At 54.7% G+C, this 194,781-nt stretch carries 187 protein-coding genes, 5 tRNA genes, 1 rRNA gene, 1 other RNA gene, 3 pseudogenes and 1 other annotated feature (1 of these 198 cut by a window edge); of the genes and pseudogenes, 94 read left to right on the forward strand and 103 right to left on the reverse strand.

Features of this window, described 5'->3' with window-relative positions; all coding sequences use genetic code 11:
- The 7 genes from EDF82_RS17335 to EDF82_RS17365 form a co-directional block, all read right to left on the reverse strand.
- Window positions 1-428, reverse strand: the 5' portion of a protein-coding gene (locus EDF82_RS17335; protein WP_123756755.1) for a manganese/iron ABC transporter ATP-binding protein. 394 nt of this gene lie to the left of the window's left edge; 428 of the gene's 822 nt are visible here — the first part of the coding sequence; its start codon is at window positions 426-428; the stop codon falls past the left edge of the window.
- Window positions 425-1,342: a metal ABC transporter substrate-binding protein gene (locus EDF82_RS17340; RefSeq protein WP_123756756.1), complete on the reverse strand. Its 918-nt coding sequence runs from the start codon at window positions 1,340-1,342 to the stop codon at window positions 425-427. Before EDF82_RS17340 ends, EDF82_RS17335 begins: the two co-directional genes overlap by 4 nt.
- A 216-nt stretch (window positions 1,343-1,558) precedes the next feature.
- Window positions 1,559-2,521, reverse strand: a complete 963-nt coding sequence (locus EDF82_RS17345) for a LacI family DNA-binding transcriptional regulator (RefSeq protein WP_123756757.1) — start codon at window positions 2,519-2,521, stop codon at window positions 1,559-1,561.
- 54 nt (window positions 2,522-2,575) lie between these two features.
- Complete coding sequence (locus EDF82_RS17350; RefSeq protein ID WP_123756758.1) at window positions 2,576-3,490, reverse strand: ROK family protein; 915 nt, start codon at window positions 3,488-3,490, stop codon at window positions 2,576-2,578.
- Window positions 3,491-3,561: 71 nt separating this feature from the next.
- On the reverse strand, window positions 3,562-3,876 hold the full coding sequence (locus EDF82_RS17355) for a PTS lactose/cellobiose transporter subunit IIA (RefSeq protein ID WP_123756759.1): 315 nt from the start codon (window positions 3,874-3,876) through the stop codon (window positions 3,562-3,564).
- A gap of 102 nt (window positions 3,877-3,978) precedes the next feature.
- Complete coding sequence (locus tag EDF82_RS17360; protein WP_123756760.1) at window positions 3,979-5,301, reverse strand: PTS sugar transporter subunit IIC; 1,323 nt, start codon at window positions 5,299-5,301, stop codon at window positions 3,979-3,981.
- A gap of 9 nt (window positions 5,302-5,310) precedes the next feature.
- Window positions 5,311-5,625, reverse strand: coding sequence for a PTS sugar transporter subunit IIB (locus tag EDF82_RS17365; RefSeq protein WP_123756761.1), 315 nt, complete (start codon window positions 5,623-5,625; stop codon window positions 5,311-5,313).
- Between the two features lie 174 nt (window positions 5,626-5,799).
- Between EDF82_RS17365 and EDF82_RS17370 the strand changes: the two genes are divergently transcribed.
- Window positions 5,800-7,071 (forward strand): PTS sugar transporter subunit IIC, encoded by a 1,272-nt coding sequence (locus EDF82_RS17370; RefSeq protein WP_123756762.1) that lies wholly within the window; start codon window positions 5,800-5,802, stop codon window positions 7,069-7,071.
- A gap of 289 nt (window positions 7,072-7,360) precedes the next feature.
- Complete coding sequence (locus tag EDF82_RS17375; RefSeq protein ID WP_123756763.1) at window positions 7,361-8,761, forward strand: glycoside hydrolase family 1 protein; 1,401 nt, start codon at window positions 7,361-7,363, stop codon at window positions 8,759-8,761.
- 333 nt (window positions 8,762-9,094) lie between these two features.
- Here the strand turns inward: EDF82_RS17375 and EDF82_RS17380 are convergent, their stop codons facing one another.
- The 8 genes from EDF82_RS17380 to hypA all read right to left on the reverse strand — a co-directional run bounded on the left by EDF82_RS17380 (window position 9,095) and on the right by hypA (window position 16,565).
- Window positions 9,095-10,042 carry an alpha/beta hydrolase gene (locus EDF82_RS17380; RefSeq protein WP_123756764.1) on the reverse strand — a complete coding sequence of 316 codons (948 nt, stop codon included), beginning with the start codon at window positions 10,040-10,042 and terminating at the stop codon, window positions 9,095-9,097.
- 115 nt (window positions 10,043-10,157) lie between these two features.
- Window positions 10,158-10,586 carry a molybdopterin-binding protein gene (locus EDF82_RS17385; RefSeq protein WP_123756765.1) on the reverse strand — a complete coding sequence of 143 codons (429 nt, stop codon included), beginning with the start codon at window positions 10,584-10,586 and terminating at the stop codon, window positions 10,158-10,160.
- A 40-nt stretch (window positions 10,587-10,626) separates the two neighbouring features.
- Window positions 10,627-12,699, reverse strand: a complete 2,073-nt coding sequence (gene flhA, locus EDF82_RS17390; protein WP_123756766.1) for a formate hydrogenlyase transcriptional activator FlhA — start codon at window positions 12,697-12,699, stop codon at window positions 10,627-10,629.
- 187 nt (window positions 12,700-12,886) lie between these two features.
- On the reverse strand, window positions 12,887-13,897 hold the full coding sequence (gene hypE / locus EDF82_RS17395) for a hydrogenase expression/formation protein HypE (protein ID WP_123756767.1): 1,011 nt from the start codon (window positions 13,895-13,897) through the stop codon (window positions 12,887-12,889).
- Window positions 13,894-15,015: a hydrogenase formation protein HypD gene (hypD, locus tag EDF82_RS17400; RefSeq protein WP_123756768.1), complete on the reverse strand. Its 1,122-nt coding sequence runs from the start codon at window positions 15,013-15,015 to the stop codon at window positions 13,894-13,896. The genes hypE and hypD overlap by 4 nt, the downstream gene beginning before the upstream one ends.
- Complete coding sequence (locus tag EDF82_RS17405; protein WP_123756769.1) at window positions 15,015-15,287, reverse strand: HypC/HybG/HupF family hydrogenase formation chaperone; 273 nt, start codon at window positions 15,285-15,287, stop codon at window positions 15,015-15,017. Before EDF82_RS17405 ends, hypD begins: the two co-directional genes overlap by 1 nt.
- Window positions 15,278-16,150: a hydrogenase nickel incorporation protein HypB gene (hypB, locus tag EDF82_RS17410; RefSeq protein ID WP_123756770.1), complete on the reverse strand. Its 873-nt coding sequence runs from the start codon at window positions 16,148-16,150 to the stop codon at window positions 15,278-15,280. Before hypB ends, EDF82_RS17405 begins: the two co-directional genes overlap by 10 nt.
- A gap of 64 nt (window positions 16,151-16,214) precedes the next feature.
- The gene (gene hypA / locus EDF82_RS17415) at window positions 16,215-16,565 is read right to left on the reverse strand and encodes a hydrogenase maturation nickel metallochaperone HypA (protein WP_123756771.1); all 351 of its coding nucleotides are present in this window, start codon (window positions 16,563-16,565) and stop codon (window positions 16,215-16,217) included.
- 211 nt (window positions 16,566-16,776) lie between these two features.
- On the opposite strand from hypA, the gene hycA reads away from it, so the two are divergent.
- From hycA to hycI, 9 genes are all read left to right on the forward strand, one after another.
- The gene (gene hycA / locus EDF82_RS17420; protein WP_123756772.1) at window positions 16,777-17,226 is read left to right on the forward strand and encodes a formate hydrogenlyase regulator HycA; all 450 of its coding nucleotides are present in this window, start codon (window positions 16,777-16,779) and stop codon (window positions 17,224-17,226) included.
- Between the two features lie 81 nt (window positions 17,227-17,307).
- On the forward strand, window positions 17,308-17,916 hold the full coding sequence (locus EDF82_RS17425; RefSeq protein ID WP_123756773.1) for a 4Fe-4S dicluster domain-containing protein: 609 nt from the start codon (window positions 17,308-17,310) through the stop codon (window positions 17,914-17,916).
- Window positions 17,913-19,739 carry a formate hydrogenlyase subunit 3 gene (gene hycC, locus EDF82_RS17430; protein ID WP_123756774.1) on the forward strand — a complete coding sequence of 609 codons (1,827 nt, stop codon included), beginning with the start codon at window positions 17,913-17,915 and terminating at the stop codon, window positions 19,737-19,739. The genes EDF82_RS17425 and hycC overlap by 4 nt, the downstream gene beginning before the upstream one ends.
- Before the next feature lie 2 nt (window positions 19,740-19,741).
- On the forward strand, window positions 19,742-20,665 hold the full coding sequence (locus tag EDF82_RS17435) for a respiratory chain complex I subunit 1 family protein (RefSeq protein ID WP_123756775.1): 924 nt from the start codon (window positions 19,742-19,744) through the stop codon (window positions 20,663-20,665).
- A 17-nt stretch (window positions 20,666-20,682) separates the two neighbouring features.
- Entirely contained in the window at window positions 20,683-22,392 is a 1,710-nt protein-coding gene (gene hycE, locus EDF82_RS17440) for a formate hydrogenlyase subunit HycE (RefSeq protein WP_123756776.1), read from the forward strand.
- A 9-nt stretch (window positions 22,393-22,401) separates the two neighbouring features.
- Window positions 22,402-22,944 (forward strand): formate hydrogenlyase complex iron-sulfur subunit, encoded by a 543-nt coding sequence (locus tag EDF82_RS17445; RefSeq protein WP_123756777.1) that lies wholly within the window; start codon window positions 22,402-22,404, stop codon window positions 22,942-22,944.
- Window positions 22,944-23,711: an NADH-quinone oxidoreductase subunit B family protein gene (locus EDF82_RS17450; RefSeq protein ID WP_123756778.1), complete on the forward strand. Its 768-nt coding sequence runs from the start codon at window positions 22,944-22,946 to the stop codon at window positions 23,709-23,711. The genes EDF82_RS17445 and EDF82_RS17450 overlap by 1 nt, the downstream gene beginning before the upstream one ends.
- A complete protein-coding gene (locus EDF82_RS17455; protein ID WP_123756779.1) occupies window positions 23,708-24,118 on the forward strand; it encodes a formate hydrogenlyase maturation HycH family protein in 411 nt (136 codons plus the stop codon). Before EDF82_RS17450 ends, EDF82_RS17455 begins: the two co-directional genes overlap by 4 nt.
- A complete protein-coding gene (gene hycI, locus EDF82_RS17460; protein WP_123756780.1) occupies window positions 24,111-24,581 on the forward strand; it encodes a hydrogenase maturation peptidase HycI in 471 nt (156 codons plus the stop codon). Before EDF82_RS17455 ends, hycI begins: the two co-directional genes overlap by 8 nt.
- 109 nt (window positions 24,582-24,690) lie before the next feature.
- Here hycI and EDF82_RS17465 read toward each other — a convergent pair whose 3' ends face one another.
- The 4 genes from EDF82_RS17465 to ascF all read right to left on the reverse strand — a co-directional run bounded on the left by EDF82_RS17465 (window position 24,691) and on the right by ascF (window position 28,557).
- On the reverse strand, window positions 24,691-25,182 hold the full coding sequence (locus EDF82_RS17465) for a GNAT family N-acetyltransferase (RefSeq protein WP_123756781.1): 492 nt from the start codon (window positions 25,180-25,182) through the stop codon (window positions 24,691-24,693).
- Window positions 25,179-25,472 (reverse strand): DUF1778 domain-containing protein, encoded by a 294-nt coding sequence (locus EDF82_RS17470; RefSeq protein WP_123756782.1) that lies wholly within the window; start codon window positions 25,470-25,472, stop codon window positions 25,179-25,181. The genes EDF82_RS17465 and EDF82_RS17470 overlap by 4 nt, the downstream gene beginning before the upstream one ends.
- 191 nt (window positions 25,473-25,663) lie before the next feature.
- The gene (locus EDF82_RS17475) at window positions 25,664-27,088 is read right to left on the reverse strand and encodes a 6-phospho-beta-glucosidase (protein WP_123756783.1); all 1,425 of its coding nucleotides are present in this window, start codon (window positions 27,086-27,088) and stop codon (window positions 25,664-25,666) included.
- 26 nt (window positions 27,089-27,114) lie between these two features.
- Window positions 27,115-28,557 (reverse strand): PTS cellobiose/arbutin/salicin transporter subunit IIBC, encoded by a 1,443-nt coding sequence (gene ascF / locus EDF82_RS17480; RefSeq protein WP_123756784.1) that lies wholly within the window; start codon window positions 28,555-28,557, stop codon window positions 27,115-27,117.
- Window positions 28,558-28,822: 265 nt separating this feature from the next.
- Here ascF and EDF82_RS17485 point away from each other — a divergent pair, with 265 nt between their 5' ends.
- From EDF82_RS17485 to EDF82_RS25235, 5 genes are all read left to right on the forward strand, one after another.
- The gene (locus EDF82_RS17485; RefSeq protein WP_123756785.1) at window positions 28,823-29,836 is read left to right on the forward strand and encodes a LacI family DNA-binding transcriptional regulator; all 1,014 of its coding nucleotides are present in this window, start codon (window positions 28,823-28,825) and stop codon (window positions 29,834-29,836) included.
- Between the two features lie 147 nt (window positions 29,837-29,983).
- Window positions 29,984-30,511, forward strand: coding sequence for an electron transport protein HydN (gene hydN, locus EDF82_RS17490; protein ID WP_123756786.1), 528 nt, complete (start codon window positions 29,984-29,986; stop codon window positions 30,509-30,511).
- A 12-nt stretch (window positions 30,512-30,523) separates the two neighbouring features.
- Window positions 30,524-32,758, forward strand: a complete 2,235-nt coding sequence (gene hypF, locus EDF82_RS17495) for a carbamoyltransferase HypF (protein WP_123756787.1) — start codon at window positions 30,524-30,526, stop codon at window positions 32,756-32,758.
- Window positions 32,755-33,768 carry a HoxN/HupN/NixA family nickel/cobalt transporter gene (locus tag EDF82_RS17500; protein WP_123756788.1) on the forward strand — a complete coding sequence of 338 codons (1,014 nt, stop codon included), beginning with the start codon at window positions 32,755-32,757 and terminating at the stop codon, window positions 33,766-33,768. The genes hypF and EDF82_RS17500 overlap by 4 nt, the downstream gene beginning before the upstream one ends.
- On the forward strand, window positions 33,768-33,914 hold the full coding sequence (locus EDF82_RS25235; RefSeq protein WP_158613273.1) for a hypothetical protein: 147 nt from the start codon (window positions 33,768-33,770) through the stop codon (window positions 33,912-33,914). Before EDF82_RS17500 ends, EDF82_RS25235 begins: the two co-directional genes overlap by 1 nt.
- Window positions 33,915-34,532: 618 nt before the next feature.
- Here EDF82_RS25235 and norW read toward each other — a convergent pair.
- Both norW and norV read right to left on the reverse strand, forming a co-directional pair.
- Complete coding sequence (gene norW / locus EDF82_RS17505) at window positions 34,533-35,666, reverse strand: NADH:flavorubredoxin reductase NorW (protein ID WP_123756789.1); 1,134 nt, start codon at window positions 35,664-35,666, stop codon at window positions 34,533-34,535.
- Window positions 35,663-37,099 carry an anaerobic nitric oxide reductase flavorubredoxin gene (norV, locus tag EDF82_RS17510; protein ID WP_123756790.1) on the reverse strand — a complete coding sequence of 479 codons (1,437 nt, stop codon included), beginning with the start codon at window positions 37,097-37,099 and terminating at the stop codon, window positions 35,663-35,665. Before norV ends, norW begins: the two co-directional genes overlap by 4 nt.
- A 187-nt stretch (window positions 37,100-37,286) precedes the next feature.
- Between norV and norR the strand changes: the two genes are divergently transcribed.
- Entirely contained in the window at window positions 37,287-38,831 is a 1,545-nt protein-coding gene (norR, locus tag EDF82_RS17520; RefSeq protein ID WP_123756791.1) for a nitric oxide reductase transcriptional regulator NorR, read from the forward strand.
- Here the strand turns inward: norR and gutQ are convergent.
- The 3 genes from gutQ to gutM form a co-directional block, all read right to left on the reverse strand.
- Window positions 38,794-39,759, reverse strand: coding sequence for an arabinose-5-phosphate isomerase GutQ (gene gutQ / locus EDF82_RS17525; RefSeq protein ID WP_123756792.1), 966 nt, complete (start codon window positions 39,757-39,759; stop codon window positions 38,794-38,796). The two genes, norR and gutQ, sit on opposite strands and share 38 nt — an antisense overlap.
- Window positions 39,752-40,525: a DNA-binding transcriptional repressor gene (locus EDF82_RS17530; protein WP_123756793.1), complete on the reverse strand. Its 774-nt coding sequence runs from the start codon at window positions 40,523-40,525 to the stop codon at window positions 39,752-39,754. Before EDF82_RS17530 ends, gutQ begins: the two co-directional genes overlap by 8 nt.
- Window positions 40,526-40,596: 71 nt before the next feature.
- Window positions 40,597-40,956: a transcriptional regulator GutM gene (gene gutM / locus EDF82_RS17535; RefSeq protein WP_123756794.1), complete on the reverse strand. Its 360-nt coding sequence runs from the start codon at window positions 40,954-40,956 to the stop codon at window positions 40,597-40,599.
- A 14-nt stretch (window positions 40,957-40,970) separates the two neighbouring features.
- Here gutM and EDF82_RS25240 point away from each other — a divergent pair, with 14 nt between their 5' ends.
- Window positions 40,971-41,135, forward strand: coding sequence for a hypothetical protein (locus EDF82_RS25240; protein ID WP_158613274.1), 165 nt, complete (start codon window positions 40,971-40,973; stop codon window positions 41,133-41,135).
- A 239-nt stretch (window positions 41,136-41,374) separates the two neighbouring features.
- Here EDF82_RS25240 and srlD read toward each other — a convergent pair whose 3' ends face one another.
- The 4 genes from srlD to srlA are packed head-to-tail and all read right to left on the reverse strand — an operon-like array spanning window position 41,375 to window position 44,085.
- Window positions 41,375-42,154: a sorbitol-6-phosphate dehydrogenase gene (gene srlD / locus EDF82_RS17540; protein WP_123756795.1), complete on the reverse strand. Its 780-nt coding sequence runs from the start codon at window positions 42,152-42,154 to the stop codon at window positions 41,375-41,377.
- Between the two features lie 17 nt (window positions 42,155-42,171).
- Window positions 42,172-42,534 (reverse strand): PTS glucitol/sorbitol transporter subunit IIA, encoded by a 363-nt coding sequence (srlB, locus tag EDF82_RS17545; protein WP_123756796.1) that lies wholly within the window; start codon window positions 42,532-42,534, stop codon window positions 42,172-42,174.
- A 13-nt stretch (window positions 42,535-42,547) separates the two neighbouring features.
- Window positions 42,548-43,525: a PTS glucitol/sorbitol transporter subunit IIB gene (locus EDF82_RS17550; RefSeq protein ID WP_123756797.1), complete on the reverse strand. Its 978-nt coding sequence runs from the start codon at window positions 43,523-43,525 to the stop codon at window positions 42,548-42,550.
- Complete coding sequence (gene srlA, locus EDF82_RS17555; RefSeq protein WP_123756798.1) at window positions 43,522-44,085, reverse strand: PTS glucitol/sorbitol transporter subunit IIC; 564 nt, start codon at window positions 44,083-44,085, stop codon at window positions 43,522-43,524. The genes EDF82_RS17550 and srlA overlap by 4 nt, the downstream gene beginning before the upstream one ends.
- Window positions 44,086-44,383: 298 nt before the next feature.
- On the opposite strand from srlA, the gene mltB reads away from it, so the two are divergent.
- The 20 genes from mltB to EDF82_RS17660 all read left to right on the forward strand — a co-directional run bounded on the left by mltB (window position 44,384) and on the right by EDF82_RS17660 (window position 60,217).
- The gene (gene mltB / locus EDF82_RS17560) at window positions 44,384-45,460 is read left to right on the forward strand and encodes a lytic murein transglycosylase B (RefSeq protein WP_174509803.1); all 1,077 of its coding nucleotides are present in this window, start codon (window positions 44,384-44,386) and stop codon (window positions 45,458-45,460) included.
- 201 nt (window positions 45,461-45,661) lie between these two features.
- Entirely contained in the window at window positions 45,662-46,372 is a 711-nt protein-coding gene (locus EDF82_RS17565) for a metal ABC transporter ATP-binding protein (protein ID WP_199733701.1), read from the forward strand.
- The gene (locus tag EDF82_RS17570; RefSeq protein ID WP_123756801.1) at window positions 46,369-47,232 is read left to right on the forward strand and encodes a metal ABC transporter permease; all 864 of its coding nucleotides are present in this window, start codon (window positions 46,369-46,371) and stop codon (window positions 47,230-47,232) included. The genes EDF82_RS17565 and EDF82_RS17570 overlap by 4 nt, the downstream gene beginning before the upstream one ends.
- 7 nt (window positions 47,233-47,239) lie before the next feature.
- A complete protein-coding gene (locus tag EDF82_RS17575) occupies window positions 47,240-48,121 on the forward strand; it encodes a metal ABC transporter substrate-binding protein (protein WP_123756802.1) in 882 nt (293 codons plus the stop codon).
- Between the two features lie 138 nt (window positions 48,122-48,259).
- Window positions 48,260-48,757, forward strand: coding sequence for a nicotinamide-nucleotide amidase (gene pncC, locus EDF82_RS17580; protein WP_123756803.1), 498 nt, complete (start codon window positions 48,260-48,262; stop codon window positions 48,755-48,757).
- Window positions 48,758-48,837: 80 nt separating this feature from the next.
- Window positions 48,838-49,902 (forward strand): recombinase RecA, encoded by a 1,065-nt coding sequence (gene recA / locus EDF82_RS17585; RefSeq protein ID WP_123756804.1) that lies wholly within the window; start codon window positions 48,838-48,840, stop codon window positions 49,900-49,902.
- 125 nt (window positions 49,903-50,027) lie between these two features.
- Window positions 50,028-50,528: a recombination regulator RecX gene (recX, locus tag EDF82_RS17590; RefSeq protein ID WP_123756945.1), complete on the forward strand. Its 501-nt coding sequence runs from the start codon at window positions 50,028-50,030 to the stop codon at window positions 50,526-50,528.
- A gap of 254 nt (window positions 50,529-50,782) precedes the next feature.
- Window positions 50,783-53,410: an alanine--tRNA ligase gene (gene alaS, locus EDF82_RS17595; RefSeq protein WP_123756805.1), complete on the forward strand. Its 2,628-nt coding sequence runs from the start codon at window positions 50,783-50,785 to the stop codon at window positions 53,408-53,410.
- Between the two features lie 362 nt (window positions 53,411-53,772).
- Complete coding sequence (csrA, locus tag EDF82_RS17605) at window positions 53,773-53,958, forward strand: carbon storage regulator CsrA (protein ID WP_000906486.1); 186 nt, start codon at window positions 53,773-53,775, stop codon at window positions 53,956-53,958.
- Between the two features lie 341 nt (window positions 53,959-54,299).
- Window positions 54,300-54,392: transfer RNA gene (locus EDF82_RS17610), tRNA-Ser, on the forward strand.
- A 4-nt stretch (window positions 54,393-54,396) separates the two neighbouring features.
- Window positions 54,397-54,473: transfer RNA gene (locus tag EDF82_RS17615), tRNA-Arg, on the forward strand.
- A 195-nt stretch (window positions 54,474-54,668) separates the two neighbouring features.
- Window positions 54,669-54,745, forward strand: a tRNA-Arg gene (locus EDF82_RS17620).
- A 95-nt stretch (window positions 54,746-54,840) separates the two neighbouring features.
- A tRNA-Arg gene (locus EDF82_RS17625) sits at window positions 54,841-54,917 on the forward strand.
- A gap of 226 nt (window positions 54,918-55,143) precedes the next feature.
- Window positions 55,144-55,220 (forward strand) — tRNA-Arg (locus EDF82_RS17630).
- A gap of 322 nt (window positions 55,221-55,542) precedes the next feature.
- Complete coding sequence (locus EDF82_RS17635) at window positions 55,543-55,857, forward strand: BON domain-containing protein (RefSeq protein WP_123756806.1); 315 nt, start codon at window positions 55,543-55,545, stop codon at window positions 55,855-55,857.
- 120 nt (window positions 55,858-55,977) lie between these two features.
- Window positions 55,978-56,544 (forward strand): fructose-1-phosphate/6-phosphogluconate phosphatase, encoded by a 567-nt coding sequence (gene yqaB, locus EDF82_RS17640; protein ID WP_123756946.1) that lies wholly within the window; start codon window positions 55,978-55,980, stop codon window positions 56,542-56,544.
- Window positions 56,541-56,969, forward strand: coding sequence for a YqaA family protein (locus EDF82_RS17645; protein WP_123756807.1), 429 nt, complete (start codon window positions 56,541-56,543; stop codon window positions 56,967-56,969). The genes yqaB and EDF82_RS17645 overlap by 4 nt, the downstream gene beginning before the upstream one ends.
- A 187-nt stretch (window positions 56,970-57,156) precedes the next feature.
- The gene (gene gshA / locus EDF82_RS17650) at window positions 57,157-58,713 is read left to right on the forward strand and encodes a glutamate--cysteine ligase (protein WP_123756947.1); all 1,557 of its coding nucleotides are present in this window, start codon (window positions 57,157-57,159) and stop codon (window positions 58,711-58,713) included.
- Between the two features lie 164 nt (window positions 58,714-58,877).
- On the forward strand, window positions 58,878-59,393 hold the full coding sequence (gene luxS, locus EDF82_RS17655) for an S-ribosylhomocysteine lyase (RefSeq protein WP_123756808.1): 516 nt from the start codon (window positions 58,878-58,880) through the stop codon (window positions 59,391-59,393).
- 56 nt (window positions 59,394-59,449) lie between these two features.
- Window positions 59,450-60,217 (forward strand): helix-turn-helix transcriptional regulator, encoded by a 768-nt coding sequence (locus EDF82_RS17660; RefSeq protein ID WP_123756809.1) that lies wholly within the window; start codon window positions 59,450-59,452, stop codon window positions 60,215-60,217.
- Here EDF82_RS17660 and leuA read toward each other — a convergent pair.
- The 14 genes from leuA to EDF82_RS17730 form a co-directional block, all read right to left on the reverse strand.
- A complete protein-coding gene (leuA, locus tag EDF82_RS17665; RefSeq protein WP_123756810.1) occupies window positions 60,196-61,872 on the reverse strand; it encodes a 2-isopropylmalate synthase in 1,677 nt (558 codons plus the stop codon). The genes EDF82_RS17660 and leuA overlap by 22 nt on opposite strands.
- 156 nt (window positions 61,873-62,028) lie before the next feature.
- Entirely contained in the window at window positions 62,029-63,567 is a 1,539-nt protein-coding gene (gene emrB / locus EDF82_RS17670; protein ID WP_123756811.1) for a multidrug efflux MFS transporter permease subunit EmrB, read from the reverse strand.
- A gap of 15 nt (window positions 63,568-63,582) precedes the next feature.
- Window positions 63,583-64,755 (reverse strand): multidrug efflux MFS transporter periplasmic adaptor subunit EmrA, encoded by a 1,173-nt coding sequence (gene emrA, locus EDF82_RS17675; protein WP_123756812.1) that lies wholly within the window; start codon window positions 64,753-64,755, stop codon window positions 63,583-63,585.
- 130 nt (window positions 64,756-64,885) lie between these two features.
- Window positions 64,886-65,416, reverse strand: coding sequence for a transcriptional repressor MprA (mprA, locus tag EDF82_RS17680; protein WP_123756813.1), 531 nt, complete (start codon window positions 65,414-65,416; stop codon window positions 64,886-64,888).
- A gap of 90 nt (window positions 65,417-65,506) precedes the next feature.
- On the reverse strand, window positions 65,507-65,842 hold the full coding sequence (ygaH, locus tag EDF82_RS17685) for an L-valine transporter subunit YgaH (protein WP_123756814.1): 336 nt from the start codon (window positions 65,840-65,842) through the stop codon (window positions 65,507-65,509).
- Window positions 65,832-66,578 carry an AzlC family ABC transporter permease gene (locus tag EDF82_RS17690; protein WP_123756815.1) on the reverse strand — a complete coding sequence of 249 codons (747 nt, stop codon included), beginning with the start codon at window positions 66,576-66,578 and terminating at the stop codon, window positions 65,832-65,834. Before EDF82_RS17690 ends, ygaH begins: the two co-directional genes overlap by 11 nt.
- Window positions 66,579-66,814: 236 nt before the next feature.
- Window positions 66,815-67,813, reverse strand: coding sequence for a glycine betaine/L-proline ABC transporter substrate-binding protein ProX (gene proX / locus EDF82_RS17695; RefSeq protein WP_123756816.1), 999 nt, complete (start codon window positions 67,811-67,813; stop codon window positions 66,815-66,817).
- A gap of 81 nt (window positions 67,814-67,894) precedes the next feature.
- Entirely contained in the window at window positions 67,895-68,959 is a 1,065-nt protein-coding gene (gene proW / locus EDF82_RS17700) for a glycine betaine/L-proline ABC transporter permease ProW (protein ID WP_123756817.1), read from the reverse strand.
- Complete coding sequence (proV, locus tag EDF82_RS17705) at window positions 68,952-70,154, reverse strand: glycine betaine/L-proline ABC transporter ATP-binding protein ProV (RefSeq protein WP_123756818.1); 1,203 nt, start codon at window positions 70,152-70,154, stop codon at window positions 68,952-68,954. The genes proW and proV overlap by 8 nt, the downstream gene beginning before the upstream one ends.
- A 355-nt stretch (window positions 70,155-70,509) precedes the next feature.
- Window positions 70,510-71,472, reverse strand: a complete 963-nt coding sequence (gene nrdF / locus EDF82_RS17710) for a class 1b ribonucleoside-diphosphate reductase subunit beta (RefSeq protein ID WP_123756819.1) — start codon at window positions 71,470-71,472, stop codon at window positions 70,510-70,512.
- 10 nt (window positions 71,473-71,482) lie between these two features.
- Window positions 71,483-73,627, reverse strand: a complete 2,145-nt coding sequence (nrdE, locus tag EDF82_RS17715; protein WP_123756820.1) for a class 1b ribonucleoside-diphosphate reductase subunit alpha — start codon at window positions 73,625-73,627, stop codon at window positions 71,483-71,485.
- Window positions 73,609-74,010, reverse strand: coding sequence for a class Ib ribonucleoside-diphosphate reductase assembly flavoprotein NrdI (nrdI, locus tag EDF82_RS17720; RefSeq protein ID WP_123756821.1), 402 nt, complete (start codon window positions 74,008-74,010; stop codon window positions 73,609-73,611). The genes nrdE and nrdI overlap by 19 nt, the downstream gene beginning before the upstream one ends.
- Window positions 74,007-74,249: a glutaredoxin-like protein NrdH gene (nrdH, locus tag EDF82_RS17725; protein WP_123756822.1), complete on the reverse strand. Its 243-nt coding sequence runs from the start codon at window positions 74,247-74,249 to the stop codon at window positions 74,007-74,009. Before nrdH ends, nrdI begins: the two co-directional genes overlap by 4 nt.
- A gap of 183 nt (window positions 74,250-74,432) precedes the next feature.
- Window positions 74,433-74,864 carry a carboxymuconolactone decarboxylase family protein gene (locus tag EDF82_RS17730; RefSeq protein ID WP_123756823.1) on the reverse strand — a complete coding sequence of 144 codons (432 nt, stop codon included), beginning with the start codon at window positions 74,862-74,864 and terminating at the stop codon, window positions 74,433-74,435.
- Between the two features lie 89 nt (window positions 74,865-74,953).
- On the opposite strand from EDF82_RS17730, the gene EDF82_RS17735 reads away from it, so the two are divergent.
- Window positions 74,954-76,309 (forward strand): PLP-dependent aminotransferase family protein, encoded by a 1,356-nt coding sequence (locus EDF82_RS17735; RefSeq protein WP_123756824.1) that lies wholly within the window; start codon window positions 74,954-74,956, stop codon window positions 76,307-76,309.
- Between the two features lie 620 nt (window positions 76,310-76,929).
- Here EDF82_RS17735 and EDF82_RS17745 read toward each other — a convergent pair.
- Entirely contained in the window at window positions 76,930-77,256 is a 327-nt protein-coding gene (locus tag EDF82_RS17745) for a DUF883 family protein (RefSeq protein ID WP_123756826.1), read from the reverse strand.
- Between the two features lie 151 nt (window positions 77,257-77,407).
- Here EDF82_RS17745 and EDF82_RS17750 point away from each other — a divergent pair, with 151 nt between their 5' ends.
- A complete protein-coding gene (locus EDF82_RS17750) occupies window positions 77,408-77,770 on the forward strand; it encodes a DUF2002 family protein (protein ID WP_123756827.1) in 363 nt (120 codons plus the stop codon).
- Between the two features lie 78 nt (window positions 77,771-77,848).
- Here the strand turns inward: EDF82_RS17750 and alaE are convergent, their stop codons facing one another.
- Window positions 77,849-78,298, reverse strand: coding sequence for an L-alanine exporter AlaE (gene alaE, locus EDF82_RS17755; protein WP_123756828.1), 450 nt, complete (start codon window positions 78,296-78,298; stop codon window positions 77,849-77,851).
- Between the two features lie 716 nt (window positions 78,299-79,014).
- Here alaE and stpA point away from each other — a divergent pair.
- On the forward strand, window positions 79,015-79,416 hold the full coding sequence (gene stpA / locus EDF82_RS17765; RefSeq protein WP_123756830.1) for a DNA-binding protein StpA: 402 nt from the start codon (window positions 79,015-79,017) through the stop codon (window positions 79,414-79,416).
- A gap of 93 nt (window positions 79,417-79,509) precedes the next feature.
- Here the strand turns inward: stpA and EDF82_RS17770 are convergent, their stop codons facing one another.
- The 4 genes from EDF82_RS17770 to EDF82_RS17785 all read right to left on the reverse strand — a co-directional run bounded on the left by EDF82_RS17770 (window position 79,510) and on the right by EDF82_RS17785 (window position 82,463).
- Window positions 79,510-79,689 (reverse strand): hypothetical protein, encoded by a 180-nt coding sequence (locus EDF82_RS17770; protein WP_123756831.1) that lies wholly within the window; start codon window positions 79,687-79,689, stop codon window positions 79,510-79,512.
- Between the two features lie 39 nt (window positions 79,690-79,728).
- A complete protein-coding gene (locus tag EDF82_RS17775) occupies window positions 79,729-80,256 on the reverse strand; it encodes a rhodanese family protein (RefSeq protein WP_123756832.1) in 528 nt (175 codons plus the stop codon).
- 9 nt (window positions 80,257-80,265) lie between these two features.
- Window positions 80,266-80,565: a helix-turn-helix transcriptional regulator gene (locus EDF82_RS17780; RefSeq protein WP_123756833.1), complete on the reverse strand. Its 300-nt coding sequence runs from the start codon at window positions 80,563-80,565 to the stop codon at window positions 80,266-80,268.
- A 98-nt stretch (window positions 80,566-80,663) separates the two neighbouring features.
- Window positions 80,664-82,463, reverse strand: coding sequence for a sigma-54-dependent Fis family transcriptional regulator (locus EDF82_RS17785; protein WP_123756834.1), 1,800 nt, complete (start codon window positions 82,461-82,463; stop codon window positions 80,664-80,666).
- Between the two features lie 250 nt (window positions 82,464-82,713).
- Between EDF82_RS17785 and EDF82_RS17790 the strand changes: the two genes are divergently transcribed.
- The 6 genes from EDF82_RS17790 to EDF82_RS17815 all read left to right on the forward strand — a co-directional run bounded on the left by EDF82_RS17790 (window position 82,714) and on the right by EDF82_RS17815 (window position 90,954).
- Complete coding sequence (locus EDF82_RS17790) at window positions 82,714-84,234, forward strand: aldehyde dehydrogenase family protein (protein ID WP_123756835.1); 1,521 nt, start codon at window positions 82,714-82,716, stop codon at window positions 84,232-84,234.
- A gap of 741 nt (window positions 84,235-84,975) precedes the next feature.
- The gene (locus EDF82_RS17795; RefSeq protein WP_123756836.1) at window positions 84,976-85,572 is read left to right on the forward strand and encodes a fimbrial protein; all 597 of its coding nucleotides are present in this window, start codon (window positions 84,976-84,978) and stop codon (window positions 85,570-85,572) included.
- Window positions 85,573-85,669: 97 nt separating this feature from the next.
- Complete coding sequence (locus tag EDF82_RS17800) at window positions 85,670-86,338, forward strand: molecular chaperone (protein ID WP_123756837.1); 669 nt, start codon at window positions 85,670-85,672, stop codon at window positions 86,336-86,338.
- 107 nt (window positions 86,339-86,445) lie between these two features.
- Window positions 86,446-88,911, forward strand: coding sequence for a fimbria/pilus outer membrane usher protein (locus EDF82_RS17805; protein WP_227540145.1), 2,466 nt, complete (start codon window positions 86,446-86,448; stop codon window positions 88,909-88,911).
- A 17-nt stretch (window positions 88,912-88,928) separates the two neighbouring features.
- Window positions 88,929-90,032, forward strand: a complete 1,104-nt coding sequence (locus EDF82_RS17810; protein WP_123756839.1) for a fimbrial protein — start codon at window positions 88,929-88,931, stop codon at window positions 90,030-90,032.
- Window positions 90,033-90,192: 160 nt separating this feature from the next.
- Window positions 90,193-90,954 (forward strand): transporter substrate-binding domain-containing protein, encoded by a 762-nt coding sequence (locus tag EDF82_RS17815; protein ID WP_123756840.1) that lies wholly within the window; start codon window positions 90,193-90,195, stop codon window positions 90,952-90,954.
- Between the two features lie 35 nt (window positions 90,955-90,989).
- Here EDF82_RS17815 and EDF82_RS17820 read toward each other — a convergent pair whose 3' ends face one another.
- Window positions 90,990-91,892 carry a LysR family transcriptional regulator gene (locus EDF82_RS17820; protein WP_123756841.1) on the reverse strand — a complete coding sequence of 301 codons (903 nt, stop codon included), beginning with the start codon at window positions 91,890-91,892 and terminating at the stop codon, window positions 90,990-90,992.
- A 134-nt stretch (window positions 91,893-92,026) separates the two neighbouring features.
- Here EDF82_RS17820 and speB (EDF82_RS17825) point away from each other — a divergent pair, with 134 nt between their 5' ends.
- The gene (gene speB, locus EDF82_RS17825) at window positions 92,027-92,998 is read left to right on the forward strand and encodes an agmatinase (RefSeq protein ID WP_123756842.1); all 972 of its coding nucleotides are present in this window, start codon (window positions 92,027-92,029) and stop codon (window positions 92,996-92,998) included.
- 14 nt (window positions 92,999-93,012) lie between these two features.
- Window positions 93,013-93,828, forward strand: a complete 816-nt coding sequence (locus tag EDF82_RS17830) for a transporter substrate-binding domain-containing protein (protein WP_123756843.1) — start codon at window positions 93,013-93,015, stop codon at window positions 93,826-93,828.
- A gap of 52 nt (window positions 93,829-93,880) precedes the next feature.
- On the opposite strand, the gene EDF82_RS17835 is transcribed toward EDF82_RS17830, so the two are convergent.
- From EDF82_RS17835 to speB (EDF82_RS17870), 8 genes are all read right to left on the reverse strand, one after another.
- Window positions 93,881-94,675 (reverse strand): SDR family NAD(P)-dependent oxidoreductase, encoded by a 795-nt coding sequence (locus tag EDF82_RS17835; protein ID WP_123756844.1) that lies wholly within the window; start codon window positions 94,673-94,675, stop codon window positions 93,881-93,883.
- Window positions 94,676-94,761: 86 nt separating this feature from the next.
- On the reverse strand, window positions 94,762-95,694 hold the full coding sequence (locus EDF82_RS17840) for a glyoxylate/hydroxypyruvate reductase A (protein ID WP_123756845.1): 933 nt from the start codon (window positions 95,692-95,694) through the stop codon (window positions 94,762-94,764).
- A gap of 5 nt (window positions 95,695-95,699) precedes the next feature.
- On the reverse strand, window positions 95,700-96,428 hold the full coding sequence (locus EDF82_RS17845; protein WP_123756846.1) for a class II aldolase/adducin family protein: 729 nt from the start codon (window positions 96,426-96,428) through the stop codon (window positions 95,700-95,702).
- Window positions 96,429-97,949, reverse strand: a complete 1,521-nt coding sequence (locus EDF82_RS17850; RefSeq protein ID WP_123756847.1) for an amino acid ABC transporter permease/ATP-binding protein — start codon at window positions 97,947-97,949, stop codon at window positions 96,429-96,431.
- A gap of 31 nt (window positions 97,950-97,980) precedes the next feature.
- Window positions 97,981-98,784, reverse strand: a complete 804-nt coding sequence (locus EDF82_RS17855; protein WP_123756848.1) for an ABC transporter substrate-binding protein — start codon at window positions 98,782-98,784, stop codon at window positions 97,981-97,983.
- Between the two features lie 9 nt (window positions 98,785-98,793).
- Window positions 98,794-99,870, reverse strand: coding sequence for an isopenicillin N synthase family oxygenase (locus EDF82_RS17860; RefSeq protein WP_123756849.1), 1,077 nt, complete (start codon window positions 99,868-99,870; stop codon window positions 98,794-98,796).
- A gap of 2 nt (window positions 99,871-99,872) precedes the next feature.
- Complete coding sequence (locus tag EDF82_RS17865) at window positions 99,873-100,730, reverse strand: sugar phosphate isomerase/epimerase (protein ID WP_123756850.1); 858 nt, start codon at window positions 100,728-100,730, stop codon at window positions 99,873-99,875.
- Window positions 100,731-100,741: 11 nt separating this feature from the next.
- Complete coding sequence (speB, locus tag EDF82_RS17870; RefSeq protein WP_123756851.1) at window positions 100,742-101,692, reverse strand: agmatinase; 951 nt, start codon at window positions 101,690-101,692, stop codon at window positions 100,742-100,744.
- A gap of 112 nt (window positions 101,693-101,804) precedes the next feature.
- Between speB (EDF82_RS17870) and EDF82_RS17875 the strand changes: the two genes are divergently transcribed.
- Window positions 101,805-102,716, forward strand: a complete 912-nt coding sequence (locus tag EDF82_RS17875; RefSeq protein ID WP_123756852.1) for a LysR family transcriptional regulator — start codon at window positions 101,805-101,807, stop codon at window positions 102,714-102,716.
- 67 nt (window positions 102,717-102,783) lie between these two features.
- Here the strand turns inward: EDF82_RS17875 and EDF82_RS17880 are convergent, their stop codons facing one another.
- The 9 genes from EDF82_RS17880 to EDF82_RS17920 form a co-directional block, all read right to left on the reverse strand.
- A complete protein-coding gene (locus EDF82_RS17880; RefSeq protein WP_123756853.1) occupies window positions 102,784-103,779 on the reverse strand; it encodes an HAD family phosphatase in 996 nt (331 codons plus the stop codon).
- Complete coding sequence (locus tag EDF82_RS17885; protein WP_199733702.1) at window positions 103,776-104,804, reverse strand: BatD family protein; 1,029 nt, start codon at window positions 104,802-104,804, stop codon at window positions 103,776-103,778. Before EDF82_RS17885 ends, EDF82_RS17880 begins: the two co-directional genes overlap by 4 nt.
- Window positions 104,801-106,318 carry a tetratricopeptide repeat protein gene (locus EDF82_RS17890; protein ID WP_123756854.1) on the reverse strand — a complete coding sequence of 506 codons (1,518 nt, stop codon included), beginning with the start codon at window positions 106,316-106,318 and terminating at the stop codon, window positions 104,801-104,803. Before EDF82_RS17890 ends, EDF82_RS17885 begins: the two co-directional genes overlap by 4 nt.
- Window positions 106,315-107,292 (reverse strand): VWA domain-containing protein, encoded by a 978-nt coding sequence (locus EDF82_RS17895; RefSeq protein WP_123756855.1) that lies wholly within the window; start codon window positions 107,290-107,292, stop codon window positions 106,315-106,317. Before EDF82_RS17895 ends, EDF82_RS17890 begins: the two co-directional genes overlap by 4 nt.
- Window positions 107,285-107,725, reverse strand: a complete 441-nt coding sequence (locus tag EDF82_RS17900) for a DUF4381 family protein (protein ID WP_123756856.1) — start codon at window positions 107,723-107,725, stop codon at window positions 107,285-107,287. Before EDF82_RS17900 ends, EDF82_RS17895 begins: the two co-directional genes overlap by 8 nt.
- Complete coding sequence (locus EDF82_RS17905; protein ID WP_123756857.1) at window positions 107,726-108,631, reverse strand: DUF58 domain-containing protein; 906 nt, start codon at window positions 108,629-108,631, stop codon at window positions 107,726-107,728. It abuts the gene before it with no gap.
- Entirely contained in the window at window positions 108,631-109,629 is a 999-nt protein-coding gene (locus EDF82_RS17910) for a MoxR family ATPase (protein WP_123756858.1), read from the reverse strand. Before EDF82_RS17910 ends, EDF82_RS17905 begins: the two co-directional genes overlap by 1 nt.
- Window positions 109,626-110,921, reverse strand: a complete 1,296-nt coding sequence (locus EDF82_RS17915; protein ID WP_123756859.1) for an anaerobic sulfatase maturase — start codon at window positions 110,919-110,921, stop codon at window positions 109,626-109,628. The genes EDF82_RS17910 and EDF82_RS17915 overlap by 4 nt, the downstream gene beginning before the upstream one ends.
- A 121-nt stretch (window positions 110,922-111,042) precedes the next feature.
- Window positions 111,043-112,620, reverse strand: a complete 1,578-nt coding sequence (locus tag EDF82_RS17920; RefSeq protein ID WP_123756860.1) for an arylsulfatase — start codon at window positions 112,618-112,620, stop codon at window positions 111,043-111,045.
- Between the two features lie 382 nt (window positions 112,621-113,002).
- Here EDF82_RS17920 and EDF82_RS17925 point away from each other — a divergent pair, with 382 nt between their 5' ends.
- The 5 genes from EDF82_RS17925 (at window position 113,003) to EDF82_RS25490 (ending at window position 119,459) form a co-directional block, all read left to right on the forward strand.
- The gene (locus tag EDF82_RS17925) at window positions 113,003-113,686 is read left to right on the forward strand and encodes a helix-turn-helix domain-containing protein (RefSeq protein WP_123756861.1); all 684 of its coding nucleotides are present in this window, start codon (window positions 113,003-113,005) and stop codon (window positions 113,684-113,686) included.
- Window positions 113,687-114,579: 893 nt separating this feature from the next.
- Window positions 114,580-115,026 carry a fimbrial protein gene (locus tag EDF82_RS25685; RefSeq protein ID WP_123756862.1) on the forward strand — a complete coding sequence of 149 codons (447 nt, stop codon included), beginning with the start codon at window positions 114,580-114,582 and terminating at the stop codon, window positions 115,024-115,026.
- A 96-nt stretch (window positions 115,027-115,122) separates the two neighbouring features.
- Window positions 115,123-115,800 (forward strand): molecular chaperone, encoded by a 678-nt coding sequence (locus EDF82_RS17935; RefSeq protein WP_123756863.1) that lies wholly within the window; start codon window positions 115,123-115,125, stop codon window positions 115,798-115,800.
- Window positions 115,801-115,841: 41 nt separating this feature from the next.
- Window positions 115,842-118,451 carry a fimbria/pilus outer membrane usher protein gene (locus EDF82_RS17940; protein WP_123756864.1) on the forward strand — a complete coding sequence of 870 codons (2,610 nt, stop codon included), beginning with the start codon at window positions 115,842-115,844 and terminating at the stop codon, window positions 118,449-118,451.
- Window positions 118,452-118,889: 438 nt separating this feature from the next.
- Window positions 118,890-119,459, forward strand: coding sequence for a fimbrial protein (locus tag EDF82_RS25490; RefSeq protein ID WP_227540148.1), 570 nt, complete (start codon window positions 118,890-118,892; stop codon window positions 119,457-119,459).
- A gap of 93 nt (window positions 119,460-119,552) precedes the next feature.
- On the opposite strand, the gene EDF82_RS17950 is transcribed toward EDF82_RS25490, so the two are convergent.
- Both EDF82_RS17950 and EDF82_RS17955 read right to left on the reverse strand, forming a co-directional pair.
- Complete coding sequence (locus EDF82_RS17950) at window positions 119,553-120,032, reverse strand: hypothetical protein (RefSeq protein ID WP_123756866.1); 480 nt, start codon at window positions 120,030-120,032, stop codon at window positions 119,553-119,555.
- The gene (locus EDF82_RS17955; protein WP_123756867.1) at window positions 120,029-120,886 is read right to left on the reverse strand and encodes a winged helix-turn-helix domain-containing protein; all 858 of its coding nucleotides are present in this window, start codon (window positions 120,884-120,886) and stop codon (window positions 120,029-120,031) included. The genes EDF82_RS17950 and EDF82_RS17955 overlap by 4 nt, the downstream gene beginning before the upstream one ends.
- Before the next feature lie 523 nt (window positions 120,887-121,409).
- On the opposite strand from EDF82_RS17955, the pseudogene EDF82_RS25495 reads away from it, so the two are divergent.
- A pseudogene (locus tag EDF82_RS25495) lies at window positions 121,410-121,556 on the forward strand (hypothetical protein); the annotation flags it as partial.
- 479 nt (window positions 121,557-122,035) lie between these two features.
- The gene (locus EDF82_RS17960) at window positions 122,036-122,347 is read left to right on the forward strand and encodes a hypothetical protein (protein WP_123756868.1); all 312 of its coding nucleotides are present in this window, start codon (window positions 122,036-122,038) and stop codon (window positions 122,345-122,347) included.
- Window positions 122,348-122,952: 605 nt separating this feature from the next.
- Here EDF82_RS17960 and EDF82_RS17965 read toward each other — a convergent pair.
- The 6 genes from EDF82_RS17965 to EDF82_RS25500 all read right to left on the reverse strand — a co-directional run bounded on the left by EDF82_RS17965 (window position 122,953) and on the right by EDF82_RS25500 (window position 125,119).
- The gene (locus tag EDF82_RS17965) at window positions 122,953-123,267 is read right to left on the reverse strand and encodes a TA system toxin CbtA family protein (protein WP_123756869.1); all 315 of its coding nucleotides are present in this window, start codon (window positions 123,265-123,267) and stop codon (window positions 122,953-122,955) included.
- Between the two features lie 20 nt (window positions 123,268-123,287).
- Entirely contained in the window at window positions 123,288-123,605 is a 318-nt protein-coding gene (locus EDF82_RS17970) for a type IV toxin-antitoxin system YeeU family antitoxin (protein ID WP_123756870.1), read from the reverse strand.
- Window positions 123,606-123,623: 18 nt separating this feature from the next.
- Complete coding sequence (locus EDF82_RS17975) at window positions 123,624-123,839, reverse strand: DUF987 family protein (protein WP_227540149.1); 216 nt, start codon at window positions 123,837-123,839, stop codon at window positions 123,624-123,626.
- Between the two features lie 15 nt (window positions 123,840-123,854).
- On the reverse strand, window positions 123,855-124,331 hold the full coding sequence (locus EDF82_RS17980; RefSeq protein WP_123756872.1) for a RadC family protein: 477 nt from the start codon (window positions 124,329-124,331) through the stop codon (window positions 123,855-123,857).
- 12 nt (window positions 124,332-124,343) lie between these two features.
- Entirely contained in the window at window positions 124,344-124,808 is a 465-nt protein-coding gene (locus tag EDF82_RS17985) for an antirestriction protein (protein WP_123756873.1), read from the reverse strand.
- A gap of 188 nt (window positions 124,809-124,996) precedes the next feature.
- Window positions 124,997-125,119, reverse strand: a complete 123-nt coding sequence (locus EDF82_RS25500; RefSeq protein ID WP_227540138.1) for an autotransporter adhesin family protein — start codon at window positions 125,117-125,119, stop codon at window positions 124,997-124,999.
- A gap of 556 nt (window positions 125,120-125,675) precedes the next feature.
- Here EDF82_RS25500 and EDF82_RS17990 point away from each other — a divergent pair.
- Window positions 125,676-126,224, forward strand: a complete 549-nt coding sequence (locus EDF82_RS17990; protein ID WP_123756874.1) for a YbhB/YbcL family Raf kinase inhibitor-like protein — start codon at window positions 125,676-125,678, stop codon at window positions 126,222-126,224.
- Window positions 126,225-126,254: 30 nt separating this feature from the next.
- Window positions 126,255-127,067, forward strand: a complete 813-nt coding sequence (locus EDF82_RS17995) for a DoxX family protein (RefSeq protein ID WP_120066456.1) — start codon at window positions 126,255-126,257, stop codon at window positions 127,065-127,067.
- A 60-nt stretch (window positions 127,068-127,127) separates the two neighbouring features.
- On the opposite strand, the gene EDF82_RS18000 is transcribed toward EDF82_RS17995, so the two are convergent.
- The 4 genes from EDF82_RS18000 to EDF82_RS18015 form a co-directional block, all read right to left on the reverse strand.
- Window positions 127,128-127,907, reverse strand: a complete 780-nt coding sequence (locus EDF82_RS18000; protein ID WP_123756875.1) for a glycine betaine ABC transporter substrate-binding protein — start codon at window positions 127,905-127,907, stop codon at window positions 127,128-127,130.
- Window positions 127,908-128,425: 518 nt separating this feature from the next.
- Complete coding sequence (locus tag EDF82_RS18005) at window positions 128,426-128,827, reverse strand: VOC family protein (RefSeq protein ID WP_123756876.1); 402 nt, start codon at window positions 128,825-128,827, stop codon at window positions 128,426-128,428.
- A gap of 2 nt (window positions 128,828-128,829) precedes the next feature.
- The gene (locus EDF82_RS18010) at window positions 128,830-130,005 is read right to left on the reverse strand and encodes an MFS transporter (protein ID WP_123756877.1); all 1,176 of its coding nucleotides are present in this window, start codon (window positions 130,003-130,005) and stop codon (window positions 128,830-128,832) included.
- Window positions 130,006-130,119: 114 nt separating this feature from the next.
- Complete coding sequence (locus EDF82_RS18015; RefSeq protein ID WP_123756878.1) at window positions 130,120-131,031, reverse strand: LysR family transcriptional regulator; 912 nt, start codon at window positions 131,029-131,031, stop codon at window positions 130,120-130,122.
- A 102-nt stretch (window positions 131,032-131,133) separates the two neighbouring features.
- Between EDF82_RS18015 and EDF82_RS18020 the strand changes: the two genes are divergently transcribed.
- Genes EDF82_RS18020 through EDF82_RS18030 form a run of 3 tightly spaced genes read left to right on the forward strand, consistent with a single transcriptional unit; the run spans window position 131,134 to window position 133,395 of the window.
- Window positions 131,134-132,240 carry an alkene reductase gene (locus EDF82_RS18020; RefSeq protein ID WP_123756879.1) on the forward strand — a complete coding sequence of 369 codons (1,107 nt, stop codon included), beginning with the start codon at window positions 131,134-131,136 and terminating at the stop codon, window positions 132,238-132,240.
- A 3-nt stretch (window positions 132,241-132,243) separates the two neighbouring features.
- Entirely contained in the window at window positions 132,244-132,963 is a 720-nt protein-coding gene (locus tag EDF82_RS18025; RefSeq protein ID WP_123756880.1) for an SDR family oxidoreductase, read from the forward strand.
- Window positions 132,964-132,978: 15 nt separating this feature from the next.
- Entirely contained in the window at window positions 132,979-133,395 is a 417-nt protein-coding gene (locus tag EDF82_RS18030) for an ester cyclase (RefSeq protein WP_199733703.1), read from the forward strand.
- Window positions 133,396-133,987: 592 nt separating this feature from the next.
- Here EDF82_RS18030 and EDF82_RS25690 read toward each other — a convergent pair.
- Together EDF82_RS25690 and EDF82_RS25505 are read right to left on the reverse strand one after the other, a co-directional pair.
- Window positions 133,988-134,332: pseudogene (locus EDF82_RS25690) on the reverse strand (hypothetical protein).
- Window positions 134,312-134,539: pseudogene (locus EDF82_RS25505) on the reverse strand (transposase); the annotation flags it as partial. The pseudogenes EDF82_RS25690 and EDF82_RS25505, both read right to left, overlap by 21 nt.
- A gap of 238 nt (window positions 134,540-134,777) precedes the next feature.
- On the opposite strand from EDF82_RS25505, the gene rspA reads away from it, so the two are divergent.
- The 7 genes from rspA to EDF82_RS18070 all read left to right on the forward strand — a co-directional run bounded on the left by rspA (window position 134,778) and on the right by EDF82_RS18070 (window position 142,553).
- Window positions 134,778-135,992: a starvation-sensing protein RspA gene (rspA, locus tag EDF82_RS18040; protein ID WP_123756882.1), complete on the forward strand. Its 1,215-nt coding sequence runs from the start codon at window positions 134,778-134,780 to the stop codon at window positions 135,990-135,992.
- Window positions 135,993-136,004: 12 nt separating this feature from the next.
- Window positions 136,005-137,012 carry a Zn-dependent oxidoreductase gene (locus tag EDF82_RS18045; RefSeq protein ID WP_123756883.1) on the forward strand — a complete coding sequence of 336 codons (1,008 nt, stop codon included), beginning with the start codon at window positions 136,005-136,007 and terminating at the stop codon, window positions 137,010-137,012.
- 56 nt (window positions 137,013-137,068) lie between these two features.
- On the forward strand, window positions 137,069-138,604 hold the full coding sequence (locus EDF82_RS18050) for an MFS transporter (protein WP_123756884.1): 1,536 nt from the start codon (window positions 137,069-137,071) through the stop codon (window positions 138,602-138,604).
- A gap of 17 nt (window positions 138,605-138,621) precedes the next feature.
- Window positions 138,622-139,647: a 3-dehydro-L-gulonate 2-dehydrogenase gene (yiaK, locus tag EDF82_RS18055; protein ID WP_123756885.1), complete on the forward strand. Its 1,026-nt coding sequence runs from the start codon at window positions 138,622-138,624 to the stop codon at window positions 139,645-139,647.
- Window positions 139,644-140,105, forward strand: coding sequence for a YhcH/YjgK/YiaL family protein (locus tag EDF82_RS18060; RefSeq protein WP_123756886.1), 462 nt, complete (start codon window positions 139,644-139,646; stop codon window positions 140,103-140,105). The genes yiaK and EDF82_RS18060 overlap by 4 nt, the downstream gene beginning before the upstream one ends.
- Before the next feature lie 66 nt (window positions 140,106-140,171).
- Window positions 140,172-141,632 (forward strand): mannitol dehydrogenase family protein, encoded by a 1,461-nt coding sequence (locus EDF82_RS18065; RefSeq protein ID WP_123756949.1) that lies wholly within the window; start codon window positions 140,172-140,174, stop codon window positions 141,630-141,632.
- 234 nt (window positions 141,633-141,866) lie between these two features.
- On the forward strand, window positions 141,867-142,553 hold the full coding sequence (locus tag EDF82_RS18070) for a GntR family transcriptional regulator (RefSeq protein ID WP_123756950.1): 687 nt from the start codon (window positions 141,867-141,869) through the stop codon (window positions 142,551-142,553).
- Window positions 142,554-142,625: 72 nt separating this feature from the next.
- Here the strand turns inward: EDF82_RS18070 and EDF82_RS18075 are convergent, their stop codons facing one another.
- The 6 genes from EDF82_RS18075 to EDF82_RS18100 form a co-directional block, all read right to left on the reverse strand.
- Window positions 142,626-143,036, reverse strand: a complete 411-nt coding sequence (locus EDF82_RS18075; RefSeq protein WP_123756887.1) for a hypothetical protein — start codon at window positions 143,034-143,036, stop codon at window positions 142,626-142,628.
- Window positions 143,037-143,102: 66 nt separating this feature from the next.
- Window positions 143,103-143,540, reverse strand: coding sequence for a hypothetical protein (locus EDF82_RS18080; protein WP_047028252.1), 438 nt, complete (start codon window positions 143,538-143,540; stop codon window positions 143,103-143,105).
- A gap of 41 nt (window positions 143,541-143,581) precedes the next feature.
- Entirely contained in the window at window positions 143,582-144,118 is a 537-nt protein-coding gene (locus EDF82_RS18085; protein WP_123756888.1) for a DUF4339 domain-containing protein, read from the reverse strand.
- A 25-nt stretch (window positions 144,119-144,143) separates the two neighbouring features.
- Window positions 144,144-144,854 carry a DeoR family transcriptional regulator gene (locus EDF82_RS18090; protein ID WP_123756889.1) on the reverse strand — a complete coding sequence of 237 codons (711 nt, stop codon included), beginning with the start codon at window positions 144,852-144,854 and terminating at the stop codon, window positions 144,144-144,146.
- 208 nt (window positions 144,855-145,062) lie between these two features.
- A complete protein-coding gene (locus EDF82_RS18095) occupies window positions 145,063-145,887 on the reverse strand; it encodes a DUF932 domain-containing protein (RefSeq protein WP_123756890.1) in 825 nt (274 codons plus the stop codon).
- Between the two features lie 93 nt (window positions 145,888-145,980).
- On the reverse strand, window positions 145,981-146,844 hold the full coding sequence (locus EDF82_RS18100; protein WP_123756891.1) for a GTPase family protein: 864 nt from the start codon (window positions 146,842-146,844) through the stop codon (window positions 145,981-145,983).
- A gap of 650 nt (window positions 146,845-147,494) precedes the next feature.
- Between EDF82_RS18100 and EDF82_RS18105 the strand changes: the two genes are divergently transcribed.
- From EDF82_RS18105 to EDF82_RS18125, 5 genes are all read left to right on the forward strand, one after another.
- Window positions 147,495-150,260, forward strand: coding sequence for a DNA methyltransferase (locus EDF82_RS18105; RefSeq protein WP_123756892.1), 2,766 nt, complete (start codon window positions 147,495-147,497; stop codon window positions 150,258-150,260).
- On the forward strand, window positions 150,257-152,302 hold the full coding sequence (locus EDF82_RS18110) for a DEAD/DEAH box helicase (RefSeq protein ID WP_123756893.1): 2,046 nt from the start codon (window positions 150,257-150,259) through the stop codon (window positions 152,300-152,302). The genes EDF82_RS18105 and EDF82_RS18110 overlap by 4 nt, the downstream gene beginning before the upstream one ends.
- Window positions 152,295-153,473, forward strand: a complete 1,179-nt coding sequence (locus EDF82_RS18115; protein ID WP_123756894.1) for a GIY-YIG nuclease family protein — start codon at window positions 152,295-152,297, stop codon at window positions 153,471-153,473. Before EDF82_RS18110 ends, EDF82_RS18115 begins: the two co-directional genes overlap by 8 nt.
- Before the next feature lie 182 nt (window positions 153,474-153,655).
- Entirely contained in the window at window positions 153,656-158,608 is a 4,953-nt protein-coding gene (locus tag EDF82_RS18120) for an AAA domain-containing protein (protein WP_123756895.1), read from the forward strand.
- Complete coding sequence (locus EDF82_RS18125) at window positions 158,605-160,041, forward strand: hypothetical protein (RefSeq protein WP_123756896.1); 1,437 nt, start codon at window positions 158,605-158,607, stop codon at window positions 160,039-160,041. The genes EDF82_RS18120 and EDF82_RS18125 overlap by 4 nt, the downstream gene beginning before the upstream one ends.
- 281 nt (window positions 160,042-160,322) lie before the next feature.
- On the opposite strand, the gene EDF82_RS18130 is transcribed toward EDF82_RS18125, so the two are convergent.
- Window positions 160,323-162,164: a hypothetical protein gene (locus tag EDF82_RS18130; protein ID WP_148060400.1), complete on the reverse strand. Its 1,842-nt coding sequence runs from the start codon at window positions 162,162-162,164 to the stop codon at window positions 160,323-160,325.
- A 150-nt stretch (window positions 162,165-162,314) separates the two neighbouring features.
- Here EDF82_RS18130 and EDF82_RS18135 point away from each other — a divergent pair, with 150 nt between their 5' ends.
- The 3 genes from EDF82_RS18135 (at window position 162,315) to EDF82_RS18145 (ending at window position 165,009) form a co-directional block, all read left to right on the forward strand.
- A complete protein-coding gene (locus tag EDF82_RS18135; RefSeq protein WP_227540151.1) occupies window positions 162,315-162,488 on the forward strand; it encodes an AlpA family transcriptional regulator in 174 nt (57 codons plus the stop codon).
- 25 nt (window positions 162,489-162,513) lie between these two features.
- Window positions 162,514-164,040, forward strand: coding sequence for a YfjI family protein (locus tag EDF82_RS18140; RefSeq protein WP_123756899.1), 1,527 nt, complete (start codon window positions 162,514-162,516; stop codon window positions 164,038-164,040).
- Window positions 164,041-164,328: 288 nt separating this feature from the next.
- Window positions 164,329-165,009, forward strand: coding sequence for an inovirus Gp2 family protein (locus EDF82_RS18145; protein WP_123756900.1), 681 nt, complete (start codon window positions 164,329-164,331; stop codon window positions 165,007-165,009).
- Between the two features lie 85 nt (window positions 165,010-165,094).
- On the opposite strand, the gene EDF82_RS18150 is transcribed toward EDF82_RS18145, so the two are convergent.
- From EDF82_RS18150 to smpB, 4 genes are all read right to left on the reverse strand, one after another.
- Entirely contained in the window at window positions 165,095-165,442 is a 348-nt protein-coding gene (locus EDF82_RS18150; RefSeq protein WP_227540139.1) for a hypothetical protein, read from the reverse strand.
- Between the two features lie 419 nt (window positions 165,443-165,861).
- The gene (locus EDF82_RS18155) at window positions 165,862-167,103 is read right to left on the reverse strand and encodes an integrase (protein WP_123756902.1); all 1,242 of its coding nucleotides are present in this window, start codon (window positions 167,101-167,103) and stop codon (window positions 165,862-165,864) included.
- 203 nt (window positions 167,104-167,306) lie between these two features.
- Window positions 167,307-167,670, reverse strand: a transfer-messenger RNA (tmRNA) gene (gene ssrA / locus EDF82_RS18160).
- A 143-nt stretch (window positions 167,671-167,813) separates the two neighbouring features.
- A complete protein-coding gene (gene smpB / locus EDF82_RS18165; protein WP_123756903.1) occupies window positions 167,814-168,296 on the reverse strand; it encodes an SsrA-binding protein SmpB in 483 nt (160 codons plus the stop codon).
- A gap of 152 nt (window positions 168,297-168,448) precedes the next feature.
- Between smpB and EDF82_RS18170 the strand changes: the two genes are divergently transcribed.
- A complete protein-coding gene (locus EDF82_RS18170; RefSeq protein ID WP_195723713.1) occupies window positions 168,449-168,886 on the forward strand; it encodes a type II toxin-antitoxin system RatA family toxin in 438 nt (145 codons plus the stop codon).
- Complete coding sequence (locus EDF82_RS18175; RefSeq protein ID WP_123756905.1) at window positions 168,876-169,166, forward strand: RnfH family protein; 291 nt, start codon at window positions 168,876-168,878, stop codon at window positions 169,164-169,166. Before EDF82_RS18170 ends, EDF82_RS18175 begins: the two co-directional genes overlap by 11 nt.
- Window positions 169,167-169,238: 72 nt before the next feature.
- On the opposite strand, the gene bamE is transcribed toward EDF82_RS18175, so the two are convergent.
- From bamE to nadK, 3 genes are all read right to left on the reverse strand, one after another.
- Window positions 169,239-169,580: an outer membrane protein assembly factor BamE gene (gene bamE, locus EDF82_RS18180; protein ID WP_123756906.1), complete on the reverse strand. Its 342-nt coding sequence runs from the start codon at window positions 169,578-169,580 to the stop codon at window positions 169,239-169,241.
- A 147-nt stretch (window positions 169,581-169,727) separates the two neighbouring features.
- Window positions 169,728-171,389, reverse strand: coding sequence for a DNA repair protein RecN (gene recN, locus EDF82_RS18185; RefSeq protein WP_123756907.1), 1,662 nt, complete (start codon window positions 171,387-171,389; stop codon window positions 169,728-169,730).
- A gap of 86 nt (window positions 171,390-171,475) precedes the next feature.
- Entirely contained in the window at window positions 171,476-172,354 is an 879-nt protein-coding gene (nadK, locus tag EDF82_RS18190) for an NAD(+) kinase (protein WP_123756908.1), read from the reverse strand.
- 124 nt (window positions 172,355-172,478) lie between these two features.
- On the opposite strand from nadK, the gene grpE reads away from it, so the two are divergent.
- Window positions 172,479-173,069, forward strand: a complete 591-nt coding sequence (gene grpE / locus EDF82_RS18195) for a nucleotide exchange factor GrpE (RefSeq protein ID WP_148060401.1) — start codon at window positions 172,479-172,481, stop codon at window positions 173,067-173,069.
- A gap of 117 nt (window positions 173,070-173,186) precedes the next feature.
- On the opposite strand, the gene EDF82_RS18200 is transcribed toward grpE, so the two are convergent.
- Both EDF82_RS18200 and EDF82_RS18205 read right to left on the reverse strand, forming a co-directional pair.
- Window positions 173,187-174,473, reverse strand: coding sequence for an HlyC/CorC family transporter (locus EDF82_RS18200; RefSeq protein WP_123756910.1), 1,287 nt, complete (start codon window positions 174,471-174,473; stop codon window positions 173,187-173,189).
- Window positions 174,474-174,548: 75 nt separating this feature from the next.
- Entirely contained in the window at window positions 174,549-175,340 is a 792-nt protein-coding gene (locus EDF82_RS18205; RefSeq protein ID WP_123756911.1) for an inner membrane protein YpjD, read from the reverse strand.
- 171 nt (window positions 175,341-175,511) lie between these two features.
- On the opposite strand from EDF82_RS18205, the gene ffh reads away from it, so the two are divergent.
- From ffh to EDF82_RS18240, 7 genes are all read left to right on the forward strand, one after another.
- A complete protein-coding gene (gene ffh, locus EDF82_RS18210; protein ID WP_123756912.1) occupies window positions 175,512-176,876 on the forward strand; it encodes a signal recognition particle protein in 1,365 nt (454 codons plus the stop codon).
- A 249-nt stretch (window positions 176,877-177,125) separates the two neighbouring features.
- Entirely contained in the window at window positions 177,126-177,374 is a 249-nt protein-coding gene (gene rpsP, locus EDF82_RS18215) for a 30S ribosomal protein S16 (RefSeq protein WP_110277455.1), read from the forward strand.
- An 18-nt stretch (window positions 177,375-177,392) separates the two neighbouring features.
- Window positions 177,393-177,941, forward strand: a complete 549-nt coding sequence (rimM, locus tag EDF82_RS18220; protein ID WP_123756913.1) for a ribosome maturation factor RimM — start codon at window positions 177,393-177,395, stop codon at window positions 177,939-177,941.
- 31 nt (window positions 177,942-177,972) lie between these two features.
- Complete coding sequence (gene trmD / locus EDF82_RS18225) at window positions 177,973-178,740, forward strand: tRNA (guanosine(37)-N1)-methyltransferase TrmD (RefSeq protein WP_123756914.1); 768 nt, start codon at window positions 177,973-177,975, stop codon at window positions 178,738-178,740.
- Between the two features lie 39 nt (window positions 178,741-178,779).
- Window positions 178,780-179,127: a 50S ribosomal protein L19 gene (rplS, locus tag EDF82_RS18230; protein ID WP_095282974.1), complete on the forward strand. Its 348-nt coding sequence runs from the start codon at window positions 178,780-178,782 to the stop codon at window positions 179,125-179,127.
- Window positions 179,128-179,247: 120 nt separating this feature from the next.
- A complete protein-coding gene (locus tag EDF82_RS18235) occupies window positions 179,248-179,682 on the forward strand; it encodes a DUF2946 domain-containing protein (RefSeq protein ID WP_123756915.1) in 435 nt (144 codons plus the stop codon).
- Window positions 179,683-179,735: 53 nt separating this feature from the next.
- Window positions 179,736-181,106 carry a PepSY domain-containing protein gene (locus EDF82_RS18240; RefSeq protein WP_123756916.1) on the forward strand — a complete coding sequence of 457 codons (1,371 nt, stop codon included), beginning with the start codon at window positions 179,736-179,738 and terminating at the stop codon, window positions 181,104-181,106.
- Between the two features lie 5 nt (window positions 181,107-181,111).
- Here EDF82_RS18240 and EDF82_RS18245 read toward each other — a convergent pair whose 3' ends face one another.
- Genes EDF82_RS18245 through EDF82_RS18255 form a run of 3 tightly spaced genes read right to left on the reverse strand, consistent with a single transcriptional unit; the run spans window position 181,112 to window position 183,334 of the window.
- Complete coding sequence (locus tag EDF82_RS18245) at window positions 181,112-181,597, reverse strand: OmpA family protein (RefSeq protein WP_123756917.1); 486 nt, start codon at window positions 181,595-181,597, stop codon at window positions 181,112-181,114.
- Between the two features lie 11 nt (window positions 181,598-181,608).
- Window positions 181,609-182,832: a diguanylate cyclase DgcN gene (dgcN, locus tag EDF82_RS18250; RefSeq protein WP_123756918.1), complete on the reverse strand. Its 1,224-nt coding sequence runs from the start codon at window positions 182,830-182,832 to the stop codon at window positions 181,609-181,611.
- The gene (locus tag EDF82_RS18255; RefSeq protein ID WP_123756919.1) at window positions 182,825-183,334 is read right to left on the reverse strand and encodes a YfiR family protein; all 510 of its coding nucleotides are present in this window, start codon (window positions 183,332-183,334) and stop codon (window positions 182,825-182,827) included. The genes dgcN and EDF82_RS18255 overlap by 8 nt, the downstream gene beginning before the upstream one ends.
- A gap of 349 nt (window positions 183,335-183,683) precedes the next feature.
- Here EDF82_RS18255 and aroF point away from each other — a divergent pair, with 349 nt between their 5' ends.
- The 3 genes from aroF to EDF82_RS18270 all read left to right on the forward strand — a co-directional run bounded on the left by aroF (window position 183,684) and on the right by EDF82_RS18270 (window position 186,824).
- Entirely contained in the window at window positions 183,684-184,754 is a 1,071-nt protein-coding gene (gene aroF / locus EDF82_RS18260; protein ID WP_123756920.1) for a 3-deoxy-7-phosphoheptulonate synthase AroF, read from the forward strand.
- A 9-nt stretch (window positions 184,755-184,763) separates the two neighbouring features.
- Complete coding sequence (gene tyrA / locus EDF82_RS18265; protein WP_123756921.1) at window positions 184,764-185,885, forward strand: bifunctional chorismate mutase/prephenate dehydrogenase; 1,122 nt, start codon at window positions 184,764-184,766, stop codon at window positions 185,883-185,885.
- Between the two features lie 66 nt (window positions 185,886-185,951).
- Window positions 185,952-186,824, forward strand: a complete 873-nt coding sequence (locus tag EDF82_RS18270; RefSeq protein WP_123756922.1) for an SMP-30/gluconolactonase/LRE family protein — start codon at window positions 185,952-185,954, stop codon at window positions 186,822-186,824.
- Here EDF82_RS18270 and pheA read toward each other — a convergent pair.
- The 4 genes from pheA to bamD all read right to left on the reverse strand — a co-directional run bounded on the left by pheA (window position 186,821) and on the right by bamD (window position 189,589).
- Window positions 186,821-187,981, reverse strand: coding sequence for a bifunctional chorismate mutase/prephenate dehydratase (gene pheA / locus EDF82_RS18275; RefSeq protein ID WP_123756923.1), 1,161 nt, complete (start codon window positions 187,979-187,981; stop codon window positions 186,821-186,823). The two genes, EDF82_RS18270 and pheA, sit on opposite strands and share 4 nt — an antisense overlap.
- A gap of 32 nt (window positions 187,982-188,013) precedes the next feature.
- Window positions 188,014-188,138, reverse strand: a sequence feature (Phe leader region).
- A complete protein-coding gene (gene pheL / locus EDF82_RS25315; protein WP_125294913.1) occupies window positions 188,090-188,137 on the reverse strand; it encodes a pheA operon leader peptide PheL in 48 nt (15 codons plus the stop codon). It overlaps the preceding feature by 48 nt.
- Window positions 188,139-188,244: 106 nt before the next feature.
- The gene (gene raiA, locus EDF82_RS18280; RefSeq protein ID WP_004866516.1) at window positions 188,245-188,580 is read right to left on the reverse strand and encodes a ribosome-associated translation inhibitor RaiA; all 336 of its coding nucleotides are present in this window, start codon (window positions 188,578-188,580) and stop codon (window positions 188,245-188,247) included.
- A gap of 271 nt (window positions 188,581-188,851) precedes the next feature.
- On the reverse strand, window positions 188,852-189,589 hold the full coding sequence (gene bamD, locus EDF82_RS18285) for an outer membrane protein assembly factor BamD (protein ID WP_100686641.1): 738 nt from the start codon (window positions 189,587-189,589) through the stop codon (window positions 188,852-188,854).
- Window positions 189,590-189,720: 131 nt separating this feature from the next.
- Here bamD and rluD point away from each other — a divergent pair, with 131 nt between their 5' ends.
- The 4 genes from rluD to EDF82_RS18305 all read left to right on the forward strand — a co-directional run.
- A complete protein-coding gene (gene rluD, locus EDF82_RS18290; protein ID WP_123756924.1) occupies window positions 189,721-190,701 on the forward strand; it encodes a 23S rRNA pseudouridine(1911/1915/1917) synthase RluD in 981 nt (326 codons plus the stop codon).
- Window positions 190,698-191,429, forward strand: coding sequence for a purine nucleoside phosphorylase YfiH (gene yfiH, locus EDF82_RS18295; protein ID WP_123756925.1), 732 nt, complete (start codon window positions 190,698-190,700; stop codon window positions 191,427-191,429). Before rluD ends, yfiH begins: the two co-directional genes overlap by 4 nt.
- A gap of 129 nt (window positions 191,430-191,558) precedes the next feature.
- Window positions 191,559-194,132, forward strand: coding sequence for an ATP-dependent chaperone ClpB (clpB, locus tag EDF82_RS18300; RefSeq protein ID WP_123756926.1), 2,574 nt, complete (start codon window positions 191,559-191,561; stop codon window positions 194,130-194,132).
- A 465-nt stretch (window positions 194,133-194,597) separates the two neighbouring features.
- A 16S ribosomal RNA gene (locus EDF82_RS18305) occupies window positions 194,598-194,781 on the forward strand; the annotation flags it as partial.

Below are 194,781 nucleotides of genomic sequence, written 5' to 3' on the forward strand. Positions count from 1 at the left end.
TCGCCGATTTGCCGATGGCGGTACTCGCTCATGCCGACCCGCGCCAGCGCCGCATCGACGCGCTGGTGATCCTCGGCCTTGGCCCGCCGCAGCCAACCCATGTGTCCGTAGCGGCCCATCATCACCACATCTTCCACCAGCACCGGGAAGGACCAGTCCACATCCTCAGACTGCGGTACATAGGCCACCAGGTTCTGGCGCAGGGCGCGATTGACCGGCTGACCAAGAATGGCAATCTCGCCGTGGGACAGGCGAACAAAACCCATCAGCGCTTTAAACAGCGTTGATTTCCCCGAGCCATTGACCCCGACCAGCGCGGCAATTGAACCGCGCGGGACGCTGAACGTCGCATCGCGCAGCGCCGTGTGGCCATTGCGATAGGTGACGCTGACCTGGTTGACCGCAAGGCCGGCGATGTCTGTACTCATTGCTGTTTCCTCAGGCCGTCGTTGATGCCCTGGACGATGGTTTGCGTGGTGACGCGCAGCAGGTCCAGATAGGTCGGAACCGGGCCGTCGGCGGCGCTCAACGAGTCCACATAGAGCACGCCGCCGTAGTGGGCGCCGGCTTCTCTGGCCACCTGACGCGCGGGTTTGTCAGAGATGGTGCTTTCGCTGAAGATAGTCGGGATATGCTCTTTTTTCATGGTGTCGATGGTTTTACGCACCTGCTGCGGCGTGCCCTGCTGGTCGGCATTGATCGGCCACAGATAGCGCTCCTTCAGCCCGTTATCGCGGGCCAGATAGGAGAAGGCGCCTTCGCTGGTCACCAGCCAGCGCTTATCTTCCGGCAGCCGGGCCAGTTCCGCTTTCAGCGGCGCCATGGTCTGGCGGATTTTCTCTTTATAGGCCTCGGCGTTCTGGCGATAGGTATCGGCATGCGCGGGGTCGTACTTCACCAGCGCGTCGCGAATGTTATCGACGTAGATCAGCGCATTATCCATCGACATCCACGCGTGGGGATTGGGCTTACCGTTATAGGGGCCATCGCTGATCCCCATCGGCTGAATGCCGTTGCTGACCACCACTTCCGGCACCCCTTTCAGATGCTGATAGAAGCGGGCGAACCACAGTTCCAGATTAAGGCCGTTGGTGAGGATCAGTTGCGCCCCCTGAGCGCGCTTAATGTCACCTGGAGTGGGCTGATATTCGTGGATCTCGGCGCCCGGTTTGGTGATCGAATTGACCTGGGCTGCATCGCCGGCGACGTTTTGCGCCATATCGGCAATCACCGTAAAGGTGGTGATCACGGTGAATTTTTCGTTCGCCTGAGCCGGGGCGATGGTCATGACGGCCAGCAGCGTGGTAAAGAGCAGATGTTTCAGCGACGGCAAATGCAGCATAAGATCCCTCATTGCGATGTGGTTAATTAATCATCTTTTATAGCCATTGCTATGTTATATAGCATAGGCTATTTATAAATGAAAATGATTATTATTTAGATGACGTGGTAATGATTAGCACCACAAGGGTATCGCGTAAGCTAAGCGGGGAAATCGCAGGAAAAAAACAGGGTATCTGCCTGCCCGGCAGGGGAAAACAGCCCGGGCAGGATAAAATCAGGAGATGTCGGCGACCGACTGGCGTGGGATCAGGCGGCCTGCGAGAGTACGACCTTCGGTGGCAAATGCCGGACGCTCATCAATCAGGTTGCGGATGCGCTGCAGGCAGTTTTCCATCAGCTGTTCCAGCGGCCAGGAGATACAGGTCAATGGTGGATAGAGCAGCGAGGCCAGCGGCGAATCTTCGAGGCTCAGCAGCGAAACTTCCTGCGGCACGGCAACATTGAATTCGCGCAGCAGGCGCATGGCTTCCGCCGCGTAGCGGTCACGCTTCACGATAATCACCGAATATTTGCTGAAGCTGTTGATCAGCGTAAGCAGCGCCTGTTCGACATCGTCATTGGCGGTCAGCACCAGCTGGCGGTTGAAAGGAATCGAGTAGTTTTGCAGGACGTTACGATAGCCTTCCTGCATCTGGCGGCTGGCGTCATCGCTGTCGCTGTCAGAAAGCAGGGCGATGTGACGATGGCCTTTACCAATCACGTAGCGACAGGCGCTTTCGGTAGCAAAGGCGTAGTCGTAACCCTGATTGTTCACCCCGGCGATGCTGAAACGATCGAAGGAGATCACGTTGCGTGGCGTATCCGCAGGCAGGGGGCCGAGCACCACCACGGCGACACACTGGCGCTGGAAATCGTCGATGACGGCCGCCTGCTCGACAGCATCCGTGACGTACTGGACGATCAGGTTTTTATTCAGGCTTTTCAGCGCCACAGACAGCAGAGGCAGCAGCCGTGCGCTGCTGCTTTCATCCCGCACCGGGAGTACCAGACCGACATGATTGGATGTTTGACTGGCGAGGTTCTGCGCGGCAAAACTTGGGCGATAGTTCAACTCTTCCACTGCCCGCAGAACGGCTTCCCGGCTTTCGTCACGCACGCCGCGGGTGCCGGTGAGCACACGAGATACCGTCGCTCTCGAGACATTCGCTAATCTTGAAACATCATCAATGGTTGGCATGGTATTTTCTGCTTTGATTATTTCGCTTAGCTTAACATACCTGCTGAAAAAGTGTCATCGCCAGCGGTCCGCGGAATTTGCCAGAACCGGCAGCCACGCTGCCCCGCGCACGCCGCTGGCATCGCCGAAGCGAGCCGGTTTAATCTGGGTTCGGCAGCTGTCGGAAAACAGATAAGGCACCAGCGCTGCCGGCAACGCGTCGTAGATTTTTTCAACGTTGGACAAGCCGCCGCCCAGCACAATGACCTGGGGATCGAGAATATTAATCACCGACGCCAGGCTGCGGGCAAAAGCATCGATAAAGTGCTGCCAGTGGGCCAGCGCCTGCGGGTCGCCCTCGCCAGCGGCCTGAATAATCGCCTCCGCTCGCGCCTGCTCGCCGAAGCGACGGGCAAAGCCGGTGCCGGAGATAAAGCTTTCGATGCAGTTCACTTTGCCGCAGTAGCAGGGCTGATCCGGGCCATCGCGCTCCGGCGTATAGCCCGGCAGCGTGTTGTGTCCCCATTCGCCCACGATGGCGTTGGGTCCGCTCAGCAGCTGCTGATTGACGGCGATGCCGCCGCCGCAGCCGGTGCCAATAATCACCCCGAATACCGTACTGGCGCCAGCCCCTGCACCATCCACGGCTTCGGAGAGCGTGAAGCAGTCGGCATCATTGGCAATCCAGACCGGCTGGCCGAGCTGCTGCTTGAGATCCCGACGCAGGTCGTGGCCGTTGAGGACCAGGCAGTTGCAGTTTTTAATCAGGCCGCTCTGCGGATCGATGGCGCCCGGCAGGCCAATACCAATCGTAAACGGCTGTTCGCTCCACTGGCGCACGCTGTCGATCAGGCCAAGCAGCTGCTGCATAAAGGCCTCATAGCTCTCTTTGTGCGTCGGTCGACGTTGGCGATAGACGCATTCGCCGTCGGCGTTGAGCATCACGGCTTCCATTTTGGTACCGCCGATATCTAAACCCAGATGTAGCATGGTTGTCCTCAGATGAGAGTGGGGGAGTGCACTCCCGGGCGGTCGCGTCAACGCCCGCCCGGGTCGTCCGGCTACTGGTGTAGCGGGCGTGAACGGTAGACCGCAATCAGCTCGGCGATCAGCTCTTTCGCCAGAATCGAGGTCATCAAATGATCCTGGGCGTGAACCATCACCAGCGTCATTTTGGTTTTCCCTTCCCCTTCGTCGGCTTCAATCAACTGAGTCTGGACGAGGTGCGCTTCGCGGGAATAGTGCGCGGCTTCTTTCATCTTCTCGTCAGCGGCGGCAAAATCCCCCTCTTTGGCACAGCTCAGTGCTTCAAAACAGAGGCTACGCGCCTGACCGGCATTGATGATAATGCCCATGATTTGTTCTTCTGATTCCATCATAAATCTCCATAACCGTCATACTTCAAGCTGCAGGGGATTCACTGCGTCGCCGCCTGCCTGCAACTCGAATTATTTAGGGTATACATAGTGTGGTGTGAATTAAGCGGACTGAGCCACGGCTTCAGTCTGGGCGGCTGCGTTGTCGCGTTCTTGCTGCAGCAGCTGTTTTTCGTAGGCTTTCAGGAACGGCATATACATCACCATTGCTGTGGCCATACAGATCAGGCACATGATCACCGGGCTGAAGCTCCAGTTAGCCGCCCACGACGCGCCAATCGGCGCCGGGGTGGTCCACGGGGTCATCGAGACCACGCGACTCACCAGATCCAGCTTCAGGGCGAACCAGGCGAGAGTGGCGTTAATCATCGGTACCAGCACGAATGGCAGGAAGAACAGCGGGTTCATGATAATCGGCGCGCCGAACAGAATCGGTTCGTTGATGTTGAACACGCCCGGGACGACGCCCATACGTCCAATGGTACGCAGATGGACCGCCTTGCTGCGCAACAGCATCAGCGCCAGCGGCAGCGTCGAGCCAACGCCGCCAATCAGCAGGTAGTGGTCCCAGAAACCTTGCACATAGATGTGAGGGATCGCCGTACCCGCCGCCATAGCGGCCTGGTTTATCGACAGGTTCGCCATCCAGAACGGGTTCATGATCCCGGTGACGATCAGCGCCCCGTGGATCCCGGCAAACCACAGCACCTGGCAGACCAGCACCGACAGCAGAATGGCGGGTAAGGTATCGGAGGCGGCAACCAGCGGTTTCACCAGCGACATGATCGCTTCCGGAATGATCATCCCCAGCTGCGCTTCGATAAACAGGTTCAGCGGATGCAGCGTCAGGACGATAGCCAGCACCGGGATCAGGATTTCAAACGAGCGCGCGACGCCGGCCGGGACCTCAGGCGGAAGGCGAATGGTAATGTTGTGCCGCTTGAGGAAGGCGTACAGTTCGGTGGAGTAAATCGCCACCAGAATCGCGGTAAAAATCCCCTGTCCGGAGAAGTAAGCGGTGGAGATCTGCCCGTCTTTCAGCGGGGCGGCCACCAGCAGGAAGGACATCAGCGACAGCATGCCAGCGGTCAGTGAATCCAGGTTGTGATGTTTTGCCAGGCTGGCGGCGATGCCGACCGCGATAAACAGGGTCATCACCCCCATGCTGAAGTTAAAAGGCAGCATCAGGGCATCGCGATGATCGAGGGAGAACTGCAGCCACGCCCGGGCAAATCCCCAGCTGGTATCCGGCGAGAAGGGCGGGAAGATAAAGACCAGCAGGAAAGAGCCGACGATCATAAAGGGCAGCGCGGTGATGAAACCGTCGCGGATCGAGGTGACATACTTTTGCTGCCCGATTGCCCCGGCCATCGGCGTAATTTTTTGTTCAATAACGGCGATCAATTTAGCGTACAGAGAGCTCATGATCTTTCCTTAGTGGTTGTTATCAATCAGGGAGAGCGCGAAATCCAGTACGGCGCCGCCTTTCTGCATGCCGTAATCCATCATGTTGATGGGCTCCACGCGGATCCCATATTTGTCCGCCTGCTTTTGCAGATCTTTCTGCATATATTTCACCTGCGGGCCAAGCAGGACGACCTGATAGTTGCCGACCTGCTGATCAAACTCGGCGACGCCAAAGGCATTGATCTCCACCGGCAGACCGCGCTGCTCTGCTTCGGCAATCATTTTTTTCATCAGCAGGCTGGTGGACATACCTGCGGAACAACACAACATAATCTTTTTCATAAACCGTTCCTGGTGAGTTGGATGGGGGGACTATAGTCATAACGGCGTCATTACGGAAAGCGCTTTCCGTTTGTGGATTTATTAATTGTGATAACGATCACCTAAGGCGGGCTTTTACTTTATGTTGTAGTGCGCGATCATCCTGCCAACAAAACCACTCGATAAGGTAGAACCATGAACAATCCGTTGATGAATGTTGCCGTGGACATCATCGAACAGCGTCTGGCGCCACTGGCGAACGTCCTGACGCGCAATAATCACATTACGGCGATGCGCGATAGTTTTGCGCTGGCGATGCCGTTCGTGATTGTGGGGAGTTTACTGGTGCCCGTTTTGTTTCCGCCCGTTTCCATAAATGGCGCGACAACGTTCGGACAGTTCTACCTGTGGCTGCGCCCGATGCTGCTGCCGACGTTTGAACTGACCATCGGCCTGGTGGCGCTGATTGTCGCCTTCGGCGCCAGTGCCAGCCTGGCGAAGCAGTACCGCCTGCCGGAAAGGCTCTGCGGACTGACCGGCTGCCTGTCGTTTCTGCTGTTCATTGGCTTTCGTGATAATGGCGTAACCAATATTTTCCTCGGCGGCATGGGGATTTTTACCGCGCTGATATCCAGTACATATTCAATTGAAATAATTCGGTTTTTTTATAAAAGAGGCTGGTGCATTCGCCTGCCTGAAGAGGTGCCGCTGATGACCCGCAACGGCTTCCAGCTGCTGGTGCCGCTGCTGTTTGTGATGATTTCCATCAGCGTGGTCAATGCGCTGATGCAGCAAGCCACCGGGCGGATTTTACCGGAGCTGATCAGCGAAGCGGTCAGGCCGCTGGTGGTGGCCTCAGATACCCTGACCGCGGTACTTATCTCTTTGTTTATCTGTAATTTGCTGTGGTTTGTTGGTATCCATGGCGCGCTGATCATCACCGGAATAATGAACCCGTTCTGGATGACCTATCTGTTTGAAAACCAGCAGGCGCTGGCGGAAGGGGCGACGGCGTTACCGCATATCTACCTGCAGGGGTTCTGGGATTTCTACCTGCTGATTGGCGGCATTGGCTCGACGCTGCCGCTGGTCTTTATGGCGATGCGTAGCCGATCGCGACAGCTGAAAAGCGTCGGTAAAATTGGCCTTATCCCGTCGTTGTTTAATATCAACGAGCCGATCCTGTTTGGTTTTCCTATCATTATGAACCCGGTTTTCCTGCTGCCGTTTATCTTCGTCCCGTTGATAAACGCCTGTATCGCATGGTATTTGACGCAGATTGGCATCCTCGATCGGGCGGTGGCGATGTTGCCGTGGTCGATGCCGTCCCCGCTCGGCGCGGCCTGGTCTGCGAACGGCAGCTGGAAAAATCTCTGCATGACGTTGTTCGCCATCTTCAACGCGTGGATGCTGTACCGGCCGTTCTTTAAAGTCTACGAACGCCAGCTTGCCGACGCCGAACGCTAGTTTTTTGCCTTTCTCCTGGCCGATATCTCGCCCGCGTTATGCGGGCGTTTGCATATTTCATAGCGTGATGTAAATCACAAATATATCTGAGTCCCCCTCAAATTTGTGAACCAGACCAACAATAATGGAAAGCGTTTTCCGTTTGTGGATGTACATTTCCGAATTTTGTCAGTAGATTTCTTTTGGTGCACTGGGCCGTATTTTTCACCTCAACAGATGAGGTGACAGGGTAGACCTTTTTTTGGCTGCGCCGGTCAGGCGCGGCCTTTTTTCACTGACAGGAGGCGTTATGACCCGGTATCAGTTTCCGGAAGGCTTTTTTTGGGGGGCAGCAGCATCAGGTCCGCAAACGGAAGGGGTGAGCAACAAGCCGCACCGCTCGATTTGGGACAGCTGGTTTGCCGAGCAACCGGAACGCTTTTATCAGCAGATTGGACCGCAAACCGTCTGTGACACCTATCATCAATACCCGCAGGACGTGGCGTTGATGAAACAGACCGGCTTTAACTCCTTTCGTACCTCGATTCAATGGTCTCGCTTGATTGATGATTTTGAAACCGGGGCCGCCAATCCGGACGCGGTGCGTTTTTACAACGCCTATCTTGATGAGATGATCGCCAACGGTATCGAGCCGATGATCAACCTCTATCACTTCGATATGCCGGAAGCGTTGCAAAAGCAGTACGGCGGATTTGAGTCGGCGCACGTAACGGATCTCTTTGCCCGTTTCGCCCGCACCGCCTTCGAATTGTTTGGCCATAAAGTGAAATACTGGATCACCTTCAATGAGCCGATTGTGCCGGTGGAAGGGGGCTATCTGTACGATTTCCACTATCCGTGTAAAAAGGATGGCAAGCTGGCGGCGCAGGTGGCCTTTAACATTATGCTGGCCCACGCCAAAGCGATTCGCGAGTTCCGTGAGCTGGCGCTGCCGGGCGAGATCGGGGTGGTGCTGAACCTGACGCCTTCCTACACCCGCAACGACAGTCCGGAGGACAAAAAGGCGGCATGGTATGCGGATCTGTTTTTTAACCGCAGCTTCCTCGACCCGCTGGTCAAACATCAGTTCCCGAAAGAGCTGTGCGAAATTCTGGCCGCTCACGATTGCCTGCCGGAAGTGACGAAAGCCGACGTTGAGCTGATTACCGGTTCGCACGTCGATTTTCTCGGCGTGAACTACTACGTTCCGCGTCGGGTACAGGCGCGTGAGAGCGACTATACGCTGGACTATTTCACCCCGGAATATTACTTCGAAAACTACGTTAATCCTGAAGGGCGGTTTAACCCGTATCGCGATAACAACGAAATTCTGCCGCAGGCGATCTATGACATTGCCGCCAACGTGCGCGACAACTACGGCAATATTAAGTGGTTCCTCGCAGAAATTGGTATTGCGATGGATATCGAGTCGGAAGGGGAGCCGGGTGACGACGGGGTGATCGATGATTCATTCCGCATTCGTCTGATGGAAGAGCATCTGGTGCAGCTGCACCGGGCGATAGCCGACGGCGCCAATTGCTTCGGCGTGCACCAGTGGACCTTCATCGACAACTGGTCGTGGATTAACTCGTTCAAGCGCCGCTACGGCTTCTGGCGCCTCGATCTGCAAACCGGCGAGCGGCAGATAAAACGCAACGCGCTGTGGTTTGCCGAACTGGCGGCCAGTAACGGCTTCAGTGCCGAAAAATAGCCCCGCAAAATCTCCCGGAGGCGGCGCTGATGCGCCTGTCCGGGCTACAGACCGCACGATCCTGTAGCCCGGACAGATGCGCAGCATCGCCTCCGGGGTAACCAGACCGCACGCTCCCGTAGCCCGGACAGATGCGCAGCATCGCCTCCGGGGCAACCAGACCGCACGCTCCCGTAGCCCGGACAGATGCGCAGCATCGCCTCCGGGGCAACCAGACCGCACGATCCTGTAGCCCGGACAGATGCGCAGCATCGCCTCCGTGGCAACCAGACTGCACGCTCCCGTAGCCCGGACAAGATGCGCAGCATCGCCTCCGGGGAGAAGCCTCTGGCGCTACTTTTCCATCTCCGGCAGTGACGCAATCCAGTTCATCGCCAGCTGAGGCCACTCGGCGGCGGGTAGCCCCGTTGTTCCACGGATACCGAAACCGTGCTTACCCTCGGCAAACAGGTGTAACTCGGTCGGCACCTTGTGAGCACGCAACGCGTTAAACATCACCAACGCGTTATCGACCGGCACCGAAGGATCATCCACCGCATGCATAATGAACGTTGGCGGCGTCGCGGCGGTCACATTGTGCTCCGGCGAATAGCGACGTTGCTGTTCTGCCGTCGGCGTATCGCCAATCAACGCGTGGCGCGAACCGGGATGGGCAATGGCGGGATCCATCGAAATTACCGGATAGCCGAGCACCACAAAATCGGGGCGCGCGCTCAGGCCATCGACGGCGTCCGTGGCGGGATAGACCGCATCGTCATAACGGGTCTCGAGGCTGGCGGCGACATGACCGCCGGCAGAAAAGCCCATGATGCCGATTTTATGCGGGTCGATGTGCCACTCCGGGGCGCGGGCCCGCAGGGTGCGCAGCGCGCGCTGGGCATCGGCCAACGGCGCGTTGCTGCCTTCCGCGTGGCCGTCCGCCGGCATGCGGTAGGTCATGACGAACAGGGTATAGCCCTGCGCGGTAAACACCGGGGCAAGATCGCTGCCTTCTTTGTCCAGCACCACCCGCTGATAGGAACCGCCAGGGGTGACCAGCAGCGCAATACCGTTGGGCTTCGCGGGAGCATACACCGTGATCTCCGGCGCGCGGATACCGGTCACCGCGCGGTCGGGCAGGGCGCCATCTTTGCTACGATCCACCAGAGACGGGACCGCCGGGCTGTTTTTTGCACCGGGGGCCTCGCCGCCGGGCCAGACCGGTAGCGTGGGCAGGGCGGCGAGAGCCCCCTGAGAAGAGATAAGCAGAGTCATGGCTGCCGCCAGGGGTAAACGCGTCATAAGCATCTCCATGATGGAAAACGCTTATTTATCATTCATTCACGGCGGGTAACGCGAGGTGTCTCACAGAACACTGTTTCACTTTTATCGAAATGAAACAGTGTTTTGGATGGTGTTAAGCGCGGGTGGCAATCAGGATCGCCGAGGCCTTAATCAGCGCCAGCACGCGGCTGCCCTGCACCAGCTGCATCTCTTCCTGACTCTCGTTGGTCACGACCGCCACGATATCAAACCCGGCATCGGTAGTAATATGCACCGTCGCGTTCACCGCGCCTTCGGTCACCCGGCTGACGCTGCCGGCAAACTGGTTACGGGCAGAAAACTTCAGGCCGCACGCTTCCGTTGCCAGGGTCACCCACGGGGCTTTAATCAAGGCGATAGCTTCTTTGCCAGGGACCAGCCCCAGCGCCTGCTGGCTGCTGTGGGTGACAATCGCCACCAGCGTTGCGCCGCCGGTGAGCGTCAATTCAATTTCATCATTGACCGCGCCGGTGGCAACGGCACTCACCGTGCCGGTCAGTTGGTTACGTGCTGATACCGCCATAAAACCTCCTTCCAGTGACTGATTGCGATAAGTACAAAACTTATACTAACTCATCTTTGCCAATTCCCAGGCGTTTCATGCGGGAAAGCAGCGTGGTGCGTTTGAGACCCAGCCGTTGCGCGGCCCCTTTCGGCCCGGCAACCACCCCGTTACTCTCTTTCAGCACCCGAACAATCAGCTGATATTCGTCTTCCCCCTCCTGCGGCAGAGCGGCCTCCGGTAGCGTTTCCGGCTTAATATTCAGCTCTGGCAGCGACAGCTGGAGCACGCTACCGCGGGTCAGCAGCACCGCGCGCTCAATCACGTTCTCCAGTTCCCGCACGTTGCCTGGCCACTCCATCCGGCTGAGGGTACGCAGGGTCTCCGCCGGAATGCTGTCGATATTGCGCCCGAGGCGGCGGGCGATTTTAAAGGTAAACGCTTTGACCAGCAGCGGGATATCGTCCGGGCGCTCGCGGAGCGGCGGCAGATGGATCGGGAAGACGTTCAGACGGTAATAGAGATCGCTACGGAATTCGCGATCGGCGACCATCTGTTTAAGATCGCGGTTAGTCGCGGCGATCAGCCGGACGTCGGTCTGGATCAGCTTATTGCTACCGAGCCGCTCAAATTCCTGCTCCTGCAACACCCGCAGCAGCTTCGGCTGCAGCTCCAGCGGCATATCGCCCACTTCGTCGAGGAACAGGGAGCTTTTATCCGCCAGCTCGAAACGGCCGATACGCTGCGCGCTGGCCCCGGTAAAGGCACCACGCTCATGGCCGAAGAGATCGCTCTCCAGCAGCCCGGCAGGCATCGCGGCGCAGTTCATTTTTACCATCCGCCGGCCGTTGCGTCCGCTGAGATTATGGATCGCCCGGGCAATCAACTCCTTGCCGGTGCCGGTTTCACCGAGGATCAGCACGGTGCTGTCGCTCTGCGCCACCATCTCGACCTGCTTGAGCACGCTGTGCATGGCTTCGCTGCGGCCGATAATTTCACCAAACTCGCTCTCGACGTTATTCAGTTGCTCGGTCAGCGCCAGGTTTTCGTCAACCAGCCGCTCTTTCAGACGCTGAATTTCCTGGTAGGCGAGGGCGTTATCGATGGCGATCGATACCCGCTCGGCAATCTGGCGCAGCAGCTTGAGGTTGGTGGTGGTGAATACTTTCTCGTCGCACTGCGCCAGCTTCAGCACTCCCAGCAAATTATTGCCGGACATCAGCGGCAGCAGGCACAGGGTCTGGATCTGGTTGCCCCACATCTCGAAGAGCATTTTTTCATACGGCGCCAGCGAGTCGTGCTCGTGCAAGTTGAGCAGCAGCATCTCTTTGCTTTTAAACACCCGCTCGGTCAGAGTGCCGGCCTCGTTGACCTCGCTCTGGTCGTGCACCGGGTGGCTGGCGTCAAGATAGTGGGTCGAGTAGATATTCAGCTTGCCCTTGCGGCTGCTGTGCAGCACCACGCTGATGGCGTCGATGCGGAAATAGCGGTGAATCTCCTTCGCCACCTCGCCTACCAGCTCATCGATATCCAGCCGGGAGAGCACGGCATTGGTAATGGCGACCAGAATGCGGAAGTTGTCGCGCTCGTGGCACAGCAGATCGTAATCCACATTGTTGCTGACCCGGCTCTGGATTTGTTCGGTTACCACCGCAACCAACTGGGTAAAGGTATGCAGCCGCTGGTACTCTTTTTCGGTCCAGGGGCGGTCGTCGTTGCGGATAAACTCGCAGCCGCCGAAGATGCGACCTTCCGCCGCCAGCGGCAGCAGGCAGTAATAACCGAATGGCGGATACAAACCGCAGCCGGCCAGCTGCGGCCAGGCTTCGACAAAGGTGGCGTGGTCACAATGCAGCGCATCGGGGCGCGACAGCAGGCGGCGCACCGGCCCGTGGGCCAGTAAGGTTTCATCTTCATAGCTGACCGGCAGGCCCGCGTCGTCGCAGGCGTAGCGGGTCGCGCGATGGTTTCCGGCATTCCACAGGATAATGGCCGCGCGATCTGCCAGCGCAGATTGCTGAACCAGGCGGGTTAGCGTTTCACTCAGCGCGGCCAGGTCAGGCTGCTGTAACAGAATACGGGTGATATCGAACAGCCCTTGCTGCCCAAAATCGCCCAGTGGTGTATACGACATTGCTTAAGTCCAAAAAGCGCCATTCAGGCGGCGCATAAGAAAGTGATGACACAAATAATAGTATGTTAAAAAGCAGTCGTTGCCGCGGTAATCCATCCGTGGTGGCCCGATGGTTTGGGCTGGATAATCATGCTGAGATGCTGATGTTTTTCCCGGAGGCGATGCTGCGCATCTGTCCGGGCTACGGTTAACAAATTCGTGGTAAAGGCTCGGCGTGAGGCAGATCCAGCGTGCGTTTGACCCCGTATAACCCGACGGAACGTACGCCGCGGCGTTCAACCACCTCGCCAATCATCGCTGCATCGCGGCCCAGCGGATGGCTACGCAGCTGCGCCAGCGCCGCTTCCGCTGCCTCCCGGGCAACGGCAATCACCAGCTTGCCTTCGTTGGCGAAGTTAAGCGCATCCAGGCCTAATAACTCGCACACTCCGCGCACGGTATCGTTGACCGGCAGCGTCTGTTCATGCAGCTCGATGCCGCAGCCGCTGGTGGCGGCGAACTCATGGGCCACCGCGTTGACTCCGCCGCGAGTGGCATCGCGCAGGGCTTTGACGCCGGGAACGTCGCGCAGGGTCTGAATCAGCGGCGTGAGCACCGCGCAGTCGCTGGAGAGCGCGCCGTCCAGCCCCATCTGCTCGCGCAGGTTGAGGATAGTGGCGCCGTGATCGCCGAGGGTGCCGCTGACCAGCAGGACATCGCCGGGGGTAATCTGCTGCGCGCCCCAGCGAATGTCCGCCGGTATCGCGCCGATCCCGGCGGTGTTGATAAACAGTTTATCCGCCGCGCCGCGCGGCACGACTTTGGTATCGCCGGTCACGATGGCAATCCCGGCGGCCTGCGCGGTATGGGCCATGCTGTTGACCACCCGTTCGAGGATGCTCATCTCCAGCCCCTCTTCGAGAATAAACCCGCAGGAGAGATAGCGCGGCAGGGCGCCGCTGACCGCCACGTCGTTGGCGGTACCGCATACCGCCAGCTTGCCGATATCGCCGCCGGGGAAAAACAGCGGGTCAATGACGTAGCTGTCGGTGGAGAAGGCGAGGCGGTCGCCGAGGGCGGCTAACTGCGCCAGATCAAGACGCGCCTGATCTTCCTGCTCCGCCAGCCACGGGTTGGCAAACGCCTGCATAAACAGGGAGGCGATCAGCTGCTGCATCGCCTGACCGCCGCTACCGTGGGCTAACTGGACGCTTTTCATGCTTCGTTTTCCTGACTGCGATATTGATACCAGGCGGCGCATGCGCCTTCTGATGAGACCATCAGCGCGCCGAAGGCGCTCTGGGGATTACAGACTTTGCCGAACAGCGAACACTGGTGCGGCTTGCAGCGACCGGTCAGCACGTCGCCGCAGCGGGCGCGCGGATCGTCACAGACGCGCTGCGGCGCCGGGCGGAAATGGGCCTCGGCATCGAAACGCTGGTAGGCGGGCGTCAGGCATACGCCGGAATCGCTGATGACCCCCAGGCCGCGCCATTCGCTGTCGCCGCTGAGGCAGAAAACATCGGCTATTGCCGATTGCGCCAGCGGATTGCCTTCATCAGGCACCACGCGGCGATACTGATTTTCCACCTGACTGTGCCTCGCTATTGTCTGCTCAACCAGCATCACCGCGCCTTGCAGTAGATCAAGCGGTTCGAATCCAGCGACCACTAAAGGACGATGATAGTCGCTGGCGATAAAACCGTAGGCGTCGGTACCAATGACCATGCTGACGTGACCGGGGGCAAGAAAGGCGTCGATGCCGTTGTCCGGCTGGTCGAGCAGGCTGCGCAGGGTCGGGAGCAGCGTGATGTGCTGGCAGAAGAAGTAGAAATTGTCGACGCCGCGCTCGCGGGCGTGGCGGAGGGTCAGGGCGGTGGCGGGCATGGTGGTTTCAAAACCGAGGCCGAAGAAGACCACTTCACGCTCCGGGTTCTGCTGCGCCAGCTTCAGGGCGTCCATCGGCGAATAGACGATGCGCACATCGGCGCCGCGGGCTTTTGCCTGCAGCAATGAACCGTTTTTGCCGGGCACGCGCATGGCGTCGCCGAAGGTACAGAAAATCACGCCCGGACGGCTGGCGATGTCGATACAGGTGTCGATACGCCCCATCGGCAGCACGCAGACCGGGCAGCCAGGACCATGAATGAATTCAATATTGTCGGGAAGCAGCTGGTCGAGGCCGAATTTAAAAATGGCGTGGGTGTGGCCGCCGCAGACTTCCATAATCCGCAGCGGGCGTTCGGCGGTATGGGGAAGCAGTTGCGCCCGCGCCTGCAGGTGCTCAACCAGCAGCATCACCTGTTCCGGGGCGCGGTATTCATCAACGAAACGCATTATCGCTCCTCGCCGTACAGCAGCGCGCCGACGTCCGGCTCGACTTCAAACATATTCTGCAGCGCCTCGAGAGTATCCCGGGCTTCGGCTTCATTAATGATGCTCATGGCGAAGCCGACGTGGACCAGCACCCACTGCCCGAGGCGCGGCTGACCGTGCTCGTCGACGGCGCCGACAAGGGTCAGATCGACTTCGCGCTGAATGCCGCACACTTCGACCTTCGCCTGGTTGCCATCAATGGCGCAGATTTGTCCCGGAATGCCTATGCACATTGCTGCGCCTCCAGCCAGTTGAGCCACGTATCCATGCCTTCACCGCTGGTGGCGGAGAGCATGATGATCTCAATATTGGGATTCACCTCCCGGGCACTGGCGAGGCACTTCTCCACATCAAAGTTGAGGTACGGCAGCAGATCGATTTTGTTCAGCAGCATCAGGCTGGCGGCAGCGAACATATGCGGGTATTTCAGCGGCTTGTCTTCCCCTTCGGTCACCGACAGCACCGCCACTTTATGACGTTCGCCGAGATCGAAGCTGGCCGGACACACCAGGTTGCCGACGTTTTCAATAAACAGAATTCCGTTATCCGCCAGCGGCAGGCGCGGGGCGGCATCGGCGATCATCTGCGCATCGAGATGACAGCCTTTACCGGTGTTGACCTGAATGGCCGGGGTGCCGGTGGCGCGAATACGCGCCGCGTCGTTGATGGTCTGCTGGTCGCCTTCGATAACCGCGCACGGCGTTTTGCCTTTCAGGCGCAGTAAGGTTTCGCTCAGCAGGGTGGTTTTACCGGAGCCAGGGCTGGAGACCAGGTTCAGCACCACCTGGCCGCGGGCGGCAAAGCGGGCGCGATTGCGGGCGGCCAGCCGGTTATTTTTATCCAGCACGTCGATCTCCACCTCCAGCATCCGGCGCTGGCTCTGGCCCGGCGCGTGGGTTCCTGCTTCGCCGTGGCCGTAGTGCAGGTCGCCGCTTTCAGAGCGGGTAGGGGTGAAGTTATCGGTTTTGACGCCGGTAATGGTCATGGTCTGGCGCGGGGCCGGCGCGAAGGGGGCGCTGCGAAACGCCGAGTGGGGGTTATGTTCATCACCTTCGATATAAAGGTTGCCTTCCCCACAGCCGCAAGTCGTACACATAATTTACTCCTGGTCTATCCCGTCGTCGTTCAGGTTGTTTTGGTTTTGCCGGAAACAACCTGAATCAGTCGGGGCTCACTTCTATTCGTTGGATCTGTAAGCCGTCGTCGGCGACGATTTGTAAGGTGTCGCTCTGACACTGCGGGCACCGACGCACATGCTGCGAGATGAGATGCACATACTGCTGGCAGGATTCACACCAGCATTCCGCCTGCTGTTCGTCGATATGCAACTCGCAGCCTTCCGCCAACGTCCCGCGGCACACCAGTTCAAAGCAGAAAGTCAGCGCGCTGGCTTCCACGCAGGAAAAGGCGCCGACTTTCAGCCACACGCCGGTGACCCGTTGTGCCCCGGCCTGCTGCGCTTGTTGTTCAATAATTTCCAGCGCCCGCTGGCTGAGCGTGATTTCGTGCATGGCTGCCTCCGTATCTCTATAGGCCTTATATGCAATAACGATGCCAGCTCACCGTTATTGTCGGCGTGGCTGTCGATGACGACAGTGAATGGCTGTCATCGACATGTCAGTTCAGGACGTTGGTTTTGTTAATTTCATTCAATATCAAGTAGTTAAAATTTGGCATGGAAAATGCTAGTACGGTGCATCTCATGAAAACGGGGAATCCGAGATGACTATTTGGGAAATAAGTGAAAAGGCGGACTACATCGCCGATCGTCACCGTCGCTATCAGGATCAGTGGCGGCATTACTGCAATTCGCTGGTTCAGGGCATCACGCTGTCCAAGGCACGTTTGCATCACGCGATGAGCTGCGCGCCGGACAAAGAGCTGTGCTTTGTTTTATTTGAACATTTTCAGGTGTATGTCGCACTGGCGGAAGGGTTCAACAACCACACCATCGAGTACTACGTTGAAACACGCAACAGCGATGATAAGCGTCTGATTGCTAAAGCAACGCTGGCCTCCGACGGCACCATTGATGGCCGTATCAGCAACCGTTCGCGCGAACAGGTGCTGGAGCATTATCTGGCGATTATCGCCAGCGTGTATGACCGTCTGTATGACGCCATGGAACGCGACCAACCGGTGGATTTAAGCCATCTGGTGTTGGCTCATTAACCGTAGGTGTCGACAGGTGTCGAAAATGACAGCTGAACACCCTGATTTCGTCAAAAATGACTGTCACCCGAGGATGATCCGGTGAACCGTTTTGTAATTGCTGACTCCACCGTCTGTATTGGCTGCCGCACCTGCGAAGCCGCCTGCGCAGAGACGCACCGCCAGCACGGCCTGCAGGCCATGCCGCGACTGCAGGTCATGCGTAATGAAAAAGAATCCGCGCCGCAGATGTGCCACCACTGCGAAGACGCACCCTGCGCCGCCGTGTGCCCGGTTAATGCGATTAACCGCGTTGATGGCGCTATCCAACTGAATGAAAGCCTGTGCGTAAGCTGCAAGCTGTGCGGGATTGCCTGCCCGTTTGGGGCGATCGAATTTTCCGGCAGCCGTCCGCTGGATATTCCGGCGAATGCCAATACGCCTCTGGCACCCGCCGCGCCACCGGCCCCTGCACGCGTCAGTTCGCTGCTCGACTGGGTTCCCGGCGTGCGGGCTATCGCCGTGAAATGCGACCTGTGCCATTTCGATGAGCAGGGACCGGCCTGTGTCCGGACCTGTCCGACCAAAGCGCTGCTGCTGGTGGATATTCGTGATATCGCCCAGGCCAGCAAGCGTAAGCGCGAGCTGACCTTTAATACCGACCTCGGCGATCTGTCGCTGTTTCAGGCGCAACAAGGGGGCGTGAAATGAGTGTGATTTCTTTAGTCAATCAGGCTGTGGTCTGGTATGCCGTCAGCGGCGTGCTGGCCTTTCTCTTTACCATGCGTAAATCGCTGAGCGGCGCAATTGCCGGGATTGGTGGCGCGGTGGCCAGCGTGATGCTGGTGCTGGCGGGCGGCGCAGCGCTGCTGATGCCGGAGCGGATGAACGGCGGCGTCCTGCAGTTGCTGAACCTCACCATGCGGGTTGGCGGGATTAACGCGCTGTGGCTGCTGGCCATCGGCCTGTCGGCTTTACCGATTTCGCTGTTCAATATTGCGTGGCACCGCCACCCGCAGGTCAAAGCCAACGGCCTGCTGGTGAACCTGCTGCTGGCGGCGGCCACCAGTGCGGTCGTGGTGACGAACTTCGGTGCGCTGGTGGTGATGGCGGAAATCATGGCCCTGTGCGCCGCCTTCCTGACCGGCTGCGCACAGTCCGGCAAGCTGTGGTTTGTACTGGGACGTCTCGGCACTCTGCTGCTGGCCTGGACCTGCTGGCTGGTCTGGTCGACCTACGGCACGCTTGAAGTGGCGCAGATTAACCGTCTGTCGCTGGGCGTCGCGCCGGATATGCTGCTGTGGCTGCCGGGACTGATTGGCTTCGCTCTGCTGGCCGGGGTGATCCCGCTGCACGGCTGGGCGCCGCAGGCGCATGCTGGCGCCAGCGCTCCGGCTGCCGCGCTGTTCTCCACCGTGGTAATGAAAGTCGGTCTGTACGGTATTTTGACGGTCTCATTGGCCGGGAGCGTACCGCCGCTGTGGTGGGGCGTGATGCTGCTGGTTCTGGGGATGATCACCGCTTTTGTCGGCGGGTTGTATGCGCTGATGGAGCACAATATTCAGCGTCTGCTGGCGTACCACACCCTCGAAAATATCGGCATTATTCTGCTCGGCCTTGGGGCCTTCGTCACCGGCGTGGCGACCCACAACGCCACCCTGATGCTGCTGGGCTTTATTGGCGGCATGTATCACCTGATCAACCACAGCCTGTTTAAAACCACGCTGTTCCTCGGCGCCGGCGCGGTCTGGTTCCGCACCGGTCATCGTGACATCGAAAAGCTCGGCGGAATTGGCAAAAAGATGCCGCTGATTTCGCTCTCGATGCTGGTGGGGCTGATGGCGATGGCCGCGCTGCCGCCGCTGAACGGCTTTGCTGGCGAGTGGGTTATCTATCAATCCTTCTTCACTCTGAGCACCGGCGATGCCTTTGCTGGTCGCCTGTTGGGACCGATGCTGGCAGTTGGACTGGCGATTACCGGCGCACTGGCGGTGATGTGCATGGCCAAAGTCTATGGCGTGACCTTCCTCGGCGCGCCGCGTAGCAAAGAGGCGGAAAACGCCACCTGTGCGCCGTGGCTGATGACCTTTAGCGTGGTGCTGGCTGCCGCCTGCTGTGTGGTGGGTGGGGTCGCTGCGCCGTGGCTGCTGCCGCTGGTTGGCGGTGCCTTCCCGGTACAGGCGGAAGTCTCAAGCGTGGTGTCGCAGCCGCTGATCGCGCTGCTGCTGATCGCCTGCCCGCTGCTGCCGTTGCTGCTGATGATCTTCTTCAAAGGCGACCGTCTGCCGGCCCGCTCGCGCGGTGCGGCCTGGGTGTGTGGCTACGACCATGAAAAATCGATGGTTATCACCGCCCACGGCTTCGCCATGCCGGTGAAAGAAGCCTTTGCACCGGTGCTGAAACTGCGTCACTGGCTGAACCCGGTCCGGCTGGTTCCCGGCTGGCAGAATGCTGCGGCGCCTGCGCTGTTCCGCAGCGTCGCGCTGGTTGAGCTGGCGGTGCTGGTGGTGATTGTGATTTCGCGAGGAGCCTGAGAATGAGCGTATTAATTGCATTGTTGCAGGCGCTGGTGCTGTTCGCCGCCGCGCCGCTGTTGTCCGGGATAACCCGCGTCGCCCGTGCTCGTCTGCATAACCGCCGCGGTCCGGGCGTGCTGCAGGAGTACCGGGATATCTTGAAGCTGCTGGGGCGCCAGAGCGTTGGCCCGGACGCTTCCGGTTGGGTGTTCCGCCTGACGCCGTACGTGATGGTCGGGGTGATGCTGACCATCGCCACCGCGCTGCCGGTGATCACCGTGGCCTCCCCGATGCCGGGGCTGGGCGACCTGATCACCCTGATCTACCTGTTCGCCATCGCTCGCTTCTTCTTCGCCATTTCTGGCCTAGATACCGGAAGCCCGTTTACGGCGCTTGGCAGCAGCCGCGAAGCGATGCTCGGCGTGCTGGTTGAGCCGATTCTGCTGCTCGGCCTGTGGGTCGCGGCGCAGGTCGCGGGTTCCACCCATATCAGCAACATCGCCGATACCCTTTATCACTGGCCTGCCGCGCGTAGCATTCCGTTGATTCTGGCGCTGTGCGCCTGCGCCTTCGCCACCTTTATCGAAATGGGCAAACTGCCGTTCGACCTGGCGGAAGCGGAGCAGGAGCTGCAGGAAGGGCCACTCACCGAATACAGCGGCAGCGGCTTTGCGGTCCTGAAGTGGGGGATCAGCCTCAAACAGCTGGTGGTGTTACAGATGTTTGTCGGCGTGTTTATCCCGTGGGGACAGATGACCTACTTCAGCGTCGGCGGACTGCTGCTGGCGCTGGTGCTGGCCGTCGTCAAGCTGGTGGCCGGCGTGCTGGTGATCGCCCTGTTCGAAAACAGCATGGCGCGTCTGCGTTTCTGTGCCACCTCCCGCGTCACCTGGGCCGGGTTTGGTTTCGCCTTTTTAGCCTTCGTCTCCTTGCTGGTGGCGTGATTTAAGAGAGTTTGAGCATGTCTGAAGAAAAAATCGGTCAACACTATCTCGCCGCTCTGCACCAGGCCTTCCCTGGCGTGGTGCTGGATGAAGCCTGGCAGACCAAAGACCAACTGACGGTTACGGTGAAGGTCAACTACCTGCCGGAAGTGGTCGAGTTCCTTTACTACCAGCAGGGCGGCTGGCTGTCGGTGCTGTTCGGCAACGACGAACGTAAGCTGAACGGCCACTACGCGGTGTACTACGTACTGTCGATGGAGCAGGGCACCAAATGCTGGATCACCGTGCGCGTGGAAGTCGATGCTGATAAGCCGGAATACCCGTCGGTGACGCCGCGCGTGCCTGCCGCGGTCTGGGGCGAGCGCGAAGTGCGCGATATGTACGGCCTGGTGCCGGTGGGACTGCCGGACGAACGTCGTCTGGTGCTGCCGGATGACTGGCCGGATGAACTCTATCCGCTGCGCAAAGACAGCATGGATTACCGTCAGCGCCCGGCGCCGACCACCGATGCGGAAACCTACGAGTTCATCAACGAACTGGGCAGCAAGAAAAACAACGTGGTGCCGATTGGCCCGCTGCACGTGACCTCCGATGAACCGGGCCACTTCCGCCTGTTTGTTGACGGCGAGAATATTATCGACGCCGATTACCGCCTGTTCTACGTCCACCGCGGCATGGAGAAACTGGCGGAAACCCGCATGGGTTACAACGAAGTGACCTTCCTCTCCGATCGCGTGTGCGGCATCTGCGGCTTTGCCCACAGCACTGCCTATACCACTTCCGTCGAGAATGCGATGGGCATCGTGGTGCCGGAGCGGGCGCAGATGATCCGCGCGATTCTGCTGGAAGTGGAGCGTCTGCACTCGCATCTGCTGAACCTCGGTCTGGCTTGCCACTTTACCGGCTTCGACTCCGGGTTTATGCAGTTCTTCCGGGTGCGCGAAACCTCAATGAAGATGGCTGAGATCCTTACCGGGGCGCGTAAAACCTACGGTCTGAATCTGATCGGCGGGATTCGTCGCGATCTGCTGAAAGATGACATGATCCAGACCCGTCAACTGGCGCAGCAGATGCGTCGTGACGTGCAGGATCTGGTGGATATGCTGCTCAGCACCCCGAACATGGAGCAACGTACCGTGGGTATCGGTCGTCTTGACCCGCAAATCGCCCGTGACTTCAGCAACGTTGGCCCGATGGTACGCGCCAGCGGCCACGCCCGTGACACCCGCGCCGACCACCCGTTTGTCGGCTATGGTCTGCTGCCGATGGAAGTCCACAGCGAGCAGGGCTGCGACGTGATTTCACGCCTGAAGGTGCGCATCAACGAGGTGTACACCGCGCTGAATATGATCGATTTCGGCCTCGACAACCTGCCGGGCGGCCCGCTGGCGGTTGAAGGATTCACCTATATTCCTCATCGCTTCGCGCTCGGCTTCTCGGAAGCGCCGCGCGGGGATGATATCCACTGGAGCATGACCGGCGACAACCAGAAACTGTATCGCTGGCGCTGCCGTGCTGCCACCTACGCTAACTGGCCGACCCTGCGCTACATGCTGCGCGGCAACACCGTCTCCGATGCGCCGCTGATTATCGGTAGCCTCGACCCTTGCTACTCCTGTACCGACCGCATGACCGTGGTCGACGTGCGCAAGAAGAAAAGCAAAGTGGTGCCGTACAAAGAGCTGGAGCGCTACAGCATCGAGCGTAAAAACTCGCCGCTGAAATAAGGAATCGCCATGTTTACCTTTATCAAGAAAGTCATTAAGACCGGGAATGCGACCCACTCCTATCCGCTGGAGCCGATGCCGGTAGATAAAAACTTCCGCGGCAAGCCGGAGCACAGCCCGCAGCAGTGCATCGGCTGCGCGGCCTGCGTCAATGCCTGCCCGTCCAACGCCCTGACGGTGGAAACCGATCTGGCGACGAACGAGCTGGCGTGGCAGTTCAATCTCGGGCGCTGCATCTTCTGCGGACGCTGCGAAGAGGTCTGCCCGACGACGGCGATTAAGCTTTCGCAGGAGTATGAGCTGGCGGTGTGGAAGAAAGAGGATTTCCTCCAGCAGTCGCGTTTCGACATCTGCCATTGCCGGGTGTGCGAACGGCCGTTTGCGGTGCAGAAGGAGATCGATTACGCCATTGCGCTGCTCAAGCACAACGGTGATTCCCGCGCCGAACTGCACCGCGAAAGCTTTGAGACCTGCCCGGAGTGCAAGCGCCAGAAATGCCTGGTGCCGTCCGACCGTATTGAACTGACTCGTCATATGAGAGAGGCCAGCTGATGAGCAACTTATTAGGCCCGCGCGATGATAACGGCATTCCGGTGTCGATGACGGTGGATGAATCCATTGCCAGCATGAAGGCATCGCTGCTGAAGAAAATTAAGCGTTCCGCCTACGTTTACCGCGTGGACTGCGGCGGCTGCAACGGCTGTGAAATCGAGATTTTCGCCACGCTTTCGCCGCTGTTTGATGCCGAACGCTTCGGGATCAAGGTGGTTCCGTCGCCGCGCCATGCCGATATTCTGCTGTTTACCGGCGCGGTCACGCGCGCTATGCGCTCGCCGGCGCTGCGGGCATGGCAGTCAGCACCGGACCCGAAAATCTGTATCTCCTACGGCGCCTGCGGCAATAGCGGCGGTATTTTCCACGACCTGTACTGCGTCTGGGGCGGCACCGACAAAATCGTGCCGGTGGATGTTTATATCCCAGGCTGCCCGCCGACGCCTGCCGCTACGCTGTACGGCTTTGCGATGGCGCTGGGTCTGCTGGAGCAGAAAATTCACGCGCGTCTGCCGGGTGAAGAAGACGACAAAGCGGCGGAGATCCTGCACCCGAACATGGTGCAGCCGCTGCGCGTTCGCATCGACCGCGAAGCGCGGCGCCTGGCGGGCTATCGCTACGGCCGCCAGATCGCCGACGACTATATGCGGCTGCTGGGGCAGGGCGATAACCAGGTGCTGCGGTGGCTGGAGGCGGAAAAAGATCCGCGTCTGACCGAGATTATTACCCATCTGAATCAGGTGGTTGAGGAGACGCGTATCCGATGAGCGAGACGGTGGTGTTCAGTCAGCTGAGCCGTAAATTTATTGATGAGAACGATGCCACGCCGGATCAGGCGCAGCAGGTGGTCTATTACAGCCTGGCGATTGGCCACCACCTCGGCGTTATCGACTGTCTGGAGACGGCGCTGAGCTGCCCGTGGGATGAGTATCTGGCATGGATTGGCACGCTCGAAGCAGGAAGTACCGCGCGGCGCAAAATGGAAGGGGTGCCGAAGTATGGCGAGATTGTCATCGACAGTAACCACGTGGTGATGCTCGCGAATGCTTTCGATAAAGCCCAGGCCGGGCAGACTGCACAGCAGCAGGCATGGAGCAAAACGATGCTCAGCATGCTGCATGATATTCACCAGGAAAGCGCCATCTACCTGATGGTGAGGAGACTCCGTGACTGACGTTTTACTCTGTGTCGGCAACAGCATGATGGGCGACGACGGCGCCGGTCCGCTGCTGGCGGAAATGTGTGCCGCCAACCCGCAGGGCGACTGGGTGGTGATTGATGGCGGCAGCGCGCCGGAAAATGACATCGTGGCGATCCGCGAACTGCATCCTACTCGGCTGTTGATTGTCGATGCCACCGATATGGGGCTGAACCCCGGCGAGATCCGCATTGTCGACCCTGACGATATCGCCGAGATGTTTATGATGACCACCCACAATATGCCGCTCAACTATCTGATCGACCAGCTGAAAGAGGACGTTGGCGAGGTGATCTTCTTAGGCATTCAGCCGGATATCGTCGGGTTTTACTACCCGATGACCCAGCCGATTAAAGAGGCGGTGGAAGTGGTGTATCACAAGCTGAACGGCTGGCAAGGACAGGGCGGCTTTGCCGCGCTGGAAGCGCCGGAAGATTAAGTTTTTACGCTAAGACCTGGCCTGAACAGGGGTCAGGAAGAGAATGCCGGAGAACGCTTCTCCGGCAACAAATGCAGAGTGTCTCTGGATGTGAGGATAACAGACGCGGTCACACACTCTCCTGCAAATCCCGCAATGTCACCATCAGTATCATCGGGTCTATCGGCGATGGCTCAAACCCTGACCGCAGATAAAACTCCCGCGCTTCATTCGATAGCGCGTGAACCAGCATTCCGCGAATACCGATAGTTTCCGCTACCTGAATAACCCTCAGTCCGGCATCCCTTATTAACGCTCGTCCTACGCCCTTTCCGTGCAGAGCGTTATCTACCGCCAGACGGCCCAGGACCACCACTGGGATCGGGTCGGGCATATTACGGCGAAAGTGACCGGGTGCCGCATTTGTCGTCACCGCGCTGGAAGCCAGCGAGTAATACGCCATGACTTTTGCATCGCCGTCACAACAGACAAATGTGCGGGATGCACCACTCATCTGATTTTTCATTGCCCGCTGTTTCAGCCAGTTATCCATAGAATCCACGCCGCAGCAGAATACGCTAAGAATATGCCCGGCGTGAAGTGGCTCAGGGGCGGCGATCACTTTTCCTGCTCCCAGGGCGCTGGGGTTTGCATGGTTTTACGCAGCGCGGCATTAGACGCAGGGGGCTGATCGAGGCGAGTGAGAAACTCCTGATACGCCTCCGGGTCGGCCATAATGATGCGTTGTTCGAGCAGTGCTTCTTCAGCGGCGGCGCGGGCGGCTTCCAGTACAAAATCAGTCCGGTTTTTACCTTTGGCTTTCGCCGCCCGATCGATCAGATCGCGCTCGGCGGGCTTGATACGCAGATTTAACGTTTCGCGCTTAATGGACATGCTGTTTGCGGTCGGCATGATGTCATCCTCTGGTGTTGCTATGGATAGTAATTATACAGCATGCGTAACGCAAATGTCAGTACACAACAATGAAAGGACAGCGTACTGCAGGGGAGGGAGAGTATTTCCCCCTCACTTAGAGCCTGGCCCATTAGGCTATTTTATTTCTCAGAAAAACAAGGGATAACCTTGAGGTGACGGGGCAATCTTTACGCCAGGTCTTCGCCGTTGCTGGCAATGACCTTTTTGTACCACCAGAACGATTTCTTGCGCTTGCGCACGAGGGTACCGTTCCCGGCATCGTCGCGGTCAACGTAGATAAAACCGTAGCGCTTGCTCATCTCGCCGGTAGAGGCGGCCACCAGGTCAATACAACCCCAGCTGGTGTAGCCCATCACCGGAATGCCGTCTTCGATGGCATCGCCCATGGCTTTAATATGCTCGCGCAGATAGCTGATGCGGTAGTCGTCGTTGATCTCGCCGTTGGCGTCAATCTCATCCCGCGCGCCGAGGCCGTTCTCCACCAGGAACAGCGGCTTCTGGTAGCGGTCATACATCATGTTCATGGTGATACGCAGGCCGAGCGGGTCGATACCCCAGCCCCATTCGCTGGCCTGAATATGCGGGTTCTTCAGCGATTTCACGATATTGGCGGCGTTGGTATTGTTGGCGTTCATCTCTGCCGACGCACAACGCGAGGCATAATAGCTGAAGGAGACAAAATCGACGGTGTGCTTGAGGATCTCATCGTCACCCGGCTCTTTGGCAATAACCACCCCTTTTTCGCGGAACACCCGCGCCGCCCACACCGGGTAGGCACCGCGCGCCTGCACATCAATAAAGAACAGGTTTTCGCGATCCTTTTCCAGCGCCATCCACACGTCTTCCGGCTTACAGGAATAAGGATAAAAATTGCCGCCCGCCAGCATACAGCCGACCTGATTGTGCGGGTTTACCTCGTGGGCGATTTTGGTCACCAGGGCGCTGGCGATAAGCTCATGGTGCGCCGCCTGGTACTTCACCTGCTCCTGGTTTTCGCCCTCTTCGAACACCAGCCCGGCGCCGGAGTAGGGGCTGTGAAGCATGATGTTGATTTCGTTGAAGGTCAGCCAGTATTTTACTAACCCGTCAAAGGCTTCAAAACAGGTGCGGGCGTAGTGGCTGAAAAAGGTTACCATCTGACGGTTACGCCAGGAGCCATATTCGGTCACCAGATGCATCGGCACATCGAAATGGCACAGCGTCACCAGCGGCTCGATATTGTGCTTTTTGCACTCCTCGAACAGTGAACGGTAGAAGGCGATCCCTTCGGCGTTCGGTTCCTGCTCATCGCCTTTCGGGAACAGACGGCTCCAGGCAATCGAGGTGCGGAACACGCTGAATCCCATCTCCGCCATCAGGGCAATGTCGTTTTTATAACGATGATAAAAATCGATGGCCTCGTGGCTCGGATAAAACTCATCGTCGCGCAGCGTAAAACGCTTCTCGAGCCCCAGTTTTACCGGCAGGCGGTTTGCGCCATGAGGGATCGTATCGACCGTGGTCAGCCCTTTTCCGCCTTCCATATAGGCCCCTTCAGACTGGTTGGCGGCCAGTGCGCCGCCCCATAAAAATCCCTGTGGGAAAGTTGCCATGCGTTACCTCGTTATCAATATTGTGTTCAGGCGTGTGTTGCTTGAATGCTGGCCTGACGCTGTCTGGCGTCGGCGGCAGCCTCTTCAACCGGAATATCTTCGAAGCCGAGTACCAGAGTCAGGATAAACGACAGGACCACCGCCAGCGCCATCACCCCAAAGACCCACACGATGGTCATCGGATTGGCCGGGTCGAAGAACTGCACGCTGGTAAACAGGCCCGGTGCCGCCATCGAGTGGCTGGCAAGCCCGGCGATACCGGCCACCGCGCCGCAGATAAAGCCGCTGATCAGGCTGGCGATGAGCGGGCGTTTCAGCCGCACCGCGACACCGTACAGCGCCGGCTCGGAAATCCCGGCCAGAATCGCGGAGGCCGCTGCTGCCAGCGCCGTCTGACGCAGTTCCGGGTTTTTGGTTTTCCAGGCCACCGCCAGCGACGAGCCGCCTAGCGACAGGTTAGCACCGATTTCTGACGGCATAACCATGCCCTCTTTACCTGTTTCGGCAATGGTCTGAATAATGGTTGGGGTAAAGACCCGGTGCATCCCGGTCATTACCAGCAGCGGCCAGAGCGCCCCCATAATGGCCACCGACAGCCAGCCCAGATAGCTGTGCACGGTGTACACCAGCGCGGATATCGCGGTGCCGATCCAGATACCGATCGGGCCAATCAGCAGAATCGACAGCGGGGCGGCAATCAGCACGATCAGCATCGGTTTAAGGAAGTTTTTGGTGACCGCCGGGGTGATGCGATCGACCCAGCGTTCGATATAGGACAGACACCAGGTCATCACCAGCGCCGGGATCACGGTGTAGGTATATTTCACCGCCGTCACCGGGATAAAGGCGAATTCAACATGCTCGCCCTGGGCCGCTTTGGCCATCAGTTCGATAAAGCTCGGGTGCACCAGAACCCCGGCAATGGCGATGGCCAGCGACATATTGGTTTTGAATTTGACCGCGGCGGAGGCAGCCACCATCAGCGGCAGGAAGAAGAACGCGCCATCGCCGATCACCGTCAGGATCGTCAGAGTTGGCGCCCCTTTTGGCAGTACGCCGCTCATCTCAAGGATCATCGCCAGCAGTTTCACCATCGATCCGCCGATAATCGCCGGGATCAGTGGTGACATGGTGCCGATCAGCGCGTCGAGGATCCCGGCGCCGATGCGTCTGAACGTCAGCGGCGCTTTGCCCTGCGGTTCTGCGGGACGCATGTCGCCCGGCAGCAGGTTGACGACTTCGCGATACGCCTGAGAGACGGTATTGCCGATGATCACCTGACACTGGTTATCGCTCTGTACCACGCCGAGCACCCCTTTCAGGCTCTTCAACGCAGCGCTATCCACCCGCGCATTATCTTTGACGACAAAACGCAGGCGGGTCATGCAGTGGGTGACGGCGGCGATGTTTTCAATCCCGCCTGTTGCCGTCAGTATTTGCTGCGCCAGGGCTGCATAATTTTTCGACATCGGATTTTATCCTGTTTAATCAATAGGGTACTGGCTTGTTATCGCCCCATCAAAACGGGGGACGTGGTCGATACATAGGAAACCGGTTCCACAAAATCATGATGAGTTTCATTGATTCATACAAGATCTAAAAAAATCAGTTTTCCGTTTTGTGATTTTGATCGCCTTGTGAGGTGAAAAAGAGTCCATCGTGACGAGGGTCAACGCTGTAAAAAAGCGAGACGTGCAGTACACTGCGGGCATCTTTTGCAACAGGAAGAACAACATGGCAACGATGCTGGAGGTAGCGAAACGCGCGGGGGTGTCGAAAGCGACCGTGTCCCGGGTGTTATCGGGCAACGGCTATGTCAGTCAGGACACGAAAGATCGCGTATTCCAGGCGGTGGCGGAAAGCGGATACCGGCCCAATCTGCTGGCGCGCAATCTGGCCACCAAAAAGAGCCAGACGCTGGGGCTGGTGGTGACCAATACCCTCTATCACGGGGTCTATTTCAGCGAACTGCTGTTTCACGTCGCGCGAATGGCGGAAGACAAAGGGCGGCAGCTGATTCTGGCCGACGGCAAGCACAGTGCCGAAGAGGAGCGCGAGGCGATTCAGTATCTGCTCGACCTGCGCTGCGACGCGATCATTATCTATCCCCGCTTTCTCAGCGTCGATCAGATGGATGACATCGTTGAGAACCACACCCAGCCGATCATGGTGCTCAACCGCCGCCTGCGGCGTAACGCCAGCCATTGCGTCTGGTCCGATCAAAAAGCCTCGGCCCTGGCGGCGGTGGAAAAACTGATTGCCCGCGGCCACCGCGATATCGCGTTTATTACCGGTTCGCTGGATTCGCCGACCGGGATTGAGCGTCTTTCCGGCTACAAAGATGCGCTGGCGCAGCACGGTATTGCGCTGAATAACGATCTGATTGTCGAAGGGAAGTGGACCCCGGAAACCGGCGCCGCGGGCGTGGAAACCCTGCGCCAACGTGATGCCCGTTACAGCGCGCTGGTGGCGAGCAACGATGATATGGCGATTGGCGCCATGAAGCAGCTGCATCTGCAGGGTATCAAGGTGCCGGAAGAGGTGTCGGTGATCGGTTTCGATGACATCGTGCTGGCGCCGTATATGGTTCCGGCGCTCTCCAGCGTTAAAGTCCCGGTGACGGAAATGATCAAAGAGACCATTAACCGGCTGATCTTTATGCTCGACGGCGGCGATTTAAAATATCAGCAGACCTTCCCCGGCGAGCTGATTGAGCGCGACTCGATAGCCGCCGGCCCCGACGCCTGACGTCGACATCTGTCATCGTCAGATGTGACGATGACAGAATCTCCCTCCCGCAACCCTGTGGTTAATTCCCTTTATTATCATAATGATAAAAGTTGGAACGTATTATGCATACTCCGCCGCGTAACCTTCTTACTGCTGGAGAAATGGATGAACCGTTTCATTATTGCCGACGCGAGCAAATGCATTGGCTGCCGCACCTGTGAAGTGGCCTGTGTGGTCTCTCATCAGGAAAATCAGGACTGCGCGGCGCTGACGCCCAAATCCTTCTTACCGCGTATCCACGTGATCAAAGGCGTTAACGTCTCCACTGCGACCGCCTGCCGCCAATGTGAAGACGCACCCTGCGCGAACGTGTGTCCAAACGGCGCGATCAGCCGGGATAAAGGGTTTATTCACGTGATGCAGGAGCGCTGTATCGGTTGTAAAACCTGCGTCGTGGCTTGCCCGTATGGCGCGATGGAAGTCGTGGTGCGCCCGGTTATCCGTCATAGCGGCGCCGGACTGAACGTCATGGCGGAAAAAGCCGAAGCCAACAAATGCGATCTCTGCCATCACCGTGAAGCCGGCCCGGCCTGTATGGACGCCTGCCCGACCCACGCGCTGATCTGCGTCGACCGCAATAAGCTTGAGCAGATGAATATCGAAAAACGTCGCCGCACGGCGCTGGCCTGGTAAGGCGTCAGCATCATGAACGGGGTGCAAATTCGCATTCGCGGTAAAGTCCAGGGGGTGGGATTCCGCCCCTTCGTCTGGCAGCAGGCCCGGCAGCTCGGGCTGCGTGGCGATGTCTGCAATGACGGCGACGGGGTGCTGGTGCGCATCGTCGGCGATGAGACGGCGTTTGTTGCCGCGCTGGTTCAGCAGTGTCCGCCGCTGGCGCGCATTGATAGCGTGCAGAGTGCGCCATTCCACTGGCAGACGCTGCCTGAGGATTTCGCGATCCGCCACAGCGAGGGTGGGAGTATGCGAACCCAGATTGTCCCGGATGCTGCCACCTGTCCGGCCTGCCTTGCGGAGATGAATAACCCGCAAGAGCGCCGCTATCGCTACCCGTTTATTAACTGCACCCACTGCGGTCCACGCTTCACTATTATTCGCGCGATGCCCTATGACCGGCCGTCAACCTCGATGGCGCCGTTTCCGCTCTGTCCCGCCTGCGAGGCGGAATATCGCAACCCTGCCGACCGTCGTTTTCATGCCCAGCCGGTCGCCTGTGCCGACTGCGGCCCGCAGCTGGAATGGCGTGCCGAGGGCGAGGTGTTGTACGGTGAGGCGGCACTCCAGATGGCGATTCAGCGCCTGAAGCGCGGCCAGATTGTGGCCATGAAAGGACTCGGCGGCTTTCACCTGGTCTGTGACGCCGGTAATTCCCAGGCGGTGACCGCCTTACGTCTTCGTAAACATCGCCCGGCGAAGCCGTTGGCGGTGATGCTGCCAGTGACCGAAGGGCTCCCGTCGGCGGCGTTGGCTTTACTGACCACGCCCGCGGCCCCCATCGTACTGACAGATAAATCACAGGTGGTTGGCCTGTGTGATGAGATTGCGCCAGCGCTGAAAGAAGTGGGGGTGATGCTGCCGTCTAATCCGCTGCAGCATCTGGTTTTACAGGCACTGGCGCACCCTGTTGTGATGACTTCCGGCAACCTCAGCGGGCGGCCACCGGCGTTAAACAACGCCGACGCGCTGCGCGACCTGGCGGGGATTGCCGACGGTTTTCTGCTGCACAACCATGACATTGTCCAGCGTATGGACGACTCGGTGATACGCCAAAGCGGCGAAATGTTGCGCCGCTCGCGCGGCTACGTACCGGATGCGATGCCGCTGCCGCCGGGGTTTCATGACGTGCCGCCGCTGCTGTGTCTCGGCGGCGACATGAAAAATACCTTTTGCCTGGCGCGTGGCGATCGGGCGGTGCTGAGCCAGCACTTTGGCGATCTCGGCGATGAAGGAGTTGAAGCGCAGTGGCGTGAGGCGCTGCACCTGATGCAGGATATTTATGCTTTTACGCCGCAGCGGGTGGTGGCCGACGCCCATCCCGGCTATCGCGCCTCGCAGTGGGCAGCATCGCTGACCCTGCCGGTCGACAACGTCCTCCATCATCATGCCCATGCTGCCGCCTGCCTGGCGGAACACGGCTGGCCGTTGGACGGCGGCGATGTTATCGCCCTGGTGCTCGACGGTATCGGCATGGGGGAAAACGGTGCGCTGTGGGGCGGGGAGTGCTTACGGGTTAACTACCGCGAGTGTGAACGTCTTGGCGGATTGCCGGCGGTGGCGCTGCCAGGGGGCGATCTGGCGGCCCGTCAGCCATGGCGCAATTTGCTGGCGCAGTGCCTGGCGTTTTTGCCGCAGTGGCAGAACTATGCTGAAACCGCCGCGCTGCATCAGCACAACTGGCCGCTGCTGGCGCAGGCCATCGCGCGGGGAATCAATGCGCCGCTGGCGTCCTCCTGTGGTCGACTGTTTGACGCGGTGGCCTGCGCCCTGGCGTGCGCCCCGGACAGCCTGAGCTATGAAGGTGAGGCGGCCTGTCAGTTGGAAGCGCTGGCGACGACCTGCGAAGGCGTTGCCCACCCGGTCAGTATTCCCTGGCGCGACGGCACGCTGGATCTGGCCGTGTTCTGGAAGCAATGGCTGGAGTGGCAGGCTACGCGGGAACAGAAAGCCTGGGCATTTCATGATGCGCTGGCCTGCGGGCTGGCGGCGATGCTCCGGGATTGCGCCACGTCGCGCGGCGTGACGACCCTGGCCTTTAGCGGCGGGGTGCTACACAACCGCTTACTGGTCTCCCGATTGACGTTTTATCTGGCGGATTTTACTCTGCTGTTTCCGCAACAGTTACCTGCCGGAGATGGGGCGATCGCCTATGGTCAGGCGGTCGTTGCCGCCGCGCGCTGGCAGGCTCACAGGACATCACCATGATAGTGACGATTTTACGCCAGCAGCCGCGAGCCGCGGTGCTGGTTGGGGGGCTGATTCTGGCGAATGTATTGGCCTGGATCTGGGCCTGGCAGGCGTTTGGCGAGAGCGGCGCGCTGATGGCGGCCAGCCTGCTGGCGTGGGGATATGGCCTGCGTCATGCGGTGGATGCCGATCATATCGCGGCCATTGATAGCGTCACTCGCAAAATGATGCAGCAGGGACGGCGGCCTTTCGGCGTCGGGGCGTGGTTTTCATTAGGCCATTCGTCGATTGTGGTGCTGGCCTCGGCGGCCATTGCCGCGACGGCCACCGCGTTCGGGCAACAGATGAGCTGGTTTCATGATACCGGCAGCGTAATCGGCACCGCGGTGTCGGCGCTGTTTTTATTGCTGATGGCGTTTGTGAACCTGGTGATTTTACGTAGCGTCTGGCGCAGTTTTCAGGCGTGGAAGAAGGGCGGTAGCGTCAGCGATGAGGTGGTGACCGGCGGCGGCATGATGAGCTGGCTGTTTGGCAAGACCTTCCGTCTGATTAGCCGCAGCTGGCAGATGTATCTGGTAGGTTTCCTGTTCGGACTGGGGTTTGATACCGCCACCGAAATCGGCGTGCTGGGCATTTCTGCCGCCAGCGCTTCGAGCGGGATGTCCATCTGGTCCATCATGGTCTTCCCGGCGCTGTTTGCCAGCGGAATGGCGCTGGTGGATACCATCGACAACGTGTTGATGGTGGGCGCGTACGGTTGGGCATTCAGCAAGCCGCAGCGCAAGCTCTATTACAATATGACTATTACCGGGACCTCGGTGGTGGTGGCGCTGTTTATCGGCGGGCTGGAGGCTCTGGGGCTGCTGATGGATAAGTTTTCGCTCAGCGGCGGTCTGTGGCGCTGGGTTGGCGCGCTGAACGATAATCTCGGCGATGCCGGGTTTGTGGTGGTCGGGCTGTTCGTCGCCTGCTGGGTGCTGTCGGTGCTCAACTACCGCTGGCGCGGGTACGATAATCTGGCGCGGTGATGCTTTCCCCGGAGGCGGTGCTGCGCCCCTGTCCGGGCTACGGGCTGGCGGGTACGATGACCTGGCGCGGTGATGTTTTCCCCGGAGGCGGTGCTACGCCCCTGTCCGGGCTACGGGCTGGCGGGTACGATGACCTGGCGCGGTGATGTTTTCCCCGGAGGCGGCGCTGCGCCCCTGTCCGGGCTACGGGCTGGGCGGGTACGATGACCTGGCGCGGTGATGTTTTCCCCGGAGGCGGCGCTGCGCCCCTGTCCGGGCTACGGGCTGGGCGGGTACGATGACCTGGCGCGGTGATGTTTTCCCCGGAGGCGGGGCTGCGCCCCTGTCCGGGCTACGGGCTGGGCGGGTACGATGACCTGGCGCGGCGATGTCTTTCCCGGAGGCGGTGCTGTGCCCCTGTCCGGGCTACGGGCTGGGCGGGTACGATAATCTGGCGCGGCGATGTCTTTCCCGGAGGCGGTGCTGTGCCCCTGTCCGGGCTACGGGCTGGCGCGGGTACGATAATCTGGCGCGGTGATGTTTTCCCCGGAGGCGGCGCTGCGCACCTGTCCGGGCTACGGGCTGGGCAGGTACGATGACCTGGCGCGGTGATGTCTTTCCCGGAGGCGGCGCTGCGCACCTGTCCGGGCTACGGGCTGGGCGGGTACGATAACCTGGCGCGGTGATGTTTTCCCCGGAGGCGGTGCTACGCACCTGTCCGGGCTACCTGATGGCGTATGTCCTGTAGCCCGGACAGGCGCAGCGCGCCGCCTCCGGGAATAAGGTTAACTGACCAGCTGCTTGAGCAGGGCAAAGGCGTCTTTCATGCGGTCCTCGCTGACCACAAACGCGCGTAGCTGGTTGTCGGCGTCAATGCCTTTCGCGACCAGACCGTCTTTGGCGGCAACAATATTCCATGTTAAATCGTCACGCTGGGTTTCGCCTGCCAGGTGCAGCGGTAAATCCGGCGTTTTGACCTTCACCAGCATCGGCGGCAACCTCAGCTCTCCCGACTGTCCCAGCAGGTTTTTACTCAGGCACATGGCGCTGAGCATAATCGGCTGCAGAAATGGCAGCACTTTGCCGTCGATCTCCGCGCAATCGCCGAGGGCATAAATCGCCGGATGGCTGGTTTGCAGCTGGCGATTCACCACTACCCCGCGCTGGATCTCCACCCCTGCATGACGCGCCAGCGCCGTTTCCGGACGCAGGCCGACGGCGGCCACTACCGCATCGACGACCGTTGAACGTTCACCCGCGAGGGCCACGTGAATACCATCGGCCTGCTGTTCGAGGCCCGCAAGCCCGGTTTGCAACAGCAGATGAATGCCCATCCCGATCATCCGGTGCTGCAGGCGGCTGCTGACCTCCGGCGGCATCAGCGCCGACAGCACGCTGGCGGCGTGGTCAACGACCGTCACTGCTTTGCCGGCGCGGCAGAAATCCATCGCCAGCTCGCAGCCAATCAGCCCGCCGCCGACGATCAGCACCCGCCGGGCATCGCGCAGCTGGCTGTGCGCCGCGCCATATTCCCGTTGGCTGTTCAGGGTCAGCATCAACTCGCGCCCCGGCACCGGCGGGACAAACGGCGCGGCACCGGTCGCCAGCACCAGCTTGTCATAGCGCCACTCGCGGTCCTGGTTCTTCACCAACTGGTTTTCGGCGTCGATATCGCTGACCCAGGTATGCGGAAACAGGCGCAGATTGTACTGCTCGGCAAACTCACCGGCCGTTTGCAGGGTCAGGTCGTCGGCGCTTTGACCACGGCTGACCACATGGCTGAGGTCCGGTTTGTTGTACTCATCCATGCTGTCGGCTGCGATCAGGGTCAGCGGAACCTGCGGATCCTGCTTACGGATGTTTTTCACCAGCTGACGGGCCGCGAAGCCCGAGCCGATGATGACGATACCTTCGCTCATTTGGCCTCCGTTGCCAGCACGTCAAAGACCTCTTTACCCAGGGAGCATTCCGGGCACAGGAAGTCGTCCGGAACCTCGCTCCACGGCGTACCTGGCTGCACCTGCTGGTTCGGTTCGCCTTTTGCCGGATCGTAAATCCACTGGCAGACGCTGCACTGCATGGTGGGGCCCATGTCTACTGCCGCGGCGCAGGCGTTCTGCTCCGGTGCGGCGGGTGCGGCGGCAACCGGCAGCGGGGAGAGGGCCCACTGGCGGGCAATCTGCCGGCCATGCTCGCGACACAACGCCAGCGCGTCGAGGTCCGGGCGCCATTTGACCTTCAGGCTCAGGGACATTTCAAAACCAGCATCCTGTAAGCGGGTAGACAGTCTGTCCACCGCGCCGCCGCTCCAGCCGTGCGAGCCAAAAGCGCTGGCACGTTTGTTACGAAAACGCAGGCCGGTCATCTCTTCCACCAGGCCGGCGATTTTCGGCATCATCACGTTATTCATGGTGGAGGTACCCACCAGCACCCCTTTTGAACGGAACACGTTGGTGAGGATATCGTTCTTATCGCTGCGGGCGACGTTGAAGATTTTTACCGCCACGTTAGGGTCAACTTCGGTGATGCCCTGAGCGATAGCGTCCGCCATCATGCGGGTATTGTTGGACATGGTGTCGTAGAACAGGGTGATGCGATCTTCCTGATAATCCGCCGCCCATTTCAGGTACAGCTCGACGATCTGGGTCGGGTTATCGCGCCAGACCACGCCGTGCGAGGTGGCGATCATATCGACGGGCAGGTTGAAGCCGAGGATCTCGGTAATTTTGGGCGTCACCAGGCGGCTGAACGGGGTCAGGATGTTGGCGTAGTAGCGCTGGCACTGTTCGAACAGTTCGTTCTGGTCCACTTCATCATTAAACAGGTGCTCGTCGCAGTAGTGCTGGCCGAAGGCGTCGTTGCTGAACAGCACCGCGTCGCCGGTCATGTAGGTCATCATGCTGTCCGGCCAGTGCAGCATCGGGGTTTCCACGAAAATCAGCTGCTTGCCGTTGCCGATATCCAGCGCGTCGCCGGTTTTCACCACGTTGAAATTCCATTCCGGGTGATGGTGATGGCCGGTAATGGAATCGATAGCGTTGGCGGTGCAGTAAATCGGCGTGTCCGGAATGCTGTTCATCAGCTCGGTCAACGCGCCGGCATGGTCTTCTTCCGCATGGTTAATGACGATGTAGTCGATATCCGCGAGATCGATTTCGCTGCGCAGGTTCTGCACGAACTCGCGGCTGAATTTATGATCCACGGTATCAATCAGCACATTTTTTTCTTCGCGGATCAGGTAGCTGTTGTAGCTGCTGCCGCGCAACGTTTTGTATTCGGTACCGTGGAAATCACGCACTTCCCAGTCACGCTGGCCGACCCAATGAATGTTATTTTTCACCACAATAGACATAGCAACCTCAATTTATACAGCATGTTCAGATACGATGAGTTACCTATATCAAGTTGCGTGCCAGTTTTTTAATATATTGATTTTGTTGTGTTTTATGTTTTTTTATCAAACCGGTTGATGTCAAAATGACAGCGGTTAAAATAGTCGTTATGACCATGACTGGTGTCAAAATGACAATGAGGCCGCGATGCGCTTTTCCGTGGACGTGCTGGCGAAGATCGCCATTGATTTACAAAGCGATATCGGCCATGCCGACCGCTTTTCCCGCCTGATTACGACCCTGCGCCAGGTGCTGGGCTGCGACGCCTCGGCGCTGCTGCGCTACGAGGCACATCAGTTTGTGCCGCTGGCGATCGACGGCCTGGCTGAAGATGTGCTGGGGCGACGTTTTGCGCTGGCGGGCCACCCACGGCTGGAGGCGATTGCCCGCGCCGGCGATGTGGTGCGTTTCCCGGCGGACAGCGATCTGCCGGACCCCTATGATGGCCTGATCCCCGGCCATGAGAGCCTGAAGGTGCACGCCTGCGTGGGGCTTCCGCTGTTTGCCGGGCAGACCCTGATTGGCGCGCTAACCCTCGACGGTATGGAGGCCGACCGCTTCGATAGCTTCAGCGATGAAGCACTGCGCCTGATCGCGGCGCTGGTGGCGGGAGCGCTGAATAACGCGCTGCTTATCGCGCGGCTTGAGAATCAGAACGTGCTGCCGGAGGCGAGCGTGCGCTATACGCCCCCGGACCATCAGGAAATAATCGGCCTGTCGGCGCCGATGGTGCAGCTGAAAAAAGAGATCGATATCGTCGCCGCCTCGGATTTGAACGTCTTGATCAGCGGCGAAACCGGCACCGGCAAAGAGCTGGTGGCGAAAGCGCTGCATCAGGGATCGTCCCGGGCAGCCAATCCGCTGATCTATCTGAACTGCGCGGCGCTGCCGGAGAGCGTGGCGGAAAGCGAGCTGTTCGGGCATGTGAAAGGGGCCTTTACCGGGGCGATCAGCAACCGCAGCGGCAAGTTTGAAATGGCCGATAACGGCACCCTGTTCCTCGATGAGATTGGCGAGCTGTCGCTGGCGCTGCAGGCCAAGCTGCTGCGGGTACTGCAGTATGGCGATATTCAGCGGGTAGGGGATGACCGCAGCCTGCGGGTTAACGTGCGGGTGCTGGCGGCCACCAACCGCGACCTGCGCCAGGAGGTGGTTGAAGGCCGCTTTCGTGCCGATCTCTATCACCGCCTGAGCGTGTTCCCGCTGTCGGTGCCGGCGCTGCGCGAGCGGGAAGATGACGTGGTGCTGCTGGCCGGCTATTTCTGCGAGCAGTGTCGGTTACGCATGGGGTTAGGGCAGGTGGTGCTCAGCGATGCGGCGCGCTCGGGGCTGCGTAAGGCGCCGTGGCCGGGCAACGTGCGCGAGCTGGAACATGCTATTCATCGTGCGGTGGTGCTGGCGCGGGCGACCCAGACGGCGGATGAGGTGCGGCTGGAGCCACACCATTTTCAGTTTGCTGCCGCAACGTCGCTGCCGCCTGTCGCAACGCCGGTTGCGCTGCAACAGACGATTAATCTGCGCGAGGCAACCGAGACGTTCCAGCGCGAGGCGATTTCCCGCGCTTTAGCGGATAACCAGCGTAACTGGGCGGCGGCGGCCCGGGCGCTGGAGTTGGACGTCGCCAACCTGCATCGGCTGGCGAAGCGTCTGGGACTTAAAGGATCCCGGCCTGATAAAAGTTCTGCAGGTTAATGGCGCCCACCAGAAGGCCGTTTTCATCGACCACCGGCGCGGCGCTGATTTTGTGCTTCATCAGCCGCTCTTTGGCTTCTACCGCGCGGCTTTCGGCCTGCAGGGTGACGCCGTTACGGGTCATCGCCTGGCTGACGGTATCGTCCAGCGTGCCGCCGCCTACCAGCCAGCGGCGCAGGTCGCCGTCGGTGAAGACGCCCTGGACGCGGTTTTGTTCATCGCAGACGGCAACCAGCCCCAGCCCGGTGCGGCTGAGTTCCAGCATTGCATCCATCACCCGGGTATCCAGCTCAACCCGCGGCACATCGCCATCGCGGCGCATCAGGTGGTGAACCTTGTTCAGCAGCCGTGCGCCGAGGGCGCCGGCCGGGTGCGAGCGGGCAAAATCTTCTTCATTGAAACCGCGGGCCTGCATCACCGCCATCGCCAGCGCGTCGCCGAGCATCAGGGTGTTGACGGTGCTGGAGGTCGGGGCCAGATGCATCGGGCAGGCTTCGCGCTCCACGGTGATATCCAGCACCGCTTTTGCCGCCAGCGCCAGCGGCGAGGTGGATTTGCCGGTCATCGCCAGCAGCGGAATGGCTTTTTCTTCCAGACGTGGGACGATGAGATCCAGTTCTTTAGCGCCGCCGGAGTAGGAGATAAACAGCATCACGTCGCGGCCGTCGAGCATCCCGAGGTCGCCGTGCAGCGCTTCCGCCGGATGGACAAAAAAGGCCGGGGTGCCGGTACTGGCGAAGGTGGCGGCCAGCTTTTTGCCGATGTGACCTGATTTACCGATACCGGAGACCACCAGCTTTCCTTCGCAGTGGAGGATGGTTTCCGCCGCGCGGATGAAGTCGTCGCCCAGGCGGTCAGGCAGGCGGCTGGCCTCCTGCAGCTCCAGTAACAGGGTCTGGCGTCCGGCTTCTAACAGAAAGTTACTCATGTTCTTCTCCAGTAATAATCACGTCTATGCCTTGCGCTTCCAGCGCCCGCTGGAAGGCCGGGTCGATACCCGCATCGGTAATCAGCTTATCTACGCGCTCAAGGCCGCAGACGATATTCGGGCTTTTACGGCCAAACTTTGATGAGTCGGCCATCAGGATCACTTCTCTGGCGGCATTGCACATCGCTTTGCTGACGGTATACACCTCGTTGAAGGTGGTGACCCCCGCGTTGAGGTCGATGCCGTCGGTGCCCATAAACAGCTTGTCGAAGCTGAACTGTTCGAACGCATTTTCCGCCAGTTGGCCGTGAAAGGAAGCCGATTTTTTGCGGAATGTGCCGCCGGGCATCAGGATCGTTTGTTCATTATCCAGCTCGGAGAGGGCATTAACGATGTGCAGGCTGTTGGTCATCACCGTGATGTTGTTGAAGCAGCTGAGCAGCGGCACCATTTGCAGAACCGTGCTGCCGGCATCGAGGATGATCGAGTCGCCGTCATGGATATAGCGCACCGCCATTTCGGCGATTCGCGCTTTTTTATCGGTGTTAATCAGTGTTTTGTGATCGATAGGGGGATCGGGTTCGTCCTTGTTGAGGACCACGCCGCCGTAGGTACGAATCACGGTGCCGGCATTTTCGAGGATCACCAGGTCTTTGCGAATGGTGGTGCCGGTGGTATCGAAGTGCTGCGCCAGCTCTTCAACCGAGCATTTCCCCTGAGATTGCAGGTGCTCAAGAATGGCGGCCTGGCGCTGACGTGGTTTCATAGCAGTAATATCCTATCTTGCGTAAAGTTTCGAAGTGATAATTTCGCAAGATATTTACTTTTACAACGAAATTATACATGTTTCGGTTTAAGCGCTAATGATAGTGCATTCCGACAGAGCGGATCCTGGGGGAAGATCATATCTGGCTGCAATTCCTCACGATATTGTCCGTTAATTGCCGGAATTTTTGTCGGGCGGGCGAACACGGTAAGCCCTTTCATCAGCAGCGTGTCGCGCACGCGGTCGTGCTCGTCAAAGGCGATAGCCACGATTGCCCGCGGTTTGAAGCGCCCCGATGAGCGGCCAACCCCGACTCGCCCCTGCAGGCAGAGCTGGTCAAAGGCGCGGTTGAACTGACGAATCTGCCAGCCGCCGAAGGCGAGCTGGGTTATCCAGGCGATCGCCGCGACGGTGATTAATGCGCTAACCATAAAATCTCCTTAAGGTGTGTGCGAACATCTTCCCGGAGGCGGCGCGTGGCGCCTGTCCGGGCTACAGCATCACGGCATGTAGCCCGGTCAGCGCAGCGCCACCGGGAACCATGCTGCCGAAACATCTTCCCGGAGGCGGCGCGTGGCGCCTGTCCGGGCTACAGCATCACGGCATGTAGCCCGGTCAGCGCAGCGCCACCGGGACCGTGCTGCCGAAACATCTTCCCGGAGGCGGCGCGTGGCGCCTGTCCGGGCTACAGCATCACGGCATGTAGCCCGGTCAGCGCAGCGCCACCGGGACCGTGCTGCCGAAACATCTTCCCGGAGGCGGCGCGTGGCGCCTGTCCGGGCTACAACATCGCGGCATGTAGCGGGTAGCCCGGTCAGCGCAGCGCCACCGGGAAACAGCGCGTAACGGTTAAAACATCACCTGACCGCCGGTGACGTTGATCGACTGCCCGGTGCAGTAGGAAGCCTGCGGGCTGGCGTAGAACATCAGCACGTTGAGGACATCCTGATAATCACAGCCGCGCTTGAGCGGAACCTTGTCGATGTAATATTGCTCGACCTCGTCTTCGGCAATGCCCAGTTTGCTGGCGTACTGCGGCAGCAGCGACTGGAACATCGGCGATTTCAGCAGGTTCCCCAGCATCAAGGCGTGGACGGTAATACCATATTCCGCCAGATCCAGCGCCAGCGACTGGGTCAGCCCGACGCCGCCAAACTTCGCCGCGCTGTAGCCGGAATTGTGCTTGCTGCCCACTTTGCCGGATTTGGAGTTGATTTGAATAATTCGCCCCTTGATGCCATCGCGGATCATCAGCCGTGAAAACTCGCGAGCGCAGAGGAAATAGCCCACCAGATTCACCTGCAATGAGCGGTCAAAATCACCGAGGGCAAAATCGCTGATAAAGGCCGCTTTGGCGATCCCGGCGCTGTAAACCAGCAGATCCACGCGGGCGAAAATTTCGTCCACCCCACGGGCGAGGGCCATTACGCTGGCCTCGCTGGTGGCGTCGGCGCCAAAGCCGTATGCCTTCCCTTCACCATATTCCTCGTTGATGGCCTGGGCGACGCGCGTGGCTTTATCGCTTTGGATATCCACAACCGCGACACGGTAGCCCTGAGCGGCAAGGCCACGACACAAAAACTCACCTAAGGTTTGTCCACCGCCGATGACAACAGCAACCTGATTCATAATGTTCTCCTTCCTGCTTAAGCAACAAATTTCAGTATGCAACCGGGAGCCAGCGCTTCCGGTACGGGGCCGGCAACGTGCACCGTCCCCGGAAACTCCGCCTCGCGATGGCCATCAAAGCGCAGCGTGATATGGCCCAGTTCGCGTAGATTCTGTTCGGCAACCTCGCCAACGGCGGTCACCGGATAGCGCTGTTCACCCAGCAGGAGCTCGGCACCCGCCGCCAGCGCGCCGGATAACTCGCCGTGGTTGTGAATAAAGCAATACTCTTCGATATCCGCCGGCGCCCCTTCGCGGAAGGTAATTAACATCTGCTCTTCGAGCGCCATCGTCGCGCTGGCGCCGATACGGGTAATGGTGGTCTGGTAAATCACGGTCATCGTCAGGCACCTCTTATTGATAAATAAATCCGGAAACAAACCAGGCGATCAGCACCGTCGGCGCGCCGGTCAGAAAACGTCCCACCAGCACTGAAGGAACCCCGACACGAACCGTGTCCTGACGCGCTTCGGCCAGCGACAGCCCCACCGGGATAAAGTCGCAGGCGGCCTGGGCGTTAATGGCGAACAGCGCGGGAAGCGCAAGGTGAGGGGGAATATTGCCGAGGCCAATCTGCACGCCGATCAGCACGCCAATAACCTGAGCGATAACCGCACCTGGGCCGAGGAACGGCGACAGCAGCGGGAATGAGCAGATAAGCGCCAGGGTCACCAGCCCGAGCGGATTGCTGGCAAGCGGGGCCAGACCGTGGGCAATCCAGTCGCCGATGCCGGAAGCCATAATGATGCCGATCAGCGCCGACACGAAGGCCATAAACGGCAGGATTGTTTTCAGCACCGTGTCGATGGTGTCGCGCCCGGACTGGAACAGCACCGCCACCACGGAACCCATCCCCATGCCGACCTTGGCCAGCAGGCCGTCGCTCTGTTCGGTAATTTTTTTGCTGGTGTCGTAATCCCGCGGAGCGGGCTGGCTGGTTTTCGGCGTCGTTGCCGCCGGGCCGCTATCGCTCAGCAGATGGATGTTCTCTTCTTTCACGCCGGAGACGTAAATATCTTCGACGATATACTGCGCCAGCGGGCCGGATTTGCCGGTCGCGTGGATATTGACGGTTGGGATGCGGCGTTTCGGATAGAGGCCGCAGCGTAATGTGCCGCCACAATCGATAATGGCGACGCCAATCTCCTCCTCCGGTGGTTCCCCTTCTTTGAAACCATCGACGGCCTGCCAGCCGGTGATGTCGGCGATCTTGTCGACGATCGTCGGGCGGGTGCCGGCGGTAATGTAGACGATTTTTTTGCCGGCAACGATGTCCAGCTCAAGCGGGCCGCCCCAGCCGCTGGCGCCTTTTTCAATACGAATACGGGTCATGAGGTAGCTCCGGAGAGATGGACTTTCTGTTCAAGCTGGATGCCCATTTTTTTCTCAAAGATTGAGGTGGTCAGGTCGGTGACCCAGCCACGGAAGAAGTTAGTGACCAGACCCACCAGCAGATAGCTCACCGCCAGTGGCCCTAACGGCAGCCCAATGGTGGTCAGTCCGCTGGCAATCCCGAGGTAGACGAATAGTTCGCCGGGGTTGATATGGGGAAACAGGCCGTTCATGGAGTGGCAGCTGTAAGAGGCCGCCGCGTAGTAGCTGGGTTTGTACTTCTCAGGCATAAAGCGCCCCAGGCTCAGGGTCATCGGGTTACAGAAAACAAAGGTGCCGATGCAGGGCAGCAGCAGATAGCGCGAGATCGGATTGCCTGCGCAACGCTGCGCCAGCTTTTCGATCCGCCGCTGCCCGATGAAGTTGATCAGCGCGTTCATGATCACCAGCAGACTGATCAGAAGCGGCAGGATCCCGGTGACCATCCCGGTAAATACCTCGCCTCCCTTCTGAAACAGGCCGATAAACCATTCGGCACCGTGGGTAATGACTTCAATCATTGTGTTCTCCTTCAGAGTGTTATTTTTCTTGCTAACTGGCAGCTGATTTTAATCACTTTGAAAGGTTAAAAAGTGTTAATTTGATCTCAAAATGAAAGATAAATATTTTATTGTGAAAGTTATTTGTCAGGAATGACGCTTGAAGCGCCGAAAACGCAGGGAGAACGGACCGGTGGTAAGAGAAAAGCGGGCGGCATGAACAGGACTATTTTATCCGCAAATACATTGCCGCTTTCTTGTTGGCGGCCACATGCTTTACCATAATTACCCTTTGCCAAACTTGTTAAATGGATGTCCCATGTTGAAGCGTCGCTATCTGGCTCTACTTCCCCTGTGTGTTCTCCTTGCTGCCTGTAGCAGCAAACCTAAAGCCACCCCAGAAGCGGAGACGACGGGAGGAGGGGGCGGTTTTTTGCTGGAGCCGCAGCATAATGTGATGGCGATGGGCGGTGATTTCGCCAACAACCCAGCGGCGGAGCAGTTCATCGACAAAATGGTGAGCAAGCATGGCTTCGACAGACAGCAACTGCATGAGATCCTCTCCCAGGCAAAACGTCTGGATTACGTCCTGCGCCTGATGGACCGCCAGGCGCCGAGCGGCCTGCCGCCGTCAGGGCCTAACGGTGCCTGGCTGCGCTACAAGAAACAGTTTATTACCCCCGATAACGTGCAAAACGGCGTCGTATTCTGGAACCAGTATCAGGATGCGCTGAACCGCGCGTGGCAGGTTTACGGCGTGCCGCCGGAAATCATCGTCGGGATTATCGGTGTGGAAACCCGCTGGGGTCGCGTGATGGGGAAAACCCGCATCCTCGACGCGTTGGCGACGCTGTCGTTTAATTACCCGCGCCGCGCCGAGTATTTCTCCGGTGAACTGGAAACCTTCCTGCTGATGGCTCGCAGTGAAAAAGATGACCCGCTGGATCTCAAAGGCTCGTTCGCCGGGGCGATGGGCTACGGCCAGTTTATGCCGTCTTCTTATAAGCAGTATGCGGTCGACTTTAATGGCGACGGGCATATCAACCTGTGGGATCCGGTGGATGCCATCGGCAGCGTGGCGAACTACTTCAAACAGCACGGCTGGGTGAGCGGTGACCAGGTGGCGGTCCAGGCGCTCGGCCAGGCGCCGGGCCTGGAGAACGGCTTCAAAACCAACTACAGCATTTCGCAACTGACGGCGGCGGGGCTGACGCCAACGCAGCCGCTGGGTAACCATCAGCAGGCCAGCCTGTTGCGCCTCGATGTCGGCACCGGTTATCAATACTGGTACGGCCTGCCGAACTTCTACACCATTACCCGCTATAACCACAGCACCCACTACGCCATGGCGGTCTGGCAGTTGGGGCTGGCGGTTTCTCAGGCCCGCGGGCAGTAAGCCTGTCTCTGAGGCTCCCCTCGCCCTGAGGGGAGTCTGTTACATTTCGCAGCATTTCCCCTCGTTGACGTTGATTTACATTTTTCTGCTGATGCAATATTGTTACGTTATAACATATTAATTTGGTGGAATGATGACGTCTCTTTTTATGGCCTCCGCGGTACGGCGTGTCGCCGCGGCCTGCGTGCTGCTGGCGCTACTGTGGCTGGCGACCTGGTGGGCGGTCACGCTGCCATGATTGAACTGGATCACCTGGTGGCAGGTTACGAAGCGCTGGCGATTACGCCCGCCCTGAGCGGCACGATCGCCGCGGGCAGCATGACGGCCATTGTCGGGCTGAACGGCTGCGGCAAATCCACGTTGCTGAAGACCCTGGCCGGTTTTATTCCGCCGGTGAGCGGCAGGCTGGGCTGGACGACATCGCGCCCGGTGATTGGCTGGCTGGCGCAGCGGCATGCCCTCGAATCGCAGTTTCCGCTGACGGTGCAGGATGTGGTGAGCCAGGGCGTCTGGCCGCACGTCTCTTTATTGCGCGGCATACGCGGGGAATTCCGTCGGCGTATCGGTGCTGCGCTGGAGCGCGTCGGGCTGGATGCAATGGCGAAAACGCCCATTGAAGCGCTCTCCGGCGGGCAGTTCCAGCGCATGCTGTTTGCCCGGGTCATCGTGCAGCAGGCGCCGCTGGTGATGCTGGATGAGCCATTTACCGGCATCGATGAATCCACCAGCCGCGAGCTGATGGCGCTGATTCTTGAGATGCACCAGCAGGGGCAGACGGTGCTGGCGGTACTGCACGATAACCAGCGCGTCGCCGACTATTTCCCGGAAACGCTGCTGCTCGAACCACAGCGCGCCCGCTGGGGCACCACGGACGCGGTGCTGCCGGCTTTTGACTCGGCGAGGCTGGCATGATCTGGCATACCTTCTTCCAACCGTTTATCGAATTCGGCTTTATGCGCCGTGCGCTGGTGGTGTGCCTGGCGCTTTCACTGAGTACCACCATGCTCGGCGTGTTCTTACTGCTGCGGCGCATGAGCCTGATGGGCGATGCGCTGTCGCACGCGATCCTACCCGGCGTTGCGGTGGGCTACCTGCTGAGCGGCATGTCGCTGCTGGCAATGACGATCGGCGGCTTTATCGCCGGTATCGCGGTGGCGCTGGTGGCGGGCTGGGTCAGCCGGCGCACGCCGTTAAAAGAAGATGCCAGCTTCGCCGGGTTCTACCTTGGGTCGCTGGCGCTGGGGGTGACGCTGATTTCACTGCGCGGTTCCAGCGTTGACCTGCTGCATCTGCTGTTCGGCTCGATTCTGGCGGTGGATAACGACGCCGCGCTGTTTGTCGCCGGGGTCGCCAGCCTGACGTTGATCTGCATCGCGTTGCTCTATCGCGGGCTGGTGAATGAGGCCTTCGACAGCGCCTGGCTGCAGGTGAACCATCCGAGACTGCCGGCGCTGCTGCACGGCCTGTTTCTGGCGCTGCTGGTGCTCAACCTGGTGGCGGGTTTTCAGGTTCTGGGGACCCTGATGGCCGTTGGCGTAATGATGCTGCCGGCGGTTGCCGCTTGCTGCTGGGCGCGCACGTTACCCGGGACATTACTGCTGGCTGCCTTGAACGGGGCTTTCTGCGCGTGGATGGGGCTGAGCCTGTCGTGGGCGGCAAATTTGCCCGCCGGCCCCTCCATCGTGCTGACCGCCAGCGGGATCTTTTTTATTTCACTCTTTTTTGGCACACGCAGCCGACTGGTCGTCAGCTGGCGTAAATTAATGGGGTAAGGACAAAATGAAGAAAAGAACGGCAGTAATCCTGACGCTGGCCTTTGGCCTGGCGGTGCAGGGGGCGATGGCGAAAACGCTCAACGTGGTGAGCAGTTTTTCGGTGCTGGGGGATATGGTGCAGCAGGTTGGCGGCGAGCATGTCAAGGTCGCCACGCTGGTGGGCCCGGACGGCGATCCGCATACGTTTGAACCTTCGCCGCAGGATAGCGCGTTGCTCAGTAAGGCCGACGTGGTGGTGGTTAACGGCCTCGGGCTGGAGGGCTGGGTCGACAGGCTGATTAAAGCCTCGGGCTTTAAAGGTGAACTGGTCGTGGCGTCCACCGGGGTGAAAACCCACACGCTGGATGAAGACGGTAAAATGGTGACCGACCCGCACGCATGGAACAGCGCCGCGAATGGTGCGCTGTATGCGCAAAATATCCTCAATGGCCTGGTTGCCGCCTCGCCGCAGGATAAAGCCGCGCTGGAGGTCTCCGGTCAGCGCTATATCGGCCAGCTCAACGAGCTGGATAGCTGGGCCAAAAGTCAGTTCAGCACGATACCGCAGGAGAAACGCAAAGTGCTGACCAGCCATGACGCGTTTGGCTATTTTGGCCGGGCCTATGGCGTCACCTTCCTGGCGCCGCAAGGGCTGTCTTCGGAAAGTGAAGCCAGCGCCGCGCAGGTGGGGGCGCTGATTACCCAGATTAAGGCTGATGGCGTGCACACCTGGTTTATGGAAAACCAACTTGACCCGCGTCTGGTGAAACAGATTGCCAGCGCGACCGGGGCGCAGGCGGGCGGCGAACTCTATCCGGAGGCGCTCTCTAAGCCGGGCGGCGTGGCGGACAGCTATGTGAAAATGCTGCGCCACAACGTGGAGCTGATCGCTGCCAGCATGAAATAACACCATGATTAACGGTCCCGGGTCCCCCGGGGCCGCTCATTTTTAGATGCCTCCTCGTAAATTCATCACCTCATCCCCATATCTGTGTTGAAAGTGCTATCTTTGATGGCCTCTTTATCTGGCGTAAGCGGGGCGATAATGACTGATTCAGAATTAATGCAGCTGAGCGAGCAGGTCGGGCAGGCGCTGAAAGCGCGCGGTGCGACGGTTACTACCGCGGAGTCCTGTACCGGCGGCTGGGTTGCGAAAACGCTCACGGATGTCGCCGGCAGTTCGGCATGGTTTGAGCGGGGGTTCGTTACCTACAGCAACGAAGCCAAATCGCAGATGATCGGCGTCAGCGAGGTGACTCTGCTGGAGCATGGTGCGGTGAGCGAACCGGTGGTGGTTGAAATGGCGGTGGGCGCGCTGCGTGCGGCTCGTGCCTCCTATGCTGTCTCGGTCAGCGGGATTGCCGGGCCGGATGGCGGCAGCGCCGAAAAGCCGGTCGGTACGGTGTGGTTTGGCGTCGCCAGCGCCAACGGGCAGGGCGTTACCCAGCGTGAATGCTTCGCCGGAGACCGTGAAGCGGTGCGCCGTCAGGCGACGGCTTACGCGCTGAAACTCCTCTGGCAACAATTTCTACAAAACACTTGATACTGTATGACCATACAGTATAATTGCCTCAACAGAACAAAATTTATCACCCGGTTACACCCGGCATGACAGGAGTAAAAATGGCTATCGACGAAAACAAACAGAAAGCGTTGGCGGCAGCACTGGGCCAGATTGAAAAGCAGTTTGGCAAAGGCTCCATCATGCGCCTGGGTGAAGACCGTTCCATGGATGTTGAAACGATCTCCACCGGTTCGCTTTCACTGGATATCGCGCTCGGCGCCGGCGGTTTGCCGATGGGCCGTATCGTCGAAATCTACGGGCCAGAATCGTCCGGTAAAACCACGCTGACTCTACAGGTCATCGCCGCTGCACAGCGCGAAGGCAAAACCTGTGCGTTTATCGATGCGGAACACGCGCTGGACCCTGTGTATGCACGTAAGCTGGGCGTTGATATCGACAACCTGCTGTGCTCCCAGCCGGACACCGGTGAGCAGGCGCTGGAAATCTGTGACGCGCTGGCACGTTCCGGTGCGGTCGACGTTATCGTGGTTGACTCCGTCGCGGCCCTGACGCCGAAAGCGGAAATCGAAGGCGAAATCGGCGACTCTCACATGGGCCTGGCGGCTCGTATGATGAGCCAGGCAATGCGTAAGCTGGCCGGTAACCTGAAGCAGTCCAATACGCTGCTGATCTTCATCAACCAGATTCGTATGAAAATTGGTGTGATGTTCGGTAACCCGGAAACCACCACCGGCGGTAACGCGCTGAAATTCTACGCCTCTGTGCGTCTGGATATCCGTCGTATCGGTGCGGTAAAAGATGGCGACAACGTCGTTGGCAGCGAAACTCGCGTGAAAGTTGTGAAAAACAAAATTGCCGCGCCGTTCAAACAGGCTGAATTCCAGATTCTCTACGGCGAAGGGATCAACTTCTTCGGTGAGCTGGTTGACCTGGGCGTGAAAGAGAAGCTGATTGAGAAAGCGGGCGCGTGGTACAGCTACAACGGCGATAAGATTGGTCAGGGTAAAGCGAATGCGATTTCCTGGCTGAAAGATAACCCGGCTGCGGCGAAAGAGATTGAGAAAAAAGTACGTGAACTGCTGCTGAACAACCAGGACTCCAAACCGGATTTCGTGGTGGACGCTAGCGGTCCAGGTGCTGAAGAAACCCACGAAGATTTCTGATAATCTTCTGAATACCCCGAAGGGCTGCGCATGCAGCCCTTTTGCTTTTGGTTTGTTTTACTCGGCTTGTTTTACTCTGGATTGCCTTACTTTGTATTGTCTTGCTGAGGATTGTCGAGGTGCCTGTGACTGAACCTTCATCCCGCCGTTCCGGCTACGCCCGGCTGTTGGACCGTGCGATTCGCATTCTGGCCATGCGTGACCATAGCGAACAGGAGCTGCGGCGCAAGCTTGCCGCCCCGGTGCTGGGAAAAAATGGCCCCGAAACGCTGGACGTCACGCCGGAAGAGGTCGATACCGTTATTGCCTGGTGTATCGAGAACCGCTACCTCGACGATGGCCGCTTCGTCCGCCAGTTCATTGGTAGCCGCAGCCGGAAAGGGTATGGCCCGGCGCGTATCCGTCAGGAACTCAACCAGAAAGGGATCCCGCGTGATGTCAGCGAGAGCGCAATGCGCGAGTGTGATATCGACTGGGCGGCGCTGGCGAAAGAGCAGGCGCAGCGAAAGTATGGCGAACCGTTGCCTGTAGCATTTGCCGAGAAAGTTAAAATCCAGCGTTTTTTACTGTACCGCGGCTATTTGATGGAAGATATTCAGGAAATCTGGCGAAATTTTGCAGATTGACCCATCGGGTATTTTACTTCCCCGTGAAGAAAACTTATCTTATTCCCACTTTATTCCGTCCGGTCGCTGAGTGCTGGAAAGGCAGTCAGCGTCCACGACGATTATTCCTTATACACAAAATCATTCACGCTGCATCAAGGTGGCAAGAGAGTGAGTCCTCTGGAGCGTGCATTGGTACGCACCTGCTGGAGCGAGCGTAGCCAACGAAGAGGTGACGTGAAGGGTGATGTGTATAGCTTGATTTCAGGATAATTATGAGCAAGAGCACTGCTGAGATCCGTCAGGCGTTTCTCGATTTTTTCCATAGCAAGGGACATCAGGTAGTTGCGAGCAGCTCCCTGGTGCCGCACAACGACCCGACCCTGCTGTTTACCAACGCCGGGATGAACCAGTTCAAGGATGTTTTCCTGGGTCTCGACAAACGTAATTATTCTCGCGCGACAACCTCGCAGCGTTGCGTTCGTGCGGGTGGTAAACACAACGATCTGGAAAACGTCGGTTACACCGCGCGTCACCACACTTTCTTTGAAATGCTGGGTAACTTCAGCTTCGGCGATTACTTCAAGCATGATGCCATTCAGTACGCATGGGAACTGCTGACCGGTGAAAACTGGTTCGCGCTGCCGAAAGATAAACTGTGGGTAACCGTCTACGAAACCGATGACGAAGCCTTCGATATCTGGGCAAACGAAGTCGGTGTTCCGCGCGAACGTATCATCCGCATTGGCGACAATAAAGGCGCGGCCTTCGCTTCTGATAACTTCTGGCAGATGGGCGATACCGGTCCGTGCGGTCCGTGCACCGAGATCTTCTTTGACCACGGCGACCACATCTGGGGCGGCCCTCCGGGAAGCCCGGAAGAAGACGGCGATCGCTACATTGAGATCTGGAACATCGTCTTCATGCAGTTTAACCGTCAGGCTGACGGTACCATGGAGCCGCTGCCGAAGCCGTCCGTCGATACCGGTATGGGTCTGGAGCGTATCGCTGCCGTGCTGCAGCACGTGAACTCCAACTACGATATTGACCTGTTCAGCAAGCTGATTGAAAACGTCGCTAAAGTGACAGGCGCCACCGATCTGACCAACAAATCGCTGCGCGTTATTGCTGACCACATTCGTTCCTGTGCCTTCCTGGTTGCAGACGGCGTGATCCCATCGAATGAAAACCGTGGCTACGTGCTGCGTCGTATCATTCGCCGTGCGGTCCGTCATGGCAACATGGTTGGGGCGAAAGATACCTTCTTCTGGAAACTGGTTGCTCCGCTGATCGACGTGATGGGCGCTGCGGGTGATGAGCTCAAGCAGCAGCAGGCGCAGGTTGAGCAGGTACTGAAAACCGAAGAAGAGCAGTTCGCTCGTACTCTGGAGCGCGGTCTGGCGCTGCTGGATGAAGAGCTGGCTAAGCTCAAGGGCGACACGCTGGATGGCGAAACCGCTTTCCGCCTGTACGATACCTACGGTTTCCCGGTTGACCTGACGGCTGACGTTTGCCGTGAGCGCAACATCAAAGTTGACGAAGCTGGCTTTGAAGCCGCGATGGAAGAGCAGCGCCGTCGTGCGCGTGAGTCCAGCGGTTTTGGCGCAGACTACAACGCGATGATTCGTGTTGATGGTGCTTCTGAATTTAAGGGCTACGATCATCTGGAACTGAACGCCAGGGTCACCGCGTTGTTTATCGACGGTAAAGCCGTTGATAGCGTGGCGGCAGGCCAGGACGCGGTTGTGATTCTCGATCAAACCCCGTTCTATGCGGAATCCGGCGGCCAGGTAGGTGATAAGGGCGAACTGAAAGGCGCTGGCTTCTCCTTCGTGGTCAACGATGCGCAGAAATACGGCCAGGCGATTGGTCATATCGGTAAACTGACCAGCGGCGCGCTGAAAGTGGGCGACGCGGTGCAGGCTGATGTCGATCAGGCTCGCCGTCAACGTATTCGTCTGAACCACTCCGCGACGCACCTGATGCACGCGGCACTGCGCCAGGTACTGGGTACGCATGTGGCGCAGAAAGGCTCTCTGGTGAATGACAAAGCGCTGCGCTTTGACTTCTCTCACTTCGAAGCCATGAAGCCGGAAGAGATCCGTGCGGTGGAAGATCTGGTCAACGCGCAGATCCGTCGTAACCTGCCGGTTGAAACCAACATCATGGATTTGGACGCGGCAAGAGAGAAGGGCGCAATGGCGCTGTTCGGCGAGAAGTATGACGATCGCGTTCGCGTTCTGAGCATGGGTGATTTTTCTACCGAGCTGTGCGGCGGTACTCACGCTTCACGTACCGGTGATATCGGCCTGTTCCGTATTACGTCCGAGTCTGGTACTGCGGCAGGTGTTCGCCGTATTGAAGCCGTAACTGGTGAAGGCGCAATGGCTAACCTGCATACGCAGAGCGATCTGCTGGGTGATATTGCACAGTTGCTGAAAGGCGATAGCCACAACCTCGGCGATAAAGTGCGTGCCGCGCTGGAACGTACCCGCCAGCTGGAAAAAGAGCTGCAGCAGCTGAAAGAGCAGGCGGCAGCGCAGGAGAGCGCAAACCTCTCCAGCAAAGCGGAAGAGATTAATGGCGTTAAACTGCTGGTCAGCGAGCTGGCTGGCGTTGAGCCGAAAATGCTGCGTACCATGGTTGACGATCTGAAGAACCAACTGGGTTCAACGGTTGTCGTGTTAGCCACGGTAGCGGATGGGAAGGTTTCTCTGATTGCCGGTGTGTCTAAGGATGTGACAGATCGTGTGAAAGCAGGGGAGCTGGTTGGTATGGTCGCCCAGCAGGTGGGTGGCAAAGGAGGCGGTCGTCCGGATATGGCTCAGGCCGGTGGTACCGATGCGTCTGCTCTCCCTGCAGCGTTAGCCAGTGTGAAAGGCTGGGTCAGCGCAAAACTGTAATAACTATAAATGCATAACCCTAAATAATTCGAGTTGCTTGTCGGCGGCAACGCAGTGAATCCCCAGGAGCTTACTCTGGTAAGTGACTGGGGTGAACGAGGACAGCCAACACCCAAGTAGCTTGAAGTATAAAGGGTATAGATGCCGTTTTTCTCGGATTACGGTATCTTGCGAGAGAAGCACTGATAACGATAAAGTCGGGTTGAAGTTGTGTATATCGGCTAAACTTAGGTTTAACAGAATGTGATGCCGTGACTGCTTACACCGTATGGTGTTTGTCATCGCTTACTTTTTGGCGTTATATGATGGATAATGCCGGGATACGAGAGACCCGACTCTTTTAATCTTTCAAGGAGCAAAGAATGCTGATTCTGACTCGTCGAGTTGGTGAGACCCTCATGATTGGAGATGAGGTCACTGTGACAGTTTTAGGGGTTAAGGGTAACCAGGTACGTATTGGCGTTAATGCCCCTAAAGAAGTCTCCGTGCATCGTGAAGAGATCTACCAGCGTATCCAGGCTGAAAAATCCCAGCAGTCCAGTTACTAAGGTTTTCGCGCCTCGCGGTTCCGTGAGGCGCATCCCCATTCGGCTTTCGCTCTCTTTTCTTCTGTTTTTCTTCTCTGTTCTCTTTTCTGTCGTCACTTTTTTCGTTCACTGCCCATTATTCTCAACAGTTATCTTTTAGCATCAGCGAGGCGAACCCTCTGAATTCCTGTTGATAAAACACTCTTTTCGCCGTTTTTGCAGTCTAATTGCGCGGTAAGTGTGCAAACGGAAAAAGCGTTCGAAAAATTGTTTGACTTATAAGTACCAGAAAGTAATATGTGCGCCAACGCAGCGACGAAGAGCAGAAACAAGTTCTTCGAAGCACTCGCAAGAGGCGTTGTGGTGAGGTGGCCGAGAGGCTGAAGGCGCTCCCCTGCTAAGGGAGTATGCGGTCAAAAGCTGCATCCGGGGTTCGAATCCCCGCCTCACCGCCATTTTGCATCCGTAGCTCAGCTGGATAGAGTACTCGGCTACGAACCGAGCGGTCGGAGGTTCGAATCCTCCCGGATGCACCATATTCTCCCATATCTTCAGCGATGAAGAAGTGGCTGGGGTAGCGGTAATAACCGTCTGCACCAGGGAGGATAACGTTGCTTTAGCAACGGCCCGTAGGGCGAAGGCAGTGAGTCATCCTCCCGGATGCACCATCTTAATCAGTGTGGCAAGTGTTAGTTGTGGCACTGACATGCAGTAAAGAAGTTCTCCCTGATGCATCCGTAGCTCAGCTGGATAGAGTACTCGGCTACGAACCGAGCGGTCGGAGGTTCGAATCCTCCCGGATGCACCATCTTCTTCGAAATAACAGCTTGTTTGTTGTTTCATGGTCTGCGAAATTATCGCCAGCACCAGAGAAGTTAATGTAGTAAAGAAGTTCTCCCTGATGCATCCGTAGCTCAGCTGGATAGAGTACTCGGCTACGAACCGAGCGGTCGGAGGTTCGAATCCTCCCGGATGCACCATATTCTCCTACGTCTTCAGCGATGAAGAAGTGGCTGGGGTAACGGTAATAACCGTTTGCCCCAGGGGGGATAACGTTGCTTTAGCAACGGCCCGTAGGGTGAACGAAGTGAGTCATCCTCCCGGATGCACCATCTTCTTCGAAATAACAGCTTGTTGTTGTTTCATGGTCTGCGAAATTATCGCCAGCACCAGAGAAGCTAATGTAGTAAAGAAGTTCCCCCTGATGCATCCGTAGCTCAGCTGGATAGAGTACTCGGCTACGAACCGAGCGGTCGGAGGTTCGAATCCTCCCGGATGCACCATATTCTCCCGATTTACACCTGTACTATCGCTTCATGGTCTGCGAAATTATCGCCAGCACCAGGGAGGATAACGTTGCTTTAGCAACGGCCCGTAGGGCGAACACAGTGAGTCATCCTCCCGGATGCACCATATTCTCCAAATTCAAGCCCAACTCCAAATCATTCATCCGTTCTCTGTTTGCCTTTTCTGGCTATCATCAGCACTGATTATCCTTCAAACTCCGTTTTTAAATTTTTTTCATTGGCAAGTGACTCTTTCCACTATAATTTACCTGAATATATCGACCTGATTTAGGTGAGATAAGTGCAAGGAGAGAAATCCATGAAATGGTTCAAAGCAATACCTGCGTTTTGCGCGACGCTTCTGGTGGCCGTATCGTTAGCTGGCTGTGCGGGATCGTCCACAAAGGAAAGTACCGGTGGCTATATCGACGATACCGTCGTGACAACGAAAGTCAAAACCGCACTGTTTAATGAAAAGGACATTAAGTCCTCTGAAATCAGCGTGCAGACCTTTAAAGGACGCGTTCAGCTGAGCGGCTTTGTTTCATCAACGAAAGATGCCAGCCGTGCGGTGGAAGTGACCCGTCGGGTGCAGGGCGTTCGTTTGGTTGAGAATGATTTAAAAATCAAATAAGCCACGACATTGATACGATAAAGGCGCCTGATGGCGCCTTTATGGCGTAAAGTGCCGGCCGCGACAACCTGCGCCTTTTGCGATAAAGTAACGTTTTCTTATCCGGTTTGTGAGAACACGATGTACGAACGTTACGCAGGACTGATCTTTGATATGGATGGTACCATTCTCGATACCGAACCAACGCATCGTAAAGCGTGGCGCGAGGTGTTGGGCCGGTATGGCATGCGTTTCGACGAGCAAGCGATGGTCGCACTCAACGGTTCTCCGACCTGGCGTATTGCCCAGGCGATTATCGAGCTGAATAGCGCGGATTTAAACCCTCATGAGCTGGCGCGGGAAAAAACCGATGCCGTGAAGAGCATGCTGCTGGACAGCGTGCGTCCCTTACCGCTGATTGAAGTGGTCAAGGAATGGCACGGGCGTCGCCCGATGTCGGTAGGCACCGGCAGCGAAAGCGCTGTCGCAGAGGCACTACTGGCACATCTCGGCCTGCGTCACTATTTTTCGGCAGTTGTTGCCGCCGATCATGTCGAACATCATAAACCCGCCCCTGATACCTTCCTGCTGTGCGCTGAACGCATGGGCGTGGCAGCGGAAAAATGCGTTGTCTTTGAAGATGCGGATTTTGGTCTGCAGGCGGCGAAGCGCGCGGGGATGGATGCTGTGGACGTGCGCTTGCTGTGAGCGACGCGCTGTCGCTAGCCTCGCTGTTTGCCAGTAGCTTTTTGAGCGCGACATTACTGCCCGGCAACTCAGAAGTGGTGCTGATTGCTATGCTACTTACGGGAGCAAGTCAACCGTGGGCTCTGGTTTTAATAGCAACAATCGGCAATAGCCTTGGAGGGGTAACTAACGTTATTCTGGGGCGCTTGTTTCCGCTGCGCAAAACATCGCGCTGGCAGGAAAAAGCATCCGGCTGGCTAAAGCGCTACGGCGCGGTCACATTATTATTAAGCTGGGCACCGGTTATCGGTGATTTGCTGTGTCTGCTGGCGGGATGGATGCGCATCTCGTGGGGACCGGTACTTTTTTTCTTATGCCTTGGTAAAGCGCTACGCTACATCGTCATTGCGGTGGTAACGCTTCAGGGTATGACGTGGTGGCACTAATTGTGGAACTAAGACTATCCCGGCAGGCCATTTTACTGGCTATTTTGTCGCGCTGCTAAGCCCGACATCGCCAGACTTCGGCACTCGCATGCGAACTGGCGGTAACAATAATATCTTCTGGGATAGCCTGTATGGTCACCATTACAATTATGCTTATTCAAACGATTTCGACAGGCGGGAGGTCAAATTGATCCCGGACGTATCACAGGCGCTGGCCTGGCTGGAAAAAAATCCACAGGCCCTGCAGGGTATTCAACGTGGTCTTGAGCGCGAAACATTGCGCGTCAATGCCGATGGTTCACTGGCAACCACCGGTCACCCTCAGGAGCTGGGCGCAGCGCTGACCCACAAATGGATTACCACCGATTTTGCCGAAGCGTTGCTGGAATTTATTACGCCAGTTGATGGCGATATTCAGCATATGCTTACCTTTATGCGCGATGTGCATCGCTACACCGCACGCCACATCGGCGATGAGCGGATGTGGCCGCTGAGCATGCCTTGCTATATTGCCCCAGGTCAGGATATTGAACTGGCGCAGTACGGGACTTCGAATATTGGCCGTCTGAAAACGCTGTATCGCGAAGGCCTGAAGAACCGCTATGGGGCGCTGATGCAAACCATCTCCGGCGTCCACTATAACTTCTCGCTGCCGATGGCATTCTGGCAGGCGAAGTGCGGCGTTGTGGATGCGGAAAGCGGCAAAGAGGCGATCTCTGCAGGCTATTTCCGTTCTATCCGTAACTACTACCGCTTCGGCTGGGTGATTCCGTACCTGTTCGGCGCATCGCCGGCTATCTGCTCGTCATTCCTGCAGGGCAAACCGACGACGCTCCCGTTTGAGGAAGCGAAGAACGGCATGTACTACTTGCCGTACGCCACCTCGCTGCGCCTGAGCGACCTGGGTTATACCAATAAGTCGCAAAGCAATCTCGGTATTACGTTTAACGATCTGCATGAGTATGTGGCAGGATTGAAGCGGGCGATTAAAACGCCGTCGGAAGAGTATGCCCGGATTGGCCTTGAGAAAGACGGCAAGCACCTGCAAATCAACAGCAATATTCTGCAGATTGAGAACGAGCTGTACGCGCCTGTTCGTCCGAAGCGGGTCACCCGCAGCGGAGAAACGCCATCTGATGCCCTGCTGCGCGGTGGCATTGAATATATCGAAGTGCGTTCGCTCGATATTAACCCGTTCTCACCGATTGGCGTCGATGAGCAGCAGGTGCGTTTCCTCGATCTGTTTATGGTCTGGTGCGTACTGGCTGATGCGCCGGAAATGAGCAGCGATGAGCTGCTGTGCACGCGTACTAACTGGAATCGCGTGATTCTGGAAGGGCGTAAACCGGGCCTGACCTTGGGCATCGGCTGCGAAAGCGCGCAGTTCCCGCTGGCTAAAGTGGGCAAAGACCTGTTCCGCGATTTGCGTCGCGTCGCGCAGACCTTAGATAGCATTCACGGTGGTGAAGCCTACCAGCAGGTGTGCGATGAGCTGGTTGCCAGCTTTGACGATCCGGAATTAACCTTCTCAGCACGCGTCCTGCGTTCTATGCTTGAAGAAGGGATTGGCGGCACCGGTCGGGCGCTGGCCGATCAATACCGGACGATGCTGCGCGAAGAGCCGCTGGAAATTTTGCGTGAAGAGGATTTTATCACTGAACGTGAAGCTTCGGTGGTACGTCAGCAGAAGATGGAAGCGGAAGATAGTGAGCCGTTTTCAGCCCTGTTAGCGCGACATGCGTAGCAAAAAGCAGTACAAAAGAAAAAGGCCACATCAATGTGGCCAAACTTTCATCTCTGATTCAGGGATGATGATGATAATAAATGCGCGTCTTTCATATACTCAGACTTGCGGGTGTACAAAGAGTTCATTTTATTTTAAAAAAAAATCACTATCGGAGGTGAAGAATGCCGTTGTTAGATAGTTTCACAGTCGACCATACCCGCATGGAAGCACCGGCGGTGCGCGTTGCGAAGAAAATGAACACGCCACACGGCGATGAAATTACCGTTTTCGACCTGCGTTTCTGCGTGCCAAACCAGGAAGTTATGCCGGAAAGAGGGATCCATACTCTTGAGCACCTGTTCGCGGGCTTCATGCGCGATCACCTGAACGGCAATGGTGTGGAAATTATCGATATCTCTCCGATGGGCTGCCGCACCGGCTTCTATATGAGCCTGATCGGTACACCAGACGAGCAGCGCGTAGCGGATGCCTGGAAAGCGGCGATGGCCGACGTGCTGAAAGTTAAAGAGCAGAATCAAATTCCTGAACTGAACGTTTACCAGTGCGGCACCTATACCATGCACTCGCTGGAAGAAGCTCAGGACATTGCGCGTCATATCATCGAGCGCGACGTGCGCATCAACAGCAACGATGACCTGGCTCTGCCGAAAGAAACACTGCAAGAACTGCATATCTAGTGCTTCTGTGTCGGTCCGGCGTTCTTCGCCGGGCCGCTATTCCTGCGCCGCCATCCATGTCGACGACCTCAACCTTCTCTTTTCAGCACCGCGCTCTGGTGCCGTTTGCCCATGATTACGCCCACGGCGATAGCGAACCGTGGCATCAGCATGACTGCGCCCAGCTGCTGCATATCCTCTGCGGCGTGGTACGAGTCGATACGCCGGTGGGCTACTGGGTGGTACCGCCCGGACGCGGCGTCTGGCTACCGGCGGGGACGCCCCATGCGTTGCGGATCACCGGTAAAGTCGCGGCCCGAACGCTGTTTATCGATCCCCTGGCGCGAGCCGATCTCCCGTCCACGTGCCAGATCGTGCAGATCACCCCGCTGCTGCGTGAACTGATCGTCAGTTCGCTGGCGCTGGGCGAGCGTTATGAACCCGGCAGCCGTGACGAACGGATATATGAATTAATTCTCGATGAGATCCGCGGCATGACGGTGCTGCCGTTTGGCCTCGTGGAGCCTCAGAGCGAGGCCCTGCGCCGTTTGTGTCAGAAGGTCCGCGAGATGCCGGGGGAAGCCTGGAGCAGCCAGCAGGCGGCGAAAGAGAGCAACATGAGCGAACGAACGCTGAACCGCCACTTTCAGCAGCAGACCACGCTGACCTGGAGTGAATGGGTGCGCCGGGCGAAGCTAATGGAAGCGCTGGTTCGCCTGGCGCAGGGGCAGTCGGTGTTACGCGTGGCGCTGGATCTGGGCTATGGCAGCCACAGTGCCTTCAGCGCCATGTTTCGTCGGGTAATGGGCGTCGCCCCCAGCGACTATTTCCGCCCGCCGGCGTGATCGCCTGCGCTGAGCGCATTGCACAACGCCTGTAGTGAGGCGCGCGCCACGTCATTATCGATGCCCACGCCCCAGCGGCTGACGCCGTTGGGGAAGATGCAGCGGATATAGGCCACCGAACGGCTGTCGCTGCGTTCGCCGAGGGTATGCTCATGGTAATCCTTGATCACGAACGGTTGCTTCAGCAACGCGCTGAGGCCGCTGGCGGCGGCAGAGAGCAGGCCGTTGCCGCGCCCCTGAAGCCGTCGCGTCTCGCCATTGACCCGCAGCGTAGCCTGTAAGGAAAGCTGGCCGTCCTGCTGGCTGTCGCTTTGATAGTCCAGCAGCATCAGCGGCGATCCCTCGAGCAGCCCGTAACGGGAGCGGAACAGCTGCCACAGCGCATTCTGGGTCATCTCTTTACCGTGGCTATCGGTTTCCTGCTGCACGTGGAGGCTGAAATCTTGCTGTAACGCCCGGGGCAGCTTCAGCCCGTGATTCTGTTCGATCAGCCAGGCGCTGCCGCTCTTGCCGGACTGGCTGTTGACGCGGATAACCGCTTCATAGCTACAGCCAATGTCCTGCGGATCGACGGGCAGGTAGGGCATTTCCCAGTGCTCGCCGGGTTTACGGGCATCGAATCCTTTCTTAATGGCGTCCTGATGCGAACCGGAGAAGGCGGTGTAGGCGAGACTGCCGGCCCACGGATGGCGCGGATGCACCGGCAGCTGATTACAATGCTCGACCACTTCCACCACCCGGTTCATCTCCGGGAAGCTAAGCTGCGGGGCAATGCCCTGGCTGTAGAGATTCATCGCCAGCGTGACCAGGCAGACGTTACCGGTGCGCTCGCCGTTACCGAACAGACAGCCTTCGACGCGGTCCGCCCCCGCCATCACCGCCAGCTCGGCGCTGGCAACGCCGGTCCCGCGGTCGTTATGGGGATGAACGCTGATGCAGACCTCGGCGCGACGGGAGAAGTGGCGGCAGAAATACTCGATCTGGTCGGCGTAAACGTTCGGGGTATTGACCTCGACGGTGGCGGGCAGGTTGATGATCATCGGCCGTTCCGCGCAGGGCTGCCAGATATCCGCCACCGCTTCACAGATTTCCAGCGCAAAGTCGGCTTCGGTAAAGCAGAAGGTTTCCGGCGAATATTCATATTGCCAGCGGGTGTCCGGCTGCGCTTCGCACTGCTCGCGGATCAGGCGGGTGGCACGGGTGGCGAGGGCCACCACCTGCGCTTTATCCATGCCAAATACCAGCTTGCGGAACAGCGGCGCGGTGGCGTTATACAGATGGACGGTGGCGCGATGGGCGCCGCGCAGCGATTCAAAGGTCCGCAGGATCAGGTCTTCACGCGCCTGGGTCAGGACCTGGATCGTGACATCCTGCGGAATACGTTGTTCGTCGATCAGCTGGCGGACGAAGTTGAAATCGGTCTGCGAAGCCGACGGAAACGCCACTTCAATTTCTTTAAATCCGCACTCCAGCAGCAGATTCCAGAACTGCAGTTTGCGGGCGCCGTCCATCGGTTCGGCCAGCGCCTGGTTGCCGTCGCGCAGGTCGGTGGACAGCCAGCGCGGCGGGCGGGTGATGGGGTTGTCCGGCCAGCGGCGGTCAGGCAGGGAAATCGGCGGCCAGGGACGATATTTTTCGCCAGGGTTTGTCAGCATGATGCTCTCCTTGTGTCGGTTCTTTATCCTGCAGAAACACCGGGAAGGGCGCTTTATCAAAGCGGACAGAAACTAGCGAGAACTGGACAATGTGGCTTTATCGCGCGCCATAAAAAAAGGGATCCGCAGATCCCTTTTGATGACAGATGTTGGCCGCTAATGCGCGCCACCACCGCCGCCGCCGGCGCTAAACGGCGGTTTCGCAAACCACACCAGACCGAGCAGGAGGATAAAGATCGCCGCCGAGAACCAGAAAATTTCGTTGGCGGAAATAATCAGCCCCTGGTTGGTGATCTGTTGGGCTATCCAGCCCGATGCCTGCTGTTGGCTTAACCCAAGTCCCTGCAGCTGATCGTACATCTGCTGGGCGTTGGGGTTATATGGCGTCACCGATTCGGTAAGCTGCGCATGGTGCAGCGCCTCGCGGTTGGTCCACATGGTGGTGGTGATCGAGGTTCCGATTGACCCCGCCAGCGTACGGGTGAAGTTCGACAGGCTCGATGCCGCCGCCAGCCGCTCCGGCGGCAGGCCGGACAACGTGATGGTGGTCAGTGGCATAAAGAAGCAGGCCACCGCAAAGCCCTGGATAAACTGCGGCCAGGCCGATGCGCCGAAGTCCATCCCGGGCTCGAAGGTCCACGCGCGCCAGTAGAAGCAGACTGCGTACATGATAAAGCTGAAGGTCACCAGCCGGCGCATATCCAGCTTATGGGCGAAGCGGCCGATAATCGGCGACAGGATGACCGGGATAATCCCTACCGGCGCGGAGGCCAGCCCTGCCCAGGTGGCGGTATAACCGTAGACCTCCTGCAGCAGCTGCGGCAGCAGCACGATGGCGCCGAAGTAGAGCATGTAGGCGAGACTGATACACAGGCAGCCGATGGTGAAGTTTCGCGATTTAAAGAGCGAGAGATCCACTATCGGGTTGTCGTCGGTCAGCTCCCAGACAATCAGGAAGCTGATGGCGACCACCGCCACAATCGTCAGAATGATAATCTCGTTTGAGGCGAACCAGTCCAGCTCCTTGCCGCGGTCGAGCATCACCTGCAGGCTACCGATACCAATCACCAGCAGCGCCAGACCCACGCCGTCAATCCGCCGCTGTTCGGTTCTGGTTTCGCGGCTACGCAGCGTCTGCAGCGTCATGACGACCACCGCGACGCCAATCGGGACGTTGATAAAGAATATCCAGCCCCAGTGGTAGTTATCGCTGATGTAGCCGCCGAGAATCGGCCCGCAGATTGGCGCGACGATCACCGTCATCGACCACAGCGCCAGCGCAATGGAGCGTTTTGCCGGCGGGTAGTTGCTGAGCAGCAGACTTTGCGAAAGCGGAATCAGCGGACCGGCGACGATCCCCTGAATAACGCGAAAGAAAATCAGCATCGACAGGCTGTTGGACATCCCGCAGGCCCAGGAGGCGATAGCAAATGCCACCGTAGACCACATGAACAGCTTTACTTCCCCGACGCGCTTGGCCAGCCAGCCGGTGATCGGAATGGAGATCGCGTTCGCCACCCCGAACGAGGTAATCACCCAGGTTCCCTGGCTCAACGATGAACCGAGATTACCGGCAATGGTTGGAATTGCCACGTTGGCGATGGTGGAGTCCAGCACCTGCATGAAGGTCGCAAGCGACAGCGCAATGGTCATGATGACCAGTTGCGCGCCTTCCAGCGGTTTTTGCTGTTGCATTACGCTCACCCCGAATTATCCCGCGTTCGCCTGGATGATACCGTCGATCAGTTTGTTCACCGGCGCCAGGCCGATTTCACGGGCGTTACTTTCATAAACCGGAGATTTACGGGTCTGGTTCGACAGCATCTCGCCGCCGCGGTCGGTGGTGTTGACCTCAACCAGCGTGGAGAGACCAATGCGCAGCGGGTGTTCCGCCAGCTGTTTGGCATCCAGCTCGATACGTACCGGCAGACGCTGGACGACTTTGATCCAGTTCCCGGTGGCGTTCTGCGCCGGCAGCAGTGAGAACGCGCTACCGGTGCCCATATCCAGCCCGATGACCTTGCCGGTGTATTTCACGTCATCGCCATAGATGTCGCTGATGACGGTGGCTTGCTGGCCGATGCGCATATGCGCCAGCTGGGTCTCTTTAAAGTTAGCGTCGATCCACAGATTGGTCGCAGGTACTACGGCCATCAGCGGCGTAGTCGGGCTGATTTGCGCCCCCGGCTGTACGGAACGACGAGAAACATAACCGCTGATAGGGCTGACGATCTGTGTACGTTGCAGCGCAAGCCAGGCGTTACGGACGTCAGTTGCCGCCTGGAGAACCGCAGGCTGCTGTTCCAGGCGGGTGCCCAGTACGATGGCCTGGTTGGCGTTGAATTGCTGGATAGCGACGTCCAGTTCAGCTTGTGCGCTGGCGACGGTATCGCGGGAGTGCTGCAGCTCTTCACGGCCAATCAGGTTGGCGGCGCCCAGCGGGATTCGACGGTTAAGGTCAGCCTGTGCCTGAGACAGCGCGGTTTTCTTAACGTCGATACTGGCCTGTAGCTGCTTGCTGTTGATCATCTGCTGGCGGGTCTGACGCACGCTGGCGGCCAGCTGAGTTTGCGCTTTTTCAAAGGCTTGTTGGGCGTCGGTCTGGTCAAGGGTGACCAGGGTATCGCCTTTTTGCACGAAATCGGTGTTGTCGGCCCAGACTTTCGTCACGCTGCCGGACACCTGCGCCATGATTTGAACCTGGTTCCCTGCCACGTATGCATCATCGGTTTCTTCATAATGACGCAGTACCAAAAACCAATAAATACCGTATGCCACGGCAACAATAATAAAGAGCAATGTCAGCAATAAAAGGGCACCCTTGCGCTTGCCTTTCTTGCTGTTCGGTTGCTGCGGGATTGGGCTCTCCGCATTTGCGCTCATGTTATTCTCCACGATCTTATTATTTCACATCGGCTGAGCCGACCTGTTTATCAGACAGGCCAGCAGATAATCTGCTGGCCTGTCTGTTTTTCCTTGTCAATCCAGAAAAATTTTTGAGCGGTTCCCGCGCTTAGCGCAGTGACTCCGCAACCACGCCATCCTCTTCCATCTGGTCAAGGCGACCTAACAGTTTGCGGGTGATGTGTTCGAGCTGATCTTTCTCGCTGGTGCTTAAAGAAGACCAGAGCTGATGCAGGCAGTTGTGCTGCGGCGGTAAGACTTCGCGTAAAAACTGATGACCTTTATCGGTCAGTTGCAGATGCAGGCAGCGGCGATCGTTATCGCTTTCACGGCGTTCAATCCAGCCGCGCTTTTCCAGTTCATCGGCAATACGCGTGGCGTTGGTACGTGAAGAACCCAGCGCACAGCTCAGCTCGGAAGGCTGAATGCTGTGGTTTTCCTGAGACTCAAGGGTTATCAACGCCATAAATAATGTCTCGTTAATTCCCTGCGCTTTCAGCATCTTATTACGATTTTCCAACAACTTACCTTGCATGTGCATGCAGAGGCGAGTGAGTAAAATCTCCTGGAAGGGGAAATCTTCGTGGCGGCTGGCGCGGAACTTGAGCATTTGCTCAATGGGAGTAAACGAACTATCCATTAGGGTATGACCTCATTAATTACAGCCGATATAATAACTATTGTGACAAATAAATCAAATGAATTATTGACTAAAATTGATACGTTAAACTCAGATCAACGTCGTGATTTTCCATGCTATTCCGTAGGCTAACGCGCTGAGCAGCGTCGGAAAAATGATGCTTCGCGTCTTCCAGAACGCCAGCCCCAGCACCGCAAATCCCACCAGGGTCGGCAGCAACCGCCGGGCGTCGCTGAGGATCTCCGGGACGCTGGAGACGACCAGCAGGGCGCAGATAGAGGCGATACCGATGGTATCGAGCAGGACGCTGACCGGACCACGGCGCGTAGGCCGTGTGTTATTCGCCCGCAGGCGTAGGGGCAGGTAGCGGAACAGATAGTTCACGCAGCCGACCACGATGCCGATAATCAGGACGTCACTGTTCATCGGGCATCCCCTGAATACTGGCCTGAATCAGCGCGACCAGACAGCCGCAGACGATCCCGGCGAGGATAGCCGCCGGAATAGAAAACAGAATAATGCCGCCCATCGCACCCACCAGTGCCGCCAGCACGCTGAGGGACTGTTTGCGCTGGAAGGAGGCGAGCAGGAAGCTCAAAAACAGCGCCGGGAGCATAAAGCCGAGCGCCGCTTCTACCGCCGGATAACCAGCCAGCAGGCCGCTACCGGAGTAAGCCCCGAGCAGCGTGCCGAATACCCAGGATATCCAGGAGGTGAAGGCGATCCCCAGCATCCAGTTTTCGCTCCAGCGACGGTTGTCGCGCACCAGCTTCGCGGTGGCGGCGGCGAAAACCTCATCCGTCAGACCAAAGGCCCAAAGCGCGGTTTTGCGCTTATCGAGCGCGCGGTGAATGCGGCTACGCAGAGAAGGACCGTACAGGACATGGCGCACATCCATCGCCATCACGGTAAGGGCGGCCACCCAGAGCGAACTGCCGGCGGCAATCATTGCGGTGATGACAAACTGGCTGGCGCCAGCGTAGATAATGCAGGAAAAGAACAGGCTTTCCAGCGGCGTAAAGCCGAGTCGGGTGGCATTCAGACCAAAGGCAAAAGCGACAGGAATATAGCTGATCACGATCGGCAGGCTGTCTTTAATCCCTTCAGAAAGCGTGGCTTCGCTGGCCGTGGAGGCGGGCGTCACTGCGGCGGGTTTTTCCATTTAGCGTTATTTATTGATAACTCACGTGAATGTCACATGATTGAACAGGTCGGACTACCTTAGCAGAGAGCTGGGTGCATTTATACCCTTCATCCTTCAAGTTGTTTGGGTGTTGGCTGTACCCGTTATTCGGCTCAACGCGAATTTTTTGGGGTATATACCTTGATGGGCGGGGGCAATCGCGTGACGTGACGACAGACCCGAAGCGCGTGTGGCGCTCCGGGTCAGGATCGTGATTACTTCTGCGCTGCCAGCGCTTCTTTTACCCAGCCGTCAAACTGCTGCTGGTGGGCTTTGATCCAGCCGTCAACGTGACCCTGGATATCGGCTTCTGACGAGTGACCTTCATGCATCATCGCGTTTTCGGCGTTAATGTCGCTAATCGGCAGCTTCATGATGCTGAACAGTTTCGCCGCCGCCGGGTTTTTCTCAGCCCAGGCTTTATTGGCTACGATATGCATGGTGCTGACCGGGAAGCCGTAGTTGGCACCGTTCGCCAGCTTGGTGTCGATATTTTTCTGCACGCCCGGCAGGGAAGAGAACGGCACCTGCAGCCAGACCACATCTTTACCCGGTTTCAGCACGTCGCTGACCCAGTACGGCGTCCAGGTGTAGTAGATGACCGGTTTCCCTTCTTTATAGCGGGCGATGGTGTCGGCCATCATCGCCGCGTAGTTCCCCTGATTGTGTACCACCGTCTTGCTCAGACCATAGGCATCAATCTGGTGGTTGATCACCGCTTCGCAGCCCCAGCCAGGAGTACAGCCGGTGAGATCGGCTTTGCCATCGCCGTTGGTATCAAACAGTTTGGCGATTTTCGGGTCTTTGAGCTGATCGATAGATTTGATGTGGTACTGCTCGGCGGTCTTTTTATCGATCAGGTAGCCCTGTGCCGCACCGTTCACATACACGCCTTCGCGATAGAAGCTTTTGTCACCGCCAGCGGCGGCGTACATGTCGTCATGCAGCGGCTGCCAGTTAACGGCGGTAAAGGTCGCATCCCCGGAGGCAAGTGAGGTGTAGCCAACGTTATAGTCAACTTCGCTCGGCTTATCGACGGTGTAGCCCAGTTTTTCCAGGGCACGGCTGACTAACAGCGTCTGGAAGGTCTCTTCCGAAATGGTGCTCTGGATCGGTTTAACGGTGATGCCTTTCCCCGGCAGGTCGGCCGCCCAGGCGGCGCTGGTGGCAAGCAGAGTGGCAAGTGCGGTAGTAATAATCGTGTTATGTCGCATCGTTATTCCTTATTTAAAGAGAGGAAAACTGCAGGCCCGGCCGGCGTGATACGGCCGGGCAATGAGAAGTTCAATCAGAAGTTACTGACGGAAAGGACGAGTAATCAGCCCCAGAGGACCGGTCGCGTACCAGCGGCGGTTGCCCCGGCTACGGGAATCGCGGCCTACGGCCTGGGTCAGGCGGTCGAGAATAATCGCCAGAATGACGATCCCAACGCCGCCGACGCTCGCCAGTCCCATATCAAGACGGCCGATCCCGCGCAGTACCATCTGGCCCAGGCCCCCGACGGCGATCATCGAGGCGATAACCACCATCGACAGCGCCAGCATCAGGGTCTGGTTAACCCCGGCCATAATGGTCGGCATGGCCAGCGGCAGCTGGACCTTGAACAGCAGCTGGCGCGGGCTGGCACCGAACGAGCGTGACGCTTCAATCAGGTCGGCAGGCACCTGGTTAATCCCGAGGATCGTCAAACGGACGATCGGCGGCAGGGCGAAGATAATCGTCACCACCACTCCCGGCACGTTGCCGATACCGAACAGCATGACAATCGGCACCAGGTAGACAAACGCCGGCGTGGTCTGCATGGCATCCAGCATGGGGCGGATAATTTTGGCAGCCCGCGGGCTGCGCGCCAGCCAGATCCCCAACGGGAGTCCTATCAGCATACAGAACAGCAGGGCGGTCAGAACCAGCGCCAGCGTTACCATGGCCTGCGACCAGGCACCGATAGCGCCGATCGCCACCAGGGAAATCAGCGTTGCCACGCCCATGCCGACGCTGGAGATTTGCCAGGCGATCAGGGCGAACAGCACGATGGCTACCGGTGCCGGCATCCCTAACAGCAGTTGCTGGAAGGCGCTGAGGATATAGTCCACCGGTACGCGGATGCCCTGGAATACCGGGCGGAAGTGGACCACGATCCAGTCAATCCCGTGGGTGACCCAGCTGTCGAGCGGGATCAGGGTATGGTGGAACGGGTCCATAATATTAAAGTGTTCCGGCTGCGGTGCGGGTGCGCTATTGAGCCAGTCTGCACCGCCGCCATCGGTCGGTGCGGCTGCCGGCGTGCCCCAGGCATCGGCAGATTGTGCGGCGCTGTCCGCCGCCGGTGTGGTGTCCCACGGATTCGATTGATCAGCCATTGTTTGCCCCCTCGCGATCTAAAGCTTTCAGCAACATTCCTTTCGAAATAATGCCGATGTACTGTTGCCCTTCATCCACCACCGGAACCGCGCACGGTGCCTGGCCGACGTGGGAGAGCAGGTCGCTCAGCGACGTTTGTGCATCCACCGCCTGCGGGGATTCGAGTAACGCCGCGTCAATTCCCTGACCTTCGCTCAATGCGGATTTCAGTGAATCAATAGAGACAATGCCGACAAACTTATTACCGCGTTCAATCACATAACCATATTCACGGTCCTGGTCCTGCAATAATTTCATTGCAGAGCGAGGACCGATGCCCGGCGTTTTACGAATTAAGCCGACGGGGCTACGACGTGCAATATCTTTGGCGCTAAATACCTGGCTAATATCGACGCCACGGAAGAAGGTTTTCACATAATCATTGGCAGGATTATTGAGAATTTCATCCGGGGTACCGACCTGAATCACTTCGCCATTTTGCATGATGGCAATACGATCGCCAATGCGCATAGCCTCATCAAGATCGTGGGAAATAAAGACCACGGTACGTTGATGTTTCGCCTGTAATTTTGTCAGCTCATCCTGCATTTCAGTACGAATTAATGGGTCGAGAGCCGAGAAGGCTTCATCCATTAATAGTATATCGGGGTTGATAGCCAGGGCGCGGGCGAGACCGACGCGCTGGCGCATCCCGCCGGACAGTTCATCCGGGTAGGCGTGAGCATAGTTTTCCAGACCGACCTGGCGCAGCGCGTCCAGCGCGTTCTGCTGGCGTTGCTGGGTTGGAACCCCGGCCAGCTCCATGCCGAAGGCGGCATTGTCCAGAACCGTCATGTGCGGCATCAGCGCAAATGACTGAAATACCATAGCGATCTTTTTTCTGCGCACCTCGCGAAGTTCGGCTTCTGAGATTTTGGCGATATCGACGCCGTCAATCAGCACCTGTCCGCGGGTAGGTTCAATCAGGCGATTGAGAAGGCGAACCATGGTGGATTTTCCTGAGCCGGAAAGCCCCATGATGACGAATATCTCGCCTTCTTCAATGGTCAGACTGGCGTCTTTTACGCCAAGCGAAAGTCCCGTTTTTTCCAGTAGTTGCTCTTTGGTAAATCCTTTTTCAATATATTTGAACGCTCGCTGTGGGTGCTCGCCAAATATCTTATAGAGATTCTTAATTTCTAATTTAATTGCCATGCAATAAAGAGTTTCCTGTTATTTGTATTATATCAATATAGTACCTGATGGAGATGATGACCTTTTTACACCCTAACATACTCAGATTCTGTGACAACCCTCAATGTCCCGCGGAGGCTGAAATTTGGCGGGCAGAGTTCCGCGAATTCCCCGTGACATAAGGGCTGAGCGTTGATTCACAAAAGGTAATATTTTTTGACGATGGCTGGATAATAATTGGTAAACCACATGATTCCTGCTGAATATTGCGGCAATGTTTCAGTCAAATATCACGTGGATTATTTTGTGTGATGAAAGGTAATTATGTGAAATAGATCACCAGGGAATAAACGCTAATTCCCTGGTGAAATAAAGGTTAAAAATCCCAATCGTCGTCGGCGGTTTCTTCGGTTTTTCCCATGACATAGGAGGAGCCGGAACCGGAGAAAAAGTCGTGGTTTTCATCGGCGTTTGGCGAAAGGGCCGCCAGAATTGCCGGGTTAACTGCGGCCATCTCCGCCGGGAATAACGCCTCATAGCCGAGGTTCATCAGCGCTTTATTGGCGTTGTAGCACAGGAAGGCGTTGACCTCCTCGCCCCAGCCGCTGTCGACGTACAGCTCCTGGGTATAGGCCAGCTCGTTTTCATACAAATCCATCAGCAGGTCGAGGGCGAACTGCTTCAGCTGCTCGCGGGTTTGCGCATCGACGCTCTCCAGCCCTTTTTGGTACTTATAGCCGATGTAATACCCGTGCACCGCCTCATCGCGAATAATTAAGCGAATCAGGTCGGCGGTATTGGTCATCTTGCCGCGGCTGGAAAAGTACATCGGCAGCCAGAAACCGGAATAGAAGAGGAACGATTCGAGAAACACGCTGGCGATTTTTTTCTTCAGCGGGTTATCCGCCTGATAGTACTCGAGCATCAGGCGGGCTTTATGCTGGAGCGAAACGCTTTCTTCGCTCCAGGCGTAGGCGGCATCAACATCTTTGGTCTGGCATAAGGTCGAGAAAATCGAGCTGTAGGAGCGGGCATGCACCGCTTCCATAAAGCTGATGTTAGAGAGCACCGCCTCTTCATGCGGGGTGATCGCATCCGCCATCAGCGCCGGCGCGCCGGTGGTGTTCTGGATCGTATCGAGCAGCGTCAGCCCGGTGAACACGCGAATGGTCAGCTGCTGCTCCACCGCCGTCAGCGCCTGCCAGGCGGGAATATCGTTGGACAGCGGCACCTTTTCAGGCAGCCAGAAGTTGCTGGTCAGGCGGTTCCACACCTCCAGGTCCTTATCGTCCTCGATGTTGTTCCAGTTAATGGCGCGAATACGCGATAAATGGGTCATCCTGTTCTCCTTATAGCGCGCAGGATACGCAGCCTTCGATTTCAGTGCCTTCCAGCGCCAGCTGGCGCAGGCGGATGTAATACAGCGTCTTGATGCCTTTTTTCCACGCGTAGATTTGCGCTTTGTTGATATCGCGCGTGGTGGCGGTATCGGGGAAAAAGAGCGTCAGCGACAGCCCCTGGTCGACGTGCCGCGTCGCTTCGGCATAGGTGTCGATAATCTTCTGCGGGCCAATTTCCCAGGCGTCCTGATAAAGCGCCAGATTTTCATTGGTCATAAACGGCGCGGGGTAATAAACCCGGCCGGTTTTGCCCTCTTTGCGGATCTCTATCTTCGAGACGATCGGGTGGATGCTCGAGGTCGCATGGTTGATATAGGAGATTGAACCGGTTGGCGGCACCGCCTGCAAATTGCGGTTGTAGATGCCATAGCGCATCACATCGTCACGCAGCTGCTGCCACATGGCGCGGTCGGGCAGCGTGATGCCGGCACGGGCGAACAGGTGACGGACGGTGGCGGTTTTCGGCTGCCAGTCGCCCTCGAGATACTGCCCGAAGTACTCGCCGCTGGCGTAGCGCGATTGGGCAAACCCGGCAAAATGCTGACCGCGCTCGCGGGCCATCTGCATCGAGGTGTGCAGCGCGTGCCAGGTGACGGTATAGAAATAGATGTTGGTAAAGTCCAGCCCTTCCGGACTGCCGTAGGCGATGCCTTCCCGGGCCAGGTAGCCATGCAGGTTCATCTGCCCAAGACCGATGGCATGGGAAGCGGCATTGCCCGCCGCTACCGATGGCACCGAACGGATATCGCTCATATCTGACACCGCCGTCAGGCCACGAACCGCGACGGCGATGGTCCGGGCGAAATCCGGTGAGTCCATGGTGTGGGCGATGTTAAGCGACCCCAGATTACAGGAGATATCGTGGCCCACGTGGGCGTAATCGAGGTTTTCATCAAAGGTTGACGGGGTGTTGACCTGCAAAATTTCCGAGCACAGGTTGCTCATGTTAATGCGCCCGGCAATCGGGTTGGCCCGGTTCACGGTATCTTCGAACATGATGTACGGGTAACCAGACTCAAACTGGATCTCCGCCAGCCGCTGGAACAGATCCCGGGCGCGGATCCAGCGCTTGCTGACCCGCTCGTCGGCAACCAGCTCGGCGTACATTTCGCTGATGGCGATATCGCCAAACGGCTTGCCGTACAGACGCTCAACGTCATAAGGCGAGAACAGCGCCATCTGCGCATCCTCTTTCGCCAGCTGGAAGGTGATATCGGCGATCACCACGCCAAGGGATAAGGTTTTGATGCGGATTTTTTCGTCGGCGTTTTCCCGTTTGGTATCCAGGAAACGCAGAATATCCGGGTGATGGGCGTGCAGATAGACCGCTCCGGCTCCCTGGCGAGCGCCGAGCTGATTGGCGTAGGAGAACGCATCTTCCAGCATTTTCATCACCGGCACCACGCCGGAGGACTGGTTTTCAATACGCTTAATCGGCGCGCCGGCTTCACGCAGGTTGGAGAGCAAAAACGCCACGCCGCCGCCGCGTTTGGAGAGCTGCAGGGCTGAATTCACCGCCCGGCCAATCGACTCCATGTTGTCCTCAATACGCAACAGGAAGCAGGACACCAGCTCGCCGCGCTGCTGTTTTCCGGCGTTGAGGAAGGTGGGCGTTGCCGGCTGGAAGCGCCCGCTGAGGATCTCCTCGGTCAACTGACGGGCGAGGTTTTCATCGCCTTGCGCCAGGTTCAGGGCGACCATGCAGGTCCGGTCGGCGAAATGTTCGAGATAGCGTTTGCCGTCGAAGGTCTTCAGCGTGTAGCTGGTATAAAACTTCCACGCGCCGAGGAAGGTCTGAAAGCGGAAACCATAACCCTGGGCCTCGGCAAACAGCGCCAGCACAAACTGGCGATCGTAGCGGGCCAGTACGCTGGCATCGTAATAGCCTTCGGCGATAAGCCACTCCAGCTTGTCGTTCTGCGAGACGAAGCTGACCGTATTGGGCTGCACGTGGGTTGCCATAAAGGCGTCCACCGCCTGGCGGTCCTTGTCAAAGGGAATGCGGCCATTGCTGTCGTATAGATTCAGCATGGCATTGAGGGCATGGAAATCGGATGCCCCGGTCGTTTTCGCTTCTACGGTTGTCGTTGCCAAAATTCGCTCACTCCTTTACGCACGTTATCGACATCGGTTGGGGTGCCCATCAGCTCAAAGCGATACAGGTACGGGACGCCACACTTTTGGGCGATGACATCGCCGGCCCGGCCGTAGGCATCGCCGAAGTTGCGGTTGCCCGCGGCAATCACGCCGCGTATCTGCTGGCGGTTATGGGGATCGTTGAGAAAGCGGATCGCCTGGCGGGGCACCGCGCCCGCCGTACCGCCGCCGCCATAGCTGGGGACAATCAGAATGTAGGGCTCGTCTACCTGGATGCGCTGGCGCTCGTTCAGCGGAATGCGCACCGCGGGCAGCCCCAGACGCTGGACGAACCGGTGCGTATTTTCGGAACTGCTGGAGAAGTAGACGATCAGGCTCATGCGCTGGCTACCGGTTGCGGGCGCAGGCGGTTAATCATATCCGGGCGGAATCCGGACCACTGAGTTTCGCCGGCCATCACCACCGGCAGCTGGCGAAAACCCTGCTCGCGCAGCATATCGGCGGCATCCGGGTGATGCTCGACATTCACCATCTCGAAGGTGACGCCGCGGCTTTCCATCGCGCGTTTGGTGGCGTGGCACTGAACGCAGTCATCTTTAGTGTAAATAGTAATGCGCATGATTCGTATTTCCATTTATGATAACAGAACGGCGCAAAAAGGCGTGACGTTCGGTATCGGTTAACTGTTCAGGAAATACTAGATGTAGTTATCTAAAAGTTCAACCACGCAATATATAGCGTTTTTAGATAAGAGGTGCCCTCGCGTGTGGAACCCGCGAGGGTGGGGACGTGTGCTCTGAAATTACTGACGCATGCTGACGGCCAGGCGGTTAAAGGCGTTCATCAGGCTGATGGCGAAGGTCAAATCGCTGATCTGGCGCGCGCTGAAATGGTCCAGCAGCGGCAGGTAAACATCATCTTCCGCATGGCTGGTGGCGATATCGGTCACGGATTCCGCCCATGCCAGCGCCGCCTGTTCCGCAGCGCTGAAATGCCCGCTGACTCGCCAGCCTGCCAGTGCATCCAGCTTATTCTGCGCTACGCCGGAGTGACGCAGCGCCTTACTGTGCATTTCCAGGCAGAAGGCACAGCCGTTAATTTGTGACACCCGCAGGTACACCAGCTCCACCAGGGTGCTGTCCAGTTCGCTTTTATCCAGCGCCATCTTGGCTTGCAGCAGACCGTTATAGACTTCCGGGCTCAGTTGATTGTAGGGCTGACGTAGTTGGCTCATGGTGTTTTCCTCAATTAAGAACCGCTGCAAAATAGCACTATAATGGACTGCAAAAGATAGCCATATTGTAATCAAAAAAGCAGACCATAATGGACGTCAAAAAAGTACCGCACTATCAGCGCATTGCCCGCCAGCTTAAATCGGCGATCGAAGGTGGCGAACTGGCGCCCGGCAGCCGCCTGCCCGCCAGCCGGGTGTATGCCCAGGCGCTCGGCGTCTCCCGGGCCACCGTGGAAAATGCCTGGGGCGAGCTGGTGGCTCAGGGCTGGCTCGAGCGACGGGGGCAGGCCGGGACGTTCGTCAGCGACAGGCTAAGCCCGCAGCAGCAAGCCCCGGCGCGTGAGCCGCTCAGCAGTGAACCGACGGCGCCGCAGCCGTTTCAGATGGGGCTGCCGGCGCTGGATCTCTTTCCTCGCGGCCTGTGGGCACGGGTGATGGGGCGTCGGCTGCGCACCCAAACGCGGTTTGATTTGGCGCCGGGAGATCCGTGCGGGGAGGCGATCCTGCGCCGCGCGATCGCCGATTATTTGCGGCTTTCCCGCAGTATTGAATGCCTGCCTGAACAGGTGCTGGTGACCGGGAGCTACGCCGCCTCGATGCAGTTGCTCCTCCGCACTCTGGCGCAACCCGGCCAGCATATGTGGATGGAAGACCCCGGCTTTCCGTTGATTCGACCGGTGATTACCCGCCACGGGGTGATTATCGACCCGGTGGCGGTCGATGACGAAGGGATGGATGTAACCCAGGCGCAGCAAGACTACCCGGAAGCCCATTTCGCGCTATTGACGCCGGCGCATCAGAGCCCGCTGGGCGTGGCGTTGTCGCTGAGCCGACGCCGGCAGCTGCTGGCCTGGGCGGCACAGCGCGATGCCTGGATCATCGAAGATGATTACGATAGTGAATTTCGCTACCAGGGGAAGCCGCTGCCGCCGCTGAAAAGCCTCGATGCCCCGCAGCGGGTGATTTATGCCGGCACCTTCAGTAAATCGCTGTTCCCGGCGTTGCATGCTGCCTGGCTGGTGGTGCCGCTGCCGCAGGTGGCTGCATTTCGCGAGCAGGCGCAGATGTTGAGCTGTAGCGTCCCGACGCTGTGGCAGCAGACGCTGGCCGATTTTATCCTTGAGGGCCATTTCTGGCGGCACCTGAAGAAGATGCGCGCCAGCTACGCCCAGCGTCGGCAGTGGCTGGAGTCGGCGCTGCAGCAGCAGGGGTTTGGCGTGGTGCCGCAGCTGGGAGGGATTCAGCTGGTGATAACGGTAAGCGGTGACGACCGGGCGCTGGCTCGCAAAGCGCAGCAGGCCGGGCTGGCCGCCCAGGCGTTAAGCGACTGGCGAATGGTAAGCCGCGGGGCGGGAGGGCTGTTGGTGAGTTTTACGAATGTGACGTCGATGGAGATGGCGACAGAGGTGGTGCGGCGGCTCAGGCAGGCGCTGTTTTCTTCTTAGGGGTAACGCTGGTTATTGAGGCTCAGGAGGATTCAGGTAAACGGTGGTTTGCCCGAAAGTGGTTTTTAGCCGCTCCAACTTCCTTGCAGCATGTCGCTATATTCCATGCTTGCATTTTGGTCGCTGAAAAAACCTTCAGCCATGATATTGCGACGGGACAGCCTCGGGATGGCAGCGCGGGGGTTAAGGCGCATCAAGAAAACGGGCGGGAACGCAGGCGCGCATCCAGGACTGACGGCCTGGACGGCCGTCAGAGGGCAGGTCGAGACAGGGATGTTGAGTCCGGCCCGGTCCGCCAGATGAAGCCGGAGTGGAGCATACCGCGCAGCGGCCGTTTTCAGCGCAATGCCGGGGGTCATGGGGGGCGAGCGAAACGCCCCCCATGCCGTTCACCCGCTGAGGGCGTGAGAAAAGTACTGGATTCACCGTGAACGGAACATTCCACGAAAGCAAACGGAATTGTCCACGGAGCCCACGCTAAAAACCACTTTCACCCAAACCACCCTGTAACGACAATCATGTCCACATCGGATGGCAAGCAATCAGACAACAAAAAGCCCCTGCGGACCAGAGGCTCGCAGGGGCGGACGCGTATTTGTTATCTTCATTTATCGTTTATATTATCGACGCAAATTCAATAATACGCCAATAAATAACCCAACGGCGGCGGCGGCACCCACACTCTGCCAGGGTTTATCCCGCACGTAGGTATCGGCACAGCCTGCGGCATCGCGGGCAGCCTGCTGCACACGGTTATTGCCATTCAGGCGGGCACGTGTCTCTTTCAGCAATGCCTGTGCTTTTTTCCGCGCGGCGTCTGCTTCATCTTTGGCATCGCTGCCCCATGATTTCAGCACTTCTTCCAGCGTATCCGCTAATTGGCTGACATCGCTATGAATATCCTCAGCGCTTTCATCGATATTGTTGCGGTTTGCTCGGTTCGCCATTGCGTTCTCCCTTAATTCCGTTGAGTGATTAAGTGTAGAACAAGATTTTGAATTATGCTGATAGTGTTCGGTTTCTGGAATTTTCCGAAAGCGTTATCAATGCTGAATAAGGTAAGGTTCAATGTGCGGTAAAAGATAATGAGGAATGAGTATGTATTTAAGACCCGATGAGGTGGCGCGCGTTCTTGAAAAGGCCGGCTTCACCATGGATGCGGTAACCCAAAAAGCGTATGGCTATCGCCGCGGTGATAATTATGTCTATGTGAACCGCGAAGCGCGCATGGGACGCACGGCTTTAATTATTCACCCTGCGTTAAAAGAACGCAGTAATTCGCTGGCGGAGCCCGCGTCGGATATCAAAACCTGCGATCATTATGAGCAGTTCCCGCTGTATTTGGCCGGGGAAGTGCAGCAGCATTATGGTATTCCACACGGGTTCAGTTCGCGAATGGCGCTTGAGCGCTTTATCAGTGGGTTATTTGGCGAAGTGACGCCGAGCCTGTCTCACAGCTAAGCACAGAGCAGCAAGGGTGGGGATGTATCCGGGAAGCGACTGACAAAGGTCAGTCGCTGAGTCGTTGAACTGAAAGGATCAGGCCTTAATCTGTTGGTACGCGCTGACGCGGAACAGGCGGCGGCAGTAATCGAGAAAGTAACCGTAAACCGCCCCCATCATCATCGATACCGCAATGTTTGAACTCACTGCTGCCGCAATCTGATGCCAGTCCGCACCGACCGCAAATAAAATCGCGACGTATACCGGTGACTGAAAGGTCACATATGCCACGACATCGGCAATATTCTTCATCCAGCCTGAGGGGCTGATATGGCGTGCCAGACGCATGGCGCGGTCACGATAAAAGCCATAAGGTACCGCAATAATAATGTTCACCGGAATGGCGACCAGTCGTGAGGAAAGCGACTGCTCAAAAGTCATTCCAGAGAGGAATATTTCGATCATCATGTTTACAACGGTGCAGTACACCACCATCGCAAAGGTGTCTGCTACCGCATGACGCAAGCGGGACTGCGCAGAGAACATCGGGGTGCTCCTCGAAAATGAAGTCTGTTACGCCACAAAACGCGTTCATTTGCAGCGTTTTGGGTTGTGTCGTTTTGTGTGCGTAGATTATCTCTCTGCCTTAAAACTGGCAACTAGCTATAAATTTTTATTTAGTGGCGTTTTGTCGATAAAATACTCTGTAAGAGTTCGTTTTATAAGCGTTGCGCTACTTTTGTCCTGGGTTTGTATTTTTTGTATTAATATCAAATGGTTGGTTTTTTACTGGCTGAAGGGGCGTTGCGCGTGTGGGGAGACGAACGGCCCGGATGGCGCCTGATGTCACGTTTCAGTGTGATGGCTATCACTTTTGGAGTAATTCTCTCATTCGTGCCGTCATTTATGGCATGGTGTTCTGTTTGTTAATTGCGATTTTCATTCTGATTTAAAGCATACTTATTCACTGGCGGGCTGAAGTTGTATAAGACAGTCGCCGTATTGATGCGGATAACCTGCTGAGACGCCAGATAATATATCTACTGGTGCTATCAGTGTGGCTTTTTTATTCTATTCAGCGGGGTGACATCATCCGCTTATTTTTTAATTTGGCAATAATCCCTGCCGTTTAAAATTGAATTGAGCAAGTGTCTTCGGGATATATTTATTCGCAGGGATTAAAGGTGGTAATAAATAGCCCAATATATTAAAGTATTCCGGTAGTATTGTCTTATTTGAAATTTAGGATTGTTTGGTAATTTATGTCTTTAATGTTACAGAAATTGAATAATATCCGTTCGCTGCGGGCGATGTCGCGTGAATTCTCCATTGACGTGCTTGAAGAAATGCTGGAAAAACTCAGGGTCGTCACTGAAGAAAAACGGGCAGAGCAGCTGGCTGCCAGCGAGCAACACGCTGAATACCAGGAAAAAGTACAGACCTGGCTGGAGCTGATGATCGCCGACGGTATTACCCCTGACGAGCTGGTTTCACTGGATGTCGCTCCCCAGCAAGGCAGCAAAAAACGTCAGCCGCGTCCGGAAAAATATCGTTTTACCGACCTTAATGGCGAGCAGAAAACATGGACTGGTCAGGGACGTATGCCGAAGCCGATTGCTAACGCCATCGCCGCAGGTGAAACCCTGGAAAGTTTTCTGATCTAATCGTTATGGCTAACGACGTTCGACCGGCGATAAACGCGGGTGGGATGGGAGCGGAACCAGCAGAAATAACGGTGGGGTGACCCACCGTTAATATTAACAAACGCCAAAATCACCCTCTTCGGTATAAGGCGAAACGTCAGCAGGCTTCAGCGTATATTGCTCGCCCTGTTCGTTACTGGCCTGCACGGCAACGATATGCTCTTCGTTGACGGCTACAATTTTCAGTTTTGGCCCGCCCATGCGTGGCTGTACCAGATCACCCACTGAATACATCGCGTTCTCCTCATCTGTCGATCAACATTGTGCTCAGGTTCACTGCGCACGTCGGTTCCATGGCATCACAGCCAGCAGACGCGCCATCCCGCAAAATCCGGTTAGGCCGGCCAGGGTTAGCCCGGCTCCGACGAACGCGCTGAGCAGGAAAAATCCGCTACTCACGCTATATCCTAGCACTACCCCCAGCAAAATGAGTCCGCCAGCGGCGATTTGCACCTGACGCATCAGCGGCAGAGGCTGCGTTTTGTCCTCTATGACCGGCAGACCTGCCGCTTTCCACGCCTGAATACCGCCGCTCATCAGCTTCACCTGCGCGGGGGCCGCGGCGGCGACCAGTCGAATGGCGTTATTTTGCGTCCGCGAGCCCGCCTGGCAATGGAAGATAACCGTGTCGTCCGCCGTGGTACGCAGCGTGGCGCCGTTGGTGAGCGTCGCCAGCGGTACCAGTTCGGCATCAGGAATATGCTCGCGGGCATATTCATCGGCATCGCGAATATCGATTAATCTGGCGCCTTGTGCAATCTGAGCCCGGACGTCTTCGGGGGAAAGGGTGGCGATAGTCATGATTGTTCCTTAAGGGCAATAGAGGGTCTTCAGCGTGGAGATAATTTGCTGAACCGCAGGATGAGTGATGAAGTAATGGATACGCTGCGCCTCGCGCTCGCAGCCGATGAGGCCTTCTTCACGCATGCGTGCCAGATGTTGCGAAGTGGCAGAAGGACTCAGGCCGGTGATGCGGGCCAGTTCGCCGGCGCTGGCGCGCGGCGTTTCGCAGAGCATGCAGAGGATCACCAGTCGCTTGGGGTGGCTCATCGCTTTGAGCAGAGCGGCGGCCTCACCGGCGGCTGACTGTAACTGTTCGGGTGTATTCATCTATTTTAGCTTTTTCTAAATTTAGATAATTCTAAAATAAACAAATCCACGACGCCAGTGAGAAAGTGCGGTCGCGGGGCAGCCCGCCCCGCAGCGGGTTAATTTTTTCCGTGACGCGCCGCGCGGCGATAGAGCGTGCTGCGGGCAACGCCCAGCGCCTGCGCCGTTTTACTGACGTTACCGTTGAAGGTGCTCAGCGTCTGGGCGATCAGCTGGGCATCGTGCTGCTGAAGCCCACGCGATGGCAGCGGCGGCGGTGCAGTCTGGTACTCGGCGGGCAGATCCGCCACCGTCAGCTCATCTCCCTCGTCAGCCAGCGCCAGCAACACTTTCATCAGGCTTTGCAACTGGCGGACGTTACCCGGCCAGGGGAGGCTCGCCAGATGCGTCAGCAACGGCGGTGAGAGTTGCACATGGCGGGCCGTGGCGCCGAGGTCGTGCCAGAGCTGCTGGATAAAGGCCGGCAGCGTCGTCCACTCGCGCAAAGGGGGGATGGTGAGGGCAAATTCACGCAGGCGATACAGCAGGTCTTCGCGGAAAGTCCCTTCGGTCACGTGCTGCGCCAGGTTGCGGTGGGTGGCGCAAATCACCGCAAAGCTGACCGCTGCGCTCCGGCTGGCGCCGAGCGGAGTTACCTCTTTTTCTTGCAGCACCCGCAGCAGGCGGGTCTGGAGCAGCATCGGCATATCGCCAATCTCATCGAGGAACAGCACCCCGCCGTCGGCCTCGCGGATTTTACCGATATAGCCGTTTTTACTGGCGCCGGTAAAGGCCCCCGGCTGGTAGCCAAACAGTTCAGATTCAATCAGCGATTCGGGAATGGCGGCGCAGTTGATGGCGACGAATTTACCGTTGCGCCAGCGGCTATGCTGGTGCAGCGTCCGGCTGACAAACTCTTTCCCGCATCCTGTTTCTCCTTCAATGCATAACGCAATACCGGCATTCAGCAGACGTAACAGCTTTTCCCCTTCCTGCGGGCTGGTGAATGGCAGATGGAGAGGTTCAGGCTCAGGTGCCGGGGGCGGGGCCACCACCGCTACGCCGCTGCGGGCCGGGGCGCGTAAACGGTAATAACAGGTGTGCTGCTGCAGGGTGACCGGCAGCGGGATGCTCACGGCGGTTTGCGTCAGCTGCGGGAACAGCTGCTGGAAGGTGACCTGGCCGAACTGCTCGGGATCGAGGCCCAGATCGCGCATCGCCAGGCGATTGCCGGCGGTCAGCACGTTATCGGAGAAGACCAGCAGCAGCTCTTCGACACTATCGAGCTTGTGGGGATCGGCATGCAGGCTCATCAGCCACTGCTGCGGGTGCAGACTCTGCTTAACCCACAGGTACTCAATCTGTTTGGCCGCCGCTTTCACCCACGCCAGGGTATGCGGATGCGGCACCTGCGCCGGGCCGGAAATATCCAGCACGCCGGCTATTTTTCCGTCGGGGCTCTGCACCGGCATGGCGGCACAATAGAGGTCCTGGTTGCTGGTGAGAAAGTGCTGGCGACCATCGATTTCACAACTGTCGTCGATGGCCAGCGCGGTGCCGATGGCGTTAGTCCCGCGACCGCTTTCACTCCACAAATTTCCCGGCGCAAGGGCGAAGCTCTGCGCTTTCTCCATGGCGTGCAGGTTGCCGAAGGTTTGCAGCACCAGGCCGCTGGCGTCAGAGAGGATCACCACCGACTGCAGGTCAGCCACTTTTCGCGACAGCGTGTTCACCACCGGCTGAGTGAGCTGCTGTAGCCGGGTATGGCTGGCCAGCACATCCGCCAGCTCGTTGGATCGCAGGCGCGGAAAATCATCCGTCGTCGGCTCCAGACCATACTGCTGGCTACGAAACCAGGAATCGCTGAGCAACGGGTTGGTTTTCGCCTCGGGGTCGAGGGTAAACGAATTGCCTTGCACGGAGCACCTCATGGCCGCTTAAGTAATGTTGCAACATTGTAGCTTTATGGTTTCTCATGTGTTGCGATTTGCGACACAGAAGCAGAAATCAGTGCGACACCCGCCAAAGGTATTCGTGTAACTCAATGAATAACATGATGATTTCATAGTCATAAAACTCTGGCATAACCCCTGCATTACTCCTCATGCAGCAGGCAACAGCACAAAACCAATACGCCGCTGCGCCTCAACCCTACAGAAGGAGATTGCAATGCGTTATGCACATCCTGGCAAGCCGGGCGCCTTAGTGTCATTTAAGTCCGCTTACGGTAACTATATAGACGGCAAATTTGTCGAGCCGATCGGCGGCGAATTCTTTATGAATACCTCGCCGGTGGACGGGAGCGACATTGCACAATTCCCCCGCTCGGATGCCAAAGATATCGACTTTGCACTCGATGCCGCGCACCGCGCCGCAGAAGCCTGGGGCAAAACCTCGGTCCAGCAGCGTTCGAATCTGCTGCTGCAGGTGGCCGATCGCATCCAGCAAAACCTCGAGTATCTGGCGATTGCCGAGAGCTGGGACAACGGTAAGCCGGTGCGTGAAACGCTGAATGCCGACCTGCCGCTGGCGGTCGACCACTTCCGCTATTTTGCTGGCTGCCTGCGCGCGCAGGAAGGGAGCACCGCGGAGATCGATGAAACGACCGTGGCCTACCATTTCCATGAGCCGCTGGGGGTGGTCGGGCAAATTATTCCGTGGAACTTCCCGCTGCTGATGGCGGCGTGGAAGCTGGCGCCGGCGCTGGCGGCCGGTAACTGCGTGGTCCTCAAACCGGCAGAGCAAACGCCGCTGAGCATCACCCTGCTGATGGAGCTGATTGGCGATATCTTCCCGGCGGGCGTGCTGAACGTGGTGCAGGGCTTCGGTAAAGAAGCCGGTGAAGCGCTGGCGACCAGCAAGCGCATTGCCAAGATCGCCTTTACCGGCTCCACTCCGGTCGGGCGGCATATTCTGGCCTGCGCGGCGGAGAATATTATTCCGTGTACCGTTGAACTGGGCGGCAAGTCGCCGAATATCTACTTCGCCGACGTGATGGATGGCGAAGAAGAGTTTATTGAGAAGGCGGTGGAAGGGCTGGTTCTGGGCTTCTTTAACCAGGGCGAAGTCTGTACCTGTCCGTCGCGGGCGCTGATCCATGAATCGATCTACGAGCCGTTCATGGAGCGGGTGATGGCCAAAGTGGCGCAGATCCGTCGCGGCGACCCCTTTGACACCGATACAATGATTGGCGCGCAGGCGTCTCGTCAGCAGTTCGATAAGATCCTGTCGTACATCAAGATTGCCCGTGACGAGGGCGGCCAGATCCTGACCGGTGGCGAGCGCGCCAGCATTGCCGCCGAGCTGGACAATGGCTACTACATCCAGCCGACCCTGATTAAGGGGCGCAATGAGATGCGCAGCTTCCAGGAAGAAATTTTTGGCCCGGTGATTGGCGTGACCACCTTTAAAGATGAAGCGGAAGCGCTGGCCATCGCTAACCAGACCCAGTTTGGCCTCGGCGCCGGCGTCTGGACCCGGGACACCAACCTGGCTTACCGCATGGGGCGCGGGATCAAGGCCGGTCGCGTCTGGACCAACTGCTATCACGTCTATCCGGCGCATGCGGCGTTCGGCGGGTACAAGCAGTCAGGGGTTGGCCGCGAAACTCACAAAATGGCGCTTGAAGCCTATCAGCAGACCAAAAACCTGCTGGTCAGCTACGGTACCGCGCCGTTAGGACTGTTTTAATTGAGAATTTAACCGCGCATTTACCCACCTGATGTTCGATACAACCCGTCACCGGCGTTTGCCGTGGCGGGTTTTTTTATCGGGAGACGCCGTTTTTCTTTATTTCACGGCGCTTGAGAATTAAGCACACTGAAATAATATCAAGGCTAATGAATGAGATTTATTCAGTTTGAAGTTTCATATGAAATATAAGGCTTCAGGATAGTTATAACAGGTATTTATTAGTGCAATTATGATTGCCAATGTGACAAATATGAGAAGGTGACTGTAACTAAGAATAATCTTAAAACAGCGATTGTCTCCTGCTGGTTCACAGAAATAACGCAGCAAAACAGGGCCTCTTTTTGTTGATGTTGTTAACTGACGCGGCAAGTTGTTGCATTGTCCTGTTATGCTGTTGGGTTTTTTGGGTTCTAAAATTAACAATCCTGATGAGCTATAGGATTTTTATTTCATTGGTAAAATAAAACATCATTTCATTAACATAACAAAATATTGCGTTTTATTTATCGCAAGAATAGTATTTCTCTTAATATTAAATGCCTGGTTTTATTTTTCCTGTTTGCGGTCTATTTCGCCATTCTGGTGCAATAAATCGAACGGGACCTGTTGTCGAGCGTTTAATATCCCGCTGATGGAACGCGCATATTCTTAACATGGAGAAACGGAAAGCAGAGTTGCTCAAACATACTGTTTCTGAGCTGTATCTGTCATAAAGATCTGTTAGCAATGAGATAAAAAATGAAAACCAAATTTTGTATTATGGCAACGATGGTTGGTGCTCTGGTATCCGGCGTTGTAATGGCAAGTCCCGCACAGCCTGCACGTTCCGCAGTGACCGTCAATCCGGGCTCAAATAGCGGTACGCAAGGTACGGGTGGTCAGGTCGAGTTCACCGGCTCCATTACCGACACCTCCTGTAATATTGAGAGCACCAGCGCCAATCAGGTCGTCGACCTGGGCAAGTGGGCGAGCAGCTACTTTGCTGGCGCCGGCTCTGAAACCACCAAAACCGCCTTCCATATTAAAGTCAAAGATTGCCCGACCTCGGTCACCAAAGTCTCGGTGCTGTTCGATGGCACCCGGGATACCAACAACAGCGACCTGCTGGCGGTGAACGGCGGCGCGCAGGGTGTAGCGATCAAACTGTACGAAGATGACAAATCCACGCCGATTAATCTCGGCACCGTCTCTCGTGACCAGAACGTGGTTGCCGGGACCAGCGGCGCCAGCACCGGTACGGCCGATCTGGAATTCTTTGCCGATTATATCTCCACCAGTGCGGTGACCGCCGGTGCGGCAAACGGAACCGCTAACTTCAATATGGTGTACAACTAAGAAAGCAATGAGCAGGAATACCTGCTCATTTTCTTTTTGTATTTTGGCTGTTTGTTGTGTTTTGCGGTTGTATTTAAACCGTTATTTGATGATTGTGATGATGAAATATACTCTGGCTGGCATCACCGCTGCTTTTATTCTGTTGGTCTCCACCACGGCTCAGGCCGGTATTGTGATGGGAGGGACGCGGGTTATTTATCCAGAAGGAAAGCGCGAAGCCTCACTGTCCGTGACGAATGCTGATACCCATTCACCTTATCTGGTGCAATCGTGGGTGGAAAACTATGCGGCAAAAGATACCAGCCCGGTGCCTTTTATTGTGACGCCGCCATTATTTCGCCTCGACCCTGAACAAGAAAACGTATTGCGAATTAATTTCATTGGCAAAACGCTGCCCCGCGATCGCGAATCGGTATTTTGGTTAAATGTGAAAAGTATTTCCCCGACGCAGCAAGGGGACACCAATAAATTACAGGTCAATATTAAGTCGAAGTTTAAAATTTTCTATCGACCAAATGGCCTGGCGGGCGATCCGGCCAAAGCCTGGCAATCGTTGATTTTTAAAGTGATCGGTAACCGGCTGGTGGCGCAGAACCCGACGCCATACTTTGTCTCCTTTTTTACGATTTCGGTGGGTGGCAAAGAGATCGAAGAACCGGGAATGATTGCCCCGTTAGCCAGCAAAACGTGGCCGGTTAGCGGTTCCGGAGCCGTGAAATGGCGCGCCATTAATGATTTTGGCGGGATTACGGATTACGCCCAGTAGTCATTTTTGCGCTTAGCATCGCCAGGTCAGCTATTGTGAAAAAAAAATCCCTTGTTACCGTTCACGGCGATGCTGTGAAGGCGTCCCCGTGTGGGGATGCCCGGTTCATCGCCAGCGTGCCGCCGCTGCTGTGTTTGTTGTGCCACAGCGCGGTGGTTTGGGCCGATGATTATTTCGACCCCGCGGCCCTCGAGTTTGCCAATCCGCAGCAAAAAATGGCGGACTTACACTATTTCGCCAAATCCGGCGGGCAGCAGCCCGGAACCTATCCGGTGAGTATCTGGGTCAACAATCAGGAAATCGGCCAGGGGTCGGTCACCTTTGTTGAAGACCACGGGGCCTTGCAACCGGTATTGACCCCGGCGCAGCTGGCAGATTTCGGGGTCAACGTCAGCGCTTTCTCATCCTTTAACACCTTGCATGAAGGTGAGACCTTCACCCGGATTGAACACTACATTCCGAATGCCAGCAGCCAGTTTGATTTTGCCACCCAGCGGCTGAATTTAAGCATTCCGCAGGCGGCGATGAACACCCAGAGTCGCGGCTATGTCGACCCGTCACGTTGGGATGAGGGCGTGCCGGCGGCGTTCGTCAACTATAACCTGACCGGGGCGCAGACCCGGCAGTCTGAAGAACAAAGCCGCTCCAGCTATCTGAATTTACGCAGCGGGGCTAATTTTGGCGCCTGGCGACTGCGCAATATCTCCTCAATGCAGTATGACCAGCATTACCGCTGGCATTCACAAAGTACCTATGTGCAGCGCGACGTGGCGCCGCTCAAAAGCCTGCTGCGCATGGGCGATACCTTCACGACCGGCGAAGTCTTCGATAGCGTGCCGTTTCGTGGCGTGCAACTGATGTCCGATGACGAAATGTTGCCGGACAGCCAGCGCGGCTTTGCCCCGGTGATCCGCGGGATGGCGCACAGCAACGCCAAAGTGACGGTATTGCAGCATGGTTATGTGATCTACGAAACCTTCGTCTCGCCGGGGGCCTTTGCGATTAAAGATCTCTACCCGACGGCACAAAGCGGCGACCTTGAAGTGCAGGTGAAAGAGAGCGATGGCTCGGTGCGCTCGTTTACCCAACCCTATTCCGCGGTGCCGTTTATGCTGCGTGAAGGGCGGGCCAAATTCAGCCTCAGCGGCGGGCGCTATCACTCCGACCAGAACGACGTTCGCTCACCGGAGTTTATTCAGGGCACGTTGTTCTATGGGCTGCCCGCGTCGGTCACCCTGTACGGCGGCACGCAGCTGGCGCAGGATTATCAGGCCTGGGCGATGGGTATCGGGCGCGGCTTTGGCGAACTGGGATCGCTCGGCGGCGACCTGACCTGGGCCAACACTGCCACGCCGTCGGATAAACATTTTGCCGGCCATTCGTTCCGCGTGCAGTACCAGAAAGATTTTGCCCGCACCGGAACCTCGTTCAGCCTCGCCAGCTATCGTTACTCTTCGAGCGGCTATTACGACTTCAGCGAAGCGAATGCGCTCGAAAGCCAGAGCCAGATGGTCGATAACAAACGCAGCCGGGAAGAGCTCTCGATTGCCCAGTCCTTTGGTACCGCCAGCAGTCTGGCGTTGTCCGCCTACTCGCAGGATTACTGGCACAGCAACAGCCGCGATGAAACGATACATCTCGGTTTCTATAGCGCCTGGAAAGGCATCTCCTGGGGCGTCGGCTACTACTACACCCAATCTTCCGACCGGGAGCGCGCGGACCGCTCCTGGTCATTAAACCTGAATATTCCACTCAGCGGCTGGCTGGCGGAAAGTTCGGTGAGCTACAGCACCACCTCCGACAACAATGGCCACTCCTCGCAGCAGGTTTCGATGTACGGCGTGATGCCGCACAGTCAGAACCTCTATTACTCGGTGCAGCAAGGCTACGCCAACGCCGGGCAGGGGAGTAACAGCAGCGCCGCGCTGGATTACCACGGCGGCTACGGCAGCGCCCAGCTGGGCTATCGCCATGACAGTGAAAGCAATCAGCTGACCTGGGGCGCTTCCGGTTCTATCGTGGCGCACCCCCATGGCGTCACGTTGGGGCAACCCGTCGGCGACAGCTTTGCCATCGTGCGGGCGCCAGGCGCTGCGGATGTGGCGATTCAGAACGGCAGCAACGTCCATACCGACGGGCGTGGTTATGCGGTTGTGCCGACGTTAACGGTCTATCGCAAAAACACCATCACCCTGGATACCGAATCGATGACCAACGACACCGATGTCGAACTACAGGGACAGACGGTGATCCCCGGCGGTGGCGCGGTGGTGATGGCGAACTACCAGACGCACATCGGCAATCGCGTGCTGTTCACCCTGCGCAATCACGACGGGGCGATCCCGTTTGGCGCCAGCGTCCAGCTGCGCCAGGAGCAGGACGACACGGGCGCGGCGCCGCAGGGGATGGTCGCCGATAGCGGCCAGGTGTACCTCAGCGGTATCCCGGATGAAGGCACGCTTGAGGCGAGCTGGACCCAGGACAACCTCGCGCGGAAATGCACCCTGCATTTCCATCTTTCCAGTGAGCAACAGCAGAACAGCGTAAAAACCTTCAGCGGTTTTTGCCAGTGAGTTGAGGAGTAGCAGCCATGCATCGCGGCCTTCGAATAATGCAGTTTGTGTTCCTGCTGATGGCGGGGATTTACAGCCACTATGGCTGGAGTGAGAGCTGCAGCGGCAGCGTCGGGCAGATGACCATTAACGTGCCGAATATTCGCTATCTGCCCACCTTGCCCGCCAACACGCAGATGACCAACGCCATGGCGGATAACGGTAGCGGCATTCATTTTGTCTGCGATCTGCAACTGCCCACCGCGGTCTGGAAACAGATTGTCTATCGGCAAAACAGCACCGGGACGCCGCTGGTGATTAACGGCCAGCATGTCTATCCCACGGCGCTCAGCGGTATCGGTTATTCGCTGGGATTCCAGTGCAGCGGCGGCCCGGTGCGCTACATCGACGGCAGCAATGCGCCAGCCGGCAGCGAGTCCATGACGGTCTGCGACAGTTCACAACTGTCGGCGTTGCTGAACCAACGCGAAACCGTGGTCAAAGCCTATATTACTTTTTACAAAACCGGCGATGTGGCGCTGGTGAGCGGCAACCATGCCAGCGTCCCGGCGCAGCCGCAGGTCGGTAATTTAACCATCGAGAAGCAGGACGTCAGCGGCGGGAGCCACACCGCCAGCGCGCCGGTGAGTATCGACCTTGGCGCGCTCAACGTTGACATTGGCTCCAGCGGCAGCTGCCAGGTGACCCGCCCGACCATCAACGTGAATCTGGGGACCGTGAATAAAGCGGCGTTCAAAGGCCAGACCACCACCGCCGGAACGGCGCAGACCTTCAGTATTCCGGTCTATTGCACCACCCCGACCGATATCCGCATTGGCTTTTTTGGCGTCACCGCCGACCCCAGTCTCAACGATACCCTGGCGCTGGCAAAGGTTGACGGGGCTGCCAGCGGCGTCGGCATCAAACTGAGCTACGGCAATAATCCGGCGCCGGCGCCCTCTGCCGGGACCGCGGTAAAAATCAATGAGTCCAGCAACCTGCCGGTGCTCAAACATATGCCTGCCAGCAATGCCGCCGGCGCGGAGAACATCAATTACACCGCCCAGTACGTGCAGACCAGCACTGTCGTCACCCCCGGACGGGCGAACGGCCAGGTCACTTTCGCGATCGAGTATAACTAACCTGACGCGCCGGGCATGCGCGGCGCTTCCTGGTTGTGCGTCACAAAAATAAAACATACCATTAACAAATGTTCGGGGTTGCCCCCGGCAATCAAGCCATAAAACGCGGTGTAATAACGCGGAAAAGTACCCTAACGAACGCATTGAAAAGGATGATGGTATGAACCTGAAGGTCTGTCTTGCCTGTGTGCTGGTGAGCGTTGCCGGTAGCAGCCAGGCGCGCGATATGTCGACGATCCAACAGAGCAGCGAGCTGAAAGTTGGTGTGCCGGGAGATTACGCCCCGCTGGCATTTCATAACGAAGCGGGTGAGCTGCGCGGATACGACGTCGATATGGCGAAAGATCTCGGTCAGAAACTGGGGCTAAAAGTGACCTTCGTGCTGACCAGCTGGCCGACGCTCTCCAGTGACCTGAAAGCCGACAAATTTGATATTGCGATGGGCGGCGTGACCGAGACCCCGGAGCGGGCGAAGGATTTTGCCCTTAGCCATCCGGTGGTGGCGAACGGCAAGATTGCCCTGGCGAACTGTGCCGCGGCCCCGGCGCTCGGTAGCCTGGAGAAGATAGACCAGCCGACGGTCAAAGTGATCGTTAATCCGGGCGGCACCAACCAGAGCTACGTCGATGCGCATATCAAACACGCGCAGATCATCCGGGTCAAAAATAACGTCGATAACCTGGAGGCGCTGCGCCAGAAAACCGCCGATATGATGGTTACCGACCTGATCGAAGGGTTTTATTACCAGAGTAAAGAGCCCGGCGTCTTTTGTGTCGCCACCGATAAGCCGTTCCCGGGTACCGCCAGCTTTAAAGTCTACATGATGAACAAAGACAATCAGCCGCTGCTGGAGAAGGTCAATCAGTGGCTGGACCGCCAGGATAAAAATGTCCTCAAGCAAAAATGGAAGATCCACGAGTAGGGACTGCGACACACGCCTTGCCTGACGGCCGGGCGCTAACGTTTCCGCGCTTTAATCTCGGCGCGGACGTTGTCGCGTATCGCGCGAATTAAGGTCTCTTTGCTGCGACCGCGGCGAAAAATCAGCGAGAAAGGTGCCTGGTAGCCGTACTCCGTCGGCAGCAGGGCGCGCAGCCGTTGCGATTGTACCCACGGCAAGGCGTAGTGCTCCGGCAAATAGCCGACGTATTTCCCGGACAGAATCAGCATCAGCTGGGCTTCCATGCTCTCCGCACTCGCCACGCTCTGCTTAAATCCTTTGCGCCCCAAATCGCTGCTGCTCCAGTAGCTGCGGGTCACCATCCGCATCTGTGAAATCAGCGCTTCGGTGGGATGTTTCACCGTAAACAGCGGATGGTTGTCGGCGCAGTAGAGCCAGTTTTGCTCGCGATAGAGCGGGTGCGAGACCACGCTGTTGGCCTGAATCGAGAAGGTGCCGATCGCCAGATCCAGCTCGTTATTCAACACTCCCTGCAGCAGGGCGTTCGGGCTTCTGACCTGCAGGTTGATATGCACCAGCGGGTAACGCTCGCTGAAGCTGGCGATGATTTTGCTCATCGGCAGCATCGGGTCGGTTATCGTGGAATCGATCACCCCAAGATTAAAAATCCCGCTTTGCTCACCGCGCAGCATGGCGGTGCTGCGCTCAAAATGCTCCATCGAATCGAGCAGGTCGATGCTCTGCTGCAGCACGGTTTCGCCTTTTTCAGTCAGCGAAAAACCGCCTCTGCCCCGGCGGCACAGGGTGATGCCGAGCTTCTCTTCAAGCTCGCTCATATAGTTGCTGATGGCTGAGACCGTCAGGTTAAGTTCCTGCTGCGCATTGGCGTAGCCCTGATATTTTGCCACCGTCATAAAAACCTGCAGCAGGCGCAGATTCGGAAATTTGCCAACTGACATAAGGGGATGCTCCGCTGTAAGCCCCGGGAATTGTTTTTATTTTTCTAAACTAATTTTTTAGCTTTGACTATTTTTTCTCAGCATCCCGTTGTGCAGTATCTCTGCATCGACCCGAAAAGCATGGAGATACCGCAATGACATCTGCCTCTGAACAGGCCTATCCGCAACCGCAGGATGGCGACATCCCGCGTTTTAGCGGACTACCGACTTTTTTCCGTCTTCCCTTTGCGCCGCAGGCCGCCGATCTGGACATCGGCGTGGTGGGCGTGCCGTGGGATGGCGGGACCACCAACCGCGCGGGAACCCGCCACGGGCCACGCGAGCTGCGCAATGCCTCGAGCCTGGTGCGCCGGGTGCACCCGGTCTCGCGCCGCTCCCCCTATGATTGTGCGCGGGTGGGGGACCTGGGCGACGTGCGCATTAACCCGATGGATGTGCAGGACAGCATGGCGCGCATTGAAGCCTGGTATCGCGACCTCACTCAGCAGGGGGTAATGCCGTTAACGGCCGGGGGCGACCATCTCACCACCTTGCCGGTATTGCGGGCGCTGGGGCGGGAGAAGCCGCTGGGGATGATCCATTTCGATGCCCACTCGGACACCAACGACAGCTACTTTGGCGGCGAGCGTTTTACCCACGGCACGCCGTTTCGTCGCGCGGTGGAAGAGGGAGTGCTCGACCCCCGGCGAACGGTGCAAATCGGCATTCGCGGCGCGTTGTTCTCTGAAGACGAACACTGCTGGGCGGAGGAAAACGGCATCACCATTTTCCGTATGGAACAGGTGAACGAGCTGGGTATCGACGCGGTGATGCGGCAGGCCCGTGAGATCGTGGGCGATCGGCCGACCTACATCAGCTTTGATATTGACGTGCTGGATCCGGTATACGCGCCGGGCACCGGGACCCCGGAAATTGGCGGCATGACCACGATCCAGGGACAGCGCTGCATTCGCCAGCTTGCCGGACTGAACCTGATCGGCGCGGATCTGGTCGAGGTGTCGCCGCCGTTTGATCAGGGCAACCTCACCAGCCTGACCGGCGCGACCCTGATGTTTGAACTGCTGTGCCAGCTTGCCGATGCCCACCATCGGCGTATCGCTTCCTGAACGGAGTCCGACAGATGAAACAATCTTTTGCAGTACGTACGCTCGCCAGCGCGCTGGTGCTGGCGTTGGGGCTGGCGTCGTCGGCTCAGGCCGCGCAGACGCTGCTTGCGCCGGGGAAAATAAAAGTCGCCATGGAGGTGGCCTATCCGCCGTTTGAGTCCTGGCAGGATGACAAGATCGTCGGTTTTGATGCCGAACTGGCGGCGCTGCTCAGTGAGAAAATGGGCCTGACGCTGCAGCTGGTGGATACCAAATTCAGCAGCCTGATCCTCGGCCTTAACGGCGGGCGCCAGGATGCGGTGATCTCCGCGCTCTATATCACCCCGGAGCGTGTCCGCCAGGCGGATGCGATCCCCTATGCCAACACCGGGGCCTATATCATGGTGCGCAGCGACAGCCAGGTGATGCCGAAAACGGAAAACGATCTGTGCGGCTTAAGCGTTGGCCTGCAGCAGGGTACGTCGTGGGTGAAAAAATTACAGGAGCTCTCCGCCGGGTATTGCCAGCAGCAGGGCAAAGGGGCTATCGAGATAAAAGAGTTCCCGACCTCACCGGAGACTCTGCAGGCGCTGCTGTCCGGCAATATTCAGGCTCAGGTGGATATCGCCGGGGTGGTCAGCCTGTTTACCCAGCGCAGCAAAGGGCGCCTGAAGGTCAGCTCGCCGCAGACTATTTATCCGCAAACGCTGGGAATTTATGTCGGCAAGGGCAACCAGGCGCTGGCGCAGCAGTTCGCGGCGGCGTTGCAAACGCTGCGTGACAATGGGCAATATCAGGCGTTGTTGCAGAAGTATGCCGCCTACGGCATTACGGATGACAGGGCGCAGTAGTCATCGAAGGATAACCCGCCCGGCCGCGACAGTGCGGACGGGCGCAACGCCGTCAGATAATATCGTCCACCACGCCGCCGTCAACGCGCAGCGCCGCGCCGGAAGTGGCGGAAGCCTGGGTCGAACAGACGTACACCACCATGTTTGCCACCTCCTCAACCGAGGCCGCCCGCTGGATCACCGAACTCGGGCGATGGGTCATCACAAAATCTTTCGCGAGCTGGTCCAGCGGCTGGCCGGTTCTCGCGACCTCTTCTTTTAACATCTCGGCGAAACCGTCGGAGATCGTTGGGCCGGGCAGCACGCTGTTGACCGTGACGCCGCTACCGGCGACAAATTTCGCCAGCCCGCGGGCCAGCGACAGCTGGGCGGTTTTGGTGACGCCGTAATGAATCATGTCCGCCGGAATATTGCGCGCCGACTCGGAGGAGATAAAGACCACCCGGCCCCAGCCTTTCTGGACCATCGCCGGTAGAAGGGCGCGCGACAGCCGCACGCCGGACATGACGTTGGTCTGCCAGTAGTTTTCCCAGGTGGCGTCATCGGTGGCGTAAAAATCCTGCGGCCCGTAAATCCCGGCGTTATTGACCAGAATATCCACGCCGGTGACCGCCTGCAGCAATTGTGCGGCACCGTCGGCGTTGCTGAGGTCGGCGACCGCGGCGCGCGGGCGCGCGCCAGGGACGTCATTTTGCAGGCGGGCGATGGCTTCACTGACGCTGCGCTCGCTCCGCCCGTTAACGATCACCTCCGCGCCGCTGGCGGCCAGCCCTTTGGCAATCGCGTAGCCAATGCCGGCCGTTGACGCGGTCACCAGCGCCACTTTCCCCGATAGATCAATGTGCATAATGTAGGCCTTATGGTGGATGAAACAGACCCTTAAGCGTAGCAGTTGCTCATTGTGCAGACCGGGGATTGCCCGGCAAAAAAGGATTAATAACCGCTCTGTTTATTGACCAGATTTTTCAGCGGCAGGGCCTGCTGCTGGCGCTGAATATTGTCCAGCAGCTGGCGGGCAATCACCTCGACCGGGGCGATGGAGGCCATATGCGGCGTGACCACCACCAGTGGATGGCCCCACAGCGGATCGTCTTGCGGCAGCGGTTCGACCGGGAATACATCCAGCACCGCCCCTGCCAGCTGGCCGCGATCCAGCGCCTGCACCACATCGTCATTGACCATATGCTCGCCGCGCCCGCAGTTGATCAGCACCGCGCCTGGCGGGAGCTGGTCGAACAACGGCTGGGCGAGGATCCCGCGGGTCTGCTCGGTGAGCGGCAAAATGTTGATTAGCGCGTCCAGCTGGCCCAAAAAGGCCCCGGCCTGCGCCTCGCCGTGATAGCACTGGACGCCAGCAAGCTGCTTCTCGCTGCGCGCCCAGCCGGAAACACGATAACCGAGTGCGGCGAGATGGCTGGCAATGTAGCCGCCGATCTCCCCCAGCCCCATAACCCCGACGTGATAATCGGCGGCGGCGCGTTGGGGATCGATCTTCCAGACCCGCTGGCGTTGATGCGCCAGGGCGCGGTCAAAATGACGCTGGAACCACAGCACGCCCCACAGCGCGTACTCGAACATGCCGTGGCGAAAATCTTCATCGACAACCCGGCACAACGGCACGTCGCTGGCGAAAACCGCCTCCGGGAGATGGTCCACACCTGCCGAGGCGGCCTGGATCAGCTGCAATTCTGGCGAACGGGTCAGCAGTTCCGGGTTGGGGAACCAGCAGCTGGCATACTGCGCGTCGCTGGCGGCCGGATGATCGGGCAGCACCGCTGTGACCTCGGGAAAACGCTGCAACGCGTCGCAAATCTCGCGGGCATAGCTCTGGTCGTTGCAATCGACGACGATAGTCAGGTTTGGCATAGGCTTTAGTCTTTGTAAGAAGTGTCGAGACGGTCGAGGCGGCGCAACCACGCCTGCCAGACCTGCTGGCGCTCATGCTCCACGCCCATTAGCTGCTCGCAGGCGTGCTGGCTCAGGTGGGGCGGAATAGTGTGGATCGGGCTGAGCGGGGCGAGCTGCGCGGTCGCCATCTGAATTTCGCAGGCGCGATTGAGGTAGTACATGATGTAAAACGCATCGGCAACGGTGCGCCCCACCGACAGCAGCCCGTGGCTCTGTAAGATCATGGCGATGTTGTTGCCCAGCGAGCGCTGAATACGCGCGCGCTCGTCGAGGTCAAATGCTACGCCTTCATACGGGTGATAGCCGACACGCTGATAAAACTCGGTGCTGATCTGGTTAAGCTGCAGTAAGCCATCCTGACAGGCGGCGACCGCCATTCCCGGCAGCGTATGGGTGTGGATGACGCAATGCGCATCTTCCCGCGCCATATGCACCGCGCTATGGATGGTAAACCCGGCGGAGTTCGCCGGGGCGTGGCCGGCCACCACTTTCCCCTGCATATCGACGACGATCAGATTGCTGGCGGTCACCTCATCGAACATCATGCCGAACGGGTTAATCAGAAAACGCGGTTCACCGTCGCCGGGCAGGCGCACTGAGAAGTGGGTGTAGAGCGTATCTTCCCAGCCAAACAGCGCCGCAAGGCGGTAGGCGGCAGCCAGATCCTGGCGTAGTTCACGTTCAGTCATCATTTATTGCACTCCCATAAATTCACGTATGCGGTCGAGCGCCGGGGCGTCCGCGTTATCACGGATGCGCTGCGGGTGGACATCGCTGACCACGACGCCGTTTTCCATCATCACCACCCGGTCAGAAATCGATAACGCGAAGTCCATCTCATGGGTGACGATCAGCATCGTCATCCCTTCGCGGGCGAGGGACTGAATCACCTTCAGCACTTCGCCAACCAGCTCCGGATCCAGCGCCGAGGTCGGTTCGTCAAACAGCATGATGTCCGGTTTTAAGGCCAGCGCCCTGGCGATGGCGACGCGTTGTTGCTGGCCGCCGGAGAGCTGCCATGGGTATTTTTCGGCATGGGCCAGCAGCCCGACGCGGTCCAGCAGATAGAGGGCCTGCGCTTTGCCGACTTCACGGTCAACCAGCTTGTGATACAGCGGGGCGAGCATCACGTTGTCGAGCACTGTGCGATGGGGGAACAGGTTAAAGCCCTGGAATACCATGCCGATACGCCGCACGCCGGCACGCATCTGCGGCTTATCGACGATTGCCGCCCCTTTGAGGTAGTCTTCGCCGTACAGCACGATCTCCCCGGCATCAATGCTTTCAAGGGCGTTGATGGTGCGGATAAGGGTGGTTTTACCGGAGCCGGATGGCCCGATAATGCTGATGACCTGGCCGTTTTCGACTTTCAGGTCGATCCCTTTCAGCACCTGATGCTGGCCCCAGGATTTTTCGATAGCCCGCAGGTCGAGCGCCGGCGGCATGCCGCTGGTGGCTTCGGCTTTGACGGTCTGCTGCGGCGCCTTCAGGCTGCTGCGCAGGGCATCACACTCGGCGTCGTTGTAGGTTTGCGGGCGTTTTTGCTGAATATCCAGCATGTTTTCCAGCGCCCGGAACAGCCAGGTAAAGATGGTCACCACCATCACGTAGTAGACCGCGACCGCCAGCAGCGTCTCCATCACGAGGAAGTTCTGCGCATACAGCCGTTGGCCGGTGAGCAGCAGTTCCGGTAATGAAATGACCGACAGAATCGAGCTGAGCTTAATAATGGTGATGTATTCGTTAATCAACGTGGGTAACGAAATCCGAAACGCCTGCGGAATAATAATTAAGCGTTGGATCCCGATAAAGCTGAAGCTTAATGCGTGACCGGCTTCGCCTTGCCCTTTCGCCACCGACAGTAATCCGCCGCGATGGATCTCCGCCATATAGGCCGCTTCGGTGACGGTCATCGACACTAATCCGGCAATAAACGGAATACCAAGCAGCGGCTGGGTTACCGGGAAGAGCTGCGGCAGGTTATAGACGAATACCAGCAGCACCATTAACGGCACGCTACGGAAAAACCAAATATAGAGTTCGACGGGAACCTTCAGCCAGCGCGGGCCGGAGAGCTTGGCGCAGGCTAAAAGGAAACCCAGTATCAGGCCAATAAACCAGGACAATGAACTGACGACTACCACCGTGACACACGCCTGCCAGAATGCCCCAACGCTAAATAATGAGAAAAAGTATCCCCAATCGAACTCCATACCGACTCCTGTTTCTTATGGCTTTATTGTATTAATCGATGCGTTCTAAATTGTATTTCTTGATGATGGCGTCATATTTGCCGTTGGCTTTTAAGGTGGCCAGCGCCGATTTAATGGCGGTCACCAGTTCGCTATTGCCTTTGGCGACATAAATTCCCAGCGGTAATGGATACACCAGTCGCGTGGAGCTGATGGCCAGGCGGCCACGGCTTTTATCGACGATGATCTGCGCCGCCGGGGCGATTTCGACCTGCGCGCTGATATTTTTCGACAGCAGGGCCTGGGAGACTTCCGGCGAGGTCGGGAACTCCGAAATGCTAATCGCTGGTTTGCCGTTTTTCAGGCAGTACTCATCAGAGTGGGTTTTCAGGCTGGTCACCCACGAGGTTCCCTGCTGCAGGCCCACCTTCACGCCACACAAATCATCTTCCGTTTTTGGCTGCACATCGCCGCTCTTGAGGGCAATGATTGCCGCGCCGGAGAGGGCATACGGGATTGCATCGGCCTGTTTCAGGCGTTCCGGGGTGATGTACATCCCGGAGATCACCGCGTCGTACTTCTTACCAATACCTAAAATCAGGCTGGTGAATTTGGTATCGATCAGCTGCGGTTTGGCTTTCAGCTGCTCGGCAATCAGCGCGGCAAAATCCGGGTCGAGGCCAACGATGTTGTTGTTGCTGTCGTAAGATTCAAACGGCGGATAGGTAACCTCCATGCCCACTTTAAAGACGCCATCGGTCAGCAGCTCTGCGGCCTGGGTCAGCGGGGAAAAACAGGCGGTGACGGCGATAGCTAAAGCCACACGGCGCGAGAACTTCTTAAGCGTTTTTTTCATCATTTATCCTCACGGGTTATTAACGGTTTTTTGCTGTGCTTGTTTTTTCAGGTGACCAAAGGTGTTGGTGCCGCGGGCGCGCTCCGGCAGCTGCAGTTCGCCTTTAGTGACTTTCTCGCGCAGGTAGCGATAGGTTTGCAGCGCCTGGCTCCACATATGTTCGCCGATGCTTAATTCCTGGTATTCGCCGGCTTCCCCGGCGGCCAAAAAGGTCGGCAGCGGGCGGATCAGCGTGTGGTAATCGCAGGCGAAAAACAGCGGGAAGGAGTAGCGTTCCTGCGGCACCTTGCGAACCCGGTGTGCTGTAGCAACAAATGTGCCAGCGCTCAGTACTTCCAGCATGTCGCCAATATTGATCACGAACGCCTCTTCTTCTGCGGCGTTCTTCTGCGGCGGCGCATCGATCCAGACGCTATCTTCATTCAGCACTTCAAGGCCCGGCTGGTCAGCGAGCAGCAGGGTGAAGCACTCGTAATCGGTGTGTGCACCAATACCGGGAACATCTTCGGCACTGGCATCAAAGGGATAGTGGATCAGGCGCAGTTTTGCCGGCGGGCAGGTGACCATCTCTTTGAAGTAGCCTTCCGGCAGACCCAGGGCGAGGGCAAAGGCGTCAAACAGGCGATGACCAAGGGCGAATACCGCCTCGTAATAGGCCAGCACCCGCGACTGAAACTCGGTCAGCTCCGGCCACTCGTTGGCGCCAATCAGCGGCGTACCGGCCAGCACGAACGGATGGTCGGCGGCGGCCTGAAAACCAATATCAAAGGCCTCTTTATGGTCCGGTTTGCCGGAGCCATAGATCTCTTCCCCTTCCGGAACATAGCCTTTGTGGCTGGCTGAACGGCCGATGTAGTACTGCATTTTTTGATCCATCGGCAGGGCGAACAGCTCTTTGGCGGCGCTGCGGACCCCGGCGATCAGCTCCGGGGCAATGCCGTGGCCGGTAATATAGAAAAAGCCAACTTCACGCGCGGCCTGGCCTATTTCATCCGCTACGGTCTGGCGCTCGGCAAGATCGTCGCTAAGAAGAGCGCTGATATTAATGGTCGGTAATTCAGTGAAAGAACTTTTTGCAACGCTCATCTCTAAAGCTCCTTGTCGGTGAGGGATAAAAAGTCGGCAAACTGCTGTTGTTGCCGGGTTGCCATCCACGCGTTCAGCGACCACAGGTCGGCGACCGGGACGTTGGTGAACGGCAGATGATGGAGATAGCCATCGGGGCCAAACTCAGGGGTCAGCGTGGTGTGCTGATAGCCGCGCTGGCGCTGCGAGTGCCAGATTTGCAGCCAGATGCGCTGCTGGAAATCCAGCGCGGCGCGATATTCCGGCGCCGCCGGGTGAGGCACCTGCGGCCCCTGGTCATAACCGGCGCGAGCCTGGGTGTGGTGCACGCGGTCGATAAAAGCGCTGAAATCATCGCAAGGGTCATCCAGCAGACGTTCGCTGACCACAATCCAGTGGCTGATGTCGGCGGTAAATCGCAGCTGTGGCAACTGGGCAATAATCTCGAGGGTCAGCCACGGGCTGTACAACGAGGTGGCGCGGTGGGTTTCGAAGCTGCAGGTCAGCTCGTATGTCGCCGCCAGCTCGTGGGCTTTGCCGAGAAAATCCACCTGCTGCGCCAGCGGCCAGCGGTCGTTGCCGGCCAGCAGATTGACGAAGCGCGGGGTCAGCGACTTTGCCTCATCAAAGCGGCTTTTTAAGCGCTCGAGATGCTGCTGCGGCGTTTCGGCCTGGGCCGGGATCACGCCGCCGCCGCTGAAGACGATGGCGATGTACTCCAGCGCAGACTCGTGCAACTGTTGGGCCAGCGTCTGGCGTGCGTCGCTGGTTAGCGGGACGCGAGCCTCGATGCCGCAGCAGCCGACCGCTTTCAGTTCGCTGAGCGTTTGTTGCCACGGGGCGGTGACACCCCAGAGCGTGCGAAAAACCTTGAGTTGCATGGTCTGGCTCCTTATGGGTATTTCACGCCGGGCAGCACGCAGAGCATTTCGTACAGCAGGTTAGCGGCCAGTTGCGAGGTATTGCCGCTGACGTCGTAGGGCGGCGAGACTTCAACCAGATCGCAGCCAATCAGGTTAAGGCCGCGGCAGCCGCGGACGATTTCCAGCGCCTGAATGGAGGTCAGACCGCCGACTTCCGGCGTTCCGGTACCGGGCGCCCAGATCGGATCGAGGCTGTCGATATCAAAGCTCAGATAGACCGGGCCATCGCCCATCTGCTCACGCACTTCGGCCATCAGCGGGGCCAGGGATTTGTGCCAGCACTGTTCCGCCTGCACCAGACGGAAGCCCTGGTCGACGCCCCACTGGAAGTCGCCGGCGGCATAGCCCTGGGCGCGCTGACCAATCTGCACTACCCGTTTGAGGTCCAGCAGACCCTCTTCCACCGCGCGGCGGAAGGTGGTGCCGTGGGCGATTTTTTCCCCGAACATCTCATCGTTGGTGTCGGTATGGGCATCCACATGAATCAATCCGACCGGGCCGTGTTTCTTGGTCAGGGCGCGCAGAATCGGCAGGGTGATGGTGTGGTCGCCGCCGAGGGTCAGCGGGATCAGCGGGAAACTATTTAATCCCGTGTAGTAATCCTCGATAATCTGCACCGATTTCAGCAGGCTGTAGGTGTTGATCGGCACGTCACCGATATCGGCAACCGATAAGGATTCAAAAGGCGCCGCGCCGGTCGCCATGTTGTAGGGGCGAATCATCACCGATTCGGTACGGATATAGCGCGGCCCGTAGCGGGTTCCGGCGCGCTGGGAGGTACCGATATCCAACGGGATGCCCACGAATGCCGCATCAAGTCCCTGTAAATCTTCAATAAACGGCAGGCGCATCATGGTTGCGCGGCCGCCAAAACGTGGCATCTCGTTGCCACCCTGTGGTTGATGAAAGACGTTATCCATTTCAGCTCCTGGATCTGATACACAAATGCTCGACAGGGAGATAGTGCGAAAGATGGGCTGGACTTTAAATCGTCTGCTGTAAATACTTAGTTCATTTATTGGTGAACTAAATATGCTTAACGACGGCAGCCTTAACATTCGACAACTACAGGTTTTTGAGGCGGTGGCCCGCCTTGAGAGCTATAGCCGGGCCCAGCAGGAGCTGGGGATTTCGGTATCGGCGATCAGCAACGCCATGTCCCAGCTGGAGACACAGCTCGGGTTCAGCCTGTGTCAGCGCGGGCGCGGGGGCTTTGCCCTGACCGAGAAAGGTCAGCAGTTTTTACAGCAGGCGATTCGGGTGCTCAGCGAGCTGAACGAGCTGGAGCGCCAGTCGTCGCTGCTGAAGGGCGAACACAGCGGCACCATTTGCATCTCGACGCTGGACTCGATCGAAACCGAAACCGCGCTGTCGCTGCCGGTGGTGCTGCGCAGCTTCAGCGATAAGTTTCCCCATGTGCATATCAAGCTGATTATCCGCACTCCGGCGGAGCAGCTGAACGGCGTGCTGAACAACCATATTGATTTGGCGATCGGCAGCTATAACTCCCAGGTGCATAACATCATCAGCGAACCGCTGTACCGCGAGCAGCACTGGCTCTACTGCAGCGACCTGCATCCGATGTTCTTCAGCCGCCAGCTCGATAAAGACCAGATCAGCCAGTGTCCGCTGGTGACCCGCAGCTACTGGAATACCAGCGACCTGCGCCGCCGTGGCTTTAGTAAAGGCAGCGCCACCGTCGAAACCGTCGACGCACAACTGCTGCTGATCCTGTCGGGGAAATATATCGGTTATCTTCCCGAGCACTATGCCTGGCCGTGGATCAAAGAGAACCGGCTGCGGGTGCTGCTGCCCAACGAGTTTGGTTTCCAGTCGCCGTTCTCGGCAATCTGCAAGCGCGGGCGCAGCAACGAGCCGTATCTGAAAGAGTTTCGTAATTTACTGAAGAAGAACACGGTGGCCAGGCCGAAGTGGAACTACTAGACGGCACTTCAGGGCGGTTGGGTAGAATGCCAGCCGCAGGGGCTGGCATGTAGGCTATGCGGGAAGCTTATTTCGTCGGGCACTGCGCCGGGTCGAAGACCGTTTTCCAGTCCTGTTTCATATCGACCACCGTCCAGCCCTTGGCTTTGGCTTCCGGCAGGGCCTCCACCAGCTTGCCGCTGGCGGGCGGATGGCTGTCGTAGGCGTACTCGCGCGCCGCATCGGTGTGGTGTACCAGCAGGCCGAAGGCTTTGTAATCCGGATTGGCGGCGGCGTATTGCAGCATCTGCAGGTCGCCATCGCTGTTACCGAAGGCGGCGACCGGGCGATGCCCCATAAACAGATGGATCGCCACCGGCTTGTTGGCCTTATCGTCATTAAAGGCACCCTGCATGGTCTTGCGGATTTGCGTGCCGTCAGCGCTCAGGGAAAATTCGCCCAGCGCAAATGAACCGACCACCTGCTCAGGCGGGATCCCGTACATCTTCTGCGACATCACGCGCATAAAGTCGATGCCGCCGCCGGAAATAATCCAGGTTTTAAAGCCGTTCTCGCGCAGATAATCAAGCAGCTGGCGCATTGGCTGATAGCCCATCCGATCGTAGCGGCAGCCAAAACGCTTATCGTTATGCGTTTCCAGCCAGGTCGCGACCCGGCGATCGAATTCGTCGGTGGTGATCCCACTGTGGGTTAGCGCCAGCAGCTTCATCAGCCCTTTATCGCCGGCTTTCACTACGGTTTTGAGATCGTTGGTCAGCACGGCGTTGATCAGCGGGTCCTGTTTCCACTCCGGGTGCTCGGGAGCCTGACGGACAATTTCATCGAGAATGAACTGGATCTGGAAGGTCAGCGGCGCCTCTGGCCACAGCGTGCCGTCGTTATCAAATACCACGTAGCGTTTGTCTGCCGGGATAAAATCGGGGCTACCCTGTTGCGTGGCATGCTGCACCCATTGCTCTATCGACTGTTTTGCCGCGGTGTCATTCCAGGCGGAAAGAGGGTCGGCATGGGCGGCGGTCGCGCATCCCAGCAGCAAGGCACAGGCCAGTAGGTTTTTTTTCATTGTTTTCTCCTGTTCATAGGGGCTAATTCAGGGAGCGACACCGGGGACCAGAAGCGCTGCCAGCGGTGCAGCAACCAGACCAGGCTTTGGCGCAGCGGTCGGCGGGCAAACCAGCCTGCGGCGGCCAGCACTATCAGTGTGAGCACAATCAGGCCTATCTGCCATTTTTCGCCGTCGCGACGTCCTTCGAGGGCCGACTCTTTCCCGGCGGCGCGCGCGCTATCGACTTTCAGAGTCTGGCCCGGCAGGGTCGCCAGCTGCCACTGCTGCTGATCGGTATCCCACCAGCGCAGCTTCACCGGCGGTAGCGTCAGGGTGCCGGCATCGGTCGGCAGATAGCGCAGCCGTTCGACGCGTATCGCGCCGTTAATTCCGCCCCGTCCGTCTTTGTCAAAGCGGTTCTCCGGCGCCAGCCGCTGGCTGCCGTCTCCGGGGATGGCGTACAGGATCTGCGGGATCTGCGCCGGGAGTACGTCTTCGGCCTGGAGCGTCACCACCCGTTCGACGGCATCGCCGGCCCGCAGGGTTTTATCGTTCCCCGCATGGAACTGGGTGATGCTCTGGCTGAGGGTCAGATGACGCGCGGGCAAAAAGCGGTCAGGCTGCTCAACGCCCGGCGGCCAGGCCACAGGTTGCTCCAGCGCATCGAGATGGACGGTCACCGGCGGCTGACCGGCGGAAGTGAGCGTCAGATCCACCGCGGGCAGCCGCAGCGTACTCTGATCCCACGTCATCACCTGGCGTTCAAGGCGAATGCCGCTCCAGCTGATGCCATCTTTCTGGCGGGTAAGCAGCTGATTGGGGAGCGGAGTATTGAGCAGCGCACCATTCTGCACCGCAAAATCTGGCCATTGCGGCGGGGGATTGAACCAGCTGTCGGTCCAGAAGGTCACGGCGACCGTGATGGGCTGGCCGGGAGCGACATGGCTGGGGGCGACTATTTCACGGCTAATATCCATCACCGCCCGGGCGGGGGATATCGCCAGCAGCAGTGCCGGGAGCAGCAGGGCTGACAGGTATCTCATGGTGTCGTCTCCTGCGCGCCGTTGCGGTACAGACTTTCCAGCAGGCCGGAAGGGGAGACCTGAAGATTCTCGAACCACTGATTGAGCTGTGGCGCTGCGCTGTCGACGGCGCCGATATCTTTCTGCTTCACGCCTTCGCCTTTTTTCAGGTCTTTCACCACTTTATCCGGCCCGTCGTCCATATCATCGCCTTGCTCCTGCTCTCTCTCGCGCTCTTTCTGGCGCAGTTGCATAACGATCTGCGCGATTTTTTCGCGGTTATCGTGCGCCATCTTCCAGTCCGGTCGCAGGCTCAGCGCCTGGTCGTAGGTATCCAGCGCCGCCTGCCACTGCTTCTGCTGCGCCAGCGCGTTGCCGGTCCACAGCAGCGTCTCGGGGGTTTGCGGCGCGCGGCGAAATGCGCCTGTCGCGGCAGGGTAGTTTCCGGCCTGATACCAGGCTATTCCCTGCCACAGCGGGTCACGGAAATGTTCCGCCGCCTTCTGGTACTCGCCCTTTTCGAAGGCATGCTGCCCCTGAACATCCGGGCTGACCCAGGCGTCGAGCCATGCGGCTTCGCCTTGCGGAGACCAGAACAGCATCGGCAGGGTAAACAGCAGGCAGATAAGCTGGCGTCGCCAGAAAAACAGCAGCGCCAGCATCGGTATCGCCAGCCACCAGCCGCTGTTTTTCCAGTGTAGGTCGTGGCGGGTATTATTCTGCTGGGTTATCGATTGCTGGATATGACTCTGCACCACCTGCAAATCACGGTCGTCGCTGCTGACCAGGGTCACCGGAATACCGGCATCGCGAAGATCGCTGAAACGCGCGACGTTCAGGCGGGTATCGATGCCGCGGCTGGCGTAGCGCTCCGGCAGTGGGCCGCCGGCGGCGGTGCCGGGTACCCAGATTTGCAGTGGCGCAGGGCTTTTCTTCAGCCATTCGGCGTCGGCGGCGGAGAGGGTATCGGCGACCAGAATCAGGCTACGCGGCGAGGCCGGCATATTTTTTTGCGCCAGGGCGACGGCCTGCTGCAACCCTGAGCCTGGCCCTTCGGGCATCAGTGAGGGTTCCTGCGCATGTAAAAACAGCGAGAAGAACGGTGGATCCTGGGTCAGGGGCGTGGTGACAAACGCCTGATTGCTGTAGACCACCATGCCATAGCGCGCGCCGGGCGAGTTCTCCATCAGCTGGCTGATTTTGCTCTGCATCCGCGCATTGCGGCTGGGGGCCAGGTCCTGGGCATACATCGCCAGGTCCTGCTGGAGGATCACCATCACGTTGCTTTCCGGGGTCAGCGCCGCCGGGTATTCACGCTGCCAGGTGGGACCGGCCAGCGCGATAACCCCCAGGGCAAACAGCCATGGCAGTACCTGGGTCAGGCGTTTCTGACGCCCGACGATCAGCGCCTGGGCGAAGGGCTTTTCCATGATCCGCTGCCAGGCGCTGGTTTGCCCCCAGGGAATAAACCACAGCCCGGCCGCGAGGATCAGTCCAAGGAGCCGCCAGGGATAGATAAAATGAAAGTCGCTCATCGGCGTTTCTCCGCAATCAGTCGGCCCACTGCCAGCCCCAGCAGAATCAACATCGCCAGCCCCATCGGCCAGGCAAACAGCGGCAGATGCCAGGACCAGCCGATGCTTTTCACCTGCACCGGCGTGATGGCGTCAATTTCCGACCAGACGCTGTCGAGGGCGGCGCCGGAGTTCGCGGCGGTCCAGGATTTGCCGCCGGTGGTGCTGGCGATGGTTTGCAGCAGCGGCAGATCGACTTTGTCGTCACCCTGGCTTTGCAGGTCGCCGAAGGCGATCGTGTGCACCTGCACATGGTGCGCTGCTGCCAGTTGGGCGGCGAGGGCAGGAGAGAGCTGCGAGGCGGTGTCGTTGCCATCGGTCAGCAGGATGGCCAGCTTGCTGGCCTCTTTATTCTGGCTTTGATCGAGCATCTTAACCGCCACGCCCAGCGCGTCGCCGATGGCGGTCTGCTGACCAATCATGCCCGGTGCCAGCTGGTTGATACGCATATTCAGCGCCTGTTTATCTTCACTCACCGGCGCAAACGGCCAGGCGGAGCTGGCGAAAATCACCATCCCGATACGGTCGGACTGACGCGCGGCGACAAACTTGCGCACCGATGCCTGCACCGCCTGCAAACGGGTTATTCCGCCCGCCACGTCGTTCTTTTCCATCGAGCCGGAGACGTCGAGGATCAGCACCATATCGCGCATCGGTTTTTGAATATGCTGCGGCGGAGCAAGGTATTCCGGGCGCGCCAGCGCACAGACCAGCAGTGCCCACGTCAGCCAGAACAACGCGCCGCGCAGCCAGCCTTCGCGCACCGGCTGGCTGTCGAGCTGCAGATCGTTGATAAGCTCTGGCAGGAACGGGACGCGCACGTGGGATTTTTGCGGCTTTTCCTGCGGCATCAGGTAGCGGCTAAGCAGCGGCAGCAATAGCAGCAGCCATGCCCAGGGCCAGGCAAAATCGATCCGTGATAGTAATTCAGACATCAGGCAACTCCTTCAGCCAGCGGGTCAGCTGCTGGCGTAATCGCGACGCCTGTTCGCTCTCGAGACGGTTATCGCGCTGGCAGTACTTCAGGCACAGGGTCTGTTGCAGATCCGCTTCGAGCGGCAGCTGATCCAGCAGTGATTCCGGGGTCAGGCTGTGGCTCACCACGTTACGCGGCTGATGCACCAGCTGGATCTGTTTGATCAACGCCATCCAGCCGTCAACGGAGTGGGGGAGAGCAAACGCGGCGAGCGCTTCACGCCGCCAGCGGTTACGGCGCCAGCGCGCGAGGCGAAAAAAGAGGTAAATGGCCAGCGCCGCCAGCAGCAGTGCGCCCAGCCCCAGCCAGCCCGGCGGCAGTGGAAACCAGGAGACCGACGGGGGCAGCGCCGGATGTAACAGCGCGGGGACGGTAAAACCTTTCTCGAGCATCTAGATACCCTTTTGTAACTGCTTTATCAGGTCCTGCGTCACCACCAGATGATTCACCTTGATGCCCAGACGCGTCAGGCGGCTTTGCTGACGGGCCAGGCGGGCGGTGATGCTCTGTTCAATGTCTGCTTTCATGCCAGGGGAGAGCGTAAAGGCCGCCTCATTTCCCTGATAGCTCGCGGCCAGCGAGCCAGATGCGGGCAGATGCAGGTGCAGATCGTCGAGGATCACAAAGGCGCTGACTTCGCAGCGGCGGCGCAGTCCCGCCAGCAGCGCATCGCAGTTTTTATTCAGATCGTGAAAATCGCTCAGTACCGCCACCCATGCGCCGTTGGGGATCGCCGTACTGGCGCGCTGCAGGGCATCGGCGAGGGACACCGTCGCCACAGGCTCGGTGGGATACTGCGCCGGCAGAAGCTGGTTGTAATGCAGGAGATCGTCGAGGATCGCATTCAGCGTGGTGCGCGGCGAGCGGCATTTCTGTAACGCCATCGCGGTATCGTTGAAGGTCAGGCTGCCGATGCGATCGCCATCATGAAAGCTGCGCCAGGCGAGCAGCGCCGCGGTTTTGGCGGCAACGACGGATTTGGTCTGCCCGCGGGTGGCGAAATACATGTCGAGCCGCTGATCGACCAGCAAAAAGACCGGGCGCTCGCGCTCTTCGTTATAGAGACGTATCCACGGGGAACGCAGACGGGCCGTGGCCTGCCAGTCAATCAGCCGCACGTCGTCTCCCGGCTGGTAGCGTCGCAGGCTGTCGAAATTAAGCCCGCGCCCCTGCTGTTTTGAGGTGCGCTCGCCCGCCAGCGCACCGGGCGGGATCTGCCCCGGCGGGTTGGCGATCAGCCGTGCGTCGTTGATCAGCGCGAGCAGCGTCTGCCGATCGACGCTGAGAGGCGTGTTCATCACGCCACCACTGCATCAAGCAGCATCGTCACCACGTCGTCGGCGCTGCGGTTATCGGCGTTCGCCTGATAGCTCAGCATCAGACGATGGCGGATCACCGCCGGGGCGATCCGGCGGATATCCTCCGGCTGTACCGCATCCCGGCCTTCCAGCCACGCGTGGGCACGGCCGCAACGCTCCAGCGCCAGCGTCCCGCGCGGGCTGACGCCAATATTGATGTAGCTCGCCAGGGTTTCGCTGATGTTCTGCGGATGGCGGGTGGCATCAATCAGATTGACGATGTACTCCTCCACGGTGGGCGCGACGTACACGGTGGAAATCTCCTGCCAGCTGGTGGCGATCTCCTGCTGCGACAGGGTCAGGGTTGCTTCAGCGCTGGCGCTGTGCTGGTGAGTCAGGGCCTGATATTTGGCCTGCTGTTCGGCACGCACCAGCTGCATGACCTGTTGTTCCTGGGCTTTAGAAGGGTAGTCGACCAGGATTTTCATCAGGAAGCGGTCAAGCTGGGCTTCCGGCAGCGGCCAGGTGCCTTCCTGATCCACCGGGTTTTGTGTCGCGAGCACCATAAACACGCCGGGAAGATCCCAGCTTTTGCCGGCGACGGTGACGTGGCGCTCTTCCATGGCCTCCAGCAGGGCTGACTGGACGCGGGCGGAGGCGCGGTTAATCTCATCGGCGAGGATAATGTTGCCAAACACCGGGCCGGGGCGGAAGCGGAACTGGTCCTCTTCGCGGGTGGCATTTTGCTGGTAGATCTCACTGCCGGTGATGTCCGACGGCAGCAGGTCCGGGGTGAACTGAATGCGGCGAAATTCCCCTTCCACGTGGCGGGCCAGTTCACGTACCGCTCGGGTCTTCGCGAGGCCGGGCAGCCCTTCCAGCAGGACGTGACCGTCGCAGAGCAGGGCGATCAGCAGCATGCGTACCAGCTCTTCCTGGCCCAGTACCTGAGTGTTCATGCGCTGTTCAAGCTGAAGCAGTTTGTCTCTGCTGTTCATTTTTTCACTCCCGTAAAATCACGTTTCAGCAGCGTGGCGATGCCGACCAGAATCGGTTCTGCATAGTTAAAGAAGGCTTTGATCCCCGGACAGAGGTAGTTCAGGCCCAGTTCACCGTCGGGGGTGCGGACCAGGCGGTTTTTCGGGCATTCGCCCCAGCACAGCTTGAGGTAAGGGCACTCTTTGCAGTATTTCGGCAGGGTGTCTTTTTTCCCCATACCAAAGGCCTGCTGACGCTCAGAAAACGCCAGGTGCGCCAGCTTGCTGTTCTCGATATTGCCAATCTGGTATTCCGGGTAGACGTAGTGGTCGCAGGAGAAGATGTCACCATTTTTCTCAATCGCCAGCCCCTTGCCGCAGAACTCGGAGGCGGTGCAGATTTGCGCCGGCATCCCCATGGTCTGGGCGACGGCGGTCTCGAACAGATTGACCTGTACGCGGCCTAAATCGTTGTTAACCCACTCTTCAAAGGTGGCAATCAGGAATTTACCCCAGTCTTCCGGGTCGACGGACCAGTCGGTGACGATGGAGTCAAGATCCCCCGGACGCGCGCGGCGGCTGCCGGTTACCGGGATCGAGTCATCCTGCCAGAATTGCGGCGCGGTGCTTTTAAAATCGACGCCTTCAACGCAAGGGTTGTACTGGACGTAGGTGGCACCCAGTTCGCGGGTCATAAAGCGGTAGACTTCCAGCGGGAAGCGGGCGTTGGTGCGGTTGACGGTCACCAGCGCGTTAAACGGTACGCCGTGGCGTTTGAGGGCCGCGACACCTTCCATCACTTTATCGAAGGTGGGCTTGCCGCTGCGGGTGATGCGATAGCGGTCATGCAGTTCTCGTGGGCCATCAATCGAGATACCCACCAGAAACTTATGTTCTTTAAGAAATTCCGCCCATTTATCGTTGAGCAATACGCCGTTGGTCTGCAGATCGTTTTCGATGCGTTGATCCGGCTTCTTATATTGCTTCTGGAATTTCACGACTTTCTGGAAAAATTCGAGTCCCATCAGGGTCGGTTCGCCGCCCTGCCAGGAGAAGACCACCTGCTCGCCATCCTGGCCGTCGATGTACTGACGAATAAACTGTTCGAGCACCTCGTCGCTCATCCCGGTGTGGCGGTCCTGATGGAGTAATTGCTCTTTTGACAGGTAGAAACAGTAGGTACAGTCGAGGTTACAGGTGGAGCCGGATGGCTTGGCCATCACGTGGAAGCGGCGTTTATATTCTGGCCCTTTGCCGTCATATTTTTCAGCAGACGGTAGTGCTTTGGCGGGCAATGTGGTGCTGTACTTCATAGCAAACCCCTAGGCTAAATGGCTGACAAAGCGCACATCAATTGTATTTTTTATAATGCAGAGCGGATTGCTGATGCAACCCGCTCTGTTGTTGAGGTCAGCGCCTCATGTTAATGACACGTTATTTGTTGACGCCAGAACCCTGCTCCAGCATAGCAGAGGCATCAGAAATGGTGAATGAACCCGGTTTCTGACGCGGTGGGAACTCTTTGAAGGTCTCCAGCATTTTCTTCGCTTCAGCAGACGCGCCGCCCATCAGGAACATGCGATCGTAGAACCAGGACTGGTAGCCCATCCCTTTGTCAGCTTTCTCTAACGGATCGACATCCAGATCGAAAATCAGCGGCGCACGCAGTTTGGTGAACGGATAACGCCACAGATCCAGGCCTTCATGCTCCTGGATCATGAAGTGGATTTTCCAGCGACCCATACGCATCGCCAGCAGATCGCCGTCATCACTCCAGTAGAAGAATTCGTTACGCTGATCTTTGCCTTTACCCATCAGGTAATCGAGCTGGTTGTAACCATCCAGGTGAACCTTGTAGGTGATGGATGGGGTTTTGTAGCCTTTCAGCAGTTCCTGCTTGATGTTCGGCTCACCCGCGGCGGCAACTAGCGTCGGGAACCAGTCATTGGAACCGAACATGCCGTTAATCACGGTGCCTGGTTTGATATGGCCCGGCCAGCGAACCATTGCCGGTACGCGGAAGCCGCCTTCCCAGCCGGTGTTCTTCTCGCCGCGGAATGGCGTTTCACCGGCATCAGGCCAGGTGGCGGTCATCGGGCCGTTATCGGTGGTGTAAACGACGATGGTGTTGTCTTCAATGCCGAGATCTTTAATCTTCTGCAGCACTTCACCGACCATCTTATCGTGCTCAACCATGCCGTCGGCGTATGTCCCCAGACCGGTCACGCCGATGCTGGCGTCTTTCAGGTGGGTTTTGTTGTGCATACGGGTGGTGTTGAACCAGGTAAAGAACGGTTTACCCGCTTTCACCTGACGTTCCATAAAGTCGTTGTTGGCCGCCAGAGTCTCTTCGTCGACGGTACCCATACGCTTAATAGTCAACGGACCGGTATCTTCAATCTTGCCGTCCGCGGTGCTCTTAATGACGCCGCGCGGGCCAAATTGCTTACGGAAGGCCGGGTCTTTCGGATAATCCGGGTTCTCTGGCTCTTCTTCAGCGTTCAGGTGATACAGGTTGCCGAGGAACTCATCGAAACCGTGGGCGGTAGGCAGGAACTCATCGCGGTCACCGAGGTGGTTTTTACCAAACTGACCGGTGGCATAACCCAGTTGCTTCAGGATGTTAGCAATCGTCGGGTCTTCTTTCTGCAGGCCCTGTGGCGCACCAGGCATACCGACTTTACTCATCCCGGTACGGAACGGCATCTGCCCGGTAATGAAGGAAGAACGGCCAGCAGTAGAACTCTGCTCAGCGTAGTAAGAGGTGAATTTTGCACCTTCAGAGGCCAGCTTATCGATGTTTGGGGTTTGATACCCCATCGTGCCGCCGTTATAGGTACTGATGTTCCAGTAACCGATGTCATCGCCAAAAATCACGACGATGTTGGGCTTGGCGTTATCTTGTTTTTGGGGGGCGGTTGCCGGCGCTGCATAGGCAGACGTTACGGCACCTGAAGCTAGCGTAAGCATACTGGCCAGCATCGTGCGTTTAAACGGGACATTTTTTGGCATTGGCAAGGTTCCTTCGACGGTAAAACAGATGACGTATAGAAAACGGCTTGTAGTATTTGATGTTACAAATGTAAGGATTTAGTTACATTACATATAGACTATCAATGAGTTACCCACCACTCATCCGATCATGAATTTTTTACAATGTGATGCGAATTCGAAATTTCATTGTGGGTGATGCAATTTGCAGAATTGCGTAAATGCAATCAGAACATGAAAGTGTGAAGCAGACTCTAGTGCGAAGAGATGATTTTAACCAGACGACAGTCCGTTTACGGATTCAGTATTTATTTTGGAGTTGTGGGATCGCGCCAGCGCTGCGCTTTCAATAGAGGAAAAGTGATGTTAACCTGCGGAGAGTGTATATAAGAGGCGCCGAAAAATGAAAATAAAGTACTCTGCTATTATTTCTGAGTATAAAAAAATTATTACTCAGGATGAGTCGATTATTAAATCTGTCGCGACGCCTGATAATACCCGGATAATTAAAAGCGGCGAGATTTTCAGAATTGAAAACGGCGAGATTATTGTCGTACTGAGCGGGGTGCTGGCGATCAACATGCAGCAACCTACGTTCCCGGAGCATGAGAGCATCACGGTGGCTCATGAAGAACCTTTCCGCGTCGGGAAAGCCGTGCGGGGCATGGTTCTCGGGCTGGTGGAGTCGTTTGGTTCATCCGTCTCTCTGCAGTACGTCGCCAAGCAGGACAGCAAAATTGCGACCCTGCACTATGATGATTTTGTCGAGAGGTTTACCCAAAAAGCGCAGTTTAGCTATCTGATTAAAATGACCGGATTTACCCTGGTGATGCTGCTGGATTCTTATAATGAGCGAAATTTTAGCAATCGTTATAATGTGATTCGTTCCATGATCTACCGCTATCAAATTCAACAGGATGAAGGCATCTTACATGACGACAGCCTGGCGGGGTTTATTCTGAAACGCACCAAAATATCGCGCAGCTATTTATTCCAGATTCTCGCTGACTTAAAAGATGGCGGCTATATTGACGTGCGCAACGGAAAGCTGGATTCGATTTTAAAAGAGTTGCCTGAAAAATACTGACGCCTACGGGCTCAGCACCGTAATTGCTGAGGGGGACAGCGGTTTTTCCTGTTCTTTCGGCTGTTTAATTCGTTTTTTAAGGTGTAGTTGTAATGTAAACGTCGTGCTTCTGTGCCACCGCAACCAACCCTATCCCATTCATATTTGAAATATTTTCCTGCGTCGGGTGGGTAACGTTTCCTGTCCTTTAATACCGTAAACGCATCGTTGTGCCTGGCCGCCCGGGTCGCGCGGCGAAACTGCTGCGCAGACTGTACTGGTCTTTCTTCTTAACAAAATGTGGAACGCAGTGAAGGGAATTACCGGGAACAGAAGTGCCGGGAATAACCGTGCGCTGCTGGGATATCACAGACAAAGTCTGATAAATGGCTGAATAATCCGCCATTGGAAATGTGCCAGTCGTCGGCTTAAACAAAAGCAAATTGCCATAATGGGTTTTTGTATGTTGGCTTAGCCTGCGGCTCTGCTTCATATTGCATCTTTTTCAGCGTAGGTAAAATAATGTAGGGAACCGTCACTGAGTTTGTTTGATGATGTTATTTTCTTTAAATATCAACAAGATGTGATTTAATATTGCTGTAAATAAGATAACTTAAGAAGTGGTTTAAATAATATCGTGGATTTTAATAAAAATAAAAAAGATAAATTCTGTGTTCAACGCCGGTGCGAAATCATAATGTCCTTTGGCGCAAACAATACTCTCAACTGATTATAATATCTCCGTTGTGATTTATTGTTTCTATAAGGAACTCATGTGCTTATTGCATGAGTGATATCGAGGGCGTGACCCTCAATTATTAGCAAGGGAAAATAAAATGAAAAAATTAAGTATTATTGCAGCGGCGATTATTGCGGGGTCTTTATCTGCATCTGCGCTGGCTTATGACGGATAAATTCAATTTAGAGGTAAAATTACGGGTGAGTCCTGCACCGTAACCAATAATACCACTAACCCTCTGACTGTGACGTTGGGGGAGGTCGCGGTATCCACATTCGGTGGAACAAAAGGCGCGCAGTCATCCATCTCACCTTTTAAGATTAACCTGACCAGCTGCCCGGCCAGCGCCAAAACGGTCAAGGTGAAGTTCGAGAATGCCCCTCATCCAGACGATGCTAGTCTTCTGGCTCCGAATGCTGTGGCGGGAGTGGCGACCGGTGTCGGCATTTTGATTGCTGATGCTAATAACACGATCGTTCGGCCGAGAGCCACATCAGCAGCATATACCCTGGCTGTGGGTACGAACGATCTCGAGTTTAATGCTCGTTACCAGTCCACAAGCGCTACCGTCACCGCCGGCCCGGCAGATACCTCCACTAATTTCACCCTCATCTACAACTAATCCCCGTCTCGTGGACCCTGTCTGGTCCGCGAGCGTGGTGCTGTGGACCGGCGTCCGTCGGTCCATCTTCTGCTAAGCAACGGAGTCCCCGACGTTATGAATATCTGGATTAAAGCTCTGGCGCTTTCTGCCGTATTGGGCGGGCAGCTGGCGTCGGCTGGTGGCATTACCGTGGGCGGCACGCGTGTGATTTATGACGGCAGCCGCAAAGAGGCCTCGCTGAGCGTCACCAGCTCTTCCCCTGAACCCTATCTGGTGCAGTCCTGGGCGGATGTCCGGGAAGACAGCGCCGAAAAGGCGCCGTTTATCATTACCCCGCCGCTGTTTCGCCTCGACGGTAACCAGCAGAGCGTCCTGCGTATCGTCCGCGCCGGCGGCAGCCTGGCGGAAGACCGGGAGTCCCTCTACTGGCTCAACGTCAAAGCCATTCCCCGGGGAACGCAGCAGGACAACGTCAACACCCTGCAGATTGCCGTCAAAAACCGCATCAAGCTGATTTACCGCCCGGCGGCGCTGTCCGGCGTGCCTGAAGAACAGACCAGCCAGCTGCGCTGGCGCGTTGCCGGCAACAAAGTGACCGTCACTAACCCGACGCCGTTTGTGATGAATTTCTATGAGATCAGGCTCGGCGGGCGTGACCTGGCGGATGTCACCTACGTGCTGCCGATGAGCGAGGCGACCTTTACCGCCCCGTCGGGCGCCGCCGGGAGCGTGAGCTGGAAGCTGATCAATGACTACGGCAGCATCGGGCCGGAGCACACCGCACCGCATTAACCGGCGCCGCTCGTTTGTCGGTCACATGGAGGAGACAGGGGATGGATAACTACAAGAACAACAAAAACAACAAGAACAATCAGCACCTCAGAACCACATTTACCCAGGGGGCGGTGTGTGTCGCCGCGGCGCTGCTTCTGCAGGCCGGCATTATTCCGGATGCCGCTGCCCGGGACTATTTTAACCCGGCGCTGCTGGAGCGTGGGTCCACAGGCCAGGAGGCTGTCGACCTGTCGGTGTTTGCCGATGAAGGCGGCCAGACCCCGGGAGACTACCGGGTCGATATCTTTCTCAACAATCAAAAAATGGACACCCGGACGGTGGAGTTCCGCGCCGGTAGCGCGCCGGACGGCCACAGCAAACTGCTCCCCTGTATCCCGCTGGACGACCTCGCAAAGTGGGGCGTGCTGGTCGGCAAGTTCCCGGCGCTGGGCGCGGGGGATGCAGAGTGCGCTCTGATGTCGGCCATACCGCAGGCCAGCAGTGAATTTCGCTTCACGAAACAGCAGCTGCTGCTGAGTTTTCCCCAGTCAGCGGTCAGCAACGCCGCCCGTGGCTGGGTGGACCCGCGCTTATGGGACGACGGCATTCCTGCCGCGCTGCTCAACTACAGCCTCAGCGGGGCCAGCAACTCCCCCCGCAACGGCCAGGGACGTGACAGCAACAGCCAGTATGTCAACCTGCGTCCGGGGCTGAACATCGGCCTGTGGCGCCTGCGCAACTACTCCACCTGGTCGCGCAGCAGCCAGCAGGGCGGCAGCACGAGCAACAAGTGGGACACGGTCTATACCTATCTGCAGCGTGATATCCAGGCGCTGGGCGGCCAGCTGCTGCTCGGGGACAGCACCAGCCCGTCCGATGTGTTCGACGGCGTGCCGTTTCGCGGCGGGCAGCTGGCCTCGGATGATGAGATGCTGCCGGAAAGCCTGCGCGGCTATGCGCCGTCGATCCGGGGGATCGCCCGGAGCAATGCCCAGGTCACCGTCCGCCAGAACGGCCACACCATTTATCAGACCTACGTCTCTCCCGGCAGCTTTGAAATCAGCGATATGTACCCGACCGGTGCCGGCGGTGATTTGCAGGTGACGATCAAAGAGTCTGACGGCAGCGAGCAGAACATGGTGATCCCCTATGCTTCTCTGCCGGTGCTGCAGCGCGAGGGGCGCCTGAAATACAGCCTGACCTCCGGCGTCTACCGGGCCTATGACAGCCAGGTCGACAAAACCCCCTTCACCCAGGGCACGCTGATCTACGGGCTGCCGGCCGGGTTTACCGCCTATGGCGGCGGGCAGTTTTCCTCAGTTTATCAGTCGCTGGCGCTGGGGACCGGGAAGAACCTCGGGTCGCTGGGGGCGGTGTCCGTTGACGTCACCCAGGCCTGGTCAAAGCGCCAGAACCAGCCCAAAGAGAACGGGCGCTCCTTCCGGGCCCGTTACAGCAAGAATGTGTTGAGCACCGGAACCAACTTTACGATAGCCGGCTACCGCTACGCGACCAACGGCTACTGGAGCCTGGCGGAAGTGATGGACACCCAACGCGAGGGATACAGCTGGCAGGTGCAGGAGCGGCGGCGCAACCGGGCAGAAGTCAGCCTCAACCAGAGCCTGGGCTCAACCCTGGGCAGCCTGGGGCTGAGCGCGGTTCGTGAGGATTACTGGAGCACCAGCAGACGACTGGAATCCCTCGGGGCAGGCTACAACAGCTCCTGGGAAGGGATCAGTTACGGGCTGAGCTACACCTACAGCCGCAATTCAGGCCTCGATGGCTACAGCAGCCGCCACGCGGGCAGTACCGACCACCTGTTCTCGTTCAACATCAGCGCCCCGCTGGACCGGCTGTTCAGCCGCGATTACCGCCGTTCGCTGTATGCCAGCTACATGGTCAACAGCAGCAAAAAAGGGAGCACCACCCACAGCCTGGGCCTGAACGGCACGGCGCTGGAGGGCGGCAACCTGAGCTGGGGCGTGCAGCAGGGCTACGGCACAAAAGGCCTGGGCTACAGCGGCAGCCTGAATGCCGACTGGCGGGCGACCTATGGCGAAGTGAACGGCGGCTACAGCTATGACAAATACAGCCGTCGTCTGAACTACGGCCTGCAGGGCGGGATTGTCGCCCACGGCGAGGGCATTACCTTGTCCCAGCCGCTGGGGGAAACCGTGGTGCTGGTGGCGGCGCCGGGGGCCAGCGGCGTGGCGGTGAACAGCCAGACCGGCGTGAAGACCGACTTCCGCGGCTATACGGTGGTGTCGTACGGCAGCCCGTATCGCCGGAATACGGTGACCCTGGATCCGCAGACGCTGGGGGACGATACCGAGGTGGCAATCATGTCGCAGACGGTGATCCCGACCCGCGGGGCGGTGGTGAAGGCGAACTACCAGACCAGCGTCGGGATCAGGGCGCTGATGGTGCTGAGCCGCGCCGGTGGTCAGACGGTGCCGTTCGGGGCCACGGTGACCCGGACAGGAGAGACTGCCGACCAGGGGTATATCGTGGGCGACGGCGGTCAGGTCTATCTGACGGGGCTGGCGCAGCAGGGCGAGCTGGATGTCCGCTGGGGCAAAGGGGCAGGGCAGCAGTGCCGCGCGGCATACCAGGTATCTGATGAGGCGGTGGCTTCGGGAATACGCAGCCTGACGGCGCAGTGTTTATAATTTAAGGATCTTATGATGCGTATAATTAAATGGATAGCGTTGTTGTTTTTATTGGCACCGGGGGTGTCTTTGGCTGCGTTGTGTGCTCCTCCTTTTTATTCGTACTCTGTAACCGTTGCTACGGGGGGGATTACCGTGCCAAGAACGGCAGAGCCAGGCACCCCCATTAGTGAAGTCTTCGGGCCATTTTATACTGGGAATATAAACGGTTATCAGTGCAATTATGTGTCGCAGGTATATATAAATCTAAATACTGTATTGACACCTTCATCTTATTCTGATGTATACGAGACAAATGTGCCTGGGGTAGGGTTTAAATTGTTTAAGAGTGTGGGGGGGAGTCAGTATGGGGTCTCCCCGTCGCCCTTTATTACAGTTGATTTTCCTGTTTGCTATACAACAGGTTGCTATATAGATGGAGTGTTACCAAATCTATATATGCAGTTTTATGCGACAAGTAATAACGTCGGACAAGGTGTTCTCTCGCTGCCAAAACCACTGGCTATTATTGCAACACATAGTAATAGCGATAGGAATATAAATATATTCAGACATCTTTCAATTAGTAATACCATCACAATCACCCCAGAAAAAGGCTGCTCGGTAACCAATCCCAACCAGACCGTGACATTATTAGATGTCAAAACATCAGCGTTAAAAAGCAATGCCGGCAGGTATCCGGGTGGCAAAGACTTTAATATCGGCCTCAGCTGCACGCCGCAGACCAAAGTCTCGATGAAGTTTGAAGGCACCACCATGACCGGTCGTAACGACGTGCTGGCCAATCAGAGCACCGGCACCGACTCCGCCGGCAGTTCGGTCGGTATACAGATGATGTATGGCAATAATCCCGTCACCCTCGGGCAGACTTTCCTGGTGGTTAATGATGCCAAAGAGACGGAGACCTTGCCCTTCAAGGCCCACTATTACTATAACGGTGGCGATCTACAGCTACAACAAGGGGGCGATGTCGCTGCTTCCGCCACGTTCAGCTTTACCTACCAGTAAGCGCTGTCAGAGTATCCGTGCCCCGATGGCGCGTCGGGATACGGGACCTCTGGCAGGGTAAAAGAACAAAGTCATTGTGCTGGGAAGAAAAACTCAACTAAAGGTCTTACAATAAAAAACGGGCATCATCTGCATGTAGATAACGGGGGTGTTGAATTTATCCCGCTCGATTTTAACCAGCGTATCTTTGCCCGTTTCATAGAAAAAAGCCGGGAAATGAGCGTTAACACTGCTTTCATCACTCTCGTCACCGCTCAATGATTCGAGCCGCTGAGAGTGTAATATATAAACGCCACTGTTTTTAGCATAGCTAAAGCTAACTATCCGGCGTATTTGGGCGTGTTGATTATTTTCAGTAGCAACGCCATGGATCGTCAACTCCCCCTGGTGATTGCCGAATGTAAAACCATAGTTGACATCAAGCGTTAAGTTGTCATGAATCAGAGTATGGCGACTCTGACATGACATTTCTTTAGTAAATGCAAACGCTGGTTTTATCTGAGTGTAAGCATAGATTGAAACGACGATACCGGCGGTGATTGCCAAAGCAAGATAACAAGATTTGTTTTTCATCGCGCACCCTTAATTTTTCCTATCAGCGTCACCGAACGGCAGTTCTGCTGATTTTTATCGTATACGGTACAGTAAATGAAGTTTAACCGGCTTTGCATCGGCGATGCGGTAAAAAACACGGTTTCCTTATTAAGGCATTGCAACCCGGCTTTATCCATTAGCCCTTTTATTTCAGTAGCCGAGAACCTGTTGTCGGTGGCAAAAATGGTACATTTATCCGATGCCAGCTTTATATACTTATCATTGATGTCATCAGTAGAGTGCAGATGCATAAAGATCAGCGGCAATGCCACTGCGAATACACCGGCGATAATGGCAAGCGCCAGTTTTTTACCTGAACCAGTGTTTTTTTCTTCTGCAGTACTGGTAAAGTATCCATCATTGCTCTCTTCCTGTACCGGGATTTTTGTGCTGACTAAGTGATAAGCAGGCTTGTTTTCATCATCAGATTCTCTGGCATAATTTCCGAATGTCGGTTTTTCCTTCTCTTCTGTAATAGTATTAAAAATTATCTCAGCATTATGGTTAAACATAATGCCATGCCGCGGAACAGTTTCAATCACATTATCCAGGCCAACCAGTGCGAGATTTTTGCGTAGGTGTAATATGCACTGATAATACGTATTGGAACTTACCGCAGTATTTTTCTCACCCCAACCACAAAGAATAAGCGTATCCTGAGGAACGACACTCCCTTGATTACTTAATAATCGCTCAAAGCACAAGCTCGCCGGGACATGCAGTTTTAATTTTTTATTGGTTTTTGTGTTTTTTAAAATCCGATTGTATGGGGTAAACTCTACACACCCACCAATGAGAATGCATTGCATACTTCTCTCAGTAAAATTATTCATATAACAACCTTTAAAAATTTATCGCATAGATAATTCCAAACAAAAAGAACGTTTGCGGGGCTGGTTAAAATTTCATTAATTGCATCCAGAGTAACATAGTTATCTACAGAATAAACTGACGGTACCGACATTAGCCTGAAATTAGGAATATGCACGTTGTATAAATGAAAACGGCATGTTAATGAAATGAATCGCCGTGACCATACGTAGGGAATTAATGCAAAAATATTAGGGGTAGTGCGGGGGATTTCCGCTATACCATTTCAGATAAGGATTAGTTGGTTAATGGATGGTGGTGGTAGAGGGGGGGCGGTGTTAATGTTGCTTAGGTAAATGATTTGTCTGTCGGCAAAATAAACTCGCGGCGATATATTAGTAATGTTTTTATATGTATATATATATGGGGCTGAGTTTAACCGGGGACAAGATCATTTGTCAGAGCGTAATAATGTACATAAATTTGTACGCGTCTTTATCGCCTGCACCAGTAGAATGCTACCGATGAGAATAAAAATTCACCACGGGCGAAAGCTGGGACAGCTGGTTTGATGGTGGAAGTGTAACGTCTGATTTTATGCTCACCCGCGAACAAACCGGTGACCAGGACAGGGAAGAGTTCTGTTTCCGAATAGTGCAGGATTTCGGGTCAGGGTCAGGCGGTCTGTATTAGATTTTTCCATGCTGGTTTGCCTACCTTTAATTTAAACAAGCCAAAATTCTGCACCAAAGATGATGCAAAATGCCATCGTTTTGTTGTGGGTTTAAATGCCGATAAGATCTGAATGGTGTAGTGGGTAATAGCCATCTTAGGGTGGGTGTTCTTTTTTTTGTGCTCTATGAGTATTAATCAATAATAGAGCAGCAAGACTATGCTTATAAAAAACTTATAAAAACTGATGGTTGTGTTATGGAGCTATAGGTTAAATAAACTGACCGTTGCAAGTTAGAAAGTATCGGTTTCTGACTTGTATTCTGTCATGCAGTGTATGTGGCATTGTATTTATATTGTAATTGTATTGTTATTCATAATTTTATTGCGTGCTTATGGAACGTGATTAACTATTTTATATTGACCCAGATCACCACTTTACAAATTATTTGGATTTACATTAATTTACAGTGTAGGTAATTCCTTAGGTGTTAATAAAAATGAATGTTAAGTTATTGATGATAGCTGCAGTTTCTTTAGGTGTACTCAGTGGTTGTACAAATGACCCCAATAGCATGTGGAACAGTCGTTATGCTTTTAAGTCAGTTGGTCAGGTAATGGCAATGTGTGATAGTGGTGATAAGGCGGCTTGTTACGCCGCCGCTGATATGCAGGGGCTTACTAGTGGATTGAATGCGGCTAATGCGCAAATGCAGCAGCAACAAGCAGTTCAACAGCAATCAGCAGCACCAACTATGACTACGACGACCTGTAACCCTATGGGGAATGGCGTTGTGTGTAACACCTATTGATTTGTACTCCATTTAATAATATCAATGCCACCCCATAGACATTTCCTGTGGGGTTTCTCCGGTTTCGCTTCTTCTCAAAAAACTCTCTTTTACAGCGTCCTGTTCTTCACTGCGGTGGCTGAAAAGCCCGATTGATTTTTCTGCCCGTATGACAGCATGATTATGCGGGATACTTACATGCCATTGCGGGTTTCCATAGTTTTAGGCACCTCAAAAATAATAAAGCTTAACGAGGAGCCTAACAAGGTGCCTAAAGGTTCGGATTTAATTAGTTGGCATTAGACTTCGCAGGACAAATTCAAGGCACAAAAAAGCCCGCCAGGCTTACGCCGTGCGGGCTCTCAGGACTTCATCGGATGACTCTGGTGATCACCGATGGAGAATTTTGGTGGGCTGGCGGAGTCTGAATTGGTGCTGTAACTTGTTGTTTAATAGCTTTTAATATTCAGTTCAGTTTTCAATTTGGTCCCATTGTTGGTCCTAAAAGAAAATGTCAGGTTTTTTTGCAGGGGAGGGGAGGCACAGCAGAAGTCTCTTCGTCTGTGAGATTAGCATTTTGCTTTCCTTTAGTCTGCTCTGTATTTAAGCGTTTATTTCACGTTAGCTTATAGCAATCCGGTAGAGCGCCTTGCTCGCAGAATATCCACTACGGAAATATACGGGGTTTGTTCTTGCCACGAAAACCCCTTCCGGTCGATACGGACAAGCTCGTATTTTTCTACCAGAAAGTTCACCGCATCGCTGAGCGATACTCCAGCATCAATATGTTCCTGAATAACTGTTTTATCACCGAACGGCGTGTCGTTTAGCGTCAGACCATAGTGTTGTTCCAGCAGGTGTGTCAGTAACATTTGCCAGACAGCCACGGGCGACAGACATAGCTTAGCCGCCTGCGGAGTTGTTGCAGGTAAAGTTTTCATGTTTGCTCTCGTCAAATTAGTTAGCGTTGAGTGGGATAAACGGCGATGTACATGTAGCCGCAACTGCCAAGGGTATCGGCTTCACAGGTAAAACCGTTGTGGTATAGGGTGGCGCAGTGGGCGTGGCGAGGATTCATTTCACCAGTGGTCAGCATCGATTCCATCTGGCTGATAAAATGCGGAAATGTTTCATCCAGCGTCAAGCATTCGGCGTCACTGAATTTACCGGTGATACTGGCCCGGTCAGCCAGATAGTGCAGCCGGTTACCCTCCTGTACCAGACGGGCTCCCAGATGCGGTGTAATATCCCGCTGCAGACCCCATGTGATATTGCTCATTTCTAACCTCCTTTATTGTCAGTTCAAGGTAATACTCATCAGGAAGGTATACGGCCCGTTGCGGCCCTGGCGGCGTTCGGCGTACACCGCCAGCACACCGGGAATACCCGGGAGGTCCTTACCGAGGTAATAACGACTGCTGCCATGCCACTGGTATTTGCCGATGTTGTAACGAAATACGCGGGACTGTGGATGCTGGTGGTGAAGTCGCATGGCATCAGATTTACTGATTATTTTCCTGAGACCTCCTCACAGCAGACCGTGTTCAGCGAACGAATAGATTTGCCTGCCACCGACAATCAGATGGTCAGGGACACGGATATCCACCAGTTGAAGTACCTGTACCAGCCGCTGCGTGAGGGCTTTATCGGCCTGGCTGGGGATCGTCTCACCGGAAGGATGGTTATGCGCCAGTATCACCGCCGCCGCGTTGAAGTACAGAGCGCGTTTAACCACCTCTCGGGGATGGACCTCGGTACGGTTAATCGTGCCGCAAAAAAGCGTCTCATGGGCAATCAACTGATTCTGATTGTTCAGATACAGCACCCGGAACTCTTCCCGCTCAAGTGCAGCCATATGCAGTTGCAGCCATTCACGTACGGCGTGGGTGGAGGTGAAGGCTACCCCAGGCTCATGCAGGTGCCGGTCCAGAACCCTGAGTGCCCGCTGAATAAGATGCCGGTCCTGTGGCGTTATCTCGCCGGGTAAAAAGGAAAGCTGTTTCATCGGTTCCTCCGTTCAGTCGATGATGCGCAGAATGGAGCTGGATTCAGGGTGCTGTAGAGAGTAATCACGCAGTCGGAAATAATGCTCTGTCATGGCATCGCACTCCGTACGACAGGCGTGATGGCTGTACTCAATCAGACACACGGCAATGCCTGCGGCTTCCGCACTCATTTCTGCGCCATTGCCATTCATGTTGTTGAGCAGCCTCCATTTCTCGTCATCCTCAACTTCAGGTGCCATAAATGCCCCCCCGTTACTAAGTGTGTAGAAGTTCCAGATACCGCCGCTGTAGTCTCCACAGAAGCGGTCCATCCAGCCGAAAACATGGGTTTCGATAAAAATCCACTGTGGGATACGCCCGAAGTGCTGCGGCCAAAAGTCAGCACGCAGTTCATCAGGTACCAGGGTGGTCGTAATGACGGTAGTCATTTGTGAATCACTAATCGGTGAATGGGTGGTGTCAGCTTGTGTAGTCATGGTTTTGCTCCAGATATAAAAAGTCAGCCGGTCAGGACTGATATGAAATGAGTAATGAAAATACTGAGATAAAGCGGGTAAGGCTGATGACAAAAAGCGGTGTTACGCCTGAATGCAAAAGGCCCCTGTTGCGTGAGCAACAGGGGCCTTGAGTAGTGATGCAATATCACGTTTCCGGGGCTGATGAGTTATAAGAAGGCGACGTTCAGCGTTGCCTGACCGTTGTAGCCATAAGCACTGTTACCGCTGACCCATGCAGGTAATCCGGAAAGTACTTGTCGCAAAGGCTCAGACGGATCTTTATGTTCCATAACATCTCCTCAGATAAATAAAAAAGCCGGATCGCAAGGATCCGGCCAATAGTTGGGTATGTTCATGGATGTAATATCTATCTGAAAATATTTTAAATACGTAATCAGCTATAAATTCAATTTTTAAAAATTTCAGCTGTTATTTTAAATGATTCGGTCTAAAACGCAGCCGCGTCAGAACACGGACTTAAATATTCGGAATGGAAAAAGCAAATGCGTCAGTTGCAGGCACAACCAATGCCCAGAAAAAATAAGTGCGTGGCAAAGGAGCCTACAGCCTAATATATTATTATATGACATTTTTTAATTAAGTAGTTCATATCCCTTTTCAGAACTCTTTGGGTAAATACGTTACAACACTACCGCCTGTCAGTAGTTTTTACTTTTTTGGATTGTAACGAACCTGAAAAAACAAGATCTACACCCCATAATTCAAAATATATTATTCGTTTCAGGTGAATTATTTATTCAGTATTAATAGATAGCAGAACAAAGCCATCCAGTGTTATAAATATATTCCTCAATTGTATTTTAGTTGAATATTTATGGGGGACGAATGAGATTCAGTAAAAAAGTAATGATAGCAACGTTGATTCTGTGGGCTGGGGTATCATCAGCAACGGGATATGCTGCCAGAATGACGTTGAAAAGTTCGGTTTTGCATAATGGTGAAAATATCTCCGTTGATTTAATGGCAAATGATTTCGGATGTAAAGGGAACAATATCCAGCCTGAATTATCATGGCATTCGTCCCCTGAAGGGACACGCAGTTATACCATCACTTTATACGATAAAGATGCTGATACAGGCAGTGGTTTCTGGCACTGGATGCTAATTGACATTCCCGCAGCACGCAATCATCTCTCACGAAATGAAATACCGGATGGTGCAACAATAAAAGCAAATGATACCGGCAAGCGCAGTTATCTTGGTCCTTGTCCTCCCGTGGGAAAAGTCCATTCTTATATTTATACACTACACGCTCTTGATGTTGAAAAACTCGATGTACCGGATAATTCAACCGCACCACTGACCGGGTATTTTATTAATCAACATACACTTGCCACATCCACTCTTACACTCAAAGTTATCAGAAATAAGTGACCTTTAGTATTTCTTAACAGGGGCAAATAAATGAAAGCTAAAATTTATTATTTAACCTTTATTACCGGTCTGATTTCTTTTATTGCATCGGTGACATACCTGAATCAGTACGACGGGACATGGTCCGCAATCGTGATGGTTTTGTTTTCATTCCTGATCCCATTGACAGCACTCTTATGGCGTAAAAACCGCCTGATAAGTTTTATGTTAACGTTGTTCTTTACGTTGATTGTCGTGCGAAATGCCGATCAGCATGACTGGTCGCGGGTGGGTTGGTTAACCGCCATCACATTCATTCCTCTGCTGCTCCAGGCCATCATTATCTTCAGGGAGGGGATACGTCAATATGGTCACCAGGAGGTCGCACTCTCCTTTTTAAGAATGTTTGTTGGATTTAATTTCCTGACGCATTGTACTGAAAAACTGTTTTTGTCGCATCATGATGCCGGTCTGGTTGGTTTCTTTCAGAATGTCGTGGGTATGCATACTTTCGGTACCGTGCTCAGTGAAAACGTTGCCGTTACAATGATTATTCTCGGTGGGCTCGCCGAACTCACAGCAGCAGTATCGATTGGTTTCGGTTTTCTGACCCGTGCTGGCGCTTTTATTGCAGCAATTTATCTTATTGCGGCCGAGTTAATGAGTGGACATTTTGGTATCGGTTACACATGGATGATGCCAGGAGGCGGATGGGAATTTCCCTTCTTTTATTTTATGGTCACTATTCCGTTTTTACTGCCTAATTCCGCAGGTAAATTGTCACTGGATTTCGAATGGAAAACGGCGTTCCAGCCCATCATTAATCTCTTCTCGGGCGTGGATGCCAGTTTAAAAGACCGCTAATTAAAGACAGTTTGCAACGGCGAGCCTGCTCGCCGTTTTTTTGTGCTCTCCCACAACAGGCTATTCCTGATAGTGGTGTTGATGCCAGATTTCAGCGGCCTGACCGGGGGTTTTATTTTTTCGGCAGATGAGATAATCCAGCTCGCTGATGACGGTATTACCGGGTGATAAAGCCTGAAGCTCAGCAAGTAACTGGGGTTCGAATGTCTCTGTTATCGATTTGGACGCAATCAGCGTAGCTTCATCCTGTCCGCCAAGTAACCCTTTTGGCTCTTCTAATGCCCGGATAGTATATCGGTGATGCAGGAACTGCGGATGCCACAAGGGAATAACGAGCCAGCGCTGTTCGCTGACAGCCTGCTCAAAAGTGCTGTAGCACGCCGATTCACTGCCAGTTTCAAAATAATAACCGGAATCGGCAAGTTGATATTCCTCGATCATTGTACGAGAAAAACGGCTGATCCCGGCCCCCGGGTTAATACCCAGGATCCGTTTTTCCATTTTCAACAGGACATCGGGTCTGAGTAAGTCTTCAACAGAGCTCACATCGCTGACGGGGACATAATCAGGGACTCCCCATATACAGTAAGGATGATACAGGACTGTTAATTTAACCGTATTATCCTGATAAGGGGCCAGATAGACATCGTGGCTGGCAGGGAGCCAGGCTGAAACGAGCATGTCCACTTCTCCTTTCCCATAGCGCTTAAACATCTCTTCATGAGGGCTGGCTGTCATTTCAACCTGCCAGCCATATTTTTCAAATACAGTACAAACCAGCGCTGCACTGGCCGCGTGGAAACTTAAATCAATATGACCGATACGAAGTGTTTTTTTCATGCTCGTCCTCAAAGGAATAGAGTTGGATAAAAAAAACGCTATGCTGTATTAGCCATAGCGTAAAAGTAACATTTCTGTTACTACGTCGAACTTTAATACCGGGGCGCGGCTGAATGATATTTTTGATTCAGTATGCGGACTCACGGGAACCATCACCAACAGAGCACATCCGCTCTGGTCTTTATCACTGTGTAGAACCCAATATAACTATCACAGCAGTGATGCCTGTTAATTTACAGTAAGAGACAGAATGTCTTATTAATGCCGTTAAAATCTCAGGTTAGAAAATAGCGTAAATCGAACCGCTTAAAAATAATGACTGAACGATAAGACTTATCTTTCAAACGTGAAAATAAGCGGGATAACTGGCCCCCAATTAGCCCGTTATCCCTGCACAGTTGTATTTTGGTTCGCTATCCCGCCGTACTGCCTGCCAACGGATACCCCCCTAAACCAGGCGCTGACAGCAGAGTGACATGCATACAGATCCGAACTGCTTCAGAAAATGGCATTGTCCTTCAAGAAGTTGATTCCGGTACAGGTTCACTGAACACCGCTTCAACTAACTGCCCTCCGGGGGCTCGTATAAACACTCGCCGTTCCTGAATATCAGCCAGGTCCATCAGGGAATAATGTATCCCAAGACCCTGGAGTTTTTCCCGAAAGGCACCGTAACCTTCGAGATGAAATGCCACATGGTCAATACTTTCTTTTAACGCCGCAGCGGGTAAAGGGTACCCTTCATCGCCCGCAGGAATAATATGCACCAGCGGTTTGTCCTGCGCATATAACCAGTAACCGGGAATGCGGCTGCTGATAAGACCGGGGCGCGCCCCGGGCTGTAAATCAAAGACTTCGATAAAAAAGTCTCGCGTGGCGTCCATGTCACTGCTTCGGAATGTCGCATGGTCGATGTACATAGTTACCTCGCGGCCTGGACTTTCAGGCCAGTGGTACGACGGTTAAACAGCACAAACGCAATGCCGGCCACAGGGATCAGTATCGCCACCCACGGAATACCTGCCGCGCCGAGGGCACTGTCGACGGTCAGACCACCGATAATCCCGCCCAGTGCATTCGCCAGGTTGAAGGCTGAGATATTAGCGGTACCCGCCAGTTCCGGTGCAGTACTGCCATGTTTCAGTACGTTCATCTGTAATGGCGGGACATTACCGAATGAGGCAATGCCGAACAGGAACGTCGCCACCATAAACAACCAGTAATGGCTGCTGACCAGGCCAACAACAATCAGTGACACGACCATCAGGACCGGCCATAAAAGCTGCGCCTGGCGCAGGTTGCGGTCAGCCGTCATACCCCCGATATGGTTACCCACCACGAGGCCCAGCCCGACCACAAACAGCAGTACGGTTAACGCCTGTACGCTGTAACCTGCCACCTGCTCTGCCAGTGGTGCAATGTAACCATACAGCGTCATAAAGCCCGTCCAGCACAGAACGGTGATCGCAAGGCTTGCCAGTAACGGGCCATGACGGAATACCGCCAGCTGCTGACGCACACTCTTACCCGGCTCAGGAGGCTGGCGCTGAATGGTCAGCATAATAGCAACCAGCGCCACCGCACCCAGGGCGGAGACAACATAAAACGTCACGTTCCAGCCGAAGATATTGCCAATCCAGGCCCCGAACGGCACACCCAACACGTTGGCCAGCGTCAGCCCGGCAAACATTTGCCCTACTGCGCGACCCGCAAGATTCTCTGCCACCAGACGCGTTGCGACCACCGCACCGATACCGTAAAACGGCCCCTGTACCAGGCCCGCCAGCACCCGGCTGACCAGCAGCACCGAATAACTGGTGGATAAGGCGCTGACGAGGTTGGCGGCAATAAACATCACCATCAGTCCGGCCAGGACATTACGTTTTTCAAAACGGGCAAGCCACAGCGTCAGCACCGGCCCACCGATAACAATCGCCATGGCGTAAGCGGTGATCACATTTCCCGCCTGGCCATCGGTGATATTGAGGGAGTGCGCCATGGTAGTGAGTAACCCGGCGACAACAAACTCGGCGGTGCCGATAGCAAAAGCAGATAAGGTCAGTATCCAGACCTGTAAAGGGATACGTTGCGGTTTCATAAGTGACTCTGACAGATGAATGATGAGAGTCATTCTGGGCTAAAGAATCACTTTTGATAATGGCAGTAATATGGAATGGATTATTTTGTTTTTATGAATAAACCTGTTACCGGATCATTCATTATCCAGCCAGTTGATGAAAAACTCGCTGAACGCCGTCACCTGCAAGGGCTGAAAACGGCGTTGCGGGTAGACAAACTGGAGGCCAACCTGTTTTTTGTCATGGCGACTGAAACCGATAAAGGTGTCGGCAAATAAGACGATGAGCCGCCCCTGTTCGACATCGCGCTTCACATCCCACCATGATTTGCTGGCGATACCCGCACCGGCCAGCACCCACTGGCGCAGCAGGGCACCGTCATCACACACCATAGCAGGCGTGACCCGCACCATGGAGGGCACATCATGCTCTTCAAAACGCCACTCGTTCATCGGCGTGCCGCGCTGCTCCATCACCAGGCAACGATGCCCGTGCAGGTCATCCGGATGCACAGGTTTTCCATGTGTTTCAAGGTAGCTTTTTGACGCAACCAGTACACGGTGATTGGGGCGAATAAATTTCGTCACCAGATTGCTGTCCGGGAGGTTGCCGAAACGCACGCTCATGTCCAGACGGTTGGCAATCAAATCCACCACACTTTCACTCAGATAGACAAAGCTTCTGACTTCAGGATGCAGGCGGGAAAAATCGAGCAGTGCGGCCGAAAGATACTGTCGGCCAAAATCTGATGGCGCTGAAATACGCAGGCTGCCGCTGAGCATCCCGTCTTTCTGTGTCAGTTTCGACTCGGCCTGCGCCATTTCCTCCATCACGCGAAGTGCGGCGTGGTAAAAATCCTCACCGGCACGTGTCAGTGCAATTGCCCGGGTGGAACGATTAAACAGCCGGGTCTGATAGCGTTCCTCCAGTGCCTTTAACCGGGCCGTCATGGTGGCAGGAGAAAGATTCATCCGCCGTCCGGCTGCGGCCAGTCCACCCGCCTCCACGACTTCCACCAGTAACGTCATATCTTCAAACTTGCCCATTATTCCGTTTTCCTGAAAATAGAATCAGTTATTCCCGCCATTATCAAAGCGACGCGCAGGACGTAAAGTCAAGCCATAACTGACCGCCCTGGAGAACAGAACATGCAACAACACCCTCTTTTTGAAACCACACAGATTGGCCATCTTGAGCTAAAAAACCGTATTGTGATGGCGCCGATGACCCGTGCACGTACCGCGCAGCCGGGCAATATCCCCACTGCACTGATGGCGGAGTATTACCAGCAACGCGCCAGTGCAGGTCTCATCATCACCGAAGCGACGCAGATTTCTCCGCAGGGTCAGGGTTACTCCTGGACGCCGGGTATTCATTCCGCTGAACAAATCGCAGGCTGGCGTCTGGTGACCGATGCGGTTCATAAAGTGAATGGTAAAATCTTCTCTCAGTTGTGGCATGTGGGGCGTATGTCTCATGAAAGTTTTCACCCGGATGGCAAGCCTGTTGCCCCTTCAGCGTTGTCGCCGGAGGCACAGGTGTGGGTAGTCAACAGCGAAGGTGTGGGTGAAATGGTTGACTGCCCGGTCCCGCGTGAGCTGACCCATGGCGATATTCAGCAGGTGATTGCGGATTACCGCCAGGCGGCCATCAATGCTATGGAAGCCGGATTTGACGGTGTGGAAGTCCACGGTGGCAACGGGTACCTGATTGACCAGTTCCTGCGTCGCTCCTCGAATAAACGGACCGATGAATACGGCGGCAGCCTGGCAAACCGCGTGCGTTTCGCTCAGGAAGTGCTGGAAGCCATCAGCGACGCCATTGGTGCAGAGCGCACCGGTATTCGCCTGGCGCCATTTATCACCCAACGTGGCATGGACGACCCACAGGCCATCGAAGCGATTCTGGCGCTGGCGGCCTGGTGTGAAACAAAGGGCATCGCCTTTATTCATCTGGCTGAAGCTGACTGGGATGATGCACCGCAGGTGCCTTATGAGTTCCGTGAAACCCTGCGGGCAACCTTCAGCGGTGCCATTATTGTGGCGGGGAATTACACCCGTGAAAAAGCCGACAAACTGCTGGCGGCGGGTGTGGTGGACCTGGTGGCCTTCGGTCGCCCGTTTATTGCCAACCCCGACTTCCCGCGCCGTCTGAAACAAAACCTGCCGCTGGCAGAGATGGGCAATCCGGCAACGCTGTTTGGCGGTACTGAAGTGGGTTATACCGATTATCCGTTCCTGACGACTGAGGTCTGAATCATGACACAACGCACACTCATTATTGGTGGCGCTACTGGGATTGGTTTCGCCGTGGCACAGCTTCTGGCAACCCGTGGGGAGCATATTATTCTTGCCGGTCGCCATCACGATAAACTTCAACATGCCTGTCAGCTACTTCAGACAACCGGTGCGTCAGCGGAAAGCCTGGTACTGGATATCGCCGATGAAGCGCAACTTGAGCGCCTGGCCCGGACGCTTGAACCGGTGGACAACATTGTGGTGACGGCGGGCTCCCAGGCGCCGGGTGGCGCATTAACCACCCTGGATTTGAAGACCGCAAAACAGGCGTTTGATACCAAATTCTGGGGCAGTCTTGCGGTTGCCCGTCATCTGAGCGGGAAAATTAAACCCGGAGGAACACTGACCCTGACCAGCGGTTTTCTTGCCCGTCGTACCGTTCCCGGCACCCTGGTGAAAACCACGATGAATGCGGCTCTGGAAGCTGCAGTGAAAATGCTGGCAAAAGAGTTATCTCCTCTGCGCGTTAACGCCATCAGTCCGGGACTGACAGATACTGAAGCCTATGCAGGTATGGTACCGGAAGCACGTGAACAGATGCTGGCGCGGGCGGCAGAAAATCTACCGGCCAAAAGGTATGGTCGTGCAGAAGACCTGGCAAAAGGGTATCTGTTTGTCATGGATAACCCCTTTGTCACCGGCTCGATAGTAGATATTGAGGGTGGGGCCCTGATTAATTAACCCGGAGAAATGAAGATGAGTCACCTGGATGTGGTTAAAGCCTATTTTAAATACTGTGTCGACGGAAAAGATGTCGAACGCGTGAATGAATTTTTTGATGAAAACGTGGTGATTCACCGTCCTGACTGCCCCGGGCCATTAGTCGGTCTTGAGGTTTTTAAAAAAGGGCTGCGCGAGAATGTGACCGACCGCTATAAGACTATTGTAACGACATTTCAAAAAGAGGTTGTTGCTGACGACCAGGTTGTTGTCGCCCTGACTCATGTGACGACAGGCTCTAACACGTGGAACGGTTTTGACGTCAGTGGCAGGGATGTCACCTGGACCAGCCTGACCTATTTCAGGTTTAATACGTCCGGCAAAATTGTTGAAGAAATAGTGGAGCGTAATGAATTAAATATGGCGCGTCAGTTAGAACTCGTTGATTTTTAATCGTTAAGCTATAAGGGAAATACAGGGGGCTGTTTTATGTGAAATGGTAAAGCAGCTCTTTTTTTTGCTACTGCAGATATGTACATTTTTCTTATTGAATACACAGATGCACAAGCATCCGTCCTGAATAACAAAACGATTAATCTGGCCCAAGTCCTGCAGTGCATGTGATTTGCTCCCATAACTCAAGATACCTCGATATAAGGATGCATTCCGAACTTCCGGTTTTCGCTCTCAGCAGACTTTATAACCAGAAGCGGATACATTTACCTGAAGATAGAAACTAACCACTACGTTCGTCGTTCGGAACTGCCAGGGCTATCGGTGGATATTAAGCGACAAAAAAAGAAAACCCCGACTGCCGGAGGTAATCAGGGTTATTAATGTCATCAGTGCGGAACCCGCCACCAGTAAAATATGAATGTATTGGTTGAATTTCATATTTTCCGTATTGAAAGTTAGCGTATTTTCTTTTTCTTACTCAGTCGTCGTTAACGACGAAACTGGCTCAGACATCACGCGATTCTTAAATGCAAAAAGCCCCTGTTGCGTGAGCAACAGGGGCTGGGTTTATGTTGTATTAATGGTGGTGTCAGTATCCGGTTTTAACTTTATAGATCAGCAACGTTTTGCTGCCCCGGACAATCTTCACATACAGGGCGTTATCCTTCGCGCCACGCACGAATTCGGCCTTCACATCACCCTGACAGTCACCGCCATCATAGGGCACATTAATACCGGTCTGATGTACCAGGTCGATAACACCAAAATTATTATCAGCTCAGGCAGTGCCCGGCCAGTCCTGAATCAGGGCAAATTTATGGTCGTCACTGACGCCGCTCAGCGAGCAGAGGGAGCTATTGACATCGTTTCCCTTACACCAGTACGACTCGCCTGAATTGTCTTTATCCATCAGTTGTTCGGGTACCCGCTTCAGCTCCTTCTGGAGTCGACGGATCTCATCCTGAGTATCTGACTGTTCTTTTTTGGAGGAAGAGTCCGGCCCGTACTTCTTTATCCAGGCGTAAAGACTGTGGGTGGTGATACCGAGACGTGTTGCAACGCGGGAAAAAGAATGAACGCGATTAACAACCTGTTTGACTGCTTCAATTTTAAACTGTTTGGGATAACGCTTACCGCTCATGGGCACCTCTCTTTAAGCCATCTTAAATGACTCTGAGGTGTCTGATAAACATGTGGCGATTCACATCAACCTCATCGCTCAGGGCGATTCTTTGCCTCATTCCTGAACTGCAGTTTTACTTTCAAGCTACTCATTTATGTGATCCTTATCGATAACCCCTTTAAAAATACTTGTATGGTAGTATTACTTGGGGTAATTTCCATCCATTCGTTATCAGCAAGAACAGGATGTGAATGTCATGAAAATTGTTAAAGCTGAAGTGTTTGTCACCTGTCCGGGAAGAAATTTTGTCACCCTGAAGATCACTACTGACGATGGGTTAACCGGCCTAGGAGACGCCACCTTAAATGGCCGTGAATTGCCGGTTGCATCGTATCTGAAAGATCACATTTGCCCGCAGTTGATTGGCCGCGATGCGCACCGTATCGAAGATATCTGGCAGTTTTTCTATAAAGGAGCTTACTGGCGTCGTGGCCCGGTAACCATGTCTGCGATTTCTGCCGTCGACATGGCGCTGTGGGACATCAAAGCGAAAGCTGCCAACATGCCGCTATATCAATTGTTGGGTGGGGCATCACGTGAAGGTGTGATGGTTTATTGCCACACCACAGGTCATTCCATTGATGATGTGCTGGAAGATTACGCACGCCATAAAGAGATGGGTTTTAAAGCTATTCGTTTGCAATGTGGTGTGCCGGGAATGAAAACAACCTACGGCATGGCAAAAGGCAAAGGGCTGTCTTACGAACCGGCAACCAAAGGAGAGTGGCCGGAAGAGCAATTATGGTCGACAGAAAAATATCTTGATTTCACGCCGAAATTATTCGAAGCCGTGCGTAGCAAATTTGGCTTCAACGAGCATTTACTGCATGACATGCATCACCGACTGACACCAATCGAGGCCGCGCGTTTTGGTAAAAGCATTGAAGAGCATCGCCTATTCTGGATGGAAGATCCCACTCCAGCAGAAAACCAGGCGTGTTTCCGCCTGATCCGCCAACACACAGTCACGCCAATTGCTGTAGGCGAAGTGTTTAACAGCATCTGGGACTGCAAGCAGCTTATTGAAGAGCAGCTTATTGATTATATCCGTACCACCATCACTCACGCAGGCGGCATCACCGGAATGCGCCGTATCGCTGATTTCGCCTCACTTTATCAAGTGCGCACCGGTTCCCATGGGCCATCTGACCTGTCGCCAGTTTGTATGGCAGCGGCATTGCACTTTGACTTGTGGGTTCCGAACTTTGGTGTGCAGGAATACATGGGCTATTCCGAACAAATGCTTGAAGTCTTCCCTCACAACTGGACGTTTGATAACGGCTATATGCACCCAAGCGACAAACCAGGGCTTGGCATTGAATTTGATGAAAAACTGGCGGCGAAATATCCATATGAACCTGCATATTTGCCGGTTGCTCGCCTTGAAGATGGCACTTTGTGGAACTGGTAAGGAAGAAAAATAATGAAAAGTATTGTTATTCAACAACCCAATCAACTGGATATAGAACACAGACCACTACCTCAACCTAGTGAAAATGAAGTCCGCGTTGCAGTCAGAAACGCCAGCATTTGTGGCTCCGATGTTCACATATGGCATGGACATAATCCATTTGCAAAATATCCGCGCGTGATCGGCCACGAGTTTGCGGGCATTATTGACGCAGTGGGCGAAGGTGTCGCAGCCAGTCGCATAGGAGAACGGGTGGCTATTGACCCAGTGGTTAATTGTGGTGAATGTTATCCGTGCAAGGTTGGAAAACCAAATGTGTGTAAATCACTGTCGGTTATCGGTGTTCATCGTGATGGTGGTTTCAGTGAATATGCGTGCGTACCGCAAAAAAGTGCATGGAAGTTGCCAGATACCATTTCGGATGAGTATGCAAGCCTGATCGAGCCATTCACTATTGGTGCAAATATTTGCAGCAAAATGCAACCTACGGAACTCGATATCGCCTTGATTTATGGTGCCGGGCCAATGGGATTGACCTCCACCCAAGTACTGAAACATGTCTATAACGTTAAAAAAGTCATTGTTGTAGATAGAGTTCCAGAACGATTAAAGCTAGCTCTTATTAATGGGGCCGATCAGGTTATAGACAATAGTAAAATATCGTTAAAGGAGCAGCTTACTGATGAACCGACTTTAATTATTGATGCGGCTTGTCATCCAGATATTCTAACCGAAGCTATTGCTCTGATATCTCCTGCAGGACGTATTGGTTTATTGGGTTTCTCCGATGTTGCAGGTACACTGGTACAAAAAGATATTACTAGCAAGGAACTGACAATATTCACCTCACGCCTTAATAGTAATAAATTCCCGGTTGTTATGTCTTGGATAGCATCTGGATTAATTTATCCTGAAAAATTAGTCACGCATCATTTTCCTCTTGATGATATTCGTAATGCGATGACCTTATTTGAAGAGGACCCACACTCCTGTTGCAAAATAATTATATCGATTAAATAGTTAACAATAACCTGAACTGTACTCTATAAATTCTGTTAATTCTTAAGGAATATAACATGATAAATCATGAGAATAATAAAAAAATTAAGATTAGAAATATGTTGGCTTATGGTGGCGGCGATTTCTTTGGGGGAGGTAGTTTCGCCGTTCTGGGCCTATGGTTAATGTTTTTTTACACAACCTATGCAGGTCTAAGCCCAGTGGCTGCTGGGTCAATTATTGCTATTGCACGTTTGCTGGATGCTTTTTTTGATCCATTGATGGGATACGTTACAGATAACTTTTATCGTACCAGACTGGGTCAGCGGTTTGGTCGGCGAGGATTTTTCTTCATGTTTGGCGGTCCACTTGTGATGATCACTTATATCATTATGTGGGCAGACGGGATGGGTTTTCTCTATTATCTCTCCACTTACATTCTGTTCTATGCTGCTTATACACTAGTGATAGTGCCTTACGAAACGCTGGCAGCAGAAATGACCAGTGATTTTAAAGAACGCTCGAAACTTACAGGTGTGCGCATGTTCTTCTCGACTGGCGCAGGGATCCTAGCTGCCTGGTTACCGGGACGTATCATTAGCACGATCGGGCAAGATAATCCGTCATCCTTCCTTTATATGGGGGTGATCTTCGGAGTGTTGTTTGCAGTGGCTATTATGTTCCTCTATCCACTGACATGGGAACGTCCGATTAAGCTGGATCCTAACCGCCCAAAAATGAATTTCTCGAAAGACATGAAATACCTTTTTCGTTCATTAATTTCGACGTTCCAGGTACGCACGTTCCGCCAGCATATAGGTATGTATCTGGGGGCATATGTGGCTTTAGATGTGTTAGGTGCAATCCTCGCGTATTACATAATTTTTGTTCTTGGTCAAACAACTGTTGATGCTTCCAATGCACTGACTTTCATGACAATAGTCCAGTTTTTGTGCGTGGCGTTATTTATCACGTTATGTATCAAATTGGGTAATGGCCTGTCATACAAAATTGCGCAGTGCTTCATGTTATTAAGCGTTAGCTTATTTCTGTCAATACATATTTTCTCGTTGCCCAACGCAACTTGGTTGGTGTTAGTAGCTGCCTTATTGATGGGGATTGGCCGCTCTGGATCTTATTATGTTTGCTGGAATGTCTACAGTTTCATTCCTGATATTGACGAAATGCTCACAGGTAAACGTCGCGAAGGGATTTTTGCCGGGGTGATGACTTTTGTGCGTAAAGCTGTACAGGCGCTTGCTCTCTTTATTGTTGGACTTATTTTGCAGGAATATGGCTTTGTGGCAAAAAGTGCAACTCAAAGCCCGGAAACTATTCATGGCATTGTTCTGGTGTTCGGTGTTGGGTCAAGCATTTTCCTGCTGTTCGGAATAATAAGTTCTCTTCGTTTCAAGCTTACCCAGAAAAATCATTTGATTTTAGTTAATGAGATTGAAAGATTGAAAAATGGTGGTAGCAAATCAACTGTCCAGCCTGAGGCCAAAGCAGTTGCGGAATTACTCACTGGCTGGAGTTATGAAAATCTGTGGGGAAATAATAAAATATCCCGTGAAGATGAAGAGTTAAATATTGCTCTTGAAAAAATAAATTAATCAAAATAGAGGTCATTATGTCTAAAATTGCATTTTTTGAAATGAAAGAAACGGTCAAACAGGCCTTCCTTAATGCTGGTTTGAGCGAGAAGCAAGCGGATATCTGTGCACAGATCCATTGTGAATCCAGCTGCGATGGCATTTTTTCTCACGGACTCAATCGCGTTGCCAGATTCATTGATTATGTGAACAAAGGCTGGGTAAATATTAACGCTGAACCTAAACAGGTTAAATCACTGGGAGCTCTGGAGGTTTATGACGGCCAGCGCGGGATTGGTATTACTAATGCACTATTTGCCACCGAGCGAGCCATCCAGCTTGCTCAAACCAATGGTGTAGGTATCGTCGGTATGCGTAATACCACGCACTGGATGCGTGGTGGTACTTATGGCTGGAAAGCTGCTGAAAAAGGTTATGCTGCTATTTGCTGGACAAATACTGAATCTTGTATGCCAGCATGGGGGGCTAAAAATCCACGCCTGGGAAATAACCCATATGTAATGGCCGTGCCAATGCAGAACGGTGCGTTGGTGCTGGATATGGCTATGTCACAGTACGCCTACGGGAAATTGCAGGTTACGCGCCTTAAAGGCGAAAAATTACCCTTCCCTGGAGGCTATGATAAAGACGGTAATCTGACAGATGAGCCAGGTCCGATTGAAGCATCCATGCGCATTCTCCCTACCGGCTACTGGAAAGGTTCTGGTATGGCGATCCTTCTGGATGCAATGGCGGCATTTCTGACCGCAGGTGCTTCAACCAATGAAATCGATAAAATCCAGGAAGGTAGTTGTACCGGCGCGAGTCAGGTTTTCATGGTTTTCGACCCTAAACATTTTGGCGGTAAAGAATTCAGCGAAAATATGGCCGCTGGAATTGCGGATTATGTGAAGTCTTCCGAACCCTCTGAAAATAACCATGAAGTCTTTTATCCAGGTGAAATGGAATTACGTAATCGGGATAACTTCCGTAAAAACGGTATTCCAGTGGATGATGGTGTGTGGGCGGAAATTCAGCAACTGGCAAAACGGAATACTTTATGATTAGTGGACATATCTCTCAACTAGTTGTGGCGCAAAAAGAGTTTCCTCCGATTATTTTTTCTACATTGAAAATAATTAAGGCGCTTGATTTTTCTCAACACCCGGACGGCCAGTTTGAGAAAAATGGCGTGCTCTTTAAAACCTTCACAGCTCCAACTGTGTTACCTCATGAGCGTAAACCAGAAACACATAAAGAGTTCATTGATATTCAATTTGTGATTACGGGAAAAGAGCGGGTGGAGTTTTGTTCAACAGGCAACATAAAGCCAAGTGAATCACACCCCGAACAAGATAACTATTTCTATACGCGGTCTTCGGTATCGCTGGATGGCATTGACATGAACAATGGGGATTTTGTTGTGTTTTTCCCGTGGGATATTCACGCTCCGCTGTGCCATGACACTGAATGTCAACAAATCAGGAAGATCGTCGCCAAAGTGCCACTTTCTGCGCTCTGATAACAACATAAGCCACTCCGCAGAACGGAGTGGCTTATGGCTTTACCCTTGAATGGAGAAAGTATTTTGCAAAACACGCTGTTAGCGGCAAAGGCCACCCTCCCCATGTATGATCGTTCTGTGCTTGTCGGGCGTATGGTTCATTTGGGTTTTGGTGCTTTTCATCGCGCCCATCAGGCTGTGTATGCCGATATTCTGGCGAATGAACATGGTAGTGACTGGGGATATTGTGAAATCAATCTGATCGGTGGTGAGCAGCAAATTGCCGACCTCAAACAACAGGACATGCTCTATTCTGTGGCAGAAATGTCGGCTGAGGCCTGGCAATCGCGGGTTGTAGGAGTGGTAAAACAGGCTCTGCATGCGCAGGTCGACGGACTCGACGCAATATTCCATGCTCTGATTCAGCCTGAAGTGGCGATTGTTTCCATGACAATCACTGAAAAAGGCTACTGCCATTCCCCCGCCACCGGTCAGTTGCAACTGGAACATCCGCTGATTTTACGCGATTTAGCTAATCCGCATCGCCCTCAGAGTGCCGTTGGGGTTATCGTTGAAGCCCTTGCGCAGCGTAAAGCGGCCGGGCAGCCAGCGTTCAGCGTGATGTCCTGCGATAACATGCCGGAAAACGGCCATGTCACCCGTAACGTGATCACCGCTTATGCCCGAGAGCTCGAGCCCATGCTGGCAGAGTGGATCGAAACCAATGTCACTTTCCCTTCCACCATGGTCGATCGCATCGTCCCTGCTGTGACACCAGACACCCTTGCACAAGTCGCGCAGCAAACGGGCGTACAGGATCCGGCCGCTGTGGCCTGCGAGCCATTCCGCCAATGGGTGATAGAGGACAATTTCGTAGCTGGTCGCCCGGAGTGGGAAAAAGCCGGGGCCGCGCTGGTCAGCGATGTCTTGCCTTTTGAGGAGATGAAGTTGCGCATGCTGAACGGTAGCCACTCGTTCCTGGCCTATCTGGGTTATCTGGCCGGTTATCAACATATCAGTGATTGTATGCTGGATGAGCATTACGTTAACGCCGCCCGCCATCTGATGCTGGTGGAACAGGCTCCCACGCTGAACACACCTGGAACTGATCTGGAAAAATATGCAGATTCCTTGCTGACACGCTATCAGAATACGGCATTGAAACACCGAACCTGGCAGATCGCCATGGACGGCACGCAAAAACTACCACAGCGTATGCTGGATTCGGTGCGCTGGCATCTGAAAAATGGCAGTAATTTTGACTGCTTAGCGTTAGGTGTTGCAGGATGGATGCGTTACGTCGGGGGAATAGATGAGCAGGGGCAATCTATCGACATCAGTGATCCATTACGTGAGGAAATTGCCCTGTACGTCGCCAGTAGCTCCGAGGGTGAACCACGCGTAAAATCTCTACTGCAAATGACCGCCGTATTTGGTCGCGACCTCCCGGATAATCAACAATTCGTCAATACTGTGACCCGTGCATATCTGGCACTGCTGGCCAGAGGGGCGAAAGCAACAGTTGCTGAGATGATGGTTCGTTAAATTATTCAGAACATACAGAATATACGTTCTTGTAAGAACTGGTCTTCATACTCATCTCACTCAGGCAACCTTCCTGGGTGAGATTCTTCGTTGCCCTCCTTTTTCTGACCTAAAAAATAAAGTGTAGAACTGGAAATGCCCAAGGGTATGGGTAATTTTATCATCTCACTTACAAAGCCGTAATCTGCTAGTATGGTTGGATACTACTATCAGCCGAGAATATTTATAATTTCCATGTCAGAATCCTACAGCATTACTAATAATGTGCCGGTAAATCAGCAAATATACCGTTTCCTGAGGCAGGATATCGTCGATTGTACAATTCCTCCAGGTACACTGCTTTCAGAGAAAGAGATTTCCACTCGCTTTCATGTGTCGCGTCAACCTGTACGGGAAGCTTTTATTAAACTAGCTGAAGCAGGGTTGGTGCAGGTTTTACCGCAACGTGGAACGTTCGTGATGAAGATTTCTTCAAAACGGGTGGATGATGGGCGCTTTATTCGTCAGGCGGTGGAATGTGCAATTGTGCGGCGTGTTGCCATAAGCATAACCTCAGAACAATTGATGGCGCTTGAACATAATCTGCATCGTCAGGAACTGGCGGCAAGGAATAATCAAATCAGAGAGTTTTTGGCATTGGATGATGAATTCCATTACCTTTTGACACAAATCGCGGACTGTCTCCTCGCTTGGGAAACGATTGAAACCATCAAAGCCACCATGGACAGGGTTCGCTTCCTTAGTCTGGTTGAAGTTTCGCCACCAGAAAAGTTAATCCAGCAGCATTACAGTATCCTAGAGGCGCTGAAAGCCGGGGACCCGGATGCGGCAGAACTTGCCATTCATTTGCATTTGCAGGAAATGATCTATTCGATTACTTCTGTTGCCCTAAAAAATACAGACTGGTTTGAAACTACCTAATACCTCACTTCACTACACAGCCCCTGTTGCGTGAGCAACAGGGGCTGTGTTTATTTTGTATCGATAACGGTATCAGTATCCGGTTTTAACTTTGTTCATCAGCAACGTTTTGCTGCCCCGGACAATCTTCACATACAGGCCGTTATCCTTCGCGCCACGCACGAATCCGGCCTTCACATCACCCTGACAGTCACCGCCGTCATAGGGCACATTAATGCCGGTCTGATGTATCAGGTCAATAACACCAAAATTATTATCAGCACAGGCAGGGCCAGGCCAGTCCTGAATCAGGGCAAACTTATGGTCGTCACTGACGGCGGTCAGCGAGCAGACTGAGCTGTTGATATCGTCACCCTGACACCAGTATGGCTCGCCCGGATTGTCTTTATCCATCAGGCTCGCCGGAAGTTGAGCTGCACCGGCACTGAATGCAGCAAGTGACAGAATGAGGGCGGGTACAGCAGAGGTCATTATTTTCAGCATGGTTTTTTTCCTGAATTAATCCAGCCCGCTGTCGGGCAAAATGAGGTAGGTTGATATCGGGTGTTATCAGAAGCGACGGTAACGAAACAGCTCTTTGCCCTGGTAAAGCGCCACCAGGTCGTCATATTCAGGCTTCTTCTGGTTGGGCTTAAAGGTCACTACCGTGCCCGGACGGCACAGGTCTTTTACGGTGAGACCGAATTTCTTGTCCGGAGTAATGGTGAATCCCTTCGACACATCGTTGTGCATGATAGTTATCCAGCCCCACAGGCCGCCTTCGCAGTCTTTAAAGGGGGCTGAACGCACCGTGACCATTCCGCCCAGGCGGTCAACAGACATGGCTTCGCATTTTCCAGTAACCTGACGATGCGCATCGCACCAGAAAATGTTCCCGTTGTTGTCATTAACTACCGCAGGTAGGGTCCGGTTATAAGGCTGAGCCTGAGCGCCCGCACAGAGCAGAAGGCTGCCGGTAATACCCAGTACTTTAATCAGTGTTTTCATTACGTTGGTCCTTAACAGAGAAAGAATCAGGTAGCGGTCATTCAGGCCCAGACGGTCAGCCCCAGCATCACAAGCCATACCCAGAAGTAAGCCGGTTTCTGACCGAGAGTTTTTGCCCGCCGCCACAGATAGAACGGCACCAGCCAGGCCAGTTTGCCGAACGTGGTGGTGTCCACTCCGGCCTTACGCAGGCGTCGTTCATCGAGATACCCCAGAGCGATATTGAGCAGCAGCGTGATAAACCAGTACTGCCCGCCCGAGACAGCCTCATATGCCTCGTCAAAAGACATTCCGTTCAGCCCTGCAGTCCACAGCTCGAGCGCATAACCCATGAAGGGAGCAAATGCCAGCGTCCATACCACTCCACCCGGAATGCGGTTCCCCGGCAGCGCTGGTGGTGTAGTGCTGTGGAGCAGCGCTGAAGCCAGCGGGGTGGCGGAGACCGGTTGCCAATCCGTCATGCCCTGTCGCCACACCAGCGTGGCAGCGGTGAGTTCACCGCGCGCAATCAGGCCAGTGATGTCGTCTTCGGTCACATTGTCGTGACGTATGCCATTTTTCTCGTAATGCCAGGTCATTGTTTTTCCTTCTTAACAGAGGTAATTAAATCAATGTGTTGCCTTGCTCCTCCTCAGAGGGTCCAGGAGACAGGACTTCGCGAATACAGCTGAAGTGCGGAAGAGCCCGGATAAAGCCCGTCTGTGTGGTTAACTGGCTGAGACGTTTTCGCGGGGTAAAAGTGGTGTTCAGGACTGTCACCGCATGGATGGTCGCCAGAGGATGCACGGTGATATGCCCGTTAAGTTCACCGGTGAGGTACCAGCAGCCGTCGAGTGATATCAGGCGGTACGGAGCCAGCCCGTCACAGCGTTCTCCCTCGGCCAGCAGTAGTACCCGCTGGCAGGCGGTAATGGCACTGACGAGACGGTAGAACACCAGTGAGATGGCCGGTGACACAGACTGTGGCGGCTGCCATACCAGACACGGCATCCCTCCTGCAGTGAGCAGCATGCCCGCCAGACGCCGGTCCAGCCCCGGAAAAATATCGGCCAGTCCGGCCCGGTGCGCGAAGGTCAGCGCATCTAGCTCCCCCTGTACGCCCCCACCGGTGCTGCGCAGGCGGCATTGCCCCCGTCGATACTCAAGGTCGAGGTACATCAGCCGTTCGCGAAAATCCCGTCGCAGGGTACGGACTGACACACCAAACTCTGCAGCCAGCCGCGCCATGTTCAGCGTTTCACCTGCAACCAGGCGGCTGATTATCAGTGACAGTCTGACAGCCAGCCGATCATGACGGCGCTCTGCCTGTGCCATCTTAAATCTCCGTAATAGTTAACTGACTGAATATGAAATGATTCTAAAGAGGGGGGCGGACAGGGTATGGACATGGAATGAACTATTTTTTATCTGCCTCCGGAAGCAGGCCCGACGCGGCACACCATGAAATGCGGTGATAAAACACTCAATCCAATGAGGGGAAAACGGACAGGGAGTGTCCTTTGTTAACATGGCGATAACACTCTCAGGACTGAAACCCACTCAGCATCGCTTCCGCCATCACCCAGAGAGCCCGGTTGAGCTTCACATCTCCGTCGATACCACGCACGGCGCGGGTATGTGTTCGCCCGCCTTTTGCACTCCGGCCACTGAGCCCGCCCTTAATCAGGTTCTCCTGAATACGCTGGTATGTGGTCCACAGATCATTGCTCTCATCCTGCCAACGGCGTGGGGAGAGTATCTGAGGTGCTGTCACCGGCTGGTGGTCCTCACCAAAACGGTACGTCAGTGCAGCCTGTGCCAGAGCCTGTTGTGCAGGAGGCGGCAGCATCAGCGACTGCATGGCATCCCGCTTCTCTTCCACACGGTCAAAAATACCCAGCACTTCATACGCCCCTTCAATCACCTGACTCACCACATCCCCTTTGTGCGGCACCCGCACCTCGCCAAACGACTCACCGCAGACGAGTCCGTTCTGGCATACCGCACGAAATAATCCCGGCAGCATCTGATACGAACTGGAGCCATCGTGAGAATTGAGCAGAATAATTTCCGGCACCTGCTTACCGGTAGTCTGCCCCTCCCGACGCAGGCGCAGCATATGCTTCGTATGTTCACGACGACCCGGATCACGCACGCGGGTCTGACAGGCAAAGAACGGCTGAAAGCCCTCCCGCTGCAGACTGTCCAGCAGAGAGATGGTGGGTATATATGTGTAACGTTCACTGCGGGATTCGTGTTTGTCCTCGCTGAAAACGCTGGGCACCACAAGAAACAGTTCTTCGCGGGTTAACGGACGGTCACGACGGATAAGATTTACTGCGCCAAAGCGCGAAGCCAGACGGGTCATAAGCAGACTCCTCATGATGGAAAATAAATACAAAAAGCCCCGCCGCAAAATCGCGGCAGGGCTCAGGAAACTACGGGTTAGAAGGGTTAATTTTCAGAAGAAGAAATTCCAGACTGCACGAGCGACTGATACCACGATGTCGCGTACAGACTGGATGACTGTCCGAACCGGGGCCGGTATCAGGGGCATGGAACTTACAGTGTCCAGTACCGAGCCGACCGTTTCACCAAAATCGTCACGAGCTTTTTTATTAACGACATCGGTACGAAGTTGAGCACTAAGCTGTACCGCTACCGGACTACTGGCCTCCCGCGGCAGGCAACGAATCATCCGTTCAGCCATCACCCGCAGCCCCCACTGCAAACGTACCGACACCGCACAGACAGGGTTTACAGGTTGGAACAACTCATGCAGTAGACAGATTTTGCGGCTGATATTTTGTTTCTGCTCTGTAGACAGCTTTTCACCACCGCAGGTGGGTTCAATCTTGTCGGACTGACTGATAACAAACAACACCTTATGCCGGTATACCTCACCAATCACCTCCCGGTAAAAATGTTCATCCACCGCCAGCGCTCGATCATCGCCCTTAATCAACCACAGCACCAGGTCCAACCGGGGAAGATGTTCGCGATATAGGGCGGCATATTCAGTATCGCGTAAGCTACTTTCCCCTACACCTGGTAGATCAACAAGGGTCATAATGCGCTCGCCCACTTGTAGGCTAAATTGCAAGGGGTCGCGTGTGCAGGCGACCACATCGCTAACGGGTGAAACCTCACTGGCAAACAGGGCATTGCACAACGACGATTTTCCCGCCCCGGTTTTACCCATAATGCCGATTACCGGCTCGTACTTCGTGAGACTGCGAAGACGCTCAAGGATAAGGTAGCGAAGCGTGTGTGGTAGTGACGCCAGCGGTTTTTCAAAAGCCTGTAGGCCGTCAGATTTTTGCATACGAATATCTCTGTGTGAAAAAAAGACCCCGCGATCCGGTAAAAGATGTGGGGGATTCACGTAGATGATATCTATCTGAATTTATTTGAAATATAAGCAGATGCATGTAACTGCAGCAGTGCCACTTTTAAAATAACGCTCATGGTGACTGGCAGCTTTTTGCTAATAGTAGACATTTACTCCTAGGTTTAGATATCGAAATTAGTACTCCAATATAGATAGAACATGGAGTGAACCGGATTGCCTGTGCGAGACAAGAACCGTTGGCCCCTTTGGTTCGACGGATTGCAGGAAAGTCATTTCCTGTGCTGAAGAGGGTTTCTGAGGCAACCTGAGAATTTTTAAGAACATCAGAAAGAATGACGTAAGTTACTTATATGCGATCGCTTAATATATCATGACATTAGTAGCATTTAAGTGCATGAAAGTTTGTACATTTGTTTGAGTTTATCTCGAAGCTAGAAATCTCAACATAAATACATAAGAGGGTTTTGTGAAACGAAAACCTGAGGCTGAATCTGCTACAGAGCTGGGTTCTATTCTGTTAAACTTGCGGTCAAAAATTTCCAAGAAAACCTAGGATTTGACATGAGTTTACTGCACACCAGTAGCAGTAGGCCGGTCACATGCCAATGGAGAGCTGTACGCAAATGAACGCCGTAGAAATTGAACAAGCCATCTCGGATCTTGCGGAGCAACCCTTTGATCCCATAGAGTTTCCTTATGCTTTCCTTGAAGCTTTTGGTAACAAAGCAACGACTATCAAACGCTTGCGTGCCGGGGCTTCGAACAAGTCCGACTTGGGTGGGGTTCTTCAGACTAACAACATCCACATTCTAACCAGTGAAGAAGATCAAGTGACGCATATGCTGGCCTCACTTAAGGCCAGCCCGGCAACAAGTAAAGCCAAGGCTAAGTTCATCCTCGCCACAGACGGCAAAGACTTAGAAGCCGAAGATCTCACAAGCGGTCAGACCATCGCTTGCGCCTTTGAAAACTTTCCCGATCACTTCGGCTTCTTTCTGCCGCTGGCAGGTATTACCACAGTTCGCCAGATTAGTGAAAATGCCTTCGATATTCGAGCTACTAGCCGTCTAAACCGTTTGTACGTCGAACTACTGAAAGATAACCTTGAATGGGGTACTACGGCGCGTCGTCACGACATGAATAAATTCATGGCGCGACTAATTTTCTGCTTCTTCGCCGAAGACACCGATATTTTTATCGGAAAGGGGGCCTTCACCGATACTATTTCAAAGATGAGTGAGCGCGACGCTTCCAATACGCACGATGTCATCGCCACTTTGTTTCGCGCTATGAACACCCCACGCAATGAGCGTGCTGTCGCCGGTATTCCTCGCTGGGCTATAGATTTTCCTTACGTTAACGGTGCTTTGTTCTCTGGTAGTGATGAGGTTCCGCGTTTTAGCCGTATTGCACGTTCCTATCTACTGCATGTTGGCAATCTGGATTGGACCAGAATCAACCCGGACATCTTTGGCTCGATGATTCAGGCCATTTCCGAAGACGAAGAGCGCGGCGAGCTGGGCATGCATTACACCAGCGTTCCCAATATTTTGAAGGTACTTAACCCGCTGTTTCTCTATGATTTGCGTACGAAGCTAGAAGAGGCTGGTGACAACCCGCGTGCCTTGCTTAACCTACGCAAGCGCATTGCCAGAATAAGAGTTTTCGACCCAGCTTGCGGTTCTGGCAATTTCCTTGTTATTGCTTACAAAGAAATGCGTGAGATTGAGGCGGAGATCAATCGGCGTCGTGGTGAGCCAGATGGAAGGTCGGAAATACCGATCACCAACTTTCGCGGGATCGAGCTGCGTGATTTTCCGGCAGAAATTGCGCGTCTTGCACTGGTTATCGCCGAGTATCAGTGCGATGTGCTGTATCGGGGCCTGAAGCTCGCGTTGGCTGAGTTTCTGCCCCTTCGAAACGATAACTGGATCACCTGCGGTAACGCGTTACGAATTGACTGGTTGAGCGTTTGCCCTGCGACTGGAACCGGAGTGAAGTTGCAGGCAGAAGATCTTTCTGAGACGCCGATCGATCAGGCAGAGATCGACTTCGAGAATGAAGGGGGGGAGACGTACATCTGTGGCAACCCTCCGTATGTTGGGCGTCGCAATCAAACTGCTCAACAGAAAGAGGAAATCAAGTTCGTACTTGGGAAGAAGGTGAAATCTAGTGCATCGCTAGACTATGTATTTTGCTGGATTGAGAAAGCAGCAGACTATGTGCTTCAGACACGTTGCAATTTCGCATTTGTAACAACAAATTCGGTGTCACAGGGCACTCAAATTCCCATTTACTGGCCGCATTTGTTCTCGAAAGGGCTGCAAATCAACTTTGCTCATCGCTCGTTTCGCTGGAGCAACAATGCATCCGATAACGCTGGAGTGAGCTGTGTGATCCTTGGAATTGGTCATCCGCAGCTGCCAAAGGTCATCTTCGATGATCTCCAGCGTTATGAGGTAGCCCACATCAATGCATATCTAACAAGCTCTGATGTGCAGGTAGTGGAAACAAGAAGTACACCGATTTCACCGCTTGCTCGGATGAACTATGGAAACCTTCCCGGTGATGGAAATTTCTTGACGTTGAGCATGTTGGATCGAGACCGACTACTACAAGAGAACCCAAAGTTTGAGCGGATCATATTGCCACTATATGGCGCTAAAGAGTTCATTCGGGGATTGCAACGCTATTGCTTATGGATTGACGAAGATGATCTTGAATTTGCTAGTCAGAGTGAGTTTGTGCGGCGTAGGTTGGACGGTGTAAGAAGAATACGCGAGGAAAGCTGTGACTCGAGCTACAACGCGCTGGTGGACCGGCCGCATCAATTCCGTGACAGAAATTTAGCAACCGGATTGACCATCCTTGCGCCTACAGTGAGCTCTGAAGTACGGGAGTACCTCCCGGTTGCGGTACTTCCAGGTCGGACGGGAACAACTAATCAGGCTTATGCCCTCTACGACGCTCCGCTCTGGAATATGGCAATTCTTGCCAGCCGCTTACATCTGGCATGGATCGCAACCGTATGCGGTAAGCTGGAAACGCGTTACCGTTATTCCAATACCCTCGGCTGGAACACCTTTCCTTTGCCTATATTGACCGAGAAAAACAAGGCCGATCTTACCCGCTGCGCTGAAGAAATCCTGCTAGTACGAGAGCATCACTTCCCCGCGACTATTGCGGACTTGTACGACCCCGCAAACATGCCTGCTGATTTGCGAGCTGCGCATGACCGCAACGACGAAGTGCTAGAACGCATCTACATCGGTCGTCGCTTTAAGAATGACACAGAGCGGCTTGATAAGCTGTTTGATCTCTACACCAAGATGGCTGCTTCGGCTGCACCAGCCAAGGGCAAGAAGCGTAAAGTGGGAGCCAACATATGAGCGCCAAGATTAAGTCAGTACCGTCCGTTTCTGTTACCTATGCACGCAATGGATCATCGACTAGGGCTAATATCCTTGGGATGCGGCCTATGCAAGAACAGGCTTATGAGAAGCGCGGAGAACAATACCTACTTATCAAGTCGCCTCCCGCTTCCGGCAAAAGCCGCGCGCTGATGTTCATTGCGCTCGATAAACTTGAAAACCAGGGGCTCAAGCAAGCCATTATCGTTGTGCCGGAGAAATCCATCGGTGCAAGCTTTAATGATGAGCCGCTATCGCAGTATGGCTTCTGGGCTGATTGGCATGTCAAACCTAAGTGGAACCTGTGCAACGCGCCCGGTAACGACAATGGTGGCAAGGTGAAATCTCTCGGCACATTTCTGGAAGGTAGCGATAAAGTGCTCGTTTGCACACACGCAACCTTTCGCTTCGCGGTCGATGCCTACGGCATAGAAGCGTTTGACGATCGCCTGATCGCGGTCGATGAATTCCACCATGTGTCAGCTAACCCGGATAACAAGCTTGGTCAGCATCTGGGGCAGTTTATCGCGCGGGACAAGACGCACATCGTTGCCATGACCGGATCCTACTTCCGGGGTGATGCGGAGGCCGTGTTGGCTCCTCAGGATGAGTCTAGGTTCGATACTGTCACCTACACCTACTACGAACAACTCAACGGCTACGAATACCTCAAGCAACTCGACATTGGCTACTTCTTCTACAGTGACTCCTACGTCGATGACATCCTCAATGTACTCGATCCTGACAAGAAGACCATTATCCATATTCCCAACGTCAATTCGCGCGAGAGTACGAAGGATAAAATCAAGGAGGTGGAGCACATTCTCGGCGAGCTTGGCGATTGGCAAGGTGCAGATCCTGCGACTGGTTTCCAGCTAGTCAAATGCCTCGATGGCCGGATGTTGCGTATCGCTGACTTAGTGGACCCAACTAGTCAAAGCAAGATTCAGGAAAGCCTTCGTGGTGTAAAAATGAAGACAGATCGTGACTATGTGGACATCATTATTGCACTTGGTATGGCAAAGGAAGGTTTCGACTGGATCTGGTGCGAACATGCGCTGACAGTTGGCTACCGAGCCAGCTTGACTGAGGTCGTGCAGATCATCGGTCGCGCCACTCGCGACGCACCGGGTAAAACCCGCGCGAAATTTACTAACCTGATCGCCGAGCCGGACGCTTTAGAAGGCGCGGTTACCGAAGCAGTCAATGATACCTTGAAAGCCATCGCGGCAAGCCTGCTGATGGAGCAAGTATTAGCTCCGCGCTTCGAGTTCAAGCCTAAGAACCCTGAAAGCGGTCCGACCCCAGGTTTTGATTATGGTGAAGGAGGGTATGACCCGGATAACTGCAATTTAGGTGTTAATGAGCAGACAGGGACGTATCAAATCGAGATTAAGGGACTTGCCGAGCCTAGGAGCAAAGAGGCGGCGCGCATCTGCCTGGAAGATTTAAATGAAGTGATCGCGGCCTTTGTGCAAGATAAGCCCGCCATCGAACGTGGACTGTTCGACGAAGAGCTCATTCCCGAAGAATTAACACAGGTTCGTATGGGGAAGATCATCAAAGAAAAGTACCCTGAACTTGACGCTGAAGATCAGGAGGCTGTGCGTCAGCACGCTATTGCCGCCCTTAATCTCACGCAGCAGGCCAAGCGTCTTGCCACCGGTGAGAACGATGGGATGCTTAATACTGCCCTTATCGACGGAGTGCGTCGCTTTGCGATGGACGTACGCGATTTAGACATAGATCTTATCGACCGCATCAACCCCTTCGGTGAAGCCTATGCCATCCTTGCTAAGACGATGAGCGAAGATAGTTTGAAGCAGGTCGCGGCTGCCATCTCGGCCAAGCGTACCTCGATCACGCCTGAAGATGCCAAAGTGATCGCTAAGCGCGCCGCTGAATTCAAACGTGAACGTGGACGCCTCCCATCGTTAACTTCGCCGGATGCTTGGGAAAAGCACCTTGCCGAAGGCGCAGCCGCGTTTATGCGATTCAGGTCGGAGGGGCGTTATGAGTAAATCTGATCTAGACGATTTGGCTAATGAACTTGCCGAGTTTGCACCTCCTGAGAAGAAAAAAGGACGTCCAGCCAGCGAGGAACGCATCATCGCAGGTTTTGAGGAAATCCAGCGCTTCGCTGACCAACATGGGCGTGCGCCGCAACCCGGCGAAGGGCGTGAGATCTTCGAGCGCATCTATGCAGTGCGACTCGAGCGTCTACGCACTCTCCCAGACTACCGTGCCTTGCTTGAGCCGCTGGATCATCATGGCTTATTGGCCGGAGGGGGTGAGGTAGCGGAGTCAGCGGACGAAATTGTCGATATCGATAATTTGGCTGCCGAACTGGCTGATGTTACCAGCGAGGACGACATAACAGTCTTACGTCATGTTCGTGCTAGCGTCGAAAAGCGTACTGTACAAGGGATCGCGGATCGCAAGCCGTGCGAGGATTTTGATGCGTTCAAACCGCTATTTGAGCAGGTGCGCAGTGATCTAAGTTCAGGGTTAAGAGTGACCCGACCTTTTGGGCAGTATGCAACGATTGAAGTGGGCCATTGGTTCATCCTGGATGGTCAAACGGCTTATGTGGCTGATGAAGGTGAAGAATTCGATTCACCACAGGGGAAGAAAGATGCTCGGCTGCGTGTTATTTACTCGAATGGTACGGAAAGCAACCTACTTCGGCTGTCATTGGTTCGTGCTTTGTATAAAGACGAAACAGCACGCCGAATTACCGATCCAGACATGGGGCCTTTATTCAGCGATGCTCTAGAAGAGAGCGATCTAGAAAGCGGCACCATTTATGTGTTGCGTTCACTATCTGATAACCCCTATGTGGCTGAACATCGTGATGTCATTCACAAGATTGGTGTGACTGGTGGCAAGGTAGAGACTCGTATTGCCAATGCTGAACACGATTCCACCTATCTCTTAGCGAAGGTCGAGGTGGTAGCTTCATACAAGCTTGCAGGCATCAACCGCACCCGGATGGAAAACCTGTTTCACAGGTTGTTTGCACCCGCACGGCTTAAAATTACCATTAACGACCGTTTCGGCCATCCAGTGCAGCCCGAGGAATGGTTTCTCGTTCCGTTATTCGTTATCGATGAGGCTGTTGCACGTATTAAGGATGGTAGCATCATTGGGTATGTCTATGACCCCATGTCTGCGAAACTGGTGAAGGCATAGGGCAGAATTTACGCATTATGATGAAAATAACCAATACAGTTCGCAGGGATATTACTTCCAGAGAGAATAACGGCGATAGTGGGCATTGTTTACTTAAGCTACAAAGCACTACTGAGATGATTAGTCAGGATCACTAGATAAATCAGATTGAAGTCCTAGGGGGGATTCCGTTGGAAGTAGAAATGTGGGATGGCGGTTTACAAGAGCAAGAAGTGGCAGCTATTGAGAAAATAAAGGCTGCGTTTTCGGATAATTTATCTATGTCTGACAAGCTTGTTCGTGGGGGTTCTATTGGCGAGCAGCTACAAAGATATGGTTATACCGGCAACGGAATGTTCCCCTGGAAAGGTTATGCAGGTTTTCGTTTTGTTGAGGCAAAAAAAGAAGGTGAATTTGATTTAGTCATTGTTACGCATTGTAATGTGATCATAGTTGAGTTGAAGGACTGGAACCATCAGCCCGTAACTGCGCGCGGAGAGACTTGGTATAAGGGTGATAAGAACATGGGACGCTCGCCGGTAAGCGTGACCCGTGGCAAAAAGTTCACGTTGGACAACAAACTCAAGCGTCTGGCAGATCGTTTTACGAACAAAGGCTATGTTCCATTTGTACATTTCTTTGTTGTGATGACTGGCAATGCGGACTTCAGTGAGTTACCGGAAGAACAACTTCACCATACAATCTCGTTAACAGATTTTCTTAAATTTGCCGATCGCAATACATTCAACAACTATTTCAGACCCCATCCAGGCTCCCAGGTTCTAAACAAAGATTTTCCCCTTTTTGATAACCTTTTCTTAGGGCCTCAGACAGCAGCAAAAGCCCTGCGGGTTAATGGCTTCGAAGCTAAGGATATGATTTTCGAACATCCTAAAAAGGTGTATCGGGAATACCTAGCAAAATCAGAAATATCGGCTAATAGCGAAGCATTACTCAGGGTATGGAATTTCCGGAACATCCAAGGGACGAAAGCGTACACGCCGGAAGGAAGAGCTGAGATCGTTTCACGTGAGCGTGAAGTGTTACAGCACATCAATCACCAGAACCGGGATCTGTATAACCACTGTCTGAGGTCTCTGACGAGTTTTCAGAAAGACGAAGTGACTGCCGAGTACAGTGAAGTCTATGAGCTTCCGCCGGGTCATGTTCGGTTTAACGAATTCATCGGAAAGTATGGAAAGGCGTTTTCAGATCTGGACCGGTTGAATGTGGTTAAATTGCTCATTGCGAAGTTTAGCGATCTCCATGAGATAAAAATTGCGCACAGGGATATCGCCGATCATAGCTTGTGGATTTCACCTTCAAAAGAAGTTGCCCTTTCGAACTTTATTTCGGCATACCACCGGCCAGCCGGAACGGTAGGCGATTACCGTAAGCTTTTATCCGTAGGTGCAGTCGAGGTAAAAGACATGCTTGATGAGGGCGAGCTTACGCCTTTTCAGCAGGATGTTCATGCCCTGGGCCTTGTAGCCTGGCACTTGTTAAGCGGTAAGCGCATGTCTCCCAAGAGTCTGGAGACAGTACAGGACAGTATGCTAAACAGCCAGCACTGGTATTCATATGTATTACTGGATGCCGTTGCTGCAAAATTTGCTTCCGCGACAGAATTCTTTGATGTCCTGAAACAAGCCGAACCTGCGGGTAAGGCTATCCCAACATTTGATGATACTGAGCTTGACCCTTATCGGCATGCTATCAACCACTCTCGTCAGTACCGGGAAGACGATGACTTTCTGGTAGAAACATCCGACAAAGAAGTTTATATCTCGGGTGGAAGGGTCGTGAAGGTTTGGCTGAACGTTGGGGGGCAGGGAGACGATCCGTCAGTAAACTTCCAGGTTATGAAGTTTTTAAAACAGGTTGAGCAGCTTTCTTTAGTTAAACCAACGTATCTGCCTGAAATTCGTGAATTCGGTATTGCATCCAAATCATCAAGTCTGTACCTGGTCACGGATCAGGTACTGGGAGAAACCTGGGATAACATGGTGGTTCCAGATGATGAAAAAATCGACCTCATTGATAAGTTTGTCGCCGCCGTTGAGCACTTGCACGGACTGGGTGTTTCTCACGGGGACATCCATCCTGGTAATGTGATGCTTGGGACACAGAGTCGTTCTCTTTTCCTCATCGATATCCCCGATTTTTCACCGTTCGGTGACGAAACTAAAAACCACAGCTACAGCCCTGAATACATCGATAATTGTACTTCCTTTGAACGCGACAACTATGCAGTGATGAAGATGTCCTGCGAGTTGTTAGGTTTGTCATGGGGGCAGGAATCAGACATTTATCCGACTATTGCTAATGCCATCCGGGCTGAACTGGAAGATCCTGTTTTTCGGTTTAAGGATTTAGGGCGATTTAAAAAAGCGATAAACAGTAATGACCTAACGTCAGAACAAGCCCTGATAGAGATAACAGCAGGAAATGCCGATGAAATCATCTCTGTCCTGCCAGATAACGGGCATCTGTATGTCAAAGTTGAACCAAATCCTAAAGCCCCAGCTGAAGTAAAAGTAACTTTCAGCGGGATAGGTGGCGGTTTCACTGCAGTGTTCCACAAAGAGCAGAAAACGCTGATTCATGGCTTCAGGCCATGGGTTCGCGCCACAATTCGTAAGCAAGATATTGATGAAAGCCAGTTCGAAATTGGTACTGGCATCAGGATTATTCCCGGCAGTCCGCAGGATATATCGGCGTTGACAGTATTGCTTAATGAAGAAGAATCTTTTGCGCGGGCAATCAAGTTGATTGCCGCACCTGAAGACGTTCAGGAACAGGACCCGCTTACGCTTCAGCTAAAAGATGCCTTTGCAAGACTTGATAAGCAGGCGCTTGAACCTGCTTTAAAAGAAGTGCTGGAAATCCCTACGGTGAAGCTGTGGCGCGCCATTCTGGATACTGAAACAGAATCCTATCCAAACATTGAAGTCAGCGGGGAAGTGGTCCCGGTTGCAGATGCTCATGGAGAGCTTCTTCTCCCTTACTCTGCAGACGTTGATCCACTTGGCGCTTTCAGAAGTAGTGATGAAGTCGAAGCCTTACAGGTCGATCAGGAAGGTGTTGAGCGATTTATAGGTGAGGTGTCACTTAAGAAGTCAGAACTCAAAGAGATCCGTCTGGTCAAAGTGCGTTCAGCAGCCTACAGGCTGAAGGATTCTGATATTGTCTTCTTCCGTACAAAGCAGGATCGGGCGTCTTATCAGAAACGTAAACGCGCACTGGAACGTCTCCTAGATCGAGAAAGTGTGCTGCCTGACTTAATTGATCTGTTCGACCCATCCTGCAAACAGGTGGCTCAAAATTATGGTATCACTCTCAGCGATACCGATTTTGCCAGATACGACCGTGAAGACCAGCACGGAAATAAGATCAGTCTGAATGAGCAGCAAAGAAAGGCGTTTAACAAACTGGTCAATAATGGCCCTCTCTCCCTGCTTCAGGGGCCACCGGGGACCGGTAAAACCGAGTTCATCGCGGCCTTTGTCCACTACCTGATCGAGAAACAGAATACCAAACGCATTTTACTGGTCAGCCAGTCACACGAGGCTGTGAATACAGCGGCCGAGCGCATCAGAAAGCACTGTTCCCGGCTTGGTACAGAGCTGGATGTTGTCAGGTTCAGCAACCGGGAAGGGGCTGTTTCCCCTGGCCTGAAAGATGTGTACTCAAACGCAATCACAACTGAGAAGCGCGAACTGTTCAATGCTGAAATTAAGTACCGTGTTGAAGCGTTGAGTGAAGCCATTGGTCTGGAGCCGGGATTTATTTCGGGTGTTGTACTTGCTGAGCTCAGGTTGTTCAGACAAATCGATCACCTTGAGAAATTGCTCTATCAGGTTAATGATTTAACGGATTCAAAAGAGATCGGTGAACTGAAAGATATTGCAGTCGAACTCGATTTTTCCATCCGCTCCAGGCTGAGTCAGGAATATGGGATTAACCTAGATAAAGGCGCGAAGGTTTCTGCAGCAAAAGACATTCTGATTTCCAAGCTGTGTACAGAGTATGGCGTCAGACCTGATGAGGCAAGACGAGTAAAGGCATTAGCTAAAATATCACGTGATATGCAGGATGCTATGTCGGGAGAGCGAGTGAACCTAGACGAGTTTTATTCGCGCTCCAGGCAGTTAGTGGCTGGTACATGCGTTGGTATTGGACAGGGGCACATTGGCATTCAGGAGAATATCTACGACTGGGTGATCATTGATGAGGCGGCGCGCTCGATTGCAAGCGAACTTGCCATTGCTATGCAGTCGGCCCGACGTGTCCTGTTGGTGGGTGACCACCTGCAGCTTCCCCCATTGTACTCAGATGCCCACAAGGCGGCATTAGCGAGGAAACTGGGTATCAATAACTCCCGCACTGAAATTGACGAGGTATTACGAAGTGACTTTGCCCGTGCCTTCAACTCTGCTTATGGTGCGCAAGCGAGTGCTGCTCTGCTGACCCAGTATCGTATGGCTCCACCGATTGGTGATCTCGTATCGAAGACGTTCTATGACAAGAAGCTTCTGAATGGAGAACGGGCAATTCCGGATGTCTATCAGCAAGCTCCAGAAGCGTTATGTAGCGTCGTAACCTGGCTTGATACTGCTAATCTGGGCCACCGGGCACATCATCTTGAAGATCGCGGAACAAGTATTTACAACCGATGTGAAGCTGACGAGATTATTTCTGTACTTAAACAGGTGTCAGAGAATGAAGAATTTGTCGCTCAGCTTTCAAAGCTCGTTAACAAAGATGAAGCCGCTATCGGCGTGATATGTATGTATGCCGAACAAAAGCGGTTGCTCCGTCAGAAATTCAATCAGGAAATTTGGAGCGAGGGATTTAAGGACATTGTTAAAATTGACACTGTTGACAGTTATCAGGGTAAGGAAAACCGGATCATCATCCTGTCACTGACGCGTTCGGATAAGCAGCATAGCCCAGGTTTCTTACGAGCTCCAAACCGTATAAATGTTGCGATGTCACGCGCAATGGATCGCCTGTTGATTGTGGGTAATGCCGATATCTGGAAGGGAAACAATAAAGAACTACCATTAGGCTCAGTTGTAAGTTATATGGCTGAACGAGGTCAGGAAGCTGGATACAGGTTCCTCTCCGCTCAGCAGGGAGGCAAAAAGAAATGATATCTGATAACAAAGTAACCTATCACGAGGTTGACTTCCTGCTGCCCGCACAGAGGTTTAACATTCAGTTTTCCTATGTTTCCCAGAAGGGGCTGCCATTCATCCGGGAGTTTGTGCTAAGACTTGTTCATGTAGCCTCGATGAGCAAAGCACAAATAGCAACCTATTTCGGCCTGACCCACCGTGAGACAGAGGAGGCGATTTCCGATCTTGTGCAGCGTGGCGAATTGACGCTCTCCTCAGACGGCAGACTGACTTTAACCGACAAATCAAATGGCTATTTTTCTGAGGTTGGCGAGATACCGCACCTTTCAACTATCCAGGACAGTGGTGGTACCTTATCCTTTGATTTAGCCACATTTAGCTGCTTCAGCAACCAAACTTTCCAGGACCACTGGAGGGGAGGGTTAACATTAAAGGTTGATGACAACAACATTTCTCAAAGTGAGAAACTGGTTGAGAAGCACTTTCAGTACCAGTTTAATCAAATCTTGGATAAAGGTTATCTGTCTCACTTGCAGGTTCAGGGAGGTAAAGAACAACCTTCTATCTATACAGTTAATTCTGTTAATAAGCTGCGGCAAATACCGCTCCGTTTAACAACGGAATTTAAAATGGATAACGATGGTAAGGCTGTCGAGCGTGAAGACTATGAACAGTTAAACAGTTCGGAATGTGTTCATGAGTTAATGGCTGTTGAGATAGCTAGGTTATCACGGCATAACAATACCATGAGTATTTTTAAGGCCATGGTATCCATAAACGATGACCTTACGCTTAAGCTGTTTGACTCTAAAACGAATCAACTTAATCCATTATTTATCAAGGATATGCAGGCGCTGGAAGAATACTCAGACTCTGGCAGGACGACTTTTTTAGGCCCGGTTTATTCTAAAAACAACTGGGAAAAGCTGCAGAAAGCTCTGGCACCGGTGCTCAATCAGCGTATCAGAGACAAAACCGATTATGGCGGTAGCCCGTTCGTCTGGGTAGCTCCATCAGATCCCTACTGGTCAAAGAGCGTCCGATTTATCTCAAGCCTGAGCGATTTTCTTAACAGGTCGGCTACGAAGGATAAGCGGCTGTATAAACCGGTGCTGTACGTACCCGTCCAGGATGCAGTTGATGCCCGGGTTGCCAGACAGTGGAAGCATGAACTTGGGCAATTCCACGCGTGCGCTAAAGGGCTAGTAGAAGGACTGTTAGATGGTAATGTTGAGATCCTTCATCTTGAAGATGAGTTATCTGCCGTTATCTATCATATTTCTCAACCAGAAACGCTGCCTGTGACGATGCCATTGGGCTTCATTACAACTAACAAAGATGCAGTTAAGATTATTGGTGCGCTGATTACTGAATATGTCAAAAGCACCTCTGGTTTTGATAAGCCTCATGACTGTGGATTTCTTTCTTCAATAGTTGAAAAACATTGAAAGGATGAGAATTTGCTTTTTTTTGCCTAAACCACCTCTATAGGAGGTGGTGATTAATGGCACCATTAAACTATTGCTTAAAGGGATCGTGTAGCATCTACGACTTACGAAATGGTTGTGGCTCATCGGCATATCGCGATTCAAGGTTTGAAGGCTATAAAATAGCCAATATATGGGCGTAGTATATTTATCATAGAGTTGCGAGCAGAAAAATAAAAAATGAAACACACATCCCCTGCTACAGCTGCTACGTGTAGCAGCTGTAGCAGGGATAAAGGGGGTCACTCATCATATTTGAAAAGCTCACTGCTCAGGTCGTGTATTAGCGCCATTTTTTGAGCTTTTTCACCTTCAGCTAAAGGCTTAATTTGACCTTCTCTCTCATTAACAATTCTGATAGCCTCAGCTAAAAATTCCCGCTTTATTACACGTTCTTCTGAATTTCCGACAAGTCCATAAATATTAACTAATTTCTCCCCGGGGAGTGTCAGGTAAGGTTTTATATAATTCAAGTTAAGAATGCAGTTGTACAATGTAAATTCATTCAAATAGCTTACGAGGTTTTGTCTGCACTCCCGAACGGTTAATATTTTTTCATCTATAATTAACTTGGCCAGTTCTTCGCTATTAATAATTTTCTCGGCTGCATCAAGCCGTTTATTTATTTTGCCCAATGCAGATTCAACTTCATCCAGAATGCCTGTAATAGACTGTGGGTGGATGACAGAAAGTTCAAGCTCGTTGAAGAAACTTGTCATCTGAACCATGTTATTATACTGTTTTATCGCACTCATTATTATCAAATTATTGGCGCACATAACTAATATCAAATCGGGTTGTTTAAATTTGCGATCGATATTGACATGATCAGTAAAAACGCCGCGATACGTTAAAATTGTATTTATATCTGAAAGTAACTCTCCATTTTTTATCGTATTCCCGTTTAATTTGATGTTAAGAGCTAACTTAATAGTGCTAATAGCTGCTGAAATAAAACCTGGAGGTAGCTCATTAATTGATATGGCATTAGCTTTTTTATTTGCCTCGTTTAAATCGTCAATGCAAATGTTATGTATTATTTTAGATAACGTCAGATAAGGTGTAAGGACAACTGAGTCTGGAGAATTTTTAAGGTTGATAGCCAATTCTATCAAATCTAATTCAGAAAAAACTTCACCTTTAAGAGAACTGAAAACAAGATGCCAGATGACCTTGATATCCAGCCATGCATCTTTGTTTATCTCTATCGAATAAGGTTTGGTCGCTTTCTTATGAAACTCTTCTATTACAGATTCCAGCAACCGCTCATCGAATTTTTTCGATTCATAAAGATATTGATGTAATGCCAAATAATAGCTGTCATTCAGACCCTCTACATGAAAAAGGTATCGGTAAAAACTGGAAAGGTGTTCAGTCAGACCAGTCTTTCGTTCCAAAGCCAGCAGGACTCGAAGCGAAGAGTAAGCTACTTTAAAATCATCCAGTTGACCTTTAATTTTGTTAAACTCATCCTCGTCTAATGTTATCTGGGAATGTTCGATGCATTCATCTATGGCACTATTCATCCATGATTTTATCGGTGTGCTGTTTTTTCTGATATTTCTTATATGTTCAGACAGTGGGCTGAGAACTTTTTTATAACTCCCGTCAGGTGACTTAATAAGGTCCCTTAAATAGATTTTCACTCCTTGTAGGATATCCCTTTCATTATTTTCCAGTGTTGGGCAATGATCACTCAACAAAAAACTATGAATATGAAAGTAGAATCCGCTGTTATTAGTGGTGTTGAAAGTTTTGTGTATATCAAGTGCCAGGCATGAAGAAACCCCGAGCTGAATATAACGCTCGAATACTTGGCTCCGGGTCAGAGTGCTGAACACGGGGTAAGACATGATTTGATTATAAAACATTTCGTATTTGTAGAACAAACTACGACGTTCTTCTTCACTGAATACTCTTTCTTTATCAATTATTCCGATTATCTCATTATAGCGCTGATTAAAAAACGCCTGATGACGCCAAAAACTCCCATATGCACGTATATCCCGCTGTTTACTCCCTTCCCTGAATACTCCCAAAATCTGACAGACGTCGTACATCAGTTTTGCAAATGCATGTGCCACTGAACTTCCTCCGGTTGGTTTCCATTTTTCTACGCGGACACTATCCCAGATGTTATGGCAAATTTCGAATCCAGCCAAAGACATCCAACAGGAGAAGTGAAAATGTCGAACATTAGTGAACAAAAAGTACACCCGCTACGTATCCTTCGTATGACTGAATTGACAGTGATACTGGGGATCTCACGCTCAAGTATCTACGAAAAGTTGAATCCGAAATCGAGGTACTACGACGTGACCTTTCCAAAGCCCGTCAGGCTAGGTGCCGCATCGGTTGGATGGCGTTCCACTTCTGTTGATGAGTGGATCGCTTCAAGAATTGTTTAATTTTTTTCTGAAAAAGGAGAGAGCAATGAAAATTACACATAAAAGAAAAGAGAATCATGATGTTAACCTGGATGTCAGGGCGATTTTGATTTTCGTCCAGCAAATTTTATTTTGCATATGTGGAAAAACCAAAGCCGCCGTTGAGCTTACATTTTCCACAATTCTGGCAAGCATGGCTCTCGCCTGTCAGGATATGTTTGATGTTGAAATTATTGATGGTGTTATCGTACCCGTATCGCATTTCCACATTAGTTTGGCAAGATCGGGAAGCCGAAAAACAACGGTATACAGGGTTGCAATGGCCCAAATTCACCAGTTTGAGCACCAACTGGCTGAAGTATTCTCAATCAGGCTGAAAGAATACGAACGACAATATGTGCTCTGGGATGAAGAATGTAAAAGCCTTAAGAAATCGCTTCAGAAAGCGAGACGTCAGAAAGAAGGAATAGAAGAAGCCAGACGCGAGCTGGAGGAATGTCTTAAAAATGAACCTGTAAAGCCTGTGCAAGTGCATTTAACGGTAACAGATCCTACACCGGAAGCACTTCTGAAAGAAATGAGCGACTACTCCAGCCTGGGTATTACTTCTGATGAGGGAAGTGCTCTGTTTGAAAGTATCATGCGCCGTAAGACAGCAAATCTTAACAGCCTGTGGTGTGGTGATAATTATCGGGTCAGCCGTGTGTCAACGGGCAGTTTCTACATCAAGGATCCCCGGCTTGGGATGCTATTGATGATGCAACCGGAACCGCATGATAACATTCTGAGATCGCTGGCTAAAAAAACAAGACCAACGGGGGGAGATGCACGTATTTTAAGAATGGATCTTACATTGATCACCAGACCGATTGATATTAATGATCTAGTGCCTGGCAATGAATCCGATCTCGATAGGTTTTATTCTATTCAAAAAAAACATTTAACTGCCGGGAGCGAGCGAAGGAAAAAAAAAGAACCCCGCATCTGTATGACCTTGGCTCCAGATGCAAAGAAGCGGTTACATGATATTGATAGGCACATCAAATATCTGATACAGCCTGGAAAAAAACTGTATCACTACAATGATTGGGGGGCTCGGTTCACCGAACATACAGCGAGGATTGCCGCTGTAATGCAGTTATATACTACCCCTGAATCAACAGTTATTACGCTGGAAACGCTGGAAGCTGCACTATTGATATCGGAATGGTACTTTAACCATTTTATGATAAAAATGGATGCTGTCATGGGACCTTCCTATACTGAAATAGTTCTTGAATGGTTCGAAAACAATCTTGTCAAAAACGGCTCTTACGATTTTTTAAGGCGTGAAATTATGCAAAAAATTTATCTTCCACTCAGAAAAAAAGCAAACCTGATGCCTATTCTTGAACAGCTTTCTGATGAAGGAAAAGTTCAGTTATGGGAGGATGAAAACGGGACGCATTACGTCAAATATCTTGCTTACGAAATGACGCCTACAGAACTGGATGCAAAACTAAACATCCTGTCAGGAAGACCGGCTTATCATAGTGGTGGGAGTGTATTTAGCAGTATGCCCATTAAAGAATAACTTCAGAGTGATTTTTATTATTTGTTAATGAGTTATTTCGGTATTAACCCCTAGTCGGCTGAGGATTATATTGCTGTGAATAAAGTTATTTCCAGTTTTGATTGGCCGGTATATGTAATATATACCAGTTAATATATGCTATATACCAGTTAATATATACTAGTTAATTAACCAGTCTTATATACCCAGATACCAGCAGATATAATCTATCCCTGTTGAAGGTCTGTACACCTAATTACATGGGTAGCCCACAGCTACCCACAATAAATATCACTTGAGTAATTTATTATGAGATCACTTGATGGATTATCTGAAAAAGAATTTGAATACCTTCTACTGGATGCAGAAAATAAATATAGCTCCCGGATGTCGAGGTATATGCTTCGTCGCTCGCTTTCGGTGGTATATGATTTTCTTGAGAAGAATAACCGCATATTCGCCGTGTTTGCTGTCCTGAGATTTGCTCAGTCCCATGCTGCCGGTGAACCTGATTTACCATTGTGTTTTCAGAGAGATGATGAGAAGGCTATCACCCGAGCCTTAGACTCCCTGAAAAGCCAGCTACGGGCTGAGCACCTGCGTTCAGGCAGGACTGGTGAACCTGCATTACCCGCTTATATCTGGGCCCGAGAGCGTAATACCAGCGAACATCCCCACTACCACCTAGTTCTGTTGTTTGACAGAGAGGTCTATGCTTATCTGGGGAATTACACCGAACCTAATGCTGATAATATGGCGACTCGTATTCAGAAAGCTTGGTGCAGCGCTATTGGACTTGATTATCCCGATTATGCCAGTCGGGTTCATTTCCCGAAGAACCACACTGCTTGGTTCACACGACACCACGCATTAACGTTAAGCCCTGATTATTATGACTTCCTGCTACGGGTCGCTTACCTGGCAAAGAACAACACCAAACATTTTAGTGACGGTTACCGGAACTTAGGCACAAGTCAGATAACGTCATAGCTACTGTAAGGCCAGTAGAACCTCAGTTGCAGATTTGCCGATATAAGCGCAGATCTGCACTCTTCTCCTGGTTCTATGTTTACCATCAGCCAACAAGCTGGCGATAATCACATTCCATCTCATCGACGAAATCATCACCGATTGTCGGAAATCCAAAGATTAAACGTTCCTTCCCTTGAATTCTAAATAAATTATAGAGATAGCTGTCCTTTCGGTGAGCGACGTGAACAGGCACAAATGGCCTGCTTCTTACGATATCTTCGTTTAGTTTACTGGCGTTGATGATGTTGTATTGATCCCCAGTGATATCAATAACGTAATCCCCCACTTCCAGCCAGTAGTGAGTTATCGCGTCATTTTTACCGGTGGCTCCTGTGACACCCATCAATTCCAGCTCGGGCCATAGTTGCAGAAAGTGGAAGGAAAGCAGCATAGAGCAAAGCCTGCAACTCATGACAGGAAAGTCGTGAGGTATGAGGTAGGTTGTTGATGGATCAGATTTTTCGAGTAGCTCTCGAAATCTACTCGCCTCTTCATGTGCTGCCCGAAGGGTAAACAAAATTATTCCCCTGATTTATTATATGAGTGTCTGGAAGTGCCCGTACCAATGGAAGGCTGGTTTATCAGGTATTAGAGGTCGCAGCCTGAACATAATCTCCCATGCCTGCATCATTTGGCGTCATTCAACAAGTCTGTACGATTGCAGGCTGCTTCACATTTATTTCTGATAGTATGAGCCAATGCTCGTCCGGTCAAATCATGCATGTAGCCCAAGAAATAAGATATTTTAAAACAGGATTGCGTCATTACCACACACTCCTGTTTTTTGCTTTTGTGGATTAAGAATTTCTCCTATCCAGTGAGCTTTAATGTTGTAAATTCAACTTCAGTGAGGCTACCACTATCTGCCTTTTTCACAAAGTCAGCCCACCATTGCATCATTGGACGACGTTGCTCTAGGTAATCGCTACGATTATAAGCTCGCCGAACCTCATTTTTGTCAACATGAGCCAATGCTGCTTCAATAACATCAGGCGGAAATCCCTGCTCATTGAGAGCAGTGCTGGCGATAGAACGCAAGCCATGAGAAACGAGAACGCCTCCTAATCCAGCACGCTTGAGTGCTGCATTCACTGTTTGGCTGTTCATCGGCTGGGTTGGTTTGATGCGACTGGTAAAGATAAATTCTCGGCCACCACTGAGAGACTTCATCATTTCCAGAATAGCGAGAGCTCCATCAGATAATGGAACCGTATGGTCCCGGTTCATCTTCATTCGAGCTGCTGGAATTTTCCATTCTTTAGCATTGAAATCGATCTCATCCCATCGTGCCTCTGCGGCTTCGGCAGGGCGGGTAATGGTAAGAAGCTGCCACATGAACAAGCACCGTGTTGACATACTGATACTTGCCGTACGCATTGTTTGCATTAATTGTGGTAGCTGATCCGGGCGGATACTCGGCATATTTTTCTTCTGCGGTTTCTCGAATGCTTTCCCAATGTTTACGCTGGGAACCGCATCAATCAGGCCTGTGTTCTGCGCATAAATCATGACTTCATTAATACGCTGACAAAGGCGGCGAACAGTCTCTAACGCACCTCTGGCCTGAACTGGCTGAACTGCTTTAACCAGAGTATGAGCCTTAATCTCAGTGACACTGATATCACCGATTGCTGGGAAAACATCTCTCTCAAGCGAGCGCCAGATATCGTCGGCATAGTCCTCTGTTACGCTGGCTTTCTTCACATTCCACCAACGCTCGGCAACTAACAGGAAAGTGTTGGTTTTGGCCTCTTGAGAATTTCTTACCTGTTCTTTCTGATGTTCCTGCGGATCAATGTCTTTCGCCAGTAAAACTCGAGATTCAGCTCTGAGTTTACGCGCATCAGAAAGTGAGACGGCAGGGTAGGCACCGAAGCTCTGTTTGGTTCGCTGTTTGGTCAGAGGGCGATAGTAACGGAATTGCCAGAGCTTACTACCGCTGGACTTGATTAGCAGAGTAAGCCCATCACCATCATACAGCTGGTAATCGGCATCTTTAGGTTTGGCGGCTTTGATTTCCGTATCGGTTAACGGCTTGGTTTTTCTTGCCATGGGGAGTCTCCATGCGTTTAGGCCCAACGAAAACAATAGAGCTTTTCGTTGGGCCTATCAATGGGCCTAAAAGGTTCGGATTTAATTAGTTCTCTTCGGACTTCGCGGGACAAATTGAGGGCACAAAAAAGCCCGCAGGACTTGCGCCGTGCGGGCTCTTAGGACTTCATCGGATGACTCTGGTAATCACCGATGGAGAATTTTGGTGGAGCTGGCGGGAGTTGAACCCGCGTCCGAAATTCCTACATCCTCGGTACTACATGCTTAGTCAGTCTTTACATTCGCCTGGCACCTGCGGATTGACACGCCACTACCAGACTAGCCTGATTAGTTTTAACGCTTCAACCCCAGGCAGGATTTCCACGCGATCTCTTTTGGGTTTGACCTCTCTTGAATCCCCGTCTTAAGAGCGGAAGCTAGGGAGAGAGGGCTCAGAGCAGGTTATTAAGCTGCTAAAGCGTAGTTTTCGTCGTTTGCGACTATTTTTTTGCGGCTTTTTACGAGGCCAACCGCCCCTCGGCATGCACCTTGGGTTTCGCAAATCCCGTCGAATCCAGAATCAGCCCCAATGTGTTACGGCAAGTATAACAGATTAGTGAATGCGGTTACCAGTACTGCGTAGGATGATTATTACGGGGGAGTGGGCAAAAAAGCAGCATCAACAACGATATAGCGCAGAAGGGCCAGCTGAGCTGGCCCTGAAGAGGGGATTAGCGGCCCGCGTGTTTCATAATGCGCGCTTTATCCAGCGCCCACTCACGATCTTTGAGGTCGGTACGCTTATCGTGCTGTTTCTTACCTTTCGCGACGCCGATTTTCACTTTGCACCAGGCGTTCTTCCAGTACAGCGACAGGGCCACGACGGTATAACCTTCACGGTTGATACGGCCATACAGGTTATCCAGCTCGCGCTGATTGAGCAGCAGCTTACGGGTACGGGTTGGATCGCACACGTAGTGGGTGGAGGCCACGGCCATCGGCGTAAAGTTTGCGCCGAACAGGTAGGCCTCGCCATCTTTCAGGATAACGTAGCTGTCGCCGATGTTGGCTTTGCCGGCGCGCAGAGATTTAACTTCCCACCCTTGCAGAGCAAGACCAGCCTCGTATTCATCTTCGATAAAGTATTCATGGCGGGCGCGTTTATTCAGCGCAATGGTGGCTGATCCAGGTTTGTGGGCTTTTTTCTTGGTCATAATGTCCTGAAGTCATTGCTAAACGGGAACACAGTACCTCAATCCATCCTGCGAGGTGTAATGCGCTATCTTAGCACGAGTTGCGGCACAGCGTTTTTTTTAGCGCCAGATAAATGATATTATTTGCGCCGTGTTTAAATGTGGAACTTGCTATGCCTCAGATTAGCCGTACTGCGCTGGTGCCCTTCAGCGTGGAACAGATGTATCAACTCGTGAATGACGTGAAGTCCTATCCTGATTTCTTGCCTGGCTGCACCGGGAGCCGTGTGCTGGAATCTGGGCCGACGCAAATGATGGCGGCGGTTGATGTGTCCAAGGCAGGCATCAGCAAGACGTTCACCACTCGCAATACGCTTACCAGCAACCACAGCATTTTGATGAGCCTGGTCGATGGCCCGTTTAAGAAATTGATTGGTGGCTGGAAGTTTATCCCGTTAAGCCCGGATGCCTGCAAAATTGAGTTTCACCTCGATTTTGAATTCACCAATATGCTGATCGAGATGGCGTTTGGCCGCATCTTTAAAGAGCTGGCGATAAACATGGTGCAGGCTTTCACCGCCCGGGCCAAAGAGGTTTATCGTGTCGGCTAAAATCGTGGTTGAAGTTGCCTATGCGCTGCCGGAAAAACAGTATTTGCAAAGCGTGAAGCTGGAAGAGGGGGCGACCGTCGAACAGGCGATTCAGGCCAGCGGTCTGCTGACGCTGCGCGACGATATCGATCTGACCAAAAACAAGGTCGGGATATACAGTCGTCCCGCTAAGCTGCACGATGCGGTGCATGATGGTGACCGGGTAGAGATTTACCGCCCACTAATTGCGGACCCGAAAGAACTGCGGCGCCAGCGCGCGGAAAAAAGCGCCGACAAGTAGCAGCCGTAACCGTGGTGATAAAAAAAGCGCTCAATGAGCGCTTTTTGCATTTCTGGTCCGATGCTGACCCGATTACTCGTTGGTCAGTGCCGGTTTGTTATCGATGTTGGTTAACACGCCGCTGCTGTCGAACGTCAGCGTCAATGTCTGCTGGGTAATTTTTTCATGCCCAGGCTGCTGACGGAACACATAGAACCAGGTGTTGGTGCCAAACGGATCCGACATCATCGGGGTACCCAGCGCATAAGCAACCTGTTGTTGCGTCATGCCGACACGAATTTTTGCTACGTCGTTGGGTGCCAGATAGTTACCCTGGTTGATATCAGGACGGTAAACCACTCGTTCCAGAGTGGAACAGCCTGCGGTCAACATGAGAAGAACCGCTGCGGCAGCAGTCAGCGTTTTACAGCGCATAGTGATTTTATTCCTTTTCGGGCCCGAGCAGTACGTGGCTCATCTGTAATATGCCGATAATAATAGACCTTTGCCCGGTTGGAAACCTTCGACTGCAGGTCTTGCGGCAATTTGCTGTTCACTATGACTCTGCGAAATTCAAAAAGTTTACGCGGCGAGCAACTCTTTCGCATTAGCGAGGGTGTTGCGCGTGACCTCGCTACCGCCCAGCAGACGGGCCAGCTCCTGCAGTCGCGCCCGCTTATCTAGCGGATGCATATGCGTTTCCGTCATTTCGCCATCGGTCTCTTTGCAGACATAGAAATGATGGTGGCCACATCCGGCGACCTGCGGCAGGTGAGTCACGCACATCACCTGAGTGGATTCGCCTAGCTGGCGCAGCAGTTTACCGACCACCGCTGCCGTCGGGCCGCTGATGCCGACATCGACCTCATCGAAAATCAGGGCCGGGGTTTCCATCTTACGGGCGGTAATGACCTGGATAGATAACGCGATGCGCGAGAGTTCGCCGCCGGAGGCCACTTTCGCAATCGGCTGCAGCGGTTGCCCCGGGTTGGTGGTGACGCGGAACTCAATGCGGTCAGCCCCTTCGGCGGTAAGATGACGCTCATCGAAGGCAACATCGATGGCAAACACCCCGTGAGGCATGGAAAGTGAGTGCATACTTTCAGTAATCAGCTGCGTCAGCTCTTCGGCACTGCGTTGACGCAGGTCGTGCAGCTGGCGGGCGGTCTCCAGCGCCAGCTGATGATGCTCGACGACGCTATGGCTCAGGGATTCCAGCGAACCGGCGCTATCGTCCAGCAGGCGCTGCTCTTCCAGCAGGGCCTGATAAAATGCCGGGAGCTCTTCCGGGGTGATCTGATGCTTACGCGCCAGGGCAATCTGGCGGGAGATGCGTTGCTCCAGCTCGAACAGGCGGTTCGGATCGAGATCCAGACGGTCGTTATAGTGGCGCAGTTCGTCGGTGGCTTCGCTGAGCTGAATGGCCGCTTCTTCGAGCATGTCCAGCACGCCGGAGAGCTTACTGTCCATGCCGGCGAGTTCGGTCACCAGCTGCCTGGCGGTGTAGAGCTGGCTCTGCAGGTTAGCTTCTTCGCTATCGGCGAGTACCGTCAGCGCGTGCTGGCAGGTGGTCAGCAGCTGGCCGCTGTTGGCCAGACGCTTATACTCTTCGTCGATTTGCTCGTACTCACCCGCTAGCGGGTTGAACTCATTGAGCTCTTTTAACTGGTATTGCAGCAGGTCGGCCCGCGCGGCGCGCTCCTGGCTTTGTTGCTGATGTTGCGCCAGCTCGCGGCAGCTCTGATGCCACTGATGGTAATGCTCAGCCATACGCTGAGTAAGCGCATACTCACAGGTGTAACCATCGAGCAGCGCTTTTTGATGTTCGGGCCGGGTCAGCCGCTGGTGTGCATGCTGGCCGTGAATCTGGATAAGCAGCTGGCCGAGTTCGCGCAGCTGAGAGAGCGGGACGGCGGTGCCGTTAATAAAGCCCCGGGAGCGGCCGTCAGTGCTGATGACGCGGCGGAGTAAACACTCACACCCGCTTTCCAGCTGGTTCTCTTCCAGCCAGCGCTGGGCCGCCGGTGTGTCTTTCAAGGCGAAGCGGGCGCAAAGGTCTGCACGGCTGGCGCCACGTCGCACCATGTCTGCTTCTGCTCTTCCGCCAAGGCACAGCCCCAGCGCATCGATGGCGATCGATTTCCCGGCACCGGTTTCCCCGGTGATCGCGGTCATGCCGCTGTGAAAATCAATTTCCAGTTCACGAACGATAGCAAAATTACTGATGGTGAGTTGCGCCAGCATAGCTGCCTTCCTGTATGAAAAACCATTACTGTGTTTTCATACAGTATAGACTGGTTTTTTATCCAGTAAAGAGGCGGCGGTAAAAATCAGAACAATTTTTTAGACCAGCCAAGCTTGGTACTCAATGTATTGAAATAGCTGTAATCTTTGGGGTGAATCAGATTCAGATGATAATCGCAGCGATGGATCAGTACGTCTTCGCCGTCCTGAATCGGCAGCGCTATCTGGCTGTCACAGCTGATCTCCAGATCGCTACAGCGCTGAGAGAAACGCAGGCGGATGGTGCTGTCGCCGTTAATCACCAGCGGGCGAGCCGATAGCGTATGCGGGAACATCGGGACCAGGGTGATGGCGTCCAGTGACGGCGTCAGAATAGGGCCGCCGGCGGAAAGCGAGTAGGCGGTCGAGCCCGTTGGGGTGGAGATAATCAGGCCGTCGGAGCGCTGGGAGAAGGCAAACACCTCATCAATGTAGACCTCAAACTCAATCATATGCGCGACTTTGCCCGGGTGCAGAACCACTTCATTGATCGCGGTGCTGATACGTTTCTGACAGTCTTGCTGGCACACCTGCGCTTCCAGTAAAAAGCGTTTTTCGGAGATGTAGTGGCCTTCCAGCACGTCCGCGAGCTGCTGCAGGGCGTTATCCGGGTCAAGGTCGGTCAGAAAGCCGAGGTTGCCGCGGTTAATGCCGATGACGTTGATATCGTAACGCGCCAGGGTTCGCGCCGCGCCGAGCATATTGCCGTCGCCGCCGACCACCACCGCCAGATCTGCCTGCTGACCAATTTCAGCCAACGTGCCGGTTTTGACATTGCTAAGCTGAAGTTCATGAGCGATCTGCTGTTCGACCAGGACCTCGTATCCTTTGCTGCATAACCAGCGCCAGAGCATTTCATGTGTGGTCAGCGCGGTTGGGTGACGAGGATGTCCCACAATGCCTATACACTTGAAATGATTCTTCATGTTCTGGATGTCCTTGCGTTAAATGAATGATGACAATCTGACGGCTTCCCTTGAAACCCGGAAACGGATCCCCATAATAAGCGAAGTTAGCGAGATGAATGCGAAAAAAAACGCGGAGAAATTCATGAGTAGTAAAGAACAGAAAACGCCTGACGGGCAAGCCCCGGAAGAAATTATCACGGAACAGCACGAGAGCGTTGAGGCTGTTGAGCCTGAAGTTTCGGCTGAGCAGGTGGATCCGCGCGATGAAACAATTGCGAATCTGGAAGCACAGCTTGCTGAAGCACAGAAACGTGAACTGGAAGTGAAACTGCGCGCGAAAGCCGATGAAGATAACCTGCGTCGTCGTACCGAACTGGATATCGAAAAAGCGCACAAATTTGCGCTTGAGAAGTTCGTCAACGAACTGCTGCCGGTTATCGACAGTCTGGATCGCGCACTGGAAGTGGCGGACAAAGCCAACCCTGACATGGCCTCTATGGTCGAGGGTATCGAGCTGACGCTGAAGTCGATGCTGGATGTTGTACGCAAATTCGGCGTGGAAGTGATTGCCGATACCAACGTACCGCTGGATCCTAACGTCCATCAGGCCATTGCGATGGTTGAGTCTGACGATGTGGCTGCGGGCAACGTGCTGGGCGTGATGCAAAAAGGCTATACCCTGAACGGACGTACCATTCGCGCGGCGATGGTCACCGTGGCAAAAGCGAAGTAATTCGCTTCCAAACGGCCGCCAGCCGGTGGCCGTTTTTCTCTTTCTCTTATCTTCTGCCCGTTTCCGGGGCAAAAAAACGGCGAACCCCAGGCTCGCCGTATCTGATTTGCCGGATGATTACTCGGCGACGCTTTCGCGAATCGGTTTGACCGGCATGACCTTGACCTGCTTAATCATGTTGTCCTGAACGTCGAGAATATCGATATCGTATTGCTCGATGCGCACGCGCGTGCCGGGAACCGGGATCTCTTCCAGCGCTTCCAGAATAATACCGTTAACCGTTCGCGCTTCATCTTCCGGCAGGTGCCAGTTAAAGGCTTTGTTGATTTCACGGACGTTGGCGCTGCCGTCGATAATCACCGTGCCGTCGGTTAGCGGCGTCACTTCTTCCGCCAGCGTTGGTGACATCGAGGTGGTGAAATCGCCGACGATCTCTTCGAGAATGTCTTCTACCGTTACCAGGCCCTGGATATCGCCATACTCATCGACCACCAGGCCGACTTTCTTCTTATTCCGCTGGAACTTCACCAACTGTGTGCTGAGCGGCGTTCCTTCCGGGACGTAATAGATCTCATCGGCGGCGCGCAGCATCACCTCTTTGGTGAACTCTTTTTTCTCGGTCATCAGGCGGTAAGCTTCGCGCACGCGCAGCATGCTGATGGCGTCATCCAGCGAGCCGCGATACAGCACAATGCGCCCATGCGGGGAGTGGGTCAGCTGGCGAACGATGGCCTTCCAGTCGTCGTTAATATCAATCCCGATGATTTCATTGCGCGGAACCATGATGTCGTCAACGCTGACCTTTTCGAGATCCAGCACCGACAGCAGCATGTCCTGGTTGCGGCGGGAGATCTGGGTCCGCGACTCGTTCACGATGGTGCGCAGCTCATCTTTGCTCAGCGCGCCGCTGACGATGATATCGGTTTTGATGCCCATCATGCGCATCAGCAGGCGGGTGATGGTGTTAAGAAACCACACCAGCGGCATCATCAGCACCTGTAACGGTGCCAGCAAGAAACTGCTGGGGTAGGCCACTTTTTCCGGATACAGCGCGGCGATGGTCTTCGGCAGGACTTCGGCAAAAACCAGCACCACAAAGGTCAGTACGCCGGTGGCAATCGCCACCCCGGCATCGCCATACAGGCGCATACCGACAATCGTCCCGAGTGCGGAGGCGAGGATGTTGACGAGGTTATTGCCGATCAGCACCAGGCTGATTAAGCGGTCAGGTTTACGTAGCAGTTTTTCGACACGCTTCGCCTGGCGGTTGCCCTGTTTGGCCATGTGGCGCAGACGATAGCGGTTCAGCGTCATCATGCCGGTCTCTGAACCAGAGAAGTAGGCGGAGATGATCACCATGATGATCAGTGTGACGATCAGCGTGGTGGTAGATATGTGTTCCAGGGGGGACTCCTTAGCGCCTGGCCCGGTAGGCTGTTTGTCTCGATGATGCCTGCCGGGCCAGGCTTGTAGTCTGGGTTAACTCATTAACTGTTGCAGCACGCGGCTGCCGAAGTAGGCCAGCGTCAGCAGTCCGGCCCCGGCGACGTTAAACCAGACGACCCGGCGACCGCGCCAGCCTTCATGATAATGTCCCCACAGCAGAACGATATAGACGAACCACGCCACGATCGACAGGACGGCTTTATCGATATTTTCCGTGCTGAACAGATTCTGCATGTAGAACAGGCCGGTGCAGAGCGTCAGGGTCAGCAGAACCACGCCAACCTGGGTGATATGAAACATTTTACGCTCAATACTCATCAGCGGTGGCATTTCATGGCTGAAAGCGAGCTTTTTGTTTTTCAACTGATAGTCAATCCATGCCAGCTGCAGCGCATACAGCGCGGCAATGATCAGCGTCGCGTAAGAGAACAGCGACAGGCCGATATGCACCAGCATCCCCGGCGTGGTTTCGAGGTGGGTGATGTATTCGTTGGGGACGAAGGTGGCGAAAGCCAGATTAATCAGCGCAAACGCATAAACGATGGGTAGCAGCAGCCAGCCACGGTTGCGCGAAGCAACGATGGTCATCACCGTACAGATCATCAGGCTCACCAGCGAGCCGACGTTAAGCAGGCTGAGATTTTGCCCGCTCTCTCCGCCGGGGAAAATGCGTGACTCCAGCGCAAAAGCATGACAAATCAACGCAATTGTTGCGGAAAGTATCGCCATTCGCCGCCAGCTGCTGTTTTTTTGCAGTAAGCCGGGGACGATCAGCGCAAGGCTGATGGAATAGGCGACAAGCGCGAGTAGAGCAAAAACAGGCATATGGGCGTCGACTGTTGACTAAATAAGTAAGAAAGATAAGCAGTATAGCGTTACGCGACGTCTGCTCCAACCGTTGCATCACATCGCGCTTCATGTCGTGTTATACTGCGCCAAATCCGTGTTTTTCGAGTCGCTACCGCGACCGACAGTTTCCACCTCAGGCGAGAGACAATGTTTGATAATTTAACCGATCGTTTGTCGCGTTCGCTGCGCAACATTAGCGGCCGCGGACGCCTTACCGAAGACAATATTAAAGACACCCTGCGCGAAGTGCGCATGGCGCTGCTGGAGGCGGACGTTGCTCTGCCTGTCGTGCGTGATTTCATCAGCCGCGTCAAAGAGAGCGCGGTGGGTCATGAAGTTAACAAAAGCCTGACCCCGGGCCAGGAATTCGTCAAAATCGTACGTAACGAACTGGTTGCGGCGATGGGCGAAGAGAACCAGGCGCTGGATTTAGCCGCGCAGCCGCCGGCTGTCGTGCTGATGGCGGGCCTGCAGGGTGCGGGTAAAACCACCAGCGTTGCCAAGCTCGGTAAATTCCTGCGTGAGAAGCACAAGAAGAAAGTGCTGGTTGTCTCCGCGGACGTTTATCGCCCGGCGGCGATTAAACAGCTGGAAACCCTGGCCGAGCAGGTTAGCGTTGATTTCTTCCCGTCCGACGTGGGCCAGAAGCCTGTCGATATCGTCAACGCGGCGCTGAAAGAAGCCAAGCTGAAATTCTACGACGTGCTGCTGGTGGATACTGCCGGTCGTCTGCACGTCGATGAAGCGATGATGGACGAGATCAAACAGGTCCACGCTTCACTGAATCCGGTAGAAACGCTGTTTGTCGTGGATGCGATGACCGGCCAGGATGCCGCGAATACCGCCAAGGCCTTTAACGAAGCGCTGCCGCTGACCGGCGTGGTGCTGACCAAGGTCGATGGTGATGCTCGTGGCGGTGCGGCGCTGTCTATTCGCCACATCACCGGCAAACCGATCAAGTTCCTCGGTGTCGGCGAAAAAACCGAAGCGCTGGAGCCGTTCCACCCGGATCGTATTGCATCCCGTATTCTCGGCATGGGCGACGTGCTGTCGCTGATCGAAGATATCGAGAGCAAGGTTGACCGTGCACAGGCCGAGAAACTGGCTTCCAAGCTGAAGAAGGGCGATGGCTTCGACCTGACCGACTTCCTTGAGCAGCTGCGCCAGATGAAAAACATGGGCGGCATGGCCAGCCTGATGGGTAAACTGCCGGGTATGGGGCAGATCCCGGACAACGTCAAATCGCAGATGGACGACAAAGTGCTGGTGCGGATGGAAGCGATCATCAACTCGATGACCCTGAAAGAGCGCGCCAAACCTGAAATCATTAAAGGTTCACGTAAACGCCGTATCGCCGCGGGCTGTGGCATGCAGGTGCAGGATGTGAACCGTCTGCTCAAGCAGTTTGACGATATGCAGCGCATGATGAAGAAGATGAAGTCGAAAGGCGGCATGATGAAGATGATGCGGGGCATGAAAGGGATGATGCCGCCAGGATTCCCTGGTCGCTAATCGGCCTGGCTTGTTTGCCATTTCGGCACCGGGGTGTGCTCGCCATCCTCACGTACTACGTGTACGCTCCGGTGGTTGCGCGCACGTCGGCACCGAACTGACCGCACCGCCGACGGCCTTTTATAGCCGACTTATCAACTGTTGATTGCAATTTCCCCAAAAATGAGTAAAATTTTCGGGCTTTTAATATGACACCCGGGCTCCGTTCCTCGATGGGGCCCGGTTGTTCTATTCACACAAGAGGATGTTATGGTAACTATTCGTTTAGCTCGTCACGGCGCTAAAAAGCGTCCGTTCTACCAGGTTGTTGTCACTGACAGCCGTAATGCACGTAACGGTCGCTTCATCGAGCGCGTTGGTTTCTTCAACCCGATCGCATCTGCGAATGAAGAAGAAACTCGTCTGGATCTGGATCGTATCGCTCACTGGGTTGGCCTGGGTGCGACAGTTTCCGATCGCGTAGCTACGCTGATCAAAGCAGCAAACAAAGCAGCTTAATCTGTCACGGTGGTCATGATGAGCAAGCAACACACCGCACAAGCACCTGTTGATCCGATTGTATTGGGCAAGATGGGTTCTTCCTACGGTATCCGTGGTTGGCTCAGAGTGTTTTCCTCCACCGAAGACGCCGAAAGCATTTTTGACTATCAGCCCTGGTTAATCCAGAAGGCGGGTCAGTGGCAGGTTGTTGAGCTGGAAAGCTGGCGCCACCACAATCAGGACATCGTGATTAAGCTGAAAGGCATTGACGATCGCGATGCTGCGAATCTGCTGACTAATTGTGAAATTGTCGTCGATTCCTCGCAGTTGCCGAAGCTCGAAGAGGGCGACTATTACTGGAAAGACCTGATGGGTTGCCTGGTAGTCACCACTGAAGGTTATGGCCTGGGTAAAGTCATCGATATGATGGAAACCGGGTCAAATGACGTTCTCGTCATTAAGGCAAACCTGAAAGATGCATTTGGCATCAAGGAGCGGTTGGTTCCGTTCCTCGATGGGCAGGTTATCAAGAAAGTCGATCTCGCTACTCGTACAATCGAAGTAGATTGGGATCCTGGTTTTTAAATTATCCGGATAAACGGTAAAAGACGGCGCTATGTGGATTGGCATAATTAGCCTGTTTCCTGAAATGTTCCGCGCAATTACCGATTACGGGGTAACTGGCCGGGCAGTAAAAAATGGCCTGCTGAGCATCCAGAGCTGGAGTCCTCGTGACTTTGCTCATGACCGGCACCGTACCGTGGACGATCGTCCTTACGGCGGCGGACCGGGGATGCTAATGATGGTGCAACCCTTACGGGACGCCATCCACACAGCAAAAGCCGCGGCAGGTGAAGGCGCTAAGGTGATTTATCTGTCACCTCAGGGACGCAAGCTTGATCAAGCAGGCGTCAGCGAACTGGCAACGAATCAGAAACTGATTCTGGTGTGCGGTCGCTACGAAGGGATAGACGAGCGCGTAATCCAGACCGAAATTGACGAAGAATGGTCAATCGGTGATTACGTTCTCAGCGGTGGAGAGTTACCGGCAATGACGCTGATTGACTCCGTTTCCCGGTTCATTCCGGGAGTTCTGGGCCATGAAGCATCAGCAACGGAAGATTCCTTTGCTGATGGGTTGCTGGACTGTCCACACTATACTCGCCCTGAAGTGTTAGAAGAGATGGAAGTACCGCCAGTATTGCTGTCGGGAAACCATGCTGAGATACGTCGCTGGCGTTTGAAACAGTCGCTGGGCCGGACCTGGCTTAGAAGACCTGAACTTTTGGAAAACCTGGCTCTGACTGAAGAGCAAGCAAAGTTGCTGGCGCAGTTCAAAACTGAACACGCACAACAGCAACATAAACATGATGGGACGGCGTAAGCCCCCAATATCAGTTTACCCAGGATAAGAGATTAAATTATGAGCAACATTATTAAGCAAATTGAACAAGAACAGATGAAGCAGGACGTACCTTCCTTCCGCCCGGGTGATTCCGTGGAAGTGAAAGTATGGGTTGTTGAAGGTTCCAAAAAACGTCTGCAGGCATTCGAGGGCGTGGTTATCGCTATTCGTAACCGCGGTCTGCACTCTGCATTCACTGTTCGTAAAATTTCCAACGGCGAAGGCGTTGAGCGTGTCTTCCAGACTCACTCTCCGGTCGTTGACAGCATTACTGTTAAACGTCGTGGTGCTGTACGTAAAGCTAAACTGTACTACCTGCGTGAGCGTACCGGTAAGTCTGCTCGTATCAAAGAGCGTCTTAACTAAGATTCGCTTTCGCGACATCCTGATGAAAAGGGCTGGCCTGATGGGCCGGCCCTTTTTTTATCTTTAATTTAACCATCGTGATGTAAATCATTTACAATATCCCCTCATCTCGGAGGGGCGGTGGTCAGCGATATTTCTCAACACTCAACAATCGAACGGCGGGCCGCATGGCTGGCGCTTTTTTCGATCCTGTTGATCGTGATCGCACCGCTGATTTCGGTTTCGTTGCAAAAAGATCCGATGAGCGCCATGCCGGGCATGCACCATGCGATGATGGGCATGACGCACGATATGGTGGAGCCGCATTCTGCCGCGTCCACTGATCCCTCCTCGACGCATACGCAACCGCTTGACCATGCCGAAGCCTGCGGCTATTGCGTGCTGTTAGCCCATGTTCCGGGGCTGCTCTTTGCGCTGGCGGTGTTGCTCTCTATCGTCCTGCGTCGCGTTCGGGTCCTCTTCCCCTGTCTGGTGCTGAAACGCCGACATTACTTTCCCTGGCTTTACCCGGAAACCCGCGCACCGCCGCACCGTTCTGCTTTTCCCGCTTTCTAAAAATAATGTGCGCACTGCGCAACGTTCTCTTTTTGCTTTCAGAAAGGAAAAGTATGACAACCTGCACCTCGCGCGCGGCATGGCTCAACCTGCTGCGACGTCTCCATTTTTACATTGGTCTGTTTGTCGGGCCGTTTATCTTTGTGGCGGCCTTGACCGGTACGCTTTACGTCGCCACCCCGCAGCTGGAGAACTGGCTTTATCGGGACGCCCTGCACGGCACGCTCAACGGCGAAAGCCAGCCCCTGAGCTTACAGCTGGCGGCGGCGCAAGACGGCACTCACGGTAACCTTCGTTTACAGGCGGTGCGTCCGGCCCTCAACGCCGGTGAAACCACCCGGGTGATGTTTGCTGACCCGCAGCTGGGCGAGTCTGAAACGCGGTCAATTTTTATCGATCCGGTGACGCTGAAGGTGACGGGGGACATGACCGTCTACGGAACCAGCGGAATTTTACCGCTGCGCCAGTGGATCGATTACGCCCACCGCTCGCTGTTGCTAGGCGATAGCGGGCGGCTTTATAGCGAGCTGGCGGCATCGTGGATGTGGGTGGCGGCGCTCGGGGGGATCGTGCTCTGGGCGATGACCCGTCCCCGCCGACGGATCAACAACCGGATGCAGAACCACCGTCGTTTGCACGTCTCTCTGGGCTGGGCGCTGCTGGCGGGCATGTTGCTCTTTTCTGCCACCGGCCTGACCTGGTCGCAGTGGGCGGGCGGCAACGTCGATAAGATGCGAGCTGCGTTCGGCTGGCTGACGCCGCAGGTGAATACCCAACTGCATAGCGCGATGCCGATGGCGCATGACCCACATGCAGAACATCATATGGGGCATATGGCGATGACGGAGGCCATGCCATCAGCATCGGGCGAGCAGTTTGATCACGTGCTGACGGTGGCGCAGGCGGCGGGCCTGGATGCCAGCAAGCTGGAAATCCGCCCACCGGCAGCGGCCGGCCGGGCGTGGACGGTCACGGAGATCGACAGAAGCTGGCCGACCCAGGTTGATGCGGTGGCGATTGATGGTGAACGGATGCAGGTGGTGGATCGTACCCGTTTTGCTGATTTCCCGCTGATGGCCAAGCTGACCCGCTGGGGCGTGGATTTCCATATGGGGATCCTGTTTGGCCTGGCCAACCAGTTGCTGCTGATCGCCTTCGGTATCGCGCTGTGTGTGATGATCGTGGTGGGATATCGTTTGTGGTGGATCCGTCGTCCGGCCCACGCGGCGTTTAACCCGGCAAACACCCTGGTTCAGGCGTGGGTGAATCTCGGGTGGCCAGCCCGTGTCATCACGCTGGCGATCGCGGTGATGTTGGGGCTGGCGTTGCCATTGATGGGCGTCAGTCTGGCGGCATGTCTGGCGATCGACTATCTCCGCTGGCGCGCGGCTACAGGCGTCACGCTCGCGAACTCCGTCGACTAAGCCGCTTAAGGCGTGCTGATCACCACCGTGACGCGGCGGTTTTCAGCACGGCCTTTCGCCGTATCATTACTGGCAATCGGATACTTTTTACCTAACCCGCGGGTGGTTAAATTACTGCGCGGGATGTTGGCTCCCTTCGTCCAGGCATCTGCGACAATATCAGCCCGTTTAAGCGACAGAGCTTCGTTGTAGCTGTCCTCGCCGTAGTTGTCGGTGTGGCCATCCAGTCGGCCATGTGTAATGCCGGTTGCGGCCAGTCGGGAGGCCATTTTCTGGATTTGCGCCTGGCTGTCGCTACGCAGATGGTAGTCGTTTTTATCAAACAGAATGCTGTCGGATAAACCCAGTGACCAGTCACCCTCAGTTTCCGTAAAGCCGTATGACTGCATCGCGGCAATTTGTTCCGCAGAGAATTTTCCTTGCGGTGCCGTCTGGCAGCCGCTGAGTAAAGCCACTGCTATCAGTGCGGGAGCAAAATATTTCCTGAGCATGGTGGATCCCTTTAATTTTGTACTTGCTGAATACGCTGGTGTTTTTTCCGATACATATTTTGATCGGCGAACTCCTGCAGGCTTTCCGCAGAGTGATGTTCCCAGGCTAACGCATAGCCAATACTGAGAGACAAAGTTGCCGTATGGCCGTTGTGCAAATTAAACGGCTCGAGGAACAGAGCCGAGAGCGTGGCGCAAAGTGCCTGCACTTCCGCCTCTGAATGAACATCGCGCAGCAGGATCGCAAACTCGTCGCCGCCTAAACGCCATGCCTGATGGCGCTTGTTGGCAAAGGCCATCAGCCGGCTGGCGACGTCGATCAGGACTTTGTCACCCGTTGCATGACCCCAGTTGTCATTAATCAGTTTAAAGTTGTCGCCATCGAGGAACAGTAATGCTGAGCGCTGGCGGGCGGTGTCATCTTTCATTAATGCCATGATAATGCTGCGGAATGCGGCACGGTTGGCCAGTCCGGTCAGCGGGTCATGCAGGGACGAGCGTAACAGCTGGGCATTTTTCGCCTGCAGCTGCTGCTGCCAGTCCTCCATTTCGCCCAGCAGGCTATTAAAGTCCTGGGCAAAAAGATGGAATTCCTCAATGTGTTCTTCCGGAACCCGACGGGAGAAATGACGGTTTTCCCGAATATCGTGAACCACTTCAGTAATACTTTGCAGCGCGGTGACAATACCGTGGTGCAGTGAGTGGGTCAGCAATAAGGAAATCACTGAGGCCAGCAGAATACTGCCGGTTAATACAATGATCGAGATCGCGAGGAAATGGCCGATCATGCTGTCCAGCGCTTTCAGACGAAGTTCGCCGATGACTTTCCCTTGATGCATGATCGGCTGCCTGGTCGGTTCCGGGAACAGCCATTGGCTGATAATTCCGCTCAGTTTCTCGTGGCGGACCAGATCGGTATTCTGCCAGACGGCAAAGCGATTTTGCTGGTTGTCCAGCACCAGGGCTTCAGAGAATTGTCCCTGTTTCCCGAGCGTCGCCAGGGTTTCTTCCGCGGCGGAACTGTCATCAAACACCAGCGCGGCCTCAAGGCTTCGGCTCATGGTGGCGGCGGTCAGCGCCAGGTTTTTTTGCGCATATTGCTTAAGCGTAAATACCGAGGCGGTGCTCAGCAGCATCCAGACCAGCGTCATTGAGATCACCACACTTATCACGCTGATACGGCGCAGCGCTCTTTTAAACGTCGGGCGTGGAGCCTGTGATAATTCCTTATTCATGTGCGCTATTCCGGGCAAGCATCAGTACGTCTGGATTAACCCGTACGCCGCTGTGCGTCAGGACATCCAGATTCACGGAGAATCTGACCCTCTCGTCATTGATAATCAGGCAAAAAGCACTACCAATCGCGCATTCGCTATTTTGTTCTGCGATCAGCAAAAGAGGACGGGATTGATATTTTGAGGTGAGTTCTGCCTGCTGAGACGGCGACTCGCTGCCAAAATAAAACCCATCACAGACCGTATTCATTGCTTCTTGAGTATTGTGAACAATGACCGGCCGATATGGCAACGCTTCAGGCTTTTCCTGAGCAAGGCTCTGTACGTAATGTGAGGTAGAAAAAATACATAATTTAGGCAGACCGGATAATGCAGGCCAGCGGGTATAAGTGACAATACCTGAAACAATAGCCCGAACATTTTTCGGCGGCTCGGAGGCGAAAACAGGGTAGCCCACGATAAATAATAAAAATATAAAAATAAGACGGTGAAACTGTTTCATTAACGGATCCGTCAGGTTCGTCTTAATGCATGAAGTGCAGATCGTTGATGTTCTGGCGCAGGATACCACTGTTGGCGAGGAGCGTCATTAATCACTGCTTTATCCTTACGGCAATTTCATCCAGGATTTTTCGTAAAGGAATGGTGAATAAAGTAACTGCCCTGGTAGCATAATCGCTATATTGTATATATATGTTTACATTGAATGGCGATTTTCAGGCCATTTAATTTGCAGGTGTAAAGTAAAATTTACGGAATATGGATTGAAATCTTTACTTTGTGTGGTATCGTTACGTCACTCCTCAGCCGAGGAACCCATTATCGCAAACGAGCTACACAGGATCGCCATCATGCAAAAAGACGCGCTGAACAACGTACATATTACCGACGAACAGGTTTTGATCACTCCGGATCAGCTGAAAGCTGAATTCCCGCTGAGCCTTGAACAAGAAGCGCAGATTGCGCAATCCCGCCAGACAATCTCTGACATTATCGCCGGCCGCGATCCGCGCCTGCTGGTGGTGTGTGGTCCTTGTTCAATTCACGATCCTGAAGCGGCAATTGAGTACGCCCATCGTTTTAAAGCACTTGCCGCAGAGGTCAGCGATAGCCTCTACCTGGTCATGCGCGTCTATTTTGAAAAGCCTCGTACTACCGTGGGCTGGAAAGGGCTGATTAACGATCCGCACATGGATGGCTCGTTTGATGTTGAAGGCGGTCTGAAAATTGCGCGTCGCCTGCTGGTTGAGCTAGTGAGCATGGGATTACCGCTGGCAACAGAAGCGCTGGATCCGAACAGCCCGCAATACCTCGGCGATCTCTTTAGCTGGTCTGCAATCGGTGCACGTACCACCGAATCCCAGACTCACCGTGAAATGGCGTCGGGCCTGTCGATGCCGGTTGGCTTTAAAAACGGCACAGACGGCAGCCTCGCAACAGCAATCAACGCCATGCGTGCCGCCGCCATGCCACACCGCTTTGTCGGGATTAACCAGGCCGGCCAGGTTTGCCTGCTGCAAACCCAGGGCAATCCGAACGGCCATGTGATCCTGCGCGGCGGTAAATCGCCGAACTACGGCCCGGAAGATGTCGAAAAATGCGAAAAAGAGATGGCGCAGGCGGGACTGAAACCGTCGCTGATGGTAGATTGCAGTCATGGTAATTCTAACAAAGACTACCGCCGCCAGCCTGCGGTTGCAGAATCCGTCGTTGCACAGATCAAAGATGGTAATCGTTCCATTATTGGCCTGATGATTGAAAGTAATATCCACGAAGGTAATCAGTCTTCTGAACAACCGCGTTGCGATATGAAATACGGCGTATCCGTTACCGATGCCTGCATCAGCTGGGAAACCACCGATGCTCTGCTCCGCGAACTTGATAAAGATCTGCGCGGTCATCTGGCGGCTCGTCTGGGGTAAGAGGAAAGTATGGTTGCTGAACTGACCGCGTTACGCGATCAAATTGATGAAGTCGATAAGGCGCTGCTGGGATTACTGGCACGCCGCCTGGAGCTGGTCGCGGAGGTCGGAGAAGTTAAAAGCCAGTATGGCCTGCCGATTTACGTTCCGGAACGTGAAGCGGCGATGCTGGCTTCCCGGCGGGAAGAGGCGTCAGCGCTTGGCGTCCCGCCGGATCTTATCGAAGACGTGCTGCGTCGCGTCATGCGCGAGTCATATTCCAGCGAGAACGACAAAGGCTTTAAAACGCTGTGTCCGAATCTGCGTCCGGTAGTGATTGTCGGCGGCGGCGGGCAGATGGGGCGTCTGTTTGAAAAAATGCTGACGCTTTCAGGCTACCAGGTCCGTATTCTCGAGAAAGAAGACTGGCCACGCGCGACAGAGATTGTTGCCGATGCCGGGATGGTTATCGTCAGCGTGCCTATTCATACCACGGTTGAGACGATTGGCCGGCTGCCGCCATTACCGGCGGATTGCATCCTGGTGGATCTGGCGTCGGTTAAAGCAGAACCGTTGCAGGCGATGCTGGCGGCGCACCGTGGTCCAGTGCTGGGCCTGCACCCGATGTTCGGTCCGGACAGCGGGAGCCTGGCGAAGCAGGTCGTGGTTTACTGTGACGGTCGTCAGCCGGAAGCGTATCAGTGGTTCCTGGAACAAATTCAGGTCTGGGGCGCGCGTCTGCACCGTATCAGCGCCGTTGAGCATGACCAGAATATGGCCTTTATTCAGGCGCTGCGCCACTTCGCGACCTTTGCTTACGGCCTGCATCTGGCAGAAGAAAACGTCCGCCTGGAACAACTGCTGGCGCTGTCATCACCGATCTACCGCCTTGAGCTGGCGATGGTAGGCCGCCTGTTTGCCCAGGACCCGCAACTGTATGCCGACATTATTATGTCGTCAGAAAATAACCTGGCGCTGATTAAACGTTACTACCAGCGTTTTGGTGAAGCGATTGGTCTGCTGGAGCAGGGAGATAAACAGGCGTTTATCGACAGCTTCCGCAAAGTGGAGCACTGGTTTGGCGACCATGCTCAGCGCTTCCAGAGCGAAAGCCGGACGCTGCTGCGTCAGGCGAATGATAACCGGCAGTAACGGAAAACCGTATATAATCAAAGCCAGAGGGGAAACCCGCTGGCTTTTTTTATAGGGATGACAACGATGGCTGAACCACAACCGCTGTTTGATTACGCAGGACATCTGCCGGAATGCCCGACCTGGAGCGAGACCGAGCAGGCGCTCTACTGGGCCGATATCCTTGAGTGTGAAATCCACCGCTATGACATCAACAGTGGTGAGCATCAGGTCCTGCAATTTCCCGAAGAAGTGGGCTGCTTTGCTCTGCGCGAGAAAGGCGGTTTTATCGTGGCGCTACGCAGCGCTATCTGGTTAACCGATGCGCACGGCCTGCTGCGACGTAAAATCTGTGATAACCCAAGCAACCCGCAGCTGGCACGCTTTAACGACGGCGGTACCGACCGCGAGGGGCGCTTTTACGCCGGGACATTCTGGGGGCCGGGAGATTTTAATGGTGCGCTGCTGATGCGGATCAACCATGACCTGTCGCCTCGGGTGATTCAGTGTGACATTCATGGCGCCAACGGCCTGGCATTTAGTGACGATAAACGTTGGATGTATACCTCTGATACGCCAAATGCCGTGATTTACCGGACGCCGCTGGATGAGCAGGGCGAACCCGGCAAGCGGGAAGTCTTCCGTCGTTTTCAACCGGGGGAGGGGATCCCTGACGGGGCGGCTATCGACGAAGAAGGGTGCTACTGGAGTGCAATGTTTGACGGCTGGCGGATTGCCCGCTTTTCCCCGAGCGGAGAAGCGCTGGAAACCTACCGGCTGCCGGTGCGCTGCCCGACGATGGTCTGTTTTGGCGGCGCGGATATGCGCACGCTGTACATCACCACCACCCGGGAAAACATGGACGCCGACGAAGTACAGCAATATCCGCTCTCTGGCGCCATCTTCACCCTGCCGGTTGCGGTAGCAGGGATGAAGAAGCCAGTATTTATTGAGCGTTAAATCGGGTCGACCGGCACCACGTTTTCGCCCGGGTAGCAGCCGAGAACCTTCATAGAACGGGTAATCTCGGCCAGCTCTTTCAGTGCCTTACGCATCGGGATTGATTCGAGGTTGGCCTGGATATCCAGATAAAACATCTCTTCCCACGGGTTACCGTGAATCGGGCGCGATTCCAGCTTGGTCATGATCAGGTTGTGGTTGCGCAGTACCAGAAGCGCTTCAACCAGCGCACCCGCCTGTTGACCGGTGGCCATCAGCAGCGTGGTTTTTGCCGGTACCTGATCGGAAACATTCACCGCTTTGCGTGCCAGCACCAGGAAGCGGGTAATGTTTTGTGTTTGGTTCGCCTGGCAGTGTTCCAGCACCTGCAGGCCGTACAGCGCGCCGCCGGCTTCGCTACCCAGCGCGGCAACGGCAGGAGAGTTAGCCTGCGCCACTTTCTCCATCGCCGCCGAGGTGCTTTCGGTATATTCAATTTTCCAGTGTGGATAACGGCTCAGATACTGGCTGCACTGCTGAAACGGCTGCGGGTGGCTATACACGGTCTGAATACGTTGCGGGTCGGTTGACGCCGAGACCAGCACGCAGTGATCGATGGGGATCGTCAGCTCGCCAACGATCGACAGGCTGGTGTGCTGTAGCAGATCGTAGACGTCGTTGATCCCGCCGGAGCTGGTGTTTTCAATGGGGACGACCGCGTAGTCGGCCTGTCCGGTTTCTACCTGATTGAAGATATCGGCGAATTTAGCGCAGCCGCTCTCGATGAACTGCTCGAAGTGGCGAGCGGCGTACTGGCGTGCGGCAAGATGTGAGTATGACCCTTTCGGCCCGAGGAACGCCACGCGTGCTGAGTGCGGATTGATTTTATTCAGGTGTTGCTGCAGCAGCGTTTGTTGAGTGAGTACTGAATCCTCGATGATCAGCTGGAACAGGCGTGTGATGTAGTGGGCATCGAGGTGATGGCTTTTCCCCAGCGTCATCAGCCGCTCCAGCAGGTCACGTTCGCGGTCGATATCACGGACCGGACGGTGCGATGCCAGCTTGGCTTTACCTACTTCTACCGCCAGCCCACGGCGTTCTGCCAGCAGCGCGAGCAGTTTTTCATCCAGTGCGCTGATCTTATCGCGCAGGGCCAGTAACGGGTTTTCCTCGGTCATATTGTGTTGCCTTTATTGTTATTCATTTATCAAAAAAAAAGGCCTCCCGCTTGGGAGGCCTTGTTGTTCGTCTTCGCATTCTTTATCACACGACGAATTGCCTCCCGTTCAGGGGAAGGTAAAAAAGAATGCGAAGAAGAACGGTAGTTGTTTCACGGTGATATCCTTTGGTTGATGGCAGTTACAGTACCCGTACTGTTTTCATCCTGTCAATAAAAAACGCGCCCGAAGGCGCGTGGCGTTACACAATATTAAGTTAAGGATTACTCTTCTTCTTCCACAAAGCCTGCCTCTTTCACCGATGTTGCGGCGCGGCGGGCTTCCCCTTTGTGTTGCACTTTATTCAGCTGCCGTTCCAGCTTGTTGATTAATTCGTTGATAGCGACGTACATATCTTCACTTCTTCCGCTGGCAACCAGGTGACCATTAGGCGTGTTGATGGTTGCGTCAGCGACAAAACCCTGCGGCTCTTTGGAGAGAATGATGTGCGGGTTGATTAAGTGGGTTTGCCATTTATCCAATTTGGCGAGACGGTCTGCGACGTGCTGGCGGATTGCCGGAGTAATTTCCATTTGTTTACTGGTAATGTTCATTGTCATAAATTTTACCTCTTGTCTTTCCCGTCTTGGTGAACTCAGCATACCTCGCCCAATGTCAAGATGTGTGATTAAGATCACATTTTAATGTCACTTTTTGTCAGCGAATTCATTTTGTGAGGCAGGGCAGGAACAGGTGAGATTTTACTTGTCGAACAGGGGAAAGGGCGTCATATTTGATAGGATGTCTCGGCGCTAAAACGCTTCAGCTTTGGTGCCTGAGCAATAAAAAAACGGCAGCTCATAGCTGCCGTTTTGCTTATCTGAAATGCAATCAGGTGTTTTTGCTGTTAGCCGCGATGATTTTCGCTACTTTATCGGCCTGGGCATTCATTTGCATCTGGCGATAGGCGTTTTCCATCTTCGGCAATGCATCGCGAGTGGCCTGTGTATCCGGATAGCTGCGCAGCATGCCATCAACACGGTTCACCACGGCAACCCATGCACCACGGTCGGTGTAGTAATCCACCACTGACAGCTCGTACTTCGCCAGGCGATCCTTCAGGAACACCATGCGTTTGTAGGCATCGGTGGCATACTGGCTGTTCGGATAACCGCGCACCAGTTTGGAGAAGTCGTTAAAGGCATCGCGCGCGTGCTGTGGATCGCGGTCGGAACGATCGACCCCGAAGAAGCCTTGCAGCGCACTGTCATCCAGAGCCATATTTGTCAGACCACGCATATAAATGACGTAATCAATGTTAGGATGTGTCGGGTTCAGACGAACAAAGCGGTCGATGGCTGCCTGAGCCAGCGGTAGATCGGCATTTTTGTAATACGCATAAATCAGGTCGAGCTGTACCTGTTGGGAATAAGGACCGAACGGGTAGCGGTTATCCAACGCTTCCAGTTGCGTTATTGCCTGTTTCCAGTTACCGTCCTGCAGCTTTTGCTGAGCGGTCGCGTAGATTTCATTCGGCGGATTATCAGGCACCTCTTCCTTTGAGCCGGAGCAACCCACCAAAGCCAGGCTCAGTGTGGCCGCTGCCACCAGGTATTTCATGCGCGTCATGACGTTTTGACTTCCTCAAAATGTTTATGCGGGAGAATCTCTGTTCCTGCTCCCGATTAAGACCAGCTACAATAGCACACTATATTAAACGGCAAAGCCGTAAAACCCAACGTTAAACGAAGAAGCTGTATATGGCACAACGAGTACAACTCACCGCAACGGTGTCCGAAAATCAACTCGGACAACGCTTAGATCAGGCTTTGGCCGAAATGTTCCCTGATTATTCGCGATCGCGAATAAAAGATTGGATCCTTGACCAGCGAGTGCTGGTAAACGGCGCTGTCAGCGACAAGCCGAAAGAGAAAGTTTTAGGGGGAGAGCTCGTCTCCATCGATGTTGAAATCGAAGAAGACGTCCGCTTCGAACCGCAGGATATTCCGCTCAATATCGTTTATGAAGATGATGACATCCTCGTCATTAACAAACCGCGCGACCTGGTTGTACACCCGGGCGCGGGCAACCCCGACGGTACTGTGCTGAATGCGCTGCTGCACTACTATCCGCCGATTGCCGATGTCCCGCGCGCGGGTATCGTGCACCGTCTGGATAAAGACACGACCGGCCTGATGGTCGTCGCGAAGACTATCCCGGCGCAAACTCGCCTGGTGGAATCGCTGCAGCTGCGTGAAATCACCCGTGAGTATGAAGCGGTGGCGATTGGCCACATGACTTCCGGCGGAACGGTGGAAGAGCCTATCAGCCGTCACCCGACCAAGCGTACGCACATGGCGGTACACCCGATGGGTAAACCGGCGGTCACGCACTATCGTATTATGGAGCACTTCCGTATTCATACGCGCCTGCGTCTGCGTCTGGAAACCGGTCGTACGCACCAGATCCGTGTGCATATGGCGCATATCACCCATCCGCTGGTGGGCGATCAGGTATATGGCGGCCGTCCGCGCCCGCCGAAAGGCGCTTCGGAAGCGTTCATCACCGCGCTGCGCAAGTTTGACCGTCAGGCGCTGCACGCGACGATGCTGCGTTTGTACCATCCGATCAGCGGTATTGAGATGGAATGGCATGCGCCTATTCCTCAGGATATGGTTGATCTGATTGACGCAATGCGTGCTGATTATGAAGACCACAAGGACGATATTGACTGGTTATGACTAAACTGATTGTACCGCAATGGCCTGTGCCGGAAGGCGTGGCGGCCTGTAGCTCCACGCGTGTTGGCGGCGTCAGCCTGCCTCCGTACGATTCACTCAATCTGGGTGCCCATTGCGGAGACAATCTGCAGCATGTGGAAGAGAACCGCCGGCGGATGTTTGCCGCAGGCGGGTTACCGTCGTATCCGGTCTGGCTGGAGCAGGTGCATGGCACTGCCGTGCTGAAACTGGATGGCGGGCCATATGAGTCAAAGCGAGCGGATGCGTCATACTGCAATACGCCGGGCACGGTGTGTGCCGTGATGACCGCAGACTGCCTGCCGGTGCTTTTTTGCAATCGTGCAGGAACCGAAGTTGCGGCTGCACATGCCGGCTGGCGTGGGTTATGCGACGGCGTGCTCGAAGCAACCATCGCCTGCTTTGCCGATAAGCCAGAAAACATTCTGGCCTGGCTCGGTCCGGCCATCGGTCCCGAGGCGTTTGAAGTCGGTCCGGAAGTGCGCGATGCCTTTATGAGTAAAGACGCGAAGGCCGACAGCGCTTTTCGGCCGGTCGGTGAGAAATACTTTGCCGATATTTATCAGCTTGCCCGCCAGCGCCTGGCTAACGTGGGCGTGACGCAGATCTTCGGCGGCGATCGCTGTACGCTAAGCGAAAAGGATGATTTTTTCTCTTATCGCCGCGATAAGACGACGGGTCGTATGGCGAGTTTCATCTGGTTGAGATAACCTCGCGAGTCAAGACGATCCAGACGGCAAACATATTTTTTGCATAGTTCAGGTCTTTAACCTTGAATAATTGAGGGATGACCTCATTTAATCTCCAGTAGCAAATTTGACCTGTTTATGGGAGGAATTATGCGTCTGGATCGTCTTACCAATAAATTCCAGCTTGCTCTTGCCGATGCCCAGTCTCTTGCACTTGGGCACGACAACCAATTCATCGAACCTCTTCATCTAATGAGCGCCTTGCTGAATCAGGAAGGGGGATCGGTACGTCCTTTATTAACGTCTGCTGGCATTAACGCCGGAGAGTTAAGCACAAGCATCACTCAGGCGTTGAGCCGTTTACCGCAGGTGGAAGGCACCGGTGGCGACGTGCAGCCGTCTCAGGATCTGGTGCGTATTCTGAATCTTTGCGACAAGCTGGCGCAAAAGAGGAAGGACAACTTTATTTCGTCAGAACTGTTCGTCCTGGCGGCGCTTGAATCACGCGGTACGCTGACCGACCTTTTAAAATCTGCCGGAGCAACAACCGCCAATGTGACTCAGGCGATTGAACAAATGCGCGGAGGTGAAAGCGTGAACGATCAGGGTGCCGAAGACCAACGTCAGGCATTGAAGAAATTTACGGTCGATCTGACCGAGCGGGCTGAACAAGGCAAACTGGATCCGGTGATTGGCCGTGATGAAGAGATTCGTCGGACAATCCAGGTCTTGCAGCGGCGCACTAAAAATAACCCGGTTCTGATTGGTGAACCCGGCGTCGGGAAAACGGCCATCGTGGAAGGACTGGCGCAGCGTATCGTCAACGGTGAAGTACCGGAAGGGCTGAAAGGCCGCCGTGTACTGGCGCTGGATATGGGGGCGCTGGTGGCCGGGGCGAAGTATCGCGGTGAGTTCGAAGAGCGTCTGAAAGGCGTCCTGAACGATCTCTCCAAACAGGAAGGTAACGTCATCCTGTTTATTGATGAGCTGCACACTATGGTGGGGGCAGGGAAAGCAGACGGCGCAATGGATGCCGGCAACATGCTGAAACCTGCGCTGGCTCGTGGTGAGCTGCACTGCGTCGGCGCGACCACCCTCGATGAGTATCGTCAGTATATTGAAAAAGATGCTGCGCTGGAGCGTCGTTTCCAGAAAGTGTTCGTGGCTGAACCGTCAGTGGAAGATACCATCGCGATTCTGCGTGGTTTAAAAGAGCGTTACGAGCTGCATCACCATGTGCAGATCACCGACCCGGCGATCGTCGCAGCCGCAACGTTGTCGCATCGCTATATTGCTGACCGTCAGTTGCCGGATAAAGCCATCGACCTGATCGATGAGGCCGCGTCCAGCATTCGTATGCAGATTGACTCGAAGCCGGAAGAACTCGACCGACTCGACCGTCGTATTATCCAGCTCAAGCTGGAACAGCAGGCGTTGAAGAAAGAGGCCGATGAGGCCAGTCTGAAACGGCTGGATATGCTGAATGAAGAGCTGGCCGATAAAGAGCGTCAGTATTCAGTATTAGAAGAAGAGTGGAAGGCGGAAAAAGCGTCACTCTCCGGAACTCAGACCATCAAAGCCGAGCTGGAACAGGCGAAAATCGCGATTGAGCAGGCGCGTCGCGTCGGCGACCTCGCGCGGATGTCTGAACTGCAGTACGGCAAAATTCCGGAACTGGAGAAACAGCTCGCGGCTGCCACCCAGTCTGAAGGTAAAACTATGCGTCTGTTGCGAAATAAAGTGACCGATGCGGAAATTGCCGAAGTGCTGGCCCGCTGGACCGGTATTCCGGTGGCGCGAATGATGGAAGGTGAGCGTGAAAAACTGCTGCGGATGGAGCAGGAGTTGCACAGTCGGGTGATCGGTCAGAACGAAGCGGTTGAAGCGGTATCCAACGCGATTCGTCGTAGCCGTGCCGGGCTGTCTGACCCGAACCGTCCAATCGGATCGTTCCTGTTCCTCGGTCCAACCGGTGTTGGTAAAACCGAGCTTTGCAAAACGCTGGCTAACTTTATGTTCGACAGCGACGATGCAATGGTGCGTATCGATATGTCCGAGTTTATGGAGAAACACTCCGTCTCGCGTCTGGTTGGTGCGCCTCCGGGATATGTCGGCTATGAAGAAGGGGGCTATCTGACCGAAGCAGTTCGTCGCCGTCCGTATTCCGTCATTCTGCTGGATGAAGTCGAAAAGGCCCATCCGGATGTGTTCAACATTCTGTTGCAGGTGCTGGACGATGGTCGTCTGACCGATGGGCAGGGGAGAACGGTCGATTTCCGTAATACGGTGGTGATCATGACCTCTAACCTTGGTTCGGATCTGATTCAGGAACGTTTCGGGGCGCTGGATTACGGCCATATGAAAGATCTGATTCTGGGTGTGGTTAGTCAGAACTTCCGCCCGGAATTCATCAACCGTATCGATGAAGTGGTAGTCTTCCACCCGTTGGGTGAAAAACACATTGCTTCTATTGCGCAGATCCAGCTGCAGCGTCTGTACAAACGTCTGGAAGAACGTGGTTATGACGTTCATATGTCCGATGAGGCGCTGAAACTGCTGAGCGCGAATGGTTACGATCCGGTGTATGGCGCGCGTCCGTTAAAACGCGCTATCCAGCAGCAGATCGAAAACCCGCTGGCGCAGCAAATTCTTTCCGGTGAGTTAATTCCTGGTAAAGAAGTGCAGCTGGTGGTCAAAGACGACCATATCGTCGCAGTGCAGTAAATCACAAAACGACAAAAACGGGCCCAATGGGCTCGTTTTTGTTTAAAAACCAGGCAAGAATTAAAGTCCGAACGCAAAGTTGTTTAATAAGTAAGCGAACGAATTGTTTTTGTGAATTTAAACTTGTCACGTCAGAATTACTGCCTATAATGCGCCTCCACTGACACGGAACAACGGCAAACAAGCCGCCGGGTCAGCAGGGTTCTCCGCTGAAAGCCAGCCGAGTGACCCGGCAGAGAAAGGCAAAAATAAATGCTTGACTCTGAAGCGGGTAGGCGTATTATGCACACCCCGCACCGCTGAGAAAAAGCGAAGCGGCACTGCTCTTTAACAATTTATCAGACAATCTGTGTGGGCACTCAAAGTGACATGGATTCTTAACGTCCTCGGACGAAAAATGAATACCAAGTCTCTGAGTGAACATACGTAATTCATTACGAAGTTTAATTCACGAGCATCAAACTTAAATTGAAGAGTTTGATCATGGCTCAGATTGAACGCTGGCGGCAGGCCTAACACATGCAAGTCGAGCGGTAGCACAGAGAGCTTGCTCTCGGGTGACGAGCGGCGGACGGGTGAGTAATGTCTGGGAAACTGCCTGATGGAGGGGGATAACTACTGGAAACGGTAGCTAATACCGCATAACGTC

The sequence above is a fragment of the Klebsiella sp. BIGb0399 genome (assembly GCF_003752615.1).
Lineage (GTDB): Bacteria > Pseudomonadota > Gammaproteobacteria > Enterobacterales > Enterobacteriaceae > Klebsiella > Klebsiella lignicola.

Excerpts from the sequence above, each read along its gene's own strand:
- EDF82_RS17340 (WP_123756756.1), bottom strand. The coding sequence starts at position 1,342 with ATGCTGCATTTGCCGTCGCTGAAACATCTGCTCTTTACCACGCTGCTG.
- EDF82_RS17345 (WP_123756757.1), bottom strand. The coding sequence starts at position 2,521 with ATGCCAACCATTGATGATGTTTCAAGATTAGCGAATGTCTCGAGAGCG.
- EDF82_RS17350 (WP_123756758.1), bottom strand. The coding sequence starts at position 3,490 with ATGCTACATCTGGGTTTAGATATCGGCGGTACCAAAATGGAAGCCGTG.
- EDF82_RS17355 (WP_123756759.1), bottom strand. The coding sequence starts at position 3,876 with ATGGAATCAGAAGAACAAATCATGGGCATTATCATCAATGCCGGTCAG.
- EDF82_RS17360 (WP_123756760.1), bottom strand. The coding sequence starts at position 5,301 with ATGAGCTCTCTGTACGCTAAATTGATCGCCGTTATTGAACAAAAAATT.
- EDF82_RS17365 (WP_123756761.1), bottom strand. The coding sequence starts at position 5,625 with ATGAAAAAGATTATGTTGTGTTGTTCCGCAGGTATGTCCACCAGCCTG.
- EDF82_RS17370 (WP_123756762.1), top strand. The coding sequence starts at position 5,800 with ATGAACAATCCGTTGATGAATGTTGCCGTGGACATCATCGAACAGCGT.
- EDF82_RS17375 (WP_123756763.1), top strand. The coding sequence starts at position 7,361 with ATGACCCGGTATCAGTTTCCGGAAGGCTTTTTTTGGGGGGCAGCAGCA.
- EDF82_RS17380 (WP_123756764.1), bottom strand. The coding sequence starts at position 10,042 with ATGACGCGTTTACCCCTGGCGGCAGCCATGACTCTGCTTATCTCTTCT.
- EDF82_RS17385 (WP_123756765.1), bottom strand. The coding sequence starts at position 10,586 with ATGGCGGTATCAGCACGTAACCAACTGACCGGCACGGTGAGTGCCGTT.
- flhA (WP_123756766.1), bottom strand. The coding sequence starts at position 12,699 with ATGTCGTATACACCACTGGGCGATTTTGGGCAGCAAGGGCTGTTCGAT.
- hypE (WP_123756767.1), bottom strand. The coding sequence starts at position 13,897 with ATGAAAAGCGTCCAGTTAGCCCACGGTAGCGGCGGTCAGGCGATGCAG.
- hypD (WP_123756768.1), bottom strand. The coding sequence starts at position 15,015 with ATGCGTTTCGTTGATGAATACCGCGCCCCGGAACAGGTGATGCTGCTG.
- EDF82_RS17405 (WP_123756769.1), bottom strand. The coding sequence starts at position 15,287 with ATGTGCATAGGCATTCCGGGACAAATCTGCGCCATTGATGGCAACCAG.
- hypB (WP_123756770.1), bottom strand. The coding sequence starts at position 16,150 with ATGTGTACGACTTGCGGCTGTGGGGAAGGCAACCTTTATATCGAAGGT.
- hypA (WP_123756771.1), bottom strand. The coding sequence starts at position 16,565 with ATGCACGAAATCACGCTCAGCCAGCGGGCGCTGGAAATTATTGAACAA.
- hycA (WP_123756772.1), top strand. The coding sequence starts at position 16,777 with ATGACTATTTGGGAAATAAGTGAAAAGGCGGACTACATCGCCGATCGT.
- hycC (WP_123756774.1), top strand. The coding sequence starts at position 17,913 with ATGAGTGTGATTTCTTTAGTCAATCAGGCTGTGGTCTGGTATGCCGTC.
- EDF82_RS17435 (WP_123756775.1), top strand. The coding sequence starts at position 19,742 with ATGAGCGTATTAATTGCATTGTTGCAGGCGCTGGTGCTGTTCGCCGCC.
- hycE (WP_123756776.1), top strand. The coding sequence starts at position 20,683 with ATGTCTGAAGAAAAAATCGGTCAACACTATCTCGCCGCTCTGCACCAG.
- EDF82_RS17445 (WP_123756777.1), top strand. The coding sequence starts at position 22,402 with ATGTTTACCTTTATCAAGAAAGTCATTAAGACCGGGAATGCGACCCAC.
- EDF82_RS17450 (WP_123756778.1), top strand. The coding sequence starts at position 22,944 with ATGAGCAACTTATTAGGCCCGCGCGATGATAACGGCATTCCGGTGTCG.
- EDF82_RS17455 (WP_123756779.1), top strand. The coding sequence starts at position 23,708 with ATGAGCGAGACGGTGGTGTTCAGTCAGCTGAGCCGTAAATTTATTGAT.
- EDF82_RS17470 (WP_123756782.1), bottom strand. The coding sequence starts at position 25,472 with ATGCCGACCGCAAACAGCATGTCCATTAAGCGCGAAACGTTAAATCTG.
- EDF82_RS17475 (WP_123756783.1), bottom strand. The coding sequence starts at position 27,088 with ATGGCAACTTTCCCACAGGGATTTTTATGGGGCGGCGCACTGGCCGCC.
- ascF (WP_123756784.1), bottom strand. The coding sequence starts at position 28,557 with ATGTCGAAAAATTATGCAGCCCTGGCGCAGCAAATACTGACGGCAACA.
- EDF82_RS17485 (WP_123756785.1), top strand. The coding sequence starts at position 28,823 with ATGGCAACGATGCTGGAGGTAGCGAAACGCGCGGGGGTGTCGAAAGCG.
- hydN (WP_123756786.1), top strand. The coding sequence starts at position 29,984 with ATGAACCGTTTCATTATTGCCGACGCGAGCAAATGCATTGGCTGCCGC.
- hypF (WP_123756787.1), top strand. The coding sequence starts at position 30,524 with ATGAACGGGGTGCAAATTCGCATTCGCGGTAAAGTCCAGGGGGTGGGA.
- EDF82_RS17500 (WP_123756788.1), top strand. The coding sequence starts at position 32,755 with ATGATAGTGACGATTTTACGCCAGCAGCCGCGAGCCGCGGTGCTGGTT.
- EDF82_RS25235 (WP_158613273.1), top strand. The coding sequence starts at position 33,768 with ATGCTTTCCCCGGAGGCGGTGCTGCGCCCCTGTCCGGGCTACGGGCTG.
- norW (WP_123756789.1), bottom strand. The coding sequence starts at position 35,666 with ATGAGCGAAGGTATCGTCATCATCGGCTCGGGCTTCGCGGCCCGTCAG.
- norV (WP_123756790.1), bottom strand. The coding sequence starts at position 37,099 with ATGTCTATTGTGGTGAAAAATAACATTCATTGGGTCGGCCAGCGTGAC.
- norR (WP_123756791.1), top strand. The coding sequence starts at position 37,287 with ATGCGCTTTTCCGTGGACGTGCTGGCGAAGATCGCCATTGATTTACAA.
- gutQ (WP_123756792.1), bottom strand. The coding sequence starts at position 39,759 with ATGAGTAACTTTCTGTTAGAAGCCGGACGCCAGACCCTGTTACTGGAG.
- EDF82_RS17530 (WP_123756793.1), bottom strand. The coding sequence starts at position 40,525 with ATGAAACCACGTCAGCGCCAGGCCGCCATTCTTGAGCACCTGCAATCT.
- gutM (WP_123756794.1), bottom strand. The coding sequence starts at position 40,956 with ATGGTTAGCGCATTAATCACCGTCGCGGCGATCGCCTGGATAACCCAG.
- srlD (WP_123756795.1), bottom strand. The coding sequence starts at position 42,154 with ATGAATCAGGTTGCTGTTGTCATCGGCGGTGGACAAACCTTAGGTGAG.
- srlB (WP_123756796.1), bottom strand. The coding sequence starts at position 42,534 with ATGACCGTGATTTACCAGACCACCATTACCCGTATCGGCGCCAGCGCG.
- EDF82_RS17550 (WP_123756797.1), bottom strand. The coding sequence starts at position 43,525 with ATGACCCGTATTCGTATTGAAAAAGGCGCCAGCGGCTGGGGCGGCCCG.
- srlA (WP_123756798.1), bottom strand. The coding sequence starts at position 44,085 with ATGATTGAAGTCATTACCCACGGTGCCGAATGGTTTATCGGCCTGTTT.
- mltB (WP_174509803.1), top strand. The coding sequence starts at position 44,384 with ATGTTGAAGCGTCGCTATCTGGCTCTACTTCCCCTGTGTGTTCTCCTT.
- EDF82_RS17570 (WP_123756801.1), top strand. The coding sequence starts at position 46,369 with ATGATCTGGCATACCTTCTTCCAACCGTTTATCGAATTCGGCTTTATG.
- EDF82_RS17575 (WP_123756802.1), top strand. The coding sequence starts at position 47,240 with ATGAAGAAAAGAACGGCAGTAATCCTGACGCTGGCCTTTGGCCTGGCG.
- pncC (WP_123756803.1), top strand. The coding sequence starts at position 48,260 with ATGACTGATTCAGAATTAATGCAGCTGAGCGAGCAGGTCGGGCAGGCG.
- recA (WP_123756804.1), top strand. The coding sequence starts at position 48,838 with ATGGCTATCGACGAAAACAAACAGAAAGCGTTGGCGGCAGCACTGGGC.
- alaS (WP_123756805.1), top strand. The coding sequence starts at position 50,783 with ATGAGCAAGAGCACTGCTGAGATCCGTCAGGCGTTTCTCGATTTTTTC.
- csrA (WP_000906486.1), top strand. The coding sequence starts at position 53,773 with ATGCTGATTCTGACTCGTCGAGTTGGTGAGACCCTCATGATTGGAGAT.
- EDF82_RS17635 (WP_123756806.1), top strand. The coding sequence starts at position 55,543 with ATGAAATGGTTCAAAGCAATACCTGCGTTTTGCGCGACGCTTCTGGTG.
- yqaB (WP_123756946.1), top strand. The coding sequence starts at position 55,978 with ATGTACGAACGTTACGCAGGACTGATCTTTGATATGGATGGTACCATT.
- luxS (WP_123756808.1), top strand. The coding sequence starts at position 58,878 with ATGCCGTTGTTAGATAGTTTCACAGTCGACCATACCCGCATGGAAGCA.
- EDF82_RS17660 (WP_123756809.1), top strand. The coding sequence starts at position 59,450 with ATGTCGACGACCTCAACCTTCTCTTTTCAGCACCGCGCTCTGGTGCCG.
- leuA (WP_123756810.1), bottom strand. The coding sequence starts at position 61,872 with ATGCTGACAAACCCTGGCGAAAAATATCGTCCCTGGCCGCCGATTTCC.
- emrB (WP_123756811.1), bottom strand. The coding sequence starts at position 63,567 with ATGCAACAGCAAAAACCGCTGGAAGGCGCGCAACTGGTCATCATGACC.
- emrA (WP_123756812.1), bottom strand. The coding sequence starts at position 64,755 with ATGAGCGCAAATGCGGAGAGCCCAATCCCGCAGCAACCGAACAGCAAG.
- mprA (WP_123756813.1), bottom strand. The coding sequence starts at position 65,416 with ATGGATAGTTCGTTTACTCCCATTGAGCAAATGCTCAAGTTCCGCGCC.
- ygaH (WP_123756814.1), bottom strand. The coding sequence starts at position 65,842 with ATGAACAGTGACGTCCTGATTATCGGCATCGTGGTCGGCTGCGTGAAC.
- EDF82_RS17690 (WP_123756815.1), bottom strand. The coding sequence starts at position 66,578 with ATGGAAAAACCCGCCGCAGTGACGCCCGCCTCCACGGCCAGCGAAGCC.
- proX (WP_123756816.1), bottom strand. The coding sequence starts at position 67,813 with ATGCGACATAACACGATTATTACTACCGCACTTGCCACTCTGCTTGCC.
- proW (WP_123756817.1), bottom strand. The coding sequence starts at position 68,959 with ATGGCTGATCAATCGAATCCGTGGGACACCACACCGGCGGCGGACAGC.
- proV (WP_123756818.1), bottom strand. The coding sequence starts at position 70,154 with ATGGCAATTAAATTAGAAATTAAGAATCTCTATAAGATATTTGGCGAG.
- nrdF (WP_123756819.1), bottom strand. The coding sequence starts at position 71,472 with ATGACCCATTTATCGCGTATTCGCGCCATTAACTGGAACAACATCGAG.
- nrdI (WP_123756821.1), bottom strand. The coding sequence starts at position 74,010 with ATGAGCCTGATCGTCTACTTCTCCAGCAGTTCCGAAAATACGCACCGG.
- nrdH (WP_123756822.1), bottom strand. The coding sequence starts at position 74,249 with ATGCGCATTACTATTTACACTAAAGATGACTGCGTTCAGTGCCACGCC.
- EDF82_RS17730 (WP_123756823.1), bottom strand. The coding sequence starts at position 74,864 with ATGAGCCAACTACGTCAGCCCTACAATCAACTGAGCCCGGAAGTCTAT.
- EDF82_RS17735 (WP_123756824.1), top strand. The coding sequence starts at position 74,954 with ATGGACGTCAAAAAAGTACCGCACTATCAGCGCATTGCCCGCCAGCTT.
- EDF82_RS17745 (WP_123756826.1), bottom strand. The coding sequence starts at position 77,256 with ATGGCGAACCGAGCAAACCGCAACAATATCGATGAAAGCGCTGAGGAT.
- EDF82_RS17750 (WP_123756827.1), top strand. The coding sequence starts at position 77,408 with ATGTATTTAAGACCCGATGAGGTGGCGCGCGTTCTTGAAAAGGCCGGC.
- alaE (WP_123756828.1), bottom strand. The coding sequence starts at position 78,298 with ATGTTCTCTGCGCAGTCCCGCTTGCGTCATGCGGTAGCAGACACCTTT.
- stpA (WP_123756830.1), top strand. The coding sequence starts at position 79,015 with ATGTCTTTAATGTTACAGAAATTGAATAATATCCGTTCGCTGCGGGCG.
- EDF82_RS17770 (WP_123756831.1), bottom strand. The coding sequence starts at position 79,689 with ATGTATTCAGTGGGTGATCTGGTACAGCCACGCATGGGCGGGCCAAAA.
- EDF82_RS17775 (WP_123756832.1), bottom strand. The coding sequence starts at position 80,256 with ATGACTATCGCCACCCTTTCCCCCGAAGACGTCCGGGCTCAGATTGCA.
- EDF82_RS17780 (WP_123756833.1), bottom strand. The coding sequence starts at position 80,565 with ATGAATACACCCGAACAGTTACAGTCAGCCGCCGGTGAGGCCGCCGCT.
- EDF82_RS17790 (WP_123756835.1), top strand. The coding sequence starts at position 82,714 with ATGCGTTATGCACATCCTGGCAAGCCGGGCGCCTTAGTGTCATTTAAG.
- EDF82_RS17795 (WP_123756836.1), top strand. The coding sequence starts at position 84,976 with ATGAAAACCAAATTTTGTATTATGGCAACGATGGTTGGTGCTCTGGTA.
- EDF82_RS17800 (WP_123756837.1), top strand. The coding sequence starts at position 85,670 with ATGATGAAATATACTCTGGCTGGCATCACCGCTGCTTTTATTCTGTTG.
- EDF82_RS17810 (WP_123756839.1), top strand. The coding sequence starts at position 88,929 with ATGCATCGCGGCCTTCGAATAATGCAGTTTGTGTTCCTGCTGATGGCG.
- EDF82_RS17815 (WP_123756840.1), top strand. The coding sequence starts at position 90,193 with ATGAACCTGAAGGTCTGTCTTGCCTGTGTGCTGGTGAGCGTTGCCGGT.
- EDF82_RS17820 (WP_123756841.1), bottom strand. The coding sequence starts at position 91,892 with ATGTCAGTTGGCAAATTTCCGAATCTGCGCCTGCTGCAGGTTTTTATG.
- speB (WP_123756842.1), top strand. The coding sequence starts at position 92,027 with ATGACATCTGCCTCTGAACAGGCCTATCCGCAACCGCAGGATGGCGAC.
- EDF82_RS17830 (WP_123756843.1), top strand. The coding sequence starts at position 93,013 with ATGAAACAATCTTTTGCAGTACGTACGCTCGCCAGCGCGCTGGTGCTG.
- EDF82_RS17835 (WP_123756844.1), bottom strand. The coding sequence starts at position 94,675 with ATGCACATTGATCTATCGGGGAAAGTGGCGCTGGTGACCGCGTCAACG.
- EDF82_RS17840 (WP_123756845.1), bottom strand. The coding sequence starts at position 95,694 with ATGCCAAACCTGACTATCGTCGTCGATTGCAACGACCAGAGCTATGCC.
- EDF82_RS17845 (WP_123756846.1), bottom strand. The coding sequence starts at position 96,428 with ATGATGACTGAACGTGAACTACGCCAGGATCTGGCTGCCGCCTACCGC.
- EDF82_RS17850 (WP_123756847.1), bottom strand. The coding sequence starts at position 97,949 with ATGGAGTTCGATTGGGGATACTTTTTCTCATTATTTAGCGTTGGGGCA.
- EDF82_RS17855 (WP_123756848.1), bottom strand. The coding sequence starts at position 98,784 with ATGAAAAAAACGCTTAAGAAGTTCTCGCGCCGTGTGGCTTTAGCTATC.
- EDF82_RS17860 (WP_123756849.1), bottom strand. The coding sequence starts at position 99,870 with ATGAGCGTTGCAAAAAGTTCTTTCACTGAATTACCGACCATTAATATC.
- EDF82_RS17865 (WP_123756850.1), bottom strand. The coding sequence starts at position 100,730 with ATGCAACTCAAGGTTTTTCGCACGCTCTGGGGTGTCACCGCCCCGTGG.
- speB (WP_123756851.1), bottom strand. The coding sequence starts at position 101,692 with ATGGATAACGTCTTTCATCAACCACAGGGTGGCAACGAGATGCCACGT.
- EDF82_RS17875 (WP_123756852.1), top strand. The coding sequence starts at position 101,805 with ATGCTTAACGACGGCAGCCTTAACATTCGACAACTACAGGTTTTTGAG.
- EDF82_RS17880 (WP_123756853.1), bottom strand. The coding sequence starts at position 103,779 with ATGAAAAAAAACCTACTGGCCTGTGCCTTGCTGCTGGGATGCGCGACC.
- EDF82_RS17885 (WP_199733702.1), bottom strand. The coding sequence starts at position 104,804 with ATGAGATACCTGTCAGCCCTGCTGCTCCCGGCACTGCTGCTGGCGATA.
- EDF82_RS17890 (WP_123756854.1), bottom strand. The coding sequence starts at position 106,318 with ATGAGCGACTTTCATTTTATCTATCCCTGGCGGCTCCTTGGACTGATC.
- EDF82_RS17895 (WP_123756855.1), bottom strand. The coding sequence starts at position 107,292 with ATGTCTGAATTACTATCACGGATCGATTTTGCCTGGCCCTGGGCATGG.
- EDF82_RS17900 (WP_123756856.1), bottom strand. The coding sequence starts at position 107,725 with ATGCTCGAGAAAGGTTTTACCGTCCCCGCGCTGTTACATCCGGCGCTG.
- EDF82_RS17905 (WP_123756857.1), bottom strand. The coding sequence starts at position 108,631 with ATGAACACGCCTCTCAGCGTCGATCGGCAGACGCTGCTCGCGCTGATC.
- EDF82_RS17910 (WP_123756858.1), bottom strand. The coding sequence starts at position 109,629 with ATGAACAGCAGAGACAAACTGCTTCAGCTTGAACAGCGCATGAACACT.
- EDF82_RS17915 (WP_123756859.1), bottom strand. The coding sequence starts at position 110,921 with ATGAAGTACAGCACCACATTGCCCGCCAAAGCACTACCGTCTGCTGAA.
- EDF82_RS17920 (WP_123756860.1), bottom strand. The coding sequence starts at position 112,620 with ATGCCAAAAAATGTCCCGTTTAAACGCACGATGCTGGCCAGTATGCTT.
- EDF82_RS17925 (WP_123756861.1), top strand. The coding sequence starts at position 113,003 with ATGAAAATAAAGTACTCTGCTATTATTTCTGAGTATAAAAAAATTATT.
- EDF82_RS17935 (WP_123756863.1), top strand. The coding sequence starts at position 115,123 with ATGAATATCTGGATTAAAGCTCTGGCGCTTTCTGCCGTATTGGGCGGG.
- EDF82_RS17940 (WP_123756864.1), top strand. The coding sequence starts at position 115,842 with ATGGATAACTACAAGAACAACAAAAACAACAAGAACAATCAGCACCTC.
- EDF82_RS25490 (WP_227540148.1), top strand. The coding sequence starts at position 118,890 with ATGCAGTTTTATGCGACAAGTAATAACGTCGGACAAGGTGTTCTCTCG.
- EDF82_RS17950 (WP_123756866.1), bottom strand. The coding sequence starts at position 120,032 with ATGAAAAACAAATCTTGTTATCTTGCTTTGGCAATCACCGCCGGTATC.
- EDF82_RS17955 (WP_123756867.1), bottom strand. The coding sequence starts at position 120,886 with ATGAATAATTTTACTGAGAGAAGTATGCAATGCATTCTCATTGGTGGG.
- EDF82_RS17960 (WP_123756868.1), top strand. The coding sequence starts at position 122,036 with ATGAATGTTAAGTTATTGATGATAGCTGCAGTTTCTTTAGGTGTACTC.
- EDF82_RS17965 (WP_123756869.1), bottom strand. The coding sequence starts at position 123,267 with ATGAAAACTTTACCTGCAACAACTCCGCAGGCGGCTAAGCTATGTCTG.
- EDF82_RS17970 (WP_123756870.1), bottom strand. The coding sequence starts at position 123,605 with ATGAGCAATATCACATGGGGTCTGCAGCGGGATATTACACCGCATCTG.
- EDF82_RS17980 (WP_123756872.1), bottom strand. The coding sequence starts at position 124,331 with ATGAAACAGCTTTCCTTTTTACCCGGCGAGATAACGCCACAGGACCGG.
- EDF82_RS17985 (WP_123756873.1), bottom strand. The coding sequence starts at position 124,808 with ATGACTACACAAGCTGACACCACCCATTCACCGATTAGTGATTCACAA.
- EDF82_RS25500 (WP_227540138.1), bottom strand. The coding sequence starts at position 125,119 with ATGGAACATAAAGATCCGTCTGAGCCTTTGCGACAAGTACTTTCCGGA.
- EDF82_RS17990 (WP_123756874.1), top strand. The coding sequence starts at position 125,676 with ATGAGATTCAGTAAAAAAGTAATGATAGCAACGTTGATTCTGTGGGCT.
- EDF82_RS17995 (WP_120066456.1), top strand. The coding sequence starts at position 126,255 with ATGAAAGCTAAAATTTATTATTTAACCTTTATTACCGGTCTGATTTCT.
- EDF82_RS18000 (WP_123756875.1), bottom strand. The coding sequence starts at position 127,907 with ATGAAAAAAACACTTCGTATCGGTCATATTGATTTAAGTTTCCACGCG.
- EDF82_RS18005 (WP_123756876.1), bottom strand. The coding sequence starts at position 128,827 with ATGTACATCGACCATGCGACATTCCGAAGCAGTGACATGGACGCCACG.
- EDF82_RS18010 (WP_123756877.1), bottom strand. The coding sequence starts at position 130,005 with ATGAAACCGCAACGTATCCCTTTACAGGTCTGGATACTGACCTTATCT.
- EDF82_RS18015 (WP_123756878.1), bottom strand. The coding sequence starts at position 131,031 with ATGGGCAAGTTTGAAGATATGACGTTACTGGTGGAAGTCGTGGAGGCG.
- EDF82_RS18020 (WP_123756879.1), top strand. The coding sequence starts at position 131,134 with ATGCAACAACACCCTCTTTTTGAAACCACACAGATTGGCCATCTTGAG.
- EDF82_RS18025 (WP_123756880.1), top strand. The coding sequence starts at position 132,244 with ATGACACAACGCACACTCATTATTGGTGGCGCTACTGGGATTGGTTTC.
- EDF82_RS18030 (WP_199733703.1), top strand. The coding sequence starts at position 132,979 with ATGAGTCACCTGGATGTGGTTAAAGCCTATTTTAAATACTGTGTCGAC.
- rspA (WP_123756882.1), top strand. The coding sequence starts at position 134,778 with ATGAAAATTGTTAAAGCTGAAGTGTTTGTCACCTGTCCGGGAAGAAAT.
- EDF82_RS18045 (WP_123756883.1), top strand. The coding sequence starts at position 136,005 with ATGAAAAGTATTGTTATTCAACAACCCAATCAACTGGATATAGAACAC.
- EDF82_RS18050 (WP_123756884.1), top strand. The coding sequence starts at position 137,069 with ATGATAAATCATGAGAATAATAAAAAAATTAAGATTAGAAATATGTTG.
- yiaK (WP_123756885.1), top strand. The coding sequence starts at position 138,622 with ATGTCTAAAATTGCATTTTTTGAAATGAAAGAAACGGTCAAACAGGCC.
- EDF82_RS18060 (WP_123756886.1), top strand. The coding sequence starts at position 139,644 with ATGATTAGTGGACATATCTCTCAACTAGTTGTGGCGCAAAAAGAGTTT.
- EDF82_RS18070 (WP_123756950.1), top strand. The coding sequence starts at position 141,867 with ATGTCAGAATCCTACAGCATTACTAATAATGTGCCGGTAAATCAGCAA.
- EDF82_RS18075 (WP_123756887.1), bottom strand. The coding sequence starts at position 143,036 with ATGCTGAAAATAATGACCTCTGCTGTACCCGCCCTCATTCTGTCACTT.
- EDF82_RS18080 (WP_047028252.1), bottom strand. The coding sequence starts at position 143,540 with ATGAAAACACTGATTAAAGTACTGGGTATTACCGGCAGCCTTCTGCTC.
- EDF82_RS18085 (WP_123756888.1), bottom strand. The coding sequence starts at position 144,118 with ATGACCTGGCATTACGAGAAAAATGGCATACGTCACGACAATGTGACC.
- EDF82_RS18090 (WP_123756889.1), bottom strand. The coding sequence starts at position 144,854 with ATGGCACAGGCAGAGCGCCGTCATGATCGGCTGGCTGTCAGACTGTCA.
- EDF82_RS18095 (WP_123756890.1), bottom strand. The coding sequence starts at position 145,887 with ATGACCCGTCTGGCTTCGCGCTTTGGCGCAGTAAATCTTATCCGTCGT.
- EDF82_RS18100 (WP_123756891.1), bottom strand. The coding sequence starts at position 146,844 with ATGCAAAAATCTGACGGCCTACAGGCTTTTGAAAAACCGCTGGCGTCA.
- EDF82_RS18105 (WP_123756892.1), top strand. The coding sequence starts at position 147,495 with ATGAACGCCGTAGAAATTGAACAAGCCATCTCGGATCTTGCGGAGCAA.
- EDF82_RS18110 (WP_123756893.1), top strand. The coding sequence starts at position 150,257 with ATGAGCGCCAAGATTAAGTCAGTACCGTCCGTTTCTGTTACCTATGCA.
- EDF82_RS18115 (WP_123756894.1), top strand. The coding sequence starts at position 152,295 with ATGAGTAAATCTGATCTAGACGATTTGGCTAATGAACTTGCCGAGTTT.
- EDF82_RS18120 (WP_123756895.1), top strand. The coding sequence starts at position 153,656 with ATGTGGGATGGCGGTTTACAAGAGCAAGAAGTGGCAGCTATTGAGAAA.
- EDF82_RS18125 (WP_123756896.1), top strand. The coding sequence starts at position 158,605 with ATGATATCTGATAACAAAGTAACCTATCACGAGGTTGACTTCCTGCTG.
- EDF82_RS18135 (WP_227540151.1), top strand. The coding sequence starts at position 162,315 with ATGACTGAATTGACAGTGATACTGGGGATCTCACGCTCAAGTATCTAC.
- EDF82_RS18140 (WP_123756899.1), top strand. The coding sequence starts at position 162,514 with ATGAAAATTACACATAAAAGAAAAGAGAATCATGATGTTAACCTGGAT.
- EDF82_RS18145 (WP_123756900.1), top strand. The coding sequence starts at position 164,329 with ATGAGATCACTTGATGGATTATCTGAAAAAGAATTTGAATACCTTCTA.
- EDF82_RS18150 (WP_227540139.1), bottom strand. The coding sequence starts at position 165,442 with ATGCTGCTTTCCTTCCACTTTCTGCAACTATGGCCCGAGCTGGAATTG.
- EDF82_RS18155 (WP_123756902.1), bottom strand. The coding sequence starts at position 167,103 with ATGGCAAGAAAAACCAAGCCGTTAACCGATACGGAAATCAAAGCCGCC.
- smpB (WP_123756903.1), bottom strand. The coding sequence starts at position 168,296 with ATGACCAAGAAAAAAGCCCACAAACCTGGATCAGCCACCATTGCGCTG.
- EDF82_RS18170 (WP_195723713.1), top strand. The coding sequence starts at position 168,449 with ATGCCTCAGATTAGCCGTACTGCGCTGGTGCCCTTCAGCGTGGAACAG.
- bamE (WP_123756906.1), bottom strand. The coding sequence starts at position 169,580 with ATGCGCTGTAAAACGCTGACTGCTGCCGCAGCGGTTCTTCTCATGTTG.
- recN (WP_123756907.1), bottom strand. The coding sequence starts at position 171,389 with ATGCTGGCGCAACTCACCATCAGTAATTTTGCTATCGTTCGTGAACTG.
- nadK (WP_123756908.1), bottom strand. The coding sequence starts at position 172,354 with ATGAAGAATCATTTCAAGTGTATAGGCATTGTGGGACATCCTCGTCAC.
- grpE (WP_148060401.1), top strand. The coding sequence starts at position 172,479 with ATGAGTAGTAAAGAACAGAAAACGCCTGACGGGCAAGCCCCGGAAGAA.
- EDF82_RS18205 (WP_123756911.1), bottom strand. The coding sequence starts at position 175,340 with ATGCCTGTTTTTGCTCTACTCGCGCTTGTCGCCTATTCCATCAGCCTT.
- ffh (WP_123756912.1), top strand. The coding sequence starts at position 175,512 with ATGTTTGATAATTTAACCGATCGTTTGTCGCGTTCGCTGCGCAACATT.
- rpsP (WP_110277455.1), top strand. The coding sequence starts at position 177,126 with ATGGTAACTATTCGTTTAGCTCGTCACGGCGCTAAAAAGCGTCCGTTC.
- rimM (WP_123756913.1), top strand. The coding sequence starts at position 177,393 with ATGAGCAAGCAACACACCGCACAAGCACCTGTTGATCCGATTGTATTG.
- trmD (WP_123756914.1), top strand. The coding sequence starts at position 177,973 with ATGTGGATTGGCATAATTAGCCTGTTTCCTGAAATGTTCCGCGCAATT.
- rplS (WP_095282974.1), top strand. The coding sequence starts at position 178,780 with ATGAGCAACATTATTAAGCAAATTGAACAAGAACAGATGAAGCAGGAC.
- EDF82_RS18240 (WP_123756916.1), top strand. The coding sequence starts at position 179,736 with ATGACAACCTGCACCTCGCGCGCGGCATGGCTCAACCTGCTGCGACGT.
- EDF82_RS18245 (WP_123756917.1), bottom strand. The coding sequence starts at position 181,597 with ATGCTCAGGAAATATTTTGCTCCCGCACTGATAGCAGTGGCTTTACTC.
- dgcN (WP_123756918.1), bottom strand. The coding sequence starts at position 182,832 with ATGAATAAGGAATTATCACAGGCTCCACGCCCGACGTTTAAAAGAGCG.
- EDF82_RS18255 (WP_123756919.1), bottom strand. The coding sequence starts at position 183,334 with ATGAAACAGTTTCACCGTCTTATTTTTATATTTTTATTATTTATCGTG.
- aroF (WP_123756920.1), top strand. The coding sequence starts at position 183,684 with ATGCAAAAAGACGCGCTGAACAACGTACATATTACCGACGAACAGGTT.
- tyrA (WP_123756921.1), top strand. The coding sequence starts at position 184,764 with ATGGTTGCTGAACTGACCGCGTTACGCGATCAAATTGATGAAGTCGAT.
- EDF82_RS18270 (WP_123756922.1), top strand. The coding sequence starts at position 185,952 with ATGGCTGAACCACAACCGCTGTTTGATTACGCAGGACATCTGCCGGAA.
- pheA (WP_123756923.1), bottom strand. The coding sequence starts at position 187,981 with ATGACCGAGGAAAACCCGTTACTGGCCCTGCGCGATAAGATCAGCGCA.
- raiA (WP_004866516.1), bottom strand. The coding sequence starts at position 188,580 with ATGACAATGAACATTACCAGTAAACAAATGGAAATTACTCCGGCAATC.
- bamD (WP_100686641.1), bottom strand. The coding sequence starts at position 189,589 with ATGACGCGCATGAAATACCTGGTGGCAGCGGCCACACTGAGCCTGGCT.
- rluD (WP_123756924.1), top strand. The coding sequence starts at position 189,721 with ATGGCACAACGAGTACAACTCACCGCAACGGTGTCCGAAAATCAACTC.
- yfiH (WP_123756925.1), top strand. The coding sequence starts at position 190,698 with ATGACTAAACTGATTGTACCGCAATGGCCTGTGCCGGAAGGCGTGGCG.
- clpB (WP_123756926.1), top strand. The coding sequence starts at position 191,559 with ATGCGTCTGGATCGTCTTACCAATAAATTCCAGCTTGCTCTTGCCGAT.